Source organism: Mesorhizobium sp. P2_H9 (genome assembly GCF_056403215.1).
Genome location: NZ_JBFUFX010000001.1, coordinates 109860 through 336052 on the forward strand (window position 1 = coordinate 109860; position 226193 = coordinate 336052).

The following is a 226193-nucleotide window of genomic DNA, read 5'->3' on the forward strand; positions in this document are numbered from 1 at the left end:
GAACGCCATGCGAAATCGCCGGGTGCCGCGGTTTTCGCCGGCATGGAAGGCACCAGGCCGGTGCTGGTCGAGATCCAGGCGCTGGTGGCACCGTCGTCGCTGGGCACACCGCGCCGCGCCGTCGTCGGCTGGGACGGCGCCCGGCTGTCGATGATCCTGGCGGTGCTCGAAGCCCATTGCGGGGTGCGTTTCGGCACCCATGACGTCTATCTGAACGTCGCCGGTGGCTACCGGATTACCGAGCCCGCCGCCGATCTCGCGGTCGCGGCGGCACTGGTTTCCTCGCTCACCGGTCTTGCCCTTCCCGCCGATTGCGTCTATTTCGGCGAAATCAGCCTTTCGGGGGCCGTGAGACCGGTGGCGCATGCGCTACAGCGCCTCAAGGAAGCCGAAAAGCTGGGTTTCGCAAGCGCGGTTCTGCCCTTGGGCAGCGAGGAACTTGCCGGGGGGATAGGGGCCGGCGCTTTCCAGCCCACCGAGCTTGCCGATCTCGTGGCGCGCATAGCCGGCTCACGGCGCAGCCGTGTCGACGAGGAAGAGTGACGCGGCTCGCCCGAGTCGTGAAAAAGAAATCGGAGTGGGGCGAAAGACATGCCGATTACGCTGCTTGACGGAATTCTTGTCGGCTTCACCCTGGTTTCGGCGATGCTCGCCATGGTTCGCGGCTTTTCACGCGAGATCCTGTCCGTCATCTCCTGGGCAGCGGCGGCAGCGGCGGCGTTCTTCTTCTACAAGCCGGTGCTGCCCTACATCCAGCCCTATGTCGACAACGACAAGATCGCCATGGCGGCTGCCGCCGGCGTCGTCTTCGTCATCGCGCTGATCGTCGTTTCCGTCATCACCATGAAGCTCGCCGACTGGATCATCGATTCCAGGATCGGCGCGCTCGACCGCACGCTCGGCTTCCTCTACGGCGCGGCGCGCGGCATCCTGGTGGTTGCAGTGGCGCTGTTGTTCTTCAACTGGCTGGCCGGCGCCAAGGCTCCGGCCTGGATCGCCAACGCCAAGTCGAAGCCGCTGCTGGAATCGATCGGCGCCAAGCTCGAAAGCCTGCTGCCGGAAGATCCGGAAAACGCCATCCTCAAGAAGCTCAATCCGAATCAGCCGGCCGCGCCGGAGACGCCCCCTGCAGCCGACGCGCCGGCCGCGGATGCGCCGGCAGCCGGCGACGATGCCGATGCGCCGGCGCCTGACGACAGCGAGACCGACGCGCCTCCGGCCGAAAATGCACCGGCCGCTCCGGCCCCGGCTGCGCCGGCAAACTGACTTTTGGGCAAGGTGGCGCCTGCCAGACGGCGCCATCTCGCGACTGACGATCATGTGAACGGCGCACAGCATGCGTTGCTTTCGACGCACTATCACCTTATATGGCGATTTTAGCGGAGCTTGAGCCCCATGGCAGTTTCGAAGGCAGACGCAGACGACGTGCTTTCCGCCGAAGCCGACGACCATTTTCATGACGAATGCGGCGTGTTCGGCATTTTCGGCCGACAGGATGCTGCGGCGATCGTCACGCTTGGCCTCCATGCGCTGCAACATCGCGGCCAGGAAGCTGCCGGCATCGTTTCCTACGACGGCACCCAATTCCATGTTGAACGCCATGTCGGCCTGATCGGCGACACGTTTACCAAGCAGCGCGTCATCGACAGCCTGCAAGGCAACCGCGCCATCGGCCACACGCGCTACGCCACCACCGGCGGCGCCGGCCTGCGCAACATCCAGCCCTTTTTCGCCGAACTTGCCGATGGCGGCTTCGCCGTCGCCCATAACGGCAATTTGACCAACGCCATGACCGTACAGCGCGCGTTGCAGAAGCAGGGTGCGATCTTTTCGTCGACCTCCGACACCGAGACGCTGCTGCATCTGGTTGCCACCAGCAAGGAGCGCGACCTGAATTCGCGCTTCATCGATGCGGTGCGCCAGGTCGAAGGCGCCTTCTCGCTGGTGGCAATGACGTCCAAGAAGATGATCGGCTGCCGCGATCCTCTCGGCATCCGCCCGCTGGTGCTCGGCGATCTCGACGGCGCCTGGATCCTGGCCTCCGAAACCTGCGCACTCGACATCATCGGCGCGCGGTTCGTGCGCGACCTGAAGCCGGGCGAGATGGTCGTCGTCACCAGCAAGGGCATAGAAAGCCTGTTCCCGTTCGAGCCGCAGAAGACCCGTTTCTGCATCTTCGAATATGTCTATTTCGCACGCCCGGATTCGTCGGTCGAAGGCCGCAACGTCTATGAGGTGCGCAAGCGCATCGGCGCCGAGCTGGCGCAGGAAAGCCCTGTCGAGGCCGACATCGTCGTGCCGGTGCCGGATTCCGGCACGCCGGCGGCGATCGGCTTCAGCCAGGCCGCGGGCATCCCCTTCGAGCTTGGCATCATCCGCAACCACTATGTCGGCCGTACCTTCATCCAGCCGGGCGATTCGATCCGCCATATGGGCGTCAAGCTCAAGCACAACGCCAACCGTCGCATGATCGAGGGCAAGCGCGTGGTGCTGGTCGACGACTCGATCGTGCGCGGCACCACCAGCCAGAAGATCGTGCAGATGGTGCGCGACGCCGGCGCCAAGGAAGTGCATATGCGCATCGCCTCGCCGCCGACGCGCGCTTCCTGTTTCTACGGCGTCGACACGCCGGAGAAGTCGAAGCTTCTGGCCTCGCGCATGTCGATCGAGGAGATGGCTGAGTTCATCCGCGTCGATTCGCTCGGTTTCCTCAGCATCGACGGGCTCTACCGCGCCGTCGGCGAGGCGGGCCGCGACAATGAGCAGCCGCAATTCTGCGACGCCTGCTTCACCGGTCAGTACCCGACGCGCCTGCTCGACTTCGAAGGCCACGACAATGTGCGCACTCTGTCGCTGCTGGCGACGAGCGGGGCATAGGATTGCCGGACGGCCATTTTCCCTAGTCAGATTTCCGGAATCCATCGCATGACCCTCGACCTTTCCGGCCGCGTTGCGGTCGTCACCGGCGCCTCGCGTGGCATCGGCTACTTCATCGCCAAGGAGCTTGCGGCCGCCGGCGCGCACGTTATTGCGGTCGCCCGAACGGTCGGCGGGCTGGAAGAGCTCGACGACCAGATCAAGGCCGAACGCGCGAAGACCGGCAAGGGCGAGGCGACGCTGGTGCCGCTCGACCTCGCCGACATGGCTGGCATCGACCGGTTGGGCGGCGCCATCCATGAGCGCTGGGGCAAGCTCGACATCCTCGTCGCCAATGCCAGCGTGCTCGGCGTCATCTCGCCGATCGGCCATGTCGAGGCAAAAACCTTCGAGAAGGTGATGACCATCAACGTCACCTCGACATGGCGGCTGATCCGCTCGGTCGACCCGCTTCTGCGGCTCTCCGATGCGGGCCGCGCGATCCTACTGTCTGCCAATTCAGCTCATTCCGCGCGCGCCTTCTGGGCGCCCTATGCGGCCTCGAAGGCGGCGGTCGAGACCATGATGCGCTCTTGGGCGCATGAGACGGAAAACCTGCCGCTCAGGGTCAACGCCGCTGACCCCGGCCCCACCCGCACGGCGATGCGCGCGCAAGCCGTGCCCGGCGAAGACCCGGAGACGCTGCCGCATCCATCCGAAATCGCCAAACGCATCGTGCCGCTGGCCAGCCCGGACCTGAAAGAGACCGGGCTGATCTTCCAAGCCAAGCACAACCGGTTCGTCGCCTACCGGCAGCCAGAATAGGCCAGCTTTGGGGTGCCAGACATCACGGGGCTGTGATGTCATCGTGGAAGGCTGCGCGACGGCCACGCTTTCGCCATCGGTGCGAAGTTGATAGGATCAACCCGACTCCCACAACAAGCAAGCGAGGAATTCCCATGGCTGCTCCGAGCGTAGCGTTGGTCTGGTATCTGGTGATCGCCGGGCCGCAAGGCGGCATGGTGGTGCTGCCCAGCACCTTCGACACCCGCGAACAGTGCACCAACGCCGTCACCGAATATCAGAAGCAGCCGACGCCGGCCGGGTGGGCGGTGAACTGCGTGCCGAGCGCCTCGCCATTCACCGACGAGGGTGATGCGGAAGAGCCGGCGGCGCAGTAATTCATATCTCCCCCCTTGAGGGGGTTGAGAAGCGGTTCGCGTAGCGGACGGAAAGCCAATTGCTTGGCTTTCCGAGCGACGAAAGCCGGCAGGCCAGAGGGGTCGGTTCGACCGGGCTCGATCTCCTGTGGCAGATGGAGGTTGGCGCTTTACGCGCAACGCCCCCCTCTGTCGCCTTGGGCGACATCTCCCCCTCAAGGGGGGAGATCAGCGGCGCGCACTCACCGTCAATTCCGGCTTGGTGTTGATGGTCTGGAACACCACGCAATAGCGTTCGGTCAGCTTGATCAGCGCGTCGATGCGCTCCTGCGGCTCATCGGTGTCGAGGCCGAAATTCAGCCGGATGGCGCGAAAGCCGACCGGCGCGTCCCTTGCCACGCCCAGCGTGCCGCGAAAGTCGAGATCGCCTTCGGCCTCGACCGTGGCAGCACCCAGTTTGAATTCCAGCGCCGTCGCCACCGCTTTCAGCGTCACGCCGGCGCAAGCCACCAGCGCCTCCAGCAACATGTCGCCCGAACACAGTTCGAACCCGGAGCCGCCGGTTGCCGGATGCAGCCCGGCAATTGCCAGCGCCCTGCCCGTCTCGACCTTGCAGGCGATCGACTGGTCGTCGATCGAGCCTTTGGCCTTTAGCGTGATCAGCGCCCGCGAGGCGTCGTCGCGATAGGCCTCCTTCAGCGGCGCCTGCATGGCTTTCAGCTCGGTGGCGTCCATGTTCAGTCCTTTCCAACAAGTAGCCTTGCATCGCATCCCGACAGCATCATCGCCAGCCCCTGCCCCAACGCAAGCCCGATGCTGGCGCAGCGTTGCGCACGGTTTCGCCCGTATAGCCTGACCAAGCGATGCTGAAGCGGGCGACGTGCCGCGCCGTGAAGTGTTCCTCGGTGCGGCGCTGATCATTGCCGCCGGCCTGCTGATCATCGGCAACGAGCATTTTCGCAAGCGGTTTTAGGCCACCCCTGCTGACTGTATGGTGTCAGGACGGAGCAGCGTAGTCTGGTGACATGACGGGATCGACGAGCATGCCAGCCATCACCGACCCTGCCGCAGAGCGCACGCTGGGCATCATCCTGGTGTCGTCGTCGGCGGCCGTCTTCGGCCTCACCGGTGTCTTGACCAAGTCGATCCGTGCGGAACCGCTGACCATCATCTGCTGGCGCGGCTTCGTGGGCTCGATCCTCGTCGCACTCTATGTGCTGTGGCGGCGACACCGTTCCGGCGGCCGCGAACGCCTGCGGCTGGGCTGGCGCGGCTGGCTGCTGGCGGTGGAAGGGGCGCTGGCCAGCATCGCCTTCATCTCGGCGTTCAAGTTCACCTTCGTCGCCAATGTCGCCATCATCTACGCCACGGTGCCCTTCGTCACCGCGCTGCTTGCCTTCCTGCTGGTCGGCGAGCGGTTCCGCCTGCAGACGCTGGCCGCCGCCGCCGTGTCGCTTTGCGGCGTGGCGATCATGGTGTGGTCGGGCTTCGGCAGCGGCAATCTCTTTGGCGATGGACTGGCGCTGCTGATGACGATCGGCAGCGCGCTCTACATGATCATGGTGCGCGCCTTCCGCGACACGCCGGTGGTGTGGGCCGGCGCGGTGTCGGCGTTCCTTTTGTTCGTGCTCGGCTGGTTCGTCACCGATCCGCTGGCGGTCTCGTCCAGAGATGCCGTGCTGCTTGTCACGTTCGGCGCCTGCTTCGCGCTGTCCTCGATCCTGTGGACGGAGGGCGCGCGGCTCATCCCGGCGGCTGAATCCGGCCTGCTCGGCTCGGCCGAAGTGCCGTTCGCGATCCTGTTTGCCTTCCTGTTCCTGGGCGAGATTGCGCCAGCCGCCAGCCTGATCGGCGGCGCCATTGTGCTGTGCGCGGTGTTCGCGCATGCCGGCCGCGACTGGCTGGTGGCCAGACAGAGAGTGGTCGACACGCAAAGCGCGCATGTTCCCTGAAAAAAATTTTCGAAGTCACGGAACCATCATCAGACTCGGGCATTGTTGGTGCGACGGGCCACCCCCAAGTCCCCCCAAACCCCTCGGCCCGTCCTACTTTGAAGCCGACCGTAAGGTCGGCTTTTTCTTTGCGTTCAGGCCGGAGCGGCCGACAAAGCAAGGTTGCCGCTGAGCAGCGCCGCAAGATGCTGCGCCGGCCGGTCGGCATCCTCACGCAGGCGGATGGCGAATTCGGCGACAGGAACCGGCGGCAAGCCAAGCTCGCGCGGCGCTTCGACAATGCCGGAATGGGCAAAGCGCGCCGTCCGCAGCGTCAGCGCAATGCCGGCGTTCACCGCCGTGCGCAAGCCGGCCAGGCTGGCGCTGCCGGCGGCGATGCGGTAGCGGCGGCCGGCGGCGTCGAATGCTGCAATCGCCGCTTCGCGAAAGCCGCAATACGGATCGAGCAGTGCCAGCGGCACCTCGTCCTGGCGCGGGACCAGCCCCTTTTGCGAACAGAGCCAGATCATCGGCTCGCGCAGCACGCCGACTTCGTCCGGCGTCGCGGCCTGGCGCATGGCGATCGCCAGGTCGAGAGCGCCGGATTGCAACCCCTGCCCAAGTTCGGCGGAGCGGCCGACACGCAATTCGATCCGAACGCGCGGATGGCTGACCGCAAAGGCTCTCAGCAGGTCCGGCAGGCCGCTGTCGGCGAAATCCTGCGTCGTGCCGATGGCAACGCGGCCATCGGCGCGCGCGCCCTTCAGTGCCAGCCACGCCTCGCTATGCACGGCAAGGATGCGCCTGGCATGTCCGACAAGGTCCTCGCCAGCCGGCGTCAGGCCGCGACCACGGCCTTGCGCGATCAGCAGCGGTTCGCCGACGATCTCCTCCAGCCTCTGCATCTGCGTCGTCACCGCCGAAGGCGAACGGCCGACGGTCGATGCCGCCTGCGCCAGCGAGCCGCCATCGACGAAGGCGAGGAAGGTTTTCAGAAGGTCGGGATCGAGTGTTTGCATAATTCGATCATATCGAATTATAAGTTAAAAACAATTCGATTTTTTTGATTCATGGGCTGTGAGATGGTCTCTCCAACGGCGAACAGATGCCGCGAGAAACCAAGGGAGACAAGACCATGCCGATCATCAATGTGAGCGTCACCGGTAAGCCCAACGCCACCCTTTCCGCAACAATCGCCAAGGAAGTGACCGAACTGACCGCGACGCATCTGCGCAAGGATCCGACCATCACCGCGGTCGCCATCACCTATCTCGACCCGGAGCACTGGTTCGCCGGCGGCAAGTCGCTGGCCGAACACGGCGCCAACACCTTCTGGCTCGACATCAAGGTGGTCGACGGCACCAACACCAAGCTTGAGCTGGAAGCCTATCTGAAAGCGATCTTCGCCGCTTTCGACCGCCTGCTGGGCGCGGTGCATGAGGAGAGCTATGCTTTCGTCCACGAAGTGCCGGCTGCAGCCTATGGCTATGGCGGCAAGACGCAGGAGTTCCGCTTTATTAGTGGGCGGCTGAAGGCGGCGTAGCGCCTCTTTCCCTTCTCCCACAAGGGGAGAAGGGAAGACCGCACTCATCTACATTGACCTTGCCCGCACTTCGGCTAGGCTCTGCCCCGAAGCGGCCGAAAAGAGCCGCAGCGTGTAAACGCTGGGAGAGATGCGGCATGTTCCTGACACTGGCGCTGCTTGCGGGTCTGGTTGTGGCCTGGCTGCTGATCGGCGTGGTGGAGAAATTCCGCCTTGGCCTGCGCTTTGCCCAGGCGCTGCTCTATGTGCCGTTCAAGCTCGCCTACCGGATCGAAGACGATCGGATGAAGATCGCGCGCTCGGCGCCGGCGCCGGTCATCTATGTGATCTCGCACCAGTCGCGCTTCGAACCGGCGCTGATGCTGTCGCTGTTGCCGGAGGACACGCTGCACATTCTCGACGAGGTCTCGGCGCGGTCGCCATGGCTCGAGCCGTGGCGCGAGCTTGGCCGCACCATTGCCTTCAATGCCGAGCATCTCTTCGTCAGCCGCAGGCTGGTGCGGGTGCTAAAGGGTAAGGGCCGTCTCGCCGTCTATTTGCCCGACGCGGTCGAGCCCGACGTCAAGGCGTTTCGGCTGTTTCGCGCCGTCACCCGCATCGCCATGCAGGCGGATGCCCGCATCGTGCCGATCTTTATCGGCGGCGCGCGCAGCCTGCCGGTGTCACTGACGCAGGCCGACAAGGCACCACGGCACTGGTTTCCGCGCCTGTCGATCAGCGTGCTGGAGCCAATGACCATCGCCGAACTTTTGGCGCAAAACCCCGACCAGGCCTCGAACACCAACGCACTGTTCGATCGTGTCGCCGAGGCCCGGCTTTTCGGCACGAATCTCAATCGCGGCCTGTTCCTGGCCATGCGCGATGCCGCCGACCGGGCCGGCGCCTCGCATCCGATCATCGAGGACGTCATCTCAGGCGCGCTGAGCTACCGCAAAATGTTCATCGGCGCGCGGGTGCTCGGCCGCCGCTTCGAAGCGGTGACGGCGCCGGGCGAAGCGGTGGGGATCTTGCTGCCCAACGCCAATGGCGTGGTGCTGTCGTTCGTCGGCCTGTTGTCGGCCGGCCGGGTGGCGGCGATGATCAACTACACCGCCGGCCCGGCCAGCGTCACCGCCGCCGTGCGCACGGCGGTGATCCGCACCGTTATCTCTTCACGTGCCTTCGTCGAGAAGGCCGACCTCGCCGACATCATCGCGGCGGTCGAAAAAGGCGGCGCCAAACTGCTGTGGCTGGAGGATGTGCGGACCAGCGTCACCACGCTGGAGAAGCTCACCGCGGCCTTGCTGTGGCGATTGCCCCTGCAGCGGCAGGACGCTGCCAAACCGGCGGTGATCCTGTTCACTTCGGGTTCGGAAGGCACGCCCAAGGCGGTGGTGCTGTCGCACAAGAACCTTGTGGCCAACGCCATGCAGGCAGAGGCGCGCGTCACCATCTCGCCGGTCGACATCCTGCTCAACGTGCTGCCGGTGTTCCACTCGTTCGGGCTGACCGGCGGCACCATCCTGCCGCTGGTCACCGGGGTAAAACTGTTTCTCTATCCCTCGCCTCTGCACTACAAGATCATCCCCGAGATCGCCCGCAAGGTGAAGCCGACGATCATGTTCGGCACCGACACGTTCCTGGCCAATTATGCGCGCACCGCCAAGGATGGCGACTTCTCCAGCCTGCGCTTCGTCGTCGCCGGCGCCGAAGCGGTGAAGCCGGAGACGCGCCGCGTCTACCGCGAGCGTTTCCAGGCCGAGATCATCGAAGGGTTCGGGTTGACCGAGGCGGCACCCGTCGTTGCCGTCAATACCGCCATCCATGGCCGCGACGGCACGGTTGGGCGGCTGCTGCCGGCCATGCGCATGAAGCTCGAGGCGGTCGAGGGCATCGAGGATGCTGGCCGGTTGTGGCTCGACGGACCCAACCTGATGATGGGCTACATGACCTCGGACCGTCCGGGCGAATTGCAACCGCTCGAGGGTTGGCACGACACTGGCGACATCGTCGCGGTCGACCGCGAAGGCTTCATCACCATTCGCGGCCGCGCCAAGCGCTTCGCCAAGATCGCCGGCGAGATGGTGTCACTGGGCGCGGTGGAAATGCTGGTGCAATCGCTGTGGCCGGAAGAGCGGCATGCCGCGGTCGCGGTGCCGGACAAACGGCGCGGCGAGCGCATCGTGCTGGTCACCACCGCCGATGACGCCAATCCTGACGAGTTGCGCAAGTTCGGCAAACAGGCGGGTGCTGCCGAGCTGATGGTGCCCAACGACATCGTCAAGGTCGAGGAGATTCCAGTGCTAGGCTCGGGCAAAACCGACTATGTCTCGACGCGGAAGCTGGCGATTGAGAAGCTGGGGCTGGGTGTGGCGGCGTAGCAACCTCGCCTTCGTCATCCTAGGGCGAAGCAAGGAGCGAAGCGACGCGGCGCAGACCCTAGGGTCTCCGCTCCGCTTCGCGTCGCTCCGCCCTAGGATGACGAAGGACCCTACCCAATATCCGAAGGCGGAACCTTCTCGCCCTCGCGCTTGGCGCGTTTCGAGTACGCCCGTACGGAAAACGGCAGGAAGATCAGATAGCCGGCGACCGACGCGGTCAGCGTATACCAGGGATAGGTCATCAAAAGCAGGATGTAGAGCACGACGGCGAGGATGATCGGCAACACCTTGTCGCCTGGCACTTTCAGGCTCTTGCCGGAATAGACCGGCAGCCGGCTGACAAGCAAGAAGGCGACCAGGATAGTGAAGCCGGTGGCAATAAAGGCGGCGGGGCGGCTGGGCTCAACGCCAACCCGCAGGAACGACAGATAAAGCGGCAGCATGACCAGAACGGCACCCGCCGGCGCCGGCACGCCGACGAAATATTCGCTCTGCCAGATCGGGCGATCGTGGTCCTCGTCGAGAACGTTGAAGCGGGCGAGCCTCAGCCCGCAGGCGATGGCGAACAGCAGCACCGCGATCCAGCCCGGCGATCCCGCCCGGTCGAGCAGGAAGGCATAGAGCACCAAAGCGGGCGCGACGCCGAAATTGACGATGTCGGCCAGCGAATCCATCTGCGCGCCGAATTTCGAGGTCGCCTTCAACATCCGCGCCAGGCGCCCGTCAATGCCGTCGAGGAAGGCAGCGAGCAGCACCATCACCACCGCCGGCTCGAAGCGGCCTTCGAAGCCGAAGCGGATGCCGGACAGACCCGCGCAGATGGCGAGCACGGTGACGAGGTTGGGCAGCACCATGCGCATAGGAATTTCGCGGATGCGCGGGCCACCGCTGCCATGCGCCTCGAATTTCTTGAACGGCGCGCCCATCGCCTACGAAATCCTGACCAGCGGCGTTCCGGCAACGCCACCAAATTCGGCGATCACGGTTTCGCCGCCGACAGCGGTCTGGCCGACAGCGACGCGCGGTACGGCGGTCAAGGGCAGGAACACGTCGACGCGCGAGCCGAAGCGGATCAGTCCGAAACGCTCGCCGATGGCGATCGAGCCGCCGGTCTCGGCCCAGCAGACGATGCGGCGCGCCACCAGCCCGGCAATCTGCACCGCGACAACGGTGCCGTTGGGGCTGTCGATGATCAAGCCGTTGCGCTCGTTCTCGGTGCTGGCCTTGTCGAGTTCGGCGTTGAGGAATTTGCCCGGCCGATGCTCGATCCGGGAAATGCGGCCGCGCACCGGAGCGCGGTTCACATGGCAGGAAAAGACATTCATGAACACCGAGATGCGGGTCATTTCGGCGCCGCCAAGGCCAAGTTCGCGCGGCGGCACGGCCGGGCCGACGGCCGAGACGATGCCGTCGGCGGGGCTGACCACCAGCCGGTCGTCGACCGGCGTGACGCGCTCGGGGTCACGGAAGAAATAGACGCACCAGGCCGTCAGGATGAGGCCGATCCAGAACAGGATCGAGGAGAAATAACCAAGGAAAAGCGTGCCCGCGCCGAAGGCGGCGATGAACGGATAGCCCTCGCGATGGATCGGAACGAACACATTCTTGATCGTGTCGACGAGGCTCATGGGATGGGGGCAACCCTTGTTTCAGGTCCGGCCTCAATAGCGGAAAGCCCCCGTCGTCGCAACGCAACAATGGGCGACGCCCAAGGCATGGGACAGATGCGTTCTGGCCGGCTGACAAAAACCAACGCTATTGTCGGGGCGAGCCACGCTCGCTCGTCCTTGGGAGATAGCGCTCCTTCGAAGCGCTGCCGAACCAACCATGGAGCCCGCAATGCCGTCGCCGAAATCAGCAGTCCATGAAGCGCGTATCGTAGCGACTGGCCTCGCCTTCGGGGAATCGCCGCGCTGGCATGATGGACGCTTGTGGGTCTGCAACTGGGGCACGGGCGAGATCGTCGCTGTCGATGGCGACGGCAACAGCGAAATCATGCTCACCGTGCCGGCCGTCCTGCCCTATTCGATCGACTGGCTGCCGGACGGGCGCCTGCTCGTCGTCTCCGGCCGCGACGGGCTGCTGCTGCGACAGGAGCCTGACGGGACGCTGGTCACTCATGCCGATCTGAGAGGGCTTTCAAAGAGCCCGTGGAACGAGATCGTCGTCGACGGACGCGGCAACATCTATGTTAATGGCGGCGGGCCTGCGCCTGCTCCGGGCGAGCATTTCGGGCCGGGTACCATCGTGCTGATCACACCTGATAGCTCGGTCCGCCAGGTGGCCGAGAACATCGCCTTTGCCAATGGCATGGCGGTGACGCCTGGCAACAGGACGCTGATCGTCGCCGAATCGCACGCCAACCGGCTGACCGCTTTCAACATCGGTGCCGATGGCAGCCTTGCCAACCGGCGGGTCTGGGCCGATCTCGGCGACGGCTTTCCCGACGGCATCTGCATCGATGCCGAGGGCGCCGTCTGGTATGCCGACGTGCCCAACCGGCATTGCGTGCGGGTGCGCGAAGGCGGCGACGTGCTGCAAAGCGTCGACGTCGATCGCGGCTGCTTTGCCTGCATGCTCGGCGGTCCGGACGGCAAGACGCTCTTCATCGTCGCCGCGGAGTGGCGCGGCTTCGAACATATGATCAGCGATGCCCGCACCGGCCAGGTGCTCAGCGCCGAGGCGCCGGCACCAGGCACGGGCTGGCCCTCCTACAGCTCGGGCAAGCGCTGATAGTTGGCGATGTCGGCCCGGGGACACCGAGCCGGGCGATCGTCTCCTGCGGGTTGAAGGCGATGCGCTCATGCGCAGCCTTGACGATCGGCACGACCTTGTCGACGGCGGCCTGGCTTTCCCATCCGACGATGGTGACGAGGTTGAACTCGCCGGGACCCGAGAACTGCTCGAGCAGGAAATCCTGGACGAAGCCCTGCTGCCGGCGCAGCAATTCATGCGTCGTCCTGACCTTGGTGAGGATCTCTTCGCGCGCGGCGGCTGGGACGACAAACTTGTCGACCCGGAACACGCTGCCATTGTGGTGATTTTTGGTACTCATTTCATTCATCTCCGATTTGGAAGGTTTGTTAGTCAGGAGGCTCGGAGATGGTTTGCAAGCTCAAGGTAAGTTGAGGTCAAGGGGATTTTTGTGGGGCGATGATGGCGCGGCGGCGGAGCTGCCGATGGCCGGCAGGCCAGAGGGGGTCGTCTCACATAATCGCCGACGTCGTCCTCTTGATGAAGGCGCCGGCGCTTCACGCGCGGCGACCCCCTCTGTCGCCTCCGGCGACATCTCCCCCTCAAGGGGGGAGATCACTTCGGCGCTAGTTCACCTCCGACGTGCGGCGGCGCACGACGACGCCCAGCTCGTCGCTTTCGCGTGCGAGGCGCAGCCGCTCCTCGGCTTCCGTGGCTTCGCGCTGGCGGTCCCACATCGAAGCGTAGAGGCCGCGCTTGTGCATCAGGGCGGCATGGGTGCCGCGCTCGGCGATCTGGCCGTCCTGCAGCACGATGATCTCGTCGGCGGTGATCACCGTCGACAGCCGGTGGGCGATGACGATTGTGGTGCGGCCCTGGCTGACCAGGTCGAGTGCAGCCTGGATCTCCTGTTCGGTGTGGCTGTCCAGCGCCGAGGTCGCCTCGTCGAGCATCAGGATCGGCGGCGCCTTCAAAATGGTGCGGGCGATCGCCACGCGCTGCTTCTCGCCGCCCGACAGTTTCAGCCCGCGCTCGCCGACCATCGATTTGTAGCCGTTAGGCAGCCGCTCGATGAACGGCCCGATCTGGGCGAGTTCGGCTGCCTTGCGCACATCCTCCTCGCTGGCGCCGACACGGCCGTAGCGGATGTTGTAGGCGATGGTGTCGTTGAACAGCACGGTGTCCTGCGGCACCATGCCGATCGCGCCGCGCAAGCTCTCCTGCGTCACATCGCGGACGTCCTGGCCGTCGATCAGCACCGCCCCGCTCTGGATATCGTAGAAGCGGAACAACAGCCTGGAAATGGTCGACTTGCCGGCGCCCGAGGGTCCGACGATGGCGACCGTCTTGCCGGCCGGCACTTCGAAGCTGATGCCTTTGAGGATCTTGCGGTTGGGGTCGTAGGAAAAATGCACGTCGCGGAATTCGACCTTACCGGTGCCGACGACCAGGGCTTTGGCGTCAGGCTTGTCGAGGATCTCCTGCGGCACATCGAGCAGGTCGAACATCTGCTCGATGTCGGTCAGCCCCTGGCGGATTTCTCGGTAGATGAAGCCGATGAAATTGAGCGGCACCGAGAGCTGCACCAGCATGGCGTTGATGAAGACGAAGTCGCCGACCGTCTGCGTGCCGGCCTGCACCTGCAGCGCCGACATGCACATGACGACAACCGTGCCGAGACCGAAGATGATGCCCTGTCCGAAGTTCAGCCAGCCGAGCGAAGTCCAGATCCGGGTCGCCGCGATCTCGTAGCGCGCCATCGAGCGGTCGAAACGCTCGGCCTCCATGCCTTCATTGTTGAAATACTTGACCGTTTCGTAGTTGAGCAGCGAGTCGATCGCCTTGGTGCTGGCGTCGGTGTCGCTGTCGTTCATGTCGCGGCGGATGACGATGCGCCAGTCGCTGGCCCGGACCGTAAACCAAATGTAGAGCAGCACCGTGACAGCAACGACAGCCACGTATTTCCAGCCATAGGTGACGGCGAAGATGCCGGCGGTCAGTGCGAATTCGAGAATGGTCGGCAAGGTGTTGAGCACGGTGAAGCGCACGATCGTCTCGATGCCCTTGGTGCCGCGCTCGATGATGCGCGACAGGCCGCCGGTTCGCCGTTCCAGGTGAAAGCGCAGCGACAGTTCGTGCATGTGGACGAAGGTGCGGAAGGCGAGCTGGCGCACCGCATATTGGCCGACGCGGGCAAACAGCGCATCGCGCAGCTGGTTGAAGCCGAGTTGCACCAGCCGCACGACATTGTAGGCGACGACCAGCATGACCGGCGCCAGCAGGAATGTCGGCAGCGGCGGCACCGACTTGGCATCGCCGGCCAGCGCATCGGTCGCCCATTTGAAGAAATAGGGCCCAGCGACCAGGGTCAGCTTGGCGACGACCAGTAGCACGGTCGCCCACACCACCCGCGCCCTGAGGTCGGCGCGGTCGGCCGGCCACATGTAAGGCCACAGGTTGCGCAAGGTCTTGAAGGTCGAGCCGGAGTCGGCGGAGACGGTTTTTTCGGCCATTTTTGGTGCCTTCTTCTTATCTTTTTAGCGGCCGGAGCAGCAGGAATTGACGAGCGCGGTCAGCGATGCCGAGATATCGGCGAGCGCCGCACGGTCGACCTCGTAGCGCGAGCGCTGGCGGTCGGGCTCGAAGCGGACCAGCCCGGCTTCGACGAGGATCTTCAGATGTTGGGAAACGGTGGATTGCGCCAGGTCGAGATGGTCGACGACCTCACGGCAGCAGCAGGAACTGCTGGCCGACAGATGTTTCAGGATTTCGATGCGCGCCGGATGCGAAAGAGCGGCCATGCGGGCAGCGACGGCGCGGCTGTCGGGGGCGCGGCAGCGTGTGTTTGTTTCGAGGAGAGATTCTGTCATCGGTCATCGGCGATAGACGATGAACGGGTGTGGGGCAAGCTACTCCAATGGGTAGCGACCTAGTCTCCCCCCTTGAGGGGGAGATGTCGCCGAGGGCGACAGAGGGGGTCGGTACGTCCTGACGCGACGTCGCTCGGAGAAAAGAGAAGGTCGACGCTTCACGCGCGACGACCCCCTCTGGCCTGCCGGCCATCTCCCTCTCAAGGGGGGAGATTAGCCAATCCCCGACCTACTGCGTTTTGGCCGGCGGCGTCGTCATCTGGTCGCCCATCGCCTTGAGGTCGGCGGCTTCGCCTTCCTTCGACTTTTCCGGCACCTTGAACACCTGCCCCGGCCAGATGCGGTCGGGATCGGTGATCTGGTCCTGGTTGGCGAGGTAGATGGTCGAATAGCGGACGCCGTGGCCGTAGACGCGCCGCGAAATCCGCCACAGCGTGTCGTGGCGGCGGATGATGACGGCGCCGTCGGCATGTTCGAGCTTGGGCGCTACGGTCTCGGGCACTTCGGCCGGCGGCGTTGCTGCCGCCACCACGGCCGGAGCCTCGGCGGCAGGAGCCGGCGTCGTCGCTGGTGCCGTCTCGGCCGGCGCGGCGGCAACAGCCGGCGCCGCGGGTGCGGGCGTTTCTGCGACCACTGCCGGTGCAGGCTGGGCGGCGGGTTCGGTTGTTGCAGGTGCGGCAGGCGCTTCGGCCACCGTCGCCGGCGCTGCCGGCTTGACCTCGGCAGGCTTGGCCTCGGCGGGCGCCACGGCGGCAACCGCCTCGCCCGGCTCGCGCTCGAACGGCACAGCGGCACGGGCCACCACCTTCACCCCGTCGGCATCGAGGCCGTCGACATGGATGGTGTAGCTGCCGACCGGAATGTCGCGCGTCGCCTCGACCAGGAAGTGGCCGTCAGGCGAGGTTTGTGCATCGCCGAGCAGGATGTCGTTGGCATAGGCGCGCACCTTGCGGCCGGCATCGGCGAGGCCGGCAACGAAAATCTTGTTGCCGTCGATCTCGACCGCCTCGACGACGATCTTGGGTTCGGCCACGGCTGCCGCCGGCGGCGTCGCCGGCGCCGCCTCAACCACGGCCGGTGCAGCCGGCGCGGGGGCGGCAGGTTCAGCAGCTGCGGCAGGCGCCGGAGCAGCGGGCGCAGGTGCCTCGGCAGCCGGCGCGGCAGGCTTCGTCTCGGGCGCCGGAACAGTCAGCAATTCGGCCGGCTTGCCCGGTTCCTCGACCATCGCCAGCACCTGGCCGGCGGCATCCTTGGGAACCGAGACGACAGCGGTCTGCACCGATGGGGTGACGACATCGCCGGTCGTGGCGCGCAGCGCGATCGTGTAATCGCCAGGCTTCAGCGGATCGTCGAGAACGATGACAAAGGCGCCATCGGGACCGGCGACCGTCGAACCGAGAACCGTCGAGCCGTCGAGGATTTCGACCTTGGCGTTGGGCGCCGCATTGCCGGCAACGACGATGGAGCCGTTGCTTTCGACGCGAACGACATCGAAGCTCGGCGCAATCGGGCCGGTGGCGGCCGGTGCTGCGGCAGGCGGGGTCGCTGCCGCGGGTGCTGCAGGCGCTGCCGCATCCGTTGCCGGCGCAGCCGGTGCCGCGGCATCCGTCGCAGGTGCTGGCGCAGCCGGCGCCGGCGCATCGGTGGCCGCGGCGGGTGCTGGCGGCAGCCGTCCCTCGGTCCCCGGATCAGCCGGCTTTTGCGCCGGCGGTGTCAGCGCCGCGACTTCCGCCGGAGGTGTGTGATTGAGATACGGGTCAAGTGCACCCGACACATAGGCCGTTCCCGCGACCGCAACGGTCCCACCCGCCGCGAACAAAAACGCCTTCAATGGATTGATTGCCATGTATTTGCTTGCCCCTTAGCCGCCTAATGCCGGTCTAGCGCGTTTTGTCTGGACCGACAAGAAAAAGCCCGGGCTTGTTCACCTCTGGGGCTTGACCACGCTTTCAGACCCAATCACCAATCACTTGCATGAACACGATTCGATCCGTCTGTGTCTATTGCGGCTCGTCTCCGGGCCGCGATGAAACCTATGCCAAGGCCGGACACCTGCTTGGCCGCTCGATTGCCAGGTCCGGCCTCCGGCTGATCTATGGCGGCGGCACCAAAGGCATCATGGGCGCCGTCGCCGAAGGCGCATTGCGGGCCGGCGGCAAGGTTACGGGCATCATTCCGCGCTTCCTCATCAACAAGGAAGCAACCGAAACCGCGCTTGACCGGCTCGACGAGCTCGTGATCACCGACAACATGCACGAGCGCAAACATAAGATGTTCGAAAAATCCGACGCCTTTGTGGCGCTGCCGGGCGGCATCGGCACGGTCGAGGAGATCGTCGAGATCATGACCTGGGGCCAGCTCGGCCATCACCGCAAGCCGATCGTCTTCGCCAACGTCAAGGGCTTCTGGGATCCGATGCTGGCGCTGCTCGACCACATGACGGCGGAAGGTTTCATCCACACGGCGCAGCGGGTCAAGCCATTGGTGGTCGCCGACCCCGAAGCGATCGTCGCCGCCATCATGGTGGCGGGATCGTCCGTCGATGCGCCGACGGAGGGCGTGCAGTCGGTGATAGACAAGATGTAGGGGAATAAGGGAGTAAGGCAGTATGTGAATTGCCTGGAGCGCCTGCCCTACTGCCCTACTGCCCTACTGCCCTACTGCCCTACTGCCCTACTGCCCTACTGCCCTACTGCCCTACTGCCCTACTGCCCTACTGCCCTACTGCCCTACGCAGTTCCTCAATCACCGCCCGCTTGTCCTGCCGCCGCCAGGCGAGATGGATCGACACCGTCCGTTCAAACCATGGCAAGTCACGAAAGACGATCCCGGCCGGGGCGGCACTGCGCAAGCTCTGCTGCACTGTCGCCAGCCCGAGGCCGGCGCTGACCAGGCCGAGTGACGTCAACGGATCGGCCGTCTCATAGGCAATGTCGGGCAGGAAGCCGGCCTTGGCGCAAGCGGCGAGGAACTGGCTGCGGTTGGTGTCATCGGGCTGGCGCACCACGGTGATCCAGGTGCGACCGTCGAGATGGTGCGATTGGATGTCGGCGACTTCGGCAAGCGGATCGCCTTGCGGCATCGCCAGCACCAGCGGTTCGCGCTGGATCAGCGTGCTCATGATATCGGGATCTTCGGCGGCAGGCGGCCCATAGACAAAGCCGAGATCAAGCGAACGCTGACGCAGTCCCTCCAGTTGCGCGGCGGAACGCTGGTTCTTCAGCTGCAGATGAAAATCCGGCCGGTCGCGCCGGAACTGGCGCAGCATCCGGCTGACCAGGCCGGCATGCACCGCACCTTCGACATAGCCGATGGCGAGCCGGCCGACCGCGCCGCTGGCAAGATTGCGGCCGAGTTCCTCCAATTGCCGTGCGTTGGCCAGCAGCGCCCGCGCCTGAGTGAGGAACGCGCGGCCTTCGGCGTTGAGATGAACCCGCTGCTTTGCCCTTTCGAACAGGGTGACGCCGAGCTGTTCCTCGAGTTGCATGATCTGCCGGCTCAAGGGCGACTGCGAGATGTGCAGCGCCTCGGCGGCGCGGCCGACATTGCCGGCTTCGGCGACGGCAACGAAATAGCGGATCTGGCGCAGGTCGAGCATCTCTTTCCCCGGCATTAAAGTCCCATCAGGTCTCAACTCTAGCCTAATCAGTCTTGGACAGTCCGACTAGTAGCGGCGATAGTTTCGCCATCCCAAACACAGGAGACCGCCATGCAGTTTTTTGCCCTTCTCGCCCGCAACACCGAAAAGTTCAGCGACGCCGATTTCGCCCCGCTTTTGCCCGGCGAGGCCGAGCAACGCCGCACGCTCTACGCCGAAGGCGCGGTGCGCCAGGTGTGGAACCGCGGCGATGTTCCCGGCAGCGGCATGATGTTCGAAGCCGGCAGCGACGCCGACGTGCGCGACCATCTCGCCACTCTACCGCTGGTCAAGGCCGGCATGATGGACATTGCAGCGGTCGTGCCGCTCAACCCTTACCCCGGGTTTGGGCCGAAGCGCTGAGACTTGCCAGGCGCCGGCGGACAGTTTTGAGTGCCTGCGCCGCTTCGGAAAGACAGCTAGCCGGCTATTGCCCGATCGGCCATCCTTATCCCCCCAAAAACAGTCACTTTGCGCAGTCATGCGCCAGCGATTTCCGTTTGCGGCTCCCGTTTGAATTGGCTATCGGAGGGCTGGGCAAGGGGCGGATCGGTGGAAAACGGAACGACGGTCAGGACAGGCAAAGCGCCACGCGCGTCGGTCATCATGACCGTGCACGTCGACCAGCGCTTCCTGGATGCTGCCGTCGACAGTATCCTCTGCCAGGAGTTCCACGATCTCGAACTTGTCGTGGTCGATGATGGAACGGGCCTGGACGCGGCCTTCCAGGCCCTGGCGCGTCGCGATCCCCGCATCCGTATCGTGACTAGCCCGGTCAACATCGGCCCGGCCGGCGCGGCGAATCTCGGAATCAAAGCTGCCCGCAGCGACATTATCCTTCGCCTCGATTCGGATGATATCGCGGAGCCCACGCATGTCGGACGGCTGGTCGCCGCACTTGACGAGGACCCCGAACTCGGCCTGGTCGGAAATGCGGTGACGCTGATCGACGAAGCCGGTCATGTCATCGGCGCACAGCGAATGCCGGAAACGGATCTTGAGATCCGTTGGACGATCCTGTTCCACGCCCCCTTCTACCAGTCGGCGATTGCGTATCGTCGCAGTTGCTTCGAGGCAGCCGGGGGGTACAAAGTCGATCAGTGGATCTCGCACGATCACTATCTGTGGTTCGGCATGTTGCCTTTTTGCCGGGCGCGAAATCTTGTCGAACCGCTGACACGCTACCGGGCAAATGCGCTCGGCCTGAGCGCCAGGCACAGGAGAAACGCGCGCAATCGGACGCATCCGATCCGCGAGGCGTTGTGGGCCAGGATCGGCCTGACCTACGATCTCTATGACGATGTCTTCGCCTATGAACTTACCGGCTTTATTCGCGGAGACACCATTCCCGTCGAGCGGCGCGCTGCCGCCTACGGCAAGCTGCTGGGCGTGCTGCGCGTCTTTCTCGCCGCTTCCAGGCCCTTTACGCGGGTAGACGATGCGGAAGCCGCGAGGCAACTGGCGCATGGTCTTGTCGCACGTGTGCTTGCCAGCCCGCCGTTGCGGATCAAAGAGATGCTGCGCGTCTGCTATCTGTGCTGGCCGCTCGACCGGCGCGCCGCGACCGGCGCAGCAGTGTCGCGGCTGGCGCTGGGGTTGCGGAGCCGCCTGCAGGTGACACGGCGTTGGCTGACCCGGCCGCGGGCCATTGAGGCAAAACGGGGCGTTCATGGTCAGCCAGGCACCCATCCGCCGACGGCCGCGCGCGTCGATATTTCGGGACTTTTTCCGATCTGGGCGTCGCTGCTGGCCGCACGCCGAAACGATACGCTCGATGTCCTGGAAATCGGTTCGCTGGAAGGACGGCCGCCGATTTTCTTTCTCAACCATCTCAACAAATGCCAGCTGACATGTGTGGATACGTTTGACGGCAGTCCCGAGCACCGGCGCCAAAAAAGCAGCAGCCAGCCCAGGCATCCGGAAGACCGTCTCTATGTCAATCCCGGCGAATTCGGCGAACGGGTCGAAACGATCAAAGCTGGCGCGCCCCAGGCGCTTGCCAGTCTTGCCGCCGCGCAGCGCCGCTTCGACCTCGTCCACATCGACAGCGGCAATCGCAGGACAGATGTCGAGACCGATGCCGGATTGTCATGGCCGATCGTGCGAGACAGCGGGATCGTTATTTTCGAACACCATGAGGGGGACTTGCGGTCTGGCGGGCCCGACCGTGCGGGCGGCGGGATAGACGCATTCCTGTCAGCCATTGCCGGCCAGTACCGCGAGTTGCATCGCGGCCACGACCTCATCATCCAGAAAATCGCAACATCGGGGGCAAAGCGTTCCTCGCTGCCAACGCAGGGCGCGCCGGCGTTGCGGCGGGCAGGCGCCCGGGCGCCCGACAAGCCGGGGCATGAGGTCGAGTTCGTGCTGATCGCCGAGGCGGGTTTCCTCGAAGCCCAAGCGCTGCTGCTGTGCAAAAGCATCAGGTGTTTCGCCGGCGCCTATTCGCGATCCCCGATAACGGTGGTGTCGCCACGGCGCAGCGGTCGCCCGTCTTCGTCGACGCTGCGCCAATTCAAGCAATTGGGGGTCGAGTACCTGCCGATCGAGGTCGACAGCCGCGGCTCCCAATACGGCCCTTCCTACAAGGTTCGTGCGCTCGCGCATGTCGAACGCCGGCCCGGACCGCCTGTTATCGTCCAGGTTGACAGCGATACCCTATTCATTGCCGAGCCCGATTTTTCGTTGGGCTCCTGTTCGGCGGCCGCGCGCCCGGTCGATGTCAAGGGGATGTGCACAACCGGCGCCGGCGATCCGTTCGACATGTACTGGCGGGATTTATGCGCCCTCGTCGGCGTCGATTACGAGAATATACCCGTCGTCCAGACGACGGACGGCCGCGACGTAGTCCGGGCGAGCTACAATGGCGGACTTATCGTGTCAAAAAGGGAGAGCGGGCTGTTCCGGCAGACCGAGAATATCTTCAACCGACTGATCGCAGCCGGCATGGCACCGTGGTCCGCCGACAGGCCAGCCTTCATGACTGGCAGCGGAACTCACCAAGGCGAGGCCACAACTTTCTGGGGCACGAGCCAGGCGGCGTTCTCTCTGGCGGCTGTCGCTGGCAGCCATCGCGTGCGCCTTTTGCCGGAGACGCACAATTTTCCGCTCCATGAAATTCATCCATTGACCAGGCCGGATCCATCGCGGCTGGTTCACATTCACTACCATGGGCTGTTCAACACCGGATCAGCCGAGCCAAACCCGATATTGGACGGAACGCTGCAACTTCCGGCGGGGATACGAGAATGGCTGCAGGCCCGGCTCCCGCTCGTCGAGCACCCGCCATCGACGGCCAGGAAGCCGGCCGGGAAGCGACCGAAAAGAAAGGCGATCCTCGTCCTGGGGATGCATCGCAGCGGTACCTCCGCACTTGGCGGCACCCTCAACGCGCTGGGCGCGACTGGCCCGAAGAACCTGCTGGATGCCGACCTCGCCAATCCCAGGGGATACTGGGAAAGCGGCCTGCTCAAATTGGCACACACTGATCTGCTCGCAGCGGCAGGCTCCACCTGGCATGACTGGCGGCAACTCGATCCGCAGTGGCTGAAGTCGCCGGCGGCGGAAGGTCATCACCACAAGATCAAGGCGATCCTGACAAGCGAATTCGCAGACCAACCGCTTTTCTTCGTCAAGGATCCGCGGATCTGCCGGTTCGTTCCGCTGGTGTCGTCGATCCTGGCCGAGATGGAAGTCGAGGCGGTCGCCTTCTTGCCGGTCCGAAATCCCCTCGAGGTCGCCCTCTCGCTGGAGCGGCGTGATGGTTTATCGTTGCCCAAATCGCTCCTGCTGTGGCTCAGGCATGTGCTGGAGGCGGAGCATCATTCACGGCACATGCCGCGATATTTCCTTCGCCACGAAGAGGTCGTGACCGATTGGCAGCAACATTTGAGCCGAGCGGCGAAAGCGACCGGCGTCGTCTGGCCGACGGGCCTTGGCAAGGCTCAAGCCGAGATCGAACAGTTTCTGACGCCGGACCTGCATCATCAGCGGGCGACGATCGAGGACCTGCAAAACCATCCAGACGTCACGCCGCTTGTCCGCACTACCTATGACATTCTGTGCGCCATGGCGGCCGGCGGCGACAGCCCTGATCTGCGCCATCGGTTGGACCTCGTGCGGGCGAAGTTTGATGAAAGCTGCGACGTTCTGGGCTCGGCGGCGGTGGCCGAGGCCGAACGGTTGCGCGGGGAGCTTGAAGCGCGGATTGCCGAGCACGACGCCCGCCAGGGCCTCAAACTCGAACACGCCTCACTCCTGCGCGATCAAAGTACTCTTCTTGCGGAGCGCAACGCGCTGCTTGCCTCACACAGTTGGCGGCTGACCGCACCGTTGCGGTGGCTGCGACGCCGGTTCGGACGATGACGGCAATGACTGGAAGCGTCCGGCTCGATAGCAGGTGATGGCCAGACTGTGATCGTCTGTCAAAAAACCGTCACACGGAACCCGACCCGCCCATGCTAGGACTCTGCCGCCGCCATCGTGCGGCGCAGTATTCGTGACCTGGCGCAGCGACCATGAACATCGCCCTCAATCCGGAAAGCTCTTCATCACTCTTGCCCGACGAGCATGGGCTGTTCTTCATCTATCATTTCACCGCTGAGGGCGCGCGAACCAAGGACGCCGCCGCCGCGCACTGGACATGGCGCAGCTACCAGCTTTCCGACATGCGCGCCCGTCACGAGATCGCCAGCGAGCCGGCGCTGCCACCACCGGTGCGCGAAGCCTTCCTGACCTCGAGCCATGGCTGCCACATCGACCTCGAGGACGACTGGCTCTATGGCGACCTGCCGGACCTGCGCCACGACTATTCAGCGGAAGCGCGCGGGCTCGGCCATTTCCGCTTCGCCCTCAACGACACGATGCTGATCGGCGCCCGCAAGCAACCGCTGGAATCAGTCGACAATGTGCGCAAGGCGATCGAGAACGGATCGCGCAAGTTCCGCTCCCCGGCCGAACTGATTGAGGCCGTCATCGGTCAGTCGTTCGACGGCATGGTGAAAGAGCTCGGCGGCCTCGGCGACACGCTCGACGGTATCGAGGATCGCATCGTCTGCGACGCATGGCACAATGAGCGGCAGCCGCTGGTCGACGCACGCCGGCATCTGGTGGTGATCCACCGGCAGATGGCGACGCTGACCAATCTGTTTCGCCATCTCGACCATTCGCACCGCAACGACCTGCCGGACTCGATCAACGATATGGCGACGCGGCTGTCGCACCGGGCGCAGACGCTGCATTACGACGGCGAACAATTGCAGGCGCGCGCCCGGCTGCTGCAGGACGAACTGATGGCCAAGCTGACGACGCAGTCGAACGAATTGCTCTACGTGCTGTCGGTGATGACGGCGGTGCTGTTGCCGATGACCATCATCTCAGGCCTGTTCGGCATGAATGTCGGTGGCCTGCCTTTCATGGACACGCCGATGGGTTTTTGGGTGGTGTCGGCGGTGTCGCTGGTAATCGCCGGGATCACCTATCTCTTCGTACGCCGGCTCGGACGAGGGTTTTAGAGCAGTTCCAGGAAAAGTGTGAAACGGTTTTCCGTCCGGAATTGCGTCAAACAAAGAGATCGCGCCCTGCCCTTCAGGCTGTGGCGCGCAGGTCTTCGGTGATGGTGCCGGCGGCACGAACTTCCGCCTCATGGTCGGGTTCGCGCCATGTCTCGGCAAGGCCTGCTTCATACCAGTCGCGCATCGCCGGCAGGTCGAGCAATTGCCTGGGATAGGCGGCGGCCGCACCCTCGAACGACAGCCCGTAGGACTGCGCCCGAAACGCCACCGGAGCGAAGAAGGCGTCGACGGCGGTGAAGTGCTCGCCAGCCAGGAACGGTCCGCCGAAGCGGGCAAGACCGTCATTCCAGAGATCGCCGAGGCGGAAGAGATCGTGCTTCAGCGCATCCGACATAGGAAAGGGTTCTACGCGCAGGCCGCAACTCATCGGGCATAGGTTGCGCAGCGCAGTAAAGCTCGAATGCATTTCAGCGGCAGCCGAGCGTGCCCAGGCTCGTGCCTTGGCTTCGACAGGCCAGACACCATGGTGGCGCTCGGCGAGATATTCGGCGATGGCCAGTGAATCCCAAACCGCCCAGCCGTCGTCGATCAGGCACGGCACCCGGCCGCTGGGCGAGAACGGACGGTAAAGGTCCCAGCTCGACCCGGTCGGAAATGGCGTCAATCGCTCCTCGAAAGGGATGTCCAGCGTGCGCATCAACACCCATGGCCGCAGCGACCACGAGGAATAGTTCTTGTTGGCGATATGCAGCACGTACATTGAGGACCCTTAGCTTGCAGCCGACGCCGCCGGCCGGATCTCGCGGCCACGGAACATCGACCAGGAATACATCGCCAGTGCTGCCCAGATCAGGCCGAAGGCGATGGCCTGGACGGTGCCGAAAGGCTCATGGAAGATCAGCACGGCGATCAGGAAGACAATGGTCGGCGCGATGTACTGCATGATGCCGATGGTCGACAGCCGCAGCAGCCTAGCGCCGAACGCAAACAGCAGCAGCGGCACCGAGGTGATCGGGCCGCAGCCGATCAGCAAGGCGGTATTGGTCGCGGTGCCGGAGACGAAATGGTCCTGCCCGGTGGCGATCAGGAAGGCGATGTAGCCGAGTGCCGGCACCGACAGCAAAAGCACTTCGAGCAGGAAACCCTGGCTCGGGCCGATCGGCAGCGTCTTGCGGAAGAAGGCGTAGGCGGCGAAGGAAAACGCCAGCGCCAGCGACACCCAGGGCAGCTTGCCGCCCTCGATAGTCAGCACCGTGACCGCGACTGCCGCCAGCGCCACTGCCGCGATCTGCAGCCGGTCCAGCCGTTCGCCAAGCAGCAGTGCGCCGACAACGACATTGACCAGCGGGTTGATGTAGTAGCCGAGCGCGGTTTCGACGGTGCGATCCACCGCAATCGCCCAGACATAGATGCCCCAGTTCACCGAGATCAGCGCCGCCGTCAGCGCGGCCATCGCAATGGTGCGCGGCGAGCGAATCGCGGCCTTGAAATCCGTCGTGCGGCCGGCCCAGACCAGGACCGCCGCGGCAATCGGTACCGACCAGACGATGCGGTGGGCGATGACTTCCGCCAGCGGCAGGTGCGCGACCGCCTTCATGTAGAAGGGCAGCAGCCCCCACAGGAGATAGGCGGCGAGCGCCAGCAGGAAGCCGCGACGGGCCTTGGCATCTGCTTCCAGGCGAATTGCTTCTGTGACCATGGCCCAACGCTATGGCCCAGCCGCCTTGCCAAGACCATCGCAAATTACTGATGGATCAATGGACTTTTGGTGATGGTTCAAGTGTCAAGGCGCAAGTTCCTCGCGCCACGAAGTGGGAGCGAGGAAGGGCGCTCACTCCGCCGCCACCAGCCCGGCCATGTCGCGGTTCTTCATCAGTTTGTAGACGATCGAATCCATCAGCGCCTGGAACGAGGCGTCGATGATGTTTTCGGAGACGCCGACCGTCCACCAGCGCGCGCCGGTGCCGTCATGCGATTCGATCAAAACCCGGGTGATCGCTTCGGTGCCGCCATTGAGGATACGCACCTTGAAGTCGGCCAGTTCGAGGTCGGCGATTTCGTTCTGGAACTTGCCGAGATCCTTGCGCAGCGCGATATCGAGCGCGTTGACCGGGCCATGCCCTTCGGCCACCGACATCTTTTCCTCGCCGTCGACCACCACCTTGACGATCGCCTCGGAGACCGTCTTCAGCTGGCCGTTGGCGTCGAAGCGGCGCTCGACCATGCAGCGGAAGGAGGTGACGTTGAAGAATTCCGGCACGCCGTGCAGCATCCTGCGCGCCAGAAGCTCGAAGCTGGCGTCGGCGCCTTCATAGGCATAGCCCTCGGCCTCGCGTTCCTTGACCACGGAAATCAGCGCGTCGAGCCGCTGATCGTCCTTCGGCATGTCGATGCCGCGCCGCTTCAGCTCGGCGAGGAAATTGGACTTGCCGCCCTGGTCCGAGACCATGACGCGGCGGCGGTTGCCGACGGCTTGCGGCTCGACATGCTCATAGGTCGCCGGCTCCTTGGCCAGTGCCGAGGCATGGATGCCGGCCTTGGTGGCGAAGGCGGACGCGCCGACATAGGGCGCCTGGGCTTCCGGGGCGCGGTTCAAGAGTTCGTCGAAGGCGCGCGACAGGCGCGAGACGCCGGTCAAGGCCTCGGCCGAAATGCCCGTTTCGAAGCGCGTGGAAAAGGCCGGCTTCAGCGCCAGCGTCGGCACGATCGAGATCAGATTGGCGTTGCCGCAGCGTTCGCCGATGCCGTTCAGCGTGCCCTGGATCTGGCGCACGCCGGCCTCGACCGCGGCCAGCGAATTCGCCACCGCCTGGCCGGTATCGTCATGGGCATGGATACCGAGATGGTCACCGGGGATGCCGGATGAAATAGCCCTTTCGACGATGGCGCGCACCTCCGACGGCTGCGTGCCGCCATTGGTGTCGCACAACACCACCCACCGCGCGCCGGCATCGTAGGCGGTTTTCGCGCAGGCCAGCGCATAGTCGGGATTGGCCTTGAAGCCGTCGAAGAAATGCTCGCAGTCGACCAGCGCCTCCTTGCCCGAAGCGATCGCCGCCTCGACCGAGGCTTTTATCGCATCGAGGTTTTCCTCGTTGGTGCAGCCGAGCGCGACGCGCACATGGTAGTCCCAGCTCTTGGCGACGAAGCAGATGGCGTCGGATTTCGACTGCACGAGAGCGGCAAGGCCGGGATCGTTGGAGGCCGACACCCCGGCACGCTTGGTCATGCCGAAGGCGACGAACTTCGCGTTCGCCGTGCGCTTCTCCTGGAAGAAGGCGGTGTCGGTCGGATTGGCGCCGGGATAGCCGCCTTCGACATAGTCGATACCAAACTCGTCGAGCAGCTTGGCGATGGCGATCTTGTCCTCGACGGAAAAGTCGATGCCCGGCGTCTGCTGGCCATCGCGCAGTGTGGTGTCGAAGAGATAGAGGCGCTCGCGAGCCATGGTCATTTCCCCGCAAACCGGTCGGTCGCCCGGATCAGCCGGTCGAGAATGCCCGGCTCCGAATAGGCATGGCCGGCGCCCTCGATCAGGTGGAAATCCGCCTTCGGCCACGCCTTGTGCAGCGCCCAGGCATAGCGCGCCGGGCATGGCATGTCGTAGCGGCCGTGGACAATGGTGCCGGGGATATCTTTCAGCTTCCACGCATCGCGCAAAAGCTGCCCTTCCTCCAGCCAGCCGGCATGGACGAAATAATGGTTCTCGATGCGGGCGAAGGCGACGGCGAAGTCGTCCTCGCCGAACTTGTCGCTGGTCTCCGGCTCCGGCAGCAGCGTGATCGTCTCGCCTTCCCACAGGCCCCAGGCTAGGGCGGCCTCCATCTGCGCCTTGCGGTCGGAGCCAACCAGCCGCTTGCGGTAGGCGGCCATCATGTCGCCGCGCTCAGCCTCAGGGATCGGCGCCAAAAAGCGCTCCCATTTGTCCGGGAACATCTCGGACACACCGAACTGATAGTACCATTCGAGCTCGGCGCGGGTCAGTGTGTAGATGCCGCGCACGACCAGTTCGCTGACGCGGTCGGGGTGGGTCTCGGCATAGGCGAGCGCCAGCGTCGAGCCCCAGGAGCCGCCGAACACCAGCCATTTTTCGAAGCCGCACATGGTGCGCAGCCGCTCGATGTCGGCGACAAGATGCCAGGTGGTGTTGGCCTCGAGCGAGGCGTTGGGCGTCGATTTTCCGCAGCCACGCTGGTCGAACAGGATGACATCGTAAAGTTTTGGGTCGAACAGCCGCCGATGCTTCGGCGAGAAGCCGCCGCCGGGACCGCCATGCAGGAACACCGCCGGCTTGGCGCCTTTGGTACCCGAACGCTCCCAATACACCTGGTGGCCGTCGCCGACATCCAGCATGCCGGAGTCAAAGGCCTCGATCTCAGGATAAAGCGTGCGCAGTCCACTGCTCATAGCTGCAGTCCGTGTGCCGGCCAATCCGCGGTTTCGTGGTCGGGATGCTGGAAGGAAATGATCTGCTCCTGGCGGGTGTAGAAATCCGGATCCTGATGCACGGGCTGATCGAAGATCGTCTCCACCCAGGGCAGCCGGACGGCGTAGTTGACCTGGATCTGCGGCGCGAGATCCGAGCGGTCGTCGAAAGCGCCGATTGCAATCTCGAGCCCGCCGGGCTGGCGGTAGGTCAACGGCGTGCCGCAGCGGGCGCAGAAGCCGCGATCGATGTTGACCGACGACTGGAAATAGCTCGGCTCCTCGCGGATCCATTCGACGCCGTCCTTGGGAACCGTCACCAGCGCGCCAAAAAACGAACCGAACTGTTTCTGGCACATGCGGCAATGGCAGATGGACGGGCGCCCGAGCGCGCCGTGGATGCGAAAGCGCACGGCGCCGCACTGGCAGCCGCCGGTTCGTACCGTTTCGGTCATGATCTTTCCTCCGGCGGCCATTGTTCGGTGTCGTGGTCGGGATGCTGATAGGAGACGAGGTCGGCGAGATAGGGTGCCGACGACAGATCGGCCGACGTGTCCTCGCCCGGCAATTGCGGGATCAAGTCGACATAGGGCAGCTTTGCCTCGGTGCCCCACTGGATCAATGGCGCGATCTCCGCCGGATCGTCGAAAGCGCCGATGGCGAGGCCGACGCCGTCCGGCGCGGTGAAGGTCAACGGCGTGCCGCAATCGGCGCAGAAGCCGCGTTTGACATGGTTCGACGACTGGAAATATTTCGGCTGGCCGCGCGTCCAGTCGAGTTTTGCGCCGCGCACCGAGACCAGCGGCGCGTAGAAGGCGCCGAAGGCCTTCTGGCACATGCGGCAATGGCAGATGGAGGCATCGCCCAGCGTGCCTTCGACGCGAAAGCGCACCGCGCCGCACTGGCAGCCGCCGGTATAAATGGGCCGGTTGTCGAGGCTCATCGGTCCTTACTCCGGGGCATGGCAGACGGCTTCGACATTGTTGCCGTCGGGATCGAAGACGAAGGCGCCGTAGTAATTCGGGTGATAGTGCGGGCGCAGGCCCGGGCCGCCATTGTCCCGGCCGCCGGCAGCAAGGGCCGCGGCATGGAAGGCATCGACCTCGGCGCGGCTGCGCGCAGTGAAGGCGACGTGCTGGTGGGCCTTCTGGCCATCCTTGCCTTCCTGCAGCCAGAACACCGGCCGGTCGCGGCCATAGCCGCCAACCTTTTCGCCGCCAGTGTATTCCAGCGGCACCATATAGAGCAGCGACGCACCGAGCGGCGCCATCGCCTTGTCGTAAAAGGCCTTCGAAGCGTCGAAATCGGCAACGTCGATGCCAAGATGGTCGATCATCTTTTTACCTCCCAGGTGGTGATGCGTTCGCCGGTGGCGGGGTCCTTGCCGTCTTTCAATTGTACACCTTGCGCCAGCAGCTCGTCGCGGATGCGGTCGGCCTCGGGCCAGTTTTTCGCGGCAATCAGCGCCAGGCGATTGGCGATGGCTTTGGCGACATTGCCTTCATCGACATCAGCCGACGCCACGTTGAAGCCGAGGAACAGAAAGGCGGCCTTCAGCGAAGCAGCAGCGTCATTGCCGTCGGCGGCATCGCCGGCCAGCTGCGTCAGCACCTGGAACGCGGCATAGGTGGCAAGATCGTCCGACAGGGCTTCGACCACGGCTTCAGGCAACGGCTTTGCCACCGCTGGGGCCAGATCGGCAGCCCGCTTCCATTTGCGCAGCGTGTTCTCCGCCTCTTCCAGCTTGCGCACGGAAAAGTCGATCGGCTCGCGGTAGTGCGTCATCAGCATGGCCAGCCTGAGCACCTCGCCCGGCCATTTGCGACCGCCGAAGGTCTCCGTCTCCAAGAGTTCGTTGATCGAGTAGAAATTGCCCAGGCTCTTGGACATCTTCTGGCCCTCGACCTGCAGGAAGCCATTGTGCATCCACACCTTGGCCATGACGTCGGTGCCGTGGGCGCAGCGCGACTGGGCGATCTCGTTCTCGTGGTGCGGAAAGATCAGGTCGAGGCCGCCGCCATGGATGTCGAAGACCTCGCCGAGATAGGCGGCCGACATGGCCGAGCACTCGATGTGCCAGCCCGGCCGGCCCCTGCCCCACGGGCTGTCCCAGCCTGGCTCTTCCGGCGACGACAGTTTCCACAAGACGAAGTCGCCGGGGCTTTTCTTGTGGGCGTCGACGGCGACGCGGGCGCCGGCCTGTTGCTCGTCGAGATTGCGTTTCGACAGCTGGCCATAATCCGGCATTGAGGCGGTGTCGAACAGCACTTCGCCGGATGCGACATAGGCATGGCCGCGCTCGATCAGGCGCTCGATCAGGGTGATCATGTCGGCCTTGCCGTCGGCGCGCGGGGCGACGAATTCAGTGGCGCGCGGCTCGACCGTCGGCTCGAGGCAGCCGAGCGTAGCCACATCGTCGTGAAACTGGTCGGCGGTCTTTTCGGTGACCCGCCGGATCGCCTCGTTGAGCGACAGTTTTCCCGAAGAAATCTCGCCACCGAAATCGCGCAAGGCGCGAGCGTTAATCTTGTCGTCGACATCTGTGATGTTACGCACATACGTGACATGCGCCTCGCCGTAGAGATGGCGCAACAGACGGAACAGCACATCGAAGACGATCACCGGCCGCGCATTGCCGATATGGGCAAAGTCGTAGACCGTCGGGCCGCAGACATACATGCGCACGTTCAACGGATCGATCGGGAAGAAATCTTCCTTGCTCCGCGTTAGCGTGTTGTAGAGGCGCAGGCCCTTCGATGCGTCAGACATTCGTGCCGTCCCGGTCGGTTGCTTCGTTCGAACATGGTCGGAGCCAGCTCCGCGCCGAGGCGCAAATCAGGCTCCAGCCTGCTGGCCGGGGCGTTTGTCCACTCTAGAAGGAAGATGAGGCGAAAACGTCCGGACCAGCGCGAGGCTAGCCAATAATGCAAATGCCACAAATGGCGAAAAACGTTTTCATGGGCGGCTTTATCGCCTCGCCCAGTGTTGCCGTCAAGTCGCAACTTTCGGCAAAAGAGTCGTTGGACCAGAGGTAATTGAGGGCCGAAACATTTTATTAAACATGTCGGCACAGTCATGAAACATTCGCCGGCTAGTTCACCAGACGTCACGATTCGGTCAGATTCGCCCGGCACACGCAGACACGAAAATGTTACCAGGGAAGAGAAGCATGTCTCGAAGCAAGCAAGATACCAGCCGCGCCCAGCAACCGGCGCTGGCCAATCACTACCGGGCGATCGGCCCGGCCGCGATTGTCGCCGCCCTTTTGCACACCGCAAAAAAGAAGAAGCCGGCGCCGAAGATCGTGTCGCCGCGCGCTGCCTGAATTGGCATGCCGCTGGCGGTTTCCGGCGTGAGGGCGTCAATCAGCGCCCTGAAATAACAGCCTCTGCTAAAAAAGCGTCATCTGAGTGTCGTCCGCGCCAGGCTTCTGGCGCCTGACTTTCTCCGGCTCCGGCCCAACGACACCTCTCTCCTGAACCTCCGGTCCGGTGTTGGCGACCTTGTTGACAAGGTCGGATACCGGAATTGCCTCGAAGAAGTCTGGCTGCGTCGGCCGCAGCAGGTCGGCCACGTCGCGCGGTTCGAGCGCGCGGCAATCCAGCCAGCGGGCGAAATCCTCAGGCGCGATCACCACCGGCATGCGGTCATGGATGTGGGCGATGTCGGCATTGGCATTGACGGTCAGGATGGCGCCGGTGTCCATTTCCGAACCTCCCGGCTCGGCATAGGTCTCGATCAGCCCCGCGAAGGCGACCAATCCGCCATGCCTCGGCCGTATCCAATAGGGCTGCCCCTTCTTGCCACCGGTTTGGCGCCATTCGTAGAAACCAGAGGCCGGCACCAGAGCGCGGCGGTGGCGCATGGCGGCTTTGAACGAAGCCCTTTCGGCCGCCCCTTCCGAGCGGGCGTTGAACAGCAACGGAAACTCGCGCGTGTCCTTCACCCAGGTGGGAATCAGGCCCCAACGCGCCAGCATCGGCTGCCGGTCGGGCAGGTTCGAGCCTGGCGCCTGCGGCAGACCGGCGAGCGCCATCAGGATCGGCTGCGTCGGCGCGATGTTGTAGCGGGCCGGAAAATCCTCGAGCTCCGCCAGACCGAGAAAGGCGGCGGTGCGCTCCGGCGTGGCGGTCAGGGCAAAGCGTCCGCACATGAGGCTAAACTCGCGAATTGGTCCGATGCGAAAGTGGCGATGGAACCGGCGTTGCGCAACCGCTAAAGCTGTTTGTCATTGGCCGTCCACAACGACAGCAGCCGAACGATCGGGAATCCATGGACGAGATGCGAAAGACACTGCCGGCTGTCTCGGTCGCCGTCGTACGCGGCGACACGGTGCTGCTGGTCAAGCGGGCACGGCAGCCGTCGCAAGGGCTTTATGCCTTTCCGGGCGGCAAGGTCGAGACCGGCGAGACGCTGGAGCAGGCTGTACAGCGCGAATTGCTGGAGGAAACCGGGCTACGTGCAACCGCTTATCGCCCGCTGCGCGAAATCCACATCGACGGCAGGAGCGACGGCCATCCGGTCGACTACCTGCTGACCGTGTTCGGCGCCGTCTATGCCGGCGGCGAGGCGGTGGCCAGCGACGATGCCGAGACGGCAGCGTTCTACACGCTCAGCGAGATGATGGCGCTGCCCCTCGCCGGTTCGGTGTTTGCCGTGGCCGAAGAATTGCTTGGCTCCAAGTGCACCCGAGCTTGAGCCCGGAGAATCGCCTTGCAGGCGACAAATAGTTTGGCCAGAAAGACTTATGACCCGCGCCTCGCTGTTCCTTGCCGCATGCCTCGCCGTCAGCACGGCTGTCGCGGCACGCCCGGCTTTGGCCGCCGAATCGCCATTCGAGCCCGGGCTGATGCGGCTGGCGGAGGTTCTGGGATCGCTGCATTTCCTGCGCAATCTGTGCGGCGAGAAAGGCGACCAGTGGCGTGGCGAGATGGAAAAGCTGATCGATTCGGAGAACCCGGACCCGGAACGGCGCGCCCGCTTCATCGCCAGCTTCAACCGCGGCTATCGCTCCTTCGGCGGCACCTACACGCAATGCACGGCGTCGGCGACCGAAGCCATCAGCCGCTATATGAAGGAAGGCGAGACGCTGACGCGCGACATCGCCTCGCGCTACGGCAACTGACAGGCGCTCAAGGCGGCTTCCCGCCCTGGCGCCATTCGCCTTTGAACCCTCCCCGTCTTGTGTCCAGTGCCGTCTTGGTGCAAAACTTGTGTTGCACTTCTGCAACGGTATTAACGAAACGTTACCGCGCGGATGTGGAATTAACTCAAACTGAAGGTTTTCACCCCGTAGGCCGGCCTAATCGGCTAAGTTTGAATCGGATCGAACGCAGGTTTGCTAAAGACGACGCACCTTTTGGAGATCGACCCCAGAAATGTCGTATTTACAAACACTTACTTGGACCTGCGTATAAAAGGGACAGCCCAAGATCTTTCGGATCGTCGCTTGCAAAGGGTGGACATCGCAATGGAACATGGCGTCAGCGACATCGACGCGTTGGTCAGGGAAGAAAAGCGCCTGACCGCAGTGGAAAGCCACAGCGAGGCCTGGGCGGAAGGATTATCGGCTGGAATCGAGCCGGAAATTATTGCCGAGGCAGCACTCGAAACCGCATTCGGCGAGATGTTGCGCGCCAATGGCGAAACCTCGGCCCTTGCCCTGCTCGATCGCATGCGTGAAAAGGTAATCGCTGGCGCCTTCGAACCAGGACGATTGCAGCACTAGACCCGGTTCTTCGACGGCGGCGCGCCACTTGGGCACTCGGCCCAAGGCATCTGGACGAGCCTGGGCACTTGTATGGCCCGAGGCACCTGTAAGGGCCTGAGAACCAAGGAGAAGCAGTCGGTGAATTTTTCGATGTCAGGCAAGCCGCGTGGCTTGATCCTCAGCATCTGGCTCGCCGCTTGCTGCGCCGCTGCACCACTGGCGCTCTGTCTTACCAGCAGCCCAGCCTATGCCTTGAGTGAGATCAAGCGGGACGACCTTCCCTCGCCCGTCGCGCCACCCGCCGCCGACGATATGTCGCCGCCCGGTAGTGCCGTGCCGATGCCCGATCCGCTCGGCACGACGCCACCAGCGGCCGATCAACCGAAGCCTTCCGACGATCCCGAGCAGAGCGAGCCGGAAGGGCCGACCGACGATGGCGGCGTGGCCAATCCGCGTGTCGATCCGGATGCGCCCTTGCCCGAAGTCGTCTACGACCTTTCCAAGCTGCCGGAGCCGGTCAGGCGCATGCACGATCTGATCGTCGAGGCTTGCGTCAGCGGTGACATCGAGAAGCTGAGGCCGCTGATCGGCAAGGGCGATACCATGACCCAGTTGTCGCTGGGCGACATCGACGGCGACCCGATCGCCTTCCTGAAGGGCCTTTCAGGCGACACCGAAGGCCAGGAAATCCTCGCCATCATGGAAGAAGTGCTCAATGCCGGCTATGTCCATATCGACGTCGGCACGCCGCAGGAACTCTATGTCTGGCCGTATTTCTTCGCGCTGCCGCTGGACAAGCTCGACGCGAAACAGCGGGTCGAGCTGTTCAAGATCGTCACCGCCGGCGACTATGACGACATGAAGCAATTCGGCGCTTATATCTTCTACCGCGTCGGCATCACGCCCGCCGGACAATGGACGTTCTTCGTCGCCGGGGATTGAACGGCAAAAGCCTAGGTCGGCAACGCCTCGGAAAACTCCACTGCCTTGCCCTGGCCCGGCGTGACGATCTCGCCGTCCCACATGACGCGCCGGCCGCGCACGACGGTGCCAATCGGCCAGCCGGTGATGTCTTTGCCGTCATAAGGCGTCCAACCGGCCTTCGAGCCGGCCTGGGCGTTGGTGATCGTCTGCCGGCGCTTCAGATCGACAATGGTGAAATCGGCGTCGTAGCCAGCGGCGATGCGGCCTTTTCTGGCCATGCCGAAGATGCGCTGCGGGCCGTGGCTGGAGAGATCGACGAAACGCTGCAAGGTCAGCCGGCCGGCGTTGACGTGATCGAGCATGATCGGCACCAGCGTCTGCACGCCGGTCATGCCCGACGGCGAGGCAGGATAGGGCTTTGCCTTCTCAGTCAGCGTGTGCGGGGCGTGGTCGGAACCCAGAACATCGACGATGCCTTGCCCAATGCCGTGCCAGACGCCGTCACGGTGGCGCGCCGCCCGCACAGGCGGATTCATCTGGATCAGCGTGCCCAGCCGCGCATAGTCGTCCGCGCTCAACGTCAGGTGGTGCGGCGTCGCCTCGCAGGTGGCGACATCCTTGTGCTGTTCGAGGAACACGATTTCCTCGGCGGTCGAGATGTGGAGCACATGGATGCGGGCGCGCACCTGTCGCGCGATGCGCACGAGGCGCTCAGTGCAGCGCAGGGCCGCGATTTCGTCGCGCCACACCGGATGTGATGACGGATCGCCGTCAATGCGCTCGCCGAGGCGCTCGCGCAGCCGGAACTCATCCTCGGAGTGAAAGGCGGCACGGCGGCGTGTGTTCCTCAGGATCGAGGCTACGCCTTCGTCGTCCTCGACCAGCAGGTCGCCGGTGGACGAACCCATGAACACTTTGATGCCGGCGGCACCCGGCAGCCGTTCGAGCTCGCCAACGTCTTTGGCATTCTCGCGAGTGCCACCGACCCAGAAGGCAAAGTCGCAATGCATGCGGCCGGAGGCGCGCCGCAGCTTGTCGGCGAGCGCCGCCTCGCTGGTGGTCAGCGGGTTGGTGTTGGGCATCTCGAACACGGCGGTGACGCCGCCCAGCACCGCAGCACGCGAACCGCTATCCAGATCTTCCTTGTGCTCCAGCCCGGGCTCGCGGAAATGCACCTGGCTGTCGACGACGCCGGGCAGGATGTGCAGGCCGCGGCAGTCGATCGTCTCACCGGCCGAGGCCTGGCCGAGATCGCCTATTGCCGCGACGCGGCCGCCGCTGACGCCGATGTCGCGAAAACCCTCGCCGTCATGGTTGACCACCGTGCCGCCTGTCAGGATGAGGTCGTAGGTCGTGGCCATGTGGCTCCAGTCTCTTGCGGGGGGAGTATCAGCGGCTTACGTAAAGGCCGACCGTTTTGCAAGATCAGGCTGCTTTTCACCCATGCCCTTTGCCCTGCTGAGAGACCGCGCCCTCATTGCCGTGTCAGGCCCGGATGCCGAGCATTTTTTGCAGAACATTCTGACCACCGACCTCGGCGTACTGCGCGTCGGTGAGGCAAAGCCGGGTGCGCTGCTGACGCCGCAAGGCAAGATCCTGTTCGATTTCCTGATCTCGCGCACCAGTGACAATGCTTTCCGCCTGGAATGCCGCGCGGAGGTTGCCGATGATTTCGTGCGCCGGCTGACGCTCTACAAATTGCGCGCCAAGGTCGAGATTGCCAAGACCGATCAAGGACTTGTCACTGTCGCCTGGGGCGATGACTCAACTGCCTCACAATCTGATTCAACTGACGTTGCCGATGCGCGCTTCGTCGACGCGGCCGTCACGCGCCTCTACGGCGGCGGCGGCGGCGAGAATGGTGACCCCGCCGCCTGGCAAGCCCTGCGCATTGCCCATGGCATCGCCGAAAGTGGCAGCGACTATCAACTCAATGACGCCTTCCCGCACGATGTGCTGCTCGACGAGACCGGCGGCGTCGGCTTCAAGAAGGGCTGCTATGTCGGTCAGGAGGTTGTCTCGCGCATGCAGCATCGTGGCACTGCCAGACGGCGGGTGCTGATCGTGCAGGGCGAAAGTCCCCTGCCCGCTCCGGGCACGGAACTGACGGTCGCCGGGCGGCCGGTCGGCACGCTCGGTTCGACTGCCGGCACGACCGGCCTTGCCATCGCCCGCATCGACCGCGTTAAGGCGGCGCTCGATGCCGGCCAGCCTGTCATGGCCGGTGACGTCACCGTCTCGCTTGCCATTCCGGCCTGGGCAAAGTTCGGCTTTCCCAGGGAAGCCGTCGGTGCGGAGGAAGCCTGATGGCGGCCGATCGCGCAGGCGCCCCGCCCCGCGCCTGGCAGCGCATGCTGTCGGGACGACGGCTCGACCTGCTTGACCCCTCACCGCTCGACATCGAGATTTCCGATATCGCCCATGGTCTCGCCCGCGTCGCCCGCTGGAACGGCCAGACCAGCGGTGAGCATGCCTTTTCCGTTGCCCAGCATTCGCTGCTGGTCGAGGCGCTGTTTTCCGAGCTGGTGCCCGACGCTTCGCCCGACGCAAGGCTGGCGGCGCTGCTGCACGACGCACCGGAATATGTCATCGGCGACATGATCTCGCCGTTCAAATCGGTGATGGGCGGCAGCTACAAGGATTGCGAGCTGCGGCTGCAGCACGCCATCCATCAGCGCTTTTCGCTGCCGCAGGAACTCGGTGCGACGCTGCGCAAGGAGATCAAGCGCGCCGACCAGATCGCCGCCTATTTCGAGGCGACGTTGCTGGCCGGGTTTTCGACCGCCGAGGCTACGGAGTTCTTCGGCCGGCCGCGCGGCTTCAACGCCGAGCGCTTCGATTTCACGCCGCGCTCGGTGACCTGGGCGCAGAATGCCTTCCTCAAGCGGTTCGCGGCGCTTGAAACCAGCCGGCAGGCGGCCGTTGCGGTGCATTCCGGTTCCTGAAAAAACGGTAAATTAACCGGCGTGGCGACAAGTATCCGTGTTTACTCACGGTCTGCAGGCTCGCCTCATGCCCGTCGCTCATACCGAGGTTGGTTCGCCTGTCCCAGGACAGGAGGCCGAAGGTGTGGCCACGCCGCGACGGATCGAGGACGAACTGCGCCAACAGAACGAGCGCTTTTCGGCAGCTGTCGAGAACATGTCGCATGGCCTGTGCATGTTCGATGCCGATGAGCGGATGATCATTTGCAACGGCAACTACCTCGACATCTTCCGCCTCGATGCCGATGTCGTACAGCCCGGCATCCGGTTCTTCGATATCCTCCAGCACAGCGTCGACATCGGCGTCGCCTTCCACAGTGCCGCGGAACTCTATGCCATCCGCAAGCCCTATATCGACCAGGCGAAAGCCTCGACCTACGAGGAGAAGCTGTCGGACGGACGCGTCATCAACATCACGCACCGGCCGCTGGCGCCGGGCGGCTGGGTGTCGATCTATGAAGACATCACCGAGCAGCGACGCGCCGAGCTGGAGCTGAAGGAGCAGCATCGCCGCTTCGACGCGGCGCTCGCCAACATGTCGCAAGGCCTGTTGATGTATGACGCCGACGGCAAGATGATCGTGCGCAATGAGCGTTTTCTGGAGCTCTATCAGGTCAACGCGGCCGACTTCCCATTCGGAACGACGCACCGCGACGCGCTCGAAAAACTGCTGGAACTGGGCATCTACACCAAGATCGACGTCGACAGCGAAGTCACCAAGACCGAAGCCTGCCTGAAGGCGACGAAAACGCATTCGGCATATCGCCATCTTACGGATGGCAGGACGCTTCTGGTCACGCGCCGGCTCATGAGCGGCGGCGGCTGGGTAACGACGTTCGACGACGTCACCGAGCGCCAGCTTGTCGAAGAGCGTATGACCCATCTTGCGCATCACGACACGCTGACCAACCTGCCCAATCGTTCGATGTTCCGCGAACGGCTCGACCGCGCCTTGAGCGAGGCCAAAGGCACACTGCTGGCGATCTTCTCGCTCGACCTCGATCGCTTCAAGGCCGTGAACGACACCTGGGGTCACCCGGCCGGCGACTGGCTGTTGAAATGCGTGGCCGAGCGGCTGCAGCGCTGCCTGCGCAACGAAACCGATGTGGTCGCCCGCTTCGGCGGCGACGAGTTCGCGATCATCCAGTTCAACCCCAAGGGCGCTGCCGACGCCGAGAAACTGGCAAAGCGCATCGTCGACATCATCGGCAAACCGTTTCGCGACAAAAGCCGCGACATGCATGTCGGCATCAGCCTCGGCATCGCGCTTTACCCCAATGACGGCACGGATGCCGACACACTGTTGAAGAACGCAGACATGGCGCTCTACCGGGGCAAGAGCGAAGGCCGCAACGTCTATCGATTCTTCGAGCCGGGCATGGACGCGATGGTGCGGGCGCGGCGGGCACTTGAAACCGACCTCGAAGCGGCATTGCCGCGGCGCGAATTCGCACTGGATTTCCAACCGATCATGAACATCGCCTCTGGCGACATCGTCGGTGCCGAAGCCCTGATGCGCTGGCATTCGCCGGCCCGCGGCCTGGTGGCGCCCGACGACTTCATTGCGGTCGCCGAAGAGACCGGGCTGATCGTTCAGTTGGGCGACTGGGCGTTGCGAAAAGCCTGCATGGTGGCAGCGGCCTGGCCGAACGGACTGCGCATCGCGGTCAATGTCTCGGCGGTGCAGATCAAGAGCGGTGGCTTTGCCCGCAGCGTCATCTCGGCGCTGGCATTTTCCGGCGTCCCGGCCAACCGGCTCGAACTGGAAATCACCGAGACGGTGCTGATGGACGAAAGCGACACGGTGCTGAAGACGCTCAGGCAGCTGCGCGATCTCGGCATCCGCATTGCGCTCGACGATTTCGGCACCGGCTATTCGTCGCTGGGCTATCTCCGGCGCTTCCCCGTCGACAAGATCAAGATCGACCGCTCCTTCATCCGCGACATCGACGGCCACGAGACCGCGGCGATCGTGCGCACCATCATCGGGCTTGGCAAGGAGCTTGGCATCACCGTTACCGCCGAAGGCGTCGAGACCGATGCCCAGCTGGACACGCTGCGCAAATATGGCTGCGTCGAGGCGCAGGGCTATCTGATCGGCGTGCCGTCGAAGGTGGCGGACATCAATCGTCTGATGAAAACCAGCGTGGTGCTCAGCCAATCCGGTTGAGCGCCATGTCAGCCAGCCCGCCTGAACATCCCCGGCGTCATTCCGTGCGCCGCACGGAAAATGCGGGAGAGATGGCTCTGGTCCGAGAAGCCGGCGGCAAAGGCAGCATCGGCGAGACTTGAGCCCTGCTGGATCAGCAGGTTGGCGCGGCGCAATTTTCGATCGCGGATGAATGCCGCCGGGGTGAGACCCACCAATTTCCTGAAATCCCTGATCACCTGGAACCGGGTCACGCCGGCAGCTTGAGCGAGCCGTTGCAGGTCGAGTTCGGCGCTGAGGTTGTCCTCGATGACCTGCTCGTAGATCGAGAGCCTTGTCCGCGACCCGAAACTTTCAACCGCCTCGCGCTGCCGGCCGCCCCAATCGCCATAGCGAAGAATGAGCTTGCGCAAGGCGATCAGCATGGATGTTTCGGCGCTCGTGGCGTCACCGGATGTCGAGCCATGATGCGCCATGCCGACCGCCTGGACGAGGTCGCTATCATCGGTGATCGCCTGTGAAAACAGCGGCGCACGATCTTGCCCCAGTTCCGCGGCGACCGTGCTCATCAGCGGGACTGAGGGATAGAAGGTCCGGTAGGCCCAGCCTGCATCGGCACCCGCCTCGCCGTCATGCCACACCTCGGGATTGACGATCAGCACCGTGCCGGACGGCGCGACCACGGTCTGGCTCCCGATGCGGACGCGCTCGCATCCTTGCGTGATCAGCGCGATGACGTAGGTCGGATGCGTGTGCAGGTCATAGCGATGCCGGGTGAAGCGCGCCTTGAGCATGCCGAGATCGCGAAAGCGAGGGTGGCGCCAGAACTGCGTCGTCTCTGCCTTGGGATCCGGAATTCTCGACATGGTCAATCCTGTTCAAGACGCTGCCGATCCAACGCTCTATTTCCATGCGACATCATCGACCCGAACCGCGCCGACTTTAAGTCGGCCAGGAAGGAGAGCGCAATGCTGCACAATGACCCCGTCGCTGCCCTCACACCGGAGGTGATCGCCTGGCGGCATCATATACATGCCAATCCCGAACTCGGCTTCAACGAGCATGAGACCGCGCGCTTCGTTGCCGACCGGCTGCGCGCCTTCGGGCTCGATGAAGTCCATGAAGGGATTGGCGGCACCGGCGTGGTCGGCGTTCTCAGGAGCGGATCAGGCTCGCGTGCGATCGGGCTGAGGGCCGAGCTGGATGCCTTGCCTGTCTTGGAGAAGACGGGATCGCCCTACGCTTCGAAAAAGCCAGGCGTGATGCATGCCTGCGGCCATGACGGCCACATGTCGATGCTGCTCGGTGCTGCAAAACTGCTGAGCGACAGCCGCGCCTTTGACGGAACCATCTATTTCATCTTCCAGCCGGCCGAGGAGAATGAAGGCGGCAGCATGCGGATGATCGAGGACGGGATTTTCGAGCGCTTCCCGGTGGAAGGCGTGTACGCAGTCCACAACTGGCCTGGCGTAGCACTGGGGACGATTGCCACCCGTGCCGGTCCGATGATGGCGGCCGTCGACAATTTCGAACTGAGCTTCGAGGGCACCGGCGCACATGCCGCCATGCCGCAGCTCGGCGATGACCCGATCCTCGCAGCCGGAGCTTTCGTCCAGTCTGTCCAGCGTATCGTCAGCCGCTCGGTCGATCCGCAGACGGCGCTGGTCGTCTCGATCACGCAAATCCATGGCGGCAATGTCGGCAACATCGTGCCGGGCAAGGTCTGGCTGCAAGGAACCTGCCGCTTCTTCGAACCCGCGCTGTCGGACCATTGCGAAAAGCTCATCGGCGACATCGCGCAAGGGATCGCCGCCGCACATACCCTCGCCAGCAAGCTCAGCTACAGGAAAGGCTACCCGCCGGTGATCAACACGTCCGCGGCGACAGCCCGGGCCGTTCAGGCCGCCGCCTCCGTCGTCGGCCGCGAGCAAGTCGAGACGGAATTCAACCCGAGCCTGGGCTGTGAGGATTTCGCCTACATGATTCGCGAAGCCGGCGGCTGCTATGCGTGGATCGGGGCTGGCGATGTCGGACCCGGCGAAGGGCTGCACGGCGATCGCTACGTCTTCAACGACGCGATCGTTCCGATTGTGCTCAGCTATTTCGTCACCCTCGTCGAGCAGACGCTGCCGCAGACGGTCTGACTGCAGCAGTCAACGCAGCGTCTCGATGTATTTTTCATGGAAGCTGACATAGCCGGGCTCAACCACCTTGAGATGGCGCTCTATCAGGGCATGAAACTGCGGCAGCTGATGGAAAGGCACGCCCGGATAGGCATGATGCTCGGCATGAAAGGGCATGTTCCAGGCGAGCTTGCGGACCAGCCAGTTGGTCAGCGTCGTCCTGGTGTTCTCCAGCATGTTGGCGACCAGCGGGCAGCGGCCATGCTCGGCCAGCAGGTAGAGCCGCAGGAAAGGCTGTCCGAGCAGCGCCGGCACGATCCAGACATAGAGCAGCACCGTCGCCTTGAACCATAGCGCCAGCACAAGCACGACGGCATAGAAGGCGATCATGGCGCGCGCCTCGGCGCGCACCTTGGGGTGGCCCTTTGGCGGCACGTAGCTGCCGCTGCATCGGCCGGTGGCGTTGACGTAGAGCGTCTTGAATTGTCCCCACCACAGCGGAATCCCGGAGACGTGGATCAAATACTGCCGCCATGTCTCAGGCTTCGGAAAGGCCAGCTCGGGATCGTTTTCCGGGTCCTGGGTGAAGCGGTGATGGGCGAAATGGAAATAGCGGAACCAGTCGGCCGGCAGCGCGATCGCGAGGCTCGCGGCGCGCGCCACCAGATCGTTCAGCCGCTGCGTTTCGAAGGCGGTGCGATGCACCGTCTCGTGCAGCAGCGTGAACAGGAAGACGATCAGTATGCCTTGCGGCAGCATCAGCAGCGGCCAGAACGGTACTTTGGCGGCGATCAGCACCCCGAGGACGATGATCGCACCCCAATGCGCAGCGAGCTGGACCAGTCCGAGGCGATCCGACTTGGCGGTCAGCCGGTCGCGCTGCTGCTGCGTCAGCGATGCAATCACGTCGCGATGATCCCTGGGCTCATTTTGGGCTGATGTGTTCATGGAGCCAACCTACTCCAACAAGAAACCTTTCGAAAAACGAGGATTTCTGCAAAATAGGTAAGCTGAGCTTATCTATCGGATCGACGAAATGGCCATGCTGCCTTCGCTGAAAGGACTTCAAGCCTTCGAGGCAGCTGCCCGCTCGGGCAGCTTTGCCGCGGCGGCGGAAGAACTCTCAATCTCGGCGGCCGCCGTCAGCCAGCTCATCCGCACCGTCGAGGAGCAGATGGGCCGCAAGCTGTTCCACCGGATCAACCGGCGCGTCGTCCTCACAGAAGCCGGCGTCGAGATGCTGCCCAGGCTGAGCATGGCCTTCCAGGAGATCGGCAGCGTCTCGCGTGAGCTGGGCGGCGATGCGTTCCGCCCCAGGCTGGTGGTGTCGGTGCCGCCATCGATGGCGATGGGCTGGCTTTCCCAGCGTCTCGCCGGCTTTGTCGCCAGCCGTGGCGCCGTCGACATATCGCTCCGAGGCGACGATGACCCGGTGTCGTTCGACCGCGAGCTGATCGACATCAGGCTCTCCTACGGTCCGCATTATCGCGACCAGCCGACGCAGGACATCGTCAGGGACGCCGTCTATCCCGTCTGCGCGCCGGGACTCGCAGGCGAGATCAGGCCCGAAGGTCTCGCCGGACTGCCGCTGATCCATACGGATTGGGGGCCGACCGGCGCGTCCTTTCCATCCTGGCGCACCTGGTTCGAGGCGGGCGGCGTTGCGCCCGGTCGGGCCACACAGCGCGGTCTCTCGGCCAACTCGTCGCGGGCAGCGCTCGACCTTGCCGTCTCAGGACTGGGTGTGGCGCTGGCGCAAGGTGTCTTTTGCGCCGAGGCGGTGGAGGATGGCAGGCTGGTGAGGCCGGTCGCCCGCTCGATCGAGCTGCGCCAGCCCTATTGCCTGACGATCCCGGAGCGGAGCGCACGGCGCGATGTGGTGGCGGCATTCCGTACATGGCTGATCGACGAATGCCTAAAATCGGTGGGGTCGCTGGCGCTCCGGTGATGGCTTGCGGCCGTTCAGAGGTGCCCGCTCAATGCCACCACCATGTCCTTGCTCGTTGCCACGGGAACGATCTCGAACTCCACCAGATCCGCCCATTCGATGACCCAGCGCTGCAGCAGCGTGACGTCATCGGCCTCCACCAGCAGGAAGCAGCGACTCATATCCGCCGCGATCCAGCTGTGGTGCACGACAAGCTCGTCCGGCTTCAGGCGACCGCGGTCGCGAAAGCGACGGTAGATCTCCCTGCGATCGCAGCCGGTAAAGTCCTCGATCACGATGAAAAGCATTTTTCCCCTCGGTGAATTACCGCCCGGGACGGTCGAGCCGCTCCAGGAACCATTGCGTCAGCCGCACCCAGACCTCGTCCTTTTCGCCGGAGTCCTCCCAGCCATGGTCGAGATTGGGATTGTCGTTGACCTCGATGACGAAGACACCGTCCTTGGTTTCCTTGAGGTCGACGCCGTAGAGGCCGTCGCCGATGCAGCGCGCCGCCTTGACCGCCGTCTCAACGACATGGGCCGGCGCTTCCTTCAGCGTGAAGGTTTTGATGCCGCCCTGGTCGGGCTTGCCGTTGGCCTTGTGGTTGACGATCTGCCAGTGCTTCTTGGCCATCAGATAGTGCACGGCAAACAGCGGCTGGCCACCAAGCACGCCGACGCGCCAGTCATATTCGGTCGGAATGAATTTCTGCGCGATCAGGAGATCGGAATCCTCCAGCCATTCGGTCGCCAGCTGCTTCAGTTCCTCGAAGGTCTCGCATTTCTTGACGCCACGCGAAAACGAGGAGTCCGGGATCTTCAGCACCAGCGGGAAACCCAGCGTCTGCGCCGCCACTTCGAGGTCGGAGACGCCGGCGATCATCACCGTCGGCGGCACCGGCACCTTGTTGTAGGTCATCAGCTCGTTGAGATAGACCTTGTTGGTGCAGCGGATCATCGACAACGGGTCGTCGATGACCGGCATGCCTTCCTGCTGGGCGCGGCGGGCAAAGCGGTAAGTATGGTTGGAGATCGAAGTGGTCTCGCGGATGAACAGCGCGTCATAATTGGCAAGCTTGGCCAGATCCTTCCGGGTGATCGGCTCGATTTCGACGCCCATCTTTTCGGCGATCTTGGCCCAGTAGCGCAGCGACGAAATCTCCGACGGCGGCAGTTCCTCATGCGGATCGACCAGCGTGGCGAAGGTGTAGCGCGCCGGCGTGCGGCCCTTGGTGTCGCGCCACTCGCGGTTGGTGTAGGTCTCCAGACACTGGATGAAGTGCTTTTCTTCCTCTTCGGTCATCCTAGCCAGCGGATGAAAACCGATCTTGCGGATCGATGCCCATTCGGCGCTGTCCTTGATGTGAACCTCCAGCGCCGGCGCGCGGAACCAGTCGAACAGCAGCTTGGCGAAGCGGTCCCAAATCTTGGACGGGCCGATGCCGAAGAAGATGCAGACCTTTTGCGGAAAGGCGCCGCCGAGATCCTTGCGGCATTTGTTGAGCGCCAGTTCCAGTTCCGGCAGTGCGTGCTCATAGAGCTTGCGCTCCGACAGGTCGATCATCGTTTCGACCGTAGGGATGACCTTGTGACCGCGCGAACCGGCGAGCAGCGAGGCATAGTAGCCGCGGCTCTGGTAGCCGTAATTGTTCGACAGGTTGATGACCTTCGGCCGCTGGCCGCGAAACAGCGACGGATGCGCGAGATAGTCGCGATTGGTGATGATCTTGTGCGGCGTCGCCACCTGATCGAGATCGCTCTGCCGGCCGGTAAGGATGACCCAGGTCATTGTTGTCAGCGCCTTCCCAGAGTGATGGCGGCGCGCAGTCCGTCGCGGCCGAACTGCGCCATGTTCATGAAGATGCCGTAAGGCACGGGAATATTGGCGGCATCAAGGATGGTCTCCTGTCTCTCATCCTCGACCCAGGGATCGTGGATCAGGATATGGTCGCCGTCGTCACCGATGGCCAGCACCCAGTGCGGAACCTTCTTGCCGAACATCAGGAAGCCGCTAATCAGCACCAGCACCAGTTTTCCCTCCGCAATCGCGCTGCGGATATCGTCGATGGCGAACGGACGGTAATTCACCGGGATGCCGTATTGTTCCGCACGGCGGCGAAAGTCTACCTGCGCCAGTTCCATCACCCTGCGCTTGTCTTCGCTGCGCACCGACTGCAGGAACAAAGCGCCGTAGAAGGAGACGTAGATTTCCGCCGAAAGCCCGCTTTCATAGCCGGAGACGGCGAGGCCGAAGGGCTCACAGCCGCCTGGTCCCGACATCATGAAGACGGTGGTCGATTCGCGCCAGAGGCGAATTTCCATGATCGGATCGGGCACGAAGCCGGCATCGAAATTGGCCATCGCCATCATCAGGCAGCAAGGGCCGCAGGTGAATTCGCAAGTCTGCTGGTAGAACGGCACCTTGGTGGCGACTGGAATGTCGCCGCGCAAGGTCTTTTCGTAGCGGAGCGCCGTGGCGCCGTCCTCGTAATATTCAGGTTCACGGCCGATCTTGCGATAGCCGCTCTGCTCGTAGATGCGGATGGCTCGAGCGTTGTCCTCGCGCACCTCGAGGCGAAGCATCATGCGGTCGTGCTCGAAGGCGGCCTCTTCCGCCTTTTGCAGCAGCATGCGGCCAATGCCGCGGCCACTGAAAAAGGGGCTGGTGGCGATGGAATAGAGCCGGGCGACGCCGCTGCCCTTGCGAAACAGCACAACCGCATAGCCGGCGACACGGCCGTCGTCTTCGGCGACCAGCATTTCGGCGGTCTCGCGCTCGATCAACAGGCGAAAGGAGCGGCGGGAAATGCGGTCGCTATCGAAAACGGCCTTCTCGATGGCGGCGAGGTCATCGACGTCGGACGCGCGGGCCGTGCGAATCTCGGCAGGCATGCGGGCTCAGAAAACCTCGATTGGGTTGTAGAAAAGGCCCTGGTCGAAAACGTCGCAAACACCAGCCGAAACACAGGCATTCATCAATGCGCTATCGCACCTCGATTAGGGCCGAATTGTGACAGTTTCTCTATAGGTCAGGCGGCGCAAATACTCTGAACAGTATCCGTCTTTCGATACTGGCGCCGGCCTCGGAAAACGGCACGGTTCAACTGGCCAGGCCGGCCAGAAGCTGGCCGTAGGCGCTCTTGGCCACAGCGGCCAGCCGCTCGCGCGGCAACGAGCCGACGACGGCGCAGGCATAACCCTTGTCCAGCCAGTAGACCGCCTCGGGCCCATCGGCGTCCACCATGTAGGTGCCCTTGGTCTTCTCGGCCGATTCGGCGGTGACGAACAGCGATATGCGCTCGCCCTCGGCGTTCTCGTAAAGCAGCATCGCCGCCTTGCCCTGGCCGGCAGGCAACAGCCGGCCGCCGACGAACTGGAACCCTTCAGCCACCAGATCCGGCGCGACCAGTTTCAGGCCGACCCGGTTGGACAGCCAGGTCTGCAGATGATCCATGTCGCTGGCCGGCACTTCCACCGCATGACGCTGTTCGGCGGCATAGATGACATGGGCGGCAATCGCCTCTTCGGCCAACCGGTCGTCGGCTCCGTCTTCCCGGCCAATTCCGTCGATGCCGGCGAAATAACCGCCAGCACCACCAAGGGCCAGAATCGCCGCGGCGGCGGCGGCAAGCCACCAGCGCGATCGCGGCACGGCCACTCTTGCCGGCGCATCGCCGAGCACGATTTGCCTGAGCCGCGCCGGCACAGGCTCGTCGAGCACACCGGCGAAGGCGGCACGCAATGCGGCGCGGTCCGCGGTGAAGCGGGCGCTTCTCGCCTTCATTTCGGGATTGGCATCGAGCCAGGCGTCGTAAGCCATGCGTTCGTCGCCCGGCAGTTCGCCGTCGAGAGCCATGTGGATGTCGCGTTCGGAAAAATCGCGGCGGGTCATTTCTCGACGATCCTTATCGAGCGGCGGCGCGCCGTGTCGTCCAGCAGCCCGCGCAATTCCTCACGCCCGCGCGCAATGCGCGACATCAGCGTGCCGGCGGGCACACCAAGAATGTTGGCGGCTTCGGCATAGGAAAAGCCCTCGATGGCGACCATGACAAGTGCGGCACGGCGATCGGGGCTGATCGCCTGCAAGGCGTCAATGATTTCGCGCGAGGCGATGCTCTCGACCTGCTCGGCGGGGGCGGCCTGCGCCTCGCCCGCTTCCAGCGGCAGCATCGCGGCCTCGCCGCGTCGGTTCACCTTGCGCATCTGGTCGATGAACAAATGATGCATGATCGTAAACAGCCACCTCCTGGGGCTTTCTCCTGTCTGCCAGTTGTCGAGCCGCATAAGTGCCCGCTCGAGACAGTCCTGAACGAGATCGTCGGCAGAATCGCGGTCGCGCAAAAGCGAGCGTGCGTAGCGGCGCAGTCGCGGTATTTCGCCAAGGATTGCTGCCTTCTTTTCGTCCATGACCGCTGGTTCTGAGGTCGCCTTTGTTGATCCCAATTCAACGCGCGTTCGAAGCGCGGCGCAAGCGGCCAGCGCGAAGCGGTCTGCCGCCCCGGTCACCCAAGCAATGAGATAACGATGCCGGCTGCCGATTTATTCCCGGCCGGACTGAAAATCTTATTGTTCTTGCTTGCCTTTATCCGTTTTCCTTCGCCGCCCGCGTCAGCAGCCGCTGATAGAACAGACCGATGCCGATCAGCACCGCCCCCAAACCGATGAAGGACAGCGCCCGCAGCACGCCTTCCAGCTCCGACATGTCGAATACGAAGACCTTCAGCACGGCGATCGAGATCAGTGCAGCCGAGGCGATGCGCAGCACCTGCGATTTCAGCCAGACGCCGGTGGTGAGCAGCGCCACGCCGATGACCAGCCAGAGTGCCGAATAGGTGTAGGTTTCAAGCTGACCGAGGCCGCTCCACAGGCCGATGAACTCGCCCTTGAACAGGCGCCTGACCGACAGCGTGGGATAGGCGAAGGCAAGCGCAGCCGCCACCAGCGCCAGCATTTGCGCATACCATTTCGGCCGCTTGTCCCTGGCGTAGAGCGCCAGTCCGCCGGCAGCGACCGCCGGCAGGAGATAGGCGAGGAACAGCAGGTTGAACACCGGGATGCGGCCTGTCGATTCGTCGGTGAACAAAGGATTCAGCACCACGAAATGCCGGACAACGATGAAGGCGACCGAGACCACACCGGCGGCCATCGAACCATAGCGCAGCACCGAGCTTGGCGAGCGCATGTCGATGGCGACCAGGATGGCGCCGGCGCCGATGGCGATCAGCGTGTAGATGGCCTGTTCGGCGAGCGTCATCGCACCCGTGTCGATGACGCCGCCATGCATGGCGTGGCGCACCAGCATGGCGACGGTCAGCAGCGCAAACAGCGCCGCCGCCGCTTCCATGGCGAGGCGCGGCCGGCCATTGGTGGTGCGGGCAAGCTGCCAGGCGGCAAAGCCGAAGGCGAGCGCCGGCACGCCATATCCCGGCAGCAGCCAGTTGAACACCGGCGTCGTCGACAGGAATTGGGCGCCGACGATGGTCGGATCGAAAGCGACACGGCCGAGCACGGCGATCACAGCGCCGACCGAAATCCAGCCGAGCACCGGAAAGCTGCGCCATCGCGTCGCCAGCGCCGGCACAATGGCCGCGACACCGAGCAGGATGGTGGTCCAGCCGGAGCCGAAGGCCATGTGCAGCATCAGCAGTCCGGCGATTGCCGCTCCACCAAGCGCGAACGACACGGCGGGGCCGCCCTGCAGCGGCGGCGCCTCACCGCGCGCGATCCACTCGCCGCCGGCGGCGAAGACCGCGACCAGAAGTGCGGCGGCCGCTGCATAGCCAAGATCGCGATCGAGATTGCCGAAGGTGAACCACAGCGCCAGCAGAATGACCAGCGGCGCGATCACGCCCCACGCCGCCCAGGAGGCGGCGCGGACCTGCGCCGACGCGACGAAGCGGCGTGCGGCCCAGAAACCTGCGCCGATGAAGACCAGGCCGAGGCCGAGGCCGATGTGCAGCGTCCAAGGGTTTCCGGTCGCCACCGGCAGGCCGTCAAAGCCCAAATTGCCTTGGGACAAACCGGAGCCGATGGTGGTGGGCGGAATGATGCCGAGATAGATCATTACGCTCACCACGCCGGCGGCATGCAGCAGCGGCAAAGCACGCGGCCTATAGAGCGCGGTGGCGACAAGGGCGACGAGGACAAACGCGCCCGGCACAGCATCGCCGGCGGCGACAAGCGTGGAGTCGACGGACAGGCCCAGCGCCGAAAACGCAACGAAAACGCCCGGCACGATCGAAGGCCAGTCGAAGCCATTCTTCGCAGTTTCCGCCTCGCCGACACGACTGCCCAGCCAGATGAAGGCAAGCGCCGCCAGCGTCACCGCATTGATGAACAGAATGACGGCAAGCTCGGCGGCGGGCGCGCTCATCATGTAGGCGATGGTCCAGGCGCCGGTGCCGAAGAAGGCGGCCGCCATCAGCAATTTCCAGTCTCGCATGCGGGCGATCACGGCAGTGGCGGCCAGCACGATCGCGAGATAGACGAACAGCGCCCATGGATTTGGCGCCTGCGAGGAGACAAGCGCCGGCGTCGCCATCGAGCCGACGAGGCCGATGCCGGCCAGCGCCTGGCCGTGGACGAGAGCGGCGACAATCGTCGCCACGCCGATGGCGCCAAGCACGGTGAAGGCGAAGGCCGGACCGACGAAACCGTAAATGGCGTGCGCAGCGTAGACCGTGCCGAACAGAATGAAAGCGCCGGCCGCAGTCAGGATCGCCGGGATGTATGCGCCGGCAGCGCCTTGCACCGGCACCTTGAAGCCGGTTCGCCTGATGAACTCGCCGCCGGCAATCAGCACCAGACCGAGCACCGCGGCCATGGCAAGCCGCACCTCGGGGCCAAAAATGCCGGCTTCGATGGTGTAGCGGATCAGGAACAGGCCACCCAGCGCCAGCGCGATACCGCCGACCCAGACCGCCCAGCGCGTGCCGAGTGCCGTTTCGATGTCGGGTTTTTGCGCGGCTTTGGCCGCTGCCGCCGGTTTGGCAGGCTCGGCTGCGACCGGTGCCGCGTCGCCGGACCATGGTCCGGAAACGACCTCGGCAGTGCCGGATTCAGCTGTCGCTGGTGCTTGGCCCGCCTCGCTCACCGGTGGCGTAGCCAGGTCGGCAATGACTGCAGCTGCCGGAGCTGGGTCCGCCGGCTTGCCTTCGGCTGCTGTCTGTTCGGCCGGTTTGACCTCTGGCAGCACGGCATGCGCGCCTGACAGAACCAGGCTGCGCAGCGCGCCGAGTTCGCGCTCGATCAGGCCGATGCGGCTCTGCTGGCGCGAGACGATGACGAACATCGCGATGATGACGACAAGGCCGATCAGGCTCTCAAACATGGCGGTTCCCCCAAACCAGGCCAGTTGTCACTGACATTCAAATGCGGCGGCCAAACGGCCAGAAAAATTCAGCGCGCCGCCAGGTTGGCGGCTGGAAAGATCGAGCATGTTTCGGTGCCGAAAGCCAGCAGCTTGCCATTGGCATCTTTCAGCGTCGCTTCCGACACCGCAAGCGTGCGGCCCTTCTGAGCGACTTCGCTCATGCGGCGGTTTCTCCGGCTATGGCCTTGCCGCGCGCATGGTGCTTGCGCAGCGCGGCGAGGAAGCCGACGCGGGCGTCGGGCGGCTCGATGCCGCGCGGCTCATAGACATGGCGGGCAAAAAAGAAGCCGGTCAGCCGAAACGCATCTTCCACCGCCGCCGGGTCTGCGCGCAGGCCGGAGCCGCGCTGCAGGAAGGCTGGCAGCACCAGCATCTTGTCGTGCCACGGCGCGCCCGCCTGACGCGACACGGCGCGGCCGGATTTCGGCGAGACATAGGCGAGGTCCTGCTTGCTGCCGGTCGCCGCGCACTGGCTGAGATCGAGGCCGAAGCCGAGTTCGTCTAGGATCAGCAGCTCGAAGCGCGCCACCAGTTCGCCGGCGGCGTCCGGGTCGTCGAGATGGACGATCATCACCGCAAGCGTCTCGAACAGGCCGCCATGAGCGTCACGCTCGGGCAACAGGCGCAGATGCTGGGCCATGGTCTGCAAGCCGTAGACAGCAATGGCGCTGTCCATCAGCCGGGCGGCATTCATTTCGATCGCCTCGGCCTGGAAGGTGCCGAGATGCTCGTCAAGCCGCGCGCGCCACAACAGGTCGACGCGGTTGCCGGGCTGCAGGACCGGCTGCTGCTTGCGCGAGCGACCACCGCGCACGAGGCCGAGATGGCGGCCATGCGCGCGCGTCATCACCTCGAGAATGGCGTTGGTTTCGCCATGCTTGCGGGTGCCGAGAATGATTCCCTCGTCGCGCCATTCCATGGCGAGAACTTGTCACCGGTTCGGTGACAAAATCAAGTTTGGCTGCGCTTGGCGCAGGAAATGCAATCGCCGGCGGTTTGGGAAATATCGGAAATCTTTCAGAAATCCCTCGGGATTTTCAAGCCCGCAACCGTCAAAAAGGACGGGTTGGCCGACGCGGTCGACGCGGCCTGCCGAAACCGTTCGGCCGGCCAGACGCAAGTCGACCGATCGGGCAGCCCGGCGACCTCTCATGACCAATCTGCCCGCCGAGAGGATTTGACATGACTCCCTTCCTGAGCCTGGTGCGAAGGCACCAGCTGACCGCCTTCTTTTCGCTGACGCTTGGCCTGACCTGGCTGGCGTTCATCCCGTTCTGGCTGTCGAATGGCGACAGCATTCCCTGGTTTACCTTCGGCCCGATGGTCTCCGGCTTCGTGGTCGCGGCGCTTTCCGGCGGCTGGGGTTCGGTCAAGGCCATTCTCGCCTCGATGGTCAAGTGGCGGGTGCATCCAGTGTGGTATCTAGTGGCGTTCGGCCTGCCGTTTGCAACGCAGCTGGCCTCGATCCTGATCAATCCGCTGTTTGGCACCGCTGCGCCCGCCTGGAGCAACATTCCCGCGATGAGCGAGATGCTGCCGATCATTGCGCTCTATGCCGTCTTCAGCGGTCCGCTTGGCGAAGAGCCCGGCTGGCGCGGTTTTGCGGTGCCTCGGCTGCTGGCTGGTCATTCGGCGCTGACAGGCAGCCTGATCCTCGGCGTGATCTGGGCCGTCTGGCACTTCCCGCTCGGTCTGGTCGGCGACCTCAGCGTCCATGGCACCATCAATGTGCTGCTCGCAGGCGTGGTGTTCACCTGGCTCTACCAGAACACCGGCAGCGTGCTGCTCGCCTTCATTATGCATGTCACGCATCAGAACAGCGTGCGCTTCCTCGGCAAGGTGTTCGTCGACGGCGACTATGTGCAGCAGCAGTGGATCGGTGTCGCGATCTGGGCGGTGATCGCGGTTGCCATCATTGCCTACTACGGCAGCGAAAGTTTTGTCCGCCGGTCGGGAGCGCGGTCTGCCGTCGCCAGCACTGCCTGAGCAAATTGCGATGATCGCGGCGCCTACTCCGGGGGGCGCCGCGCCTTTTCGTTGGCGGTCCAACATGCGAGGTCTTGACCCAGCCTGCCAGCCATAGGCCAATACCGGCATGGCTTTCAGGGAGCGGGCCTTTTGATGCCGGTCTCGACCACCGATCAGGTTTTTCAATTAGGCGGCTTCACGCTTGATCTGAGCAAAGGCACGCTCAGCCGGGCCGATCAGCCGGCCTTCCTGCGGCCGAAGGCTTACGCATTGTTGACGCACCTCGCCCGCCATACCGGCCGCGTGGTGCCAAAATCGGAACTGATGGACACGGTCTGGCCGGGCGTTTTCGTCACCGAGGATTCGCTGACGCAGTCGATCCGCGAAATCCGCAAGGTGCTTGGCGAGGATATGGTGCGAACAGTGTCGAAGCGCGGCTACATGCTGGTGCCCGAGACAGAGGCGATGCCTGAGCCGGGCGCGCAGCCGATCGTGGCGGTGCTCAGGTTCCGCAACGACAGCGCCGATCCCACCGATGAGGCGATCGTCGACGGGTTCGCCGAAGACATCATCAACGGCCTCGCCCGCTTCGGCACCGTGACGGTGCTGGCGCGCAATTCGAGCTTCTCGTTTGCCTCCCATTCGCCGGCGCAATGGCCGGCCATCCGCTCGCGCATCGGCGCCGACTATCTCGTCGAAGGTTCGGTGCGGCGGCAGGCGGACCGCATCGTCGCCGCGGTCAACCTCGTCGATGCCGCCAACGCGACGCAGCTCTGGGGCGATCGCTACCAGGCAGAGGATGCCGGGCTGTTCGCCATCCAGCAGGACATTGTCGAGGAGATCGTCGGCCGGCTGGTGGTGCGGGTCAACAATGCTGGACTGCAGCGCGCCTCGCGGCGGCCGTTGACCAGCCTTGCCGCCTATGAGCTGGTGCTGCGCGGCGTTGCCTTGCTGCGCGATCCGGCGCAGAGCGACCTGACAGGGGCGGCAGCGCTGTTCGAAGCCGCGATTGCCAAGGACCCCGCCTATGGCCTCGCCTACACCTATCTGGCGCTGACATATGTGCTGAACAGCGAATTCGGGCGCACCAGCGAGGCCGTGCTGGCGAAAGCCCGCGAGCTTGCCGAAAGAGGCATAGCCCTGTCGCCCGACCAGGCGACCGCCCAACGCATCCAGTCGCTGGTGCGGCTCAACATGCGCGACCATGAGGCGGCCGAGCATCATTTGCGAATCGCGCTGAAGCTCAATCCGAACGACGCCGACTGCATCGAACAGATGGGCTATCTCCTGGTCATGCGCGGCCGGCCGGTCGACGCCCTCGCCTGGCTGGCGCGCGCCATCCGCATCAACCCGCTGCACCCGCACTGGTACCAATACGATCGCTCGCTAGCGCTCTACATGCTGGGCGAATACCGGCCGGCCGCCGAGGCGCTGGAACTGGCGACCCGGCCAACGCCGTGGATCAGGACCCGGCTTGCGGCTTGCTATGCGCAACTCGGCAACATGGAAGCGGCCAGACATCATGCCGGGCTGATCAATGCCGACGGCGCCGATTTCTCACCGGTCGACTATGCCAGGACAGGCCTGCCGTTCGAAAATGCCGCCGATGCGGAGCATCTTGCCAATGGCGTGTGGCTGGCCCTTGGACAGCTGACATAGCGCCATCCTGCGGCGGTCTTACGCTCGCGCGTGATCGGCAAGCACTTCATCGATCACATGGCGGGACTTTTCAACTTCGACCGCATGGATGTCGATGTGCCCGGCGACCGTTATCAGCGCTTTCCACAGCGTCCAGCCGCGACCGCGCGCCCACATCGCCGCATCGGCGGGAAGGCCGGCGCGAAACGCTTGCCGGCTTTTGCCTTCGAACAGCGTCCACGCAATCGCCAGGTCGCAGGCGGGGTCGCCGACGCCTGACGTGCCGAAGTCGATCACGGCGCTCAGCCGGCCTTGCCGGACCAACAGGTTTCCCCAGCTGACATCACCGTGGAACCAGACCGGCGCGCCATGCCATGTCGAGGCAAGTGCGGCCTCCCACACCGCGATGGCGGTGCCGGTATCGATCTTGCCGTCGAGGGCGGCGATTGCCTTGCGGGTCTCGCCGTCATAGACGCTCAGCGGTCCGCCACGAAAGAAATTGTGCTGCCCTGGCGCCGGCCCGCCGGTGGCATCGATCCGTTGCAAGGCAACCAGGAATTCGGCCAAATCAGTCGCAAATTGCGACAGGCTGGCAATGCGCTCGCGCTTTGCCGTCTCGCCTTCGATCCAGCCATAGACGGACCAATGCCAGGGATAGTTTTCGGCAGGAATACCCATCGCCAACGGCACCGGGACAGGCAGCGGCAGCAGCGGTGCCAGCCTTGGCAACCAGCGATGTTCTTTTTCGACTTGCAGGGCATAGGGTGCGGCACTTGGCAGCCGCACGGTCATGTCGTCGCCGAGATGGAAGGTTCGGTTGTCCCAGCCGCCGGCGGCAACGGGTTTGATTGCAAGGTCTTCCCACTGGGGAAATTGCGTGGCGACCAACCGGCTGACCAAGTCAGCGTCAATGTTCGGCGTGCTGTCCATGGACCTAGAGTGGAATTTGTTTGGGCATGATCTTTTCCGAAAACCGGTTCCCACTTTTCGGGATCATGCCTAGTGCGGAAACTCGAGCCCCATCTCGCGGTAGCGCTCGGGATCGTCGCCCCAGTTCTCGCGCACCTTGACGAACAAGAAGAGATGCACCTTCTGTTCGAGGATGCCGGCAATCTCCATGCGCGCGGCCTGCCCGATGGCGCGGATCGTCTCGCCCTTGTGGCCGAGCACGATCTTCTTCTGGCTGTCGCGCTCGACATAGATGGTCTGGTCGATGCGCACCGAGCCGTCCTTCTTCTCTTCCCATTTCTCGGTCTCGATATGCGAGGAATAGGGCAACTCCTGGTGCAGCCTCAGATACAGTTTTTCGCGGGTGATCTCGGCGGCCAGCTGGCGCATCGGCAGGTCGGAGATCTGGTCTTCGGGATAATACCAGGGACCGGCCGGAAGCGCTTCGGCAAGGTAGTCGAGCAAATCCTTGCAGCCCGAGCCGGTCAGCGCCGAGACCATGAAGGTGCGCTTGAACGGCACTTTCTCATTCGCTGCCGCGGCCAGGGCCAGCAGCGCCTCGTGCTTGACCCGGTCGACCTTGTTGAGGATCAGCACCATCGGCTGGCGCACATCCTTGAGCCGTTCGAGGATGGCGTCGGCATCGCCGCGGATGCCGCGCTCGGCATCGATCAAAAGCAGCACGATATCGGCGTCCTTGGCACCGCCCCAGGCGGTCGTCACCATCGCCGTGTCCAGCCGGCGCTTCGGCTTGAAGATGCCCGGCGTGTCGACGAAGACGATCTGCGCATTGTCATGCGTGGCTATACCCCGCACGATGGCGCGGGTGGTCTGGACCTTGTGCGTGACGATCGACACCTTGGCGCCGACCAGCTGATTGACCAGCGTCGATTTGCCGGCATTGGGCGCGCCGATCAGCGCGACGAAGCCGGAATGCGTGGCAGCGGCGGGCGTCGCCGGAGCAGTGTCTTCAGTGGTGGCGGTCATGCCGCGCTCCCTTGATTGAGCCAGACGCCCTCACGCAGCAGAAGTGCCGCGGCGGCGGCCTGTTCGGCCTCGCGTTTGGAACGGCCGCTGCCGGTCGCCGGAGGAAAGGCGCCGACCTTGACGCTGACGGTGAACAGCGGATCGTGGTCGGGTCCCTCGCGGCCGTCGATGGTGTAGGCCGGCACCGCGGTTGCCGCCTGGTGTGCCCATTCCTGCAGCTCGGTCTTGGCATCGCGGCGGGCTGCACCCGTGGCCTGCGAGCGCGGCTGCCAGTATTTGTGGATGAAGGCGCGCGCCGCCTCCAGCCCGCCGTCGAGATAGAGCACGGCGATCAGCGATTCCAGCGCGTCGGCACGCATATTGACGCGCTTGCGCCCGTCGAGGCCGCGCACGTCCGAGCCGGCGCGGATCAGGTCCGGCAGGCCGATATCCTCGGCGATCTCCGCCAGAGCCTCGGCATTGACCAACGCGTTGAGCCGCAGCGACAGTTCGCCCTCGGCGGCTTCAGGAAATGCCGCCAAAAGCATATCGGCAACGACAAGGCCCAGAACACGATCGCCGAGGAATTCGAAACGCTCATAGTCGATGCCGGCATGGCTTGAGCGGGCGCTGGCATGGGTCAGCGCGCGCTGCAGGCGCTGGCGGTCGGCAAAGGCGTGGCCGGTGCGCTGCATGAGCGCTTCGGCGAGCGCATCGGCAGTCAGGCGTTTTGTCGCTGCCATCACCCTAATTGACGAAATGGAACAGGCGCGACACGCGCACGAGCGACGGCCATTTCCAGATTTCGAGCGGGCTCGCCTTGCCGGCGATCGAGAAGAAAACCAGATTGGCGCGGCCGACCAGGTTCTCGGCCGGCACGTAACCGACGGTGAAGCGGCTGTCCGAGGAATTGTCGCGGTTATCGCCCATCATGAAATAGTGGCCGGCCGGCACGTCGAATTCGCGGGTGTTGTCACCGATCGAGGTCGGCGCGATGTCCAGCGTGTCGTAGCTGACACCGTTGGGCAGCGTTTCCCGGTACACATCGATCGGATGATCCTCTTCGGTGATGTCTGGATTGTCGATCTGGCCGGTTTTCACGCGCGGCACGCCGGCGCCGTTGATAAAGAGCTGGCCGTCCTTGACCTGGATCTTGTCGCCAGGCAGGCCGACGACGCGCTTGATGTAGTCGACAGACGGATCCGGCGGGAATTTGAACACCACCACGTCGCCGCGCTTCGGCTCAGAGCCCCAGATGCGGCCCGAAAACAGATCCGGCCCGAACGGCAGCGAATAGCGGGAGAAGCCATAGGACCATTTGGTAACGAACAGGTAGTCGCCCTCGAGCAAGGTCGGCCGCATCGACCCGGACGGGATCGAGAACGGCTGGAACAGCAGCGTGCGGATGACCAGCGCAAGCAGCAGCGCCTGGACGATGACGCTGACGGTTTCGCCAAGTCCGCCGGTTTTCTTCTCAGTTTTTTCAGCCACGCTCATGTCGTCCTCGATTGTGCGTTGGTTGGTATAGAGTCTCGGCGCGCGCTGGGCAACGTCATGTCGGCGTTAGATATAATCGCCGGTCGTCAGATGCAATCAATGTGGCGCTTGTTCGACGGGCAACGCCTCGATGATCACAAAGGCTTGAGCGAGCGGAAAATCATCGGTGATTGTCAGGTGGATCGCCGCGCGGTGTCCTTTCGGCAGGATTTTGTCCAGCCGCACCGCCGCACCACCCGTCAGCGCCATGGTCGGCTTGCCGCCGGCCAGGTTGACGACACCCATGTCGCGCCAGAACACGCCTTGCGCTAGACCGGTGCCAAGCGCCTTGGCGCAGGCCTCCTTGGCGGCGAAGCGTTTGGCGTAGGAGGCCGCGCGTGCCCTGCGGTTTTCGGAGCGGGCCTGTTCGACCTCGGTGTAGATGCGCTGGATGAAGCGCTGGCCATGGCGCTCCAGCGACTTTTCGATGCGCCTGATATCGATCAGATCGCTGCCGATGCCGATGATCATTCCGCGGGAACTTCCCGTCCGCCGTGGCCAGCCTTCTGCGCCCGTTCTGCGATGCGTTTCCTGCGTTGTTCGCGAAAGGCGGTCATGCCCCAGCGGGTGATGCCGTAGAAAATGAGCCCGAAGATCAGTCCGAGCGGCACTGCGCCGATCAGCATCGGCTCAAGTATCGGGTGCCACAGCTTCGCAAACGACAGCGTATGCAGCATTTCGCCGAGATGCGCGGGCGGTCCGTTTTTGGGCAGCCGCTCGTGCAGGATCAGCTTGCCGGTCTCCCAGGACGCGCCCCAGAGCAACGGAAAGGTCAGCGGATTGCCGAAGAACACGGCGCCGAGGGCTGCCGCCACGAGATTGCCGGCGATAATCCAGCAGAGCACGAATGCGATGGCAAAGTGGAACCCCACCGGAAAGAACGAGGCGAACACACCAGCCGCGACACCGGCCGCCACGGCGTGCGGCGTGGCCTTCAGCCGCAGGATGCGCTTGGAAAAATACTGCAGCGAGCGCGAAAACGAGCGGCGCGGCCACAGATAGGTACGCACCCGCTCGAAAAGACCATCAGGCTTGCGGCGTCGAAAAAGCACTCTGTTCCCGTTCCCGGTTTACCAACACCACCATGCCCAGCCATTCCGGGCCAGGCGCTACAGCAGCCATATCTTGCGCTTTGCGGTCACCAGAAGGCAACAACGACTTTGATATAGCGACGCGCCGACCCAAGAACAACCGGCGGCCGATGGCGCGACAGCGCTGCCGCTGCCTTCCGAAGCCGGCGCTGCCGTCTCCAACGCAACGCAATCGCGGCGGATTTGAGGTGGGCATCACCCTTGCCAAGTGCGCCTAGAACCTTCACCTCTTGCCGGGCTGGTATTCGCTGACCTCGACAAGATTGCCGTCGGGGTCGCGAAAATAGACCGACATCATCGGGCCTCGCGCACCGGTGCGCTCAACCGGACCGACTTCCACGGCGACGCCATTGGCCGCCAGGCTGGCGCAAATCTCGGCGAGCGGCCGGGCGGCGACGAGGCAGAAATCCCCGGAGCCGGGCGTCGGCGCCTTCGCCTTTGGCTCGAATGTGCGCGTCGCCTCATGCAAATTGATCTTCTGAGTTCCAAACAGCAGCGCTGTCGGCCTGTTCGGCTCGTCGAGGCGATTGAAGCCGAGAACGCGCTGATAGAAGGTACAGCTGTCGTCGACGGAGCGAACCGTCAGCACGAAATGATCAATGCCGGCGATCATGTCGGTCAGATGTTGCGGCTGCCCGGCTTGATCGCCGGTATGGCGGCGAGCTCGGGCGGCAGCCTGTCGGCCGGATAGGCCGGAACCTCATATTCGGCAAGCGCGATCAGCGGCACGCCGACATTGGTCTTGCCGGCCGAGCGATCGATGATGCAGGCGGCGGCAACGACCTCGGCGCCGAGCTCGCGCAGGCATTCGATGGTCTCGCGGATCGACAGGCCGGTGGTGACGATGTCCTCGACGATGACGACGCGCGAACCCCTGGCGATCTCGAAGCGTCGGAGCCTGAACTCGCCCCCTTCCCGTTCGACCCAGATCGCCGGAACGCCCAGGTGGCGCGAGGTTTCGTAGGCCGGGATCAGCCCGCCGATCGCCGGGCCGACGACATAGTCGATCTTGCCTGTTATAGCGGCGCTGATTTTTGCGGCCAGCGCCTTGCACAGGCGCTCGGTCTTGTCGGCATGCATGAACACGCGCGCCTTCTGCAGGAAGACCGGGCTTCGCAGGCCAGACGTCAGGATGAAATGTCCCTCGAGAACGGCGCCGGCCTCGCGGAAAATACCCAGCACTTCGTCGGTGTTCATCTTGCCTTGTCCCCCAGGCCCGTTAGTCTTGTTTGACCATGATCTTTTCCGAAAACCGGTTCCCACTTTTCGGGATCATGGTCTAGCCATTCACGCGCCGCGCATCGCTGACGCTGGAATTGTCCTTGAGCTGCGACAGCAACCGGTTCAGGTGCTTCAGATCCCAGACTTCGAGATCGATCAGCATTTCGGTGAAATCGGGCGCGGTGCGCACCATCGACAATGTATGGATGTTGGCGTCGTTGGAGGCAACGACCTGAGCGATGTCGGCCAGCGAGCCCGGCGCATTGATGGCGGTGACCGAGACACGCGCCGGAAACCGCTCCTTGGTGCGCTCGTCAATGTCCCAGCGCACGTCGATCCAGCGCTCGGGCTGGTCGTCAAAGGCCTGCAGGGCCGGCGACTGGATCGGATAGATGGTGATGCCGGTTCCCGGCTGCACGATGCCGACGATACGGTCGCCGGGCACGGCACCTTCCGGCGCGAAGCGCACCGGCAGGTCGCCGCGCACGCCGCGGATCGGCACGGCGCCGTCCTTCGGCTGGTCCTTGTCCTTGCGCGCGGCACGGCCCGGAATCTGGAACAGCATGCCGGCGGCGTTGCGGATCTTCGACCAGCCTTCCTCGCGCTGCTTGGGCGCTGCCACCGTGACGCGCTCGTCCTTATAGTCGGGAAACACCGCCTTCATGACGTCGGTGGAGGCAAGCTCGCCGCGGCCGACCGAGGCCAACACGTCCTCGATGTCCTTGCGCGCCAGCCGGTGTAGCACCGGCTTCAGGTTTTCCTTGGCGAAGGTCTTGCCGGCCCGTTCGAAAGCCCGCTCCAGAATGCGGGCGCCGAGGCCGGAATACTGCTTGCGGATGGCATTCTTGGTGGCGCGGCGGATGGCCGAGCGCGCCTTGCCGGTGACGACGATCGATTCCCACGCAGCCGGAGGCACCTGCGCCTTGGAGCGGATGATCTCGACCTCGTCGCCGTTCTTCAGCTCCGTCATCAGCGGCATGATGCGGCCATTGACCTTGGCGCCGACGCAGGTGTCGCCGACATCGGTGTGCACGGCATAGGCGAAGTCGATGGGCGTCGCGCCGCGCGGCAGCGCGATCAGCAGGCCCTTGGGCGTGAAGCAGAACACCTGGTCCTGGAATAGCTCCAGCTTCGTGTTTTCGAGGAATTCCTCGGGATTGTCGCCTTCGGCAAGCTGCTCGATGGTGCGCCGCAGCCAGGCATAGGCGTTGGTCTCCTTCGAGATCGCATGGGCAGCACCATTCGTCTTGCCGCCGGTGTCCTTGTAGATCGAATGCGCGGCAACGCCGTATTCGGCGATCTTGTTCATCTGATGGGTGCGGATCTGCAACTCGACGCGCTGGCGCGACGGGCCGACGATGGTGGTGTGGATCGAGCGGTAATCGTTCTGCTTCGGCGTCGAGATGTAGTCCTTGAAGCGTCCCGGCACCATCGACCATGTGGTGTGGATGGCGCCGAGCGCGCGGTAGCAATCCTCCATGGACTCGACAACGACACGGAAGCCGAAAATGTCGGACAGCTGCTCGAAGGATAGCGCCTTGGCCTCCATCTTGCGGAACACCGACCACGGCTTCTTCTGGCGGCTCTTCACGCTGGCCTTGATCGCATGCTTTTCGAACAGCGTGGACAGCGCCTTTTCGATCTCGGACAGCACGTCCTTGTTGCGCTCGAAGATTTCGGCGAGCCGGGCGGTGACGGCGCGATAGGCTTCCGGATTGATGAAGCGGAAGGCGATCTCTTCCAGTTCCTCGCGCATGCCTTGCATGCCCATGCGCCCAGCCAGCGGCGCATAGATCTCCATCGTCTCCTCGGCGATGCGCAGGCGCTTGGCCTCCGGCACATGGTCGAGGGTGCGCATATTGTGCAGGCGGTCGGCGAGCTTGACCAGAAGCACGCGGACGTCTTCGGAGATCGCCAGCAGGAGCTTGCGCAGATTTTCCGCCTGCTCGGCCTTCTTGGAGACGAGATCGAGCTTCTTCAGCTTGGTCAGGCCCTCGACCAGCTTGCCCATCTCCGGGCCGAACAATTCGTCGATCTCGGCCCTCGTCGCCGTGGTGTCCTCGATGGTATCGTGCAGCAGGGCAACGGCGATCGTCGCCTCGTCCATGTGCATTTCGGTGAGGATGGCGGCGACTTCGAGCGGATGCGAGAAATAGGGGTCGCCGGAGGCGCGCTTCTGGTGGCCATGCTTCTGCATGGCGTAAACATAGGCCTTGTTGAGCAGCGCCTCGTTGACGTCAGGCTTGTAGCGCTGGACGCGCTCGACAAGCTCATACTGACGCATCATGGGCTGGTTCTCACAGGGCTGAAATGGAACATGCGCCGCACTTGTGTACGGCGCATGTCATAGATAGCCACGAAACGGACGATACGGAAGTGCCGGAGATTGTTCCAGCGACCCCAGATCGAAAGCTCTTAGTAGTCGTCGCTCTTTTCCGGCGGAACCAGACCCTCGATGCCGGCCAACAGGTCTTCTTCGGTCATGCGGTCGAAGGTGACGTTGTCCTCGGCGTCGTCGGCATCGGTTGCCGCAACAGCGCCGCCGGTCTGGTCGGCGATCGCCTCGCCGTCGGCTTCCGGCTCGTCGACCTCGACATGCTTCTGCAGCGAGTGGATCAGGTCTTCCTTGAGGTCGTCGGGCGACAGTGTCTCGTCGGCGATCTCGCGCAGCGCCACGACCGGATTCTTGTCGTTGTCACGCGGCACGGTGATCGGCGCGCCCTGGCTGATCTGACGGGCGCGGTGGCCGGCCAAAAGCACCAGTTCGAAGCGGTTGTCGACCTTGTCGATGCAATCTTCAACGGTTACGCGGGCCATGGATTGCCCCTTTCATGCGATGGATTTGATGGAAAACAGGCGCGGTCCTTAACCTGAACGCCGCCAAAATACAAGCTTCATGGCAAGGAGGAGAGGATGGCTGCCCTGGGGGCGGGTCAATGCGGCTCGGCCGCCGGGCCAAGAGCTCGCCGGCAGTGCGGCCGCCTGCGACGATACGGCATCGATCACAATTGCTTGCAGTGCGGCAACACACCTTGGATTGCCGTAAAACTGGCGCTATCTCGGATGAAGAAAGCTCAGCCGGTTTATTAAACGCCGAGCGATAGTCACTCACGCATTTTCGTTTAAACGGCCGCGTATTGCGAAAAAGGGATATTTTCCATGTTCGACCCCCGTGAAAAAATCGCTCTTTTCATCGACGGCGCCAATCTTTACGCGACCTCTCGCGCGCTCGGCTTCGACATCGACTACCGCAAGCTGCTGTCGAGCTTCCAGAAGCGCGGTTATCTGCTGCGCGCCTACTACTACACGGCGCTGGTCGAGGATCAGGAATACTCCTCGATCCGGCCGTTGATCGACTGGCTCGACTATAACGGCTTCAAGGTGGTGACCAAGCCGGCCAAAGAATTCACCGACTCGACCGGCCGCCGCAAGATCAAGGGCAATATGGACATCGAGCTGACCGTCGACGCGCTCGAACTTGCCGATGTCGTCGACCACTATGTCATCTTCTCCGGCGACGGCGATTTTCGCACCCTGGTCGAAGCGCTGCAGCGGCGCGGGCGCAAGGTCTCGGTGGTCTCGACCATGGCCTCGCAGCCGCCGATGATCTCCGACGATCTGCGCCGCCAGGCCGACCATTTCATCGACCTGATGACGCTGAAGAACGAAGTCGGCCGCGATCCGTCCGAACGGCCGGTGCGCCGGCCCGAGCCGGCCGAGGTCGAAGAGGACGACTACTGAGGCCGGTCGCCTTGAGTGCCCTTGCCTCCTCCGAACCCGGCCGCGACTGCCCGCTCTGCCCGCGGCTGCATGAGTTCATCGCCGAGTGGCGGCAGCGCGAACCGTCCTGGTTCAATGCACCGGTGCCGACCTTCCTGCCTCCGCAGGGCGAGGACGCCGTGCGGCTGCTGATCGTCGGCTTGGCTCCCGGCCTGCGCGGCGCGAATCGCACAGGACGCCCGTTCACCGGCGACTATGCCGGCGACCTGCTCTACTCCACATTGATCGCACACGGTTTTGCGCGCGGCGAGTTCAAGGCGCGGCCGGACGACGGGCTGCAACTTGTCGGCACGGCGATCACCAATGCGGTGCGCTGCGTGCCGCCGGAGAACAAGCCGGTGGGCGCCGAGATTACCACCTGCCGGACGTTCCTGGTGCCGACGATCGCACGCTTTCCAAATCTGCGCGCCGTGCTGGCGCTGGGCTCGATCGCCCACCAGTCGACCGTCAGGGCACTGGGTGGGCGTGTCGCCGCCTACCCGTTCAAGCATGGCGGAAAGCTGCAAGCCGGCGGCATCACGCTGTTTTCCAGCTATCACTGCTCGCGCTACAACACCAACACAGGCGTGCTGACGGAAGCGATGTTCGTCAACGTCTTCACCGAGATCGCGGCGTTCCTACGGAAATAGCCGCGCCCTTCAGAACCCTTCCAGCACGATCTTGCCCTTGGCGCTGCCGGTCTCGATCAGCGCATGGGCGCGCTTCAGATTGGCGGCATTGATAGGACCGAACGTCTCGCCCAGGGTGGTGCGGATGGTGCCGGCGTCGACAAGCCGGGACAGTTCGTTCAGATGCTCACCCTGTGCGGCCATGTCCTGCGTCTCGAACAGTGAGCGGGTGAACATCAGTTCCCAATGGACCGAAACGCTCTTGCGCTTGAACGGATTGATGTCGAGCACCTGGGGGTCGTCGATCAAGCCGAAACGGCCTTGCGGTGCGATCAATTCGGCGATCGCGGCCAAGTGTTTATCAGTGTTGGTTGTCGAGAACACAAAGGCCGGTGCGCCGATGCCGAGGGCACCGATTTCTGCAGCCAGCGGCTTGGAATGGTCGATGACATGATGGGCGCCAAGCCCGAGCACCCAGTCGCGCGTTTCGGGCCTCGATGCGGTGGCGATCACCGTCAGGTCGGTCAATTGGCGCGCAAGCTGGACTGCAATCGAGCCGACGCCGCCGGCGCCACCGATGATCAGGATGGCGTTTGCGGCGCCGATGACAGGCTTCTTCACGTCAAGGCGATCGAACAGCGCCTCAAAGGCGGTGATCGCCGTCAGCGGAAGCGCCGCCGCCTCAGCATAGTGGAGCGAGCTCGGTTTGCAGCCGACAAGGCGCTCATCGACAAGGTGGAACTCGGCATTGGTGCCTTGCAACGCCAGCGCACCGGAATAGAAGACATCATCTCCTGTTTTGAACAGGCTGGCGTCCGGACCCGTCGCGACCACCTGGCCCGCAGCGTCCCAACCAAGCACGCGCCAGCTTCCGGCTTCGGGTTTGGCGCTCCTCCGTATCTTGGTGTCGACCGGATTGACCGAGATCGCCTTCACCTCGACCAGCAATTGACGGCCCTTCGGCTCTGGCTTGGGCAGGTCGATATCGACAAGGGAGGCCTCATCGGTGATGGGGGCTGGGATCTGGTAGCCGACGGCGCGCATTCTGTTATCTCCGCAATTGCTGTTGGGCGTTGTCGGGGGGAGAGATGCGGCTTATGCTCGCAAAGCGCAAGAATGCACATATAAAGCACATAGTGTCGAAAAGGATACCGTCATGCCGCGCATCCGCCATGAGCGATTCGACTGCAGCCCCGGCTGCACCGTGGAGGGAACGCTTCGCTATATCGACGGGAAGTGGAAAGGCGTCGTGCTTTTCCATCTGCTCGCGGGCACGATGCGCTTCAACGAGATTCGCCGGCGCATCCCGAACTGCACACAACGCATGCTGACAAACCAGCTTCGCGAATTGGAGACGGACGGGCTCATCGCCCGCAAGGTCTATGCACAGGTGCCGCCGAAGGTGGAATACAGCCTGACGCCGCGTGGCAGGAGCCTGGAGCCGGTGATCACCGCCCTGAAAGTCTGGGGCGACGCTAATGTGACGCTGGCGCCGGAGGTCTCTCAAGCCGCCTGACTTCAGGCGCGCCATCTCACACCGGCAGCAGCGCGTCCGGCTTCACGTCCGATATCGACGCATAGGTGTGCGTTTCCCTGACACCCGGCAGCGGCAGGATCACGCGCTTGAGGAAATCCTGATAGGCGGCCATTTCCGAAATGCGCGCCTTGACCAGATAGTCGAAGCCGCCGACGACCATATGGCATTCAAGCACTTCAGGGGCTTTGGCCACCGCCTCGGCGAAACGGTCGAACACATGCGGCGCCGCCTGGTCGAGCCTGACTTCGATGAAGACGAGTGTGCCGCGGCCGATCTTTTGCGGATTGAGCACAGCCCGGACCGCAGTGATGAAACCGTCGCGGAAAAGGCGCTTCACCCGCTGGCTGGTGCCGGTCGGCGACAGGCCGACACGGGCTGCGAGATCGAGCGTGGTGCGACGCCCGTCCTCCTGCAGCAACCGCAGCAAGCTGCGGTCGATGGCATCGAGCTGATCGGATTCATGATTCACGTTCGGATTGCCTTATTTGTGTGAATTGCACTTTCATATCGCGAAAACAGCATATTTTGTCGCACCATTTTCAACAATAGGCTGCGCTTCCAACGAAAGCCGTCCGGAGAAAAAACCTCCGTTGGCAGGATCGAGCGGGATGAGCATGCGCGCGACAGAGAACCGAAACACGAAGCCGGCAATCCTTGCCGGCATGGCCATGATCGGCATCTACGCCGTGCAGTTCGTCGCAGCCCGCTTCAGCCTGAGAGAGCATCTGACGGCGACGGATCTCGCGACCTTGCGCTTTGTCGGGGCCGGCATGGTCATGCTGCCGGTGGTCTGGCGCATTGGCCTGGCTGATATCAAGGTGTTGGACTGGCGGCGCGCGCTGACGCTGGCGGCACTGGCCGGGCTGCCCTACCCGATCATCATCAACTGGGGCCTGACCTATGCGCCTGCCGCGCATGGCGCAGCACTCTGCCCTGCCTCGATCGTTTTCTTCTCATTCGTGCTGTCGCACATCGCCACCACCGACAAAGCCTCGCACCAGCGAGCCATCGGCGTTGCCGCCATCATTGCCGGGCTGATCCTGTTCATTGCGCCGGTGCGCACAGACAGCGGCATGAAGGGTGTCCTCTTCGGCGATCTTCTGTTCATCGGATCAGGCATGATGTTTGCCGCCTATGCCGTTCTTGTACGGCGCTGGCGTGTCGATCCGGTTACGGCGACCGCAACGGTCGTGCTCCTGTCATGCCTGCCGCTGCCGATTCTCTATCTCTTTGCACCGAGCGGTCTTCGCGCCGCATCAGTGGCCGAGATCGCCAGCCAGATCGCCATTCAGGGTTTTTTGGCCGGTGCGGCCGCCATGTTCCTCTATACCTATGTCGTCCGACGGCTGGGGTCGCAGACGGCATCGCTGTTCATGCCATGTGTGCCGATCGCAACGGTCCTGATCGCCATGACGGTGCTCGATGAAACGCCGACCGGCACCCAGTTCGCCGCCATCCTGATCATGGCTGCGGGGATGGCCTTTTCGGCTGTCGCCAGACCTGCGGCCAAAGCCGTCTGATTCAGGGCTAAGGCAGGGTTTGTGCGGGAGCCGATTCAGGCGCTGCAAACAGCGCAGCCAGCTTCTCCTGCCCGCCCTGAAGAACATTCAGGTCGACATCGCCGCTGATGCCATCGACGCGGCCCCGGTTGTGATATTGCCAGTAGATCCAGTCATCCTGACTTGGCCGCGCTAGCAGCGAACGCAGCCAGTGTGGCCGGGCGACGATCTGCCCGGCATAGGTCTCCGCAGCCTCGTCGGTCAGATAGACGATTGCCGTCTTGCCGAATGCCGCCTCGACAGGACCGAGGAATGCCTGGAGTTCGGCATTGAGCTGTTCGGGGGATGGCCGCTGTGGGCAATTGCCGCCGAATTCGACGTCGACCACCGGCGGCAGCAGCGGCTGATCACGCGGCACCACCGCAATGAAATTCTTCGCCTGGTCGGCACCCGGCCGGCAGAAGGTGAAGAAGTGGTAGGCGCCGACGGCAAGACCGGCGGCGCGAGCCTCGCGCAGATTGGTGGCGAAAGCATCGTCGACATGGTCGCCGCCTTCGGTCGCCTTGATGACGGCGAAGGCAACATCGTCGGCAGCGACGCGTCGCCAGTCGATCTCGCCCTGATGATGGGAAACGTCGATGCCCCTGACCGGATAAGAGTCGCGATCCGGTGAGAATGTCTTGAAATAGAAAAAGCCGCTTGCCGCTACGATGCCCGCAACGACCAGACTGGCCGCGCTCCATAGGATAATCCGGTTCTTCAAGCTTTCTCCGCACGTTGCCGCTGCAGCAGTTCGAACCTTGAAAGCTGAATGTCTGGCTTTTCTGGGGCTGAGGTTCTTAGCCTCGTTCCTTCATAAGCCGGCCCTTCTCGCGCGACCAGTCGCGCTGTTTTTCGGTCTCGCGCTTGTCGTGCAGTTTCTTGCCGCGGCCTACGGCGAGCAGGAGCTTGGCGCGGCCCTGGTCGTTGAAATAGATTTTCAGCGGCACCAGCGTCATGCCTTCGCGCTCGATGCTTTGCGACAGCTTTGCCATCTCGCGTTTGTTGAGCAGCAGCTTGCGGCGCCTCCTAGGCTCGTGGTTGAAGCGGTTGGCCTGCAGATATTCCGGCAGATAGGAATTGATCAGCCAGATCTCGCCGCCCTCGACCGAGGCGTAGCTGTCCTGGATGTTGGCCTGACCCTGGCGCAGCGACTTGACCTCGGTGCCGGTCAGCACCAGGCCGGCCTCGACCGTGTCGAGCACCTCATAGGAAAACCGCGCCTTGCGGTTTTCCGCAACGGTTTTGTTGTTGGGATCGGCTTTTCTGACTTGATTCATGATGTGGAGAGGTGGCGCCTCATCCTCAATTTATCAAGCCGGCGTGCTTCATGGCCGCATCGATCCTGTCGGCGGTCGACTGCTCGACCGTCATCAGCGGCGAACGCAGGACGTTCTCGACCTTGCCCAACTTCGACAGTGCGTATTTGGCGCCGGAAACGCCGGGCTCGAGGAAGATCGCCTTGTGCAGCGGCAGCAAACGGTCCTGCAGTTCCAGCGCCTTGGCGCTGTCGCCGGACAGCGTCGCCTCCTGGAATTCGGCGCAGAGCCGCGGCGCGACGTTCGAGGTCACCGAGATGCAGCCGACGCCGCCATGGGCGTTGAAGCCGAGCGCCGAAGCATCCTCGCCCGAAAGCTGGATGAAATCCTTGCCACAAGTGGCGCGCTGCTCGGAAACCCGCTCGACCTTGCCGGTGGCATCCTTGACGCCGACGATGTTCTTGAAGTCGTGCGCCAACTGGCCCATCGTCTCCGGGCTCATGTCGATGACCGAGCGCGGCGGGATATTGTAGATGATGATCGGCAGGGTGGTCGCGCGAGCGACCGCGGCGAAATGCGCATAGAGGCCGCGCTGCGTCGGCTTGTTGTAGTACGGCGTGACGACGAGTACCGCGTCGGCACCGGCCTTTTCGGCGTATTGGACCAGACCAACCGCTTCTGCGGTGTTGTTGGAGCCGGCGCCGGCGACGACCGGAGCCCGGCCCTTGGCCACCTCGATGCACACCTTGACGACCTGGCGGTGCTCGTCATGCGACAGCGTCGGCGACTCGCCGGTGGTGCCGACAGGCACAAGACCCGTGGTGCCCTCGCCAAGTTGCCACTCGACGAAAGCGCGAAAGGCTTTCTCGTCGAAACGCCCGCTCTTTTCGAACGGTGTCACGAGCGCAGTAAGCGAGCCTCTCAGCATGTCGTCCAACTCCTTGGGACTTCTCAGGTTTTGTCTTCTTGGGTTTGTCGTGCGCCTTCTAGCCGAAAGCGAAGCGGCGCACCATAGTCTCGACATTGTTGCGCGGCAAGCATTGCCATGGTGCCAGCACGCGCAATTCGACCGACCTCGCTAACCCTTTGTTTACGGGCTCTTCACGACCTAAGTCTAGGCTCTCAGGCACCTGGGCTTGCCATTTAATGTGCCGCAACAGGGAAAGATCAGGATCATGCCGGCCAGTCGGCCACTCCGCTTCGTATTGCTTGGCGCCGTTGCCCTGCTGATAGCGGGGACTGCGACAAACGAGAGCGTCGACGAGCAGACGACCTCATCGATCCCGATGCCTGGCCTGCAGGACGGAGCGCAGACCGATGCGCCCTCCGCCAGTATCGTCGTGTTGAAAGGCGGTCTCGACGCGTTGGCGACCGGCGATATTGCCGCGGCACGCGCCGTGCGCGAAACATTGCCGGCCAATTCGCTGGACCGCCATATCCTGGCTTGGGCGATCGCGCTCTATGGCGGCGACCGTGTGCCGAGCAGCGAGATTGCCGATACCGCAAAGATGCTGCCGAACTGGCCGGGCACCATTGCCTTGCGCAAGAACAGCGAGCGCGCGCTCTACCGCGAAAGCCCTTCGCCGCAGACGGTGGTGAAAGCCTTTGACGGAAGCCAACCGCTGACCTTCGAAGGCGTGGTGATCCTGGCCCGCTCCTATGTGGCGCTTGGCAACACCAAGACGGCGCTCTCGGTGCTGACGCCGTTCTGGCGCACCGAAAAGCTGGAAGCCAAAGACGAAGCGGCCGTCGTCAAGGAGTTTGGCGCCATCATCCCGGCTGCCGACCATCGTTTCCGCATGGAACGGATGTTTTATGCCGACCGGGAGAATTCGGCGCTGCGGGTCGCAGCACTTGCCGGCGCGCAACCGCTGGCCGATGCCTGGGCCGCCGCCTCGCGTGGCGACAAGAACGCGGCCAAGCTCTTGAAAGCAGTGCCTGTAGCGCAGCGATCGGCCGGCTATTTCTTCGCGCAAGCCGAATGTCTGCGCAAGCAGCGGAAGTTTGCAGACGCCGCCGCGGTGGTAATGAAAGCGCCAACCGATCGCGACGCGCTGGTCGATCCCGATGCCTGGTGGGTCGAGCGCCGCGTGCTGTCGCGCGCACTGGTCGACCAGGGCGACTGGAAGAGCGCCTACAAGATCGTTGTCGCACATGCCGCCGAAAGCCCCGCCAGTGCCGCCGAGGCCGAATTCCACGCCGGCTGGTATGCACTGCGAGGCCTCAACGATCCCGGCATCGCGTCCGGACATTTTGCCCGCATCGCCGACCTTGCGCAGGGGCCGATGTCGCTGTCGCGCGCCTATTACTGGCTTGGCCGCGCGGCGGAAGTCGGCGGTCCCGGCGATGCGAAGGATTATTTCACCAAGGCAGCGGCCTATGGCACCACTTTCTACGGCCAGTTGGCGGCGGAACGGGTTGGCCTGCGCACGCTGAACATCGTCTACCCCGAGCCAAGCAACGCAGACCGCCAAAGCTTTGACGGACGCGAAGCGGTCAGCGCCATCAAGCGGCTGCAGGAAGCGGGCTATGACCGCTATGCCGATACGCTCTACCGCGATCTCGCCGGGCAATTGACCAGCCCCGGCGAGCTGGCGCTGCTGGCGGTGCTGGCGGAAAAGCAGGGCAATCATTTCATGGCGCTGAAGGTCGGCAAGATCGCCGGGGCGCGCGGTATCGATGTCGGCGCGCTGTCGCATCCGCTGGGCGTCATTCCCGATTCGGCCAATATTTCCGGCTCGGGCAAGGCGCTGGCCTATGCGATCGCCCGCCAGGAAAGCGAGTTCAACATCGGCGCGGTGTCCAGCGCCGGCGCGCGCGGGCTACTGCAACTGATGCCGGGGACCGCCAAGCAATTGGCCAAGAAGGCCGGAATGACCTTCTCACCGGAAAGGTTGACCAGCGATGCCGGCTACAACGCGACCTTGGGCGCCGCCTTCCTCGGCGAGCAGCTCGACCGCTTCAACGGCTCCTATGTGCTGACCTTCGCCGGCTACAATGCCGGTCCCAACCGCGCCAGCCAGTGGGTGGCGAAGTATGGCGACCCGCGCGGCAAGGACATCGATGCAGTCGTCGACTGGATCGAGCGGATTCCCTACACGGAAACAAGAAGTTACGTGCAGCGCGTTATGGAGAATTACGAGGTCTACAAGATGCGTATTTCGGGGAAGTACGACATTGTGGGCGACCTGGTGAACGGCCGGAGCTGAGGCTTTTCTCTCCTTCTCCCCTTGTGGGAGGAGGTGTCGCCGAAGGCGACGGATGAGGGGGGGTCCAGGAAATGCCAACGCCTCACTCCGCTGGAACACCCCTCATCCGCCTCGGCGCTAGCGCGCCGATCCACCTTCTCCCACAAGGGGAGAAGGGAAGACCTCCGATTTGACCATCCCAGCCCTCGTCTGTAGCAGTCGGAGACGATCCGCTAGAGAGTCCTTTTCTATGTCGAGCACTGAAGGCTTTTACGATTTCTTCTACGCCGCTCCGGACGGGCTGACACTCCATGCCCGTGTCTATGGCGAAGCGGACTCCGAACACTGGCCGGTCGTCTGCCTGCCTGGCCTGACCCGCAACGCTCGCGACTTTCACGAGCTGGCGCTGTACCTCTCGACGCAATCGGAAAAACCGCGAAAGATCGTCGCTTTCGATTATCGCGGCCGCGGCCAATCCGCCTACGACCCTGATATCAGCCATTACAATGTCGGCGTCGAAGCGGGCGATATCCTCGCCGGGCTGGCGGCGCTCAACATCGCGGAAGCGGCCTTCATCGGCACGTCGCGCGGCGGGCTGATCATCCATGTGCTCGGCGCGATGCAGCCGGCCGCGCTCAAAGCCATCGTTCTCAACGACATCGGCCCGGTGATCGAGGCGGATGGACTTGCCCATATCCGCTCCTATCTCGATCCCGCGCCGAAGCCGAAAACCCGTACTGAGGCGGTCAGCGCCCAGCGCGCCGCGCATGGCGGTGATTTTCCCGCGCTGACCGAGGCGGATTGGGGGCGGATGGTGTCGGCGCTTTACCGCGAGACGGATCGTGGGCTGATGCCGGATTTCGACTCGAGGCTGCTCGAGACACTGGCGGGTCTTGACCTCAGCAAGCCGTTGCCGGATCTGTGGCCGCAGTTCGAGGCGCTGGCGGCCATACCAATGCTTGCCATACGTGGCGCCAATTCGAGACTGCTGTCGGTCGAAACGATCCAGGAGATGGGCAAGCGCCATCCCGGCATGGAAGCGATCACCGCCGACGGCCAAGGCCACGCACCCTTCCTCGAGACAGGCGGCCTGCCCGGCGCCATCGCGGCTTTTCTGGACCGTGCGAAAAACGCGGCTCAAACAAAGTAAACCCCAAGATCAAAACTGACCCTGGGGTCGCTGTTGCAGTATATGCAGGGCGGCGGGACTATTTGGCCTTCGAGCTTTTCCTGGGCCCCTTCGCAGCTTTCGCTACTGCCGCTTCGGCCTTTTGCGCAGGTGCCGAAGGCGTGGTCAGCGGAGACGAGAACACCGACTTTTCCGTGTTGCCGGCCAGTCCCTCACCGCGGGGCGTCTCCAACACGACGACGCAGCCGTCGAGATCGTTGGTGGCCAGATGCGCATAGCGCATGGTCATCGACAGCGTCTGATGGCCGAGCCACATCTGCACGCGCCTGATGTCGATGCCGCCCTGGACAAGGCGCGAGGCGCAAGTGTGACGCAATATATGCGGCACCACCTGATCGTCGGCGCCAAGGCCGACTTCGGCTTTCGCATCATTCCAGATGGCGCGGAACTGCGCCTGGCTGAGTTTGGTGAACGGACCTTTGGGCCGGCGGCCTTCCGTGACCGGCAGCTTGATCACCTCTTTGACCCGTTCGGTCATCGGAATGGTGCGGCTGCGGCCGGATTTGGTGATCCAGAAGGAGACGCGATGTTCCTGGATGTCGTTCCAGATCAGCCCGAGCGCCTCGCCGAGGCGGCATCCTGAGTCGACCAGGAAGACAGAAAGCCGATAAGCATCCTCGCTGCGGCTCTTGATGGCGGCGAACAACCGCGCCTCTTCGTCCCTTTCGAGGAAACGAATCCGTCCCGCCCGCTCCTTCTGGCGGCGGAACTCGGGCAGGCTGTGGATATCCCCCATCTTATGAGCCTTGCGCAGCAGTTTGCTGAGGGCAGCCATCTTGCGATTGATGGTTGCGTTGCTGTTACCGCGTTGGCGCAAGGTGCCGATAAGGTTGTCGAGGGTGCTTTGGTCAAAGGCGCTGAAACGCTCGCCGAGCAGAATCTCGTCTATTTCGCCGATGAAAGAGCTGACATTGTATTTATGCCGCCCATCATCCCAAAGTATGTCCCGGTATGCTGAAAATAGCTCTCCAACCCTATGCGACTTTACTTCTCGGATCTTGTTGTAGCTGTATCGTATCTTGGAATTTTGAGAAGAAAACATCGAAAACTGATCGGAGGGTTCTCCCTCTTGAATCGCTTCGTTCGTCATTATTTGCCACACCCCCGAGTGGGTGGATCAGACCTACCCGCTTGGAAGCGTCCTTTCAAGAGATTTGATCACGCAGTCGTGATTTCATCCACCGTCGGTGGATCCCACGAAATCAGCCCACGGACTGTTCAGCTACCCGAACCCCCTTCTCCTTCTCCCTGCCATGGCCAAGCCACGAAAACAAAACAGCCCGGGCGTTGAAGCGCCCGGGCTGAATTTTACCTGTAAGGAACCAGCCCTTAGAACGAGCGCTGGAAGCGGAGCATGCCGCCGAAACCATCGTCGTCAGCAGCGCGGACAACTACACCCTGAGCGTCCGTAAAGGCCTTACGATTGAAGTAGTCGACTTCACCGATGATCGTGAAGCCGGGAACGATGTCGTACGAGATGTTCGCAGCCACACCGAGGTCCTTGCCTTCATCATAGGAGACCTGAGCATTCAACGAGGTCTTCTCGTTGATGGTGTAGGTGGCACCAACATACGCAGCCCAGTTGCCGTCCCAGTTCTTGAAGGAGTTGTGGTTGACGTTATCGTCCGAGCCGTAGTTGGCCATAACGAAGAGAGCCAGGTTCTGCACTGGGGTTACGTCGAGGCGAACCTTGGCGGCCCACTCTTCCCAGACGCTGTCATAGGCGCCGGTAGCGCTGATCGAGCCCCAGCCCTGCGTGTACTTCACGCCGCCGACGACATGCGGAACATAGCTGTCGACCGTGTTGACGCCTGCGCCGTCTTCGAGCGAGATCACAGCCGAGAAGCCGTTGCCTGCGTCGAACTGGTACTGGACCACGCCGGTATCAAAATCGCCACCGTAACCAACGATGGAGTCTTGAATGACGTTGCCGGCATAGCCGCTGAACGTCACCCAGGCCGACTCGTCCTTACCAACGCGGAAACCACCGAGCTGGATCCAGGCGAAGTTCAGCGAGACACCCCTGCCGGCAGCTACGGCATAGTTGTCGTCATCACGCTGGGTTTCCCAGTTGAAGCGGGTCTCGGTGTAGGTCTTCAAGGTGCCGAGCTCGGTTTCCTGGCCGGTCCAGGTCTTCAGCGCGAAGCGCGCATGCTTGTAGTAGGTGTCGTTGAGGCTGCCATCCAGGTGATCGGTGACGTCCGTAAGGCCGTCGCCTTCACCCACGCCGATGTCGTAGCGGACATAGCCGCCGATGCGCAGGCAGGTTTCGGTGCCGGGGATGTAGAAGTAGCCAGCGCCGTAGACGTCGCAGATCTTGACGTATTCAGCGGGTTCCGGCTCGGCGACGACAACGGCGTCGGCGGCGCGCGCACCGGAAACTGCGAGCAGAGCCGCAGCGGAGCCGAGAAGAAGGCTCTTGATGTTCATTTTCTGACCTCCAGTCAAAAGTTAAAAAACGGGTCTGGGTATTCTTTGCTGAAGGACAGCGTTCCCTGCCCCATCCCCACTACCGAAAAAGATGCGCACCGCGCCGCTCCTTCGAACTCGACATTACCCATGAGGCGGCAGCGTTCAACCATGATCGTACCGGCGAAAGGGCTATGCGGGCGCTATCCCAATGCGTTGTTGCACAAATGACACGATTTGGCCTCAGTCAGAAAGCTCTCATTAACCTTCAGGCCCGTTGCAGCCCTTGCTTTCAGGCTGAATCTGGCGATGGCCCGCCGGAATTGCGGCCACGTCCCGACTCGCCAACCAGCGAATTGCCGCAGAATCGCCGCATGGCGAAGGTGGGGTTTCGACAGATGCCGGTTTTTTCAATGATAATGGCCCCGGCTTGTTGATTGTGCCGTCGCTTTTCTTTATCCAGCGGCGCAACGGAGAGGTGGCCGAGTGGTCGAAGGCGCTCCCCTGCTAAGGGAGTAGAGGTCAAAAGCTTCTCGTGGGTTCGAATCCCATCCTCTCCGCCACCCTACGCCCTGCGGGCTTCGGGTGGCAGGCCACCCGGAACCGCAAGCGGGCGTGGGGTGTCGCCCGAAGCTACGAAGTAGTGTAGGGGGACCATGTGGTACGTGTATTTCCTGCAGCTCCGTAACGGCGATGTCTATGTCGGATCGACGAACGACCTCCGACGCCGGCTCGAATCCCATCAATCGGGCTATGTGACTTCGACAAAAGCCTATCTGCCTGTGACCTTGAAGACCTACATTGCGGTTGAAACCGAGGCCAACGCACGGCAGCTCGAGCGGTATTTCAAGACCGGATCAGGCAAGGCCTTCGCCAGCAAGCGGTTTTGGCCGACAGAGCCAGCAGGCGACTCGTAAGGTTTATCTATTTGAAATAAAACAGCAAAGCAGAACAAAGCGCTGCTTTTCATCGACCTCCAGCTTCGATTCTGACTGGAGGTCAGAAAATGAACATCAAGAGCCTTCTTCTCGGCTCCGCTGCGGCCCTGATCGCAGTTTCCGGTGCGCGCGCCGCCGACGCCGTYGTCGTCGCCGAGCCGGAACCCGCTGAATACGTCAAGATCTGCGACGTCTATGGCGCCGGCTACTTCTACATCCCCGGCACCGAAACCTGCCTGCGCATCGGCGGCTATGTCCGCTATGACGCCAGCGCCGGCGACGAAGGTGCGTTCACCGGCCGCCGGGCGACGGACCACGAAGACGGCGGCATCAACGATACCTGGCACAAGCAGGCTCGCCTGTCGCTGCAGACCTATACCGGCCAGGAAACCGAACTCGGCACCTTGAAGACCTACACCGAGACCCGCTTCAACTATTCGGACGGCAACCAAAGCGCTTCGCTGAACTTCGCCTGGATCCAGCTTGGTGGTCTGCGTGTCGGTGCTGACGAATCGGCCTTCGATACGTTTATCGGCTACGCCGGCAACGTCATCAACGATACGCTCATCCCCTACGGCGGCTTCGAGACCAACGTCATCCAGTACTACTTCGACGCCGGCAACGGCTTCTCGGCGGTGGTCTCACTGGAAGAAGGCTCCGACCAGAGCAGCAGCTCGGTCGTCGTTCCGGATGCCACGATCGACAGCTACGTCCCGAATGTCGTCGGCGGCGTGAAGTACACGCAGGGCTGGGGCGCGATTACCGGCGTCGTCTCCTATGACAGCAACTACGAAGAGTGGGCTGGCAAGGTTCGCCTTGACGTGAACCCGATGCAGAACCTGTCGCTGTTCATCATGGGCGGCTACGGCACGGACGACAATCTGACGGATCCGACCTGGGCCATCCCGGGCAAGGGCCGCAGCTTCTACAAGCTTTGGAGCGGCAACTGGGCAGTCTGGGGTGGCGGTACGTACACCATCAACGAGAAGACCAAGTTCAACGCCCAGGTCTCGTATGACGAAGGCAAGAACGTCGGTGTCGCGGCAAACATCGCCTACGATATTGTCCCCGGCTTCACGCTCACGGGCGAAGTTGATTACCTCCACTTTGGCACCAACAACTTCGACAACTGGACTGGCGCTACCAAGACGAACAGCATCGGCGGCGTCCTCCGCTTCCAGCGCTCGTTCTAACAGGCTACGCCTGACTGAAATCGAACCCGGCGGGCAACCGCCGGGTTTTTTCATGTCAACAACTTTCGACCCCGGCCAGCCGCAAACGTAGACCGGGTCGCCGTCTGGAGATCACGCGTCAGTCGCAACCCGAAAGTCTATGAGCCAGCCGATCTCGGGGTCGCGGGTCTCCATAACCTTGATCGCGCATCGAGCACCATCATGACCTCTTCAGACGTCCGCGAGGTCACCCAAGGCATCAATCAACGGCTGGAGCTTACCTTCATAGTTTTTCCAGCGCTTGACGGATGATTTGTAGATCGGTTGCCGAACTTGCCAGCGACTGGGGGTGTTGACCGAGCGATCCTTGTCGAAAAAGCCCAGGCAGGCGTCGTCCCACGGCAGGCCGAGATGATCAATGAGATGATGCGATTGGGTCTCCTGATCCGCAACCAGCGTCTCGTAGCGGCTTTCGAAAATGCGGCCCGGGAAAACCCTGCCCCAATGGCGCATCAAGCGATCATACTCGCGGTAATATAATCCAAGTTTCCGCAGATCGGCGTTGTAGCTGTGGTCTTTGTTGAAATTCAAAACAAAGCACGAAAGGCAATTATCGATGGCGTCGCGGCGGCAATGAATGATGCGGGCGTTGGGAAAGAGAATTCCGATGAGGCCGACAAGCTCGAAATTGTGCGGCATCTTGTCGACTATGCGGAGCGCGGCGGGAGCCCGCTGCCTGAGGTAGGACAGATGTTCTTCAGCCAGCGTCCTGGACAGATCAGCGGTGATCGACGCGATCGATCCTTTCAGGTGCGCTGCCGACCGGTTCGTATAACCGATTGCATTCGCGACCCGCCGTAGCTTGCTGAGTTCCCCTGCGCCATGAACATCAGGGTGGCTCGCGCAGATTTGCTCCGTCAGGGTCGTTCCCGAACGGGGCATACCGAGCACAAACACAGGGGCTTCGGACAGGCTGCCGTAGCCGGCCTTGGTTGCCAACATCTCCGGGCTGAAGATGTCGATCACTGAATCGACCCAGCGACGATAGGATTCGAGGTCGAAATCGTAGCCAGCGGCCTGCTTGGCTTTCTGAAATTGTTCCATCGCCTCGTCATAACGCCGAAGGTCGTTCAGCACTTTGCCGGCGGCATGATGAAGCTGCTGCGCGCCTTCCGGGGCAAGGTCGGGGCTGTCGAGTTCATGCAGGATTGACTGGAGTTCGGCTGGCTCTTCGGTGAATTTGCGCGTCTGCACAAAGTCGATGTAGGCGCCCGGCATTTCGATGCGGCGCTCAATCGCCTCCCTAAGATAGACGGTGGCTTCGTCCATCCGACCGAGACTGGTAAGTGCGCTGGCCAGACCTGTTCGGACCAGAGGATGATTGCTGTTGACCTTGAGCGCCTTCTCGTACAGCGGCAGGGCCATCTCGGCCTTGCCGAGTTCGACATAGGCGCGCCCCAGCACGCAAAGCGCTTCCACCAGGTCGGGCTTCAATTCACAGGCGCGCTGCAGGTGCCTGACGGCAGTCGCCTGTTCGCCGACCTTCAGATAGGCCTCGGCCAGACTGAGGTGGAAATAGGGATTTTGAGGCGCCTCGCCGACCGCGCGCGCGAAATATCTCAAGGCCAGCTCGGCGTCGAAATTGAGCCCCAGCGTGCCAAGTATGTACAGCGAAAGCGGGTGGTTGGGCGTTCTCGCCAGAACGCGATGACACAATTCCTCGGCCTCTGGAAACTTCTTCGCTTGCTGAAGTTCAATCGCCTGTCGCAGCAACATGTCGTCGGCTTGCGCGCGCGACTGCTGATTCGCTTTTGGTTGACTGACAGGTGGCTGTTTGACTGCTGGCTGGGTGATTGGCGCAGTTCGGGCCTTCAGATGCTTGGACCAGGCGGGCGGCATTCGTGTGTTCATCGCGCCTCGCTACCAAAAACGACCGGCGAAATCCAGCATAAGACGAATCGCCCGGGCGCGCCTCTTGTGATCCCGGCCGTTTCGTGAATCGCCCGTGCCATTGTCTGGCGTCGATTTTCACTCCGGCCTTCCCGGCCGCGCTTTCCGCCCCTCCGGGAACTTGCACCGCTCAATCGCGCACGCTAGCAAGAAGGCCCGTTTCAACCGAGCCTTTTTGCCATGCGCCAGCGCCCTCCCCTCACGCCGCTCATCGGCGCGCTTCCCTCGACGGTGCCGTTTGTCGGCCCGGAGGCGCAGGAGCGCGATCGCGGCCGTGCCTTTCGCGCTCGTATCGGCGCCAATGAGAGCAGTTTTGGGCCTTCGCCGCGCGTCATTGCCCGCATGGAAAGCGTCGCGCGCGACCAGTGGATGTATTGCGACCCCGACAATTTCGACCTGAAGGTTGCCGCCGCCGCCCATCTCGGCGTCGGCACCGAAAACGTGGTCGTCGGCGAAGGTATTGACGGGCTGCTTAGCCTGGTGGCGCGCATGTATGTGGCGCCTGGTGACGCCGTGGTGACCTCGCTTGGCGCCTATCCGACCTTCAATTTTCACATTGCCGGCGTCGGCGGCCGGCTGGTCGCGGTTCCCTATGAAAACGATCGGGAGAGCCTGGACGGCCTGCTGGCGGCGGTCGTCAAGGACAAGGCGCCCCTGGTCTATCTCTCCAACCCCGACAACCCGATGGGCAGTTGGTGGGAAGCGGCCGAGCTTGTCCGCTTCATCGAAGCGCTGCCCGAGACCACCATGCTGGTGCTCGACGAGGCGTATGGCGAGTTGGGACCTGTTACGGCGCTGCCGCCGAACGACGTTTCCAGGCCGAACGTCATTCGTATGCGCACTTTCTCGAAGGCCTATGGGCTGGCCGGCATACGCTGCGGCTACGCGGTGGCTGAGGCGCAGGTGATCCGCGATTTCGAAAAAATCCGTAACCACTATGGCGTCAGCCGCATGGCGCAGATCGCCGGAGTCGAGGCGCTTGCCGACCAGGATTATCTCGCAACCGTGGTGGCGCGGGTCGCGGCCGGTCGCCGGCGCATCGCCGGGATCGCTGAGGCGAACGGGCTGAGGCCGCTGCAATCAGCAACCAATTTCGTCACCATCGATTGCGGCCATGACGGTGCCTTCGCGCTGAAAGTGCTGCAGGGCCTGCTGTCGCGCGACGTGTTCATCCGCAAGCCGATGGTGCCGGTGCTCGACCGCTGTATTCGGGTCAGCGTCGGCCTCGACCACGAGCTCGACATTTTTGCCGAGGAACTGCCCGGCGCGCTCGCCGCGGCGCGTGGGAACTAGTCCGCCGGCCCGTCGTCGCCGTTCAAGCCTGTTGCTTTCGTACGATCCTGCGCCAGACTCTGTGCATGGGAGAGAGCGATGGATGATCGGCAAAGGGCAGTACAGGCGCGCGTACACGGCAAGGTGCAGGGTGTCGGCTACAGGATCTGGGTGCGAGGCGAGGCGACGGAGTTGGGCCTTGCCGGTTGGGTGCGAAACGAAAGGGACGGCTCGGTCACGGCATGGCTTGCCGGCGCCGAGGCGGCGGTCTCGACAATGATCGAACGTCTGCGAAAGGGCCCGGCGGGTGCCTGGGTTTCGCGGATCGATGTCGAGGAACTCAAGGGATGGAGCGCACCAGTCGGCTTCCGGATCGTCGCATAGGCATGCCTGGATTAACCGCCACTTGAATTAATTGAACGTTCGTTTTATTATTGCCTCTCCTCGATGAGCAATCATGGCGCGCACCACCGGTTCCGATGGCGAAAAGACCGAAGCTGCTGTCCGCGACGCCGCGGTCAGCCTGATAGCACGCTTCGGCTATGAGGCGATGTCGATGCGCCAGCTCGCCGCCGAGGTCGGCGTGCAGGCGGCAGCGCTCTATCGCTACTTTCCGACCAAGGAAGACCTTTTGTTCACGCTGATGCGCGAGCATATGGAAGGGCTGATCGAGGCATGGGAGGCGGCACGGCCCGGCACTGCCGATCCGACGGCGCGGCTTGCCGCCTATGTCGAGAACCACATCGCCTTCCATATCGGGCGCCGCCATTCCACTCATGTCTCCAACATGGAATTGCGTAGCCTGTCGCATGACAGCCTGACGCAAATCCTGCGCATGCGCACGGCCTATGAAAAAGAATTGCGCGCCATATTGCGTGACGGCGCAGAGATGGGCGCCTTCAGCATCGACGACACCGGACTGACCGCCATGGCGCTGATCCAGATGATGACGGGCGTCATCGTCTGGTTCCGGCCGGGCGAGCGGCTGTCGATCGCTGAAGTCACCACAACATATCTTTCAATGACAATGCGGCTCGTCGGCGCGAATATTGGCGGCAGGGAGGATGGCCATGTACACGAACACGCTCAGCTTCGGGCATGACGAAGACATCGAGGCGCTGCGCGACCTGGTGCGCCGCTTCGCGCAGGACAGGATCGCGCCGATTGCCGCCGAGATCGACCGCTCGAACGAATTCCCGGCGCATCTGTGGGCGGAACTCGGCGCGCTCGGCCTGCTTGGCATCACCGCCGATCCCGATTTCGGCGGCACCGGCATGGGCTATCTCGCCCATGTGATCGCGGTGGAGGAGATTTCGCGCGCCTCGGCCTCGGTCGGCCTGTCCTACGGCGCCCATTCCAATCTCTGCGTCAACCAGATCAACCGCTGGGCGACGCCGGCGCAGAAGGAAAAATATCTGCCTGATTTGTGCTCGGGCGAAAAGGTCGGTGCGCTGGCGATGTCGGAATCCGGCGCCGGCTCCGACGTCGTGTCGCTCAAGCTGCGCGCCGAAAAGCGCAATGATCGCTATGTGCTCAACGGCACCAAGATGTGGATCACCAACGGCCCCGACGCCGAAACGCTGGTCGTCTACGCCAAGACCGACCCGGAACGCCATTCGCGCGGCATCACCGCCTTCATCATCGAAAAAGCCTTTGCTGGCTTTTCCGTGGCGCAAAAGCTCGACAAGCTCGGCATGCGCGGCTCCAACACCGGCGAGCTGGTTTTCGAGAATGTCGAAGTGCCGTTCGACAATGTACTGCATGAGGAAGGGCGTGGCGTCGAGGTGCTGATGTCGGGTCTCGACTATGAGCGCACGGTGCTGGCCGGTGGCCCGATCGGGCTGATGGCGGCCTGCCTCGACGTGGCGATCCCTTACGTGCACGAGCGCAAGCAGTTCGGCCAGCCGATCGGCGAATTCCAGCTGGTGCAAGGCAAGCTGGCCGACATGTATACGGTGATGAACGCCGCGCGCGCCTATGTCTATGCCGTGGCCGCCGCTTGCGACCGCGGCCAGACCACGCGCAAGGACGCCGCCGGCTGTGTGCTGTTTGCCGCCGAGAAAGCGACGCAGATGGCGCTCGACGCGCTGCAGCTCTTGGGCGGCAATGGCTATATCAACGACTATCCGACCGGCCGGCTGTTGCGCGACGCCAAGCTCTACGAGATCGGTGCCGGCACAAGCGAAATCCGCCGCTGGCTGATCGGACGGGAAATCATGGCGGAGAGCGTCTGAGATGCCAGTCCTCACTTCTGAGATCTCCCCCGCCTCCGACACCTTCCGCGCCAACGCCGAGCGCATGCGGGCGCTGGTCGCCGACATTGCGGAAAAAGCGGCCAGCGTCGAGCGCGGCGGCTCGGACGAGGCGCGCGAGCGGCACGTCTCGCGCGGCAAGTTGTTGCCGCGCGAGCGCCTCGCGCAACTGCTCGACACCGGTTCGCCCTTCCTTGAGATCGGCCAATTCGCGGCATGGTCGATGTATGGCGAGGAAATCTCGGCGGCCGGCCTCATCGCCGGCGTCGGCCGCGTCGAAGGCACCGAGGTGATGGTCGTGGTCAACGACGCGACGGTGAAGGGCGGCACCTATTATCCGCTGACGGTGAAGAAGCATTTGCGGGCGCAGGAGATCGCGCTGCAGAACAATCTGCCCTGCGTCTATCTGGTCGACAGTGGTGGCGCCAATCTGCCCAACCAGGACGAGGTGTTTCCCGACCGCGATCATTTCGGCCGCATCTTCTACAATCAGGCCAACATGTCGGCGGCAGGCATTCCGCAGATCGCCTGCGTCATGGGCTCGTGCACGGCCGGCGGCGCCTATGTGCCGGCAATGTCGGACGAGACGATCATGGTGCGCAACCAGGCGACCATCTTTCTTGGCGGCCCGCCGCTGGTGAAGGCCGCCACCGGTGAGGATGTCAGCGCCGAGGATTTGGGTGGCGCCGACGTGCACACAAGGCTGTCGGGCGTCGCGGACCACTATGCGCTGGACGACGAGCATGCGCTGGCGATCGCGCGCCGCATCGTCAAAAACCTCAACCGGCGCAAGTCCGTCAGCCTGGCCTTACAGCAACCGGCTCCGCCACTTCACGACGCGCGGGAACTCTACGGCATCGTGCCGACGGATCTGCGCCAGCCCTATGATGTGCGGGAGGTGATCGCGCGCGTCGTCGACGGCTCCGAGTTCGACGAGTTCAAGCAGAATTACGGCACCACTCTGGTCACCGGCTTTGCACATTTGCAAGGCATGCCGGTCGGCATCATCGCCAACAATGGCGTGCTGTTTTCGGAGAGCGCTGTGAAGGGCGCGCATTTCATCGAGCTGTGCTGCCAGAGGAAAATCCCGCTGATCTTCCTGCAGAACATCACCGGCTTCATGGTCGGGCGAAAATACGAGGCCGGCGGCATTGCCAAGGACGGCGCCAAGCTGGTGATGGCGGTCGCCACGGCACGCGTGCCCAAGGTGACGATGATCATCGGCGGCTCGTTCGGCGCCGGCAATTACGGCATGTGCGGTCGCGCCTATTCGCCACGTTTCCTGTGGATGTGGCCGAACGCCCGCATTTCAGTGATGGGCGGCGAACAGGCGGCAACGGTGCTGGCAGTGGTCAAGCGCGAGGGCATCGAGCGCAAGGGTGGCGAGTGGTCGGCAGAAGAGGAAGCGAAGTTCAAGAAGCCGATCCTGATGAAGTACGAACACGAGGGCCATCCGCTCTATTCCTCGGCGCGGCTGTGGGATGACGGCATCATCGATCCGGCGCGGACGCGCGAGGTGCTGGCGCTCAGCCTTTCGGCCGCGCTCAATGCCGAAATCGAAGAAACACGCTTCGGCGTGTTCAGGATGTGAGATGAGCGAGATCGGCGACCGGATCCGCGTTCACACCGGCGACATCACCAAGCTTTCGGTCGATGCCATCGTCAATGCCGCCAATTCCTCGCTGCTGGGCGGCGGCGGCGTCGACGGCGCCATTCACCGGGCGGCCGGGCCAGAGCTCTTGGCTGAATGCCGAATGCTGAACGGCTGCAAGACCGGCGAGGCCAAGCTGACCAAGGGCTATCACCTGCCGGCACGCTACATCATCCACACGGTCGGCCCGGTCTGGCAAGGCGGCGGCAAAGGCGAAGCAGAACTGCTCGCCTCCTGCTATGTCAGGTCGCTTGAGATCGCCCGCGCTCATGATTGCCGGACCGTGGCGTTCCCAGCGATCTCGACCGGTGTCTACCGCTATCCAAAGGACCAGGCGACGCAGATCGCCGTAAGCACGGTGAGTGACTTCATCGGCAGCAATGCCCTTCCGGAAACCGTTGCTTTCTGTTGCTTCGACCAACAGACGGCAGAACTATACCGGCAGGCCGTTGCTGCCCTTGGCGGAGCCTAATCTGAATGGAGAAGATGGTTCATCCAGCTGTGCAAAAGCAATTTTCGGTGAGCAGGCTGGCGGCGCTGGAGAATAGGCGCTATTGCTCGTCCCGCATTGGGCAACTGGGATGGGGTAAAGATGAGGCTGAAATATTCGGGCAAGACGACTGCTTCGATACTTGCAGGCTTGCTTATATTCGCAGTACCCGGCGTCGGCGCCGCGGCATCGCTGGCGGGAAGCAAGGGCGACACTCATTTCTATCCGTATTTACCGAAAAACCCGAAAGACCAGTGCACCAGGGCTTACAACGCCTATGTGGCGGCAGGCGGCCATTCGGCCTACGCGACCACGCCCTATGCCCGGATCCGTTCGTTGTACATCATCTGCGGCTCGGGCTTGAATGCACCGTCACGGAAAGCTGCCGAAGAACGAGCGATGAAATCCTGCGAGGCCGCCCGCAGCCATTACAAGGTCATTACAGGGGCGGGCTGCGAAGTCGCCGCTTCCAAGTAGAACAGGCCTTCCTTCCCGACGCTTTGACAACGGCCGGGCTGCATCGCAGGGTGCGGCGATGAGAAAGCTTGCACGGATAGGCCGGCTGGACAGCGCCCATTCTCCACTCCGGGAGCATCCATGTTCGCCAAGATCCTGATCGCCAATCGCGGCGAGATCGCCTGCCGCGTGATCCGCACGGCGCGCAAGATGGGCGTGCGCACCGTCGCCGTCTATTCCGACGCCGACGCCAAAGCGCTGCATGTCGCAATGGCCGATGAGGCCGTGCATATCGGCGCCTCGCCAGTCGGCGAAAGCTATCTGCGCGGCGACAAGATCATAGCGGCGGCAAGAGCAACCGGCGCCGAGGCCATCCATCCCGGCTACGGCTTTCTCTCGGAAAATCCTGACTTCGTCGACCAGGTGGTGGCGGCGGGGCTGATCTTCATCGGCCCGTCGGCGGCCTCGATCCGCGCCATGGGGCTGAAGGACGCGGCCAAGCGGCTGATGGAGAAGGCCGGCGTACCGGTGGTGCCGGGCTATCATGGCGAGGCGCAGGAGATCGTGCTGCTCGCCTCCAAGGCGCGCGAGATCGGCTATCCCGTCTTGATCAAGGCGCGCGCCGGCGGCGGCGGCAAGGGCATGCGGCGGGTCGACCATCCCGACGATTTTTCCGAAGCGCTGTCGGGGGCGCGGCGCGAAGCGAAAGCCGCCTTCGGCGACGACCGCGTGCTGGTCGAGAAATATGTCGACAAGCCGCGCCACATCGAGGTGCAGGTGTTCGGCGACAATTTCGGCAACGCCGTGCATCTTTTCGAGCGCGACTGCTCGGCGCAGCGCCGCCACCAGAAGGTGATCGAGGAAGCGCCGGCGCCCGATATGACGCCGGCATTGCGCAAGGCGATGACGGACGCAGCGGTCAAGGCGGCCAAGGCGATCAACTATTCCGGCGCCGGCACCATCGAGTTCATCGTCGATGCCTCGCAAGGGCTGAAGGCGGATCGCTTCTGGTTCATGGAAATGAACACCCGCCTGCAGGTCGAGCACCCGGTCACCGAAATGGTCACCGGCACCGATCTGGTCGAGTGGCAGCTGCGCGTGGCCGCCGGCGAGAAGCTGCCGAAGACGCAGAGCGAGATCGCGCTTTCCGGCCATGCCTTCGAGGCGCGCGTCTATGCCGAGGATGCGGCAAAAGGTTTTTTGCCGGCGACGGGCACGCTGCATCATCTGAAGTTTCCCGACACCGCACCCGAGGGCGCCACCATGCGCATCGAAACCGGCGTGCGGGCCGGCGATGCTATCTCGCCCTTCTACGATCCGATGATCGCCAAGCTGGTTGTCCACGCAAAGGACAGGCAGGCCGCTCTCGACGCGCTAGGCACAGCGTTGGCGCAGACCGAGATCGCCGGCTCGACCGTCAACACCGCGTTTCTGGCGGCGCTTGCTGCCGACGCGGATTTTTCCGCCGGCGATGTCGACACCGGCCTGATCGGCAGGCATCAGCAGGCGTTGACTGCCATTCCGCCACCAACGGCTGAGACCATTGCGGCCGCCGCGCTTGCCGCCTCCGGCGCGGGCGAGCAGGTGCCGTCCGACGATCCGTGGTCGTCGCTCGCCGGCTATGCGCATTTCCACACTGTGGCACGGCGTACGCGGCTGAAGTTCGGCGAGGACGATATTGTAGCGCGCGTTTCAGTGCGGCCAGACGGACGCTTCGAGGTAGCGCTGGATGCGCCCTATGAAAGCGTCAATTCGCATGAGCTCCGCGCCGCCCCTCGCCTTGCCCGCTGGCCCGGCCACGTCACCGTTTTCGAAGGCGCGGTCGGCTACAGTTTCACCGTGCCCGATCCGCTGGCGCGAACCGACGAGGCGGCTGCCAGTTCCGGCAGCCTGCGCGCGCCGATGCCGGGCCTGGTCAAGCTGGTGCGTGTGGCAAAGGGCGATGCCGTGACCAAGGGACAGCCGCTGCTGATCCTGGAAGCGATGAAGATGGAGCACACGATTGCCGCCAGCCATGACGGGATGATTGCCGAGATCGCCGCGGAGGGCGCGCAAGTCACCGACGGCACTGTGCTGGTGCGCTTCGCCGAAGAGCCGAACGCTTAGAACCTGTTCCGCATGCGGGACGGACTCTGTCGCAGCGTTTGAGCGCAATCTTTTTTCGAGGACCGGCTTCCACTTTTCGCTGCGCGAACCCTTTGTTCGCGGACCATGCCCTGGACAAGGGCGGGCTTTGGTGCGGCATTTGACGGCGCGTTGGACGCCCCAACAAAACAAGCGAGATCACGACAGCCAGCGGCTAGTCGCCCAATAAGATATAAAATACAAATCTAGAGATTAATATCGATATTATCGATATTGCAGATGATTCCGCGATCTTTTCACAGCAGAAGTGCGTATACCTTAACAAAAGACCTCCATCTTGTGCATTGTCCCGACGTTTGCTTTAGAATTGTTAATACATTATGCTCTATTTAGGGTTTGGTAACTGCAAACAAGGGCTTAGCGTTAACGGAATCAGGCGGATTTCCTTACGCGACCTTACGAGGGAACCCCATGAAGAGCTCAATCAAAGCGCTCGCTTTGACTGCCGTATTGCCGCTGCTGTGGTTCAGCCCGGCGCAGGGAGCGACGGCTAGCGGCAACATGACGGTCCGGATCACCATCCAGGCGGAGTGCAAGGTTCAGACCGCGACCGATATGGATTTCGGCACGAAAGGTGTCATTGACGCCAATGTCGACCAGACCAGCATCATTTCAGTGCAATGCACCACCGGCACGCCCTACAATGTCGGCCTGGGCGCTGGAGCTGGCTCCGGGGCGACGATCGCCGTCCGCAAGATGACCAGCCCAGCTTCCGCGGTCATCAACTACTCGCTTTATCGCGACGCAGGGTATGCCCAGGTATGGGGCACGACCATCGGCACCGATACGGTATCCGGCACCGGCAATGGCGCCCTGCAACCGTTGACGGTCTATGGGCGGGTTCCGCCGCAATCAACGCCTGGCGCGGGTGTCTACACAGACACGGTTGCGATTACTGTCACCTACTAGCGTTCTGTCAGACTTGTGTGCTGTCAAACAAGGAGGACGCCATGCGTTCCGTGCTCAAAGGCATTGGCGCGATTGCGCTTTTGTTTCTCGCGCCTGGTCTGGCGCAAGCAGCGTCGCTTCGAGTGGCGCCGACCAACATCGAGATGATCGCGCCGGACAGCGCGGCGGCCCTGACCCTGCGCAATGAGGCCAAAAAGCCCATCAACGTTCAGATGAGAGTATTTCGCTGGACGCAACAGGATGGCATCGAACGACTTGAGCCGACCAGCGATGTCGTTGCCAGTCCCCCGGCTGCAAAGCTTGGCCCTGGGGCCAACTATCTGGTGCGGGTCGTGAGGGTATCCAAAGCACCCGTTGCCAGCGAGGAAAGCTACCGGGTGATTATCGACGAACTTCCCGATCCGTCGAGGAAGAAGGCCGGCACTGTCAGCCTGGTGTTGCGCTATTCGGTCCCAGTGTTCTTTCGCAATGCCGAGGCGGCTGCTCCAAATGTTTCCTGGAGCCTGTCGGGCAAGGGCCGCGGGCTGCTGCTGACAGCAAGAAACACCGGCCAAAGCCGCTTGAGATTGTCCGATTTGACGCTGACGCAAGGTGGTCGAAAGCTCGGCAGCCGCATCGGTCTTGTCGGCTACGTGCTCGGCGGTGCGACCATGCAATGGCCGATCGCGGGGAAGGCGCTTTTAGGCGGGGCGGTTTCGCTGTCAGCCCAGAGCGATTTTGGACCCTTCGATGCCAAAGTTGCGATCAAAGGCCAATAGGGTCGCTATCACCATTGTCGTGGCCGCATTTTCCACCATGCAGGTCAAAGCCCAGGATGTGTTGCCGGCGCCCGCGATAACGGACGTCGCAGCAGCTTCAGCCGAGAGCCGCGATCTTTATCTGGAAGTCTTCGTCAATGATGTCTCGACCGGGTTGATCGGCGCTTTCAAGCAGCTGCCGGATGGCGGCCTGGCTTCTACGCCGGAGGAATTGCGGGAGGTTGGACTGGAACCTGTCGAAAGTGCGATGGGGTCCGATCACCTGGTGCGGGTCGATCGGCTGCCAGACGTCTCCTATCGTATCGATGAAGCGACGCAACGTCTCTATGTGACGGCCACCGATGCGGCACGCTCTGCCCGCATCATCGACATTGGCCAGCAGGGAAAGCAGGACAGGCTCAAGCCGCAATCCGGCTTTGGCGGCGTGCTGAACTACTCCTTGTTCGCCAGCACCAACGATCTGAAGGATCATACCGCGCAGCTCTTTCGCGGCGTCTCAGGCGGTTTCGACGCGCGGCTTTTCAGCCCTTACGGAACGTTGAGCCAAGGCTTTATCGCCAGCCTGTCCGATGGCGATCTTGCCGGCTTCACCCGGCTGAACACGACCTGGAGCTATTCCGATCCCGAGCGGCTGCAGACCTACAAAGCGGGTGACTTCGTCTCGGGCGGGCTGGCGTGGACAAGGCCCGTGTATCTCGGCGGCTTTCAGGTCCAGCGCAATTTTTCCTTGCGTTCCGACCTGATCACCTTGCCGCTTCCAAGCTTCTCGGGAACCGCTGCCGTCCCCTCCACGCTCGAGGTCTACACACAGAATGCGCGGACCTACACCAGCGACGTCCCGGCCGGGCCGTTTCAGGTGACGAACCTGCCCGTCTTCACCGGAGCGGGCCAGGCTCAGATCGTCCTGCGCGACAGCCTCGGCCGCGAAACCACGGTGACGTTGCCGTTCTACAATTCCAGCATGCTGCTGAGGCGGGGCCTGCTCGATTTCTCCGCCGAGGTCGGCACTCCACGACGCAATTTCGGTGTCGAATCCGGTGACTATGACGGTGGCATCTACGGTTCGGCAAGCGCGCGCTACGGGTTGACCAACTGGCTGACGCTGGAAGGCCACGTCGAGGGCGGCGAAGATCTTGTGAATGGCGGCGCTGGCGTGGCGTTCCCGCTCAGCTATTTCGGCGCAGCCTCCATTGCCGCGGCAGGCAGCCGCCACGGCGGCCAGACGGGCGGGCTCGTCAACGCCTCGCTTGAGATGAGCTACAATGGATGGTCGGTCTACGGCCGCATCCAGCGCGCGCTCGGCGACTACGCGGACATCGCGTCGGTTACCGCCGACATCGACCCGATACCGGACCCGGACGAGTTCTTCAGCGCCGGCGTTCCTCGCGCGCTCGACCAGGTGACGCTGAGCGTGCCGATGCCGCTTGATTTTTCAAACCTCAACCTCTCCTACGCGCACATTAAGAGCGCCGAGGGAGACAGCAGCCAGATCGTCGGCGTTTCCTACAGCCAGACGGTGTTCAAGGACAGCAGCTTCTATGCCACTGCTTTCACCGACCTTGACGACAAAAACAGCTTTGGCGTGTTCGCGGGCATCTCCGTTCCGCTCGGCGGCGATGTCACCGCCTCGACCGGGGTCGCCGACGGTCCCGATGGCGTGTCGGTGGTCGCCGACATCGCCAAGTCCGAACGGCTGGAGAACGGCAGCATCGGCTGGCGTGCGAGGACGTCAGAGGGCGGCACGCCAAACCGCTCGGCTGCCGTCAGCTACCGTTCGCCATGGGCGCGCATGGAGGCCGGCGTCCAGCAATTCGACAAGAGCCTTCGTGGAACCCTGGGGGTCGACGGGGCAATCGCCGTCGCCGGCGGCGGCATTTTTGCGACCAACCACATCAACGACGCGTTCGCCGTTGTCGATGTCGGTGTTGCCGGCGTGGAAGTCCAGCACCAGAACAGGCCGGTCGGCGTCAGCAACCGGCAGGGGAAGATCCTGGTTCCCGATCTGAACTCCTACGAGGACAACACCATTTCCATCGATCCAAGGAACCTGCCGGTCGATGCCGATGTGCCGGAGACGCGCAAGATCGTCATGCCGGCCGATCGCAGCGGTGTCGTCCTTGATTTCGGCGTTTCAAAGGCTGCCGATGCAGCACTTGTCTCCCTGGTCGACAGCAAAGGCCTGCCGATCGCCGTCGGCGCCAAGGGCCGGGTCGAGGGCGCCGACGAGGAATTTGTGATCGGCTATGATGGCGAGGCCTATATCCGCACCCTTCACCATCAAAACGCCGTGGCCATTGAATTGCCGGATGGCGGCTCATGTCGAGCCGAATTCACCTATCGAGCGGAACCCGGCCAACAGGTGGTCATCAAGGACGTCATCTGTTTTTGAGGTAAGGACGAACAATGCGCCGTTTCGCTATGCTGCTGGCCATCTTGCTCTTGCCCACCGCTGCCTGGGCTCAAACCTGCAACTTTGCTGTATCGGCGATGAATTTCGGCTCGGTCGACACGCTTTCCGGTTCGCCAAACAATTCAACGGCCACACTCAACGTGTCCTGCAGTGGATTGTTGTTGACGCGCATCCTCATCTGTCCAAATCTGGGGACGGGCAGCGGCGGCGCGACGGGTGCGACCCGTCATATGCTGAGCGGCGCCAATACTCTCGGCTACCAGCTTTATTCGGATCCCCCGACCTCGTCAGTGGTGTGGGGCTCCTATGCGTGGCCGTCTGCGCCGACGGTGCCGGGCTTTGCGCTGGTGCTGGACGCGCTCGGCAGCGGTTCCGCCAGCCGGACCATCTATGGCACGGTATTGGGCGGACAGGCTACCGCGGTGCCGGGGACCTATCTCTCGACATTTTCGGGAATCCCCCATGTCGAGTTCCGCTATCGAGCCAGCGTCCTCAGCAACGATTGCAGCACCAGCGCAGGCTCCGTCGACAGCCCCACATTCACGATCAACGCGACCGTGGCGGCCAATTGTCTGCTGGCAATCCAGAACATCGATTTCGGATCGACCGGCATCCTGGGCGCCAATGTCGATGCGACCGGCGGGGTTACCATCACCTGCACCCCGGGGACGCCGTACACAGTGTCGCTCAACAACGGAGCGAACGGTTCGGCCCCGGCCGCGCGCAAGATGAAAAAGGGCGCGGAAACCGTAACCTACGGCCTCTACAAGGATAACGCACGCAGCCAGGTGTGGGGCGACGCAGCGACGCCAGGCAGCACGGTTGCGGGAACCGGCAGCGGTGCGGCGCAGAATCTGACCGTCTACGGCCGGGTGCCCGCGCAAACGACACCCTCGGCCGGCCTCTACACAGACACAGTCGTCGTGACCGTGACTTACTAAAGCGCGTCGACGCGCTTTAAGTCTTTGTTTTTATGCATCTCGTTGTCCCAAAGCCGCTGCACACTTTTGGGCGACATGCATTACCTCCGCACAGCAAAACGCCGCGCGCCCGAGAGGACGCGCGGCGTTTCAGGCAACGGCTTCTATCAGGGCTGGATCGGCGCGTATTTGCCGTCGTGCCACTGGTTGATGTCGTAGCTGGCGTTCTTCAAGTCGCCCTTCTCGTCGAAGGTGACCGAGCCTACGACGGTGCTGATCGGCGTGCCGTTCTTCAGCGCTTCGGCGACCTTTGCCGGGTCGTCGCTGCCGGCACGCTTGATGCCCTCGGCGAAAGCCTGGACCACGGCATAGGAGAACAGAGTGAAGCCCTCCGGCACGAAGCCGCCGGCCTTGATCTTGGCAATGGCTTCCTTGGCTTCAGGCTTGGCCTGCGGATCCGACGGGAAGACGAACATCGTGCCTTCACCGGCCGGGCCGGCAACCTGCCAGAATTCCGGCGAGGCGATCGAGTCCGGCATGATCAGCTGGAACTTGACGCTCTGTTCCGCCGACTGGCGCAGGATCAGGCCGGCCTCCGGATGGTAGCCGCCGAAATAGACGACATCGGCCTTGAGGTCCTTCAGCTTGGTGACGAGAGCCGAATAGTCCTTGTCGCCGGCATTGATGCCTTCGTAGAGAACCTCGTTGAGGCCACCGGCATTCATCGTCGCCTTGACGGCATCGGCCACGCCCTGCCCGTAGGCGCTCTTGTCATGCAGGATGACGACGTTCTTGCCGGCATATTTCTTGGCGATCCAGGGGCCGATGAAAGCGCCCTGCGCATCGTCGCGCGTATAGAGGCGCATGATGGTCGGCCAGCCGGCCTTCGCCGCTGCATCGGTCAGCACCGGGTTGGAAGAGGCCGGGCTCATCATCAGCGCGCCGGCTTCGGCATAGACGGCGGAAGCCGGAATGCTTGAGCCCGAGCAGGCGTGACCGTCGATGAACTTGGTGCCGTTGGCGACAATACGGTTGGCTACCGACACCGCCTGCTTGGGATCGCACTGGTCGTCCTGGACGTCGAGCTTGATCTGGCGGCCTTCGACACCGCCGGCGGCGTTGATTGCGTCGACGGCCGCTTGTGCGCCTTGCTTGAACTGATCGCCAATGGTGGCCAGCTGACCAGTCATCGGCCCGACCACCGAAACGGTGATGTCGTCGGCGAAAGCGATCGGTGCGCTCATCATCAGGCCGACTATGGCCGCGTTCAAAATACTCAATTTTTTCATGGTGATCCTCCCACTCTCGCGCAGCCGTTCCGGCCGCGCTTCTTTCAGAAGGCGGGACAATTTCATCCTTCACCGGATATGTCTTGGCGCATCGGCGGCGCGCGATTGGGCCTGCAATGTCTAGCCTTGACCATGCTCGGTGATTTGTACGGCCTGGAAAGCAAAAAGCCGCGCCAGCCTTGTTTCGGCCGGTCGCGGCTTTTTGCCGATCGAGCTGTCCCCAAACGCCCCCGCGCCCGAAACCCGATCGCTTCCCTGTTTTTCGCGCGGCTTGGCCGTATGAGGCCTGCCTCGTTCTTGGTCTTGATAGCGCAGCCGTCTTCACGCGGCCTTGTCCCTGGTGGGCGGCCGTCTTCTCGCGGCCTTGACCCAAAGTGTTCCCGCCCTTGATCCCAGTCCCCTTGCAGGGGACCCAGAAACTCAGTGCATGGTCATCCATTCGCGGGCTTCGCGCAGCGCCCTGGCGATCTCGACCTTCGACATGGCGGCCGACAGTTCCGAGCGCAGTTCCGCGGCGCGGGCCGAGCCCTTGATGGCGGCAATGTTGAACCATTTGTGGGCGGCGACGACGTCGGTCTCGCAATCGCGGCCGGTCGCATACATCATGCCCAGTTCGAAAAGAATGTCGGCCTGGGCAGTTGCCCCCATGGCGCCGAAGCCGGCTTCAAGCATTTCAAAACGTGCCATTTTAGTCCCCTGTTCTGGCTCCCGAGAGCTGCTTCCTTCTGCCCCTCGGTATCCCTTGGGCGGCTGCTCTTCCGATGCTTCCGAGAATGCAGCGGAGGCTTGAATCCGTCGTTAAATGGCGTGCTTAATTTGAGGAAAACAAAGCTAAAACAAGAGGTAAACGCGGAAATTCGTTAAGGATACAAAGCCAGCAATCGCGCCGCTTCGTGCCAAATTTGACGAAAATTTGTGAGGCGCGGGTCAAGACTCCGCTAACCACGGCAGACAAAGGCAGCAGGCGGAACGTTTCATTTCTGCTGCGACGAGAGCGGTTTGGGCGGCGTGAGAAATCCTGAAAGCTTCCGTGGCGGCACCGCTTTTGTTTTGCCTGGAGGTGGATTAGCTTACGTTTGCGTAAGGGGCGGAGGAGCACCCCCGGACCCAACAGGGAGGACAGATATGTTTCGAAGAGTGAGCTTGGCCCTCGCGGCCACAGTGATGATGGCCGGGGCGGCATGGGCCGACCCGATCGAAGGCAACTGGAAGACGCAGGCCGGTTCGACGGCGGAGATCGCCGGCAGCAGTGCGTTTTCAATCACGCTCAAGTCCGGCAAACATGCCGGCAAGAACATCGGTTCGTTCAAGGCAGCAGGCGCCAACAAATACACCGGCACCATAACCGACCCGGACACCGACAAGACCTATTCCGGCAAGGCGACGCTTTCAGGCACCTCGCTCAAGATGAGTGGCTGCGTGCTCGGTGGCCTGATCTGCAAGAGCCAGACCTGGCACAAGCTCTGATTGTCAGCATTTCCACTGAATGAGGACGGGGCCTTCAGAGGCCCCGTTTTCGTTTCACCGACGACAGTCCCACACGGCTGGACCTGGCGTCGCTCGCGGCATCGAAACCGGGACCGGTTGCGCCGCCAAAACATCGTCAATCAATTTGAACCGCAGATGAACGCCGGCATCAGAGCCGGTTCAGTTGCATCAGGGCATTCTCATGCGTGTTGAAGGAGACACCACGCAATGCTCGCCCGCCGCTTCACCATCGTCTGCCTGCTGATGAGCCTGTTTGGAATGTTCTTCGCCATCCTCGTCGCCGAGGCCGGCCGTCCGGCTCGCTCCTGGGATGTAGCCAGTTCCAATTCCTGCCGGTTCGGTTGCCCGAGCCACCTGCGCAACTGAACCATTTTCGCCCCTGAAACGACAAAGACCTAGAGAGAGAAAAAAGCAAAAGCCATGAACCGGATCGCCGCCAACGCCATGAAGACCCTTCGGCTCCTGCCGCGGGCGGCGCTCATCCTGACGGTGCTTTCAGCCCCCGTTCTGGCCGTGCCGACGATGCGCTCCAATGCCGACACCACGATCGAAGCGCCGGCACAGAAGAACCACGGCGTTGGCTTCGTGCTGCTGGTCAGCCTGCAACGCGGATAAGTGTCCTTGTCATAGTGCATGTCGTTCTCCCAAACCCGCCGCGGACATGGGATCAGAAAAAGAAAAACGACGCTTTGGCCGGGTTCGGCCACCACACCCCTCCCAACCGCACATCCAAGTCTCTATATTGAGCCATGGAAAAGCGAATCTATCCCCAAGCCATCGAATCGGTCGTCATGCCGGAGCCTTTTGGGCGGCAAAGCTTCACTGACGCCAAAAAAGCTGTCGCGGCGCTGCAGGTCCTTTACGACCGCAACACCAAGTTCCTGCGCGACTCGTTTGCGGCGCTGGCCGAAAGCGGCGACAGTAGCAAGCGCTACCGCGCCTTCTATCCGGAGATCGGCGTCACCACGAACTCGTTCACACAGATCGACTCACGGCAGGCCTATGGCCATATGCCGACGCCGGGGCATTTCTCCACCACCATCACCCAGCCGGCTTTGTTCGAAAGCTATCTCACCGAACAGCTGCGCCTAATCATGCGCAACCACGGCGTTCCGGTCACGGTCTCGGAATCGACCACGCCGATCCCGTTGCATTTTGCCTTCCTCGAAGGCACCCATGTCGACGGCGCGGCTGCCGAGCGCATCAAGCGGCCGATCCGTGACCTGTTCGACGTGCCGGATCTCGACGGCACCGACGACCAGATCGCCAATGGCACGTTCGAAGTGGCTTTTGGCGAGCCAAGGCCGCTGGCGCCGTTCACGGCGCAACGCATCGACTATTCGCTGCACCGGCTGTCGCATTATACGGCGACGACGCCGCAACATTTCCAGAACTTCGTGCTGTTCACCAACTACCAGTTCTATATCGACGAATTCGTCGCCCGCGCCCGCGAGCTGATGGCCAAGGGCGGCGACGGCTATGCCGAATTCGTCGAGCCGGGCAACGTCATCACCAAGGCCGGACAAAGCGCGCCCAGCGAAGGCGTGGCGGCGGCGCGCCTGCCGCAGATGCCGGCCTATCATCTGAAGAAGCCGAACCATGGCGGCATCACTATGGTCAATATCGGCGTCGGTCCTTCCAACGCCAAGACGATCACCGACCATATCGCCGTGCTGCGGCCGCATGCCTGGCTGATGCTCGGCCACTGCGCCGGCCTGCGCAACACCCAGGCGCTCGGCGACTATGTTCTGGCGCATGCCTATGTCCGGGAAGACCATGTTCTCGACGACGACCTGCCGGTCTGGGTGCCGATCCCACCGCTGGCCGAGATCCAGGTGGCGCTGCAGGAAGCGGTCGCCGAGGTCACCGGCCTGTCCGGCTACGATCTCAAGCGCATCATGCGCACCGGCACCGTCGCCACCATCGACAACCGCAACTGGGAACTGCGCGACCAGCGCGGGCCGGTGCAGCGGCTGTCGCAGTCACGCGCCATCGCCCTCGACATGGAATCGGCGACCATCGCCGCCAATGGCTTCCGCTTCCGGGTGCCTTACGGCACGCTGCTGTGCGTCTCAGACAAGCCCTTGCATGGCGAACTGAAATTGCCGGGCATGGCGACCGAATTCTACAAGCGGCAGGTGGCGCAGCATCTGACCATCGGCATCAGGGCGATGGAAAAGCTCGCCGAAATGCCGATGGAGCGGCTACACTCGCGCAAGCTCAGAAGTTTTTCGGAGACGGCGTTCCAGTAGAACAAGGGACATTTCGTCATCTTGATTGAGCCGCATTTCTGCCGATAACGACACAAGATGGCACGGACCCGGAACATGGCGATATCGCTGGCATTCATCGCAATGCTCGCCTGCTCGGTCGCGCTGGTGGCCGGGTTTTTCGGCTTCCTGCACCCGGCCTTCGATTCCTTCGCGCATTTTCGCGTCCATCTGGCGGTGCTGATGGCGCTTTGCGCGCTGCCGCTGCTCGCCACCTCGTTTCGCCTGCAGGCGGCTGTAGCCCTGCTGTTTGCCGTGGCCGCCTTCGTCACCACGTCGAACGCCTTGCCGCGGCTGTGGCCGGTCCAGGCGGCTTTCGAAGCCGCGCCGGGCGACCAGATGGTCTACCGTCTGCTGCAGATGAATTTGCGCTTCGACAATCCGACGCCGAAAAAGGTGCTGTCGCTGATCGGCCGGACCAATCCCGACGTGATCACCCTCGACGAGGTGTCGGAGATGTGGACGACCGAGCTTGGCTATATCACCAGCGCGTACCCGTACCGGATCCTGTGCCCCTACCCCAACGGCGTGTTCGGCGTCGCCCTCTTGTCCAGGCGGCCGTTTGCCGCCGGCACCGAGCCGTTTTGCGAGCGGCGCGGTGCGATGGCCATCGCCAAGGTCGATTTCGGCGGCATCGGCGTCGATGTCGCGGCCATCCATCTCAGCTGGCCATGGCCGCGCGAGCAGGCCTGGCAGATCGGCGAATTGTCGGAGCCGCTGGCCTCGCTCGGCGAGACGGCGATCATGGCGGGCGACTGCAATGCGGCGCCATGGAGCGCGGCGGTGCGGCGCGTCGCATCGCTTGGCCAGCTGACCGTCATGCCGTCGGCGGGGCCGACCTGGATCTACATCAAGCTGCCGGATTTCCTGCGGCGCTTCGTCGGGCTGCCGATCGACCAGGTGTTCAGCAAGGGCGCGGTTGTCATCCATTCAGCCGCGAGGCTGGAGGAAACCGGCTCCGACCACCTGCCGGTGTTGGTGGAATTCTCACTGCGGTCGAACGCGCAAAAGCCTGATGACGAGGACGAAACCGCGACCGTCTCGCTGACATTGCCCGGCCGGACGCGCGGCTGAGGTGCGTCGCATTGGGCCTTAAGTCTTCGTTCTATGCATGTCGTTTTCCCAAAACCGCCGCGCACTTTCCGGCGAAATGCATTGCATTGACCTGCGGCAAATATTTAGGAAGTTGACAGGATCGGCAGCGGGGAATGCACCATGCGCATCAAGCAAAGAGCGAATTTGCTAGGCCTGTGTTCGATGGCCATCTTTCTGCTCGCATCGATCGTGTCATCAAGCGCGGAATCCTATTCCAAACTGCAAAGCGACGGATACAAGACGAGCAAGCTGACGCACGGTGCACCGGGCTCGCTGGGCTGGATCGTCTCCAATGGCGAGAAGAAATTCTTCTGTCGGATGCGGGTCGCGCATGCCTATGTAGGCAAGACTGGCATGGTGGCCATTACCTCTTCAGGCCGGCAGATCGGTTTGAACCGGAAAGTGTATGAAAAATATGCCGGCGGATTCGATCAATCCGCCCCACAACTTTCCGACTTGAAGGCTGGCAGACCCAACGCGCGCGATGTCGGCAATTGCAGCCCGGCGAAATGAGCCGAGCGCCCGTTTACCAGCCCACCAAAGCATTGATGAGGTGCTCGACATGGCCGCCGTCGCGATGCTCGCGCACGTCGAAAGCCACCTGCTTCGCCTCATACTGAGCATAGACGGCGGCGATACGCCGCCGTGCCTCGTTGCGTGTCCTGTTGCAGAATGGATCGCCGGCAAATTTCAGGCCGCGAACCGATTTCTCGCTGGCCCGCATCATCTCCCTGGCGATGCGGCCATGGCTCTCTTCATGGGCGCGAACGCCAGCAAAAAACCGATCCCAGCGCCTCTGCAGCGCCGGCGTCGCGGTCGAGGCGACGTGAGGAAAAGTGTAGGTGAGATTGAGCGTTCCATTGGCCTGGCGCAGTTGGCAGGCGCCGTTGCTGTGGCTGACGTCGAAGTCCCAATCCACAGTGTAGGCGGTCTGCGCGATGGCGCGGGTCATGAAGCCGTGCTTCGGACCCCTGCGGTCCATGGCCACGACCAGCCCGGCACCCGTGGTTCCGGTGATGTCGTACGTCCGTGTTTTGACCAGCACCTTCGTGCCGGCGGAGGCTGCCGGCGCCAAGCCACATGCGGCGCCGATCGCTACAAGGCACGTCAGAACTGCCAGTCGCATGGTCGTCTCTCCGTGTCGGCAGAGAAAGAAACACATGAAGGCGGCAGTTTCAACAGTCCTGGTGTCTCACATGCCCTGATAGACCGGGCCTTCGCCGCCCTGCGGCGGTACCCAGTTGATGTTCTGGTTCGGATCCTTGATGTCGCAGGTCTTGCAGTGGACGCAATTCTGCGCGTTGATGACGAAGCGCACATCCTTGGCCTCGGGGTCGGCGGCGGCGTTGCCGTCCTTGTCGACCCATTCGTAGACGCCGGCCGGGCAATAGCGCGTCGACGGCCCGGCAAAGACATCATGCTCGGAGCGCTGCTGCAGGGCCATATCGCCGACCAGCAGATGCACCGGCTCGTTTTCCTCGTGGTTGGTGTTGGACAGGAACACCGAGGACAGCCGGTCAAAAGTCAGCACGCCGTCCGGCTTGGGATACACGATCTTCTCGTGCTTGGCGGCCGGCTCCAGCGTCGCATAGTCGGCCTTGCCGTGCTTCAGCGTGCCGAACGGCGAGAAGCCGAACAGCGTGTTCAGCCACATGTCGAGGCCGCCAATGCCGACGCCGATGATGGTGCCGAAGCGCGACCATAGCGGCTTGACGTTGCGCACCTTCTTCAGGTCCTTGCCGATGTCGGTCGCCCGCCACGCCGCTTCGTAAGAAGCCAACTCGTCATTGGCGCGCCCGGCGCCGATTGCCTGGGCAACATGCTCGGCCGCCAGCATTCCCGACAGCACGGCATTGTGCGAACCCTTGATGCGCGGCACGTTGACGAAGCCGGCGGCGCAACCCATCAGCGCACCGCCGGGGAAGGAGAGTTTCGGCACCGATTGCCAGCCGCCTTCGGTGATGGCGCGCGCGCCATAGCCCAGCCGCTTGGCGCCGGCGAAGGTGCCGGCGATTGCCGGATGGGTCTTGAAGCGCTGGAACTCCTCGAATGGCGACAGCCAGGGGTTCTTGTAGTTGAGGTGGAGGACGAAACCGACCGCCACCTGATTGTCCTCGAGATGATAGAGGAACGAGCCGCCGCCGGTCTTCATGTCGAGCGGCCAGCCGAAGGAATGCTGCACCAGGCCTGGCTTGTGGTTCTCCGGCTTGACCTGCCAGAGCTCCTTGAGGCCGATGCCGTATTTGCCGGGCTCGCGGCCGTCGGAAAGCTTGTATTTGGCGATCAGCTGCTTGGCGAGCGAGCCGCGTGCACCTTCGCCGATCAGCACATATTTGCCCATCAGCGCCATGCCCGGCGCAAAGCCTGGACCGTGCGAACCGTCCTTCTCGACACCCATGTCGCCGGTGACGACACCGGTGACAGCGCCGGCCTCGTTGTAGAGCAGGCCGACCGCGGCAAAGCCCGGATAGATCTCGACGCCGAGCGCCTCGGCCTTGGTCGCCAGCCAGCGGCAGACATTGCCGAGCGAGACGATGTAGTTGCCGTGATTGTTCATCAACGGCGGCATCAGGAAATTGGGCAGACGGAATGAGCCGGCAGGCCCGAGCACCAGGAAATGGTCGTCGGTGACCGGCGTCTTGAAGGGATGTCCCTCGTCCTCGCGCCAGCCCGGCAACAGCCGGTCGATGCCGATCGGATCGACGACGGCGCCGGACAGGATGTGGGCGCCAACCTCGCCACCCTTTTCCAGCACGACGACGGAAAGCTCGGGGTTGACCTGCTTGAGACGGATCGCTGCGGCCAGCCCCGCCGGGCCGGCGCCGACGATGACCACGTCGAATTCCATGCTTTCGCGTTCGATATCGCTCATCAACCCCTCCGCGCTGGCTTACTGCACTGACGCATCTTGCTGGCTCATGCGCTGCATAGCGCATCAATCCGCGACAGGAAACCGGCGCGGACGTGACAATGCCGATTTCGCCAAAAAGTCGCGGATAACATCCGTTTCGTCCCCGCCTGCAAGCAATTCCCACATTTTAATTGTTCGACGGCTTGGATATCGGCCATACTTCGCGCCATGCGCATTCCTGAGCCATCCGGCTTTTCATCGACGCGCTTTTTTTCCACGCCCGGCCGGATGTGCCGCGTGCTGCTTTTGGCCCTTTCAACGCTGGCGCCCATAAGCGCCCATGCCGATCAGGTAAAAGTGTGGGCGACCGGAGCCTATTCCTTTTCCGATGAGCTTGGCGGCTTCCGTATCACCGGGGCTTCGGGCACCGGCACGAAGGAGGATCCGCTGGTCATCACCGAAGAGCTGAATTCGGCGACGCCGGTAACGCTGACCATCCGCACGACGAAGCCGATCCAGGCCTTCGGCGCTGCCGGCGATTTCGCCAACGGCGTCATGTACATGCGCATCGACGTGCTCAACAACAGCGGCCAGGCCTGGGTCGAGTTCCAGTTCGAGCTGCAGGAAATCCTCGACCGGCCGAGCGTGTTCGGCGACGGCCTGTCGTTCGACCAGCGCAACAAGACGCCCGACAACATCCGGTCGAGCAGTTTTGCCGATTTCGACCGCGACTTCGAACCCTATGACCGCTTGCTGTTCAAGAACGGCAAGATCGACCCGCTGAAGACCGGCAGCTTCGAATTCCTGATCACCGACTACACGCCGCGCTGGACGTTCTATCTGGTGCAGGATCCGCGCATACCAACTGGCTGAACTTGCAAATTGCCGCTCGCCGGACGAATGTGCGCGGCATGACTGCCGCCTCCCCCAACAGCCCGACCGACATCGCCGACATCCTGGCCTTCTACGCCAGCGCCGGCGTCGATGAGGCGCTTGAGGAGCAGCCGGTGAACCGGTTTGCCGAGGCGGCGCCGAAGCCGCCTGAGCGGGCACCGGTGACAGCCGCGCCTGCCGGTGAGGCCGCCCCACAGCCACGCTCGACGAGCCTGTCGCGTGGCGAAGCCAGCAGCTTGCCGGATGCGCCGGTGCGCATGCCCGCCACCACGGTGCCCGACGAGGCGCAAGCGGCACTGGCGAGGCAGCTGGCGACAACTGCCAAAACCCTTGACGAGCTTCGCCAGCACATGGCGGCATTCGACGGCTGCAATCTCAAGTTCACTGCCAAGAACCTGGTGTTCGCCGACGGAAATCCTGAAGCTTCGGTGATGCTGGTCGGCGAGGCGCCCGGCCGCGACGAGGACCTCGAGGGCCTGCCCTTCGTCGGCCGCTCAGGCCGGCTGCTCGATCGCATCCTGGCGGCCATCGGCCTCGACCGGACCTCGGTCTACATCGCCAATGTCATTCCCTGGCGCCCGCCAGGCAACCGCACGCCGACACCGCACGAGACCGAGATCTGCCGGCCGTTCATCGAGCGGCAGATCGAGCTGGTCAATCCCAAGGTGCTGGTCAATCTCGGCGGCCCTTCCGCAAAAACCTTGCTCAACACCAGCGAAGGCATCTTGCGGCTACGTGGCAACTGGCGCGTCCACACCACGGCTTCGGGCATTGCCATTCCGGCCATGCCGACACTGCACCCGGCCTACCTCCTGCGAACGCCAGCGCACAAGAAGCTGGCGTGGCGGGACTTTCTTGAGGTGAAGGCGAAACTGCGGTCGCTGGGAGAATAGCCAATCTTCTCAGGGGATTTGTCCCTAGAGACAGAGGGCGCGCGAGGAGGACCGCCGGCCTCTGCGGTCGTGCTCTTACCTGCCGACCCCGCTCTCTGACAGCAGGAACGTAATCTGAGCGAAGCAGAGCACCAAGCCTAGACGTGCCAGCCATTTCCCTGCATTCGGCGCTTTCGCATCGATAGCAAATGCGATCGCAAAGAATACGAGAGCCTCTGCGACAAGAAGGTAGTCGAAGCCGCCGATGGTCAGTTGCACAGGCAAAGCGAAAAGAAGGGCGACAGGAAGAACGAGCCAGCCCAGTAAATAGGCAAAGCTCTTGCCGAGGACGGCAAGCAGAGCCGAATAGGCCGCCAACGCAGCAAGATAACGACCAACTCGCCCCACATCACGCCCCTGCAAGAGCAGCGAGAATGGCATGTTGGCGTTAATGAAGTGCAGCAGCGTGAAGGCGCCCCTCACCCGGCCGGCATTTGGAAAGTTCGGATTTAGCCTCGGCTGTCCTCTTCCATGACCTCGGAGGTAATGGAAATGGAGCTGGTTCCGGCATAGTTTGCCTCCATGACAACAGCCCAAACCTCCGCCGGCAGCCTTATCCGCGAGTGGCGCACGCGCCGGCGCATGAGCCAGCTCGACCTCGCCATGGAGGCCGAGATTTCGCAGCGGCATCTCTCCTTCGTCGAAAGCGGCCGCGCGGCGCCCTCGCGCGAGATGGTGCTGCATCTTGCCGAACAGCTGTCGATCCCACTGCGGCAACGCAACCAGCTGCTGCTGGCGGCGGGCTTTGCCCCGAGCTTCGGCGAACGGTCGCTCGGCGACGCAACGCTGGCGCCGGCTATGGCGGCCGTCGACATCGTGCTCAAGGGGCATGAGCCGTTCCCCGCGCTGGCCGTCGACCGCCACTGGAACCTGGTTTCGGCCAACGCCGCCATCGGTCCGTTCCTGGCCGATGTGGCTGAGCCTTCGCTGCTGACGCCGCCGGTCAATGTGCTGCGGCTCAGCCTGCATCCCGGCGGCATCGCGCCGCGCATCGTCAACCTCGCGGAATGGCGCACCCATCTGCTTGAGCGGCTGAAACACCAGAACGATGCCTCCGGCGATCCGATCCTGGTCGAGCTGGAGCAAGAGCTGCGGACCTACCCGTCCGGTTTGAAAGGCAGCCGGCCGATGCCGGTCGAACCCAACGCCATCGTGCATCCGTTGCGGCTAGCGCATGGCGATCAAGTGCTGTCCTTCATCAGCACCATCACCGTGTTCGGCACGCCTCTCGATGTGACGCTGTCGGAACTGGCGATCGAGTCTTTCTTTCCCGCTGACGAACAGACGCGAGCGGTGCTGGTGCGATTGGCGAAGGAGCGAGCCGAACGCTCCTGATCACTCCGGAGGCGGCGCCGCCTTTCGGGTGCGGGTGCGCTCCAGGCCAAGCTGGCGCTCGCGCCAGATGATGAAGATGCCGGCGGCGACGACGATCACGCCGCCGACGAGCGTGTTGATGGTGGCGACATCGCCGAAAGCGAAATAGCCGACGACAACACCGAGGATCATCGAGGTGTATTCGAACGGCGCCACGACCGAGGCTTCGGCATGGCGATAGGCTGCCGTCATCAAGATCTGCGCCAGCCCGCCGCAGAAGCCCGCGGTGACGAGCAGACCCGCCTGCGGCGGCGTCAGCGCCTGCCAGCCGAAGGGCAGCGATAGCAGCGCCATCACACTTGCCGTCGCCGAAAACCACAGCACGATGGTCGCCGTCCTTTCGGTCTGGACGAGGTTGCGTACCAGCAGGATGGCATTGGCGGAAATTGCCGCGGAAACAAGGGCGGCGATAACACCGATCACTTCCTGGTCGCCAAGCGCCGCGCCCGAACTCAACAGCGTCAGTTCCGGCCAGGAGATGATCAGCACGCCGACGAGACCAACCGCGACCGCGCTCCAGCGATAGACGCGGATGGCTTCACCGAGAAAGAGCGAACTGAACACCACCACCAGCAAAGGCTGCGCGTAATTCAGTGTGATCGCATCCGGCAACGGCAGCCTGGTCAACGCAAAGAAGCCAAGCCCCATGGCGCAGACGCCAACGACGCCGCGCGCAATGTGGTTGAGCGGACGTTTGGTCGCAAACGCCGTGCCCAGTTTTCCCCTGAAGGCCAGAAAAGCAATGATCGGGAAGATGGCGAAGAAGGAGCGGAAAAAGACGATCTGACCGGCAGGCAAAGTGCCGGCCGCCTTGATGCAGGTTTGCATGCCGACAAAGACCGCCACCGACATGACTTTGAGCATGATCCCGGTCAGCACGCGACCGGGATGATCGGACAGTTTCTCGGCCGCGTGGCCCCCCGGCCTCGCTGTCACTGTCTTGTTGCTTCCTGGATCGCCGCCCAGATGCGCGCCGGCGTTGCCGGCATGTCGATGTGCCTGATGCCATAGGCGCGATGCAGTGCGTCGGTCACGGCGTTGAGCGCTGCCGGCGTCGAGCCGATCGTGCCCGCCTCGCCGGCGCCCTTGATGCCAAGCGCGTTGGTGGTTGAAGGCACGTTGCGGGTTTCGAAATGGAAGAACGGAAAATCGTCGGCGCGCGGCATGGCGTAGTCCATGAAGCTCGCCGTCAGCAATTGCCCATCCTCGCCATAGATGGTGTCCTCGGTCAGCGCCTGGCCGATGCCCTGGACGACGCCGCCATGCACCTGGCCGGCCAGCAGGATCGGGTTCACGGTGACACCGAAATCGTCGACGATGGTGTAGCGGACGATCGCCGTCGTGCCGGTGTCGGGATCGATCTCGACCTCGCATATATGGGTGCCGTTCGGATAGGTGCACTCGTCCTGGACGAATTCGCCAAATCCCTTGAGATCGTCCGGGTTCTTGGCGGCCTTGGCAATGCTTGAAAAATCGATCGTGCGGTCGGTGCCGACAATGCGGGCAACGCCATCGGACAATTCGATATCGCCGGCTGAAGCCTCCAGCTCGTCGGCGGCGATGCGCTTGATCTTGTTGGCCAGATCCTCGCCGGCGCGAGACGCTGATACACCGCCGAGCGGAATCGAACGCGAGCCGCCGGTGCCACCGCCGGCCTTCAATTCGTCGGTGTCGCCCTGACGGACATGGATCTTGTCGATATCGAGATTGAGCTTTTCCGAGAGAAACTGCGCATAGGCGGTGGCATGGCCCTGCCCGTTGGTCTGGGTGCCGATCTTCAGCGTCACTGTGCCGTCGCCGTTGAGTTCGACAAAGGCCGGTTCCGAACCCGGGAAGGCGCAGGCCTCGATGTAGGTGGCCATGCCGATGCCACGGATCTTTCCAGTCGCCTTCGACTGCGCCACCCGTTCGGGAAATGCTTTCCATTCAGCCTGCTCGATGGCGCGGTTCATGTGACCTTCGAATTCGCCGGTGTCGTAAAGACGGCCGGTCTGAGTGCGGTAGGGGAATTGCTCGGGCCGGATGAAATTGCGCCTACGGATCTCTTCGACCGGCAGGCCAAGATCGTGGGCACAGGCGTCGACCAGCTTTTCCAGCAGGAATGCCGCTTCCGGGCGGCCAGCGCCGCGATAGGCGTCGACCGGGCAGGTGTTGGTGTAGAGGCCGGTCACGGACACGTCTAGCGCCTGGATGTCGTAGACTCCGGTCGACATGGTGACGCCGATATAGGGGATAAACGGCCCGTATTGCGAGACATAGGCGCCGATATTGGCGCGCAAATCGACCTTCATGCCGAGGAAGCGGCCATCCTTGTCCAGCGCCATTTCAGCGGTCACTACATTGTCGCGGCCTTGCGCATCGGTGAGGAAATGCTCCGTGCGATCGCCGGCCCATTTCACAGGACGGCCAAGCCGCTTCGCCGCCTCGAGCACCAGCGGATGTTCACGATAGACAAAGGCTTTCGGCCCGAAGCCGCCGCCGACGTCCGGCGTGATGACGCGCAGCTGGTCCTTCTTGATCTTGAACAGGTCGGCCAGGATGTACTGCATGGAATGCACGCCCTGAGACCCGGTGGTCAGCACGAAGCGGTTCTCGTCGGCCTTCCACTCGCCGATCGCCGAGCGCGGTTCCAAATAGTTGCAGACCAGCCGGTTGTTGACAAATTCGATGCGGCTGACGGTGGCGGCCTTGGCGAAAGCCGCCTTGGTCTTCGCCTTGTCACCGATGTGATAGGTGAAGGCGCGGTTGGAGCCGAGTTCCGGCCAGACCAGCGGCGTGCCTTCGGCAAGCGCCGTTGCCGTGCCTGACGCGGCATCTTCGCCATCATAGTCGACGTCGATCAGCTCGGCCGCGTCCTGCGCCAGCGCGCGGCTGTCGGCGACGACGAAGGCGACGGCGTCGCCGACATAATTGACCCGGTCGCGGCACAGGATCGGGATGTCGCGGGTCGGCGCCCTGGTGCCGTCCGGCTGTTTCTGCATGACGCCGGATTTCAGCTTGCCGAGATGGGTGAGATCCGCACCGGTCAGCACCAGATGGACGCCGGGCGCCGCCTTGGCGGCCTCGAGCGAACCGATGCTGAAGCTTGCCTTGGCCACCGGCGAGCGCAGGACATAGCCGTGCAGCAGGCCTGCCGGCCGGATATCGTCGGTGTAACGGCCCTCACCCTTGATGAAGGCTTGGTCCTCGCCACGCAGCACAGAAGCGCCCATGCCGAATTTCGGTGTGACCACGGTCATGCATGCCTCACGATGATGATTGGAAAGCGAACGCCTGAAATAGGCATTGCCGCAGTTTTGTCGAGGGACCGTTTCGTGTAAAGAGCGCGGACTTCAACTTTTTTGGACCAGCGGACACACTTTTCGCCACGGAAATCGACAGGAAAACCTAGGGAATGCGTACCGATACCGGCCAGGTCTTCAAGCTCGAAGACTATCGCCCCAACGATTATCTCATTCCGGAAACCAGCCTCACTTTCCGCCTTTCGCCAGAGGCAACGCGCGTCATCGCCGTGCTGACGATCGAACGCCGCGACGGCGTGGCGGCCTTAGTGCCGCTGCTGCTGGACGGCGACGGGCTGACGCTCATTCGTGTCGCCATCGACGGCCACGAACTTGCGCCGGCCGATTTTCTGGCCACGCCGGATCAGTTGACCATCCTTCAGCCACCGGCAACGACCCGCTTCCAACTGCTCATCGAAACCGAACTGGCGCCGGCGCGCAACGAGGCGCTGATGGGCCTCTATCGTTCGAGCAACGTCTATTGCACGCAATGCGAGGCAGAAGGCTTTCGTCGCATCACCTACTTCCTCGATCGCCCCGATATCCTGTCCGTCTATACGGTGCGCATCGAGGCAAAGCGCGATGAGGCGCCGCTGCTCCTCTCCAACGGCAACCCGGCCGACAGCGGCGCGCTTGCCGACGGCTGGCACTATGCTGGATGGCACGACCCCTTCCCCAAGCCGTCCTATCTGTTCGCGCTGGTGGCCGGCGCTCTCGGCAAACTGGCCGACAGTTTCGTCACCATGTCAGGCCGCACGGTCGAGCTCGGCATCTATGTCGAGCCGGGCAAGGAACGGCTCGCCGGCTACGCCATGGATGCGCTCAAGCGGTCGATGCAATGGGACGAGGAGGCGTTCGGCCGCGAATACGACCTCGACGTCTTCAACATCGTCGCCGTGTCGGATTTCAACATGGGCGCCATGGAGAACAAGGGCCTCAACATCTTCAACGACAAATATGTGCTGGCCGACCAGGAGACCGCGACGGATGCCGATTTCGCCAATATCGAGGCGATCATCGCGCATGAGTATTTCCACAACTGGACCGGCAACAGGATCACCTGCCGCGACTGGTTCCAGCTCTGCCTGAAGGAAGGGCTGACGGTCTTTCGCGATCACGAATTCTCCGCCGACCAGCGCTCGCGGCCGGTCAAGCGCATTGCCGAAGTGCGCACGCTGCGCGCGCATCAGTTTCCTGAGGATCAGGGACCACTGGCACATCCGGTGCGGCCGCGTCGCTACCGCGAGATCAACAATTTCTACACGGCGACGGTCTACGAAAAGGGCTCGGAAGTGGTGCGCATGATCCGCACCATCCTCGGCGCCGAGACGTTCCGCGCCGGCATGGACCTCTATTTCGAGCGCCATGACGGCCAGGCGGCGACGATCGAGGATTTTGTCAAGGTGTTCGAGGATGTATCCGGCCGCGACCTGTCGCAGTTTTCGCTGTGGTACCATCAGGCGGGCACGCCCAATCTGACGGTCAGTTCGACGCACAATGCGGCGGCGCAGGAATTCACGCTCGAAATCGAACAGTCGGTGCCGCCGACACCGTCGGAAAGCCGCAAGCGGCTGATGCACATTCCGCTGGCCTTCGGCCTGGTCGGCGCCGGCGGCAAGCCGGTTGCCTGGCGCGGCGTCGAAGGCGCTGTCGTCGAGGATGGCGTCATCCATATCCGCAAGCGCCGGCACATGGTGCGCTTTTCCGGCGTTGCCGAGCGCCCGGCGGTGTCGCTCAACCGCGGCTTTTCGGCGCCGATAACGCTTTCGGTCGAGCAGAGGGCCGACGACCAGTTCTTCCTGGCCGCCCATGACAGCGACGCCTTCTCGCGCTGGCAAGCGTTCAACACGCTGCTGACCGATGCGCTGATCGCCGCCTTCCGCCAGACCCTTGGCGGCAAGCAGACCGAGTTCACCGCCCGGCTGACCGGGCTTGCCGGCAAGATCGCCGGCGACGAGACACTGGAGCCGGCCTATCGGGCGCTGGCGCTGGCGCTTCCCGGCGAGTCCGACATTGCCCGCGACATCGGCAAGAGCATCGATCCCGACGCCATCTTCTCGGGCCGCGAGGCGCTGGCGCTGGCGATTGCCAAGGCGAACCGGGACACCTTCGCCAGCCTCTACGATCGCCTTGCCGACGACGGCCCGTTCAGCCCGGACGCGGCCAGCGCCGGGCGACGGGCGCTGCGCAACACCTTGCTGGATTATCTCGCGCTGCTTCCGGGCGGTGCAACACTTGCCGCCGAGCATTTCCGGGCCGCGACCAACATGACGGACCGCGCCGCCGCGCTCACCGTGCTTGCGCACCGTCATCATGGTGCGCCCGAGGCGGTCAAGGCGCTGGCGGATTTCGAGGCGAAATATGGGTCCGATGCGCTGGTCATGGACAAATGGTTCCAGATCCAGGCCAGCGTACCGGGTCCGCAAACCGTCTACGCGATGCGTGCGCTGACCAGTCACCCGGCCTTCTCGATGGCCAACCCGAACCGGGTGCGCTCACTCATCGGCACGTTTTCCAGCGCCAACCAGACCGGCTTCCACCGCGCCGACGGCGAAGGCTACCGGTTCTTTTCGCAAACCGTTCTGGAGGTCGAAAAACGCAACCCGCAGGTGGCGGCGAGGCTGGCGACGGCTCTCAGGTCATGGCGCGCGCTTGAGCCCGGCCGCCAGGCCAAGGCCAGGGAAGCGCTGCTGGCCATCGCCGGTGCCGAGAACCTGTCGGCGGATCTGCGCGATATTGTCGAGCGCACGCTGGCTTGATCCCTCCCCCTTGAGGGGAGGGTGGACAGCCGCCGAAGGCGGATGGACGGGTGGGGTCGTTGCAGCAGTGCGCGACCTCGACCAACTTCGACCGTGATTGAACAAGTCGAGCACTTCGCCGAGGACCCCACCCGGCCCTTCGGGCCACCCTTCCCTCAAGGGGGAGGGATTCCTGCGTTATTTCAATCAATTTTTAATCTTTTTTCCCCGCGCCTATGGACAAGGCGAATCACCTTTGATTCTTTACAGACGATTCGGAAGTGCGGTGTTGCCGGATCGTCAAGCGTACGGAAATTCGGGGAGTGCCATTTATGGCCAAGGCGGACGCGTGGGGCGCGCCCGAAGGGACGGCTTTTGAACGGCGCGAGGCGCGAGGCGACGGTCTCGCCGGCAACACGCGGCTCATCGCCGAACCTGCCTACCGGCGGCTGCTGGCAGCCGAGCCGCTGCTGCGCCGATCGATACCGGCTCTCATCATCACCTTTCTGATCGTCATAGCGGCGCTGCGGGTCCTGTCGCTGATGAACGAGCGCGACGATGTCGAGCGCGACGCCAAGGCGATCCTGTCGCTGGCCGCCGGTCAAATGGCCAGCGCGATCGCGGCCGATCCGAATGCCGCATCCGGCGCCGTCCAGGATCTTCTGGAGAACACCAGCCGCCAGGGCGCGATGGGCCGCAGCCATGTGCTTGCCATCACCGACGGCGCCTTCAAGATCGTAGCGGTGTCGCCGCTGACGACAGGCTGGCAGGGACGGTCGCTCGACGGCCTCGTCCAGGGCGGCCAGCCGTTGTTCATGTTCGGCGACCGCGCCGGGGTCATGAATGTCAGCATCGGCGGACAGGACTGGTTTGCCGCTGTCAGCCTGACCAAGGACAGGAAGAATGCCGCGGCAGTGCTGGTGCCGCAGGAAGCGATCTTCGATACCTGGCGCAAGACGGTCTCGCTCAACGTCACCCTGTTCGTGCTGACGGCCGGTGTGCTGATCATCATCCTCTACGCCTATTTCGGCCAGGCATCGCGCGCCCAGACAGCCGACCGTATCTATCTCGAAGCGCACCAGCGCATCGACATGGCGCTGGTTCGCGGCCGCTGCGGCCTGTGGGACTGGGACATGGTGCGCGGCAAGATGTACTGGTCGCGCTCGATGTACGACATGCTGGGCTACGAGCCCTGCGACACAATGCTGTCGTTCGGCGAGGTCGACGAGATCATCCATCCCGAGGACGGCGATCTGTTCCAACTCGCCAACCGGATCGTCGAACGCGAGATCGACCATATCGATCAGGTGTTCCGCATGCGCCATGCCGACGGACAATGGGTGTGGATGCGCGCCCGGGCGCAAGTGATCGACCCGGAAGCGCCGGAGATCCAGCTGATCGGCATCGCCGTCGACGTCACCGAGCAACGGCACCTGGCGCTGCGCTCCGAGGCGGCGGACCTGCGGTTGCGSACCGCSATCGAGAACATCAACGAATCCTTCGTGCTGTGGGATGCCRCCCAGCGGCTGATCATGTGCAATTCCAAATACCAGCAGGACAATGGCCTGTCGGACCGCGACGTGATGCCGGGTGCCTCGCGCGCCGTGCTGGAAGAACGCATGCTGGCCTTCGCCTCGGAACGGCGGCTTGCCAACAGCAATGGCCCGCAAGGCGGCGCCACTTTCGAGCGGCAGCTGGCCGATGGGCGCTGGCTGCAGGTGAATGAATTGCGCACCCGCGACGGCGGCACCGTCTCGGTCGGCTCCGACATCACCCAGATCAAGCTCCACCAGGAGAAGCTGGTCGACAGCGAACGCCGGCTGATGGCGACCATCCACGATCTCAGCCTTGCACGGCGCGCGGAGGAAGAGCGCTCGCGCGAGTTGGTCGAGCTCAACCGCAAATACATGAAAGAAACCGAGCGCGCCGAGGCGGCGAACAGGGCCAAATCCGAGTTCCTGGCCAACATGTCCCACGAATTGCGCACGCCGCTCAACGCCATAATCGGCTTTTCGGAACTAATGGAACAGGGCCTGTTCGGGCCGCTCGGTTCGTCGCGCTACGAGGAATATGCCACCGACATCAACGGCAGCGGCAAGTATCTGCTGGGCGTCATCAACGACATACTCGACATGTCGAAGATCGAGGCTGGCCAGTTCTCGATGGACCGCGAGGAAATCGATCTCTGTCCGCTGATCAAGGAGACGGTGCGCGTCGTCTCGCTGCAAGCGGCGGAAAAATCGATCACGGTGGAAACCCGCATCGCCGATGCGATGACGCTGTTCGCCGATCGCCGGGCAATCAAGCAGATCGCCATCAACCTGCTATCGAATGCGGTGAAGTTCACGGGCCAGGGCGGCCACATTTCGGTGCGCGCCCGCAACACATCCGGCGCGCTGGTGCTGACCATCGAGGACAATGGCTGCGGCATTCCGAAGGAGGCGCTGGGCAAGCTCGGCCGGCCGTTCGAACAGGTGCAGAACCAGTTCTCCAAGAGCCATGCCGGCTCCGGCCTTGGCCTCGCCATCTCGCGCTCGCTGGCCGAGCTGCAGGGCGGTGCGCTCAAAATCCGCTCGACCGAAGGCGTCGGCACGATCGTGTCGGTGCGCATCCCGATCAAGAAGTCGTCGCAGCCGGTGAAGGCCGCCGCCTGATCCGCGACATGTCTCCGGCGGCTCGCACCGCCGGAGCTTTTGTCGCCGATTACTCCATGCTGTCGTCGCCACCGCCCCATTGACGGCGATGGCCCATGCGGCCGCCTTTCGGCAGTTCGCTCTTTTCGATCTTGCCGTCATTGTTCTTGTCGAGCATGGCAAAGACCTTCTTCTCACGGCTGGTGATGTCGTCGGTCGTCAGCGTGCCGTCGCCCTTGGAGTCGTAGCGAGCGATGATGCGCTTGGCCATCTGCTCGAAGCGCGCCTTCTCCAGCGCGTCGGCGAGCTGCGCCACGGTCAGCTTGCCGCCATTGTCGGCGACGATCTTCTTCAGCCGATCATTCATGGCGTCGGAGAACTGGTCGAAGGTGATGGTGCCGTTCGAATCCTTCATCGCCTTGTCGAGGCGCATCATCATGCCGTGGCGCGGCTGGCCGCCATAGTGTTCGTCGGCATAGGCCACAGAGCCGGCGGCGCCGGCCAGGGCGACGAAAGCGATGGCAAGTCTGGTTGTCGTTCTCATGGTCTTCTCCTGTTGCATCGTCACCCCCGATGCTCGAAACAGAACGTGCGGCCTGTTGCCGTCACGGTCGTTTCGTACGAAGCAGAAGGTCAAATTCCTTTCTGACCTTTTGCGACGTCTCTTTGAGGTGTGCTTCCAGCACACCGAAATCCGGCAGGTCGGTGACCGCCAGAAGCAGATCCGAAAGCCCAGGCGGAACGTCATCGCGCTCGAACACGCCGGTGAGGCAGAGCCGCGTCATCTGGGTCAGCGCCAGATAGAGCGCGTAGGCTTCGCCGAGATCCTGCCGGACCTGGACGTCAGCAAAATCCGGCGCCAGGCGGGACAGGATTTCGGCTGTCCCGGTCGCACGGCGGCCGGCTTCGACCTGCCCTGATATCACAGCCACCTGCGCGATGAATTCGAGATCGATGAGACCGCCCGGGATCAGCTTGATGTCCCAGAGGTCGCGTGGCGGCTTCTCCTTCTCGATCATCGCACGCATCTCGGTTGCCTCGGCCATCACCTTGGCGCTGTCGCGCGGCAGGGCGAGCACTGCCGCCACCTCGGCCTCGACCTCGGCGCAAAGTGCTGCGTCGCCGCCAATGGCACGGGCTCGCACCAGCGCCATGTGCTCCCAGGTCCAGGCCTCCTGGCGCTGGTACTTCTTGAAGGCATCGATATGGGTGGCGACCGGTCCCTTGTTGCCGGATGGCCGCAAGCGAAGATCAAGTTCGTAGAGAACGCCCTCGGCCGTCGGCGCGGAGACGGCAGCGATCAGCCGCTGCGTCATGCGGGTGTAGTAGTGCGATGGCGCAAGCGGCTTGTCGCCGTCGGACTCGTCGGCATCGTGGTCGTGATCGTAGAGCAGGATGAGGTCGACGTCGGAGCCCGCCGTCAGTTCGCGGCTGCCGAGCTTGCCCATGCCGAGCAGCGAAACCGTGCCGCCGGCGATGCGGCCATGGCGCCGCGCGAATTCCGCGGTGACCGCCAGCAAGGCTGCTTCGATGGTGAGATCGGCGAGATCGGAAAAGGCGCGGCCGGCACGGGCCGGATCGATTGATCCGGCAAGCAGCCTGACGCCGATGAGGAATCTTTGCTCGGAGGCAAAGATGCGCAAGCGGTCGAGCACGTCCTCATAGGCCCTGTCGCCTTCGAGGAAGGCGGAAAGCCGGGCGGACAGGTAAGCGCGGTTGGGCAATTCGGTCAGCAGTGCCGGGTCGAGCAGTCCATCGAAAACATGCGGCCGGCGGGTGATGATCGCGGCCAGCCTCGGTGCGGCGCCCATGATGGTCGCCATCAGCTTGAGCAGCGCCGGATTGGACTGCAGCAGAGAAAACAGCTGAATGCCGGCGGGCAAGCCGGCGAGGAACTCGTCGAAGCGCATCACCGCTTCGTCCGCCCTGCGTGTCTGGCCAAAGGACTGCAGCAGCGCCGGCGTCAGCTCCGTCAGCCGCTCGCGTGCTTCGGCCGACCGGGTGACCCTATAGCGGCCGAAATGCCAGCCGCGGATGACCCGGCAGATGTCGCTCGGCCGCTGAAAGCCGAGGCCGCTCAAGGTCTTCAACGTGTCGGGGTCGTCGACATCGCCGGTAAAGACCAGATTGCCGATGCCCGCCGAGAGTTCGGGTGCGGTTTCGAACAGCGCCGCATAGTGGCGCTCAACCTGATGCAGCGCGGCTCGGAATGCCTCGGCAAAGGCCGCCGCATCGGCAAAACCCAGCATGTGGGCAATGCGCTCGAGCCCCTCGTCATTGTCGGGCAGGATATGCGTCTGCTCGTCGGCAACCATCTGGATGGCATGCTCGACGCGGCGCAGGAACCAGTACTGCTTGGTGAGCGCGTCGCGCGCATCGGCGGTGATCCAGCCGCGCACGGCCAACTGGCCGAGCATCGGCACGGTCTCGCGGCCGCGCAGTTCGGGAAAACGGCCGCCGGCGATGAGCTGCTGGGTCTGAACGAAGAACTCGATCTCGCGAATGCCGCCGCGGCCGAGCTTGACGTTGTGGCCCTTCACCGCGATCTCGCCATGACCCTTGTGGGCGTGGATCTGGCGCTTGATCGAATGGACGTCGGCAATCGCCGCGTAATCCATGTACTTGCGCCAGACATAGGGCTGCAACTCCTTCAGGAAGGCCTCGCCGGCAGCCAGATCGCCGGCCACCGGTCGCGCCTTGATCATGGCGGCGCGCTCCCAGTTTTGGCCGCGCGCCTCATAGTAGCGCAGCGCTGCCTCGACCGGGATGGCCAGCGGGGTCGAACCGGGATCGGGCCGCAGCCTGAGATCAGTGCGGAAGACATAGCCATGCTCGGTGCGGTCCTGCAGGATGCAGACCAGCCGGCGGGTCAGGCGTGCAAACAGCTCAGTCGCGTCGAGCGGGTCGACGATTGCCGGCGCGTCCGGATCGAAGAAAACGACGAGGTCGATGTCGGAGGAGTAGTTCAACTCATGCGCGCCAAGCTTGCCCATGCCGAGCAGGATCCAGCCCGACTGCCGCGCCGGCTGCTGAGGGTCGGGCAGTCTGAGCTTGCCTTGCTGATGCGCGTCGCGCAGCAGGAAATCGACGGCGGCGCGCGTGCAGGCATCGGCGAGATCGCTCAATCGCCGAACCGTCAGCGCCGTCTCGGCCTCGCCGGCGAGATCAGCCAGCGCGATGAGGACATGCGCTTCCGCCTTCGATTGGCGCAGTTCCATCATCAGGCTCGATTCCGAGACGGTCTCGGTGCGCGACGCCTTGTCGATCCCGGCCAGGATCGCCGTCAGCCGGGTCTCGACCGTCTCGTCGAACAGCGCGTCGAGGATTTGCGGCCGGCGACGCACCGTGTCGCGCAGGAACGGCGACAGGTCGAACACAGCGGCGAGAAAATGCTGAGCGGCGCCCTCGCCGGCCAGGAACTTCGCCAGCCGCGGCAAGTCCTCGTCGTGGGCGGCGGAGGCGATCTCCGACAGTTCCCGCCGGGCACGGCTTTCGTCCAGCGGCTCGAGCCTTGCCGCCGGCTTCAACAGCCAGTCCGTTTCGATCCGTTGCACGACCGCCCTCACCGCCATCAGATGTTCTCCCGTTCGGGAAAACTCATGACAACGGACAATCCGGGATTTACAGGCAGAAGATCAAGCCGTCCGTTGTGGAATGTCATGATCGCCTTGGCGAGGCTCAAGCCGAGGCCGGAGCCCGGCTGCGAACGGCTTTTCTCCAACCGCACGAAACGCTCGGTCGCCCTGGCGCGGTCGGCATCGTCGGGAATGCCCTGGCCATTGTCGGTCACCGAGAGCCTGATCTCTCCGCCGACGCGCTCCAACGCCACCCGAACCGTGGGCTTGTCGGTCGCGTCGGTGGAATATTTGATGGCGTTGTCGACGATGTTCGACAGCGCCTGGCCGATCAGCTCGCGATTGCCGTTGACGGCGAAGTCACCTTCCACGGCGGTCTCGATCACCACACAAGCTTCCTCCGCCACCGGCTCGTAGAGCTCGACGACATCGCGCACCGCGGCCGCCAGATCGACCCGGCTGGTGCTCTCGGAGGAATAGCCTGCCTCCAGCCGCGAGATCATCAGGATAGCGTTGAAGGTCTTTATCAGCTGATCGGACTCGGTAATCGTGCCTTCCAGCGCCTGCCTGTAGTCTGATGTCTTGTGCTTGCCGGAAAGCGTCGCTTCGGCGCGGTTGCGCAGCCTGGTCAGCGGCGTCTTCAGGTCATGGGCAATGTTGTCGGAAACCTGCTTCAGCCCCTCGTTGAGCGTCGCGATTCTGGCCAGCATGGAATTGAGGTTTTCCGACAGCCGGTCGAACTCGTCACCCGCGCCGGTGACCGGCAGCCGGCCTGTCAGGTCACCGCCCATGATGCGGCGGCTGGCCTCCGACACGCTGTCGATGCGCTTCAGCGCGGCGCGGCCGACGAAGAACCAGATCAGCAGCCCGCCAAGCCCCATCATGCCCAGCGCCAGCATCAAGGCACGGCGAATGACGGCACGGAAGCGCTCCGGCTCGCCGAGATCGCGTCCGACCAGCATGATCATCTGGTTGGGCAGGCGCAGCACCAGCGCAATGGCGTTGTGGCCCTTTTCGCCTTCGACCTGGACGTCGTTCGGGTCGGCTGGCGTTGCGTTCTGGTCAGCCGCCGGATTGCGTTGCCGCTCCAGCTCGCCTTCGCCAAAGCGGCGGTAGGAGAACGGCTCGGTTGTCCAGCCGTCGATCTCGAGAACGCCCGGCTCCAGGCTCTGCACGTTGCCGGTCAGGATCTGGCCATTGGCATCGGCGATCAGATAGAGGTTGGCGCCGGGCTGGCGGGAGCGCTGCTCGACCACGCGGACCAGCACCGGCAGGCCGCCGCGCTGATAGGCATGGGCGAGACCGAGCACTTCGTCGTTGATGGTTTCCTGAGTCTGCGCGGTCAGCATGCGCGCCGACAGCGAGGTCATGTAGAAGACCAGCAGCACCGCGCAAAGCGCGAACAGCAGCAGATAAAGCGCCGATAACCGGGCAGCCGTTGTCCTCATGATGGCGGGCATGGACAACGCCATGGGGCTTTAGCCGCCCTTCAGCATATAGCCGGCGCCGCGAATCGTGTGCAGGATCGGCTTGTCGAAGCCCTTTTCGATCTTGCCGCGCAGCCGCGAGATGTGAACATCGATGACATTGGTCTGCGGATCGAAATGATAATCCCAGACATTTTCGAGCAGCATGGTGCGCGTCACCACCTGGCCGGCGTGACGCATCAGATATTCGAGCAGCCGGAACTCGCGCGGTTGCAGCGTGATCTCGGATGCCGCGCGGCGAACCGAATGCGACAGGCGGTCGAGTTCGAGATCGCCGACCCGGTACATGGTTTCGGCTTCCTTGGCGCTGGCGCGACGGTTCAGCACCTCGACGCGGGCGAGCAGCTCGGAGAAGGCATAGGGTTTGGTCAGATAATCGTCGCCACCGGCACGCAGGCCGGTTACGCGGTCGTCGACCTCGCCGAGCGCCGACAGGATCAGCACCGGCGTCGTGTTGCCCCTGGAGCGCAGGCCCGCGATGACCGACAAGCCGTCGCGACGTGGCATCATGCGGTCGATGACCATCACGTCATAGTCGCCGGCATCGGCAAGCGCGAAGCCGGTTTCGCCGTCGCCGGCGACATGCGCCGTGTGCCCGGCCTCGCCAAAGGCTTTCTGCAGGTAGTCGGCCGCCTCGCGATCGTCTTCTATGACGAGAATCTTCATCGAGCCGTTATACGCGATTTCGCTGGAAGATTGAGTGGCCGGCATATGGATTGTGGCCTTCACTGAAAGTTGCCCCAAGACGCTACACACTTTGGGCGACATGCTTCTTTGTCGTGGGCAAAAACCGCTTCGCACTTTTGAGCGACATCATGAGGTAATGCGGCAGCGGGCGATGGGAGGCCCGCTGCCGCCGGAGCGGAACACGATGACTGACTAACGTATTCGGGCTCCATGCTTTCCCATGCGGCGGCTCGGGGGTGTTTGAAACCGCCGCACGGGAAAAGTCGAAACGGCCGGTCAGCCCTTGGCGACAGGCAGCGCGACGAAGCGATTGCTGTCGTCGTGGGTGATCTGCATCAGCACCGCCTTGCGGCCGGACTTGACCGCATCGGCCATCGCCTTGGTGACGTCCTCGGTGCCGTTTACCTCCATCGAATTGACCGAGGTGATGACGTCGCCGGGCTGGATGCCACGATCGGCGGCATCGCTGTCGGGATCGACATCGGTCACCACCAGCCCCTTGCCGTTTTCCGACTTGGTGACGGTGAGTCCGAGATCGGCCAAAGTGTCGGCCTTCGCCGGAGCCGCCGGCTGGTCGGCCGATGCCTGCTTGTCGCTCGACGGCAGCTTGCCGAGATCGATTTTGATCGACTGGCTCTTGCCGTCACGCCACACCGTGACGTCGACCGGCTTGCCGGGCGAATAGGCGCCGATCAAGCGAGCGAGTTCCTTCGGCGAATCGACGTCCTTGCCGTCCACCTGGGTGATGACGTCGCCAGCGGTGATGCCGGCCTTCTTGCCGGGACCGCCGTCCTGGGCGCTGGAAACCAGCGCACCCTTGTCGGACTTCAGACCGAGCGATTCGGCGATGTCGGAAGTGACCGGCTGAATCTCGACGCCGAGCCAGCCGCGTTCGACGCTGCCGCTCTTCATCAAATCCTGCACGACCGTCTTGGCGGTCGAGGCGGGAATGTCGAAGGCGATGCCGACGCTGCCGCCCGAGGGCGAGAAGATCGCGGTGTTGATGCCGACGACCTGGCCGTTAAGGTTGAAGGTCGGGCCACCCGAATTGCCGCGGTTGACCGAGGCGTCGATCTGCAGGAAGTCGTCATAAGGGCCGGCGCCGATATCGCGGCCACGGGCCGAGACGATGCCGGCGGTGACGGTGCCGCCAAGGCCGAACGGATTGCCGACGGCCACCACCCAGTCGCCGACGCGAACCTTGGAATCATCGGCGAAGTCGACATAGGTGAACTTGCCGTCGCCATCGACCTTGAGCACGGCCAGATCGGTGCGCGGGTCGGTGCCGATCAGCTTGGCATCAAGCTCCTTGCCGTCATTCATCACCACGGTGAAGGACGAACCTTCCTCGACGACGTGGTTGTTGGTGACGAGGTAGCCGTCATCGGAGATGAAGAAGCCCGAGCCCTGTGCGACCGGCCGCGGCTGATCGTTGTTGCGGTCGCGGTGGCCGAAGCGGCGGATGCCGTCCTGGCCCTGGCCATTCTGGTCGCCGAAACCGCGGAATTGCCTGAAGAATTGGCGCAGTTGCGGATTGTCGGGAAGATTGTTCATGCCGTCCTGACCGTCGGACTGGTCGGAGCCGTCATCGGCGGCCGGCTCGATCTTGGCCTTGACTTTGACGCTGACGACAGCCGGCGAAACGCGCTCGACGACATCGGCGAAGCCCGGCACCTGCGGCGCCTCGACCCGCACGGCGTCGGCCAGAACGGGAGCGGTTCCGGTGGTGACGGCGCCAAAGCCGATGGCGCCGGCAATGGCCAGCGACGCGGCAGCAGCCATCAAGCGCTTGCGGGTGCGGGAATATGAATTGGGGGCAATATTCATGGGTCTCGTATCCTCTTTCAAGGGATGCTCTTCGATGGGCATCCTCGGGTGAAGAGAAATAGAGTGGCGTACATTACGGCGCCATTTCCGGTGCATGAAACTTTTGTAATGTTGGCAGGCGCCGGCCGCTGTCAGTCGCGGCGCAGAATACTATCCAGCGCCGCCTGTTCCTCGATGCTCAACGCCTTGGTTGCCAGCGATCGGCGCGAGCGCGCGGTCAGCACGATGAAGATCCCGCCGACCAACAGCAGGACGACAGGCGTACCCCACAGCAAGGCATTGCGCATGCTGAAGCGCGGCTTCAGCAGCACGAACTCGCCATAGCGCGAGACGATATAGTCCATCACCTGCTGGTCGGTGTCGCCAGCGACGAGGCGCTGGCGCACCAGGATGCGCAGGTCACGCGCCAGGTCGGCATCGGATTCGTCGATCGACTGGTTCTGGCAGACCATGCAGCGCAGGCCTTCGGACAGCAAGCGCGCCCTCGCCTCCAGAGCCGGATCTGCGAGAACCTCATCCGGCTTGACCGCCTGGGCGACGCCGGCAAACAGCAGCGCCAACAACAGGACAAGCGAGGCCAGCGAAAGTCGGGCTGTCATGGCAGGCTCGCCGATGCCGCAAGCTTGCGGCGGCGCAAGGGCGCGCCGACACGCAGCCGGCGGTCGAGCAGCGACATCGCCGCGCCTGCCATCATCACCAGGCCGCCGCCCCAGATCAGCGTCACCAGCGGTTTCCACCACAGGCGCACGACGACGGAGCCGTCGGTGCCCTCGTCGCCAAGCGACAGATAGAGCTGGCTGAACCAGATCGTCTTGATGCCGGACTCGGTCGTCGTCATCTGACGCACCGGGTAGAAGCGCTTGGCCGAGGTGATTTCGGCCGCGCTGACGCCGTCGGCGCCGAGCAGCACGAAGCGGCCGCGATCCTCGCTGTAATTGGATCCTCGCGCCGGATAGAGCCCTTCGAAGCGCAGCGTGTGGCCCGACAATTCGACGGTTTCGCCGGCATGCATCGACAGGATCTTCTCGGTGCCGAAGCACAGCGTGCCGACGATGCCGAGCGTCGTCAGCCCGAGCCCGAGATGGGCGAGCGTGGTGCCGAAGACCGAGCGCGGCAGGCCGGCGAAGCGCCGCAGCATGATGCCGGGCGCGACACTGCTAAAGCCGGATTTGACGGCGAGATCGGTGAGCGCGCCGCAGATCAGCCAGAAGGCAAGGCCGGCGCCAAGGGCGGCGAACACCGACGCGCCATCGATGAACAGCCCCGTCACCAGCACGGCCAGAAAGGCCGCGGCGAAAGCCGCCATCAGGCGCTGGGCGACGGCGAGAATATCACCGCGCTTCCAGGCGAGCAGCGGCCCGAAGGGAACCATGACCAGCAGCGGCACCATCAGCGGACCGAAGGTCAGATTGAAGAACGGAGCGCCGACCGAGATCTTGTCGGCCGAAAGGGCTTCGACGGCCAGCGGATAGAGCGTGCCGATCAGCACGGTTGCCGCGGCCGTGGTCAGGAACAGATTGTTGAGGACGAGTGCGCCTTCCCGCGAGATCGGATGGAAGAGGCCGCCGGCCGTCAGCCGCGAGGCGCGAAAGGCAAACAGTGCCAGCGAGCCGCCGATGAACAGTGTCAGGATGCAAAGGATGAAGACGCCACGTGTCGGATCGGTGGCGAAGGCGTGGACGGAGGTCAGCACGCCGGAGCGCACCAGGAAGGTGCCGAGCAGCGACAGCGAGAAGGTCAGGATCGCCAGCAGCAGCGTCCAGATCTTCAGCGCCGAGCGCTTTTCCATGACGATCGCCGAGTGCAGCAGCGCCGTGCCCGCCAGCCACGGCATGAAGGAGGCGTTCTCGACCGGATCCCAGAACCAGAAACCGCCCCAGCCGAGTTCGTAATAGGCCCAGTAGGATCCCATGGCGATGCCGCCGGTCAGGAACATCCAGGCGACCAGTGTCCATGGCCGCACCCAGCGCGCCCATGACGCGTCGATGCGACCCTCGATGAGGGCGGCGACCGAGAAGGAGAAGCAGATCGAGAAGCCGACATAGCCGAGATAGAGCAACGGCGGATGGATGGCGAGGCCGAGATCCTGCAGGATCGGGTTGAGATCGCGGCCCTCGATGGGCGCCGGATTGAGCCTGATGAACGGATTGGACGTGGTCAGGATGAACAGGAAGAAGGTGGCGCCGATCGCGCCTTGCACGGCCAGCACGTTGGCCCGCAGCGATGCCGGAAGATTGGAACCGAATACGGCGACCAGCGCGCCGAAGAAGGTCAGGATCAGCACCCAGAGCAGCATCGAGCCTTCATGGTTGCCCCAGGTGCCGGTGATCTTGTAGATCAGCGGCTGTAGCGAATGCGAGTTTTCCCACACACTCGCCACCGAAAAATCGGAGCTTGCATAGGCTGTCGCCAGTGCGGCGAAGGACAGCGCGGTCAGGGCAAAGCCGGTCACCGCCGCCGGACCGCCGACAGCCATCATCTTCTGGTTGTCGGTGCGGGCGCCAAACAGCGGCACCAGCGTCTGCACCAGCGACAGCGCGAACGCGAGAACCAGCGCGAAATGCCCGGTTTCAACCATGATGGTTTTCGCTATTCACTTTTGCTCTCCTGCCACACGCCCTTGGCCTTGAGGCCGTCGGCCACTTCCTTGGGCATGTAGTTTTCGTCGTGCTTGGCCAGCACGCTGTCGGCGACAAAGGTGCCGTCCGGGCCGAAGGCGCCTTCGGTGATGACGCCCTGCTCTTCGCGGAACAGGTCGGGCAGGATTCCGGTATAGGTGACCTTGACCGATTTCTGCTTGTCGGTGACGGAAAAGGCGACGGTTGCGCCCTGGCCACGCTCGATCGTGCCCTTTTCGACGAGGCCGCCGAGCCTGATGCGCTGTCCCGGCTGCAGGCTGGCAGTGGTCAGATCGGCGGGCATGTAGAAATAGGAGGCCTTCTGGCCGAGCGCATAGAAGGTGAGACCGGTGGCGGCACCGAGAAACGCCAGCCCACCGGCGATCACCGACAGTCGTTTCTGTTTGCGCGTCATGGTCTACTCCGTCGCCGTCACGCCGAGCGAAGCGGCAAAGGCGGTGAATTTCTTCGCTTCATCACTGTCCGCCCCAAACACGGCGATACCGCGATTGAGCGCATCGCGTGCCTGGTCGGCCTTGCCCAGCACGACATAGGAACGAACGAGCTTCATCCATCCTTCCGCGTCGCGCGGATTTTGCTTCAGTTTCTCGTCGAGGCCGGCGACCATGGTGTTGATCATCGCCTCCCTGTCCTGCGGTGACATCGACGAGGCCGCATCGACATCCGCAGCGTCAGGGCCCTTCGCCGGCTGTCCGGACGCCACGGCACGATTGCCGGATTCCACCAGGGCCTGCTGCACCGCGCCGCGCCATGGCGAGTCCGGCGGCAGCGTGGCGAGCATGGTTTGCCAGGCCGCAATGGCCTTGTCGGTCTGGCCTTCCTGCGCCAGCGCCATGGCCAGATAGAAGGACGCCTTCGGATTTGCCGGATCGAGCTTCAGCGCCGCCTCGAAAGCGGTTTGAGCATCCGCCGAGACGATGCCGCCGGCGGCGTTGGCGATCGCCTCGCCGAGGCCGGCCTGACGGGCAGCGCTGTCGCCATCGAGGCGAATGGCATTGCGATAGGCTGTCACTGCATCGGCAAATCGCTGCAGGCGCAGATAGACCGGGGCCAGCACGTCCCAGCCGCGGCCATCCCCAGGGTTGGCGGCAAGGTGGGCTTCGGCGCGCGCCACCAGTTCGTCGACCGAGCTATCGGCGGGGTTCTTGGCCAGCCGCTCGCTGAGTGGCTGCGACGGCAGATCAGGCGAGCCTAGCTGGCTGTAAAGGCCCCAGCTGACCAGGGGAACCACCAATACGGCAGCGGTTGCGACCAGACGTGTTGCCCTTGACGGCTGCCGTGTCACCGCCTTGTCGGCCGGGCCGGCACTGTCCAGGCGAAGGATGCGGCGGGCGATTTCGGCGCGCGCCTCTTCGGCTTCCGCCGGCTGGATCAGGCCGCGCGCCGCATCGCGGTCAAGCTCGGCCAATTGGTCGCGATAGACTTCCAGGTCGTGATCGCTGCTGGTCGAAGCACCCTTGGCGCCGCCGGCCAGCGGCAGCAGCACCGCCAGGCTTGCGCCCAGCGTGAGGATTGCGGCTATGACCCAGAACAGCATGTCTCATCCAATAGCGGCAGCGCCCTGCCCTGCCAACACAGGCGTCCTGCGACGCTTTGACGACAGGCGCGCCGCATGTCCTTGATCGATATCAACCGGACCGAGTCAGTATCCGGCCCGATCTTTGTTTTATGCATGTCGTTGTCCCAAAACCGCTGCGCGCCTTTGGGCGACATGCATTGATCAAGTCAGCGGCGTCCAGCTGCCATCGGCGTTGCGGCAGGCGGTTCCGCGCGCGGTGGCGCCGGCGGTGCCGGTAAAGACGGTGTGGGTGTACTGGCGGCAGTCCTGCGAACCGACGCGATAGGGCTGGGCGGCGACGACTTCGCCGTAATGGGCGGTCCGGTCGCTCTTCCACGTCACCTTCTGGCCGCTCGCCGTATATTCAAGCGCCTTGTATTCCGCCTCCAGCGCGCTGCGCTTTTCGGCGTCGCTGAGACCTGAGCCGATCGATCCGCCAACTAGGCCGCCGGCCATGGCCGAGATGATCGTCGCCGTGACCTTGGCGCCGGACGGAGGGTTCGTCGCTGGCGGCTCGGTGACCGTGATGTCCGGGCCACTGCCCTTGCCCAGCGTCCCGCAGCCCGAAAGGGCCACCAGTGCGGAAAGGAGCGCGACGCGAATCTTCATGCCAACAACCGGTTTTCTTGAGTTATGCCTGCTGTGGATGAGCCGGGGGCCGCGTCATCGGAAAGCTGATGTGGCCATAGTATTGATATTTGTCGGAAATTTGGCTGCACGCAGCCGCTTGGAAAAGTATCACTGAAGGCTCCGCAATCGAACCACCGCCTTCAACCCGCCCATGACGGAGCGTTCCAGCGCCAGAACGCCTCCATACTCGTTGACGAGGTCGGCGACAATGGCAAGTCCCAACCCCGTCCCCGGCTTTGTCTCGTCGAGGCGCCGGCCACGCTTCAGCGCCTCGCGCGCTTTGTCTTCGGGAATGCCCGGACCGTCATCGTCGATATCGATCTCGAACAGGTTTGCCGCGCCGTCCTTGCCGACAACCGGCCTGACGGTGATAGCGACGGCGCTCTTTGCCCATTTCATTGCGTTTTCGAGCAGATTGCCGAGCAACTCCTCCAGATCCTCGCGCTCGCCGGCAAAGACGATGTCGGAGGCCGGCAAGGACAGCGAGAGGCTGGTCTGCGGGTTGAGCTTCTGCAGCACCCGCACCATGCGCTGGACCAGCGGCGCCACCGGCGTGCGGTAGACGACGCTGTCGCGCTGCGCGGCGACACGGGCCCGCTGCAGATAGTGGTCGACCTGCTTTTGCATCGAGGCTGCCTGCTCGGCGATGAGTTGGCCCTTGGCGCCGCCGAGTGCCCGGCCCTCATTGATGAGCACCGCCAGCGGCGTCTTCAGCGAATGGGCAAGATTGCCGACCTGCGTGCGCGAGCGCTCGACGATGCGCTTGTTGTTCTCGATCAGCGCATTGGTTTCGTTGGCGAGCGGTTCGATCTCGGCCGGGAAGCGGCCGTCGAGCCTTTGCGCGGTTCCTTCGCGCACCATTGCGAGCGCGTTGCGGACCCGGCGCAATGGCTGCAGGCCAAGCAGGATGGCGATGGCGTTGATGGCGATCATGCCGACGCCGAACAGGGAGAGATAGGTCAACAGACGGCGCTGGAAGCTGCCGATCTCCTGTTCAAGCTCGCTCTGGTTGCCCATGACGCGGAAGCGCGCCGCACGGTTTTTCGAATCGAGGACGAATTCGCTCTCGAACACTTCCACCGCCTCGCCCTTGATGCCTTCGCTCGCATAGCTGCGCTGGAAGCTGGCATTGAAGGGGACTTCGGCGATGCTTGGCGACGGGATGGTCTTGGTCATCGAGGACGAATGCAGGTCGCCATGAACGCCCTCCGAGGCCGGTTCCACCGACCAGTACCAGCCTGAATTCGGTTCCGAGAAACGGAGATCGCCAAGGTCGGGGGCGCCGGTCAGCTGCCCGCCTTCGGAGACACCGACGGAGCCGATCAGGTTGAACAGATGCGCCGAAAGCAGGCTGTCGAAACCACGCTCGCTGGCCTGGCGATAGAGCGTGGTGATGAGGGTGAAGATGACGACAAGCGTCAGGATCGCCCAGACCGTGGAAAAGGCGATGACGCGAAACGCCAGCGAACGCGGCCAGAACCGCACTGAAAGCGCTTTTGAGGCGGCCAGCTTTGTAGGAAGAGGTTCCGCCTTACGCCTCCGGTTCGCGCATGCGATAGCCCATGCCACGCACGGTTTCGATCATGTCGATGCCCATTTTCTTGCGAAGCCGGCCCACGAAAACCTCGATAGTGTTGGAATCGCGGTCGAAATCCTGGTCGTAGAGATGCTCGACCAGCTCGGTGCGCGAGACCACCTCGCCCATGTGATGCATCAGATAGGCAAGCAGGCGGAACTCGTGCGAGGTCAGCTTCAGCGGCACGCCGTTGACGTCGGCCTTGGAAGCCTTGGTGTCGAGGCGCAGCGGCCCGCAGGTCAATTCGGATGAGGCATGGCCGGCGGCGCGCCGGATCAGCGCCCTGACCCTGGCCAACACCTCTTCGATATGGAACGGCTTGGTGACGTAGTCGTCGGCGCCGGCGTCGATGCCGGAGACCTTGTCGCTCCAGCGATCGCGCGCCGTCAGGATCAGTACCGGCATCTTGCGGCCGCCGCGACGCCAGCGCTCGACGACGCTGATGCCGTCCATCTGCGGCAGGCCGATGTCGAGCACGACGGCATCATAGGGTTCGGTGTCGCCGAGAAAATGCCCTTCCTCGCCGTCAAAGGCGCGGTCGACGACATAACCGGCGTCGACCAGCGCATCCGATATCTGCCGGTTGAGATCCTTGTCATCTTCGACCACGAGTACGCGCATGCGGGGATCGATACCTGTTGAAGAGTTGGCCTGTTGAAGCGTCGGGCTCAGATATAGGCCGATTCCAGCAGCCTGGGAAACGGAGGCCAGTAGGATGGAAGATCGGGTCAGTTCTGCGGAACGATGATTTCGGAACGGCGCGGGCGCTGTCCGTCCTTGCCCGGGACAAGCACGACGATGACGCAGACCGGCTGGCCGCCGCGCGTCGACTGCGACGCCTTGGCCAGCGTGCCACCGCTCTGCTCGGCAACCTGCTGGCCGATCGCGTAGCAGTCGGACGCGGCCAATACGATCGGCTGGACCTGCGCGGGCATGGCGACCTGCATCGCGGTCGCCTGCGACGCAAACAGTCCGGCCGCGCAAAGCGCCAGTGTCGCGGTTCGGAGATGGGAGCGAAGCGTTGTCATGGTCAGCGTTGTAACGCATCGGTGCTGAACGTGAAATGAACGGTGAAGGCTACTGAAAACATGCCCGCCACACCCCTTGCAACTCGAGACATTCAACCTGAGATTTCACCGCCCAACCCGGTGAAACCGGCGTAAGTCCAGTCTAGACTCCGTTTCACCGATATTGAAAGCGCTCAGGCGTCTTCCCGCGTGATGGCGCGAAAGCGCAGCAGCCCATGATGGACGGCAAGATCCTCGTCATAACGGGCCTCGGCGAACTCCAGCGACAGCCGTGTCTGGCCACGCGGGCCGATGACCAGCGCCGCGTCGGCGAGGCGCGCCTTGATGCGGTCCATGATGGCAAGCGTCTCGGCTTCGCCATGGGCCTTTGACCAGACATGCAGTGTCACCAGCTGATCGGCGTTGTTATCGGCGCCAGTGTCCCAATCAAAAGCGCTGGTCAGGCCGCAGGTCACGTAGGGAAAGGCGACGTTGTCGGTTGCCTGCTCAAGCAGGCCGGCGCCAGCCAACAGCGCCGACAGCGGCGCATCGCTTTTCAATCTCTGGAACAAGGCCTGCTGCAAATCGCCGGGCGCCGTCATTCGTCAATCCCCTCGCCCTTCGCAGTTGAACAGGCTGCGCACCCGTCAACGCTTTCTCGTTCCAGCCTAACCGCGCTGATGTTCCGGCGCTAGATCACCCCGGTCGTCATGTGCGGCCCTTGGCGGCAGCGGCGCCCCTTACGGCCAAGCTGGTTTTTATTTGGTATGCAAGGTGTTTGAAAAACGGTGCTATGACGGCGCCTGGTCTTCTCCAAAACAGTCGAGGTCATTTTCGTGCGCGAGCCATCGGTGCTGCCTGTCTTCGGAAGACTCGGGGTCAAGGCGCCGGTCGTGATTGCCGCGCCGACCGCGTCGAAGGGACTGGAGAAGACGATGACCAGCCTGCGGGCGGCCCTGTCTGCACATGGTGGCCTGGTTTTGAAGCTGTCCGTGGTGGTCTGGACAGTCGTTGTACTGGCGGCGGTGTTCTTCATCACCAAGGCCTGACGCCAGCGACGTCGGTCGCTCGAACGTGGCAATCAAAGGACGTCAGCATGGCAAACCGCTACGCACTGCGCATGGAGCAGCCTGGCAGCTGGACCATTTTCGATATTTTCACCGGCCAGCCCGTCGAGCTCAAGCACCAGGTGATGGTCGGCATGGACATGCGTGACGCCGAGGCGACGGTCGACCGGCTGAATAGCCGAGACGTCAAGCGGCGGGCGAAAGCAGACCGCGGGACCTGATCGTAACCCGGGCGGATTACCGCGGAAGGGTGCGCATCGGCTGAATGTTCTACAGACAGGGGATTGCCGTGAGACCGAGCCTGAAACAGAAGGTCCTGGACGTCTGCGACCGCAAGATCGCGGAGAAAGGCGCCGGCGTCAGCCTGTCGTTCTATGCGTTCTTTGCAAACAGGAATGACGACCCCGAACTTCTCATGGAAGCTGCGGAATGGTGGATCAGAACCCACCGGCTCGACCATTTTGAAAGGGCCGTGAAGATACGGGCCATGGTCGAGGAGATGGACGCCGGCTGATCCTAGATTTCATACACGTCGTTATCCCAAAAAAGCTGCGCAGTTTTGGGCGACGTGCATTAGCCGAAATCAGCCGCGGTCAGCACATACATGCTCCTGCGGGTGCGGGCATAGGCGTTCCTGGCAATGTCGTGGATGGAGCTGGACGCCGTGTCGAAGGCCGCCAGATAGGTGGCCTCGGAGGTCGCCGTCCCCGATGGCGCCTTCGAGATGGCATCGGCGGTGACAGAGAAGGAAATCTGAAACATGCCGTCATGGCCGACAAAGCGGATACGCTTGCCCGCCTCGTCATAGCTGCGGCTTCGGTTGGGGAATGTAAGGCTCATGATTTTACTCCCTTTGGCGCGGCGACGGCTTTCTTGACTGCCGCCCGCTTCTTCTTCGGCGTCGGGTTCAAGGCTTCCGCCACCCGGTCGGCCTCTTCCTTGGCCAGCCGCAATTCGCGCAGCCTGGCCGTCTTGATGACGCGGAGCCTCGCCTCGGACATATATTCGGCAGTCGCCTTGCTGCGCTCGGCGGTTTTCTTCTGCTTGTCGACGAAGCGTGCCTCAGCTTTTTCCATGATCGTTTGAGCGACTTCAGCCATGGACGAAATCTCCTTTTTGACGCGAGAATGTGAAAATGCGTTTCCCCGCTAAAATAGGCACTCGAAAGCGAAATTTCAATTTTCGGATTATTTTGCGATCTTCGAATTCCCGGAATTGAACCGGTCGAATAATACTACCCAATATTTCTGCCGTCCCGCGATTAATTTTTGGCACTCCTATCTATCGAGTGCCAACGGGCCTATATGGAGGCAGCGGCCGCCTATGCCGGCCCCAGAAAGAAGTCCCCATGAAATTTCGGCCACTCCACGACCGCGTCGTCATCAGGCGCGCGGAAAGCGACACCAAATCCAAGGGCGGCATCATCATCCCCGACAATGCCAAGGAAAAGCCGCAGGAAGGCGAAGTGATCGCCGTTGGGCCGGGCGCACGCGACGAAAGCGGTGCGCTGATTGCGCTCGACGTCAAGGCCGGCGACTTCATCCTGTTCGGCAAATGGTCCGGAACCGAGGTCAAGATCGATGGCGAGGACCTTCTGATCATGAAGGAAGCCGACATTATGGGCATCATCGACAAGAGCGAGACCATCGACAAGACCGTGGCGACCAAGAAAGCCGCCTGACGACGCTGTCCATGCCTTGCTGCTCTCCAAACGAACTGGATGAAAAATCATGTCTGCCAAGGAAATCAAATTCTCCACCGATGCCCGTGACCGCATGCTGCGCGGCGTCGAGATCCTCAACAATGCCGTCAAGGTGACGCTCGGTCCCAAGGGTCGCAACGTCATCATCGACAAGGCCTATGGCGCCCCGCGCATCACCAAGGACGGCGTCACCGTTGCCAAGGAAATCGAACTTGCCGACAAGTTCGAGAACATGGGCGCGCAGATGGTGCGCGAAGTGGCCTCGAAGACCAACGACCTCGCCGGTGACGGCACCACCACCGCCACGGTGCTGGCCGCTTCGATCCTGCGCGAAGGCGCCAAGTTCGTTGCCGCCGGCATGAACCCGATGGACCTCAAGCGCGGCATCGACCTTGCCGTGACCGCCGTGGTCAAGGAAATCCAGGCGCGTGCCAAGAAGGTCAAGTCGTCGGCAGAGATCGCGCAGGTCGGCACGATCGCCGCCAATGGCGACGCCACCGTCGGCGCCATGATCGCCAAGGCGATGGACAAGGTCGGCAATGACGGTGTCATCACCGTCGAGGAAGCCAAGACCGCCGACACCGAGCTCGACGTCGTCGAGGGTATGCAGTTCGACCGCGGTTATCTCTCGCCCTACTTCGTCACCAATGCCGAGAAGATGCGCGTCGAGCTAGAGGATCCCTACGTCCTCATCCATGAAAAGAAGCTCGGCAATCTGCAGGCGCTGCTGCCGATCCTCGAAGCAGTCGTGCAAAGCGGCAAGCCGCTGCTGATCATCTCCGAGGACGTCGAAGGCGAAGCGCTGGCGACTTTGGTCGTCAACAAGCTGCGCGGCGGCCTCAAGGTTGCGGCCGTCAAGGCGCCGGGCTTCGGCGATCGCCGCAAGGCGATGCTGGAAGACATTGCCGTGCTAACCGCCGGCCAGATGATTTCCGAGGATCTCGGCATCAAGCTGGAAAACATCACCATCGACATGCTCGGCCGCGCCAAGCGCGTGCTGATCGAGAAGGACACGACGACGATCATCGACGGCGCCGGCCCGAAGGCGACCATCCAGGCGCGCGTCTCGCAGATCAAAGGGCAGATCGAGGAAACCACCTCGGACTACGACAAGGAAAAGCTGCAGGAGCGTCTCGCCAAGCTGTCGGGCGGCGTTGCCGTCATCCGTGTCGGCGGCGTCACCGAGTCGGAAGTCAAGGAAAAGAAGGACCGCATCGACGATGCACTGAACGCCACGCGCGCGGCGGTTGAAGAAGGCATCGTTCCCGGCGGCGGTGTCGCACTGCTGCGCGCCAGGTCGGTGCTCAACGGGATGACCGGCGCCAATGCCGATGTGAATGCAGGCATCTCGATCGTGCTTCGGGCACTCGAAGCGCCGATCCGCCAGATCGCCGAGAATTCCGGCGTCGAAGGTTCGATCGTCGTCGGCAAGCTCTCCGACAGCAAGGATCACAATCAGGGTTTTGATGCCCAGAACGAGATCTATGTCGACATGATCAAGGCCGGCATCGTCGACCCGGCGAAAGTGGTGCGCACCGCATTGCAGGACGCCGGCTCGATCGCTGCGCTGTTGATCACCGCGGAAGCCATGATCACCGACATCCCGGCCAAGGATGCCGCGGCTTCGGCCGGCGGCGGCATGAGCGGCTACTGACCATCGCCTGAAGTGCCCGCCCGGCAAAGCCGGACGGGCCAAACCAGAACAACGGCCGCCGGGAGCACTCCCCCGGCGCGCCAAGGATTTCCGCCAGTCAGGAAGAGTTCCATCAGTCAGCAACGACAGGGAGATCGACAGATGATTACCTTCGTCCCGAAGCCAAATGGCGTTCCGGCGACCAAGCCGGCCGAGGAAAGCCGCTTCGACCGCATCCGCAGGATTGCCGCCGACAAGCACAGACAGACCGACACCGGCACGATACGCCGCGATCCGCAAAAGGCCGGCGACAAACGCCCGATGTGAGGCGCGCGCCGCGTTTCGTCACGAGCCCAGCGCCCGCCGTGTTAAGATACGGGTGATCGGCAGCGCACCCACGCAGGGGCGCCTGTCATTGAACGTTGGTCGCAAGCCTGGCTGTAGCCGTCCAGGAGGCGGAGATGAAACTGCTGATCTTTGGCGCCTCAGGTGCGACTGGACGAGTCCTCGTCTCGGCAGCGCTGGCAAAGGGCCATGCCGTGACCGCCTTCGTTCGCACCCCAAGCAAGCTTGCCGTCAGCCATGAAAACCTGAGGGTGATTGTCGGAGACGTCGCCGACCGGCAGGCGGTGGAGCGCGCCGTTCCCGGCCATGAAGCGGTTTTCAGCTGTCTCGGGGTCGGCGTTCCGCTGAAACACGACCCGGTTGTGGTTGCCGGCATCGGCTTCATCGTCGATGCCATGCAGCGGACCGGACCGGCCGGCTCATCTATCTTTCGTTCCTTGGCGTCCGCGACAGCCGGCGGCAATTGGGGCCGCTGCTCTGCGGCATCATCGTACCGCTTGTGCTGCGTCGTGAAGTGGCCGATCACGAGGCGAAGGAAAACCTTATCGTCCAATCCAGTCTCGACTGGACCATTGTGCGGCCACCAAAGCTCATAAACGCTGCGGCAACTGGCAAATTCCGCCACGGCAACGGTATTCGGGCGTCGTCCCTGTTGCCAACATTGGCACGTGCCGATGTGGCGGCCTTCATGCTCGGCCAGCTCGACGATACCATCTACTCGCGCAAGGCGGTCGCCATCCTGCGCTGACCTCCCTAGGCAGGTCCTTGAAGGCCATTTGAAGCGTAATTATATCAATGACTAAGCGTGCGGTGCACGCGAAACGCAGTGCTTTGGTCAAGCTTCTCTATGGAGGTTGTCATGGCCAATAAACTCATGGAAGGAAAACGTGGCCAGGATCTGATCAATCTGATCCTTGCCGTTTGCCTGTTCATCTCACCCTGGATAATCGGCTTCGCCGCTGAAACCACTGCCGCTTACAACGCCTGGATTGTTGGCGTTGTGCTCGGTGCGCTGGCCTTCGCGACGCTCTCCGTATTCGCCGAGTGGGAAGAGTGGGTGAACCTTGTTCTCGGACTTTGGCTGATCGTTTCACCCTGGCTGCTGGGGTTCGTGGCCAACGCTGACGCGATGGCGACGCATGTCATCCTGGGCGTGCTGGTGGTTGCCGCATCGGCCTGGGCAGTCTGGGACGTCCATCACCCGCACGCGCATGCGTGATCGGTGACGACAAAGGAGGGGCCCGGCGCGTGAGCGGCGGGCTCCGCTGATCGCTGAGAGCGATGCGCCAGCCGGCACCACCTCACGAGACCGGCGCCGCGCCGCCTTGTTCAGTGCGCCGGGCGATGAACTCATCGAGAATGCCTGCGGTGGCGATGGCGGACACCGGCGGCGTGAAGTCGGCAAGCGTCCGTTTCCAGATGCCGGTGGCGCGCTCGGTCGCTGTCTTCGACCCTGAAAGCGTCCAGTTGCCGAAATTCGACCAATCGGCCACCAGCGGCTCATAGAAAGCGGTGCGGTAGCGCGCCATCGTGTGTCCGGCCGAGAAGAAATGCCCGCCCGGCTGCACTTCGGCAATGGCCTCAAAACCGATCGCATCCTCATCACCGGGTGTGGCGGCGCACAGTTCCGCGACGGTCTGCAGTGCCTCGATGTCGGTGATCAGCTTTTCGAAGGAGACGCTGAGGCCGCCTTCGAGCCAGCCGGCTGCATGGATGCACACTGTGGCGCCAGCCAGCACCGAACCCCACAGCGCGAACTGCGTTTCGTGTGCGGCCTGCGCGTCCGAGATGTTGGCGGCGCTGCCGCCGCCGGAACGCCAGGGCAGGCCGGTGAAGCGCGCCAGCTGGCCGGCGCCCAACGTCGCCTTGACATGCTCGGGCGTGCCAAAGGCCGGCGCGCCCGACTTCATGTCGACATTGGACGAGAACGAGCCGTAGACCACCGGCGCACCTGGCCGCACGATCTGCGCCAGCGCCAGCCCGGCCAACGCCTCGGCGTGCTGCAGCGTCAGCGCGCCGGCGACGGTGATCGGCGCCATGGCGCCCGCCAGGCAAAACGGCGTGATGATCAGCACTTGCCCGGCTTTGGCGAAGTCGATGATGCCTTGCGCCATCGGAATGTCGAGCTGGCGCGGCGAGTTGGTGTTGATGATGGTGTAGCAATGGGCGCCAGAACGAAATGCGTCCTCCGACAGGCCGCGCGCCAGACGCAACATCTCGAAGCCGTCCTCGACTTGCGGCGTGCCGCGGGCAAAGACGAACGGGAATTTGTCGGACAGTGTCAGCTGCGCACGATTGACGGCATAGTGGCGGAAGCGATTGTCGATGTCCTGCGGCTCGATGCAGGGGCCCAGCATGTGCAGAACGTCGAAATGCTGCACCAACCGCATGAGATCCTCGAAAGCGGCAAGCGTCCCCGGCCGCCGGCCGCGCTCGAGATCGGTGACGTTGGGGGCGCCGGCTCCAGCCAGGAACGTCATCGAGCCCAGTTCGAGCATGAGGTCGCGGGAACGGTCGCCGGCCAGCGCCCGGATCGATTTGGGAGCCGAGGCCAGTGCTGCCGCCACGATATCGCGACCGATGCGCACCATCTGGCTGTCTTCATCGACGAGCGCGCCGGCGCCGGCGAAGATGCGCCGCGCTTCGGTCAGCAGCACCTTGACGCCGAGCTCCTCAAGCACACGCAGCGCCGTGTCGTGGATGGCGGCGACCTGGTCGTTCGAAAAGATCGGCTGCGGCAGGAACGGGTTTTTCAGCGAACGATAATCCGGCCGGCGGCTGGACTCGCTGCCGGCTTCGCCGGTTCGTCCGCGCCGGCGCTCGCGCCTGACGTCACGTGCGGCGTCATCGACCATGGCCAAACCTCCTCATTGCCGCATCGCCTTCCCCTCGGGATCGTAGGGCGAGGCCGGGATGACGCGCGCCGGCCGCTCTATGCCGACAATATGCACCGACAGCGCCGTGCCTTCGCCGACGAAATCGCGATCGACGAGCGCCAGCGCCAGGCTCTTGCCGACCGTATAGCCATAGCCGCCGGAGGTGACGAAGCCAACGCGCCGGCCGTTGTGCCAGACCGGTTCGAAACCACTGGCGTCGGCGTCGACGGCGTCGATTTCCAGCGTCACCAGGCGTTGTTGGACGCTGCCATCGTCCCGTTGCCGCAACGCCGCCTCGCGACCGATGAAATCGCCCTTGCCGAAGGCGATGAAACGGTCGAGGCCGGTTTGGGCTGGCGTATAGGCCTGGGTGAATTCGCGCGACCAGATGCCAAAGCTCTTTTCCAGCCTGAGTGCGTTCAGCGCATAGAAGCCGATTTCGGCAAGGCCGAGATCCTCGCCGGCGGCGAGCAGTGTTTCGCGCAAAGTGGCATGCATGCTGGCCGGACAGTTGATCTCAAAGCCGACTTCGCCGGCGATGGAAAGGCGGGCAACCCGCGCGCGAACCATGCCGATGTCGAACTCGCCGCAGGCCATGAACGGCAAGGCATCGGCCAAGACATCCTGGTGCGTCGTGCGCGCCACGATGGCCCGCGCATTCGGTCCAGTGACGAGGAAGCCGGCCATGATGTCGGAGAGGTCTATGATCGAAACGCCGTCGGCCGCATGCGCCTCGAACCAGCGCATGTGGAACTCCCGGAGATAGTAGGAGCCCATGATCCAGTACGTTCCGCCGCCCCAGTTGAAGACTGTGAAATCGCCCTTCAGCCGGCCGTCATGGCCGAGCATCGGCGCGAGCTTGGCTTGCCCCCGTTTCGGCAATTTCGAGGCAAGCAGCCGGTCGAGCCAGGCCTCGGCGCCCGGGCCTGACACCGCGTAACGCGAAAAGGCCGAAGTATCGATGAGACCGGCGGCGCGGCGCACCTGCAGCGCCTCGTCGCCGACGATGTCGAAGGCGTTGGAGCGTTTCAGCGTGGTGTTTTCGCGAAAACCCATGGGTGCGAAATAGGCCGGGATTTCCAAGCCCCAGGACGACGTCCATTCGCAGCCCGCCGCCGTCATCCCGTCATAGGCGCCGGGGCGTTTCAGCGGCCGGCCGGCCGGCAGGCGCTCGTTGGGAAAGGTCATGACGAAGCGGCGCGAATAGAACTGGCGTGTCGTCTGCTTTAAATATTCGCGGTTGGCGGCAAAGGCGCCATAGCGGGCGATGTCCATGCCAAAAATGTCGGCTTGCGGCTCGCCGTGGATCATCCACTCGGCCAGCGATTTGCCGACGCCGCCGCCCTGGCTGAAGCCGGCCATGACGCCGCACGCGACCCAGTAGTTTTTGAGGCCGCGCACCGGACCGACGAGCGGGTTGCCGTCCGGCGTGAAGGTGAAGGCGCCGTTGACCCATTTGCGGATGCCGGCCGTCGCCAGGCAAGGAAAGCGCAGATAGGCCCTGGAGAGTTCCGGGCTGATGCGGTCGATGTCTTCCGGGATCAATTCGATGCCGTAGTCCCACGGCGCGCCGTCGATGTTCCAGTGTTTCGGGTTCTGCTCGTAGACTCCGAGCAGGACGCCCTTGCGCTCTTGCCGGAGATAGGCAAAGCCGTCGAGATCGACGGCGAGACCGAGCTCCTTGTCGAGTGCGGCGACCTCCGGAATGTCCTCGGTGATGAAATAATGGTGCTCCATCGGCGTCACCGGCAGGTCGACGCCGGCCATGCGGCCGACCTGCTTGGCCCACAGACCACCAGCATTGACGACATGCTCGGCAACGATCGTGCCTTGCTCGGTCAGCACATCCCAGCTGCCGTCGGCGCGCGGCTTGAGGTCGAGAACACGGTTGCGCAGGATGACATCGGCGCCGCGCTTTTTGGCGGCTCCGGCATAGGCATGCGTGGTGCCATAGGGGTCGAGATGGCCTTCGTTGGAATCGTAGAGGCCACCCAGCACGTCGCTGACATCGACGATCGGGCAGATTTCCTTGATTTCTTCGGGGGTCACCAGCCGGGCGGTTTCGATGCCGACCGACTGGAACACCGCCCAGGCCGATTTCAGCCATTCCCAGCGGGCGGGATCGCTAGCCATGTTGACGCCGCCGGTCATGTGCAGGCCGGCATTCTGGCCGGATTCGGCCCCGATCTCGCGGTAGAGCTTGATTGTGTAGTCCTGCAGGGCGGCGACGTTGGGATCGGCGTTGAGCGCATGGAACCCTGCCGCCGCGTGCCAGGTCGAACCGGCGGTCAGTTCGGCGCGCTCAATGAGCGCGACATCACTCCAGCCGAAGCGCGCCAGATGGTAGAGCACCGAGGCTCCGACCACCCCACCCCCGATGACGACTGCACGATAGTGCGACTTCACGAGCCTCTCCCTCTCGTTGGAAGCCTCATCATACAAACTCTGTACACATGTGTCTAGACACTTGTGTACAGTTGGCTTGCGCACCGCTTCGCACCATGCCACTTGTGTGTCCATGATCATGATCGCTCCGCAAGACGAGCCGGCGCCCGGCAACATCAAGGTGACGCGCTGGGACTGGATCAATCTTGCCCTGCAGACACTGATTTCGGATGGCATCGAAAGCGTGCGCATCCTGCCGCTCGGCCAGAAGCTCGGCGTGTCGCGCTCCAGCTTCTACTGGTATTTCCAGAGCCGCCAGGATCTGCTCGACCAGTTGCTCGCCCACTGGCACGACACCAACACCAAGGCGATCGTCGAACGTGCGCAGCGGCAGGCGCAATCGATCATCATGGGCGTCATGAACGTGTTCGAATGCTGGGCCGACGAGCGGCTGTTCGACCCCAGGCTCGACTTCGCCATCCGCGAATGGGCGCGCCGCTCCGACGATGTGCGCCGGGCGATCGACAAGGCCGACAATGACCGGCTGGGCGCCATTCGCGACATGTATCGCCGCCACGGCTATGACGAGGAGGACGCCTTCATCCGGGCGCGTGTGCTCTACTACATGCAGATCGGCTATTACGTGCTTGACCTCAAGGAGCCGGTCGAGGCGCGGGTCAGCCATCTGGCTGCCTATCTGCGCAGCTTTACCGGCCTGGAGCCCAGCGAGGCTGATGTCGCGCATTTCATGCGCTTCATCGCGGCACGGTGAGCTCCGCCTGACGATACCAGAATCAAAGCCATCTCTACCCGGTCAACAAACCGTGCCGTGTGGCTTCGCCGCCCTTGTGAGCGGTGCTAAAATGGACGAATAGTCTTGCCTGGTGCGCCGCCCTGAAATTGCCCGCAAGCGGGTCTCAGGTAACGGCGTGGGGCGGAATTCTGGAATGACCAGTCCTTTGGAACCGCGCAAGAGAAGGGGCCCGATCGCCGCAGCATTGCTGGCGGTGGATGCGTGGCTCGATTCCTCGCTGTACGAGATCGGCTTCAAGGCCAGTCAGTTCTGGGAAACGGCCACCATCTTTTTCCGGCGCTTCCGCGTGACCGGCTGGCGCCGCGGCATCATCGAAGTGTTGAGCGAAGGTTTTACGATGGGCGCCGGCGGCATCGTCGTCCTTTTGGCGCTGGCCTTGCCGGCCTTCCAGATCACCACCGGCGACTGGCGCACGCAGGGCGACTTCGCCGTCACCTTCCTCGATCGCTACGGCAACGAGATCGGCCAGCGCGGCATCATCCAGCGCGATTCGGTGCCGGTCGACGAGATGCCCGACCATGTCATCAAGGCGGTGCTGGCTACCGAGGACCGGCGCTTCTTCGAGCATTACGGCATCGACGTGCTCGGCCTGTCGCGCGCTATCTTCGAGAATGTGCGGGCAAATTCCGTCGTGCAGGGCGGATCAAGCATCACCCAGCAACTGGCCAAGAACCTGTTCCTGTCGAATGAGCGGACCTTGCAGCGCAAGATCAAGGAAGCCTTCCTGTCGCTGTGGCTCGAGGCCAATCTGTCGAAGAAGGAAATCCTGCAGCTCTATCTCGACCGCGCCTATATGGGCGGCGGCACTTTCGGCATCGAGGCAGCGGCCGATTTCTATTTCGGCAAGAGCGTCAAGGATTTGAACCTCGCCGAGGCGGCGATGCTGGCCGGCCTGTTCAAGGCGCCGACCAAATACGCGCCGCACATCAACCTGCCGGCGGCCCGCGCCCGGGCCAATGTGGTGCTGTCGAACCTCGTCGATTCCGGCTTCATGACCGAAGGCCAGGTGCTGCAGGCGCGGCTGCATCCGGCCGAAATCGTCGACCGCGGCGAACAGAAGAGCCCGGACTATTACCTCGACTGGGCCTTTGACGAGGTCAAGAAAATCGCCGCCAAGACCGGCCAGCATTCGCTGGTCGCCCACACCACCTTCGACGCCAACATCCAGAAGGCGGCCGAGGAATCGATGGAATTCCACCTGCGCCAGTTCGGCAAGGAGTACAACGTCACCGAGGGCGCGGTGGTCGTCATCGAAACCAATGGCGCGGTCAGGGCCATCGTCGGCGGCCGCGACTACGGCGCCAGCCAGTTCAACCGCGCCACCAAGGCGCTGCGCCAGACCGGCTCCTCGTTCAAACCCTATGTCTATGCCACGGCGATGGAACACGGCTTCACGCCGGACTCGGTTGTTTCCGGCGGGCCGATCACCTGGGGTGGCTGGTCTCCTAAAAACTACAGTGGCGGATCGGCCGGCAATGTCACGCTGATCACGGCGATCGCCAAATCGATCAACACCGTGCCGGTGCGGCTGGCCAAGGACCATCTCGGCATCGCGCCGATCAAGGCGATGGCCGAATCATTCGGCGTCGAATCGCCGCTCGAATCGCACAAGACGATGGTGCTCGGCACGTCGGGCATGACGGTGATGGACCAGGCGACAGGCTACAGCGTGTTCGCGCAGGACGGCTTCGTCGGTTCGCGCCACGGCATCACGCAGCTGGTCACCCGAACCGGCGAGGTGGTCTACGACTTCGCCAAGGATGCGCCGCCGCCGCATCGGGTGCTGTCGGAACAGGCGCTCATCTACATGAACACCATGCTGGCGGCGGTGCCGGTGATCGGCACGGCCCGGCGGGCCCAGCTTCCCAACATCGTCGTCGCCGGCAAGACCGGCACCACGCAGTCCTACCGCGATGCCTGGTTTGTCGGCTTCACCGGCAACTACACGGCCGCCGTCTGGCTCGGCAATGACGACTTCACTCCGACCAACAAGATGACCGGCGGCTCGCTGCCGGCGATGGTGTGGCAGCGGCTGATGGTCTACGCCCACCAGAACATCGACCTCAAGCCGATCCCCGGCCTCGAACACCCCTTCATCGACGCGGAAATCGCGGCCAAGGCCKAGGAAGCGGAGAAGAAGGATGCCGATCAGGCAGCCGCCGACGCAGCTGCCGAGCGCCCGGCGGTGCTGTCCAGCCGGACCACGCAGACGCTACGCGACATGACCAGGCTGTTCCAGACCGCGCCGGTGCTCCAGAGCCCTGCGACGCCGGAGACCCTGTCGGCGCTGTGACCAGGCAATTGCGCGACGCCCGCTTGCCACATGCCCCTGCGCCGCGATATCCCCGAGCGGCAATCCTGCTTGTCCCCGGCCTTTCATGCTCAAGAACGCCTTCCTGACGCTCCTCGCGCTTGCCATAGCCATCGGTGGTGGCGGCGGCAGCGTCTGGTATGCGCTCAAAGTGCAGGACGGCGTCGGCGCCATCAGGATCGGCCAATGGACCGCATTCCCCGATATCGGCACGCAAGGCGCGGACCCCTATTCGAAGGCGCGCGTGGCGCGTGAGGGCGTGCTGGCGCTCGGACAGGCCGAAGGGCTGTCCTTCATCGCCGAGCACGATGCCGGGGGCGACCAGCTGAAGCGGGAATGCGCCTACCGGATCGAAGGCGGATTTCCCACCGCCCGCTTCTGGACCCTCTATGCCGCCGACCAGTCGCTTGGCGTGGTCGAGACGGGCAAGCCGAGGCTGGCGGCGCTGCAATCCTACCAGGTGCTGCGCCAGCCAGACAATTCGGTGATCATTTCCGTCGGCAACCGCCCCACCCCCGGCAACTGGCTTTTGACCGACGGCTTTGGCCGGATGTATTTCGTGCTCACCTTCTACGACACGCCGATCGCCTCAAGCACCGGGCTTTCGGATGTGACGCTGCCGAAGATCGAGAAGGTCGACTGCAATGCGTAGGTTGCTGCACGCCGTCCTGCTTGGCCTGGTCGGCGCCGGCATCGTGCACATCGTGGTGCTGCTGTTGGTGCCGGAGTTTTCCGAACGCGACGCCTGGTCGCGACTGGCCATGGCCTCGGACCTCTACAAGATGACCAGGCTCGATGCCGAGGCCGGCGGCGCGCCGGTGGTCAAGTCCGTCGATCCGCTATTCTATGCGGCGGCCTGCCGCTTCGATCTCGCCGAGGGGATGGTGCGGGTCAAGGCGCCGGGCAATGTGCCGTTCTGGTCGGTGTCCGTCTATGACCGCAACGGTCACAATTTCTATTCTTTCAACGACCACACCGCGACCGGCGGCGTGCTCGACACCGTCGTGCTGACGCCGGCGCAGATGATCGAGGTGCGCAAGGAACTGCCCGAGGATCTGCAGGGCGCGATCTTCGTCGAAGCCCCGATCGACGAAGGCATATTCGTCATCCGCTCGTTCGTGCCCGACGACAGCTGGAAGCCTGTCGTATCGCGGTTTCTCGAGCAGAGTTCCTGCGAACTGCAGGACTACTAAGCCTACCCCGAAGTCGGCTCAGTGATGCGGTACGGGCATCGATCCCGGCGAGCCCGGTGACCCCGGCTTGTCCGGACCGGCGCCGCCTGGCCGTGCCTCGCCCGCCAGCGACCGCTGTTCGTAGCGGACGCCGGGGAAAATGATGACTGCCGCCGGAGTGCCGGTGGTTTGACTTGCTCTGCTGGTTGCCGCCGTTCGCGGCACGAAAGACAGGACCATGCCCATGGTTCGCGTATTCCTCTCGGTTGCCCCGGAGCACAACGCAACGCCTCCAAATGTGATTAAGGCAGGCAGAGGGTTAACGGAGCGCTAACGGATCAGCGCTAACTTGATCTTTGTTCTAGACGAGCGCGAAACCGACACAGTCCCGGTCGAGCGTGGTCCAGATTGTGTCGAGTGTCAGGCGTATCCTTCGTGTCAGCTTCGGATTTCAGGCAAATCGCTATACGGGCTGAATCGGGAAAAGCCGAAAGGCTGTTCCGCGCGGTGGTCTCGGCGTTCTGTTGCCTGACCCGTCCGTCGCGCCGCGAGATCGCCCAGCTCGAGGATCTGACGCTGCCGCTGTTCGACAATGTGTCGGTCGAATCGCGCCGCTACGTCGCCGCCGCCCTTTCCGAATGCGAATATGCGCCGGCCGCACTGGTGCGGCGGCTTTGCGAGGAACCGGTCGACATTGCCGCCCCTTTGCTCATCCGCTCGCGCGCGCTCAGCGACATCGACCTCATCGCCCTGATCGGACGTCACGGCCTGCCGCATGCGCGCGCCATTGCCCGTCGCAAGGACCTCAACCCGACCATTGCCCAGCTGATCAAGGTGCTTGAAAAGCCGACGCTGGTGCGGGTGCGGCCACCGGAAGCGATCGTGAAACCAGCAACCGAAAGCGCCGAAGCCACGACCGTTGCGCCCGACCGGCAGGAGACCCCGGGCGTTGCCGCTGAAAACGCCCGGCAGCGGCTGCGTTCGATGATGCGCACTGATGCCGTGAGTGAAGGGGTTGCCGCAAATGCGTTCGTCGGCTCCAGCACCTATGCCAGGCTGCGCGAGACGGCGCTGACCGGTAACGCGGCCTTCTTCCAGACCGCGCTTGCCGACGCGCTCGAAATCGATTTTTCGACGGCGCGATCGCTGACGGAAAGCTCTACCTATGCCTCGCTGCTTGCCGCCTTACGAGCGCTCGACCTCAGCGAAGACAGGGCATTCCTGATCACGGTTGCCGTCTATCCCAATGCGTTTCCGCACCCGCAGGCCATTCGGACCTTCCTTGATCGCTACCATCTGCTGCATCGCGAGGCGGCAGTGGACAAGGTCCGCAACTGGAAAGCAGAGACGCTGTCGAGGGCGGTTCGCGCCACCGCCAACACCGCCGTGAATGCCGATGCACGCAAGGCATCGAACAGCGACGACGCTGCCGGCAGCCTCAAGGCGTCTTGACGGAGAGAAGCTCCTCGACCGGAACCGCGCCGGCCTCGATCTCGACCACCCAGATGTCGGGATCGAATTTTTTTTCCCGCTCCAACCTGGCATCGAACAGGGCGGCGTCATCGCCAGTGCCGAGCAGGCTGAAAAACCGGTCGTCGGGCTTGGCCGAATCGTAGCTCGTCTGCGGCGCCGGGCCGAACAGGGTAATTTCACCCAGCCTGCCGCGCGCCAGCACAAAGACGGCACCCGCCTCGGTGGCGCCGCGCTTGACGACAGCGGCAAAACCGCCGGCGCCGAAAACCCGGCGCAGCAAAGCCGACACCCATAGGTCGGTGGTCACGCGCATGGCAGGGCTCCGGACGACATGCGACGGGTCTTAGCCGGATTTTCGCCGATCGGCGAGCCTCGTTTCGACCGTCAGTTGGTCAGACCGATCTCGCGCATCTTGACGTAGACGACCTCGTCGGGCTCGCCGGTCTGCGGCAGGCCGAACAGCGACTGGAATTCCTTGATCGCGGCCTTGGTGCGGGCGCCGACGACGCCATCGAGCTGCATGTCGTCATTGCCGAAGGCCTTCAGCCCGGCCTGGATCTTGACGATGCGGGCGTCAGGCGCCTGAGCGGATGCGGGCGCCGAGACCGGGATGGCAACCGGTGCAGTCGCTGGCGCGGCGGCAGGAGCAGCGGCCATATCCACCGGGCGCGGGACCGGATGCGGGATGCCCGCTGTCGTCTGCTTGGCGCCGAGCTGGTCGAGCAGAACGGCGTCGATCTCACCGGTTTCAGGCAGCCCGACCTTCTGCTGATAGGCCTGGATGGCCTTGCGCGTGTTGGGGCCGGAAAGGCCGTCGACAGTGCCGGAATAGAAATCGAGGTCCTTCAATATGCCCTGGACCTGTTCGACGACCGGGTCGCTTTTGACTGGGCCTGGCCGCACAATGTTGATGGTGGTCTCGGGTTCGTCGCTGCCCGCCCGCGAAAAGCTCTCCATGCTCCTGGTGGCGAAGAATGCGCCGGCATGCGGAAAGGGCTGGTACCACAAGGCGTTGGCCGAGACGTAGAACAGCGTCACCAGGAATGCGGTGGAGCCGCCGACCAGGACCGGATTGCGCGAGATTATGCTGCGGACAGCCAGCGCCCCGTCCTCGAAGGCGTTGCTGCGGTGCTTGACCGCCTTAAGCTGTTTTGCGGAGCGAGCCATTCCTGTCCCCTTTCGCTTCCCCCTTCGTCCAGGCTTTGGGCATCGGCAACACGCCGGTCTTGTCGGTCGAGCGACCTTTCGGTCCGTTCACCGGAAAGCTGATCGCAACCGTGGTGCCCTCGCCCGGCATGCTCTCGATCGACATCGTGCCCTCGTGCAGCGCCACCAGCCCCTTGACCAGCGACAGGCCAAGCCCGGTTCCCTCGAAGCGGCGCGTATAGTCGTTCTGGATCTGCATGAACGGCTTGCCGAGATTGGCAAAGTCTTCTTCGGCGATGCCGATGCCGGTGTCCTTGACCCAGAAATGCAGCCGCGAGCCGATGCGCTTGGCGCCGACCACGACAGCGCCGCCATCGGGGGTGAACTTGATCGCATTGGAGACGAGGTTGATGAGGATCTGCTGCACGGCGCGGCGGTCGGCGTTAATCTCGCCGGCGTCCGGCGCAATCTGCGCCTGCAGATCGATGTTCTTTGCCTCGGCCTGCAGCTGCATCATCGACTGGCACATTTCCACGGCGTCGATGAAGCGGAACGGCTCCGGCTGGGTCGCGTAGGCGCCGGCCTCGATCCTGGACACGTCGAGGATCGAGGTGACGACGTCAAGCAGATGCTGGCCTGAATCCCGGACCAGGCCGACATATTCCTTTTGGCGCGGATCCTTGAAGCCGCCGAACATCTCATGCAGCAGCATGTCGGAAAAACCGATGATGGCGTTGAGCGGCGTGCGCAGCTCATGGCTGACGATCGCCAGGAACCGTCCCTTCGCCACCTCGGCCGACGCGGCCGCTTCATTGGCAACGGCGAGATCCTCGCGCAGCCGGGCAATTTCGCCGTCCTCGCGCAGCACCAGCGTGAAGATGTCCTGCTGCAGTTCGCCCCGCACCAGTTCGAGAAAAAACGGCCGATAATTGTCAGCCGTCGGGCCGTCGCCGTTCTGCGGCAGCCGGACGCGAAGATCGAGCCGGCGCGCCGGCGCGCCATCGCGCATATCGGCGAGCGCGCTGAGATAGGCGACGCGATCGGACAGATGGATGCGATCGAACAGGCCGGTGCCGAACAGCAGCTCCGGCGGTAGCTTCAGGATGGTGCGCGCCTTTGCCGACGCGTCCACAACTTCGCCTTGCCTGGTGATGCGCAGGACGACGGCGTCGATTGTATCCTCGAGCCGGTCGCGTGCGGCCAGCGCGGGCTGTGCCTGCGCGGCATCGCCGAAGGCGGCAAGCCGGGGCACCAGCGTCAGCGCCCAGGCCAGCGGCAGCAGCCAGTGCCACGCGGCGATTTCCGTGGCACCGAAGGGCAGTACGGAGCCGGCAAAGGGCTGCAGCAGCACGGCGAGCAGAGCGGAGACGCCTCCCCACAGCACTGCGCGCCGCGAGGCACCGATCCACCAGGCTTCGAATGGCAGCGCCACGGCAAGCAGGGCGACCGGCGAGGCGAGGCCGCCCGCCGCGGCAATGACAGCGGCAAGCGCAAGACCGCCCACGCCAAGCGCGACCTGGCTGGCGAGCGCCATCTTGCCCGAGGCCGCCACCAGCAAGGCGGCGAACCAGCAAAAGCCGAAAGCGGCGAAGATCGTTGCGACCGTGACGGCCGCGCCCATGCCCGAAGTGACCAATGTGACCGCGGCACCGGCGGTGAAGAACGGCGCAGCCAGCATGACGCCGATGAAGCGGCGCTGGCGCAGGCGGTCATCCCGCCCGATGATATCAGGGTGGACCATACGTTCACAGCTGGCAGCCAGCGCGCCAGGCAATCCAACGTATCTGGCCGTAATCGAACTCAATGCAACGCACTCGCACCCGGTCGTGAACTGCCCTGCTTCGCAGGTGGCTTTTGTTGATTTGAAACTCGCATCCAGCGTTTAAGGAATGGATAAGGCTGAACCGACCAACGCCCGCCCTGCGGCAAATATTGTGGTGCGGTGCCATGAAATCCCAGGCAATTGCCGCCATAGTAAACGGAGCGTTATCCGCGCGGAGCGCCCTGAAGCCGACGACAGTCCGCGCCGGCGTTTCGCCATTTTCAGAAATACCTAGAGAAAACAGTTAGATAGATGGTTACTGAGTGCTGAAGAAAACCGGCGGCATTTGCGGCAAATCTATTGCAAAACGCATGGTTTCGAATTTGCCTAAAATTTGCGGAAAATTCTCACTGTCCCTGCAAGCCGTCCTTTGCGCGTCTGTGCCAGTATCGTGCCCATAAAAGAGGTCATGCCGCATGGACGCATGATCCGGCTACGGACGAGAGGGCATTGAGATGGGCTTTCTGATAAGAATGGCTTTCTGGTTTTCGCTGGTGCTTCTGGCGCTGCCGCTGACCGTCGGTCCCGACGAGGCAGGCCGCGAGAGTGTCGGCCCGCTCCAGGCCCTGTTTGCGGCGCGTGAAGCTGTCGGCGACATCGCCGGCATCTGCGAACGCAAGCCCGATGTCTGCGAGACCGGCAAGTCGGCGATGCACACGATCACCGCCCGGGCCAAGGAGACCGCCAAGATCGCGGCCGCCATGCTGGACGACAAGACAGCGACTGAGCCCGACACATCCGTTTCCACTGGCAGCGTGGCCGAGCAGATCGTCCTGCCGGCAACAGTCAACATTCCAGCGAAAAACTGAGACAGCTTCCAGCCGTGTCTATGGCTACACCGCAGGCCCGCAGACCTCTCGGCGCCTGCGGTGCTTTCTTCTTTTTCCGTGACGCGGCGGTGCTGGATCACTATATCCGGCGTGATGACGACAACGATCCAGACGATCCGTGACGACTTTTCCCTGCTCGACGAGTGGGAAGACCGCTATCGCTATGTGATCGAGCTGGGCGAGGCCCTGCCGCCGTTTCCCGACGCGGAACGCAACCCGGCCAATAAGGTGCCCGGCTGCGTCAGCCAGGTCTGGCTGACCACCGAACAGGGAGCGGGCGCCGACCCGGTGATCACCTTCACCGGCGATTCGGACGCCCATATCGTTCGGGGGTTGGTCGCCATCATGCTGGCGCTGTTTTCGGAACAACCGGCCAGCGAGATCCTGAAAACCGATGCGGAAGCCACGTTGAAGGGGCTCGGCCTTGACGAACACCTTTCGCCGCAGCGCGCCAATGGCCTGCGCTCGATGGTCAAGCGCATCAAGCGCGACGCCGAAGTGGCGCTGAAACAGACCGCCTGATCAGACCCTGAGGCGAAGGATGATCGGGCGCGCGATTGCGCGTCGGCATGGAGAGCCGGGCATCAGCCGGACGCATCCGCCAAAAAGCAAAACGGCGCCCACAGGCGCCGTCTATGGTCGAAATTTAGGAAACGAAGCCGGTATCAGCGCCCCTTGCGCTTGCGGCCAAGACCCATCTTCTTGGCAAGCTGCGAACGGGCAGCTGCATAGTTGGGCGCTACCATGGGATAGCTTGCGTCCAGGTTCCATTTTTCACGGTATTCGTCGGGCGTCAGGCCATAGTGGGTCATCAAGTGACGCTTGAGCGACTTGAACTTCTTGCCGTCTTCAAGACAGACGATGTAGTCGTCATGAACAGAGCGTTTCGGGTTCACCGCAGGCTTCTGCTTGTCGGCAGGAGGCGCTTCGGCAACCCCGCCCACGCGCCCGAGAGCGGTATGCACATCGGCAATAAGGTTCGGCAGTTCGCCGACAGGCACGGGATTGTTGCTGACATAGGCGGCCACCACATCGGCGGTCAGTTCGATCAGCGCATCGCTATTTCGGGAAGGCGTTTCGGCGATATCCATAGTGTTCAAGACCCCAACGAGGTTGTTTCTGTCTGCGCCCTTTTTCTGGAAACGGGCATCGCGCGAATTTCAGGCAGGAAGAACCTCCACGATTCGCGTCGGGGCATCTTAATGAGCCAGTCAACCAAGTAAGTCAATTCGCTTGTTGCGCTATATTCAACGATATTAGTCAAACATTCCGCATTCAGCTTCAATCTTCGGTGCACTGTGTAACTTTGCGATATTTTTCTGGTCAGGCCAGCAACGGCTGACGCTGCGTCACGTCCACCATTACATCGGCGGCGTGAGGTAAAATGGTTCGAATGCTTCGGCTATGCTTGGTCGCGCCATGGGTCAGCCGGTTATCAGGCTCTAATGAAATCACAGGTTGAAAACCATTACTGAATGTTCATGATCGGATATGCCGGCGCCGCCAAGACGAGCCTCATCAGTAAGGGGTGATGTATTTTCCATACACCCAGCCGGTGGTGAAATTGCCGTTCTGCGCCGGATCGTGCCAGACTTCGCACCAGCGATAGCGGATTGTCTGTTCCTGCTTCCAGTGCGGTTGATTGGCGATATCGAGCAGGTTTGTCCCGCCTGTGCACTTGCCGGTCATCTGCAGAACCGTCCCGTTGGGATAGGCGGCCTGCTTCTGGGATGTGCCCGACGGGTATTTGCGCACGTTGAGCGTGTCGCCAAACGGCACGCCGGTCACTTGCCAAGCTGCGAACGCAGTTGCATGAGACTGGTCAGCGAAGGCCAAAACTGTCGAAGCGACGGCCAAAGCCGCAGCGGTGCGGATATAGAACTTCATCATTCTCTCCTCCCGGCCCCTCTGCCTGGAGCCTGACGACGCCAATAGAGCCTGGCTCTTGAACCCGCGCTGATCGGCGTGTTCATTCGCCATTCAAGATTTCTGCCACAGCGAGACATAATGACCAAATCTCCAGCATTCCCGACCGCCAGCCCACCACAGCCGGAGAAACGGCCGGTCTTCGACACACATCATGGGATCACGCGGAGCGACGACTACGCCTGGCTGAGGGCCGACAACTGGCAAGAGATGTTCCGGGATCCTTCCCTGCTCGATGGCCAGATCCGTGCCCAGCTCGAAGCCGAGAACGCCTACCAGGCGACGCTGATGGCCGACACCGTGCCGTTGCAGAAGCAGCTTTTCACCGAGATGAAGGGACGCATCAAGGAAGACGACTCTACCGTACCGATGAAGGATGGACCCTACGCCTATGGCTCCTCCTTCAAGCTTGGCGGCGAGCAGCCGCGCTATTTCCGCATGCCGCGCGACGGCGGCGAGGAGCAGATCCTGCTCGACGGCGACGCCGAGGCCGAGGGCAAGCCTTATTTCCGCCTCGGCGAGGTCGACCATTCGACCGATCACGGCAGACTGTTGTGGGCGTTCGACGACAAGGGCTCCGAATTCTTCACGCTCAGAGTACGCGACCTCGCCAGTGGCGAAGAGCTGGCCGACATCATCACCGACACTGGCGGCGGCGGCGTCTGGAATGACGGCAATGACGGGTTTTTCTACACACGCCTCGACCCCAATCATCGTCCGTCCAAGGTGCTGTTCCATGGCCTTGGCGACCAGCCTGAAAACGATCGGCTGATCTATGAGGAAACCGATCCCGGCTTCTTCATGAGTGTCGGCGGCACCCGTTCGAACGAATGGATCATGATCGGCATCAACGATCACGAGACATCGGAATATCGGCTGATGCGCGCCAGCGAGCCGTTCGCCGAACCCAGGCTGGTTGCAGCGCGCGAGACCGGCCTGCAATACGACCTTGAAGAAGGCGGCGACATCTTCTTCATCCTCACCAATGCCGACGGCGCCAAGGACTTCAAGATCATGACGGCGCCGGCCAGCGAGCCGGTGCGCGCCAACTGGCAGGAACTGGTGCCGCACGAACCTGGCCGGCTGATCCTTTCGGTGATCGGCTTTAAGGATCACATGGTCAGGCTCGAGCGCAAGGAAGGCCTGCCGCGCATCGTCGTGCACGACCGCAAGAGCGGCGAGGAGCACCTCATCTCGCTCGACGAGGAAGCCTTTTCGCTTGGCCTGTCGGGGTCCTACGAATACGACACCGAGATCATGCGCTTTTCCTATTCGTCGATGACGACGCCGGCGCAGGTCTTCGACTACAACATGCGCAGCCGCGAGCGCGTGCTGCTCAAGACCCAGGAAGTCCCGTCCGGCCACGATGCGAACCACTATGTCACGCGCCGGCTGATGGCGCCCGCCACTGACGGCGAACTGGTGCCGATCTCGCTGATCCATCACCGGCAGACGCCGCTCGACGGATCGGCGCCTTGCCTGCTCTACGGCTATGGCTCCTACGGCATCACCGTGCCGGCCGCGTTCAACACCAACTGCCTGTCGCTGGTCGACCGTGGCTTCGTCTATGCGATTGCCCATGTGCGTGGCGGCAAGGACAAGGGCTATGGCTGGTACGACGACGGCAAACGGGCGCACAAGATGAACACGTTCACCGATTTCATCGCGGTTGCCCGTCATCTCGTCGCCGAGCGCTACACCACCCATGACCGCATCGTCGCGCAAGGCGGCTCGGCCGGTGGCATGCTGATGGGCGCGGTCGCCAACATGGCGCCGGAGTGTTTTGGCGGCATCGTTGCCGAGGTTCCCTTCGTCGACGTGCTGACCACCATGCTCGACGCCACCTTGCCGCTGACACCGCCTGAATGGCCCGAATGGGGCAATCCGATCGCTTCGGAGGAGGACTACCGGACGATTTCAGCCTACTCGCCCTATGACAATGTCGCGGCACTCGATTACCCGCCGATCCTGGCGCAGGCCGGCCTCACCGATCCGCGCGTCACCTACTGGGAGCCGGCCAAATGGGTGGCGCGGCTGCGCGAGCGCAAAAGCGGCGACAATCCGGTGCTGTTCAAGATCAACATGGACTCAGGACACGCCGGCGCATCGGGCCGGTTTTCGCGGCTCGAGGAGATCGCCTTCACCTATGCCTTCGCGCTCAAGGTTACGGGCAAGCCCGAACCCGAGGTGACGGGGAAGGCCGATCTTGTCGCACACGAAGTTTTGAGCTGATTTTCCACTCGCAATTGCTACCGCCGCGCGCTACCCAGTGCGCGGCTTTTTTTACAGCCACGTCATCAAATCTCGCAAGGTTTCGCCATGTTGCTCGTTGACGTCTATCTCGACAAATCGTCCATCCAGGGCATCGGTGTGTTTGCCAGGGCCCACATTCCGCGCGGCACGCTGATCTGGAAGCTGGACCCGCGATTCGATCGGATCATCGACGTGGAAACTTACGAGAGCGAAAGCGGATCGGTGAAGAGCTATCTCGACCGCTATTCCTACCCCGACCGGCGCGACCCGAACTACATCGTCTTCGAAGCCGACGATGCGCGCTTCATGAACCATGCCGATGAGCCGAATTGCGACGTCTCCTCACCTGAGGAAACATACGCCTTGCGCGATATCGCGCCCGGCGAGGAACTGACCTGCGACTACAATCATTTCTTCGAGACGGGCTTCGACTTTCTCGGCGACCGCCATTTGTCGCCGGAAAACTAGACACGAGTATCAAGGCAACATTCGTACCGCAGGGTTCGGGTATACTTGGCGTACTCCAGTCTAGAAGCCAGTCAACCCGAGACAGAAAGCCGAAGTGGCTGTCTTTGCCACAATGTCCGCGGCTGCTCGCGATCATGCCCTGACACACCACCGCAGAGCTTCAATAGGTCACCGCATTGTCGACGCAGCCCTGCACTCCCTGAGCCAGGCGCCGGCCGGCCGATAGAACGCTGATCTCAAGCACATTCAGTGCGGCCAAGACTTTCAGTGACCTGATTCGGATGGGTTGATTCGATTATGTCGCACGCCCGGGCAAGACCTGAGAAAAGGTTTTGGTCAGCGTATTCGACCCCACGTCGGCAATAATCAGCTGCCTCGATCCCACAGAGCCGAGCCAACGCCCGGACAAACTCGTCGAGATCAAAAGGCTCTTGGAGAACGACCCCTGCGCCGCTCTTGGAGATGTGGTCTGAAAATCCGCAGACGCTGGTGGCAACGACCGGCAAGCCGTTGACTATGGCTTCGAGGATTACCCCACCCGTGACATCTGCGCGCGCCGGGTGAGCAAGCACATCGGATGCGCTCAAAACAGCCTTGAGACGGGCATCGGACGCATATCCAACGAAATGGACCCTGTGTTCCAAACCGAGCCTGGTGACCGTAGCCCTGTAGGGCCTAAGCTTGGGACTGGCGACTTCGAGACCCGCGACCACCAAGTGCGCGTCGTGGGATTTGGCCAGTGCCTCGATCACGCGGTCCAGACCTTTTGTATGCGGCTGTAGGGCCAGCCAGAGCCACACCTTTGCGTCGGCCGGCAGCCCAAGCTCGCTGCGCGATGCCGCGCGCAGATGGGAAGCGCGGGCATCTGGATAAACCCGGTCCCGCGAAACCGTTGGTGGCAGAACAAGAATTCGATCTTTCACTGCAGGGTATGCGCTCTTTGCTGCATCCAGTTGCCGCGAAGACAGGCACAGAACGACAGTCTTTGATCGAGGTCCGAATGCGTTGGCTTCAATACGAAGCAAAGTCTGATAACGCGGAGTAAGCCGTTTCCAGAGTGGCAGATTGGGCCTGTTGAGTATCGGGTCCGCCAGGAACAAAACATCAACTGCAGCCATCATCTGGAACGCTACCGTTTTGTCGAACCCACGCTTGGAGGCCTCCACGAAGTTCTGACCAAACCGCCTCATTCTCTCATGATTTGTGAAAGCGTTGTCATTCATCGAAAGGCAAACGGTTGGAAAAGGTATCGGATTTTTTGCTCGCGCGACGAAGAAGACGGGTTCATGACCTCGTCGAGACAATTCACCCGCAAGGCGCAGTGCCGAATCCTCGAGCCCACCCCGCGGATCAAGCGAAAAAATTCCCAGCGCAATCTTCACGGGCGGCACCAAACCGTTTACTTGCCAAAGCCATATGGTTTTGCAGCGTCGAGGTCGGCGCCTGAGAAAGCGCTGTGTGTGGTCGCGCGATGCCCAGAAAACTCTCTGACTATGGTCTGAACGATTTCTTGCATCTTAGGCCTCTCACCCAACGGTATAAGACGCTCCGCTACCGCTTTGTCGATGACAAGTATGTGAAGATGCCTGTCCAGTCGACTGAATTCGCCGATATCGTAAAGTGTATCCGCGGCAAGAACGTCATAGCGACGGTCGCCTTTGAGGATCCTGACTGCCTGGCGCTTCACTTGGCTCTTCTCAGGAAATACGTCGTTCTGGATCAGGTGATCGTGTTCGACAATTCCAGGCTTGAAAAGACGCGCGTCGTTAACGCCGAGGTCGCGAAAGCTTACCATGCGAACTATGTCTGCTTGCCTGCCAATCCCTGGACAGGCCGTAACGGCAGCCGGTCCCATGGCATAGCCCTCAACTGGATCTGGCACAACGTTCTGAAGCCGGGAGAGCCGAACGCCTTCGGCTTTGTTGATGACGACCTCTACGCCATCGCCCCCAATCCGTTTGCTCCCCTGGACAAGTATCCGTACTACGGCGATGTCCGCGTGGCAGCAGACCGTTGGTTTCTTTGGGCCGGATTTTGTTTCTACCGTTTCGCCAGCGTGAGCGATCAACCGCTGGACTTTGGGCTCGATTGGTTCGTGGGGCTCGACACTGGGGGCGCAAACTGGGATGTTCTGTATAAGCACTTGCCACGCGACACGTTGCCAGCACGTCCCGTGGAATGGATGTCCATCCTGGCCGGGGTCGACGATCACCAAGCAGGGATCGAACGGCGAGGTGATTGGATCCATGAAGTCGGATGGACCTGGTCGATAGATCCGGTGCTAAATTATCGCAAACGAAAAGCGGTGGTGGAGTTGCTGGCGCCGCATCTGCCGGCTAATTTTCACCTTCCGTGCGAAAGAATGAGCGACCCGCGTTGGGAGCCTGTAAAGTGATGATGTGGTGAGCAAGTTCAGCGCCGAAGTCGCCGTCGTCTTACCCGTCCGCAATGGCGGCATTTTCCTGAACGCTGCGATTGGCAGCATCCGCGATCAGACATTCAGCGATCTTGAGATAATCGTCGTCGATGACGGTTCGACTGACAATACCGCAGAGATCGTGGCCGTCCATGCCGCTCAAGATGAGCGCGTCACGCTCCTGAAAACATCAGGGCAAGGGATCGTCGACACACTCAATACGGGGCTGGCACACACGATCGCGCCACTTGTCGCCAGGATGGATGCCGATGACGTCGCCGAGGCCAGTCGCATCGATTTGCAGCGCAAAGCGATGATGCGAAAACAGGATTTGGTTGTTCTCGGAAGCTCGGCATGGACGATAGACAGCGATGGCAAGTTGGGCGCGCCCATCGACATGCAGATCGATCCTGACCGCATAAGACACCAGCTTCGCACGCAAAATCCAATTCTGCACCCAACCGCAATGATAAGAAATGCGGCCTTAAGGAAAGTGGGCGGATATCGGGGCGGCTTTCCCTATGCTGAGGACTACGATCTATGGCTGCGGCTTTCCCGTGAAGGTCCGATCGGTTCCCTGCCTGATCGATTAATGCGTTTGCGCAGGCATCGCAACCAGACGTCCAGGCTCCACCGGTTGGACCAGAGGGCGGGGGCGGCATTGGCGAGACTTCGATTCTTCAGTCCCCTTGCCGTTGGGCCGGAGACTGGAGTTGCTGCCACCAATGATCCCTTCACCAGCTATCTGACCGCGCGAGTCAACTCAGGCGTCGCATTCGGCGAAAGTGAATGGAAGGAGATAGCCTTGATTCTTCGCGCGTGTCAGGGACGACGAATGTTGGGCAAGAAGCTCAGGAGAGAGATTATCGCGATGCTCTCGGGCCAACTGTCGGTGGCTTCGCTCCTTGCCTTGCGCGTGAAACTGTTGGCCCGCCAGTGAGCCGTCTTGTCATCGATCTGTCGACCCTGCTGCAATGGCACGGACCCGCGGTCGGCATCACGCGCTGCCAGCAGCAATATGCTCTGTATGCGTATCAAAACATCCCAGGAACGGTATTTACCGTCTTTGACCCATCGCAGCTCTGCCTGCGCCCAATCTCGCATCACCTTGTCGAATCCGTGATTGAGGGGCGCACGAAGCTCTACCTCGGGATGTCGAAAATCCCTGGGGAAACGAAAGTTCGTTTCGTCGACACGATTCCACAGTCCTTGCGGATGCCTTTCTTTTGGTTGACGAAATTCAGGCGAACGCTCGCGCTCGCGCTTGAAGAGCGCCGCATTGCTGCGGTCTCGCCAATCGCCGCAAGCAGATGGGCGCGACTGCAAGAGCGGATTCTCAGCCCAAAATTGCGTCGAGTCTTTTTCGACGACCGGGGTCAGAGGGTCAACCTCCCCAGTCTCGACCAGTTGGCCGGCCAAGCCCTGCAATTCGGCAAGAACGACGTCACTGTGGCTATCCAGAACGACTGGACGCATACGGCGATTGGGCCGATTCTGGATCAAAGAGATCGAACGGGCTCGCGACATGTTGTCCTGTGTCATGACATCATTCCGATCCGATTTCCGGAATGGTTCGCTCCACATGATGTCGTGGCTTTCCGCCGCTATTTCGACCTGGCGTTCGCTCGTGCCGATCGCTGTGTTTTCACATCCCGAAACACCATGAAAGATGTGGAGCAGCATTGTCTGGCAAACGGTCTCGAAATGCCTGATTGCCGGATCGTCCCGTTGGGGTCAAACCCTTTCATACCGATCACGCAGCCTTCGCCACTCCCAGCAATGCTGCATCCCAACAGGTTCGCGTTGTTCGTGTCCACGCTGGAACCGCGCAAGAACCATCGCCTCTTGATCCGAGTCTGGCGCCAGCTGATCGAGGACGGAACTATTGGGCGCTCCGGGTTCAAGCTGGTTTTTGTCGGCCGCAAGGGCTGGATGATGGACGAGTTGTTCGCCGAACTCGAAGGCGACGCCATGCTGTCGTCGACTGTCATCCATCTGGAGGGCGTCGATGACGCGACACTGAACTCTCTTTATGAAGCCGCTGCTTTTTGCCTCTATCCACCGCTCTACGAGGGCTTTGGACTGCCACCTGTCGAGGCGCTTCAGCATGGCAAGGCACTGATCGCGTCGAATACAGGTCCCATACCGGAAATTGTCGGCGACTTTGCCATCTGCCTTGATCCAAACGATGAGCAGGCCTGGACCCGGCGGCTGCGCGCCTGGCTCACCGGCGACGCCGAACCTCGAAGACTCGCCGCACACACCAAAGCAGTCTTTCAGTCCGTGACCTGGTCGCAGTCGGCTCGGTTATTCTTTGAGGCAGCTTTGTCTTCGACCTCACGACCGCACTGACACACGGCTGCAAATGCTAAGCGCGCCTTTGTCACCGATTAGGACGGATGCTATCTCGCCAAACTCCCTGCTCGATAAGGGTTATGACCCAGAGCCAGGAATTTAAGCCGGACCACATGAAAAAATCCGGGCCATGGAGAGGAAGGAGCCAGTGCTCTTGGATAGCGGAGATAAGTCCAGGACGAAATCGTAGAAAACGCGTGCTCGGCTCAAATCTTCCTTTGCCTTCGCATCAAAACATCGACATAGCGCACGTCAAAAGCCTCCATAATACAACTCGCAAGGGAAAAGGCCGTGGCAAAAAGGACCGCATTGATAACGGGCATCACCGGTCAGGACGGAGCGTATTTAGCCAGGCTACTGCTTGACAAGGGATACCGCGTAGTCGGCTCCATGCGTCGCACGTCGGGGATTGGAACGTGGCGCTTGCAGGAATTGCAGGTTCTTGGTGACATCGAATTCGAGTCGATGGAACTGACCGAGGAATCTAACGTCCGAACGATTCTGGAGAAGGTCAAACCGGATGAAATATACAACCTCGCGGCTCAAAGCTTTGTGGGGGATTCGTTCACGCAGCCCATTTACACAGCCCAGGTTACTGGAATTGGCGCTTTGAGACTGCTGGAAAGCGTCAGGACCGTCCTTCCCACGGCGAAATTTTATCAGGCTTCAAGTTCCGAAATGTTCGGCAAATCGCAACAGGTTCCGCAGACCGAAAAGACCCCCTTTTATCCGCGCAGCCCTTATGGGATCGCCAAGCTTTTCGCGCATTGGGCCGTCGTAAACTATAGAGAGGCGTTTGGACTACATTGCTGCAGCGGCATCCTGTTCAACCATGAATCGCCCTTAAGGGGGAAAGAATTCCTGCCTCGAAAAGTGAGTCTGGGCATGGCAAAATATGCCGTGAGAGGGGAAGGTCCTTTGAGGGTTGGCAACCTTGAGGCAAAGCGGGATTGGGGTCACGCCAAAGACTATGTCGACGCTATGTGGAGAATGCTGCAGTCGACGCCTGCAATGGATTTTGTTGTCGCGACGGGCAGAACGCACACCGTTCGTGAGTTCATCGAAATGGCCGCTGACGCCAGCGGAATCGCCTTGGATTGGAAAGGAACCGGGCACGACGAGTTGGCAATCGACAGAGCAAGCGGAAACATCGTTGTGGCTATCGATCCGACTTTTTATAGACCATCCGAAGTTGACCTGCTTGTCGGGGATCCCTCTCTGGCGAAAGACGTGCTTGACTGGAGGCCATCTGTTCGATTGGAGGATCTGGTCGCCGAGATGGTAGAGGCCGATCTCCGGCGTGTATCTTCAAACGAGATTTCAGGTATCTAGGTCGCCGGCTTTTTGCGCGGCGGATAGCCGTTGGGGTGCGGTGGTATCGCCTTCAGATAGGCTGATATCGCCGCACGATCTTCCGGCGTCAGCTCGGCCATATTCTTCTGCACATCGACCATGGCGCCACCGACGGAATCGAAATCAGGCGTGAAGCCGGTTTCGAGATAGTTGGCGATGTCGACCTCCGACCAGTCGCCAATACCGCCCTCGCCCGATGTGATGTTCGGCACGATGCCGCTGCCCTCGGCGGCCGCGGCGCCCGCCAGCCACTGGCTTTTCTTGCTGCCGCCGGTGAAGGCGCGCGGCGTATGGCATTCGCCGCAATGGCCAGGCCCCTCGACTAGATAGCGGCCGGCCATCACCGGATCCGGCGTGCCGTCGGGCAAGGGAACGACCGGCTGGTCACTCAGATAGAGGCGTTTCCAAAGCCCGAGACCGCGACGGATGTTGAAGGGAAAGTTCAAGGCGTGGTCCGGCGCCTTGCCAGCGACCGCCGGAAGCGTCTTCAGGAAGGCATAGAGATCGGCAATGTCTGATGGTTTCATGCGCGCATAGGAGGCGTAGGGAAAGGCCGGGTAAAAATGCTCGCCGGTCGGCGACACGCCCTTCAGCATGGCGTTGGCCAGGTCTTCGACCGACCATGCACCGATGCCGTCCTTGGCATCCTGCGAGATGTTGGGCGGCACGAAGGTGCCGAACGGCGTCTTCAGTTCGAGGCCGCCAACCAGTTGAAGGCGGGCGTCACCCTTCGAGCCCGGCTTCGAATGGCAGGATGTGCAGCCGCCGGCGTTGAAAATGCGCTTGCCCCTGGCGGCATCGCCGGGGCCGAGCTTTGCCACGGTCTCGGCGTCCAGCCTGGCCGGCGCCGACAGCACCCAGCCGGCAACCGCGCCGACGCCACCCAGAACAAGGGCGGCGCCGATGAATTTTTTCAGCCAGGGCATCGGCTGCGATCAGCCTTTTTTGACCCTGTAGGTTTGATGGCAGGTGCCGCAATCGCTACCGAGGGTGCCGATCTGCGCCTTGAGCGCGTCGACATCCGCAGGCGCCGCAGCGACCGCCGCTTTGACGTCGGCGATGAATTTGTCGTTGGTTGCCTTGAAGCCGGTCATATCTTCCCAGATCTTCGGCGATGCCGTGGTGTCGCCAGCGTCGCTGCCGGCGGGGAAGAGCGCGTCGACATCGACCTTCTCGGCATTGGCCTGCAGCGCCTGCAATGCGGTGAGCACGGCAGCGGCGTCGAACGGATCCTCACCTTTGACCACTTTCGACAGGCCGCCGACGATCTTTCCACGTTCCTTCATCAGAGCCTGCCGGTCGAGGACCGGATCGGCAAAGGCCGCCGAACCGGCGAGAGCGAACATAGAGATGGCGAGGACAAGCTTTCTCATTCATTTGGCTCCATGATGGACAGAGTTTGGGACAGAACGGTAACGGCGACGATGGGTTGAATATTCCCGGATTTGACCTCGAGGCTGCGTGATTTCTGAAATTATCGGTTTTCTGGAATGTCAGCCCTGGACCCGAAAAAAGAAAAGCCCCGGTTGCGCCGGGGCTTTTCAGCAAATCGATCAGGCCTTGGCCTTCTCGTAAAGCTCGAGGACATGGTCCCAGTTGATGAGACTGTCGACGAAGGCTTCGAGATATTTCGGCCGGGCGTTGCGGTAGTCGATGTAATAGGAGTGTTCCCAGACATCGACGCCGAGGATGGGCGACGCGCCATGGACGAGCGGGTTCTCGCCGTTCGGCGTCTTCGAGATGGCCAGCTTGCCGTCCTTGACGGAAACCCAGGCCCAGCCCGAGCCGAACTGGGTGGTGCCGGCGACGATGAAGTCGGCCTTGAACTTGTCGTAGCCGCCAAGGTCGCTGTCGACGGCCTTTTGCAGGGCACCCGGCAGTTTGGTGCCGCCGCCGCCCTTCTTCATCCACTTCCAGAAATGGATGTGGTTGTAGTGCTGGGCGGCATTGTTGAAGAGGCCGGCATTCTTGCCAAACGACTGTTTCACCACGTCCTCGACCGAGAGATCGCCGAGGCCCGCTTCGGCGGCCAGCTTGTTGCCGTTGTCGACATAGGCCTTGTGGTGCTTGTCGTGGTGATACTCCAGCGTCTCCTTCGACATGTAAGGCTGCAGGGCCTCGTAGTCGTAAGGCAAGGCGGGCAATTCAAAAGCCATCGGTCATACTCCTCGTGGAAAAAATCCGGTGTCGATACCGGATAAACATAGGTCTGGATTGGTCTGGAACAACTCCGGGATGAAGCGCCGGTTCCCTTTTTAGCGGCTCAGCCGGCGGAAGTCGAATGCGCCCAATCCCAATAAAGTTCGCGCGCCTTCTTGGCCACCGGCCCGGGCTGCAGGTTGCGATCTTCGATGCGCGTGATCGGCACGACTTTCGAATGGTTTCCGGTCGAGAAGATTTCATCCGCTTCGAGGAAATCGCGCACCGACAGCGTCCTTTCGGTGGTCTTGAAGCCGTATTCGCCAAGCAGCGTCATCGTCCTGGAGCGGGTGATGCCGGACAGAAAGGTGCCGTTCGGCGCTGGCGTCAGCACGTGGCTGTCCTTGACCAGGAAAATGTTGGAGCTTCCGGTCTCGGCGACATTGCCCAGCATGTCGAGCACCAGCGCATTGTCGAAGCCGCGCATCTTGGCTTCGAGGATGGCCCTGCCATTGTTGGGATAAAGGCAGCCGGCCTTGGCATTGGTCGGCATGGTTTCGATGGTCGGCCGCCGGAACGGCGACACCGTGACCGAAAAGCCGGTCGGCGAGATCATCGGCGATTCGTAGAGGCACAGGCAGAAACGGGTCGAGGCCGGGTCGGCCGGCACGCCCATATAGCCGCCATGCTCGGCCCAATACATCGGCCTGATATAGACCGCCGTCTTGCCGTCGAATTTCTTCAGCCCGTCCCAGGTCAGCCCGACGATCTTGTCGGGGCTCATCGTCGGCTTGAGGCCAAGGGCGATGGCCGAGGAATTCACCCGCGCGGCGTGGAGCTCGAGGTCGGGAGCCACCCCTTCGAACCAGCGGGCGCCGTCGAAGACGCTGGTGCCGAGCCACATGGCATGGCTGCGCGGTCCTAGAATGGCGACGTTGCCTTCATGCCAGTCGCCATCGACGAAGGTCCATGTCACGGATTGCGCCGCTGCCGCCAGTGTCATTGCTTGGTTCCGTTCCGATCCTATCGCGTTCGGTCATTGGAAGATGCTTTGGCCGGCGCCGTCAACCGGCATGAGCCAGATTTTGTTGAGGCCAGCAGAGCTTAGCTACAATCAGCGCTTGCACCTTGCCTTGCCGCGCCTCAAGACTGTAGCCATGCACCATGCAGCCTATGTTTTCGACGCCTACGGCACTCTGTTCGACGTGCACGCCGCCGTGCGCCGTCACGCCGACCAGATCGGACCGGACGGCCAGCTGCTGTCAGAGATCTGGCGCGCCAAGCAGCTGGAGTATTCCTGGGTGCGGACGCTGATGGGCGCCTATGCCGATTTCTGGCAGCTCACCGAACAGGCGCTCGACTTCGCCTTGCGCAAGGTTCCCTCGGCGGACAAGGGGCTGCGGGCCAAGCTGCTCGAGGCCTATTGGCGGCTCGACTGCTACCCGGAAGTACCGGCCGTGCTCAAGGCGCTCAAGGCTTCGGGCGCCAGGCTGGCGATCCTGTCCAACGGCTCGCCTGAAATGCTGGAAGCGGCGGTCAAATCCGCGGCACTCGACCAGGTTCTGGACGACATCTACTCGGTCGACGCGGTCAGGCGCTTCAAGACCGACCCTGCTGTCTACGAGATGGTGACGACGGGCTGGCGCCTCTATCCGAGTGCGGTGTCGTTCCAGTCGTCCAACCGCTGGGACATTGCCGGCGCCACCAAATTCGGCTTCCGGACGGTCTGGATCAACCGCTCAAACCAGCCCGAGGAATACCGCGATTTTCCGCCGGCCCTGATCCTGCCGTCGCTCGAAGGGCTCTTGACCGGCGGCTGAACACCTGTTGCCGCCCAGCAACAGTGGCAGAGCCGCCACAGCTTTGCCTTTGTTTGCCCACCCTCAGGCCAGAATCGGAACCGCCTATCGCGCCGGGCATTGGTAGGGTTAGCGCCGTACCGGCTAGCGTATTGACGCTTTGTTTCTACTTGAGACTTCATAAAGGCAACCATGTTCACAACCGAAATCGAATCCTATCGTGTGAGCCGTCGCGGCTTTCTCAATGCCGCAGCGCTTGGCGCCGCCTCGATTGCGGTTTCCGCTTGCGCCACGGTGGCGCCGCCGGTCGAACCGCCGCCGCCGGCCTATGAAGAGCCCCCCCTCGGTGACTATGCGACAATGTACGGCCCAATTTCAGACAGCGGCTTCGACCTGCCGGCCATCCCGATCAACAAGATGGACCCGCAGTTCTTGCGCCAGATCGTTCCCGACCCGACCGGCCAGAGGCCCGGCACCATCATCGTCGATACGACGAACCATTTCCTCTATCTGGTGCGCGAAGGTGGCCAGGCCATCCGCTATGGCGTCGGCCTCGGCCGCGCCGGCTTCGAATGGTCAGGAGACGCCGTTGTCCAATGGAAGCAGAAATGGCCGAAATGGACGCCGCCGGACGAGATGGTTGCCCGGCAGCCTGAACTGGAGCAGTACAGCGCCAAGAATGGTGGCATGCCCGGCGGGCTGAAGAACCCGCTCGGCGCACGTGCGCTCTATTTGTTCCAGGGCGATGTCGACACACTCTACCGCCTGCACGGCTCGCCCGAATGGAACTCAATCGGCAAATCCGTCTCGTCGGGCTGCGTGCGCCTGATGAATCAGGACATCATCGATCTGTTCGACCGCGTGCCCTCGAAGTCGCCGGTGATCGTCACCGCCAATGTCGGTCAGGACATGGTTGCGACGGCAAACCGCAGAGCCATTCCGATCGATGCCGGCGTGCCGGAAGGATCCATCCTGCTCGGCCCGGTCAAGGCGATCACCAACTCGATCTTCTGATCTGCCGAAGCGAAGGAGCGGCGGGCTTTCGCCGCTCCGGCTTTCTCAGCGTCCTCTGGACAGGCTCCCCAATATGCCGCGCACGATGGCGCGGCCGACAGACGAGCCGACCGAACGCACCACCGATTTGATCGCGGCTTCGGCCACCGTCTGGCGATTGGACGGCCGCGGCGCCGGCGCCCGCCGGCCGGTGGGCTGCGGCGCCGGATCGTCATTGCCAAAGCCGGGGATGGTCCAGCGCGAGCGGCCGCTGTCTGCCTGCTGCGCCTGTTCTTCGGCGTCCTGGGCATCCTTGGCTTTCTTCTGCAGCATCTCGAAGGCCGATTCGCGATCGATGGTCTCTTCGTATTGTCCCGCGACCGGGCTCTCGGCGATCAGCTTGCGGCGCTCGTCTGAAGTGATCGGGCCAAGCCGCGATGATGGCGGGCGGATCAGCGTTCGCTGCACCATGGACGGCACACCCTTGGTTTCCAGCGTCGAGACCAGCGCCTCGCCGGTGCCGAGCAGAGTGATGGCGGTGGCGCAGTCGAAGTCGGGATTGGGCCGGAAGGTGTCGGCGGCGGTCTTCACCGCCTGCTGCTCACGCGGCGTATAGGCGCGCAGCGCGTGCTGGACGCGATTGCCGAGCTGGGCCAAAACCTTTTCGGGCATATCCAGGGGGTTCTGGGTGACGAAATAGACGCCGACCCCCTTCGAGCGGACCAAGCGAACCACCTGCTCGACGCGGTCGATCAGCACCTTCGGCGCTTCGTCGAAAAGCAGATGCGCCTCGTCGAAAAAGAACACCAGCTTCGGCTTGTCGGGGTCGCCGACCTCGGGCAATTCCTCAAACAGCTCCGACATCAGCCAGAGCAGGAAGGTTGCGTAGAGCCTGGGGTTCATCATCAGTCTGTCGGCGGCAAGCACGCTGATGGCGCCGCGGCCGTCACGCGTGGTGCGCATGATGTCGGCGATCCGCAGGGCCGGCTCGCCAAAGAAGTGCGTGGCGCCCTGCTGTTCCAGCACAAGCAGCGTGCGCTGGATGGCGCCGACCGACGGCTTGGTGACATTGCCGTAACGGGAGCTTATCTCCTCAGCGCGGTCGGCGATGTTGGCGAGCAGCGCCTGCAGGTCCTTCATGTCGAGCAGCAGCAGCCCGTCCTCATCGGCGATGCGGAAGGCGATGTTCATGATGCCTTCCTGCGCCTCGGACAGGTTCATCAGCCGAGATAAAAGCAGCGGCCCCATCTCCGAAACGGTGGCGCGGATCGGATGGCCCTGCTCGCCGAACAGGTCCCAGAAGATGACCGGGAATTCCTGGAAATCATAGGGATCGAGCTCGACCTGCGCGGCGCGCTTGACCAGGAAATCCTGGGCTGTGCCCATCATGGCGATGCCGGACAGGTCGCCCTTGATGTCGGCGCAGAACACCGGCACGCCGGCATTGGAGAAGCCCTCCGCCAGAATCTGCAGGGATACGGTCTTGCCGGTGCCGGTGGCGCCGGTGATCAGGCCATGACGATTGCCATATTGCAGCAAAAGCTGTTCGGCGCGCTGATAGCTGTCATCGGGCTTGCGGCTGGCGCCAAGGAAAATGCTGGTGTCGTCAGCCATATGTCGGTCTCCGCAAAGCTGATGGCATCGATGCCCGATCCTTTGAAGGCCCGATCTTTTGAGGGCAAAGCGGCCTCGCCGCAGGTATAGTCAGGCCATTGCGCAGCGACAATGGCCATCGTCGAAATGGCTTTTTGCCGCTTGCGGATTTTGCGCATGTTTGGCAATCGGTTGCTGGTTCGCGGTCAGCATGTTGCATTGTGATATCGAACCGGGGACCGTAGACTGACGTTTCAGGCTGATGCGGCCGACAAAATGAGGAATGTGGATGGGCGCCGGTGCCTTGACCAGGGATGACGACCTTCCGAACGCTGACCGGCAGCGATGGCTGGCATTGGCGGAGAAGGCGCTCGCCGGCGGTTCCTTCGAGGAAAAGCTGGTCTCCCATACCGACGATGGCATCCGCATCGAGCCGCTCTATGATCGTTCGCTGACGGCTGAACCGCTGGTCCGCGTCAATCCGAGATCGCCGTGGATCGTCAGCCAGCGCATCGACGATCCGGATGTCGGGCGTGCCAAAGCCCAGGCGATGGACGACGTCGCACAGGGCGCCACGGGATTGTCGCTGGTCTTCGAAGGGGCGCCGAATGCGTTCGGCTATGGCCTGCCGCGGACGGCGAAGGCGCTGGAAACGGTTCTGGACGGCGTGCCGCTCAACCGCATCCAGGTGCGCATCGACGCGCATCCGTGGAGCCGCGCCGTGGCCGACTGGCTGGTGGCGTTCCTCGGTAAACGCCGCTCCGACCCAGCCAAGCTCAACCTCTCCTTCGGCATCGATCCGGCGGCGATCTTTGCTGGCACCGGCCGGCTGCGCATGTCGATCGAGGCCTTGCAGGCATCGATGCCGCAATCGCTGGCGCATTTCTTCTCGATGGGTGTGCCCGGTGTGCTTCTGGAGGCGGACGGGCGGGTGTTCCACAATGCCGGCGCCACCGAGGCGCAGGAGCTCGGCACCATGCTGGCCTCGGCGGTCTCCTATCTCAGAATGTTCGAGCAGGCGCGCCAGCCGCTTGTCTATGCGGCTCCGCATATCGGCTTTGCGCTGAGCGTCGACCAGGATCAGTTCCTGTCGATGGCCAAGGTCCGGGCGCTGCGCCGGCTGTGGGCGCGGATCCAGGAGACTTGCTCGATCCCCGCCTCGACCGCCAATGTCCACGCCGAAACGTCGTTCCGCATGATGACGATGGCGGATCCGGAGACGAACATCCTGCGCACCGCGATCGCCTGTTTCGCAGCAGCCGCTGGCGGCGCGGATTCGATCTCCATCCTGCCGCACACTATTGCGCATGGCTTGCCGGCCGGCTTTGCCCGCCGCGTCGCGCGCAACGCGCAGCTGATCATGGCCAATGAAAGCCATATCGACCATGTCGCCGACCCCGCCTATGGCTCGGGCGCCGTCGAAGCGCTGACTTTGGGCCTCTGCGAAGCCGCCTGGGACGAGTTCCAGAAGATCGAGGCGGAAGGCGGCGTGCTGTCCAGCCTGCAGCAAGGGCATATCCAGAAACGGGTCAAGGCGGCTGCCGCCGGCCGCAACGCCGCCTATCTGGCCGGCGAAAGGGCGATCATCGGCACGACGCTTTATCCGCAGACAAGCGAACGTCCGGTCGAGACATTGGCAGCCGAGCGGCGGCCAGCCTTCACCGAAGGTGTGGCGGTGTGCGAGCCGCTGTTTCCTGTTCGTATCGACCAGTCGATCGGAGCAGCATCTTGATCCCGGATTTCAGCCAGATAGGCTGGGTGCCGCCACGCCGCGCGCCTGTCGAAATCAAGGGCCAGCGGCTGACGCCGGAAGGCCTGATTGCCAAGCATCTGTACAATCAAAGCGACCTCAAGGGGTTGCCGAACCTCGACACCTATCCTGGGATGCCGCCCTTCGTGCGCGGCCCCTATCCGACCATGTATGTCCAGCAACCCTGGACGATCCGGCAATATGCCGGCTTCTCGACAGCCGAAGAATCCAACGCCTTCTACCGGCGCAATCTTGCCGCCGGTCAGAAAGGCCTGTCGGTCGCTTTCGATCTCGCCACCCATCGCGGCTATGACAGCGACCATCCGCGCGTGGCCGGCGATGTCGGCATGGCAGGCGTCGCCATCGATTCCATCCTCGATATGCGCCAGCTGTTCGACGGGATCCCACTCGACGAGATGACGGTGTCGATGACCATGAACGGCGCGGTGCTGCCGATCATGGCGCTCTACATCGTGGCGGCGGAAGAACAAGGCGTTGCGCAGAAGGATCTGGCCGGAACCATTCAGAACGACATTCTGAAAGAGTTTATGGTACGCAACACCTACATTTATCCGCCAAAGCCTTCGATGCGGATCGTCTCCGACATCTTCTCCTACACGTCGAAGCACATGCCGAAGTTCAATTCGATTTCGATCTCCGGCTATCACATGCAGGAAGCGGGCGCGACAGCCGACCTCGAGCTCGCCTACACGATTGCCGACGGCATCGAATATGCTCGCGCCGGCGTCGCCGCCGGCCTCGACATCGACCGTTTCGCGCCGCGGCTTTCCTTCTTCTGGGCGATCGGCATGAACTTCTTCATGGAGGTCGCCAAGCTGAGGGCAGCGCGCCTTTTGTGGTCGAGCCTGATGAAGAAGAATTTCGCGCCGAAGGACGAGCGCTCGCTGTCGCTGCGCACCCATTGTCAGACGTCGGGCTGGTCGCTGACGGCGCAGGACCCCTACAACAACATTATCCGCACCATGATCGAGGCGATGGCGGCGACGCAAGGCCATACGCAGTCACTGCATACCAATTCCTTCGACGAGGCGATGGCGCTGCCGACCGACCATTCGGCCCGCATCGCCCGCAACACACAGCTCATCCTGCAAAAGGAGTCCGGCACCACGCGCATTGTCGACCCGTGGGGCGGTTCAGCCTATCTCGAACGGCTGACGCATGATCTGGCGGCGCGCGCGCTCGCCCATATCGAGGAGGTCGAGAGCCTCGGCGGCATGGCCGCTGCGATCGAAAAAGGCATACCCAAGCTGCGCATCGAAGAGGCGGCGGCGCGCACGCAGGCGCGCATCGATTCCGGCGAGCAGATGCTGGTCGGCGTCAACGCGCATCGCCCCGAGAACGACATCGACGTCGATGTGCTGAAGATCGACAATGCCGAAGTCAGGGCGCGGCAATTGTCGAAGCTGCAACGGCTGAAGGGTACACGCGATGTCGCCGCTGCCGAGAGCGCGCTCGATGCCCTGACCCGTGCCGCCGAGAGCGGTGAAAATCTCCTGGAATTCGCCATCCGTGCCGCGCGCGCCAATGCCACGGTCGGCGAGATTTCATTGGCGTTGGAAAAGGTCTTCGGCCGCCATGTCGCTTCGGTGCAGACGATCTCCGGCGTCTATCGCAACGCGCTCGGCGACAACCCGGTGGTCGACCGGCTGCAGGAAAAGATCGAGGCCTTCGAGAAGAAAAACGGCGGCAAGCCGCGCATCCTCGTCGCCAAGATGGGACAGGATGGCCATGATCGCGGCCAGAAGGTCATCGCCACCGCCTTTGCCGATCTCGGCTTCGACGTCACCGTCGGCGCGATGTTCCAGACGCCGGAAGAGATCGCAAAGCTCGCGGTCCAACATGACGTCCACATCGTCGGCGCTTCATCGCTGGCAGCGGGGCACCTGACGCTCATTCCCGAACTGCGCGACGCGCTGAAGAAGCTCGGCCGCGACGACATGCTGATCGTCGCCGGCGGCGTCATCCCGCCACAGGATTACGACGCGGTGCTGCAGGCCGGTGCGGCGGAAATCTTCCCGCCGGGCACGGTCATCCCGGAAGCGGCGGAGCGGCTGATGGATCGGCTGCTGACTGGCGGTTAGAGGCGCCAATCGGCGCACCAGAGGTGAAAGCTCTAGCTATCCGAGAGCTTGACGATCTCCCACTCCTTGCCGTTGACGCTCGCCACGTCGCCGACCTTCTTGCCGTACAAGGCCAAGGCCATCGGCGAGACGTGGGAAATGCTGCCTTTGGCAGGGTCAGCTTCGTCCTCGCCGACGATCTTCCAGTGGACTTTCCTGTCGTCATCGCCTTGCAGCGTGACACCCATGCCGAAGCGCACCAGATCGCTGCCGGGCTCCGGCACGGACAGTTCGGCGCTCTCACGCCGTGCGGTCCAGTAGCGCAGGTCGCGTGACACCAGCGCGATGCGCTCGCGCTCGGCTTTCTTCTCCGCCTTGGCCAGTTCGTCGCGCAGACCAGCGAGTTCCGCCTCGATCTGCGCCAGGCCGTGTTCCGTCACCAGATTGCGGTGCGGGCTGACCGGCCGCTCGCCGATGCCGGCAATGGCATTTTCGCTGTCTTCCTCGCGGGTGAAAGCTCTGCTCATGCATGGAATTTAGGCGCGTCGCTGCGACTGCACAAGCCATTGCCGGCAAGCCGACCTCAGGGCCTGCGGCGCCTGGCACGAATCCTGCGATATCACGACCGGACGCCAGGATTCTGTGCCGATGTTGAACAGACGAACGCTGCTGACGCAGACCGCCGGCTTTGCCGTGATCGGCCTCTCGCTCGGCAAGGCAGCCGCTGCCAGCCTGCCCGGCATCGAGAAGGCCTCGATGCGCGGTTCGATCAACGCGACCGATCTCGGCGTGCAACCCGGCACGCTTGACGATCAGAGCAAGGCCTTCGCCAAGCTGCTGCGCGACGCCAGCGAGGGCGACATGCCGGTGTTCCTGCCACCAGGCGCTTATGTCGTGTCCAACCTCACCTTGCCTGCCCGCGTCAGGCTTTCCGGCGTGCCGGGTGCTTCGCGCATCGTCTATGGCGGCAACGGCCATTTGGCGATGACCGAACAGGCCGAGCATATCGAATTCAGCGGGCTGGTGTTCGACGGCGCCAACCGCTGGATGGCCGACTACGTGCAAGGCCTGCTCGATTTGCGCCACATCGCCCACCTCGTCGTCGACAATTGCCGGATCACCGGCAGCGGCAAGCACGGACTGGCGCTCGAGCACGCGTCGGGCCGCATCGAGCGTTCGGAGATTTCGGGTGCTGCCGACGCCGGCATCTACTCCGTCGAGGCCGGCGGACTGGAAATCACAGGCAACACCGTATCCGATTGCGGCAATGGCGGCATCCTCGTGCATCGCTGGCAAGTGGCTGAAGACGGCACCATCGTCAGCGGCAACCGCGTCCAGCGCATTGGCGCCCGCAGCGGCGGAACCGGCCAGAACGGCAATGGCATCAATGCCTTTCGCGCCGGCAACGTCTCGATCTCGGGCAACATCGTCTCCGACTGCGCGTTCTCGGCGATCCGCGCCAACAGTTCCAGCAATTTGCAGGTCACCGGCAACACCTGCTCGCGGTCGGGCGAAACGGCGCTCTATTCCGAATTTGCCTTCGAAGGCGCGATCCTCAGCAACAACATCGTCGACGGCGCTGCCAACGGCATCTCGATCGTCAATTTCAACGAAGGCGGCCGCATGGGCGTGTGCTCGAACAACATCGTGCGCAACCTCTCGACGTCAGGTCCCTACCCCGCCGATGTGCCCGGCTTCGGTGTCGGCATCAGCGTCGAGGCCGACACCACGGTTTCCGGTAACGTCATCGAGAACGCGCCGCTCTACGGCATGCAGATCGGCTGGGGTGCGTATATGCGCAATGTGGTGGCGACCGGGAACATCATCCGCAAGGTGGGAATCGGCATCGCCGTCACCGTGGTCGAAGGAGCCGGGACAGCTGTTATTTCCGACAATGTCATCGACGGCGCGAAAAACGGCGCCATCATTGGCCAGCGCTGGGCCGAGCCCGTGACCGGCGATCTCGCCTCGCTAGGCAATGCGGGATACGCGCATCTCACTGTCGAGCGCAACCACGTCAGCTAGAATTCGGGTGAGGCCGGCCTGCAAATGGTGGCTCCCTCCGCTTCCGGTATTCACGTACCAAAGTACGCTCCGTTCCGGTTCTCGGAACCCACCATTTTCGGCTCGGCCTGACCCGAATTTTCACCGGGAGGCGTGTATTCGTCAGCTGAGCGCCGCTGTCGGCCGTAGCGCGCCGACCTTGGCGCCGATCCGGCTTGCGATGGCTGGATTTGCCTGTTCGGTCAATGTCGCGGCGAGAGCCGCGTCGGTCCGTAGCAGCTTGGCCAGCACGGTGGCGATCATCGCCTCGGCGGCGCGGCCGGCGCCGTCATCGCATTTGAGCGCGATGCCGAGGCCGAGCTCGGGAAGTGCTGCGCAATAGACGCCTTCGGCGCCGGTCTTGACGAAGATACGGCCGGGCGCGGCCTGCATCAGCGCGACGTCGGCCTTGCCGGTGCCGGCGACGAGGAACGGCTCGGCCATGCAGGCCGACAGCAGCCGCTTCGCCGCTTTGGCGCGCTCGGGCGCGAAGCCCCTGCCCGTCGCCATGCGGGCAAAGCCGAAGGCAAAACTGCGCAGCGGCACGGCGTAGGTCGGGATCGAACAGCCGTCGATCGCCCAATCCTCGGCACCATGGCTCGCGCCGGTCACCGCTTGCATGGCATCGCGCACCATCTCCTGCTGCGCATGGCCCGCCTTGACGTAGCCGCGATGGGCAATGCCGGCGTGGACGCAGGTGCAGAGGAAACCCGAATGCTTGCCGGAGCAGTTGTTGTGCAGCGGGTTCGGCACGCGGCCGGTGCGGGCCAACGCAATCTCCGCGTCGTGGCTCGATGGCCAGTGCGCGCCACACTCCAGGGCGGTCTCATCGAGGCCGGCCTTGGCCAGCATCGCACGCGCCAGTTCGACATGCGCCGGCTCGCCGGAATGCGAGGCGCAGGCCAGCGCCAGCTCGCGGTCGCCGAAGCCATAGGCATCGGCGGTGCCACTTTCGACCAACGGCAGCGCCTGGATCGCCTTGACCGCCGAGCGCGGGAACACCGGGCGCGTCGTGTCGCCGATCTCCAGGAACGGCTTGCCGTCGGCATCGAAGACCGCGACGGCGCCGCGATGGCCGCTCTCGACGATCGCGCCGCGCAAGACCTCGACCAGAACCGGATTTGTCATGTCACCTCCCGTAAATGCGGGCGGTTTATCTGATCCGGTCGAGAATGGAAACGTAGTTGGCGACCGCGGCACCGCCCATGTTGAAGATGCCGCCGAGTTTTGCGCCCGGCACCTGGATGCCGCCGGCCTCGCCGACAAGCTGCATGGCGGTCAGCACATGCATGGAGACACCGGTGGCGCCGATCGGGTGGCCCTTGGCCTTCAGCCCGCCGGAGGGATTGACCGGCAGCCGGCCGTCCTTCGCGGTCTCACCGCTCATGGCCAGCTTCGCCCCCTCGCCCGGTTTGGCCAGACCCATCGCCTCATATTCGATCAGCTCGGCGATGGTGAAACAATCATGCGTCTCGACGAAGGACAAATCGTCGAGCGTGACGCCGGCCTGCTTCAGCGCCTGGTTCCACGCCTGCTCGCAGCCTTCGAAGGTCAGGATGTCGCGCTTCGACATTGGCAGGAAATCCTGCACATGCTGGTTGGCGCGGAAGGCAACGGCACGGCGCATCTTCAGCGCGGTTGCGGTGTCGGCAAGGATCAAGGCCGCGGCGCCGTCCGAGACCAGCGAGCAGTCGGTGCGCTTCAAGGGACCGGCAACGAAGGGGTTTTTTTCGCTTTCCTGGCGGCAGAACTCATAGCCGAAATCCTTGCGCATCTGCGCATAGGGATTGTCGACGCCGTTCTTGTGGTTCTTGGCGGCGATCATGGCAAGCGCATCCGACTGGTCGCCGTAGCGCTGGAAATAGGCTTGCGCGATCTTGCCGAAGACGCCGGCAAAGCCAGCCGGCGTGTCGCCGTCCTCGGGCAGATAGGAGGCCTTGAGCAGGTTCTTGCCGATCTCGGGGCCTGATGTCGTCGTCATCTGCTCGGCGCCGACCACCAGCACGATGCGAGCGGCATTGGCATCGATGGCGCGGATGCCTTGCCTGACCGCCGCCGAGCCGGTGGCACAGGCGTTCTCCACCCGCGTCGCCGGCTTGAAGCGCAGCCGGTCGTCGGCCTGGAGAACCAGGCTTGCGGTGAAATCCTGGGCGGAAAAGCCGGCGTTGAAGTGGCCGAGCACGATCTCGTCGACCTCGTCCGGGCCGATGCCGGCATGGTCGAGCGCGTCCGTTGCCACCTTGACGATCAGGCTCTCCAGCGTCTCGCCTTCGAGCTTGCCGAAGCGCGAATGCGCCCAGCCGACGATGCATGCTGTCATCTCAACCTCCATCCTCGACGCCAGCCTAGCACGTCCTGCGGCGCCTGCGCTTCGAATATTGTTCAATCATGAACCGTTTTCCTCGCCGCGTGAAGAGCCAGAAACGCCTGTCGTTGGGCCACCTGATCTTCGCCTCGAAATCGCGTTGGATTTTTGTTGATTGATCCGTCAATAAAAAATAATCATGGCGGCAAGAGCCGGGAACAACAATGCCGAAAGTCGGAATGGAGCCACTGCGCCGCCGGGCGCTTATCGACGCGACGATCTCGGCGATCGGCGAGCGCGGCTCGTTGGACGTGACCATGTCGGAAATCGCCGGGCGTGCCGGCGTGTCATCGGCGCTGGCCCACCACTATTTCGGCGCCAAGGATGAACTCCTGCTGGCGACAATGCGCTACATCCTGGCCGAGCTGACCGCCGACACGTTGCGCGCCCTGGGTTCGGCCACGACGCCGCGTGAGCGCGTCTCGGCGGTGGTCGCGGTCAACTTCTCCGACGTCCAGTTCCATCCGCAGACCATCGCCGCTTGGCTCGCCTTCTATGTCGAGGCGCAGAAATCGACAGCGCTACGCCGGCTGCTCAAGGTCTATGCGCGGCGCCTGCACTCCAATTTGCTGAGCGGGCTGACCCGCATCCTACCGCGCAGCGAGGCCGACCGCGTTGCCGAAGCGACGGCGGCAATGATCGACGGGCTCTATATCAGGCGTGCGCTGAAGGACGGCGTGCCCGATGCCGCGACCGCGATCGGCCTGATCGAGGATTATCTGGAAACCAAACTCAGCCGGCGACAGCAGCAGTGACAGCCAAGCAACCCAATTTCCTGATCGTCATGGTCGATCAGCTCAACGGCACGCTGTTCCCGGACGGGCCGGCGGAGTTCCTGCATGCGCCGCATCTGAAGGCGCTGGCTGCGCGTTCGGCCCGCTTCAAGAACAACTACACCGCGTCGCCGCTCTGTGCCCCGGGTCGCGCCTCGTTCATGAGCGGGCAGTTGCCGTCGCGCACCGGGGTCTACGACAACGCCGCCGAATTCGTCTCGTCGATCCCCACCTTCGCCCATCATCTGCGCGCCGCCGGCTACTACACCTGCCTGTCGGGCAAGATGCATTTCGTCGGGCCGGACCAGTTGCATGGTTTTGAGGAACGGCTGACCACCGACATCTATCCCGCCGATTTCGGCTGGACGCCGGACTATCGCAAGCCCGACGAGCGGATCGACTGGTGGTATCACAATCTCGGTTCGGTGACCGGTGCGGGGGTCGCCGAGACCACCAACCAGATGGAATATGACGACGAGGTCGTGTTCCTCGCCACGCAGAAACTCTATCAGCTTTCGCGCGAACAGGACGATGCGAAGCATCGGCCCTGGTGCCTCACCGTTTCCCTGTCGCATCCGCACGATCCCTATGTGGCGCGCAAGCAGTATTGGGATCTCTATGAGCATTGCCAGGCGCTGGATCCGGAAACGGGATTCATCGCCTATGACGATCAGGATGCGCATTCGCAGCGGCTGTACCGCGCCAGCGACTATTCGTCCTTCGAGATCACCCCTGAGCAGGTGCGTCGTTCGCGGCGCGGCTATTTCGCCAACATTTCCTATGTCGACGACAAGCTCGGCGAGCTTCTCGACGTTCTCGGCCGAACGCGCATGCTCGACGACACCATCATCCTGTTCTGCTCCGACCATGGCGACATGCTCGGCGAGCGCGGCCTGTGGTTCAAGATGAGCTTCTTCGAGGGCTCGGCGCGGGTGCCGCTGATGATCGCCGGCAAGGGTGTTTCAGCCGGGCTGATCGAGGCGCCCGTCTCCAATCTCGACGTGACGCCAACGCTTTGCGACCTCGCCGGTATAGATATCGGGGCGATCGCGCCATGGACCGACGGCCGGTCGCTGCTGCCGTTTACAGACGGCGAGCCGCGCACGGCGCCGGTGTTGATCGAGTATGCCGCCGAAGGCTCCTCCGCGCCACTGGTGGCGATCCGCGACGGCAGATACAAATTCGTCCATTGCGAGCTCGACCCGCCGCTTCTGTTTGATCTCGAATCCGATCCGCTCGAGCGCAACAACCTCGCCACCGATCCGGCCAACGCAGCTCTGGTGGCCGCGTTCATGGACAAGGTTCGGGTGCGCTGGGACATGGCCGGGTTCGACGCCGCCGTACGCGAAAGCCAGGCGCGCCGCTGGGTCGTCTATCCGGCGCTGCGCAACGGCGCCTATTACCCCTGGGATTTCCAGCCACTGCAAAAGGCCTCGGAGCGCTACATGCGCAACCACATGAACCTCGACAATCTCGAAGAGAGCAAACGGTATCCGCGAGGCGAATGATGACAACAATTCTCGTCCCCTCCCTCGACCACCTCAAGCAGGCCTATGCCGTCACCTCCCGGGCGACGCAGATCACGCCGTTGCTGGAATCGGCAGCCCTTGCCCGCGAGACCGGTGCGGCGCGCGTGTTCATCAAACCGGAATCGCTGCAATGGGCGGGATCGTTCAAGGTGCGCGGCGCCTATTGGCGGCTGAAGAAGCTGTCGGCTGACGAGGCCAAAAAGGGTGTCGTCGCCTACTCCTCCGGCAATTTCGCGCAAGGGCTGGCCGCCGCTGGCCAGGCGCTTGGCATTCCCGTCACCATCGTCATGCCGATCGATGCGCCGGCCGCCAAGCGCGACGCCACGGCTGGCTATGGCGCGCGCGTCGTGCTGACCGATCATGGCGATCGGGCGCGTGAGGAAGTTGCCGCCGCCAAGGCGCGCGAGATCGCCGAGACCGAGGGCCTCATACTGCTCCATCCGTTTGACGATCCGGAGATCGTCGCCGGCCAGGCGGGCGCTGGGCTGGAGGCGCTCGAGCAACTCGATGCCAAGGGCGCCAGCGCCGATCTTCTGTTCTGCTCGGTCGGCGGCGGCGGACTGATCGGCGGCGTCTCGCTCGCCTTCCATTATCTGTCGCCGAAGACCGAGATCATCGGCGTCGAGCCGGAGGGTTTCAACGGCATGGGCGCATCGCTGGAGCATGGCGCCATCGAGACCATGCCGATCGCCCCGAAGTCGATCTGCGACGGGCTGATGTCGCGACGGCCCGGCGACGCGCCGTTCGCGGCGGTGAAGGCTGCCGGCGTTCGTGGCATCACTGTCGACGACCAATCGGTACGCCGCGCTATGAAGATCGCCTTTGAGCGGATGAAGCTGGTGCTCGAACCTTCGGGCGCCGCGTCGCTGGCAGCACTGCTCGGCGGCAAGGTGGATGTGGCGGGTAAAACCGTCCTGGTTGTGGCTACCGGCGGCAATGTCTCGCTCGCCGATTTTATGGCGCATATGAACCATGCTTGAAGCAGATTTCGTCATCATCGGCTCCGGCTCGGCCGGCTCTGCCATGGCCTACCGGCTGTCGGAGGACGGCAAGCATTCGGTCATCGTCATCGAATTTGGCGGCACCGATATCGGGCCGCTGATCCAGATGCCGTCGGCGCTGTCGATCCCGCTCAACATGAGCCTTTACGACTGGGGCTTTGCCAGCGAGCCGGAGCCGCATCTCGGCGGCCGCGTGCTGGCAACGCCGCGCGGCAAGGTCATCGGCGGCTCGTCGTCGATCAACGGCATGGTCTATGTGCGCGGCCATGCACGTGACTTCGACCACTGGGCCGAACAAGGGGCGACCGGCTGGGGTTTCGCGGACGTGCTTCCCTATTTCAAGCGCATGGAAGACTCGGACGGCGGCGAGGATGGCTGGCGCGGCCACGGCGGCCCCCTGCATGTCCAGCGCGGCCCCAGAAGAAATCCGCTCTATGGCGCCTTCGTCGAGGCAGGCCGCCAGGCCGGTTTCGAACTGACCGACGACTACAACGGCTCCAAGCAGGAAGGCTTCGGATCGATGGAGCAGACCATCCGCGGCGGCCGTCGCTGGTCGGCGGCGAGCGCCTATCTGAAGCCGGCTTTGAAACGCAAGAATGTCAGTGTGGTCAAAGGCTTCGCGCGGCGGGTGATCATCGAGAATCAACGCGCCATCGGCGTCGAGATCGAAGCTCACAAACAGATTCAGGTCGTTAAGGCACGACGTGAAGTGATCGTTGCCGCATCGTCGATCAATTCGCCAAAGATCCTGATGCTGTCCGGCATCGGCCCGGCCGAGCATTTGCGCGAAAACGGCATTGCCGTGGTGGCCGACCGGCCCGGCGTCGGTCGCAATCTGCAGGATCATATGGAGCTCTACATCCAGCAGGAATCGACACAGCCGATCACCCTGAATTCGGTGCTCAACCCATTCTCGAAAGCATTGATCGGCGCGCAATGGCTGTTCTTCAAAACCGGGCTCGGCGCCACCAACCATTTCGAGGCGGCCGCCTTCGTGCGCTCGCAGGCCGGCGTCGACTATCCCGACATTCAGTATCATTTCATCCCGGCGGCGGTGCGCTATGACGGCAAGGCGGCGGCGCAGTCGCACGGCTTCCAGGCGCATGTCGGGCCGATGCGGTCGAAGTCGCGCGGCTCGGTGACGCTGCGCTCGCCCGACCCGAAATCGAAGCCGGTGATCCGCTTCAACTACATGTCGCATCCAGACGACTGGACCGAGTTCCGCCACTGCATAAGACTGACCCGCGAGATCTTCGGCCAGAAGGCATTCGACGCCTATCGTGGCAAGGAAATCTCGCCGGGCAGTCACGTCCAGTCGGACGACGATCTCGATGTCTTCATCAGGGATCATGCCGAGAGCGCCTACCATCCTTGCGGCACCTGCAAGATGGGCCGTGCCGACGATGCGATGAGCGTCGTCGATCCGCAATGCCGCGTCATCGGTGTCGAAGGGCTGCGCGTCGCCGACTCCTCGATCTTCCCGCGCGTCACCAATGGCAACCTCAATGCGCCGTCGATCATGACCGGCGAGAAGGCCGCCGACCACATTCTGGGCCGCACGCCACTGGCGCCGTCCAACCAGGAACCCTGGATCAATCCGCGCTGGCAGGTGGCGGATCGATAGGGCATTGTCGGGCAGAGTGCTCCGCAATAGCGAATACAGTTTGGAGAAAATCATGCGCGCCCAGCCCACGGCATCGCACTATGTCAATGGACGCTACATCGAAGACGAAGGCGGCGCGCCGCTGCCGGTCATCTATCCGGCGACCGGCGAGACCATCGCGATGCTGCGCTCGGCGACGCCGAACGTGCTGGAACTGGCGATCGAGGCGGCGCGGACAGCACAACCGGCGTGGGCGCGGCTGAAGCCGGTCGAGCGTGGACGCATCCTGCGCCGCGCCGCCGACATTTTGCGCGCCCGCAATGCCGACCTGGCGCGCATCGAGACGCTGGACACCGGCAAGGCGATCCAGGAAACACTGGTCGCGGATGCGCCGTCGGCAGCGGATTGCCTCGAATATTTCGGCGGCGCGGTCGCTGCCTACAATGGCGAGGCAATAGATCTCGGCGGACCCTTCGCCTACACGCGGCGCGAGGCACTCGGCGTCTGCGTCGGCATCGGCGCATGGAACTATCCGATCCAGATCGCCGGCTGGAAATCGGCACCGGCGCTGGCCATGGGCAACGCCATGGTGTTCAAGCCGTCCGAGAACACGCCGCTATCGGCGCTAGCGCTGGCCGAAATCTACACCGAAGCCGGCCTGCCCGATGGGCTGTTCAATGTTGTGCAAGGTTTTGGCGATGTCGGCGCCGGGCTTGTTGGCCATGATGTCGTGGCCAAGGTCTCGGTCACCGGTTCGGTGCCGACGGGCCGCAAGGTACTGGCGCTCGCCGGCTCAAAAATGAAGCACGCCACCATGGAGCTCGGCGGCAAGTCGCCGCTGATCGTGTTCGACGACGCCGATCTCGAAAACGCCATCGGCGGCGCCATGCTCGGCAATTTCTATTCGAGCGGCCAGATCTGCTCCAACGGCACACGCGTGTTCGTGCAGAGCGGCATCCACGACCGCTTCGTCGAACGGCTGGTCGAGCGGACGAAAAAGATCCGCATCGGCGACCCGCTCGATCCCGAGACGCAGATGGGGCCGCTGGTCTCGAAGGCGCAGCATGAGAAGGTCGTCTCCTATATCGAGATCGGCAAGCAGGACGGCGCGACGCTCGCCTGCGGCGGCAACGTGCCGTCGCTGCAGGGTTTTGGCGGCGGCTTCTTCGTCGAGCCCACGGTGTTCACCGACGTCACCGACAGCATGCGCATTGCCCGCGAGGAGATTTTCGGACCGGTGATGAGCGTGCTGAAATTCGACGGCGAGGACGAGGTGATCGATCGCGCCAACGACACCGAATTCGGCCTCGCCGCCGGCGTGTTCACGCGCGACCTGCCGCGCGCCCACCGCGTCATCGCCGAGCTGCAGGCCGGCACCTGCTGGATCAACGCTTACAATCTGACGCCGGTCGAAATCCCGTTCGGCGGCTTCAAGCAGTCGGGCATCGGGCGGGAAAATTCACTGGCAGCACTGGCGCTCTATTCGCAGCTGAAATCGATCTACGTCGAGACTGGGGATGTGGCCAGTCCGTATTGATTGGCGAAATCGGGCGAGCGCGTAATCTCCCCCCTTGAGGGGGAGATGTCGCCGAAGGCGACAGAGGGGGGTCGCCGCGCGTGAAGTGCCACCCCTCATCGGCCGCAAGAAGGTCGCGTCCAGTCGAACCGACCCCTCTGGCCTGCCGGCCATCTCCCCCGCAAGGGGGGAGATTGGCTGCTTCAACGTCTCACCCCTTGCTGGCCGTCCCATCCAGATACTGCGTCAGCGCGCAGACCAGATGATAGAAAATGCTGGCGGGTACGTCTGACGCCAGCGAGCGGCCGCGTTCGTCGATGCGGTCGATCCACAGGCCGAGCGGCGCCGGGTCGATGTGCCAGCGGAACAGCCGGCCGACACGGGCCTCGATCTCGGGCTTGAGGTCCGGCCCGCCCGAGCCGTCGAGCGCGATCGCCGCTTTCACCGCTTCGGCCTGCGGCCAGCTGCGCGACATCAGGTCGAGCGGCAGGCCTTGCCGCGAGACGGCGCCATAGGAAAGGCCGGTGGCGCGGTTGAGGCCGTTGGCGATGGCCGAGGCGTAGAGCTTTCGGGCAAAGCCGGTCAGTTCGCTCTGGCCGCTGCGCGCGGCGAAATCGACCAGCAGCGAAGCCCATTCGAAATGGTGGCCGGGCTCCGTCCATGAGCCTTTTTCGCCAGCCGCCGGTTTCCATTCGGCGTCGAAATACTCGCCGAGCGTCCAGCTTTCCGTGTCGAAGAAATGGCTGCGGAACAGGTCGATGATGCGGGCGGCGCGACGCAGATAGGTGCGCTCACCGGACGCCTGATGCCAGGCCAGGAAGGCCTCGAGCAGGTGCATGTGCGGGTTTGAACGCCGTTCGCCCTCGCCGTTCGATGTCTCGAGGAAACCGGTCATGCGGCTGTCCTCGAGGTGGGCGTCGAGGAAGGCGAAGGTTTCCTCACCAAGCCGCAGCGCATCCGGATTGCCCGAGATATGGGCGTGCGCCAGCGCCAGCAGCACGCAGGAATGATCGTAGGCATCCTCCGTGGCGTCGGCGACGCTGCCATCGACATGGAGCGTGCGCACCCAGCCGCCCCTGCCGGTGCGGCCCTTGCTGGCGATGAAGTCGATGCCGTGGCCGATCAGCCGGTCGGCGGGACCGTCCCAGCCGCGTTCCTTGGCGACGGCGAAGGCATAGATCTGGCGGGCCTGGGTCCGCATGCGCTTGGGCTTCATCAGCGGCGTGGCGTCAAAACCTAGTGCCTCGTGGAAACCGCCATGGCGCTCATCGACGCCGACCGTCGACCAGAGTGGCAAGGTCTCCTGAAACAGCCAGTGATGGACGCGGCGGCGCCAGGCGCCGCTTTCGATGACGCGGTCATGCGCCGGCGTGAATCGGGTCTCCAGCCGGCCGGATTTTTCCAGTTGCTCGACGATCTTCTTGACGTGCTGGCTGTGGCTGACCGGGGCGACGAAGGTGGCGTCTGCGGTCGAGACGATGGCGACGTCTTTCATGCCGATGGCCGACAACAGCCGGCCGTCGCTGCGGATGTAGGAGTTTTCGCAATCGATGGCGACGACGTCGCCGACGATGACATTGCCCGCGCTGTCGGAGGGACCGACATCGAGCAGCGACTGCCAGGAGCCAAGATCGTTCCAGCGGAAGCCGGCCGGCACCATCGCGATGCCCTTGGCGTGCTCCATGATCGCATAGTCGATCGAGTTCGACGGGATGGCGGCATAGAGCTCCAGCGGCATGTAGAGGCCGGACAGGTCCGATGTCGCAGCCTTGTAGGCCGCCTCGGTCGTGTTCCAGATATCCGGCTGAAAGGCGGCGAAAGCGTCGCGCATGGCGCTGGCGCGAAAAAGGAAGATGCCGGTGTTCCAGTAGAAATTTCCAGCCTTGAGATAATCCTGCGCCGTTGCAAGATCGGGCTTTTCGACGAAACGCGACACGTCGAAGACGCCACCCTTCTCGCCAGCGACCTCGATATAGCCGTAACCGGTTTCCGGCTGGGTCGGCTTGATGCCGAACACCACCAGCCGGCCCGCGCGCGCCGCCGCGCTTCCGGCCTCGACGCTCTGCCAAAACTGCCGCGCCGTTGATATCTCATGGTCCGACGGCACCACCAGCACCAGGCTGTCGCCGAAGTCGGACAATGTGCGCAGCGTCGCCAGCGCCACCGCTGCGGCAGTGTTGCGACCGGTCGGCTCGAACAGCGGCCCGCCTCCGGACAGGTCGATACCGGCGAGGTCGGCACGGACGCGCTCGGCATGCCGTTCCGAGGCGATCAGGAAGATCGGCGTTTCGCCGCTGGGCCTGTCCGTCAGCCGGCGCAACGTCTTGGCCAGCATCGAGCCGTCGCCCGACAGGTCATGGAATTGCTTCGGGTTGTCTTCGCGCGACAGTGGCCAGAGCCGCGAGCCGACGCCGCCACTCATGACAAAACTGACGATACGCTCGGTCATGAAGTGCCCATTCAAAAGGTCTGGTTGTAGGCGCCGACTTCCGGGCTGCGGCGCAGCACGGCATTGACGGCTTCGAACATCTGCCAGCGGCGCTCGGACGATACCGGGCTCTCCACCACCACGACAAGCGACGGCTCGTTCGATGAGGCTCGCACCAGCCCCCAGGTGCCGTCCTCGGCCACGACACGCACGCCGTTGACGGTGATGAGGTCGGCGATCTTCTGGCCGGCGAAGACGGCGCCATCCTTCTTCATGGCCTGAAAGTCGGAGACCACCCGCTCGACCACGCCATATTTCAGTTCGTCCGGGCAGTGCGGCGACATGGTCGGCGTGCCGAAGGTCAGTGGCAGGTCGTGGTAGAGATCGGCCATCGATCTGCCGGGGCTGCGATCCAGCATCTGGCAGATGGCGATCGCCGTGACGATGCCATCGTCATAGCCGCGCCCGACCGGTGGATTGAAGAAGAAGTGGCCGGATTTCTCGAAGCCGGCGATGGCACCGAGTTCGGCCACACGGCGCTTGATGTAGGAGTGGCCGGTCTTCCAGTAGTCGGTGACGGCGCCATTTTCCCGCAGCACGCTGTCGGTGTTGAACAATCCGGTCGACTTGACGTCGACGACGAAGGTCGAGCCCGGGTGGAGCCGCGAAATATCCCGCGCCAGCATGACGCCGACCTTGTCGGCGAAGATCTCATCGCCTTCATTGTCGACGACGCCACAGCGGTCGCCGTCGCCGTCGAAGCCGAGGCCGACATCGGCCCCGGATTCCAGCACCTTGTCGCGAATGGCATGCAGCATCCGCATGTCTTCGGGGTTGGGATTGTAGCGCGGGAAGGTGTGATCGAGCTCGACATCGAGTGGGATAACCTCGCAGCCGATCCGCGCCAGCGCTTCCGGCGCAAAAGCGCCGGCGGTGCCATTGCCACAGGCGACGACCACCTTCAGCGGTCTCGAGATGCGCTTGCCCGCAGTCAGGTCGTCGAGATAGTTCTCGCGGAACCCGGACACGAAATCATAGGAGCCGCCGCCGACAAGGTCGAAGTCGCCGGCAAGCACGATCTTTTTCAGCGCGCCCATCTCTTCCGGACCGAAGGTCAGCGGACGTGCCGCGCCCATCTTGACGCCGGTCCAGCCGTTCTCGTTGTGGGAGGCGGTGACCATGGCGACCGACTGGGCATCGAGCGCGAACTGGGCGAAATAGGCCATCGGCGACAGCGCCAGGCCAATATCCCTGACCCGCGCGCCGGCGGCCATCAGCCCGGACACCAGCGCCAGCTTGATACCAAGCGAATAGGAGCGGAAATCATGTCCGGTGACGATGTCGGGCCCGGCACCGAGGCGCCGAATCAGCGTGCCGAGCCCCATCCCGAGCGCCTGGACGCCGATCAAATTGAGCTGAGGCGGCAGTTCCGAACCCGGATGGCCGAACCACCAGCGGGCGTCATATTCGCGAAACCCGGACGCCTTGATCAGCGCCGAGGTTTCAAATTCGAAGGTGTTGTGCCGGGCGTCGCCAACGATTTTCAGGGGCAAGACTGCAGAGCTCCAGAGCGGCGGAAATACGATCTATCGAGGCAGCGGCTTAGCACATAAGGCTTTAAGCCGGGTTTATCCCGGGGAGGAAATCCGGCCTTTGCGGCAATGCCCGACGAAAGCGGACGAAATGCGACAGAACCGCTGCCATTGGCGCTTGCAGGAACGAAGTACGGCGGCTATAAGCCCGCGGTCTGGTCACGGAGTGTAGCGCAGCCTGGTAGCGCACATCGTTCGGGACGATGGGGTCGCAGGTTCAAATCCTGCCACTCCGACCAGAAAAAACAGCGACTTAGCTGTTCTCCCGAAAAACCGCGATCTCCTGGAAAATGTTTTGGTTGATACTGGCAGGCCAAGGTCAGCCGCGCAGCATCTGCTGCTGCCGCATTCCAGCTTGCACTTGACAGCGCGGGCCGCTTTTGACGAAACGATAGCCTGCTCTACCTCGACACTATGATCAGCTGCCGAAATGGCGGTGCTGGAGTGAGGTTGCCGACATGCAGTTGATTCCGACGGCACGGTTGCCGCTCCCTCTTTTGCTCCTCCTGCTGGCTGTCGGCGGCTGCTCGTCTATAGGCGGAGCGGTCAATCCGGCGAAATACGACACGATGACCTGCGTCGAGCTCAACAACGAAGTGGGAAGCATCGCCCGCAACATCTCACAAACGGCCATCAGTCGCGGCAAGGTCGSGAACACCAGCGTGCCGCGCTGGCTCTGGGGCGGCACACGCGTCAAGACCGCCGTCGCCGATCGCGAAACGGCCAGGATCGAACGGCTGAAGCAGCAGCAAGAGGCCATTTCGGCCGTCAGAGCCCGCAAATGCCAGGCATCGTCGGAATGAGCTGACACAGCCAGAACGCCTGGCTGTCGCCGTTTGCCTCAGGCACTCAACCTAAACCGCGTAACGTCGATCGCTGCCGCCATCAGCGTCTGCGTGTAGATATCCTGCGGATTGCTGAAGATCGCCTCGGTCGGCCCCTCCTCGACGATCTTGCCTTGCTTCATGACGATGATGTAGTCGGCCATGGCGCGGACGACGGCGAGGTCGTGGCTGATGAAGAGGTAGGACAGTTCGTGGTCGGCCTGCAGCTTGCGCAGCAGTTCGACGATCTGCTTCTGCACGGAGCGGTCGAGCGCCGAGGTCGGCTCGTCGAGCACCACCACCTTGGGCTTGAGGATCATCGCGCGCGCAATGGCGATGCGCTGGCGCTGGCCGCCAGAGAATTCGTGCGGATAGCGGTTGCGCGAATTGGGATCGAGCCCGACCTCGAGCAGCGCCTCGACCGCGCGCAGATCGCGCTGCTTGCCGGACAGGCTCGGCTCGTGCACCAGAAGCCCTTCGGTGATGACCTGGCCGATGGTCATGCGTGGCGACAGCGAGCCGAACGGATCCTGGAAGACCAGCTGCAATTCGCGCCGCAGCGGCCGCATCGCCTGGCGGTCGGCGCCGGAAATATCGCGGTCGCCGAAACGGATGACGCCGTCGCTAGGCAGAAGCCTGAGCAGAGCGCGGCCGAGCGTCGATTTTCCCGAACCGGATTCGCCGACGATGCCGATGGTCTGGTTGCGTTGCAGCCGGATCGAAATACGGTCGACCGCCCGCAGCATCAGCGGCTCTCCGGCGAGAAAACCGCCGCCGATCCTGAAGGTGACCTCGACATTCCGGCCTTCGAGCAGGACAGGCGCGTTGGCCGGCGGCGGCGCCTTGGTGCCGGTCGGCTCGGCGGCAATCAGCATCTTGGTGTAGGCATGCTGCGGGTTGGCGAATAGTGCCTGCGCCTCGCCCTCCTCGACCACCTCGCCGTAGCGCATGACGTAGACGCGGTCGGCAAAGCGGCGGACGATGCCGAGATCGTGGGTGATGAAGACGATTGCCATGCCGAGCTTGCGCTGCAGTTCGGCGAGCAGCATCAGAATCTGCGCCTGGATGGTGACGTCGAGCGCCGTCGTCGGTTCGTCGGCGATCAGGATATCGGGATCGTTGGCGAGCGCCATAGCGATCATGACGCGCTGGCGCTGGCCGCCCGACATTTCGTGCGGATAGGATTTCATCCGCCGCTCGGGATCGGGGATGTGCACCAGCCGCAACAGCTTGAGCGCCTCTTCCCTCGCCTCGGCGGCACCAAGACCGCGATGCCGGCGGATTGGTTCGATCAGCTGGTTGCCGATCGAATAGAGAGGATCGAGCGAGGTCATAGGCTCCTGGAAGATCATGCTGATCTTGCGGCCGCGCACCTGATTGAGCTCGGATTTGCTCAGTGTCAGAAGGTTGCGGCCGCGATAGTCGACGCTGCCTGATGCCTCGCCATTCGAGGCCAGCAGGCTCATCGCCGCCATCATCGTCTGGCTCTTGCCGGAGCCGGATTCGCCGACCACGGCAACGGTTTCGCCGGCCTTGACGTGGATGTTGATGCCCTTGACCGCTTCGACCGCGCCATCAAGCGTGCGGAAGCGGACGCGCAGATCCTTGACGCTGAGGATCGTTTCGGGAGTTTTCATCTCTGCGATCCCCATCCTTATCGATCTCTCGGGTCGAGCGCGTCGCGCAGGCCGTCGCCGACGAAGTTTAGCGCAAACAAAGTCGAGACGAGGAAGAAGGCCGGAAACAACAGCAGCCAGTTGGCGGTGCCGATGTTCTTGGCGCCGACCGAGATCAGCACGCCCCAGCTGGTCATCGGTTCCTGGACACCAAGGCCTAGGAAGGACAGGAAGCTTTCCAGGATGATCACCTGCGGCACCAGCAGCGTCATGTAGATCACCACCGGGCCGAGCAGATTGGGAATGACGTGGCGGATCAGGATGCCGCGCTGGCCGACGCCCATGGCCTCGGCCGCCTGGACATATTCCTGGCGGCGGATCGACAGCGCCTGTCCGCGCACGATGCGCGCCATATCGAGCCACAGCACGGCGCCGACCGCCAAAAACATCAGCACGAAGTTGCGGCCGAAAAACACCACCAGCATGATGACGAAGAAGATGAACGGTAAGGAATAAAGCACGTCGACGATGCGCATCATCACCTCGTCGATCTTGCCGCCGGAAAATCCGGCCGCGGCGCCATAGAGCACGCCGATCACCACGGCGACGACGCCGGCAAGCAGGCCGATGGCCAGCGAGATGCGCCCGGCCATCAGCGTGCGCGAAAGCATGTCCCGGCCGGTGTTGTCGGTGCCGAACAGGAAGTATTGCTGCTTGATCGCCGCGCTCATCGTCACTTCGAGACCGTCGGGCGACTTGGTTTCGATCTTGGTGTCGTCAAAGGCGTCGGAACGATCGAGATAGCGGATGTTGCGGTCGTCGAGCGGCTTGGACGAGGTGACGGTGACGAAGACGCGATTGCCCTCCTGCTTCCACTCCTTGATGTCGACACGCATGCGCTTGATCGCCTCATTGAGCGCGGTCTCGATCATGTCGGCTTTCGGATAGGCCGAGAAGCTCGGCGGCATGCGCACATAGTCGGCATAGATCGTCGTGTATTGGTGCGGCACGAACAGGGGGCCGAACACGCAGACGACCGCAATTACCGCAAGATAGTAGAGGCTGAACATGGCGGCGCGATTGGCCTTGAGGCGCGCCCAGGCGTCGCCCCACAAAGAGCGCCCGATAACGGCCGGAGCGGTGGCTGCGATCTCAGTCATAGCGCACCCTCGGATCGACGACGGCATACATTACGTCGACGATCAGGTTGAAGAGGATCGTGAACAGCGCAATGATCACCACCGTGCCCATCACCAGCGTGTAGTCGCGGTTGAGCGCGGCATCGACGAAATAGCGGCCGACGCCGGGAACGGAGAAAATCGTCTCGACGATGATCGAGCCGGTCAGCAATGCCGCCGCCGCCGGGCCGGTGAAGGAGACGATCGGCAGGACGGCGCCGCGCAGCGCATGTTTAACGACCACCGACCAGTCGGACAGGCCGAGCGCGCGCGCGGTGCGGATGTGGTTTGAGCGCAGCGATTCGATCATCGAGCCGCGCATCAGGCGGGCAACGATGGCGATCTGCGGCAGAGCGAGCGTCAGGATCGGGCCGATCTTGTTGAGGAAGGCGCCGTCGCCCCAGCCGCCGATCGGCAACAGCTTCCAGGTCAATCCGAACACGAGCTGGATCACCGGTGCGATGACGAAGGTCGGGATGGTGCTGCCGGCGGTCGCCAGCGCAATCACCGCATAATCACCCAGCTTGTTCTGGTTGAGCGCGGCGATGGTGCCGAGCACGCTGCCCAGCAGCAGCGCCAGGATCAGCGCCGAGGCGCCAAGCTGGATCGATATCGGCAGGCCTTTGGCGAACAGTTCGCCGACGGTGAAGTCAGGCATGTTGTAGCTGGGGCCGAAATTGCCGCGCAGCAGATTGCCGAGATAGTGGACATATTGCAGCCAGAGCGGATCGCTGAGACCGAACTGCGCCTCAAGATTGGCCCTGATCTCGGGGCTCAGGCCCCGCTCCTGGTTGAAGGGGCCGCCCGGCGCGACGCGAATCAGGAAGAACGCCATGGTCACAATGACGAATAGCGTCGGAATGGCGGTCAGAAGCCGCCTGAATACATAACGCAGCATCGGTGCCCCGCTTGACGTGGAGCGACGCGTCCAGTTGGACGAGCAAGCTCCAGCGCTTCAAATCTTCGCTTCGTGCTTTCCGAAAGTCGATTCCGAAGTTCGGGCCGAAGCGACGGCAAACCGGAACCGCCGCCCGAAGGGGGCGGCGGCTCGGCCAAGGAACTCAGTCCTTGCTGACGAAGCGGGACGGATGCACGTCCATCACATTGTCGACGAAGCCATGCAGCTTCGAAGAAACGATGTCGTGGTAGCTGTAGTAGAGAAGCGGGATCTGGCCGACGTCGTCGATGAGGATGCGCTCGGCCTCAGAGAGTTCCTTCATGCGCTCTTCGGGCTTGCCGCCGGCGGCAGCTGCCTTGTCCATGGCCGCCTCGTATGCCGGGCTGTTGTAGTCCGAATAGTTGTTGCCGCTCGCCTTGCGCGAGATGCCGAGGAAGGTTTCCGGATCCTTGTAGTCGGCGATCCAGGCGGCACGCGCCACGTCATAGTCGCCCTTCTGCTCGAGGAAGGAGTAGTGGGTCTTGGTGTCGGTGTTGAGCAGCGTGACTTCGACGCCAAGCGGCTTCAACTGTTCCTGGATGGCGACGGCCGTGTTCTTGTGGTTCTCCGAAGTGTTATAGCGGATCTCCATCTTCAACGGCTTCTCGGGCGTATAACCGAGTTTCTCGAGGATCTTCTTGGCAGCGTCCTCGCGGTCGATCTGCGACATGTCGGCGTATTTGGCCATGGCCGGCGTGTAGCCCTCGATGCCTGGAGGCACCATCGAATAGCCGGGCAGCATCGAGTTCTGCCAGACCTTCTCGGCGATGAAGTCGCGGTCTATGGCCATGGAAATGGCGGTGCGCAGTTCAGGATTGTCCCACGGCGCCTTGTCGGTCTTGATCGCATAATAGTATGTGCCGAGATACGGTCCGACGTGAATCTGATCGCCGAACTTGGTCTTCAAGTCGGCCAGCTGTTCGGTCGGCAAATCGTCATAGCTGTCGAGTTCGCCGGCCTCAAAACGCTTCATCGCCGACGAGCGGTCCTCGGTCGGGATGTAGTTGACGACGTCGAACTTGACTGTCGCCGCGTCCCAGAATTTCGGATTCTTGACCAGCTTCATGTGGTCGTTGGGGACCCATTCGGCCAGCGTATAGGCGCCGTTGGAGACCAGATTGCCCGGCTTGATCCAGTCGGCGCCGAGCTTGTCCATGGAGGCCTTGTTGACCGGATAGGTCGCCTGGTGGGTCAGCATCTCGAGGAAATAAGGCGTCGGCGCCTTCAGCGTCACCTCAAGGGTGGTCGCGTCGATCGCCTTGACGCCCATATCCTCTGGCTTGCCCTTCTTGGTGTTGAAGTCCTCGGCTCCCTTCACGGGATAAAGCATCGAGGCGTATTCGGCGGCCGTGGCCGGGTCTTCCAGGCGATGGAAAGCGTAGACGAAGTCTTCTGCGGTCACCGGGCTGCCGTCCGACCAGGCGCCGTCCTTGCGCAGCTTGAAGGTGTAGACGGTGCCGTCATCGGAAACCGTCCAGCTCTCGGCAGCGCCCGGAATGAGGTTCGCCTTCTCGTCCTGCATGACCAGGCCCTGGAACAGATCGCGCAAGACATTGGCTTCGTAAACTGTCGAGGTCTTGTGCGGGTCGACCGACTCCGATTCAGCGGCGGTGCCACGGTTGTAGACGGTCTCGGCGAAGGCCGGCGTATAGAACGTCCCGGCAGCCAAGGTCATGGTTGTGGCGAACACTGTCGCCTTCAGCATGTTTTTCAGCATGAAGTTTCTCCCTGTGGCACGGCCATCAGCCACGCCTTTCGAGTGTTGACGCCCCGAAACCGATATCTGGCCCCTTTGAGCGCACCGCCGGTTCCCTTTCCGGCAGCTGGTGGCAGGAGACTAGACAGACGGAAATCTTATTTCAACCGCCCCCTGCTTGACGTTAAGTGAGTAGCTGCGCGCTAAAACAGCAAAGGCTAAAGTTAAACGCAATCTTTCAACTGGCTGCATCTTCCGGTTGATCCACTTGTTTTGGCATTCGCCGCACCACGCCCACGAATGCCAAAAGCCCTGCTTCGAGTTGACGTTTGCAGGCCAACAGCCTCGGCGACACCGGCGATCGATTACCCTGCAGGTGCCGTCTTTCGATACCTCTTCTGCCCGGCATGGTTGCATTACGATACGGATCGAGGCAAGCAGCGACGTTCACCAAATCGCCGCGGAACTGGCTAGCTGGCCCGTCCGAGGAAGCAGCCCAGCGGCAGCAGCGCAAGCCCGCCTTCCTGCAACACCGCACCGGCACCGCCAAGATCAATGCTATCTATGGCGGCCAGATCAGATGGCAATGGCCAGTTGGCCGGCTCGTCGGCAAAATTGAAGACGCAGAGCAGTCGTTCGCCGCCGCCTTCGCGGATGAAGGCAAGGACATCGCCCTCTGCATCGAGAAAGCTGATCGAGCCGTCCACCAGTGCCGGATGTGCTTTGCGCAACCCAAGCGTCGCCCGATAGGCGGCGAGCACGGACGCCTCCTCGCCATTCTCCACATCGACAGCACGGGCGCGATGGGCTTCCGGCACTGGGAGCCACGGCTTGCCCGAGGAGAAGCCGGCATTTTCGGCGCCCGCCTCCCAGACCATCGGCGTGCGGCAACCGTCCCTGCCCTTGATTCCCGGCCAGAAGCGAATGCCGAACGGATCACGCAAATCCTCGAAGGCGAGTTCCGCTTCCTCCAGCCCTAGTTCCTCGCCCTGATAGAGGCAGATCGATCCGCGCAGGCAGGACAAAAGCGCAATGGAGAACTTCGCTACGGTGTCCGGGTCGCCACCAGGCCGCGTCCAGCGGCTGACATGGCGAACGACATCATGATTGGAAAACGCCCAGCAGACCCAGCCATCAGCAACAGCCGCCTCGAATGCCTCGACGCATCCGCGCACATGAGCCGCCGAGAATTGCTGACCGAGCAGGTCGAATGTGTAGCACATTTGCAGCGTGTCGCCGCCGGAGGTGTACGCGGCCAGCGTCTGCAGCGAACGGCCTTCGTCGCCGATTTCGCCGACGGCGGCACGGCCCTCATACTCGTCGAGCAGCGCCCGGAAGCGCCTGAGGAAGCCGAGGTTTTCCGGCTGCGTCTTGTCGAACAGATGTTCCTGATAGAGGTAGGTGTTGGTTTCGGTGTTGGTGCCGGCAACGCTCGCCGCCAGCGGCGGATTGCTGCGCAGCCAGCGGTCATGGACGTAATAGTTGACCGTATCCAGCCGAAAGCCGTCGACACCCCGCTCCAGCCAGAACCGCACCGTTTCCAGAAGCGCGTCCTGAACCTCGGGATTGTGGAAATTCAGGTCTGGCTGCGAGGCGAGGAAATTGTGCATGTAAAACTGCCGGCGCGTCGAATCCCACTCCCAGGCCGGGCCGCCGAACACCGACAGCCAGTTGTTGGGGGCGTTGCCGTCAGGCCTAGTGTCGGCCCAGACATACCAGTCCGCTTTGGGGTTATCGCGGCTGGCGCGGCTTTCGACGAACCATTCGTGCTTGTCCGAGGAATGCGACAGCACCTGGTCGATGATGATTTTCAGGCCGAGCCGATGCGCCTCGGCGACCAGCGCATCGAAATCGTCAATCGTGCCGAACATCGGATCGACATCACAATAATCGGAGACGTCATAGCCCATGTCGGCCATCGGCGACTTGAAGAAGGGCGACAGCCAGATCGCGTCGACGCCAAGCGAGGCGACATGAGCCAGCCTGGAGGTGATGCCGCTGAGATCGCCGCTGCCGTCGCCCGTCGTGTCCTGATAGGAGCGCGGGTAGATCTGGTAGATGACGCAGCCGCGCCACCACTGCGCATTGTTGTCGGCCACTAAAGTCTCTCCTTCGCGCCAGCCTGCCCGGCCTTGCGTTCGATCCTGAAAATCACCGTTCGCCCCGGCACCGGCCGTGCAATGTCGGCAGCGTCGGTTGGCGCCGCAGCCCACAGAAATCCGTCGCGCTGCGGCAGGGTGAAAACACAGGCCCGGCGATCGCCGTTGAAGATGACGGCAAGACGGCCATCGCCGTCGCTGGCACCGCCGAGCACCATGACAAGACGATGCCGCTCCGGGTCGTGCCAGCCTGCCTCATCGAGCGGCGCACCGGTTTCAATCAGCCAGGCAACGTCCGGTATGTCCGCCCCCGCAGCCGGCCGGCCGCTGAGAAAGCGCGTGTCCGAGAGCATCGGCGCGGCGCGGCGCGTTGCGGCAAGCGCAAAGGCATGGCGTTCCAGCGCCTGGTCGCGGCCGGTCCAGTCGAGCCAGGTGATCTCGTTGTCTTGCGCGTAGGCGTTATTGTTACCCTTCTGCGTGCGGCCGAATTCGTCGCCCGCCGTCAGCATGATCGTGCCGCGCGAGGCAAACAGCGTGGCCAGCAGCGCGCGCTGGTCATCGAACCGGGCTGTTGCGACAGCCGCGTCGCCACTCTCCCCTTCGACGCCGTTGTTCCACGACAAATTGTCGTTGTGGCCGTCGCGGTTCTGCTCGCCATTGGCCTGATTGTGCTTGCGCTCATAGGCGACGAGGTCGGCCAGCGTCATGCCGTCATGGGCGGCGATGAAATTGACCGAGCGGCTGGTCTGCTGGCCATCCCTGGAGAACACGTCCGACGAGCCAGCCAGCCTTGTCGCGAGTGCGCCGACCATGCCGCGATCGCCGCGCCAGAAGCGGCGGATGTCGTCGCGGTATTTGTCGTTCCATTCGAGGAAAGGCGGACGAAAATTGCCGAGCTGATAGCCGTCCGGCCCGATGTCCCAGGGCTCCGCGATCAGGATGCGATCACCGAGAACGGGATCGCTTTTCATGGCCTGCAGCAGCGGCGCGTCGGCGTCGAAGGTCCCCTCGACACGGCCCAAAATGGGCGCGAGATCGAAGCGGAACCCATCGACGCCGGCATAACTGACAAAGTGACGAAGCGTGTCGAGGACCATTCCCCGGGCGACCGGATGATCGCAAGCAACCGTGTTGCCGGTGCCGGTGTCGTTGACCAGCCTGTTGCCGGCCTCGTGCCGATAGTAGGCGCGGTTGTCGAGCCCGCGCAGCGACAGCGTCGGGCCAAGCCTGTCGCTTTCACCAGTGTGGTTGAAGACGAGATCGAGGATGGTGCCGATGCCGGCGACGCGCAGCGCGGCGACCGTCTCGCGCAATTCGGCCAGGCCGCCGGGCGCAAGGCGCGGATCGAGCGCCATGAAGGTGACGGGATTGTAACCCCAGGCGTTGCTCAAGCCGAGCGGCGGCAGGTGCCGCTCGTCGATCGATGCCGTCACCGGCATCAGCTCCACCGCACTGACGCCGAGCCTTTTCAGATGCTCGATGATGGCAGGGTGGGCAAGCGCTGCAATCGTGCCGCGCTGCTGCTCCGGGATATCAGGATGCAGCATGGTGAAGGCGCGTACCGGCACTTCGTAGACGAGGCCGCCCGGTTGGAACAGCGGCGGCAAGGCTGGCTGCGGCATCGGCAAAGCGCTGGCAATCGCCTTCGGCAGCAACGGGGCGGTGTCGGCCCCCTCGCCACGGCGCTGGGTCAGCCGCCAGTCATAGGCGTAAGGCCTGTCGATCTCGACGGCATAGGGATCGACCAGCAGCTTGTCGGGATCGAACCACAGCCCGCGCCCCGGCGCATAGTCGCCATCGGCGCGGAACCCGTATCTGGTGCCCGCGGCAAGGCCGGCAACGAAAAGCGCGTAGACGCCCTTGCCTTCCGGCTGAAGTTCAACCCGGTCAATCTCGCGGCTTCCCGCACCGTCGAAGATCGAGACCCAGAGACGCCGCGCCGACGATGACCAGGCGGCAAAGCGAATGCCTTCCGGGGTGATGGTGGCGCCGAGTTGGGTCACGGGTGCGAGGCTTGTCGGGTTTTGAAAACGTTGGAGATTGGCCTAGGCTTTCCCGACTTCGTCATCCTAGGGCGAAGCAGGAGCGAAGCTCCGTCGCGGAGACCCTGGGATCCATGCCGTGACCTTAAACGAAGAGCGCGGCGGAGCAGAATTCTGCACTGGGGCAACGCCTTGATGTTACGGCATGGATCCTCGGGTCTGCGCCGCGTCGCTGCGCTCCTTGCTTCGCCCGTGGATGACGAAGCGATGGGCGTTTCGGACAAACTCCAAGGTATGCGATCCGTCCAACACTCCTCATCCGTCTCGGCGCTACGCGCCGATCCACCTTCTCCCACAGGGGGAGAAGGAAAGGCGCGCACCGCCAACCTCAAGTAATAACGCTCGGCTTGTTGCGGCCGGTGTGGCTCTTGATGCCGGCGATATCGTCGGCCGCCGAAATCAGATCGGCAAGGGCGACCTGAGTGTCGAGATCGTGCTTCGACGTGTCCGGCTCGTAGCGCTCGACATAGACGCGCAGCGTGGCGCCTGAGGTGCCGGTGCCGGAAAGGCGGAAGACGACGCGCGAGCCGCCTTCGAACAGCACTCTGATGCCCTGGTTCTTGCTGATCGAGCCATCGACCGGATCGTGATAGGCAAAATCGTCGGCGCTGGCGATCTTCATGCCGCGCACGCTGGTGCCCGGCAGCGAAGCGAGCTTGGCGCGCAGTTCGTCGACCAGTGCATTGGCGCGGTCGCTCTCGACCTCTTCGTAGTCGTGGCGCGAATAGTAGTTGCGGCCATAGCTCGCCCAGTGCTCGGTGACGATCTGCTTGGCGCTTTCGCCGCGCACCGCCAGGATGTTCAGCCACAACAGCACGGCCCACAGGCCATCCTTTTCGCGGACATGGTTGGAGCCGGTGCCGGCGCTTTCCTCGCCGCAGATCGTCGCCATATCGGCATCGAGAAGATTGCCGAAGAATTTCCAGCCGGTCGGCGTTTCGTAGATGCCAATGCCGAGCTTTTCGGCGACGCGGTCGGCGGCACCACTGGTCGGCATCGAGCGGGCGATGCCCTTCAAGCCGGCCTTGTAGCCGGGCGCCAGATGGGCGTTGGCGGCAAGCATGGCCACCGAATCCGACGGGGTGACGAAAATGCCCTTGCCGATGATCAGATTGCGGTCGCCGTCGCCGTCGGAGGCGGCACCGAAATCCGGCGCGTCCGGCCCCATCATCTCGTCATAGAGGTGCTTGGCGTGGACCAAGTTCGGGTCGGGGTGGTGGCCGCCGAAATCCTCCAATGGCTTGAAGTTGCGGCAGGTGCCGTTGGGCGCGCCAAGCCGCCGTTCGAGGATCTCCTTGGCATAGGGCCCGGTGACCGCATGCATGGCGTCGAAGCGCATGCGGAAACCGTATTTGAAATTGGCGCGGATGGCGTCGAAGTCGAACAGGCTTTCCATCAGCTCGGCATAGTCGGTGACCGGATCGATCACCTCGACGGTCATGCCGCCCGCCTTGACCGTGCCGATCTTGTCGAGGTCGATCGTCTCGATGTCGGCGGTCTTGAAGCTGGAAATCGTCTTGGTCTTTTCGAAGATCGCGTCGGTCAGCTTTTCCGGCGCCGGGCCGCCATTGCCGGCATTGTACTTGATGCCGAAATCCTCGTGCGGGCCGCCCGGATTGTGGCTGGCCGACAGGATGATGCCGCCGAAGGTCTTGTATTTGCGGATGACATGCGAGGCCGCCGGCGTCGACAGGATGCCGCCCTGCCCGACCATCACCTTGCCGAAACCGTTGGCCGCCGCCATGGCGATGGCTTTCTGGATGACCTCGCGGTTGTAGAAGCGGCCGTCGCCGCCGATCACCAGGGTCTTTCCCTGGAACCCTTCCAGCGCATCGAAGATCGACTGAATGAAGTTCTCGGCATAGTGCTCCTGCTGGAACACCGGCACCTTCTTGCGCAGCCCGGAGGTGCCGGGCTTCTGGTCGAGATAAGGTTTGGTGGCGACGGTTCTTATCATGCCTCAGGCAGCCCTTTTCGAAAGCAGCAAGCGATAGAGTTCAACGTATTTTTCAGCGCTTCGATCCCACGACACATCGGCCTTCATGCCTTGCCGCTGGATCGACGTCCAGACCGCCGGGTTGGCGTGCGCCTCCACCAACCGGCGGATGGCGTGCAGGAAGGCGCCGGCATTGGCGGGCGCAAACTGGAAGCCGGTTGCAACGCCGGCGGAGACGGCGGCTTCATTGGCGTCGATGACCGTGTCGGCAAGACCGCCGGTGCGGGCGACGACCGGCACGCAGCCATAGCGCAGGCCGTAAAGCTGGGTCAGCCCACAAGGCTCGAAACGCGACGGGATGATAATGGCATCGCAGCCGCCCTGCATGGTGTGGGACAGAACCTCGTCATAGCCGACGACGACGCCGATGCGGCCGCGATGACGGGCGGCGGCAGCAAGCAGCGCGCCTTCGAGGCCGGCGTCGCCGGAGCCCAGGATCGCCAGCCGCGCGCCGCGGGCGACGATGCCGTCGACGACGGCGGCCAGTATGTCCATGCCCTTTTGCCAGGTCAGCCGGCTGATGACGCAGACGATCGGGCTGTCGTCGCGGTCGAGGCTGAAGCGATCCTCGACAGCGGCCCTGTTGGGCAATCGCGCCTTGAGTGTCTTGGCCGTGTAGGTGGACACAAGCTGCTTGTCGGTCTCCGGGTTCCAGATGTCGGTGTCGATGCCGTTGACGATGCCGTAGAGATCGGTGGAGCGCATGTTGATCAGGCCATCGAGACCCATGCCGAATTCCGGCGCGCGGATCTCCTGCGCATAGGTCGGGCTGACGGTGGTGATCGCCCAGGCGGCCTGCAGGCCGGCTTTCAGGAAGCCGACGCCGCCATAATATTCGACGCCGTCGAGCGCCATCGCGACCGCCGGAAGGCCAAGCTCGCCAAAGATGCCGGCGCCGAACTGGCCCTGGAAGGCGAGGTTGTGGACGGTGATCATCGACGGGATGCCGACCGCCTTGCCGTAGCGCATATAGGCGAGCGTCATTGCCGACTGCCAGTCATGGGCGTGCACGAGGTCGGGCTGATAGCCCGAAATGGCACCGCCGGCGATGTCGCCGCCGACCTGGCTCAAGGCCGCGAAACGCCGCCAATTGTCGGGCCAGTCGGCGCCGGCCGCATTGCCATAGGGACCGCCGGGACGGTCGAACAGATGCGGCGCGTCGAGCACGAACAGGTCGAGCCCAGCAACCTGGACGGCATGCACCGAGGCCTTGCCGCCCTGCAGCAGCGGATACTGGTGCACCGCCTTCTTTTTCTTGAAGGCGTCCATCACCACGGGAAAGCCAGGGATGAGCGTGCGCATGGTCACGCCCTTGGCCGCCAGCGCGATGGGCAAGGCGCCGGTTACGTCGGCCAGCCCGCCAGTCTTGATCAGCGGAAAAATCTCGGGCGTGACCGACAGAACCTGCATGCGCTAGAGCCCCAATTTGTCGATCATGTCCTGCGTGACAAGGCAGATGCCTTTTTCGGAAACGCGGAAGCGCTTGGCGTCGAGGACGGGGTCTTCGCCAACCACCAGCCCCTCCGGTATCCTTACGCCATGATCGATGACCACGCGCTTCAACTTTGCGTTCCGGCCGACATGAACGTCGGGCAGCATGACGACTTCCTCGAGCGTCGAATAGGAATTGATGCGCGCGCCGGTGAAGATCAGGCTGCGCTTCAGCGAAGCGCCCGAGACGATGCAATCGCCCGACACCAGCGAGGACACAGCCGAACCACGGCGGCCATCCTCGTCATGCACGAACTTTGCCGGCGGCTTCAATTCTGCGTATGTCCAGATCGGCCAGTCGCGGTCGTATAGATCGAGTTCCGGCGTGATGTCGGTCAAGTCGATATTGGCTTCCCAATAGGCGTCGACCGTACCGACGTCGCGCCAGTAGGCCTCGTTTTCCATCGTCGAGCGGACGCAGGATTTGGCGAAGCGGTGCGCGATCGCCTTACCGTGCTGGACGATGTAGGGGATGATGTCCTTGCCGAAGTCGCGGCTTGAGCCCGGCTCGGCCGCATCGCGGCGCAACTGCTCCATCAGGAATTTGGTTTTGAAGACGTAGATGCCCATCGAGGCCAGGGCGAATTCCGGCTTGTCGGGAATGCCCGGCGGATCGGCCGGCTTTTCGACGAAGGCGATGATGTTGTCCTTCTTGTCGACATGCATGACGCCGAAGCCGGTGGCTTCCATGCGCGGCACTTCGAGACAGCCGACGGTGACGTCGGCGCCGGCGTCGACATGCTGGCGAAGCATCAGTTCGTAGTCCATCTTGTAGATGTGGTCGCCGGCGAGGATGACCATGTATTCGGGTCCGTAGGCCTCGATGATGTCGATGTTCTGGTAGACGGCGTCGGCCGTGCCTTCATACCATTGCGTCTCCGAAACGCGCTGGCTGGCCGGCAGGATGTCAAAACTTTCGTTTCGTTCGGGCCGCAAGAAATTCCAGCCGCGCTGCAGGTGGCGGATCAGCGAATGCGCCTTGTACTGGGTGGCGACGCCGAGGCGGCGAATGCCCGAATTGAGCGCGTTGGAGAGCGCGAAATCGATGATGCGCGTCTTGCCGCCGAAATAGACCGCGGGCTTGGCGCGCCGGTCGGTCAATTCCTTGAGGCGACTGCCGCGGCCGCCGGCCAGCACATAGGCCATGGCATCGCGGGCCAGCGGCTGGGTTCGTTTCGTTTCTGCCATTTTTACCCTCCCAAATCACTCAGTCTGGAACATCGCTCAGTCCGGAACAAATTCGAGCATGATCGTCGACAGCGGCGGCAAAAGCATCGTCACCGAAATGCCTCCTCCTTGCGCCCTGGCTTCGACCACGCCGCCATTGCCCTTGCCCGAACCGCCATAGTCGGAAGCATCGGTGTTGATGATCTCGCGCCATTTGCCGGCCTGCGGCAACGGCACGCGGTAATTGTCGCGCGGCACTGGCGTAAAGTTGGAAATCACGGCGACCGGATTGCCGCCCGGTGCGCTGCGCAGCCAGGCAAAGACCGAGTTGGCGCTGTCGTCGACGATCAGCCAGGAGAAGCCCTCCGGCTCGCAGTCGCGTGCATGCAGCGCCGGACGTGAACGATAGAGATAATTGAGGTCGCGCACCGTCTGCCAGACGCCGCGGTGCAGGCGGAACTCGAGCAGGTTCCAGTCGAGCGCGCGCGCCTCGCTCCATTCACGGCGCTGGGCGAATTCCTGGCCCATGAACAAGAGCTTCTTGCCGGGGTAGCCCCACATGAAGGCGTAAAAGGCGCGCAGCGTCGCGAATTTCTGCCAGTCGTCGCCAGCCATCTTGCCGAGCAGCGTGCCCTTGCCGTGCACGACCTCGTCATGGGAGAGCGGCAGCACGAAATTCTCGGAAAAGGCGTAGGTCAGGCCGAAGGTGAGTTCGTTGTGGTGGTGCTTGCGGAAGATCGGCTCCTTGGCGAAATACTCCAGCGTGTCGTGCATGAAGCCCATGTTCCACTTGAAGCCGAACCCCAGCCCGCCTTCATGCACCGGTGCCGAAACCTTCGGCCATGAGGTCGATTCCTCGGCGATCGTCATGACGCCGGGATGATGGCCGTAGACCTCCTTGTTCATCTTCTGCAGGAAGCTGACCGCCTCGAGATTTTCGCGGCCGCCCTTTTCGTTGGGGATCCATTCGCCGGCCTTGCGCGAATAATCGAGGTAGAGCATCGACGCCACCGCATCGACGCGCAAACCATCGACATGGTATTTCTCGGCCCAGAACAGCGCGTTGTTGACGAGGAACGAGACCACCTCGCGGCGGCCGAAATTGTAGATCGCGGTGTTCCAGTCGGGATGGAAGCCCTTGCGCGGATCGGCATGCTCATAGAGCGCGGTGCCGTCGAAATTGGCCAGGCCGTGCGCGTCGACCGGGAAATGCGCCGGCACCCAGTCGAGGATGACGCCGAGGCCGGCGCGGTGGGCGCCGTCGACGAAACGGGCAAAACCGTCGGGATCGCCGAAGCGGGCCGACGGCGCGTAAAGGCCGGTTGTCTGATAACCCCATGACGGGTCATAGGGATGTTCGGAGATCGGCATGAATTCGATATGGGTGAACCCGGTGTCGACCACATAGGGGATCAGCTGGTCGGCGAGTTCGTCCCATGACAGGAAGCTTTCGTCGTCGCGCAGCTGCCACGAACCGGCATGAACCTCGTAGATCGACACCGCTTCGCGCCTGTGGTCGGCGTTGCGCCAGAAATTGCGGTGCGCCTCATCGCCCCATTCATGCGCCGGCGGCACCGCCGTCACCGAAGCGGTGGCTGGGCGTAGTTCGGACTTGAAGGCGAAGGGATCGGCCTTCAGCGGCAGCCGGACGCCATCGGGTCCGATGATCTCGTATTTGTAGGGCCGGCCGGCACCGATGTCGGGAATGAACAACTCCCAGATGCCGGTGTCGCGGCGGTCGCGCATCGTGTGACGGCGACCGTCCCACTCGTTGAAGTCGCCGACCACCGACACCCGCTTGGCATTGGGCGCCCAGACGGCGAAATGCACCCCGGACGCACCCTCATGATCGATGAGATGGGCGCCGAGCTTGTCGAACAGCCTGAGATGCGACCCTTGCGCGATGTAGTAGTCGTCGAGCGGTCCGAGCACCGGGCCGAAGGAATAGGGATCGGTCAGCCACCAGTCGGCAGTGGCATTCCTGGCGTGATAGCGCAGCGGCTGGCGTTTGCGCAGCGAGAGCTTGCCCTCGAAGAAACCGTGATCGTCACGCCTCGACAGCTCGCCGGCATTCTTGCCGGTCAGCGTATAGGCCGTGACGAACTCGGCATGCGGGACGAAACAGCGGGCGACGAAGCCCTTGCCCACCTCGTGCACACCGAGCACTGCAAACGGATCGCCGTGCGTGCCGGCAACAATCGCCGCGACATCGCTGGCTGGTGCCAGTCCGTCCGACCCGCTTGTCGTCGCGGTCGCGCGCGGCTTCCTCATCAGGCAGTGACCCTCCCTGGGTACCTAGTCTTGTTATTGTGCATGTCGTTGCGCCGACATGCACCTCTTTGTTGTTGTGCATGTCGTGACCCCAAAACCGCTGGGCACTTTTGGGCGACATGCACTGGACCACATTGTTCGTGGCCTCATGCAAGCATATCAGACGGGCACGTTCCAGATTTCTTTCGCGTATTGGCGGATCGTGCGATCGGAAGAGAACCAGCCGACGCGGGCGACATTGCGGATTGCTCTCGCGTACCAGTCGGGACTGTTGCGCCAGACGGCGTCGACCTCGCGCTGGGCTGTGGCGTAGGCGTCGAAATCGGCGGCGACCATGAACCAGTCGCTCTGATAGAGACCGTTGATCAGCTCGCGATAGCGATCGGGATCGTCAGGCGAGAAGACGCCCGACGAAACGGCCGACACCGCCTGCGCCAGTTCCGATGATGCCTCGATCACGGCGCGCGGATTGTAGCCGTTGCCGCGCCGCTCGGCGACTTCGGCGGTGGTCAGGCCGAAGATGAAGATGTTGTCGTCGCCGACGCACTCCTTGATCTCGACATTGGCACCGTCGAGCGTGCCGATGGTGAGCGCGCCGTTCAGCGCGAACTTCATGTTGCCGGTGCCCGACGCTTCCATTCCGGCGGTCGAAATCTGCTCCGACAGATCGGCTGCCGGCATCATGATTTCGGCCAGGCTGACATTGTAGTTCGGCACGAACACCACTTTCAGCAGGCCACGAACCGACGGGTCGCTGTTGATGACCTTGGCGACGTCGTTGGCGAGTTTGATGATCAGCTTGGCGTTGTGGTAGCTGGGCGCCGCCTTGCCGCCGAAGAATTTTACGCGGGGCATCCAGTCGCGCTCCGGATGCGAGCGGATCTGGTCATACAGCGCGATCGCTTCGAGGATGTTCAAAAGCTGGCGCTTGTATTCATGGATGCGCTTGATCTGGATGTCGAACAGCGCCGAAGGATCGACCTTGATGCCAAGACGGTCGGCGACGAGATTGGCCAGCCGCGCCTTGTTGGCCCGCTTGACGGCGGCGAACTTGTCGCGGAAGGCGGCGTCGCCGGCAAAGGCTTCGAGGCCCTTGATGGCGTCGATGTCATCCAGAAAGCGGTCGCCGATCGTCTCCCGGGTCAGTGCGGTGAGGCCAGGATTGCACTGGATCAGCCAGCGCCGCGGCGTGATGCCATTGGTCTTGTTGTTGATGCGGTCGGGATAGAGCTTGTGAAGGTCGGCGAACACCGTCTCCTTCATCAATTCGGTATGCAGCGCCGAGACGCCGTTGATCGAATGCGAACCGACAAAGGCCAGATTGCCCATGCGCACGCGTCGGTCGCCGTTTTCCTGGATCAGCGAGATGCGGCTGATCTGCTCGTCCGAAAACTGGTTGGAGGCTCGCGCCTCGAGCAACACCTCGGCGTTGATGGCGTAGACGATCTGCATGTGGCGCGGCAACAGCCGCTCGAACAGCGGCACCGGCCAGCTTTCCAGCGCTTCGGGCAGCAGCGTGTGGTTGGTGTAGCCGAAGGTGCGCTTGGTGACACTCCAGGCCTGGTCGAAATCCATGCCGTGGACATCCATCAAGAGCCGCATCAGTTCGGGCACGGCGATGGCCGGATGGGTGTCGTTGAGATGGATCGCCGCCTTGTCGGGCAGCGACTGCAAATCGCCATACTGGCTGAGATGGCGCTGGACGATGTCCTGCAGCGAGGCGGTGGAGAAGAAATACTCCTGCCGCAACCGCAGTTCCTGCCCGGCCTTGTGGGAATCGGCGGGGTAAAGCACGCGAGACAAGGCATCGGCCTTGTTGCTTTCGGCAAGCGCGCCGATGTGGTCGCCGGCGTTGAATTTGTCGAGCAGGATCGGGTCGATCGGCATGCCGGACCAGAGCCGCAGCGTGTTGACGCGGTTGGCCCGCCAGCCGGCCACCGGCGTGTCATAGGCGACCGCCAGAACATGCTCGGTCGGCTTCCAGACGTGACGCTCGAGCCGGCCGGTCTTCGAGGTGATCGATTCGACCGAGCCGCCAAAGCCGACCTCGAAGGAGCGTTCGCGGCGCTCGAACTCCCAAGGGTTGCCGTGGTCGAGCCAGGTCTCGGGCAGTTCCACCTGCCAACCGTCATGGATCTCCTGGCGGAACATGCCGTTGGCATAGCGAATGCCGTAGCCGTGCGCGGGAATGTCGACCGTCGCCATGCTTTCCATGAAGCAGGCGGCGAGACGGCCGAGACCGCCATTGCCAAGGGCGGCATCGGGTTCGAGCGCGGCGATGAGGTCGAGGTCGACGCCGAGCGACGACAGCGCTTCGCGCATATTGTCCATCAGCCCGAGATTGGAGAAGGCGTCGCGCATCAGGCGACCGATGAGAAATTCCAGCGACAGATAGTAGACGCGCTTTTCCTGCTGGTCGTAGGCCTCTTTCGTCGCCTGCATCCAATGATCGACGACGCGGTCGCGCACGACCTTGATCGAGGCGGTGAGCCAGTCGTACTGGGTGGCGACGGTGGTGTCCTTGCCGACCCGGTATTTAAGGGCCTTCAAGACTTCGTCAGCGAGCGTCTTGGGATCTGGGTTTTCAAGAATGGGCTTGGGGGCTTGGGATGTCATCGCGCGCGTCATGCTGCCTCTCGTGCGGTTGCCATGATCATACCGGCTTTCACCATTCCTCCCAGCCCATGCTACTGCATCTTATTATATATTCAATCGATTTAGCCGGCCACCGCTCCAACCGGCCCTGCGGCAATTTGGCAATCCGGGCCGCCAGTGCCCAGGCCGCCAGTTGCTCAGGCCGCCAGCGCCGCCTCCGGCGGAACCTTCGCCCCGGTCATGAAGGCGACGGCGTCGGACATGGTGTATTGCTTGGGATCGATGACGCACAGGCGACGGCCCAGACGGTGAATGTGGATGCGGTCCGCCACTTCGAAGACATGCGGCATGTTGTGCGAGATCAGCACGATCGGCAGGCCGCGCTTCTTGACGTCGAGGATCAGTTCGAGCACGCGGCGGCTTTCCTTGACGCCGAGGGCGGCTGTCGGCTCATCCATGATCACCACTTTTGAGCCGAAGGCGGCAGCGCGCGCCACCGCCACGCCCTGGCGTTGGCCGCCCGAGAGCGTTTCCACCGCCTGGCTGATGTTCTGGATGGTCATCAGGCCAAGTTCGGTGAGCTTGTCGCGGGCGCGCTTTTCCATCGCCGGACGGTCGAGCATGCGCAGCCAGTCACCGAGAAAACCGGGTTTGCGGATCTCGCGGCCAAGGAACATGTTGTCGGCGATCGACAGTGCCGGCGACAGCGCCAGGTTCTGATAGACGGTCTCGATGCCGGCTTCGCGGGCCTCCATCGGCGATTTGAAGGCGACTGTCTTGCCTTCGAGGCGGATCTCGCCTTCGTCGGGCACGGCCGCACCGGAAATCGCCTTGATGAGCGACGACTTGCCGGCGCCATTGTCGCCGATGACAGCAAGGATTTCGCCCGGATAGAGGTCGAAATCGGCACTGTCGAGAGCTGTGACGCGGCCATAGCGCTTGATCAGACCGCGCGCGGTGAGGATGGGTTCCTGGGTCATGGTTATGCCGAAACCTTTCTGATCCATTGGTCGATGGCAACGGCGCCGATGATCAGCATACCGGTGAGCAGCACTTTCCATTGCGGATCGGCGCCCAGCATGTTGAGGCCCATCGAGACGACGCCGACGATCATGGCGCCGAACAGCGTGCCCAGGATCGAGCCGCGCCCGCCGAACAGGGAGATGCCGCCGATCACCGTCGCGGTGATCGCCTGCAGATTGTAGTCGGTGACGGCGGCTGACGGCGAGATCGAGCCGTTGCGGCCGATGGAGACCCAGGCGGCGAAAGCGGCGATCAACCCGGCAAGGGTGTAGACCGTCATCAACACCTTTTTGGTCTGGATGCCCGACAGCTTTGCCGCCTCCTGATCATCGCCAACGGCGTAGACATGGCGGCCCCATGCGGTGTGATTGAGCACGTACCAGAGGATCATGACGAGCACGACCGTGGCAATGACGCCGAGCGTCAGTACCGCAGAGCCGATCTTGAAGCTCATGGCAAAAAGATGCAGCAGCGGCGCCTGAGCATCGACGTCGGTGTCGCGGATCGTCTCATTGGCCGAATAAATGAAGTTCGTGGCCATGACGATATTCCAGGTGCCAAGGGTCACGATGAAGGGCGGCAGCTTCATGTAGGCGACCAGCACCCCGTTGAGCAGCCCACAGGCCGCGCCAGCGGCAAGCCCGATTGGCACGGCGAGAATGGCCGGCATACCGTAGCTGACAGCGCAATTGCCCATGATCACGGCCGAAATCACCATGATCACGCCAATCGACAGATCGATGCCGGCGGTCAGGATGACCAGCGTCTGCGCGGCGCCGAGAATGCCGACAATGGCGATCTGCTGCAGGATAAGCGTCAGCGTGTAGGACGAAAAGAACCGCCCGCCGATGGTGATGCCGAAGACAATGATCGCCAGAACCAGCACGATCAGCGGCACCGCGGCCGGCGTCGAATGCAGGAAATGCTGGATGCGCTTGACGGCCGATTTGTGCTCGTCAAAAGCGGCAACGCTTGTGTCGCTGCTCGAGAGAACTTTCTCGAATTCCTGAGCTTGAGCCATGTTTCCTCCCCGTGGGGCTCAGCCGCGCGCTGAGACCCGTCCACGCCTTTCCGGTCTGCCGCCGGGATTATTCGCGTCTACAGTGACACATCGTCCACCCGAAACGGCCGGGGATCAAGCCCCCCGGCCGATCGGTTCTTTTTTGCCGGTCAGACCAGCATCAGCCCCAGCACTTGGCGAGGCCTTCCTTGGTGTCGATGGACTTCACGCCGGCGGCGGGTTTGTCGGTCACGAGGTTGACGCCGGTGTCGAAGAAGTTCTTGCCTTCGGTCGGCTTCGGCTTGGTGCCGTCCTTGGCGAAGGCGGCGATCGCCTCGATGCCGAGTGCCGCCATCTGCAGCGGATATTGTTGCGAGGTCGCACCGATAACGCCTTCGGTAACCGATTTCACGCCGGGGCAGCCGCCGTCGACCGACACGATCAGCACCTGCTTTTCAAGACCGACAGCCTTGAGCGCCTGATAGGCGCCGACAGCGGCCGGCTCGTTGATGGTGTGGATAACGGTGATTCCGGAGTCCTTCTGGAGAAGGTTCTCCATCGCCTTGCGGCCACCCTCTTCGTTGCCGTTGGTGACATCATGGCCGACAATGCGCGCATCGTCCTCGTCGCCGATCTTGTTGGGGTCCTTCACATCGATGCCATAGCCCATCATGAAGCCCTGGTCGCGCAGCACGTCGACGGTCGGCTGCGAGGGGGTCAGGTCGAGGAAGCCGATCTTGGCGTCCTTGGCCTTGTCGCCGAGCGTCGCCGCAGCCCAGGCGCCGATCAGCTTGCCGGCTTCGAGATTGTCCGTCGCGAAGGTTGCGTCGGCAGCGTCGATCGGGTCAAGCGGCGTGTCGAGCGCGATCACCAGCAGGCCGGCGTCGCGCGCCTTCTTCACCGTTGGGACGATGCCCTTGGTGTCGGACGCGGTGATCAGGATGCCCTTGGCGCCGTCGGCGATGCAGCTCTCGATTGCCGCCACCTGGCTCTCGCTGTCGCCGTCGACCTTGCCGGCGTAGGATTTGAGTTCGACGCCGAGTTCCTTGGCTTTCGCGGTCGCGCCTTCCTTCATCTTGACGAAGAAGGGGTTGGTGTCGGTCTTGGTGATCAGGCAGGCGCCGACGCCGGCTGCCGATGCGGACGACGCAAATGCCAGCAGACCCAACCCGGCAGCGGCAAACACGGTGGACTTCAACAATTTTGACTTGGTCACGATTTTCCTCCCAGTGGAACCATTCCGGATGCCGGCCAACCGGCATCCTGCAGCACATCCAACGAAGTTCTCCCAGCGTGGACGCTGTCTCCAACAGACACCAGTCCGAAACCTCTGTCAATAATTAAATCACTCTTATTTATTATTGACAGCATTGCTCCGTTCACTCATTCTGGCCCAAAAGCATTGAGGGGAAACGACGGGAGGAAACAAGGGTGGAGACCGGCATTGCGAGGCACGGTTCGCCCGAGGCGGCCGAAAGCCATCTGCATCGCGGCACCAACCAGAGCGGCATGCGCGACCACAATGAGCGGTTGGTGCTGTCGCTGGTGCGTCAGCACGGCAGTCTGGCCAAATCCGACATTGCGCGCATGACCGGGCTTTCGGCCCAGACGGTTTCGGTGATCATGCGCGAGCTCGAGGAGGACAGTCTGCTTGTCCGGCAGGCGCCGTTGCGCGGCAAGATCGGCCAACCCTCCATCCCGATGGCGCTCAATCCTGACGGCGCCTATTTTATCGGCCTCAAGATCGGCCGCCGCAGCGCCGAGCTGGTGCTGATCGATTTCCTTGGGCATGTGCGCTCGATGCTGCAGCATTCCTACCGCTACCCCGCGCCGCGCGAGACGGTGGAATTCGTCACCTCCGGCATGAAGAAAATGCGCGGCGAACTCACCCCGGCGCAGGACAAGCGCATTGCCGGACTTGGCATCGCCATGCCGTTCGAACTTTGGAACTGGGCCGATACGGCCGGCGCGCCGCGCGACATCATGGACGAATGGCGCCATCGCGACATCCGCGCCGACATCCAGTCGCAATGCGAATTTCCGGTCTATCTGCAGAACGACGCCACCTCGGCCTGCGGCGCCGAGCTGGTATTCGGCCAGGCGAGCGCGCGTGACTTCGTCTATTTCTATATCGGCGCCTTTGCCGGCGGCGGCATCGTGCTGAACGGCCGGCTTTTCGGCGGCCCGACCGGCAATGCCGGCGCGCTGGGCTCGATGCCGGTGCCTGGACCCGACGGCAAGCCGGCGCAATTGATCGACGTGGCGTCAATCGCCATGTTGGAGAAGGCGCTCAACGCCCGCGGCGTCGAAGCCTCGCATCTGTGGACCTCACCGGAGGACTGGGGCGAGATCGGTGTCGAGCTCGACGACTGGATCGTCGCTGCCGCGCAGGCGCTGGCCTATGCGATCGTTTCGGCATCATCGGTCATCGATTTCGAGGCCGCGGTGATCGATGGATGGATGCCGCTCACCGTCCGCCGCCGGCTTGTCGATGCCGTCATCGAAGCCATCGCCACGATCGACGGCGAAGGCCTGAAATTGCCAACCGTTCGCGAAGGCACCGTCGGCATTCATGCACGCGCACTGGGCGGTGCCAGCCTGCCGCTCTCCGAACGTTTCCTCATCGGCTCGACGACCATTTCCAGGAGCACCTGAATGCTGATCGGAATCCCGGCGCTGCTCGGTCCGGAGCTTCTGGCGACGTTGCGCGCCATGGGCCATGGCGACGAGATCGCCCTTGTCGACGGCAATTACCCGGCCGAAGAACAGGCAAACCGGCTCATCCGGGCCGATGGTCATCAGCTTATTCCGGTGCTTGATGCGATATTGAGCGTCTTGCCCGTCGACGACGCCGTGCCGGAAGCGCTGTTTCGCGCCTCGGTCAAAGGCAACCCCTCGCTGGCCGATCCCGTCCACCACGAGATAGAGGCGATCTGCGCCAAGCATGCGCCGGGCCGCAAGGTGGTTGCGCTGGCCGGCGCCGACTTCTATGCACGGGTCAGGTCGGCGCATGCGATTGTCGCCACCAGCGAGCCGCGCCTCTATGCCAACATCATCATCCGCAAGGGCGTGATCTATCCGCCGGGGGACAAGAAGCCATGATCCTTTGCTGCGGCGAAGCCCTGATCGACATGCTGCCGCGTACCACGACGGAGGGCGAGCCGGCCTTTGCCCCCTATGTCGGCGGCGCGGTGTTCAACACCGCCATCGCGCTTGGCCGGCTGGGCGCGCCCGCGGCGTTCTTTTCCGGCCTGTCGTCGGACCTGTTCGGCGGCCAGTTCCGGGATGCGCTGGGGGCGAGCAAGGTCAGCTCCACCTACGCACACACCTCGCCGCGGCCGACGACGCTTGCCTTCGTGCGGCTGAACAACGGCCAGGCGACCTACACCTTCTATGACGAGAACACCGCCGGCCGCATGCTGACCATCGACGACCTGCCGGAGCTTGGCCCAGAGATTGAAGCCATGCTGTTTGGCGCCATCAGCCTGATCTCGGAGCCGGCCGGAGGGGCCTATGAAGAGTTCATGAAACGCGAGCATGAGCGTCGCGTCATGATGCTCGACCCAAACATCCGGCCGAACTTCATCCCCGACAAGGCCAAGCATCTGAGGCGCATCCGCTCGATGATGGCGATGGCCGACATCGTCAAACTGTCGGACGAGGACCTGAACTGGTTCGGCGAAGCCGGGTCGCACGAAGACGTCATTCGCAACTGGCTGGATCGCGGTCCGAAGCTGATCGTCGTCACCCATGGCAGCGAAGGCGCTGTCGGCTACACCCGAGATCACGCCGTCACGGTGATGCCGGAAAAGGTCAAGGTGGTCGATACGGTCGGCGCCGGGGACACGTTCAACGCCGGCATCCTCGCCTCCTTGCATGAGCAAGGCCTGCTGTCGAAGACGGCGATTGCCGGCCTGTCGAAAGACGCCATCCACAAGGCGCTGGCGCTCGGCGCCAAGGCGGCTGCGGTGACCGTATCGCGCGCTGGCGCCAATCCGCCCTGGCGGCATGAAATCGCCTGATCCGATGACCATTTGGTCAAGAATGTGCGCTACCGGCTGATCACTTTATGTTTCGCCGGGCCGGACAAATGCGATAAAAAGGCCGGATGATGCCCGCCGAAGCCCTGATTTCCGGCATCCGGCGAGGACAGGCCGGAAATTTGGGGTAACAGACTGCGACACATAGGCAATTCGCGGTTTTGCTCCTGCGGCTTTCTCGGCCGCGCCAACTCTGGTACCAGCGGCCAATTATCTGGCTAAACCATTGAGGCCGACATGCAGTTCATCGATCTTGGCGCGCAGCGCGAACGAATCCGCGACCGGCTGAAAGCGGCGATCGACAGCGTCGTCGAGGACGGCCGCTATATTCTCGGGCCTCAGGTCACCGAATTCGAAAACAAGCTCGCCGCCTATGTCGGCACCAAGCATGTCATCGCTTGCGCCAACGGCACCGACGCGCTGCTGCTGCCGCTGTTTGCCGCCGGCATCGGCCCGGGCGACGCGGTGTTCGTGCCGAGCTTCACCTTTGCCGCCACGGCCGAAGTCGTGGCGTTGGCCAAGGCCGAGCCGGTTTTCGTCGATGTCGACCCGGCGACCTACAACATTGATATCGCCAGCCTCGAAGCGGCGATCGCCATGATCAAGAAGGAAGGCCGGCTGAAGCCGAAGGCGATCATCCCCGTCGACCTGTTCGGCCTTTCCGCCGACTACGAGGCGATCATGACCATCGCCAATCGTGAAAATCTGATGGTGATCGAGGACGCCGCCCAGTCGATGGGCGGTTCGGCCGATGGCAAGATGTGCGGCGCGTTCGGCCATGTCGGCTCGACCAGCTTCTATCCGGCCAAGCCGCTCGGCTGCTATGGTGACGGCGGCGCGATGTTCACCAATGACGACGCGCTGGCCGAACAGCTTCGTTCGTTTGCCTTCCACGGCAAGGGCGAGACGCAGTACGACAATGTCCGTGTCGGCATCAATTCACGGCTCGACACGATCCAGGCGGCGATCCTGATCGAGAAGCTGGCCATTCTCGAAGACGAGATGGTTGCCCGCCAGGTGGTGGCAAAGCGCTATACCGAAGGTCTCGGCGACATCGTCACCGCAGCCCGCAATCTGGACGGTAGCCGCTCGGCCTGGGCGCAATACGCGATCGAGACGCCGAAGCGCGACGGGCTGAAGGCGCATCTCGGCGAAAAGGGCATTCCGTCGGTGATCTACTATGTGAAGCCGCTGCACAGCCAAATCGCCTATCGCGACTATCCGCGCACGCCGACTGGCCTTGCCGTTTCGGAAGAACTGCCGAAGCGGATCCTGTGCCTGCCGATGCACCCCTATCTCAGCGAAGCCGACCAGGACCGGATCATCGAGACGATCCGCAACTATATCGGCTCGAATTCGGCGCACGTCGCGGCGGCTTAGAAGCGCCTAATCTCCCCCTTGAGGGGGAGACGGCCGGCAGGCCAGAGGGGGTCGCCGCGCGTGGAGCGCTGACCTTCATCTGTGGCAGGAAGTCGCGCCCGGTCGCACCGACCCCCTCTGTCGCCTTCGGCGACATCTCCCCCTCAAGGGGGAGATCACGCGCTCGCGTTTGCCGTCTTCCCGCTGGCGATGAAATGCGGATTGGCGAAGTCCTCGTCGTCGCTCTGCTTGCGCTTGCCGTAGGCGAGCGGCTGGCCGTCGAGCGTGCGCGTCATGCCGCCGGCGGCGCGCAGCACCGCATCACCCGCCGCGGTGTCCCATTCCATGGTGCGGCCGAAGCGCGGGTAAACGTCGGCCTCGGCGGAGGCGACAAGGCAGAATTTCAGCGACGAGCCGACCGAGACGAGCTCGGCGACGCCAAGGTCACGGATGTAAGCGTCGGTCTCAGGTGTGTTGTGCGAGCGGCTGGCGACAATGGTCAGCGGCGTTATACCGGTCCTTACGGAGACCGGCCGGCGACCGACGATCTGGTAGTCGTCACTGATTTCGAGGGCTTCCGCCCTGCCCGGCCGACCAGAAAAGAAACGTCCGGTGCAAGGCGCAAAGACGACGCCGACCTCCGGCACGCCATGGCGGATCAGCGCGATGTTGACGGTGAAATCGGTCCTGCGGTTGACGAATTCCTTGGTGCCGTCGAGCGGATCGATCAGGAAGAAGGCGCCGTCGAGATCGGGCGGCACGATGCCGGCCGACGCTTCCTCCTCGGCCACGCAAGGAATGCCGGGATATGCCGCGCGCAGACCGGCGAGAATGATCTTCTCGCTTTCGCGGTCTGCTTCGGTGACCGGCGAACTGTCCGACTTGCGGTCGACCGCACAGCCGTCGCGATAGACGCGCATGACTTCGCGTCCGGCCGCGAGCGCCAGGCGCTCGAACACGGCGAGCATCAGTTCGTCGTCAGATGCCGCCGCCGTTGTCATATTGGTCTTCAGCAATGTCGCGCTCGATCAGCCAGAGTTCCAGGGCCTCTACCATCTCCTCGGCCGATCTGCCGAGTGTCTTGAGATGAATTTCGGGTTTTTCCGGAGCTTCATAGGGTGAATCGACGCCGGTGAAATTCTTGATCTCGCCATTCAGCGCCCGCGCATACAGGCCCTTCGGATCGCGTCTGGCGCATTCCTCGAACGGCGTATCGACAAACACCTCGACGAACTCGCCGTCGGCCATCAACTCGCGCGCCATGCGCCGCTCGGCGCTGAACGGCGAAATGAAGGAAACAATGACGATCAGCCCGGCATCCGCCATCAGGCGCGCGACCTCGGCGACGCGGCGGATGTTCTCGACGCGGTCGGCGTCGGTGAAGCCGAGATCGCGATTGAGGCCATGACGGACATTGTCGCCATCCAGAATGTAGGTGTGGCGGCCGGTGGCGTAGAGCTTCTTTTCGAACAGATTGGCGATCGTTGACTTGCCGGAGCCGGAAAGCCCGGTGAACCAGAACACGGCGGGCCGTTGATGCTTCATGTCGGCGCGGACGCGCTTGTCGACATCGAGCGATTGCCAATGGATATTTTCGGCGCGGCGCAGCGAATGCAGGATCATGCCGGCGCCGACCGTGGCGTTGGTGATGCGGTCGATCAGGATGAAGGCGCCGGTGGTGCGGTTTTCGGCGAAGGTATCGAAGGCGATCGGCGCGCGCGTCGAGATGTTGCAGATGCCGACTTCGTTCATCTCCAGCGACTTGGCCGCCTCATGAGCAAAGTCGTTGACGTTGACCCGGTATTTCAGGTCGGTGACGGTGGCGCTGGTCTGGTCGGTCTCGGTGCGCAGGATGTAGGAGCGCCCCGGCAACAGCGCATGCTCGTCGAACCAGACGATGTTGGCGGCGAACTGGTCGGCGACCTGCGGCCGTGCTGCCGGCGACACCAGCATGTTGCCCCGGGAAACCTCGACCTCGTCGTCGAGGACAAGGGTGATGGCTTGGCCGGCGACTGCCTTCTGCAGGTCACCGCCATGTGCGACGATGCGCCTGACATGTGAGGATTTACCGGATTTGGCGACGACGACTTCGTCGCCCGGCGAAACCGAGCCGGACGCCACCGTGCCGGCGAAACCGCGAAAGTCGAGATTGGGGCGGTTCACATATTGCACCGGAAAGCGGAACGGCAATTCGACCGCGGCCTCGTCGACCGACACGGTTTCGAGATGTTCGATCAGCGTCGGGCCGGAATACCATTGCGTCTTGTCCGAACGGCTGGTGACGTTGTCGCCGTAACGGGCCGACATCGGGATCGGCACGATGGTCTGGAAGCCGAGTTCTTTCGAGAACTGCCCGTAATCTTCGATGATCCGTTCGAAGACCGCCTTGTCGAAGCCGACGAGGTCGAACTTGTTGATGGCCAGAACGACGTGGCGAATGCCAAGCAGCGAGGCGATGATGGAATGGCGCCGTGTCTGGCGCAGCACGCCCTGGCGGGCATCGATCAGCACGATGGCGAGATCGGCCGTCGAGGCGCCCGTCGCCATGTTGCGCGTGTACTGTTCGTGGCCGGGCGTGTCGGCGACGATGAACTTGCGCTTCGGCGTGGCGAAAAAGCGATAAGCGACATCAATGGTGATGCCTTGCTCGCGCTCAGCCTCGAGGCCGTCGACCAGCAATGCGAAATCGATGTCGTCGCCGGTGGTGCCGTGCTTGCGCGAATCGCGCTCGAGTGCGGCAAGCTGGTCCTCGAAAATCTGCTTGGTGTCCGAAAGCAGGCGGCCGATCAGCGTCGACTTGCCATCGTCGACCGAGCCGCAGGTTAGGAAGCGCAGCAGCGACTTTTTCTCCTGCGCCGCCAGATAGTCGCGGACGCCGTCGGTGGGGGCGAGGCTTTTGGCCATGATGTGGCGCATGCTCAGAAGTACCCCTCGCGCTTCTTCTTTTCCATCGAGCCGGCTTCATCGCGGTCGATCAGGCGCCCCTGCCGCTCGGAGGTGCGTGCGGTGAGCATTTCGCCGACGATGGCCTCCAGCGTATCGGCCTCGGATTCGATAGCCCCGGTCAGCGGATAGCAGCCAAGCGTGCGGAAGCGCACCAGCCGGTTCTCCACGGTCTCGCCAGGGCGCAATACCATGCGGTCGTCGTCCTTCAGGATAAGCATGCCGTCGCGTTCGACCACCGGCCGCTCCTTGGCGAAATAGAGCGGCACGATCGGGATGTTTTCCTGCAGAATGTACTGCCAGATGTCGAGCTCGGTCCAGTTCGACAGCGGAAACACGCGGATCGATTCACCCGACGCGATACGGGTGTTGAAGATCTTCCACATCTCCGGCCGCTGGTTCTTCGGATCCCAGACATGCTGGGCGTTGCGGAAGGAAAAGATGCGCTCCTTGGCGCGCGACTTTTCCTCGTCGCGCCGCGCCCCGCCAAAAGCTGCGTCAAAACCGTATTTGTCGAGTGCCTGGCGCAGCGCCACGGTCTTCATGACATGGGTGTGGGTGTTCGAGCCGTGGTCGAAGGGATTGATGTTGTCGCGCACGCCATCTGCGTTGACATGGACCAGCAGATCGAAGCCGAGCTTTTGCGCCATCTGATCGCGAAAGGCGATCATCTCGCGGAACTTCCAGGTGGTGTCGACATGCAGGAACGGAAAAGGCGGCTTGGCGGGATAGAACGCCTTCATCGCCAGATGCATCAGCACGGACGAGTCCTTGCCGACCGAATAGAGCATGACCGGTTTGGAAAACGAGGCCGCGACCTCGCGGAAGATATGGATGGATTCGGCCTCGAGCCGCTGCAGGTGCGTAAGCGCGATATTCATGGACTGTCAGCGTTCTCTCGTGCCATCCAGACCTTGTCTCGATGCATCAGGCGCAGTTTTTTCAGGCACCCGGTTCAAGCTTCACTTCTGGACAATATTTTTCGTGCCGGCGTTCTAGCAGATCGTCCTTGTTCATAACAACGCAAGACAGGCCTGCCACGGGGTGGATCGGGAATGAATTTTCCACACAGGCGCCAAAACTCGGAAATTTCTGCTCAACGGGCGGATACGCTGGCAAAGCTTGGGAAAATATTGCCTGGACCGGGAACGATCCCTCACCTGCCGGCGGCGAACTCGCACCGTCACGGCCGCACCGGCCGCGCTGTCGATTTTTGCTGCTGGCCCGGCCCTGCCCGCTCTATCGAAAACCGTACCCAGCGGCTATACCGATCCGGAAATCCGACGCACCAGACGTGTCCCAATCCCAAGCGAATTTCGAAGCGAACGCGTGCGTTTCCACCAAATAGATCCGTCGTCCCGAAGACCAGAAAATTGTGAATTAGAGCATTGAACCGTCTGTCGTCCCTGAAACAACATTTCACGCCTTCGCGGATCAATATCTACTTTTCCGTGGTCTGCTTTTTTTCTCCACCTGTCCTGGGATCGGTGGTCAGTTTCGTGTTCAATGGCGGCGGCGTGTGGTCGGTGTTTCTGCTTGCCCTTAAGCGGCGGCGCTTCAATTACGACCGACCGATGCTTGCGATGACGGTCGCGATCTATGCCTATTGCGCGGCCTATGTCCTGGCGTCGATCGCCAACAACGCGCTCAAGGTGGATGCGCCGCATCTTGCGGCGCTGATCACCTTCCTGTTCTTCCCGATCTCCTATTCGACATGGAGCATCACTGCGAAGGCTACTCTCGCCCGCATCGTCGTGGTCGCCAGCGCGGCGGCATGTTTTGGCGCGCTCGTGCTGGCCGTCGTGCAATATTACTGGCTTGGCATGCGGGCCGAAGGCGGCGCCGGGAATGCGATCCCGTTCGCGACTGTTGCCTGCCTTAGCGTCCTGATCTGCCTGGCCGGCGCGCTGTCGGGCATCGAAAAGGCCAGGGTTCTGCTCATTTCGGCGGCGCTGGCCGGAACAATCGCCATCCTTCTTTCGGGCACGCGCATCATTTGGCTAGCCATGCTGATTGCCGCCATCGCGGTTCTTCTGGTCAACCGGCGCAGGCTCGCCGGCCTGAATTCGATTCGCCTGCTGCCGGTCGCCGGCGCCCTCTTGATAGCGATCGTCACCGTCGGATACCCCATCATATCGGAACGCGCCGATTTCCTCTTCAGCGACTGGAACGCGCTCGCCACCAAGGGCGACCACTCGACGGCGCTTGGGCTGCGCGTGGCACTGTGGCAGATCGGACTCGGCGCCTTCCGGGACGCTCCGATCTTTGGCCATGGGATCGCCGCCAGCCAGGCGCTCATGCATCAGGGATTCCAGGACCAGTTCGGCTTGGACCGGGGTTTTAGCCATTTCCACAACGGTTTCCTGACCGCGCTGGTACAGGCCGGCCTGTTGGGCGCAATCACGCTCGCGGCGATCTTCGTGGTTGCCGGGCGGAACGCGGCGAGGGTCCTGCGTGTCAGCGACGATCCGGTCGAGCGGCTCGGCGCCACGATGATTGTGGTCACCGTGATCACTTACCTGACAGGCGGATTGACCGGCATCCTGGTTGGCCACGACATTCTCGATTCGACGCTGATGGTCTTTCTGGTGGCCGGGACATATCTTGCTTCGGGCCGGCAACAGATGTTGCCGGAACGACCAGCACCGGCCATGACGCCGCCGGCAAGCTCGCCATGAAAGTGCTGGTGACAGGCGCGACGGGTTTCGTCGGGCGCCAGGTCGCCAACCAGTTTCGCGCGGCCGGGTTCGAGGTGCGCATGGCATCGCGTCACCCGGAACGGCTCGATCCCGCGAGCGATGCCGTCCTGTTGCCGGACTTCGACGCCCCGGCCAAGGCGTTCGAGGCGATGATGCGAGATGTCACCCATGTCGTCCACTGCGCGGCTCTCAACAATGACCGGGACGCAAGCGAAGCCGACTTGCTGGCCGCCAACGGGACACTGACCGCACAGCTGGCGCGCGCGGCCGCCTGGCGGGCAAGCGGGCGCTTCATCTATTTGTCTTCGATCCGGGCGGTGGCCGGTCCCGGCTTCAGCGGCACAATCAGCGAGGCGACGCCCCCTGCTCCGCAATGCGCCTATGGGCGCTCGAAACGCGAAGGCGAGATCAGGACGCTGGAAGCCTATGCGTCCAGGCCCTCCGATGCGACGGCACTGCGCCTGCCGCCGATTTATGGCGAAGGCATGAAGGGAAACCTGGCGTACCTGATGCGCATGGCCGGCATGCCAGTGAATTTGCCACTGCCGGCGGCGGTATTTAGCGGAATACGATCGCTGATGTCATGCGAGGCGGCGGCGCGGACCGTGCTGTATCTGTTGAGCCGTCCGCAGCCGCTTCGCCCCGTCTACGTCGCCTGCGACCTCCCCCCTCTCCCGGTCTCGGCAATCATCGGGGCTTTTCGGGACGATTTTGGGTACTCGTTGCGGCTGTCTGCCGTGCCTGCCGGCCTGTTGCGGGCGGTGGCGACTTTGCTGGGCAGGCGCAAGGCATGGCAGGCGATGACAGCCACCCAAATTTGCGATCCATCGCTGCTGGTGTCCGAAGGCTGGGCGCCACGGACCGATACGCTCGAACAGCTGGTGGAACTCGCGCGCAGCACCAAATCAGGCGCTGCTCAGCCGCGGTAGAAAATCGTGCCGATGAGAATGCGGATATCGAGGCCGATTGAGGCCGTCTTGAGATATTCGGCATCGGTTTCGGCGCAGAGTTTTGGGTCTGACATGTCGATGGCCCGCATCTGCGCCAGGCCGGTGATGCCGGGAAGCGCTGCAAGAACACCCAATTTCCTGCGGCGTTCGATCAACTCGGTTTGCGTGGGCAAGCAGGGGCGCGGTCCGACCAGGCTCATCTCGCCCATCAGCACGTTCCAGAGCTGCGGCAGCTCGTCGATCTTGAACTTCCGCAACACTTGGCCGGCGGCAGTGACGGAATTTGCCGGCGCCTGGTGCGAGGGCAGTGACGGCGTTCCCACAAGCATCGTCCTCAGCTTATGGCAGCGAAACGGCACCCCATGCTGTCCGACCCGGGTTTGAGAAAACAGTGCGGGTCCCGGCGACGACAGCCTGACTGCCAGCATGGCAAGCAGGATGAAAGGCGACGCCAGCGGCAGCAGCAGCGCCGCCACGACGAGGTCGAAAACTCGCTTGGGTCCCCTCATGGCCGGCTCTGCATGCTCTAGATCCGCCGCCAGATGAAGGCCAGATAAAGCCCAAGAGTACCAGCCAGCGTCTGGCGATAGACGCCGCTTCGGCGCAGAAGACGCAGGCGCCGCAAGACACCACCCTTTCGCGACCTGATGAACAGGCCAAGGCAGGCGGCTGCATCCTTGGTGAGGATGTCGCGATTGGCGGCCAAGCCGTTGAGATTGTGATCAGTCCAGTCGGCGAACTCGCCCCTGAACAGGCGCCCGAGCCGCGACAGCCTTGCCTTCCACGACACGTTGGCGCCGACCAGATTTGCCTCGTGCTGGCGGTATCGCACCAGCGGCCGCGGATCATAGCAGACCATGCCGCCGGCGGCGGTGACGATGAGATAGGTCCACCAGTCATGGCTGACGAACTCGGTCCTTGCCGAGGCCTTTGCCAGCAGCTGTCGCGCCGCGCGGTTGATCATCATCGTGTTGCCGCCGGCAATGCTTTGCACGAGCGCATTGCGAAACGACGGCGGCCTTTGGAAAAGCGGCGAGTGCCCTAGCGCTGCTCCGGTTTCGGACATGGTTGCGGTCCGCGAACAAAACAGCAGCGGTATTGCGGCATCGTGCGCCTGCATCCAGGCAATCGCGGTCTCCAGCCTGTCCGACTCCCAGATGTCGTCCTGGTCACAGAAGGCGTAGTAGTCGGCGTCGATGCGCGGATCGACGATCATCGAGCGGAAGTTGGCGGCAAACCCCTGGCGAGGTCCGTTCACCAGGGTCAATCGGCCCTTGTGCCAGCGGGTTTGCCAGGAGCCGATGACGGCATCCGTGCCGTCGGTGGAGCCATCGTCGGAAACCCACAAATCGACAAGGGGATGCGACTGCTCAAGCAGGGAGTCCAACTGCTCGCCGATGAAGGATGCGCCATCTTTCGTGGCCAGCAATATGGCCACGCGCTGATCTTGTTTGTTCACCGGCTTCGAATCACCTGCAATACGCGCGAGCGGCTATCGGATTGCCTTGAATACCCAATCCCAGCCGCCCGCAACAGGCTCTAGAGCCTGTTCCATCCCGACGGAATCGGGATGGGGCTCTATCTTCTTGTTCGAGCATGATCTTTTCCGAAAACCGGTTCACACTTTTTGCTGCGCTGACCTTCGGTTCGGGATCATGCTCTAGCTTGCTTGTCCGACTGTTTTCGCGCGTGTTTCCCGATCCGCGTCGCTGGCAGGTGCTTCGACCTGATGGAGCCCTGCCAGGACTGCGAGTGCCGATGCCTTGTCCTGATCGCACATTGCCGCCTGCAGCGCCGTCAGCGCGGCCTGGACCCTGGACCAATCCACGACATCCGTGCTCAGGCCAAAAATCTTCGAGATGTCGAGCGCAACGACTTCCTCGTTCTCGCCATGAAGCACCTCATGCAGCTTCTCTCCCGGCCTGATGCCGGTGAAACGGATCGGAATGTCGGTGTAAGGGCTCTTGCCGGCCATGCGGATCATCGTTTCAGCGACTTCAAGGATCGGTACCGGCTTGCCCATGTCGAGCATATAGATGGCATAATCGTCCTTGCCCTGGCGGGTCTCGGCATCGGCTGCCGCCATGATGACGAGGTCAACGGCTTCCGCCACCGTCATGAAATAGCGGGTCATACGCCGATCGGTGATGGTGACGGGGCCGCCGGCCTCGATCTGCGCCTGGAATATGGTTGCCACCGACCCATTGGAGCCAAACACATTGCCGAACCGCACGGCGATGAACTTGGTGCCGGAACGATGCCCGTTCGGCTCCGTTTCGTGCGTTTCGTGCAGCGAACTGACGATCTGCTCGGCCGCCCGTTTGGTCATGCCAAGCACGGAGGTCGGGTCGACCGCCTTGTCGCTCGAAATGAGCAGGAACTGCGGAACTCCGCATTTGGCGGCGACTTCGGCACAGACCAGCGTGCCAAAAATGTTTGTCTGGATCGCCGACTCCCAGTTTTCCTCGAGCAACGGGACGTGCTTGAGCGCGGCGGCATGGAAGATGATATCAGGCTTGAACTCGCTGACGACGCGGGTCATCTGCCGCCGGTCGGTGACATCGATGATGCGGCTCTTGAGACGATCGTGGTCCTTTTCGTCGATATACTGGTCGAGCTGAAAGATCCCGAACTCCGAAATATCGGCAACCAGAACCGCCTCGGCACCGAGTTCCAGCGAGCGTTTGACCAGAATACGGCCGATGGAGCCGGCGCCCCCAGTCACCAGGACGCGCTTGCCGCCGACAAAAGCGCCGATACGCTCGATGTCGGAAGGAACCGTCGAGCGGCGCAGGATGGTTTCCATCTCGACGGCGTCGAGAACCAGCTTTCCCCCCTGCCCGAGCTCGGAAAAGCCGGAGAACTGCACAACGGCTATGCCGCTATGGCGGGCGACGCGAACCAGTTCGGAATATTCCTCGATCTCACGTTCGGCCCCGTTGCCGAAAATCAGCATGTCGAGGCTTTGCGTGCCTTTGGCATACTCCTCCAGCACTTCCACCAGGCGCGGCCGGATGGCCACCACTGGAACCCCTTGAATCCGGGTGCCCAACGGCGCTCCGTTCTCGATCGCCATGATCCCGGCGATGGCGTATTCCGCCGGCTCCGCAGTGCGCGTGAAGCGGATGATCACGTCGGCCTCGCCCAGCCTGCCGACGAACAGCGCCTGCTTGACCAGTTCATTATCTGCGCCGCGGCTCAGGATTCGCCAGCTCGCGCCGTCGCGTAGGAACCGGTAGTAGAGCCGGGGCGCCGATATGACGGTGAACGAGACCAGGAAGAAGACGATGAACTGGCGCTCATTGAGGCCGATCACAGGCTGGAAGGCACGAAACGTCAGCGAGGCGGCATAGAGCAGGACAGTCAAAGTCGCACAACTCTTCAGGATGTTGAAGAAGTCGGGCGTCGAGGCGAACCGCCACACTGTGTTGTAGAGGCCGCAATATCTGAACAGCAGATGGCTGAGAACGACGATGCTCGCCCAGCATGCCAGACCCGTGGGAGAGAGCACCCCGAACGACAGATCCGACCTCGACAGCACCAGGCTGAGCGCCACCGAGACCAGGACCATGACGATGTCCTGGATCATGATAATGGCGCGCCGCAGCTTCGGCCGAAGTCCGGACACGACTTCTACGTAGGATGTCATTGGGTAGTACTGAACTCCAGGCGCAAGGATTTGGACACTAACGTGGCGCGAGAGCGAATATCTTCCGTCACCGCCTACCTGTTTAGAGTGCCAATCCTCAGCCCCGCCGCCTTGTATCGCATAGCGTGGACTTGCGGTCATCGCCAGATATTTTTTTGAGAGCCTGCTTGGTTAAGGTATTGGGCGCTCGGTCGGGCGATATTTTCGTGAGATTTGGCAAAAAGTCGAGCCACTGGAACGACCTGCGTGCCTTCGGCCTGCAGCTGCAGCGCTGGAGAAGCGAGTGCAGCCGGGTTCGAAGATGCGCCGCCTGTTTGCGGTCGAAAGTCCGCGAACTTGGTGATTCGCGCCGTTCATGAATCGATCCGAGACGCGTCGAACGGTGCCGACTGCTTCTCGCCGGAGTGGTCAAGTCGGACGCACCGGGCCAAGGTGTTTCGACAGGCGGGCTATCGCGCGCGGATTGCGATCCCGGGGCTTGCGGGCGCCGACTTGTCGCAAGAGAGTCGACATGTCGCAAGCGATTCGTGCCCGCTGCCGACTTCATTGCGACGCAATACGTTGCTAAATGCGCGCCGCAATGGCTATGAAGAGGCGCCTTTGGCGGCGTTTCGAAGCTATGGGCCATTAAGCGGAACAACAGAGATTGCGGCACCAGGAACGATGATTGCAGCACTGAACGGCGCTGTCGACGATATCAGCAAGGCTATGAAGCTGCATCGGGTGTGGGTAGCGCTTGCTCGCGAAGATATCGGCGATCAGCACAGACGCACGACGCTCGGACCCCTTTGGCTTCTGGTCAACTACGTCGCTTTCGTGGGCACGTTCGTTTTCGTGTTCAAGCCTGCCGGCAAGGATGCCTCGGGTTATTCCGCCTATGTGGCAATAGGCCTCCTGGTATGGTTCTATCTGATGGAGGTTATGTCGACGAGCGTGGCGCTCTTTCAACGCGAAGAGAGCTTCATCGAAGGCACGACGCTGCCTTTGTTTGTCTATGTCATGCGATTGGGGTTGCAGTCTGTCATCCGAGCCGGCTACGCGATCGCTGGTTGCGTTGTCATACTGATCTTGAGTGGCTCACCGGTCGCCGTTCCATGGCTGTGGTCGTTGGCAGGATTGTTGCTGATCTTGTTCGTCACGCCCGCCCTTACCACCGTCTTCGCGTTTCTCGGGACCTTCTTCCCTGACAGTCAGTTCATAGTCGGCAATTTGCTGCGCGTCGGCATGTTCTTCACACCGGTCTTCTGGATGAACAACGGTCAAGACCCCATCCAAAAATATGCCTATGAATGGAACCCCTTCACCTATTTCCTGGAAATTGTCCGCCTGCCAATCATAAATGGAGAATTTCCAACTCATGCCTTTGTTGTAACCATCATCGCATCGTTGCTTACATGGGTGATTGCATTGCTGCTGCTTGGCCGGTACCGCAAACAAGTCGTCTTTCTCATCTGAGTTCTCAATGGTTTCTATCAAACTGAACAATGTTAGTCTTGTTTACAAGCTGCACGAGAAGCTGACGCTTTCCGCGCCAGACAAGCGCGTGAGTGGCCCTGGCGGCAGAATCGAAGGCTCGGGCAGAAAGCAGTTTGTCCAAGCGCTCGACGGCGTTAGTTTCGAACTCAAGGCGGGCGACCGATTGGGCCTTGTCGGCCCAAATGGCGCCGGCAAGACAACCCTTCTCAAGGTGCTCTATGGAATCTACGAGCCGTCCGCGGGAAGCGTCGCGATAGAGGGCAAGGTCGACGCTCTCTTCAACATCAACATTGGCTTCCGCCGCGAGGCCACCGGCCGCCGGAATATCGTGCTGCGCGGATTGATCAGCGGATGGACGGAAGCCGAGATCGAAGAGAAGATGGAAGATATTATCGCTTTCAGCGAGCTCGGCGATTTCATCGATCTGCCGTTCAAGGCCTACAGCCAGGGTATGGCAGCGCGACTGGCCTTTTCGGCGGCGACAGCGCTCGATCCCGAGATTCTGTTGATGGATGAGTGGATTGGCGCCGGCGACGCCTCTTTCCAGGACAAGGCCAAAAGGCGCATGGACGAGCTCGCGGAAAAGGCCGGCATTATCGTTCTGGCCAGCCATAGTGAGGCGCTTATCCAAAGCGTATGCACGAAGAAATTGACGCTCAGGAGTGGTCGGATAGAATCGCTCACGACAGAGCTACCAAAGCGTGCCGCAAAGGTAGCTAAGCATTAGAAGCTTTCGATCCTCTTCCCGGATATTCTGCCACCTCTAGCGAGTATCGTTCGCAATCGATCTGAAGCCTGTTGCGGTGGTGACAGAATCCCAATAGTTGTGCCTCTTCATTCCGATCTCTTCACTCGCAATGCAGATTTCCGGAATTGCCATGCCTGCGGCGCTTGAGCTTGCCGAACGTTCCGCTCTGCTAATATTCTTGAATGAAGTATGCTTGAGCAGTTGAGTTAAAGATGACGAAACAAGACCCCGTTCCGATGAATGACCTGAAGCGCCTATATCAGCGCTATCAAGTCGAAATCGAACGTGAAGTGGCGAGCACGTTGCGTTCGGGATGGTGGCTCAACGGCGCGGTCGGCAAACGATTTGCAGCAAATTTTTCCAGATTTATTGGTGTTTCGGAATGCGTCCTTGTGGCCAACGGTACTGATGCAATCGAACTTGCATTGGCCGCGGTCATCAAGCGCAGCGGCGCGCGCGGGCGCGAAGTTGTCCTCGCGGCCAATGCCGGGGGCTATGCCAGCTGCGCCTGCTGGCACAACGACCTCATTCCGCACTACGCCGACATCGAATCGGCCAGTCAGCTCGTAGACCTTCAGTCGGTGCTGAAAGCAACCAACGCAGACACTGCTGCAATCGTCGTCACCCACCTTTAT

General features: G+C 62.9%; 205 protein-coding genes, 2 tRNA genes and 2 pseudogenes (2 of these 209 cut by a window edge). 99 read left to right on the plus strand and 110 right to left on the minus strand.

Features of this window, described 5'->3' with window-relative positions; genetic code table 11:
* From radA to AC1DXN_RS00635, 5 genes are all read left to right on the plus strand, one after another.
* Positions 1 to 543, plus strand: partial view of a DNA repair protein RadA gene (gene radA / locus AC1DXN_RS00615; protein ID WP_477272211.1) — the 3' portion only. 861 nt of this gene lie to the left of the window's left edge; the window shows 543 of its 1404 coding nt (coding positions 862-1404); its start codon lies beyond the left edge, outside the window; it ends in the stop codon at positions 541 to 543.
* Positions 544 to 591: 48 nt separating this feature from the next.
* Positions 592 to 1266 (plus strand): CvpA family protein, encoded by a 675-nt coding sequence (locus AC1DXN_RS00620; RefSeq protein WP_477272210.1) that lies wholly within the window; start codon positions 592 to 594, stop codon positions 1264 to 1266.
* A gap of 129 nt (positions 1267 to 1395) precedes the next feature.
* The gene (gene purF, locus AC1DXN_RS00625) at positions 1396 to 2877 is read left to right on the plus strand and encodes an amidophosphoribosyltransferase (RefSeq protein WP_477248327.1); all 1482 of its coding nucleotides are present in this window, start codon (positions 1396 to 1398) and stop codon (positions 2875 to 2877) included.
* Between the two features lie 48 nt (positions 2878 to 2925).
* Positions 2926 to 3681 (plus strand): SDR family NAD(P)-dependent oxidoreductase, encoded by a 756-nt coding sequence (locus AC1DXN_RS00630; RefSeq protein ID WP_477248329.1) that lies wholly within the window; start codon positions 2926 to 2928, stop codon positions 3679 to 3681.
* A 134-nt stretch (positions 3682 to 3815) separates the two neighbouring features.
* A complete protein-coding gene (locus AC1DXN_RS00635) occupies positions 3816 to 4037 on the plus strand; it encodes a hypothetical protein (RefSeq protein WP_477248331.1) in 222 nt (73 codons plus the stop codon).
* Positions 4038 to 4244: 207 nt separating this feature from the next.
* On the opposite strand, the gene AC1DXN_RS00640 is transcribed toward AC1DXN_RS00635, so the two are convergent.
* The gene (locus tag AC1DXN_RS00640; RefSeq protein WP_477272208.1) at positions 4245 to 4751 is read right to left on the minus strand and encodes an OsmC family protein; all 507 of its coding nucleotides are present in this window, start codon (positions 4749 to 4751) and stop codon (positions 4245 to 4247) included.
* Positions 4752 to 5059: 308 nt separating this feature from the next.
* On the opposite strand from AC1DXN_RS00640, the gene AC1DXN_RS00645 reads away from it, so the two are divergent.
* Positions 5060 to 5968 carry a DMT family transporter gene (locus AC1DXN_RS00645; RefSeq protein ID WP_477272206.1) on the plus strand — a complete coding sequence of 303 codons (909 nt, stop codon included), beginning with the start codon at positions 5060 to 5062 and terminating at the stop codon, positions 5966 to 5968.
* A gap of 134 nt (positions 5969 to 6102) precedes the next feature.
* Here the strand turns inward: AC1DXN_RS00645 and AC1DXN_RS00650 are convergent, their stop codons facing one another.
* A complete protein-coding gene (locus AC1DXN_RS00650) occupies positions 6103 to 6966 on the minus strand; it encodes a LysR substrate-binding domain-containing protein (RefSeq protein WP_477248339.1) in 864 nt (287 codons plus the stop codon).
* Between the two features lie 116 nt (positions 6967 to 7082).
* Between AC1DXN_RS00650 and AC1DXN_RS00655 the strand changes: the two genes are divergently transcribed.
* Both AC1DXN_RS00655 and AC1DXN_RS00660 read left to right on the plus strand, forming a co-directional pair.
* Complete coding sequence (locus AC1DXN_RS00655; protein WP_477272204.1) at positions 7083 to 7490, plus strand: tautomerase family protein; 408 nt, start codon at positions 7083 to 7085, stop codon at positions 7488 to 7490.
* Positions 7491 to 7627: 137 nt separating this feature from the next.
* Positions 7628 to 9850: an AMP-binding protein gene (locus AC1DXN_RS00660; RefSeq protein WP_477272202.1), complete on the plus strand. Its 2223-nt coding sequence runs from the start codon at positions 7628 to 7630 to the stop codon at positions 9848 to 9850.
* A gap of 110 nt (positions 9851 to 9960) precedes the next feature.
* Here the strand turns inward: AC1DXN_RS00660 and AC1DXN_RS00665 are convergent, their stop codons facing one another.
* Entirely contained in the window at positions 9961 to 10776 is an 816-nt protein-coding gene (locus AC1DXN_RS00665; RefSeq protein ID WP_477272200.1) for a CDP-alcohol phosphatidyltransferase family protein, read from the minus strand.
* Positions 10777 to 10779: 3 nt separating this feature from the next.
* Positions 10780 to 11478, minus strand: coding sequence for a phosphatidylserine decarboxylase (locus AC1DXN_RS00670; protein ID WP_477272198.1), 699 nt, complete (start codon positions 11476 to 11478; stop codon positions 10780 to 10782).
* 211 nt (positions 11479 to 11689) lie between these two features.
* Here AC1DXN_RS00670 and AC1DXN_RS00675 point away from each other — a divergent pair, with 211 nt between their 5' ends.
* Positions 11690 to 12583: an SMP-30/gluconolactonase/LRE family protein gene (locus tag AC1DXN_RS00675; protein WP_477272196.1), complete on the plus strand. Its 894-nt coding sequence runs from the start codon at positions 11690 to 11692 to the stop codon at positions 12581 to 12583.
* Here AC1DXN_RS00675 and AC1DXN_RS00680 read toward each other — a convergent pair.
* The 4 genes and pseudogenes from AC1DXN_RS00680 to AC1DXN_RS00695 form a co-directional block, all read right to left on the minus strand.
* Positions 12562 to 12905, minus strand: a pseudogene (locus AC1DXN_RS00680) (antibiotic biosynthesis monooxygenase family protein). The gene AC1DXN_RS00675 and the pseudogene AC1DXN_RS00680 sit on opposite strands and share 22 nt — an antisense overlap.
* Before the next feature lie 265 nt (positions 12906 to 13170).
* Entirely contained in the window at positions 13171 to 15057 is a 1887-nt protein-coding gene (locus tag AC1DXN_RS00685) for an ABCB family ABC transporter ATP-binding protein/permease (protein ID WP_477272194.1), read from the minus strand.
* Positions 15058 to 15081: 24 nt separating this feature from the next.
* On the minus strand, positions 15082 to 15414 hold the full coding sequence (locus AC1DXN_RS00690; RefSeq protein ID WP_477243986.1) for an ArsR/SmtB family transcription factor: 333 nt from the start codon (positions 15412 to 15414) through the stop codon (positions 15082 to 15084).
* Positions 15415 to 15643: 229 nt separating this feature from the next.
* Complete coding sequence (locus AC1DXN_RS00695) at positions 15644 to 17260, minus strand: LysM peptidoglycan-binding domain-containing protein (RefSeq protein WP_477272192.1); 1617 nt, start codon at positions 17258 to 17260, stop codon at positions 15644 to 15646.
* Between the two features lie 128 nt (positions 17261 to 17388).
* On the opposite strand from AC1DXN_RS00695, the gene AC1DXN_RS00700 reads away from it, so the two are divergent.
* Positions 17389 to 18000, plus strand: a complete 612-nt coding sequence (locus tag AC1DXN_RS00700; protein ID WP_477243982.1) for an LOG family protein — start codon at positions 17389 to 17391, stop codon at positions 17998 to 18000.
* A gap of 127 nt (positions 18001 to 18127) precedes the next feature.
* Here AC1DXN_RS00700 and AC1DXN_RS00705 read toward each other — a convergent pair whose 3' ends face one another.
* A complete protein-coding gene (locus AC1DXN_RS00705) occupies positions 18128 to 19027 on the minus strand; it encodes a LysR family transcriptional regulator (protein ID WP_477421431.1) in 900 nt (299 codons plus the stop codon).
* Between the two features lie 96 nt (positions 19028 to 19123).
* On the opposite strand from AC1DXN_RS00705, the gene AC1DXN_RS00710 reads away from it, so the two are divergent.
* The 3 genes from AC1DXN_RS00710 to AC1DXN_RS00720 all read left to right on the plus strand — a co-directional run bounded on the left by AC1DXN_RS00710 (position 19124) and on the right by AC1DXN_RS00720 (position 24564).
* Complete coding sequence (locus AC1DXN_RS00710) at positions 19124 to 19414, plus strand: muconolactone Delta-isomerase family protein (RefSeq protein WP_477272189.1); 291 nt, start codon at positions 19124 to 19126, stop codon at positions 19412 to 19414.
* Between the two features lie 189 nt (positions 19415 to 19603).
* A complete protein-coding gene (locus AC1DXN_RS00715; RefSeq protein ID WP_477272188.1) occupies positions 19604 to 23416 on the plus strand; it encodes a glycosyltransferase in 3813 nt (1270 codons plus the stop codon).
* Between the two features lie 152 nt (positions 23417 to 23568).
* Positions 23569 to 24564 (plus strand): transporter, encoded by a 996-nt coding sequence (locus AC1DXN_RS00720; RefSeq protein WP_477272186.1) that lies wholly within the window; start codon positions 23569 to 23571, stop codon positions 24562 to 24564.
* Between the two features lie 73 nt (positions 24565 to 24637).
* Here AC1DXN_RS00720 and AC1DXN_RS00725 read toward each other — a convergent pair whose 3' ends face one another.
* From AC1DXN_RS00725 to cysS, 8 genes are all read right to left on the minus strand, one after another.
* Positions 24638 to 25324: a glutathione S-transferase family protein gene (locus AC1DXN_RS00725; protein WP_477272184.1), complete on the minus strand. Its 687-nt coding sequence runs from the start codon at positions 25322 to 25324 to the stop codon at positions 24638 to 24640.
* Positions 25325 to 25333: 9 nt separating this feature from the next.
* The gene (gene rarD / locus AC1DXN_RS00730) at positions 25334 to 26263 is read right to left on the minus strand and encodes an EamA family transporter RarD (protein WP_477272182.1); all 930 of its coding nucleotides are present in this window, start codon (positions 26261 to 26263) and stop codon (positions 25334 to 25336) included.
* Positions 26264 to 26395: 132 nt separating this feature from the next.
* Positions 26396 to 28018 carry a citramalate synthase gene (cimA, locus tag AC1DXN_RS00735; RefSeq protein ID WP_477272180.1) on the minus strand — a complete coding sequence of 541 codons (1623 nt, stop codon included), beginning with the start codon at positions 28016 to 28018 and terminating at the stop codon, positions 26396 to 26398.
* Positions 28015 to 28971: a prolyl aminopeptidase gene (pip, locus tag AC1DXN_RS00740; protein WP_477272178.1), complete on the minus strand. Its 957-nt coding sequence runs from the start codon at positions 28969 to 28971 to the stop codon at positions 28015 to 28017. Before pip ends, cimA begins: the two co-directional genes overlap by 4 nt.
* Positions 28968 to 29444 (minus strand): GFA family protein, encoded by a 477-nt coding sequence (locus AC1DXN_RS00745; RefSeq protein ID WP_477243967.1) that lies wholly within the window; start codon positions 29442 to 29444, stop codon positions 28968 to 28970. The genes pip and AC1DXN_RS00745 overlap by 4 nt, the downstream gene beginning before the upstream one ends.
* The gene (locus tag AC1DXN_RS00750) at positions 29441 to 29932 is read right to left on the minus strand and encodes a GFA family protein (RefSeq protein WP_477272176.1); all 492 of its coding nucleotides are present in this window, start codon (positions 29930 to 29932) and stop codon (positions 29441 to 29443) included. The genes AC1DXN_RS00745 and AC1DXN_RS00750 overlap by 4 nt, the downstream gene beginning before the upstream one ends.
* A 6-nt stretch (positions 29933 to 29938) precedes the next feature.
* Complete coding sequence (locus AC1DXN_RS00755; protein ID WP_477243963.1) at positions 29939 to 30325, minus strand: VOC family protein; 387 nt, start codon at positions 30323 to 30325, stop codon at positions 29939 to 29941.
* Positions 30322 to 31758: a cysteine--tRNA ligase gene (gene cysS / locus AC1DXN_RS00760; RefSeq protein ID WP_477272174.1), complete on the minus strand. Its 1437-nt coding sequence runs from the start codon at positions 31756 to 31758 to the stop codon at positions 30322 to 30324. Before cysS ends, AC1DXN_RS00755 begins: the two co-directional genes overlap by 4 nt.
* Before the next feature lie 400 nt (positions 31759 to 32158).
* Here cysS and AC1DXN_RS00765 point away from each other — a divergent pair, with 400 nt between their 5' ends.
* On the plus strand, positions 32159 to 32314 hold the full coding sequence (locus tag AC1DXN_RS00765) for a hypothetical protein (RefSeq protein WP_477243960.1): 156 nt from the start codon (positions 32159 to 32161) through the stop codon (positions 32312 to 32314).
* A 66-nt stretch (positions 32315 to 32380) separates the two neighbouring features.
* On the opposite strand, the gene AC1DXN_RS00770 is transcribed toward AC1DXN_RS00765, so the two are convergent.
* Positions 32381 to 33142, minus strand: a complete 762-nt coding sequence (locus AC1DXN_RS00770; RefSeq protein WP_477272172.1) for an SOS response-associated peptidase — start codon at positions 33140 to 33142, stop codon at positions 32381 to 32383.
* Between the two features lie 119 nt (positions 33143 to 33261).
* Between AC1DXN_RS00770 and AC1DXN_RS00775 the strand changes: the two genes are divergently transcribed.
* From AC1DXN_RS00775 to AC1DXN_RS00790, 4 genes are all read left to right on the plus strand, one after another.
* Positions 33262 to 33687, plus strand: a complete 426-nt coding sequence (locus tag AC1DXN_RS00775) for an NUDIX hydrolase (protein WP_477272170.1) — start codon at positions 33262 to 33264, stop codon at positions 33685 to 33687.
* 49 nt (positions 33688 to 33736) lie between these two features.
* Entirely contained in the window at positions 33737 to 34114 is a 378-nt protein-coding gene (locus AC1DXN_RS00780) for a TIGR02301 family protein (protein WP_477272168.1), read from the plus strand.
* Positions 34115 to 34459: 345 nt separating this feature from the next.
* The gene (locus AC1DXN_RS00785) at positions 34460 to 34717 is read left to right on the plus strand and encodes a hypothetical protein (RefSeq protein WP_258603005.1); all 258 of its coding nucleotides are present in this window, start codon (positions 34460 to 34462) and stop codon (positions 34715 to 34717) included.
* 120 nt (positions 34718 to 34837) lie between these two features.
* Positions 34838 to 35641 carry a hypothetical protein gene (locus AC1DXN_RS00790; protein WP_477243952.1) on the plus strand — a complete coding sequence of 268 codons (804 nt, stop codon included), beginning with the start codon at positions 34838 to 34840 and terminating at the stop codon, positions 35639 to 35641.
* A gap of 11 nt (positions 35642 to 35652) precedes the next feature.
* Here the strand turns inward: AC1DXN_RS00790 and AC1DXN_RS00795 are convergent, their stop codons facing one another.
* Positions 35653 to 36984, minus strand: coding sequence for a dihydroorotase (locus tag AC1DXN_RS00795; RefSeq protein WP_477272166.1), 1332 nt, complete (start codon positions 36982 to 36984; stop codon positions 35653 to 35655).
* Between the two features lie 82 nt (positions 36985 to 37066).
* On the opposite strand from AC1DXN_RS00795, the gene ygfZ reads away from it, so the two are divergent.
* From ygfZ to AC1DXN_RS00810, 3 genes are all read left to right on the plus strand, one after another.
* Positions 37067 to 37930: a CAF17-like 4Fe-4S cluster assembly/insertion protein YgfZ gene (gene ygfZ, locus AC1DXN_RS00800; protein ID WP_477272164.1), complete on the plus strand. Its 864-nt coding sequence runs from the start codon at positions 37067 to 37069 to the stop codon at positions 37928 to 37930.
* Complete coding sequence (locus tag AC1DXN_RS00805; protein WP_477272162.1) at positions 37930 to 38568, plus strand: YfbR-like 5'-deoxynucleotidase; 639 nt, start codon at positions 37930 to 37932, stop codon at positions 38566 to 38568. Before ygfZ ends, AC1DXN_RS00805 begins: the two co-directional genes overlap by 1 nt.
* Positions 38569 to 38635: 67 nt before the next feature.
* The gene (locus tag AC1DXN_RS00810) at positions 38636 to 40777 is read left to right on the plus strand and encodes a putative bifunctional diguanylate cyclase/phosphodiesterase (protein ID WP_477272160.1); all 2142 of its coding nucleotides are present in this window, start codon (positions 38636 to 38638) and stop codon (positions 40775 to 40777) included.
* A gap of 8 nt (positions 40778 to 40785) precedes the next feature.
* Here the strand turns inward: AC1DXN_RS00810 and AC1DXN_RS00815 are convergent, their stop codons facing one another.
* Positions 40786 to 41622 carry an AraC family transcriptional regulator gene (locus AC1DXN_RS00815; RefSeq protein ID WP_477272158.1) on the minus strand — a complete coding sequence of 279 codons (837 nt, stop codon included), beginning with the start codon at positions 41620 to 41622 and terminating at the stop codon, positions 40786 to 40788.
* A 102-nt stretch (positions 41623 to 41724) separates the two neighbouring features.
* Between AC1DXN_RS00815 and AC1DXN_RS00820 the strand changes: the two genes are divergently transcribed.
* Positions 41725 to 42900 (plus strand): amidohydrolase, encoded by a 1176-nt coding sequence (locus tag AC1DXN_RS00820; RefSeq protein WP_477272156.1) that lies wholly within the window; start codon positions 41725 to 41727, stop codon positions 42898 to 42900.
* Positions 42901 to 42909: 9 nt separating this feature from the next.
* On the opposite strand, the gene AC1DXN_RS00825 is transcribed toward AC1DXN_RS00820, so the two are convergent.
* Positions 42910 to 43827, minus strand: coding sequence for a fatty acid desaturase family protein (locus AC1DXN_RS00825; protein ID WP_477272154.1), 918 nt, complete (start codon positions 43825 to 43827; stop codon positions 42910 to 42912).
* An 88-nt stretch (positions 43828 to 43915) separates the two neighbouring features.
* On the opposite strand from AC1DXN_RS00825, the gene AC1DXN_RS00830 reads away from it, so the two are divergent.
* Positions 43916 to 44827, plus strand: coding sequence for a LysR substrate-binding domain-containing protein (locus tag AC1DXN_RS00830; protein WP_477272152.1), 912 nt, complete (start codon positions 43916 to 43918; stop codon positions 44825 to 44827).
* Positions 44828 to 44841: 14 nt separating this feature from the next.
* Here the strand turns inward: AC1DXN_RS00830 and AC1DXN_RS00835 are convergent, their stop codons facing one another.
* The 8 genes from AC1DXN_RS00835 to recO form a co-directional block, all read right to left on the minus strand.
* A complete protein-coding gene (locus AC1DXN_RS00835) occupies positions 44842 to 45114 on the minus strand; it encodes a DUF3303 domain-containing protein (RefSeq protein ID WP_477272150.1) in 273 nt (90 codons plus the stop codon).
* A gap of 16 nt (positions 45115 to 45130) precedes the next feature.
* Positions 45131 to 46594, minus strand: a complete 1464-nt coding sequence (locus tag AC1DXN_RS00840) for a RimK family protein (RefSeq protein WP_477272148.1) — start codon at positions 46592 to 46594, stop codon at positions 45131 to 45133.
* 5 nt (positions 46595 to 46599) lie between these two features.
* Entirely contained in the window at positions 46600 to 47697 is a 1098-nt protein-coding gene (locus AC1DXN_RS00845; protein WP_477272146.1) for a peptidase C39 family protein, read from the minus strand.
* A 208-nt stretch (positions 47698 to 47905) separates the two neighbouring features.
* The gene (locus AC1DXN_RS00850) at positions 47906 to 48697 is read right to left on the minus strand and encodes an anti-sigma factor family protein (RefSeq protein ID WP_477272144.1); all 792 of its coding nucleotides are present in this window, start codon (positions 48695 to 48697) and stop codon (positions 47906 to 47908) included.
* Entirely contained in the window at positions 48694 to 49212 is a 519-nt protein-coding gene (locus AC1DXN_RS00855; RefSeq protein ID WP_477243928.1) for a sigma-70 family RNA polymerase sigma factor, read from the minus strand. Before AC1DXN_RS00855 ends, AC1DXN_RS00850 begins: the two co-directional genes overlap by 4 nt.
* Positions 49213 to 49387: 175 nt before the next feature.
* Complete coding sequence (locus tag AC1DXN_RS00860) at positions 49388 to 52135, minus strand: DUF2339 domain-containing protein (RefSeq protein WP_477272142.1); 2748 nt, start codon at positions 52133 to 52135, stop codon at positions 49388 to 49390.
* Positions 52136 to 52203: 68 nt separating this feature from the next.
* Positions 52204 to 52338 carry a hypothetical protein gene (locus AC1DXN_RS00865; RefSeq protein WP_477243924.1) on the minus strand — a complete coding sequence of 45 codons (135 nt, stop codon included), beginning with the start codon at positions 52336 to 52338 and terminating at the stop codon, positions 52204 to 52206.
* The gene (recO, locus tag AC1DXN_RS00870) at positions 52335 to 53096 is read right to left on the minus strand and encodes a DNA repair protein RecO (RefSeq protein WP_477272140.1); all 762 of its coding nucleotides are present in this window, start codon (positions 53094 to 53096) and stop codon (positions 52335 to 52337) included. Before recO ends, AC1DXN_RS00865 begins: the two co-directional genes overlap by 4 nt.
* A 263-nt stretch (positions 53097 to 53359) precedes the next feature.
* On the opposite strand from recO, the gene AC1DXN_RS00875 reads away from it, so the two are divergent.
* Both AC1DXN_RS00875 and AC1DXN_RS00880 read left to right on the plus strand, forming a co-directional pair.
* Positions 53360 to 54163 (plus strand): CPBP family intramembrane glutamic endopeptidase, encoded by an 804-nt coding sequence (locus AC1DXN_RS00875; RefSeq protein ID WP_477272139.1) that lies wholly within the window; start codon positions 53360 to 53362, stop codon positions 54161 to 54163.
* Between the two features lie 135 nt (positions 54164 to 54298).
* A complete protein-coding gene (locus AC1DXN_RS00880) occupies positions 54299 to 55804 on the plus strand; it encodes a winged helix-turn-helix domain-containing tetratricopeptide repeat protein (protein ID WP_477272137.1) in 1506 nt (501 codons plus the stop codon).
* Positions 55805 to 55822: 18 nt separating this feature from the next.
* Here AC1DXN_RS00880 and AC1DXN_RS00885 read toward each other — a convergent pair whose 3' ends face one another.
* From AC1DXN_RS00885 to rpoZ, 10 genes are all read right to left on the minus strand, one after another.
* Positions 55823 to 56713 (minus strand): aminoglycoside phosphotransferase family protein, encoded by an 891-nt coding sequence (locus AC1DXN_RS00885; RefSeq protein ID WP_477272135.1) that lies wholly within the window; start codon positions 56711 to 56713, stop codon positions 55823 to 55825.
* 69 nt (positions 56714 to 56782) lie between these two features.
* Positions 56783 to 57718, minus strand: a complete 936-nt coding sequence (gene era, locus AC1DXN_RS00890) for a GTPase Era (RefSeq protein WP_477243914.1) — start codon at positions 57716 to 57718, stop codon at positions 56783 to 56785.
* Complete coding sequence (gene rnc, locus AC1DXN_RS00895; RefSeq protein ID WP_477243912.1) at positions 57715 to 58440, minus strand: ribonuclease III; 726 nt, start codon at positions 58438 to 58440, stop codon at positions 57715 to 57717. Before rnc ends, era begins: the two co-directional genes overlap by 4 nt.
* A 4-nt stretch (positions 58441 to 58444) precedes the next feature.
* Positions 58445 to 59194, minus strand: coding sequence for a signal peptidase I (gene lepB, locus AC1DXN_RS00900; RefSeq protein ID WP_477243910.1), 750 nt, complete (start codon positions 59192 to 59194; stop codon positions 58445 to 58447).
* A 96-nt stretch (positions 59195 to 59290) separates the two neighbouring features.
* Entirely contained in the window at positions 59291 to 59704 is a 414-nt protein-coding gene (gene acpS, locus AC1DXN_RS00905) for a holo-ACP synthase (protein ID WP_477272133.1), read from the minus strand.
* Complete coding sequence (locus AC1DXN_RS00910) at positions 59701 to 60285, minus strand: DUF2062 domain-containing protein (protein WP_477243906.1); 585 nt, start codon at positions 60283 to 60285, stop codon at positions 59701 to 59703. Before AC1DXN_RS00910 ends, acpS begins: the two co-directional genes overlap by 4 nt.
* Before the next feature lie 262 nt (positions 60286 to 60547).
* The gene (locus AC1DXN_RS00915; RefSeq protein WP_477243904.1) at positions 60548 to 60937 is read right to left on the minus strand and encodes a VOC family protein; all 390 of its coding nucleotides are present in this window, start codon (positions 60935 to 60937) and stop codon (positions 60548 to 60550) included.
* A 5-nt stretch (positions 60938 to 60942) separates the two neighbouring features.
* Entirely contained in the window at positions 60943 to 61521 is a 579-nt protein-coding gene (gene pyrE, locus AC1DXN_RS00920) for an orotate phosphoribosyltransferase (RefSeq protein WP_477272131.1), read from the minus strand.
* A gap of 82 nt (positions 61522 to 61603) precedes the next feature.
* Positions 61604 to 63832: a RelA/SpoT family protein gene (locus AC1DXN_RS00925; RefSeq protein WP_477243900.1), complete on the minus strand. Its 2229-nt coding sequence runs from the start codon at positions 63830 to 63832 to the stop codon at positions 61604 to 61606.
* 128 nt (positions 63833 to 63960) lie between these two features.
* Positions 63961 to 64362 (minus strand): DNA-directed RNA polymerase subunit omega, encoded by a 402-nt coding sequence (rpoZ, locus tag AC1DXN_RS00930; RefSeq protein WP_454588394.1) that lies wholly within the window; start codon positions 64360 to 64362, stop codon positions 63961 to 63963.
* 342 nt (positions 64363 to 64704) lie between these two features.
* Here rpoZ and AC1DXN_RS00935 point away from each other — a divergent pair, with 342 nt between their 5' ends.
* Positions 64705 to 65286 carry a LabA-like NYN domain-containing protein gene (locus AC1DXN_RS00935; RefSeq protein ID WP_477243898.1) on the plus strand — a complete coding sequence of 194 codons (582 nt, stop codon included), beginning with the start codon at positions 64705 to 64707 and terminating at the stop codon, positions 65284 to 65286.
* A gap of 11 nt (positions 65287 to 65297) precedes the next feature.
* Positions 65298 to 65954: a uracil-DNA glycosylase gene (locus tag AC1DXN_RS00940; RefSeq protein ID WP_477272129.1), complete on the plus strand. Its 657-nt coding sequence runs from the start codon at positions 65298 to 65300 to the stop codon at positions 65952 to 65954.
* Between the two features lie 9 nt (positions 65955 to 65963).
* Here AC1DXN_RS00940 and AC1DXN_RS00945 read toward each other — a convergent pair whose 3' ends face one another.
* Complete coding sequence (locus AC1DXN_RS00945) at positions 65964 to 66977, minus strand: zinc-binding alcohol dehydrogenase family protein (protein ID WP_477272127.1); 1014 nt, start codon at positions 66975 to 66977, stop codon at positions 65964 to 65966.
* Between the two features lie 112 nt (positions 66978 to 67089).
* Here AC1DXN_RS00945 and AC1DXN_RS00950 point away from each other — a divergent pair, with 112 nt between their 5' ends.
* Entirely contained in the window at positions 67090 to 67449 is a 360-nt protein-coding gene (locus tag AC1DXN_RS00950) for a winged helix-turn-helix transcriptional regulator (RefSeq protein ID WP_477243893.1), read from the plus strand.
* Between the two features lie 16 nt (positions 67450 to 67465).
* Here the strand turns inward: AC1DXN_RS00950 and AC1DXN_RS00955 are convergent, their stop codons facing one another.
* Positions 67466 to 67939 carry an Lrp/AsnC family transcriptional regulator gene (locus AC1DXN_RS00955; protein ID WP_023727560.1) on the minus strand — a complete coding sequence of 158 codons (474 nt, stop codon included), beginning with the start codon at positions 67937 to 67939 and terminating at the stop codon, positions 67466 to 67468.
* A gap of 139 nt (positions 67940 to 68078) precedes the next feature.
* Here AC1DXN_RS00955 and AC1DXN_RS00960 point away from each other — a divergent pair, with 139 nt between their 5' ends.
* Positions 68079 to 68990: a DMT family transporter gene (locus tag AC1DXN_RS00960; protein ID WP_477272125.1), complete on the plus strand. Its 912-nt coding sequence runs from the start codon at positions 68079 to 68081 to the stop codon at positions 68988 to 68990.
* Positions 68991 to 68997: 7 nt separating this feature from the next.
* Here the strand turns inward: AC1DXN_RS00960 and AC1DXN_RS00965 are convergent, their stop codons facing one another.
* The 3 genes from AC1DXN_RS00965 to dapA form a co-directional block, all read right to left on the minus strand.
* Positions 68998 to 69732, minus strand: a complete 735-nt coding sequence (locus AC1DXN_RS00965) for a glycoside hydrolase family 25 protein (protein WP_477272123.1) — start codon at positions 69730 to 69732, stop codon at positions 68998 to 69000.
* A gap of 76 nt (positions 69733 to 69808) precedes the next feature.
* Entirely contained in the window at positions 69809 to 70288 is a 480-nt protein-coding gene (gene smpB, locus AC1DXN_RS00970) for an SsrA-binding protein SmpB (protein WP_436259044.1), read from the minus strand.
* A gap of 25 nt (positions 70289 to 70313) precedes the next feature.
* A complete protein-coding gene (gene dapA, locus AC1DXN_RS00975) occupies positions 70314 to 71195 on the minus strand; it encodes a 4-hydroxy-tetrahydrodipicolinate synthase (RefSeq protein ID WP_477272121.1) in 882 nt (293 codons plus the stop codon).
* Between the two features lie 247 nt (positions 71196 to 71442).
* Between dapA and AC1DXN_RS00980 the strand changes: the two genes are divergently transcribed.
* Positions 71443 to 73476 carry a lytic transglycosylase domain-containing protein gene (locus tag AC1DXN_RS00980; RefSeq protein ID WP_477272119.1) on the plus strand — a complete coding sequence of 678 codons (2034 nt, stop codon included), beginning with the start codon at positions 71443 to 71445 and terminating at the stop codon, positions 73474 to 73476.
* 229 nt (positions 73477 to 73705) lie between these two features.
* Positions 73706 to 74605 carry an alpha/beta fold hydrolase gene (locus AC1DXN_RS00985; RefSeq protein ID WP_477272117.1) on the plus strand — a complete coding sequence of 300 codons (900 nt, stop codon included), beginning with the start codon at positions 73706 to 73708 and terminating at the stop codon, positions 74603 to 74605.
* A gap of 58 nt (positions 74606 to 74663) precedes the next feature.
* Here the strand turns inward: AC1DXN_RS00985 and AC1DXN_RS00990 are convergent, their stop codons facing one another.
* Both AC1DXN_RS00990 and AC1DXN_RS00995 read right to left on the minus strand, forming a co-directional pair.
* Positions 74664 to 75737 (minus strand): tyrosine-type recombinase/integrase, encoded by a 1074-nt coding sequence (locus AC1DXN_RS00990; protein WP_477272435.1) that lies wholly within the window; start codon positions 75735 to 75737, stop codon positions 74664 to 74666.
* Between the two features lie 236 nt (positions 75738 to 75973).
* Entirely contained in the window at positions 75974 to 77074 is a 1101-nt protein-coding gene (locus AC1DXN_RS00995) for a porin (RefSeq protein WP_477421432.1), read from the minus strand.
* A 451-nt stretch (positions 77075 to 77525) separates the two neighbouring features.
* On the opposite strand from AC1DXN_RS00995, the gene AC1DXN_RS01000 reads away from it, so the two are divergent.
* The 3 genes from AC1DXN_RS01000 (at position 77526) to AC1DXN_RS01010 (ending at position 79184) form a co-directional block, all read left to right on the plus strand.
* Positions 77526 to 77616 (plus strand) — tRNA-Ser (locus AC1DXN_RS01000).
* 93 nt (positions 77617 to 77709) lie between these two features.
* Positions 77710 to 77970 carry a GIY-YIG nuclease family protein gene (locus AC1DXN_RS01005; protein ID WP_477272113.1) on the plus strand — a complete coding sequence of 87 codons (261 nt, stop codon included), beginning with the start codon at positions 77710 to 77712 and terminating at the stop codon, positions 77968 to 77970.
* An 89-nt stretch (positions 77971 to 78059) separates the two neighbouring features.
* Positions 78060 to 79184: a porin gene (locus tag AC1DXN_RS01010; RefSeq protein ID WP_477272111.1), complete on the plus strand. Its 1125-nt coding sequence runs from the start codon at positions 78060 to 78062 to the stop codon at positions 79182 to 79184.
* Between the two features lie 210 nt (positions 79185 to 79394).
* On the opposite strand, the gene AC1DXN_RS01015 is transcribed toward AC1DXN_RS01010, so the two are convergent.
* The gene (locus AC1DXN_RS01015; RefSeq protein WP_477272109.1) at positions 79395 to 81074 is read right to left on the minus strand and encodes a tetratricopeptide repeat-containing sulfotransferase family protein; all 1680 of its coding nucleotides are present in this window, start codon (positions 81072 to 81074) and stop codon (positions 79395 to 79397) included.
* Positions 81075 to 81293: 219 nt separating this feature from the next.
* Here AC1DXN_RS01015 and AC1DXN_RS01020 point away from each other — a divergent pair, with 219 nt between their 5' ends.
* The 12 genes from AC1DXN_RS01020 to AC1DXN_RS01075 all read left to right on the plus strand — a co-directional run bounded on the left by AC1DXN_RS01020 (position 81294) and on the right by AC1DXN_RS01075 (position 94397).
* On the plus strand, positions 81294 to 82406 hold the full coding sequence (locus AC1DXN_RS01020; RefSeq protein WP_477272107.1) for a pyridoxal phosphate-dependent aminotransferase: 1113 nt from the start codon (positions 81294 to 81296) through the stop codon (positions 82404 to 82406).
* Between the two features lie 78 nt (positions 82407 to 82484).
* Positions 82485 to 82769 (plus strand): acylphosphatase, encoded by a 285-nt coding sequence (locus AC1DXN_RS01025; protein WP_477272105.1) that lies wholly within the window; start codon positions 82485 to 82487, stop codon positions 82767 to 82769.
* A gap of 73 nt (positions 82770 to 82842) precedes the next feature.
* Positions 82843 to 83487 (plus strand): TetR/AcrR family transcriptional regulator, encoded by a 645-nt coding sequence (locus tag AC1DXN_RS01030; RefSeq protein ID WP_477272103.1) that lies wholly within the window; start codon positions 82843 to 82845, stop codon positions 83485 to 83487.
* A complete protein-coding gene (locus AC1DXN_RS01035; RefSeq protein WP_477272101.1) occupies positions 83456 to 84619 on the plus strand; it encodes an isovaleryl-CoA dehydrogenase in 1164 nt (387 codons plus the stop codon). Before AC1DXN_RS01030 ends, AC1DXN_RS01035 begins: the two co-directional genes overlap by 32 nt.
* Position 84620: 1 nt before the next feature.
* The gene (locus AC1DXN_RS01040; protein WP_477272099.1) at positions 84621 to 86228 is read left to right on the plus strand and encodes a carboxyl transferase domain-containing protein; all 1608 of its coding nucleotides are present in this window, start codon (positions 84621 to 84623) and stop codon (positions 86226 to 86228) included.
* Position 86229: 1 nt separating this feature from the next.
* Positions 86230 to 86760, plus strand: coding sequence for an O-acetyl-ADP-ribose deacetylase (locus tag AC1DXN_RS01045; RefSeq protein WP_477272098.1), 531 nt, complete (start codon positions 86230 to 86232; stop codon positions 86758 to 86760).
* A 120-nt stretch (positions 86761 to 86880) separates the two neighbouring features.
* Positions 86881 to 87255, plus strand: a complete 375-nt coding sequence (locus tag AC1DXN_RS01050) for a hypothetical protein (RefSeq protein WP_477272097.1) — start codon at positions 86881 to 86883, stop codon at positions 87253 to 87255.
* Between the two features lie 120 nt (positions 87256 to 87375).
* Positions 87376 to 89340 (plus strand): acetyl/propionyl/methylcrotonyl-CoA carboxylase subunit alpha, encoded by a 1965-nt coding sequence (locus AC1DXN_RS01055; protein WP_477272095.1) that lies wholly within the window; start codon positions 87376 to 87378, stop codon positions 89338 to 89340.
* A 450-nt stretch (positions 89341 to 89790) separates the two neighbouring features.
* Positions 89791 to 90288 (plus strand): Csu type fimbrial protein, encoded by a 498-nt coding sequence (locus tag AC1DXN_RS01060; protein ID WP_477243856.1) that lies wholly within the window; start codon positions 89791 to 89793, stop codon positions 90286 to 90288.
* A gap of 41 nt (positions 90289 to 90329) precedes the next feature.
* Positions 90330 to 91046 (plus strand): fimbrial biogenesis chaperone, encoded by a 717-nt coding sequence (locus AC1DXN_RS01065; RefSeq protein ID WP_477272093.1) that lies wholly within the window; start codon positions 90330 to 90332, stop codon positions 91044 to 91046.
* A complete protein-coding gene (locus AC1DXN_RS01070; protein ID WP_477272091.1) occupies positions 91018 to 93435 on the plus strand; it encodes a fimbria/pilus outer membrane usher protein in 2418 nt (805 codons plus the stop codon). Before AC1DXN_RS01065 ends, AC1DXN_RS01070 begins: the two co-directional genes overlap by 29 nt.
* Positions 93436 to 93449: 14 nt before the next feature.
* Positions 93450 to 94397, plus strand: a complete 948-nt coding sequence (locus AC1DXN_RS01075; protein ID WP_477272089.1) for a Csu type fimbrial protein — start codon at positions 93450 to 93452, stop codon at positions 94395 to 94397.
* A 146-nt stretch (positions 94398 to 94543) separates the two neighbouring features.
* On the opposite strand, the gene AC1DXN_RS01080 is transcribed toward AC1DXN_RS01075, so the two are convergent.
* Both AC1DXN_RS01080 and AC1DXN_RS01085 read right to left on the minus strand, forming a co-directional pair.
* The gene (locus AC1DXN_RS01080; RefSeq protein WP_477243850.1) at positions 94544 to 95665 is read right to left on the minus strand and encodes a branched-chain amino acid ABC transporter substrate-binding protein; all 1122 of its coding nucleotides are present in this window, start codon (positions 95663 to 95665) and stop codon (positions 94544 to 94546) included.
* Positions 95666 to 96085: 420 nt separating this feature from the next.
* Positions 96086 to 96352 carry an SEL1-like repeat protein gene (locus AC1DXN_RS01085; RefSeq protein ID WP_115145099.1) on the minus strand — a complete coding sequence of 89 codons (267 nt, stop codon included), beginning with the start codon at positions 96350 to 96352 and terminating at the stop codon, positions 96086 to 96088.
* Positions 96353 to 96790: 438 nt separating this feature from the next.
* Here AC1DXN_RS01085 and AC1DXN_RS01090 point away from each other — a divergent pair, with 438 nt between their 5' ends.
* From AC1DXN_RS01090 to AC1DXN_RS01115, 6 genes are all read left to right on the plus strand, one after another.
* Positions 96791 to 97132 (plus strand): DUF2147 domain-containing protein, encoded by a 342-nt coding sequence (locus tag AC1DXN_RS01090; RefSeq protein WP_477243847.1) that lies wholly within the window; start codon positions 96791 to 96793, stop codon positions 97130 to 97132.
* Positions 97133 to 97360: 228 nt separating this feature from the next.
* Entirely contained in the window at positions 97361 to 97519 is a 159-nt protein-coding gene (locus AC1DXN_RS01095) for a hypothetical protein (protein ID WP_477243845.1), read from the plus strand.
* 54 nt (positions 97520 to 97573) lie between these two features.
* Positions 97574 to 97768 carry a hypothetical protein gene (locus AC1DXN_RS01100; protein WP_477243843.1) on the plus strand — a complete coding sequence of 65 codons (195 nt, stop codon included), beginning with the start codon at positions 97574 to 97576 and terminating at the stop codon, positions 97766 to 97768.
* A gap of 176 nt (positions 97769 to 97944) precedes the next feature.
* Entirely contained in the window at positions 97945 to 99405 is a 1461-nt protein-coding gene (locus AC1DXN_RS01105) for an AMP nucleosidase (protein ID WP_477244034.1), read from the plus strand.
* 75 nt (positions 99406 to 99480) lie between these two features.
* Positions 99481 to 100497, plus strand: a complete 1017-nt coding sequence (locus tag AC1DXN_RS01110; protein WP_477272087.1) for an endonuclease/exonuclease/phosphatase family protein — start codon at positions 99481 to 99483, stop codon at positions 100495 to 100497.
* A 141-nt stretch (positions 100498 to 100638) separates the two neighbouring features.
* Entirely contained in the window at positions 100639 to 101031 is a 393-nt protein-coding gene (locus AC1DXN_RS01115; protein ID WP_477272085.1) for a hypothetical protein, read from the plus strand.
* Positions 101032 to 101044: 13 nt separating this feature from the next.
* On the opposite strand, the gene AC1DXN_RS01120 is transcribed toward AC1DXN_RS01115, so the two are convergent.
* Positions 101045 to 101644, minus strand: a complete 600-nt coding sequence (locus AC1DXN_RS01120; protein ID WP_477272083.1) for a DUF922 domain-containing Zn-dependent protease — start codon at positions 101642 to 101644, stop codon at positions 101045 to 101047.
* A gap of 66 nt (positions 101645 to 101710) precedes the next feature.
* The gene (locus AC1DXN_RS01125) at positions 101711 to 103390 is read right to left on the minus strand and encodes an electron transfer flavoprotein-ubiquinone oxidoreductase (protein WP_477272081.1); all 1680 of its coding nucleotides are present in this window, start codon (positions 103388 to 103390) and stop codon (positions 101711 to 101713) included.
* Between the two features lie 207 nt (positions 103391 to 103597).
* Between AC1DXN_RS01125 and AC1DXN_RS01130 the strand changes: the two genes are divergently transcribed.
* Both AC1DXN_RS01130 and AC1DXN_RS01135 read left to right on the plus strand, forming a co-directional pair.
* Entirely contained in the window at positions 103598 to 104242 is a 645-nt protein-coding gene (locus AC1DXN_RS01130; protein WP_477272079.1) for a hypothetical protein, read from the plus strand.
* A 38-nt stretch (positions 104243 to 104280) separates the two neighbouring features.
* Complete coding sequence (locus AC1DXN_RS01135) at positions 104281 to 105156, plus strand: uracil-DNA glycosylase (protein ID WP_477272077.1); 876 nt, start codon at positions 104281 to 104283, stop codon at positions 105154 to 105156.
* A gap of 75 nt (positions 105157 to 105231) precedes the next feature.
* On the opposite strand, the gene AC1DXN_RS01140 is transcribed toward AC1DXN_RS01135, so the two are convergent.
* A complete protein-coding gene (locus tag AC1DXN_RS01140) occupies positions 105232 to 105618 on the minus strand; it encodes a hypothetical protein (protein ID WP_477272075.1) in 387 nt (128 codons plus the stop codon).
* 99 nt (positions 105619 to 105717) lie between these two features.
* Here AC1DXN_RS01140 and AC1DXN_RS01145 point away from each other — a divergent pair, with 99 nt between their 5' ends.
* A complete protein-coding gene (locus AC1DXN_RS01145; RefSeq protein ID WP_477272073.1) occupies positions 105718 to 106530 on the plus strand; it encodes a helix-turn-helix domain-containing protein in 813 nt (270 codons plus the stop codon).
* Here the strand turns inward: AC1DXN_RS01145 and AC1DXN_RS01150 are convergent, their stop codons facing one another.
* Together AC1DXN_RS01150 and AC1DXN_RS01155 are read right to left on the minus strand one after the other, a co-directional pair.
* Complete coding sequence (locus tag AC1DXN_RS01150; protein WP_477272433.1) at positions 106531 to 107433, minus strand: DMT family transporter; 903 nt, start codon at positions 107431 to 107433, stop codon at positions 106531 to 106533.
* Positions 107434 to 107501: 68 nt separating this feature from the next.
* Positions 107502 to 109808: a xanthine dehydrogenase family protein molybdopterin-binding subunit gene (locus AC1DXN_RS01155; RefSeq protein ID WP_477272071.1), complete on the minus strand. Its 2307-nt coding sequence runs from the start codon at positions 109806 to 109808 to the stop codon at positions 107502 to 107504.
* Positions 109809 to 109963: 155 nt separating this feature from the next.
* Between AC1DXN_RS01155 and pepN the strand changes: the two genes are divergently transcribed.
* Positions 109964 to 112609, plus strand: a complete 2646-nt coding sequence (pepN, locus tag AC1DXN_RS01160) for an aminopeptidase N (RefSeq protein WP_477272069.1) — start codon at positions 109964 to 109966, stop codon at positions 112607 to 112609.
* A gap of 311 nt (positions 112610 to 112920) precedes the next feature.
* Positions 112921 to 115242 carry a PAS domain-containing sensor histidine kinase gene (locus AC1DXN_RS01165; protein ID WP_477421434.1) on the plus strand — a complete coding sequence of 774 codons (2322 nt, stop codon included), beginning with the start codon at positions 112921 to 112923 and terminating at the stop codon, positions 115240 to 115242.
* A 49-nt stretch (positions 115243 to 115291) separates the two neighbouring features.
* Here the strand turns inward: AC1DXN_RS01165 and AC1DXN_RS01170 are convergent, their stop codons facing one another.
* The 14 genes from AC1DXN_RS01170 to AC1DXN_RS01235 form a co-directional block, all read right to left on the minus strand.
* A complete protein-coding gene (locus tag AC1DXN_RS01170) occupies positions 115292 to 115765 on the minus strand; it encodes an EF-hand domain-containing protein (protein ID WP_477272067.1) in 474 nt (157 codons plus the stop codon).
* A gap of 61 nt (positions 115766 to 115826) precedes the next feature.
* Positions 115827 to 118793 (minus strand): bifunctional [glutamine synthetase] adenylyltransferase/[glutamine synthetase]-adenylyl-L-tyrosine phosphorylase, encoded by a 2967-nt coding sequence (locus AC1DXN_RS01175; protein ID WP_477272065.1) that lies wholly within the window; start codon positions 118791 to 118793, stop codon positions 115827 to 115829.
* Positions 118793 to 120268 (minus strand): sensor histidine kinase, encoded by a 1476-nt coding sequence (locus tag AC1DXN_RS01180; protein ID WP_477272063.1) that lies wholly within the window; start codon positions 120266 to 120268, stop codon positions 118793 to 118795. Before AC1DXN_RS01180 ends, AC1DXN_RS01175 begins: the two co-directional genes overlap by 1 nt.
* A gap of 6 nt (positions 120269 to 120274) precedes the next feature.
* Positions 120275 to 120949, minus strand: coding sequence for a response regulator transcription factor (locus AC1DXN_RS01185; protein WP_477272431.1), 675 nt, complete (start codon positions 120947 to 120949; stop codon positions 120275 to 120277).
* A 297-nt stretch (positions 120950 to 121246) separates the two neighbouring features.
* Positions 121247 to 122797, minus strand: a complete 1551-nt coding sequence (locus AC1DXN_RS01190; protein WP_477272061.1) for a Do family serine endopeptidase — start codon at positions 122795 to 122797, stop codon at positions 121247 to 121249.
* Positions 122798 to 122928: 131 nt separating this feature from the next.
* A complete protein-coding gene (locus tag AC1DXN_RS01195) occupies positions 122929 to 123396 on the minus strand; it encodes a cytochrome c-type biogenesis protein (protein WP_477272059.1) in 468 nt (155 codons plus the stop codon).
* Complete coding sequence (locus tag AC1DXN_RS01200) at positions 123393 to 125375, minus strand: heme lyase CcmF/NrfE family subunit (RefSeq protein ID WP_477272057.1); 1983 nt, start codon at positions 125373 to 125375, stop codon at positions 123393 to 123395. The genes AC1DXN_RS01195 and AC1DXN_RS01200 overlap by 4 nt, the downstream gene beginning before the upstream one ends.
* A gap of 11 nt (positions 125376 to 125386) precedes the next feature.
* Positions 125387 to 125830 (minus strand): cytochrome c maturation protein CcmE, encoded by a 444-nt coding sequence (ccmE, locus tag AC1DXN_RS01205; protein WP_477243805.1) that lies wholly within the window; start codon positions 125828 to 125830, stop codon positions 125387 to 125389.
* A 3-nt stretch (positions 125831 to 125833) separates the two neighbouring features.
* Positions 125834 to 126973: a c-type cytochrome biogenesis protein CcmI gene (gene ccmI, locus AC1DXN_RS01210; RefSeq protein ID WP_477272055.1), complete on the minus strand. Its 1140-nt coding sequence runs from the start codon at positions 126971 to 126973 to the stop codon at positions 125834 to 125836.
* 183 nt (positions 126974 to 127156) lie between these two features.
* Positions 127157 to 127603 (minus strand): hypothetical protein, encoded by a 447-nt coding sequence (locus AC1DXN_RS01215; RefSeq protein WP_477272053.1) that lies wholly within the window; start codon positions 127601 to 127603, stop codon positions 127157 to 127159.
* A gap of 129 nt (positions 127604 to 127732) precedes the next feature.
* On the minus strand, positions 127733 to 129109 hold the full coding sequence (locus tag AC1DXN_RS01220) for an ATP-binding protein (RefSeq protein WP_477272051.1): 1377 nt from the start codon (positions 129107 to 129109) through the stop codon (positions 127733 to 127735).
* A 46-nt stretch (positions 129110 to 129155) separates the two neighbouring features.
* Complete coding sequence (locus tag AC1DXN_RS01225) at positions 129156 to 129821, minus strand: response regulator transcription factor (protein WP_015318627.1); 666 nt, start codon at positions 129819 to 129821, stop codon at positions 129156 to 129158.
* A 107-nt stretch (positions 129822 to 129928) separates the two neighbouring features.
* A complete protein-coding gene (locus AC1DXN_RS01230) occupies positions 129929 to 130228 on the minus strand; it encodes a hypothetical protein (protein WP_477272048.1) in 300 nt (99 codons plus the stop codon).
* 173 nt (positions 130229 to 130401) lie between these two features.
* Positions 130402 to 130809, minus strand: coding sequence for a DUF3168 domain-containing protein (locus AC1DXN_RS01235; protein WP_477272046.1), 408 nt, complete (start codon positions 130807 to 130809; stop codon positions 130402 to 130404).
* A gap of 249 nt (positions 130810 to 131058) precedes the next feature.
* Here AC1DXN_RS01235 and AC1DXN_RS01240 point away from each other — a divergent pair, with 249 nt between their 5' ends.
* From AC1DXN_RS01240 to AC1DXN_RS01250, 3 genes are all read left to right on the plus strand, one after another.
* Entirely contained in the window at positions 131059 to 131256 is a 198-nt protein-coding gene (locus tag AC1DXN_RS01240) for a hypothetical protein (RefSeq protein WP_477272044.1), read from the plus strand.
* A 47-nt stretch (positions 131257 to 131303) separates the two neighbouring features.
* Positions 131304 to 131495, plus strand: coding sequence for a hypothetical protein (locus AC1DXN_RS01245; protein WP_477243792.1), 192 nt, complete (start codon positions 131304 to 131306; stop codon positions 131493 to 131495).
* 68 nt (positions 131496 to 131563) lie between these two features.
* On the plus strand, positions 131564 to 131788 hold the full coding sequence (locus AC1DXN_RS01250) for a DUF6500 family protein (protein WP_477272042.1): 225 nt from the start codon (positions 131564 to 131566) through the stop codon (positions 131786 to 131788).
* 59 nt (positions 131789 to 131847) lie between these two features.
* Here AC1DXN_RS01250 and AC1DXN_RS01255 read toward each other — a convergent pair whose 3' ends face one another.
* Complete coding sequence (locus tag AC1DXN_RS01255) at positions 131848 to 132114, minus strand: DUF1488 family protein (RefSeq protein WP_477243788.1); 267 nt, start codon at positions 132112 to 132114, stop codon at positions 131848 to 131850.
* Positions 132111 to 132374 (minus strand): hypothetical protein, encoded by a 264-nt coding sequence (locus AC1DXN_RS01260; protein ID WP_477272040.1) that lies wholly within the window; start codon positions 132372 to 132374, stop codon positions 132111 to 132113. The genes AC1DXN_RS01255 and AC1DXN_RS01260 overlap by 4 nt, the downstream gene beginning before the upstream one ends.
* 248 nt (positions 132375 to 132622) lie before the next feature.
* On the opposite strand from AC1DXN_RS01260, the gene AC1DXN_RS01265 reads away from it, so the two are divergent.
* From AC1DXN_RS01265 to AC1DXN_RS01285, 5 genes and pseudogenes are all read left to right on the plus strand, one after another.
* Entirely contained in the window at positions 132623 to 132955 is a 333-nt protein-coding gene (locus AC1DXN_RS01265) for a co-chaperone GroES (protein ID WP_477272038.1), read from the plus strand.
* A gap of 49 nt (positions 132956 to 133004) precedes the next feature.
* Positions 133005 to 134630 (plus strand): chaperonin GroEL, encoded by a 1626-nt coding sequence (groL, locus tag AC1DXN_RS01270; RefSeq protein WP_477272036.1) that lies wholly within the window; start codon positions 133005 to 133007, stop codon positions 134628 to 134630.
* Positions 134631 to 134771: 141 nt separating this feature from the next.
* Positions 134772 to 134936 (plus strand): hypothetical protein, encoded by a 165-nt coding sequence (locus tag AC1DXN_RS01275; protein WP_477272035.1) that lies wholly within the window; start codon positions 134772 to 134774, stop codon positions 134934 to 134936.
* A 134-nt stretch (positions 134937 to 135070) separates the two neighbouring features.
* A pseudogene (locus AC1DXN_RS01280) lies at positions 135071 to 135702 on the plus strand (NAD(P)-dependent oxidoreductase).
* Between the two features lie 111 nt (positions 135703 to 135813).
* Complete coding sequence (locus tag AC1DXN_RS01285; RefSeq protein WP_477272033.1) at positions 135814 to 136173, plus strand: SPW repeat protein; 360 nt, start codon at positions 135814 to 135816, stop codon at positions 136171 to 136173.
* A gap of 82 nt (positions 136174 to 136255) precedes the next feature.
* Here AC1DXN_RS01285 and AC1DXN_RS01290 read toward each other — a convergent pair whose 3' ends face one another.
* Entirely contained in the window at positions 136256 to 137809 is a 1554-nt protein-coding gene (locus tag AC1DXN_RS01290) for a trimethylamine methyltransferase family protein (RefSeq protein ID WP_477272031.1), read from the minus strand.
* A 12-nt stretch (positions 137810 to 137821) separates the two neighbouring features.
* A complete protein-coding gene (locus AC1DXN_RS01295) occupies positions 137822 to 140236 on the minus strand; it encodes a GcvT family protein (protein WP_477272029.1) in 2415 nt (804 codons plus the stop codon).
* A gap of 112 nt (positions 140237 to 140348) precedes the next feature.
* Between AC1DXN_RS01295 and AC1DXN_RS01300 the strand changes: the two genes are divergently transcribed.
* The 4 genes from AC1DXN_RS01300 (at position 140349) to AC1DXN_RS01315 (ending at position 144533) form a co-directional block, all read left to right on the plus strand.
* Positions 140349 to 140987 carry a TetR/AcrR family transcriptional regulator gene (locus AC1DXN_RS01300; protein WP_477272027.1) on the plus strand — a complete coding sequence of 213 codons (639 nt, stop codon included), beginning with the start codon at positions 140349 to 140351 and terminating at the stop codon, positions 140985 to 140987.
* Positions 140988 to 141162: 175 nt separating this feature from the next.
* Positions 141163 to 143322 (plus strand): transglycosylase domain-containing protein, encoded by a 2160-nt coding sequence (locus tag AC1DXN_RS01305; protein WP_477421436.1) that lies wholly within the window; start codon positions 141163 to 141165, stop codon positions 143320 to 143322.
* An 85-nt stretch (positions 143323 to 143407) separates the two neighbouring features.
* Positions 143408 to 143992 (plus strand): DUF1214 domain-containing protein, encoded by a 585-nt coding sequence (locus tag AC1DXN_RS01310; protein WP_477272023.1) that lies wholly within the window; start codon positions 143408 to 143410, stop codon positions 143990 to 143992.
* Positions 143985 to 144533 carry a DUF1254 domain-containing protein gene (locus tag AC1DXN_RS01315; RefSeq protein WP_477272021.1) on the plus strand — a complete coding sequence of 183 codons (549 nt, stop codon included), beginning with the start codon at positions 143985 to 143987 and terminating at the stop codon, positions 144531 to 144533. The genes AC1DXN_RS01310 and AC1DXN_RS01315 overlap by 8 nt, the downstream gene beginning before the upstream one ends.
* 18 nt (positions 144534 to 144551) lie before the next feature.
* On the opposite strand, the gene AC1DXN_RS01320 is transcribed toward AC1DXN_RS01315, so the two are convergent.
* Positions 144552 to 144758 (minus strand): hypothetical protein, encoded by a 207-nt coding sequence (locus tag AC1DXN_RS01320; protein ID WP_477243764.1) that lies wholly within the window; start codon positions 144756 to 144758, stop codon positions 144552 to 144554.
* Positions 144759 to 144947: 189 nt separating this feature from the next.
* Here AC1DXN_RS01320 and AC1DXN_RS01325 point away from each other — a divergent pair, with 189 nt between their 5' ends.
* A complete protein-coding gene (locus AC1DXN_RS01325) occupies positions 144948 to 145964 on the plus strand; it encodes a hypothetical protein (RefSeq protein ID WP_477272019.1) in 1017 nt (338 codons plus the stop codon).
* Here AC1DXN_RS01325 and AC1DXN_RS01330 read toward each other — a convergent pair.
* The 3 genes from AC1DXN_RS01330 to AC1DXN_RS01340 all read right to left on the minus strand — a co-directional run bounded on the left by AC1DXN_RS01330 (position 145951) and on the right by AC1DXN_RS01340 (position 148872).
* Positions 145951 to 146298 carry a DUF1491 family protein gene (locus AC1DXN_RS01330; RefSeq protein WP_477243760.1) on the minus strand — a complete coding sequence of 116 codons (348 nt, stop codon included), beginning with the start codon at positions 146296 to 146298 and terminating at the stop codon, positions 145951 to 145953. The two genes, AC1DXN_RS01325 and AC1DXN_RS01330, sit on opposite strands and share 14 nt — an antisense overlap.
* A 71-nt stretch (positions 146299 to 146369) precedes the next feature.
* Entirely contained in the window at positions 146370 to 147152 is a 783-nt protein-coding gene (locus AC1DXN_RS01335) for a peptidoglycan-binding domain-containing protein (protein WP_477272017.1), read from the minus strand.
* Complete coding sequence (locus AC1DXN_RS01340; protein WP_477272015.1) at positions 147127 to 148872, minus strand: PAS domain-containing sensor histidine kinase; 1746 nt, start codon at positions 148870 to 148872, stop codon at positions 147127 to 147129. Before AC1DXN_RS01340 ends, AC1DXN_RS01335 begins: the two co-directional genes overlap by 26 nt.
* 536 nt (positions 148873 to 149408) lie before the next feature.
* Here AC1DXN_RS01340 and AC1DXN_RS01345 point away from each other — a divergent pair.
* The gene (locus AC1DXN_RS01345) at positions 149409 to 149762 is read left to right on the plus strand and encodes a DUF5330 domain-containing protein (RefSeq protein WP_477272013.1); all 354 of its coding nucleotides are present in this window, start codon (positions 149409 to 149411) and stop codon (positions 149760 to 149762) included.
* Positions 149763 to 149876: 114 nt separating this feature from the next.
* Complete coding sequence (locus tag AC1DXN_RS01350; protein ID WP_477272011.1) at positions 149877 to 150305, plus strand: SufE family protein; 429 nt, start codon at positions 149877 to 149879, stop codon at positions 150303 to 150305.
* 143 nt (positions 150306 to 150448) lie between these two features.
* Here AC1DXN_RS01350 and AC1DXN_RS01355 read toward each other — a convergent pair whose 3' ends face one another.
* Together AC1DXN_RS01355 and AC1DXN_RS01360 are read right to left on the minus strand one after the other, a co-directional pair.
* Complete coding sequence (locus AC1DXN_RS01355) at positions 150449 to 150874, minus strand: Ros/MucR family transcriptional regulator (protein WP_477272009.1); 426 nt, start codon at positions 150872 to 150874, stop codon at positions 150449 to 150451.
* A gap of 427 nt (positions 150875 to 151301) precedes the next feature.
* Complete coding sequence (locus AC1DXN_RS01360; protein ID WP_477243750.1) at positions 151302 to 151673, minus strand: SH3 domain-containing protein; 372 nt, start codon at positions 151671 to 151673, stop codon at positions 151302 to 151304.
* Between the two features lie 117 nt (positions 151674 to 151790).
* On the opposite strand from AC1DXN_RS01360, the gene AC1DXN_RS01365 reads away from it, so the two are divergent.
* Together AC1DXN_RS01365 and AC1DXN_RS01370 are read left to right on the plus strand one after the other, a co-directional pair.
* Positions 151791 to 153941, plus strand: coding sequence for a S9 family peptidase (locus AC1DXN_RS01365; RefSeq protein ID WP_477272007.1), 2151 nt, complete (start codon positions 151791 to 151793; stop codon positions 153939 to 153941).
* 87 nt (positions 153942 to 154028) lie between these two features.
* On the plus strand, positions 154029 to 154430 hold the full coding sequence (locus AC1DXN_RS01370) for an SET domain-containing protein (RefSeq protein ID WP_378978788.1): 402 nt from the start codon (positions 154029 to 154031) through the stop codon (positions 154428 to 154430).
* Positions 154431 to 154666: 236 nt separating this feature from the next.
* On the opposite strand, the gene AC1DXN_RS01375 is transcribed toward AC1DXN_RS01370, so the two are convergent.
* A complete protein-coding gene (locus tag AC1DXN_RS01375) occupies positions 154667 to 155812 on the minus strand; it encodes a glycosyltransferase family 4 protein (RefSeq protein ID WP_477272005.1) in 1146 nt (381 codons plus the stop codon).
* Between the two features lie 89 nt (positions 155813 to 155901).
* Between AC1DXN_RS01375 and AC1DXN_RS01380 the strand changes: the two genes are divergently transcribed.
* From AC1DXN_RS01380 to gmd, 4 genes are all read left to right on the plus strand, one after another.
* Entirely contained in the window at positions 155902 to 156825 is a 924-nt protein-coding gene (locus AC1DXN_RS01380) for a hypothetical protein (RefSeq protein WP_477272003.1), read from the plus strand.
* Between the two features lie 7 nt (positions 156826 to 156832).
* Entirely contained in the window at positions 156833 to 157786 is a 954-nt protein-coding gene (locus tag AC1DXN_RS01385; protein WP_477272001.1) for a glycosyltransferase family 2 protein, read from the plus strand.
* Positions 157783 to 159198 carry a glycosyltransferase family 4 protein gene (locus tag AC1DXN_RS01390; RefSeq protein ID WP_477271999.1) on the plus strand — a complete coding sequence of 472 codons (1416 nt, stop codon included), beginning with the start codon at positions 157783 to 157785 and terminating at the stop codon, positions 159196 to 159198. Before AC1DXN_RS01385 ends, AC1DXN_RS01390 begins: the two co-directional genes overlap by 4 nt.
* Positions 159199 to 159492: 294 nt before the next feature.
* Entirely contained in the window at positions 159493 to 160533 is a 1041-nt protein-coding gene (gmd, locus tag AC1DXN_RS01395; RefSeq protein ID WP_477243739.1) for a GDP-mannose 4,6-dehydratase, read from the plus strand.
* Here gmd and AC1DXN_RS01400 read toward each other — a convergent pair.
* From AC1DXN_RS01400 to AC1DXN_RS01415, 4 genes are all read right to left on the minus strand, one after another.
* On the minus strand, positions 160530 to 161480 hold the full coding sequence (locus AC1DXN_RS01400) for a cytochrome c (RefSeq protein WP_477271997.1): 951 nt from the start codon (positions 161478 to 161480) through the stop codon (positions 160530 to 160532). The genes gmd and AC1DXN_RS01400 overlap by 4 nt on opposite strands.
* A gap of 9 nt (positions 161481 to 161489) precedes the next feature.
* Entirely contained in the window at positions 161490 to 161927 is a 438-nt protein-coding gene (locus tag AC1DXN_RS01405; RefSeq protein ID WP_477271995.1) for a c-type cytochrome, read from the minus strand.
* A 180-nt stretch (positions 161928 to 162107) separates the two neighbouring features.
* Positions 162108 to 162710: a superoxide dismutase gene (locus tag AC1DXN_RS01410; RefSeq protein WP_477271993.1), complete on the minus strand. Its 603-nt coding sequence runs from the start codon at positions 162708 to 162710 to the stop codon at positions 162108 to 162110.
* A 107-nt stretch (positions 162711 to 162817) separates the two neighbouring features.
* Entirely contained in the window at positions 162818 to 163696 is an 879-nt protein-coding gene (locus tag AC1DXN_RS01415) for a branched-chain amino acid aminotransferase (RefSeq protein ID WP_477271991.1), read from the minus strand.
* 154 nt (positions 163697 to 163850) lie between these two features.
* On the opposite strand from AC1DXN_RS01415, the gene AC1DXN_RS01420 reads away from it, so the two are divergent.
* Both AC1DXN_RS01420 and AC1DXN_RS01425 read left to right on the plus strand, forming a co-directional pair.
* A complete protein-coding gene (locus AC1DXN_RS01420; protein ID WP_477244030.1) occupies positions 163851 to 164513 on the plus strand; it encodes a haloacid dehalogenase type II in 663 nt (220 codons plus the stop codon).
* A gap of 171 nt (positions 164514 to 164684) precedes the next feature.
* Positions 164685 to 165506, plus strand: a complete 822-nt coding sequence (locus AC1DXN_RS01425) for a L,D-transpeptidase (protein ID WP_477243729.1) — start codon at positions 164685 to 164687, stop codon at positions 165504 to 165506.
* A 45-nt stretch (positions 165507 to 165551) separates the two neighbouring features.
* Here AC1DXN_RS01425 and AC1DXN_RS01430 read toward each other — a convergent pair whose 3' ends face one another.
* Together AC1DXN_RS01430 and AC1DXN_RS01435 are read right to left on the minus strand one after the other, a co-directional pair.
* Positions 165552 to 167099, minus strand: a complete 1548-nt coding sequence (locus AC1DXN_RS01430) for a helicase HerA-like C-terminal domain-containing protein (RefSeq protein ID WP_477271989.1) — start codon at positions 167097 to 167099, stop codon at positions 165552 to 165554.
* Entirely contained in the window at positions 166994 to 167257 is a 264-nt protein-coding gene (locus AC1DXN_RS01435) for a hypothetical protein (protein WP_477243725.1), read from the minus strand. The genes AC1DXN_RS01430 and AC1DXN_RS01435 overlap by 106 nt, the downstream gene beginning before the upstream one ends.
* A 110-nt stretch (positions 167258 to 167367) precedes the next feature.
* Between AC1DXN_RS01435 and AC1DXN_RS01440 the strand changes: the two genes are divergently transcribed.
* On the plus strand, positions 167368 to 168810 hold the full coding sequence (locus AC1DXN_RS01440; protein ID WP_477271987.1) for a methylmalonyl-CoA mutase subunit beta: 1443 nt from the start codon (positions 167368 to 167370) through the stop codon (positions 168808 to 168810).
* Complete coding sequence (gene scpA, locus AC1DXN_RS01445) at positions 168807 to 170930, plus strand: methylmalonyl-CoA mutase (RefSeq protein WP_477271986.1); 2124 nt, start codon at positions 168807 to 168809, stop codon at positions 170928 to 170930. The genes AC1DXN_RS01440 and scpA overlap by 4 nt, the downstream gene beginning before the upstream one ends.
* 32 nt (positions 170931 to 170962) lie before the next feature.
* Here scpA and greA read toward each other — a convergent pair whose 3' ends face one another.
* Entirely contained in the window at positions 170963 to 171436 is a 474-nt protein-coding gene (gene greA / locus AC1DXN_RS01450) for a transcription elongation factor GreA (protein WP_477271984.1), read from the minus strand.
* Between the two features lie 121 nt (positions 171437 to 171557).
* Between greA and AC1DXN_RS01455 the strand changes: the two genes are divergently transcribed.
* Positions 171558 to 172934: a TIGR03808 family TAT-translocated repetitive protein gene (locus AC1DXN_RS01455; RefSeq protein ID WP_477271983.1), complete on the plus strand. Its 1377-nt coding sequence runs from the start codon at positions 171558 to 171560 to the stop codon at positions 172932 to 172934.
* A gap of 141 nt (positions 172935 to 173075) precedes the next feature.
* On the opposite strand, the gene AC1DXN_RS01460 is transcribed toward AC1DXN_RS01455, so the two are convergent.
* Positions 173076 to 174080: an asparaginase gene (locus tag AC1DXN_RS01460; RefSeq protein WP_477271981.1), complete on the minus strand. Its 1005-nt coding sequence runs from the start codon at positions 174078 to 174080 to the stop codon at positions 173076 to 173078.
* 25 nt (positions 174081 to 174105) lie between these two features.
* The gene (locus tag AC1DXN_RS01465) at positions 174106 to 175272 is read right to left on the minus strand and encodes an acetyl-CoA acetyltransferase (RefSeq protein ID WP_477271979.1); all 1167 of its coding nucleotides are present in this window, start codon (positions 175270 to 175272) and stop codon (positions 174106 to 174108) included.
* 209 nt (positions 175273 to 175481) lie between these two features.
* On the opposite strand from AC1DXN_RS01465, the gene betI reads away from it, so the two are divergent.
* Genes betI through betB form a run of 5 tightly spaced genes read left to right on the plus strand, consistent with a single transcriptional unit; the run spans position 175482 to position 181760 of the window.
* Positions 175482 to 176072 (plus strand): transcriptional regulator BetI, encoded by a 591-nt coding sequence (gene betI, locus AC1DXN_RS01470; protein ID WP_477271977.1) that lies wholly within the window; start codon positions 175482 to 175484, stop codon positions 176070 to 176072.
* A complete protein-coding gene (betC, locus tag AC1DXN_RS01475) occupies positions 176069 to 177598 on the plus strand; it encodes a choline-sulfatase (RefSeq protein ID WP_477271975.1) in 1530 nt (509 codons plus the stop codon). Before betI ends, betC begins: the two co-directional genes overlap by 4 nt.
* Complete coding sequence (locus AC1DXN_RS01480) at positions 177598 to 178599, plus strand: threonine/serine dehydratase (protein WP_477271973.1); 1002 nt, start codon at positions 177598 to 177600, stop codon at positions 178597 to 178599. The genes betC and AC1DXN_RS01480 overlap by 1 nt, the downstream gene beginning before the upstream one ends.
* The gene (gene betA, locus AC1DXN_RS01485) at positions 178592 to 180244 is read left to right on the plus strand and encodes a choline dehydrogenase (RefSeq protein WP_477271971.1); all 1653 of its coding nucleotides are present in this window, start codon (positions 178592 to 178594) and stop codon (positions 180242 to 180244) included. The genes AC1DXN_RS01480 and betA overlap by 8 nt, the downstream gene beginning before the upstream one ends.
* Before the next feature lie 52 nt (positions 180245 to 180296).
* A complete protein-coding gene (gene betB, locus AC1DXN_RS01490) occupies positions 180297 to 181760 on the plus strand; it encodes a betaine-aldehyde dehydrogenase (protein WP_477271969.1) in 1464 nt (487 codons plus the stop codon).
* A 190-nt stretch (positions 181761 to 181950) separates the two neighbouring features.
* Here the strand turns inward: betB and AC1DXN_RS01495 are convergent, their stop codons facing one another.
* Together AC1DXN_RS01495 and AC1DXN_RS01500 are read right to left on the minus strand one after the other, a co-directional pair.
* A complete protein-coding gene (locus AC1DXN_RS01495) occupies positions 181951 to 184188 on the minus strand; it encodes a mannose-1-phosphate guanylyltransferase/mannose-6-phosphate isomerase (protein ID WP_477271967.1) in 2238 nt (745 codons plus the stop codon).
* A gap of 11 nt (positions 184189 to 184199) precedes the next feature.
* Positions 184200 to 185720 (minus strand): phosphomannomutase/phosphoglucomutase, encoded by a 1521-nt coding sequence (locus AC1DXN_RS01500; RefSeq protein WP_477271965.1) that lies wholly within the window; start codon positions 185718 to 185720, stop codon positions 184200 to 184202.
* Positions 185721 to 185921: 201 nt separating this feature from the next.
* Between AC1DXN_RS01500 and AC1DXN_RS01505 the strand changes: the two genes are divergently transcribed.
* Both AC1DXN_RS01505 and AC1DXN_RS01510 read left to right on the plus strand, forming a co-directional pair.
* Positions 185922 to 185998: transfer RNA gene (locus tag AC1DXN_RS01505), tRNA-Pro, on the plus strand.
* A 219-nt stretch (positions 185999 to 186217) separates the two neighbouring features.
* Positions 186218 to 186562, plus strand: coding sequence for a hypothetical protein (locus AC1DXN_RS01510; RefSeq protein WP_477421438.1), 345 nt, complete (start codon positions 186218 to 186220; stop codon positions 186560 to 186562).
* Positions 186563 to 186600: 38 nt separating this feature from the next.
* On the opposite strand, the gene AC1DXN_RS01515 is transcribed toward AC1DXN_RS01510, so the two are convergent.
* From AC1DXN_RS01515 to AC1DXN_RS01580, 14 genes are all read right to left on the minus strand, one after another.
* On the minus strand, positions 186601 to 188220 hold the full coding sequence (locus AC1DXN_RS01515; RefSeq protein WP_477320682.1) for an ABC transporter ATP-binding protein: 1620 nt from the start codon (positions 188218 to 188220) through the stop codon (positions 186601 to 186603).
* A 17-nt stretch (positions 188221 to 188237) separates the two neighbouring features.
* Entirely contained in the window at positions 188238 to 189359 is a 1122-nt protein-coding gene (locus AC1DXN_RS01520) for an ABC transporter permease (protein ID WP_477243696.1), read from the minus strand.
* Positions 189352 to 190275: an ABC transporter permease subunit gene (locus tag AC1DXN_RS01525; RefSeq protein WP_477271960.1), complete on the minus strand. Its 924-nt coding sequence runs from the start codon at positions 190273 to 190275 to the stop codon at positions 189352 to 189354. The genes AC1DXN_RS01520 and AC1DXN_RS01525 overlap by 8 nt, the downstream gene beginning before the upstream one ends.
* A gap of 163 nt (positions 190276 to 190438) precedes the next feature.
* Positions 190439 to 192031: a peptide ABC transporter substrate-binding protein gene (locus AC1DXN_RS01530; protein ID WP_477271958.1), complete on the minus strand. Its 1593-nt coding sequence runs from the start codon at positions 192029 to 192031 to the stop codon at positions 190439 to 190441.
* 449 nt (positions 192032 to 192480) lie between these two features.
* On the minus strand, positions 192481 to 194109 hold the full coding sequence (bglA, locus tag AC1DXN_RS01535) for a beta-galactosidase BglA (RefSeq protein WP_477271956.1): 1629 nt from the start codon (positions 194107 to 194109) through the stop codon (positions 192481 to 192483).
* Complete coding sequence (glgX, locus tag AC1DXN_RS01540; protein WP_477271954.1) at positions 194109 to 196112, minus strand: glycogen debranching protein GlgX; 2004 nt, start codon at positions 196110 to 196112, stop codon at positions 194109 to 194111. The genes bglA and glgX overlap by 1 nt, the downstream gene beginning before the upstream one ends.
* A gap of 367 nt (positions 196113 to 196479) precedes the next feature.
* Positions 196480 to 198108 carry an alpha-D-glucose phosphate-specific phosphoglucomutase gene (locus AC1DXN_RS01545; RefSeq protein ID WP_477271952.1) on the minus strand — a complete coding sequence of 543 codons (1629 nt, stop codon included), beginning with the start codon at positions 198106 to 198108 and terminating at the stop codon, positions 196480 to 196482.
* A gap of 3 nt (positions 198109 to 198111) precedes the next feature.
* Positions 198112 to 199557, minus strand: coding sequence for a glycogen synthase GlgA (gene glgA, locus AC1DXN_RS01550; protein WP_477271950.1), 1446 nt, complete (start codon positions 199555 to 199557; stop codon positions 198112 to 198114).
* Between the two features lie 3 nt (positions 199558 to 199560).
* Positions 199561 to 200826 (minus strand): glucose-1-phosphate adenylyltransferase, encoded by a 1266-nt coding sequence (gene glgC / locus AC1DXN_RS01555; RefSeq protein WP_477243684.1) that lies wholly within the window; start codon positions 200824 to 200826, stop codon positions 199561 to 199563.
* Positions 200827 to 200862: 36 nt separating this feature from the next.
* Positions 200863 to 203076 (minus strand): 1,4-alpha-glucan branching protein GlgB, encoded by a 2214-nt coding sequence (gene glgB / locus AC1DXN_RS01560; protein ID WP_477271948.1) that lies wholly within the window; start codon positions 203074 to 203076, stop codon positions 200863 to 200865.
* A gap of 159 nt (positions 203077 to 203235) precedes the next feature.
* Positions 203236 to 205704, minus strand: coding sequence for a glycogen/starch/alpha-glucan phosphorylase (locus AC1DXN_RS01565; RefSeq protein ID WP_477243680.1), 2469 nt, complete (start codon positions 205702 to 205704; stop codon positions 203236 to 203238).
* 164 nt (positions 205705 to 205868) lie between these two features.
* The gene (locus tag AC1DXN_RS01570; RefSeq protein ID WP_477271946.1) at positions 205869 to 206651 is read right to left on the minus strand and encodes an ATP-binding cassette domain-containing protein; all 783 of its coding nucleotides are present in this window, start codon (positions 206649 to 206651) and stop codon (positions 205869 to 205871) included.
* 2 nt (positions 206652 to 206653) lie between these two features.
* The gene (locus tag AC1DXN_RS01575) at positions 206654 to 207715 is read right to left on the minus strand and encodes an ABC transporter permease (protein WP_477243676.1); all 1062 of its coding nucleotides are present in this window, start codon (positions 207713 to 207715) and stop codon (positions 206654 to 206656) included.
* A 160-nt stretch (positions 207716 to 207875) separates the two neighbouring features.
* Positions 207876 to 208880: a substrate-binding domain-containing protein gene (locus AC1DXN_RS01580; protein ID WP_477244028.1), complete on the minus strand. Its 1005-nt coding sequence runs from the start codon at positions 208878 to 208880 to the stop codon at positions 207876 to 207878.
* Positions 208881 to 209125: 245 nt separating this feature from the next.
* Here AC1DXN_RS01580 and AC1DXN_RS01585 point away from each other — a divergent pair, with 245 nt between their 5' ends.
* From AC1DXN_RS01585 to AC1DXN_RS01600, 4 genes are all read left to right on the plus strand, one after another.
* The gene (locus AC1DXN_RS01585) at positions 209126 to 210349 is read left to right on the plus strand and encodes an ROK family transcriptional regulator (protein ID WP_477271944.1); all 1224 of its coding nucleotides are present in this window, start codon (positions 209126 to 209128) and stop codon (positions 210347 to 210349) included.
* Complete coding sequence (locus AC1DXN_RS01590) at positions 210350 to 210796, plus strand: RbsD/FucU family protein (RefSeq protein ID WP_477271943.1); 447 nt, start codon at positions 210350 to 210352, stop codon at positions 210794 to 210796.
* Positions 210793 to 211716: a carbohydrate kinase family protein gene (locus AC1DXN_RS01595; RefSeq protein WP_477271941.1), complete on the plus strand. Its 924-nt coding sequence runs from the start codon at positions 210793 to 210795 to the stop codon at positions 211714 to 211716. Before AC1DXN_RS01590 ends, AC1DXN_RS01595 begins: the two co-directional genes overlap by 4 nt.
* Before the next feature lie 255 nt (positions 211717 to 211971).
* Entirely contained in the window at positions 211972 to 213114 is a 1143-nt protein-coding gene (locus AC1DXN_RS01600) for a DegT/DnrJ/EryC1/StrS family aminotransferase (protein ID WP_477271939.1), read from the plus strand.
* Between the two features lie 155 nt (positions 213115 to 213269).
* On the opposite strand, the gene cysQ is transcribed toward AC1DXN_RS01600, so the two are convergent.
* The 3 genes from cysQ to cysD are packed head-to-tail and all read right to left on the minus strand — an operon-like array spanning position 213270 to position 216917.
* The gene (gene cysQ, locus AC1DXN_RS01605) at positions 213270 to 214061 is read right to left on the minus strand and encodes a 3'(2'),5'-bisphosphate nucleotidase CysQ (RefSeq protein ID WP_477272429.1); all 792 of its coding nucleotides are present in this window, start codon (positions 214059 to 214061) and stop codon (positions 213270 to 213272) included.
* A 10-nt stretch (positions 214062 to 214071) separates the two neighbouring features.
* Positions 214072 to 216009 (minus strand): sulfate adenylyltransferase subunit CysN, encoded by a 1938-nt coding sequence (gene cysN / locus AC1DXN_RS01610; RefSeq protein ID WP_477271937.1) that lies wholly within the window; start codon positions 216007 to 216009, stop codon positions 214072 to 214074.
* A 2-nt stretch (positions 216010 to 216011) separates the two neighbouring features.
* The gene (gene cysD, locus AC1DXN_RS01615; protein WP_477271935.1) at positions 216012 to 216917 is read right to left on the minus strand and encodes a sulfate adenylyltransferase subunit CysD; all 906 of its coding nucleotides are present in this window, start codon (positions 216915 to 216917) and stop codon (positions 216012 to 216014) included.
* A 606-nt stretch (positions 216918 to 217523) separates the two neighbouring features.
* On the opposite strand from cysD, the gene AC1DXN_RS01620 reads away from it, so the two are divergent.
* Together AC1DXN_RS01620 and AC1DXN_RS01625 are read left to right on the plus strand one after the other, a co-directional pair.
* The gene (locus AC1DXN_RS01620; RefSeq protein WP_477271933.1) at positions 217524 to 218714 is read left to right on the plus strand and encodes an O-antigen ligase family protein; all 1191 of its coding nucleotides are present in this window, start codon (positions 217524 to 217526) and stop codon (positions 218712 to 218714) included.
* On the plus strand, positions 218711 to 219664 hold the full coding sequence (locus tag AC1DXN_RS01625) for an NAD-dependent epimerase/dehydratase family protein (RefSeq protein WP_477271931.1): 954 nt from the start codon (positions 218711 to 218713) through the stop codon (positions 219662 to 219664). Before AC1DXN_RS01620 ends, AC1DXN_RS01625 begins: the two co-directional genes overlap by 4 nt.
* Here the strand turns inward: AC1DXN_RS01625 and AC1DXN_RS01630 are convergent.
* The 3 genes from AC1DXN_RS01630 to AC1DXN_RS01640 all read right to left on the minus strand — a co-directional run bounded on the left by AC1DXN_RS01630 (position 219652) and on the right by AC1DXN_RS01640 (position 223334).
* On the minus strand, positions 219652 to 220194 hold the full coding sequence (locus AC1DXN_RS01630) for a sugar transferase (protein WP_477271929.1): 543 nt from the start codon (positions 220192 to 220194) through the stop codon (positions 219652 to 219654). The genes AC1DXN_RS01625 and AC1DXN_RS01630 overlap by 13 nt on opposite strands.
* Before the next feature lie 17 nt (positions 220195 to 220211).
* A complete protein-coding gene (locus tag AC1DXN_RS01635; RefSeq protein ID WP_477271927.1) occupies positions 220212 to 221144 on the minus strand; it encodes a glycosyltransferase family 2 protein in 933 nt (310 codons plus the stop codon).
* A 201-nt stretch (positions 221145 to 221345) separates the two neighbouring features.
* Complete coding sequence (locus AC1DXN_RS01640) at positions 221346 to 223334, minus strand: SDR family NAD(P)-dependent oxidoreductase (protein WP_477271925.1); 1989 nt, start codon at positions 223332 to 223334, stop codon at positions 221346 to 221348.
* Positions 223335 to 223673: 339 nt separating this feature from the next.
* On the opposite strand from AC1DXN_RS01640, the gene AC1DXN_RS01645 reads away from it, so the two are divergent.
* The 3 genes from AC1DXN_RS01645 to AC1DXN_RS01655 form a co-directional block, all read left to right on the plus strand.
* Positions 223674 to 224789: an ABC transporter permease gene (locus AC1DXN_RS01645; protein WP_477272427.1), complete on the plus strand. Its 1116-nt coding sequence runs from the start codon at positions 223674 to 223676 to the stop codon at positions 224787 to 224789.
* A gap of 7 nt (positions 224790 to 224796) precedes the next feature.
* Positions 224797 to 225537, plus strand: coding sequence for an ABC transporter ATP-binding protein (locus AC1DXN_RS01650; RefSeq protein ID WP_477271923.1), 741 nt, complete (start codon positions 224797 to 224799; stop codon positions 225535 to 225537).
* Positions 225538 to 225770: 233 nt separating this feature from the next.
* A protein-coding gene (locus AC1DXN_RS01655) for a DegT/DnrJ/EryC1/StrS family aminotransferase (RefSeq protein ID WP_477271922.1) crosses the window boundary here: on the plus strand, positions 225771 to 226193 show its 5' portion. The gene runs 708 nt beyond the window's last position; 423 of the gene's 1131 nt are visible here — the first part of the coding sequence; the start codon lies at positions 225771 to 225773; its stop codon lies beyond the right edge, outside the window.

Excerpts from the sequence above, each read along its gene's own strand:
- AC1DXN_RS00620 (WP_477272210.1), top strand. The coding sequence starts at position 592 with ATGCCGATTACGCTGCTTGACGGAATTCTTGTCGGCTTCACCCTGGTT.
- purF (WP_477248327.1), top strand. The coding sequence starts at position 1,396 with ATGGCAGTTTCGAAGGCAGACGCAGACGACGTGCTTTCCGCCGAAGCC.
- AC1DXN_RS00630 (WP_477248329.1), top strand. The coding sequence starts at position 2,926 with ATGACCCTCGACCTTTCCGGCCGCGTTGCGGTCGTCACCGGCGCCTCG.
- AC1DXN_RS00635 (WP_477248331.1), top strand. The coding sequence starts at position 3,816 with ATGGCTGCTCCGAGCGTAGCGTTGGTCTGGTATCTGGTGATCGCCGGG.
- AC1DXN_RS00640 (WP_477272208.1), bottom strand. The coding sequence starts at position 4,751 with ATGGACGCCACCGAGCTGAAAGCCATGCAGGCGCCGCTGAAGGAGGCC.
- AC1DXN_RS00645 (WP_477272206.1), top strand. The coding sequence starts at position 5,060 with ATGCCAGCCATCACCGACCCTGCCGCAGAGCGCACGCTGGGCATCATC.
- AC1DXN_RS00650 (WP_477248339.1), bottom strand. The coding sequence starts at position 6,966 with ATGCAAACACTCGATCCCGACCTTCTGAAAACCTTCCTCGCCTTCGTC.
- AC1DXN_RS00655 (WP_477272204.1), top strand. The coding sequence starts at position 7,083 with ATGCCGATCATCAATGTGAGCGTCACCGGTAAGCCCAACGCCACCCTT.
- AC1DXN_RS00660 (WP_477272202.1), top strand. The coding sequence starts at position 7,628 with ATGTTCCTGACACTGGCGCTGCTTGCGGGTCTGGTTGTGGCCTGGCTG.
- AC1DXN_RS00665 (WP_477272200.1), bottom strand. The coding sequence starts at position 10,776 with ATGGGCGCGCCGTTCAAGAAATTCGAGGCGCATGGCAGCGGTGGCCCG.
- AC1DXN_RS00670 (WP_477272198.1), bottom strand. The coding sequence starts at position 11,478 with ATGAGCCTCGTCGACACGATCAAGAATGTGTTCGTTCCGATCCATCGC.
- AC1DXN_RS00675 (WP_477272196.1), top strand. The coding sequence starts at position 11,690 with ATGCCGTCGCCGAAATCAGCAGTCCATGAAGCGCGTATCGTAGCGACT.
- AC1DXN_RS00685 (WP_477272194.1), bottom strand. The coding sequence starts at position 15,057 with ATGGCCGAAAAAACCGTCTCCGCCGACTCCGGCTCGACCTTCAAGACC.
- AC1DXN_RS00690 (WP_477243986.1), bottom strand. The coding sequence starts at position 15,414 with ATGACAGAATCTCTCCTCGAAACAAACACACGCTGCCGCGCCCCCGAC.
- AC1DXN_RS00695 (WP_477272192.1), bottom strand. The coding sequence starts at position 17,260 with ATGGCAATCAATCCATTGAAGGCGTTTTTGTTCGCGGCGGGTGGGACC.
- AC1DXN_RS00700 (WP_477243982.1), top strand. The coding sequence starts at position 17,389 with ATGAACACGATTCGATCCGTCTGTGTCTATTGCGGCTCGTCTCCGGGC.
- AC1DXN_RS00705 (WP_477421431.1), bottom strand. The coding sequence starts at position 19,027 with ATGCCGGGGAAAGAGATGCTCGACCTGCGCCAGATCCGCTATTTCGTT.
- AC1DXN_RS00710 (WP_477272189.1), top strand. The coding sequence starts at position 19,124 with ATGCAGTTTTTTGCCCTTCTCGCCCGCAACACCGAAAAGTTCAGCGAC.
- AC1DXN_RS00720 (WP_477272186.1), top strand. The coding sequence starts at position 23,569 with ATGAACATCGCCCTCAATCCGGAAAGCTCTTCATCACTCTTGCCCGAC.
- AC1DXN_RS00725 (WP_477272184.1), bottom strand. The coding sequence starts at position 25,324 with ATGTACGTGCTGCATATCGCCAACAAGAACTATTCCTCGTGGTCGCTG.
- rarD (WP_477272182.1), bottom strand. The coding sequence starts at position 26,263 with ATGGTCACAGAAGCAATTCGCCTGGAAGCAGATGCCAAGGCCCGTCGC.
- cimA (WP_477272180.1), bottom strand. The coding sequence starts at position 28,018 with ATGACCATGGCTCGCGAGCGCCTCTATCTCTTCGACACCACACTGCGC.
- pip (WP_477272178.1), bottom strand. The coding sequence starts at position 28,971 with ATGAGCAGTGGACTGCGCACGCTTTATCCTGAGATCGAGGCCTTTGAC.
- AC1DXN_RS00745 (WP_477243967.1), bottom strand. The coding sequence starts at position 29,444 with ATGACCGAAACGGTACGAACCGGCGGCTGCCAGTGCGGCGCCGTGCGC.
- AC1DXN_RS00750 (WP_477272176.1), bottom strand. The coding sequence starts at position 29,932 with ATGAGCCTCGACAACCGGCCCATTTATACCGGCGGCTGCCAGTGCGGC.
- AC1DXN_RS00755 (WP_477243963.1), bottom strand. The coding sequence starts at position 30,325 with ATGATCGACCATCTTGGCATCGACGTTGCCGATTTCGACGCTTCGAAG.
- cysS (WP_477272174.1), bottom strand. The coding sequence starts at position 31,758 with ATGTCTGACGCATCGAAGGGCCTGCGCCTCTACAACACGCTAACGCGG.
- AC1DXN_RS00765 (WP_477243960.1), top strand. The coding sequence starts at position 32,159 with ATGTCTCGAAGCAAGCAAGATACCAGCCGCGCCCAGCAACCGGCGCTG.
- AC1DXN_RS00770 (WP_477272172.1), bottom strand. The coding sequence starts at position 33,142 with ATGTGCGGACGCTTTGCCCTGACCGCCACGCCGGAGCGCACCGCCGCC.
- AC1DXN_RS00775 (WP_477272170.1), top strand. The coding sequence starts at position 33,262 with ATGGACGAGATGCGAAAGACACTGCCGGCTGTCTCGGTCGCCGTCGTA.
- AC1DXN_RS00780 (WP_477272168.1), top strand. The coding sequence starts at position 33,737 with ATGACCCGCGCCTCGCTGTTCCTTGCCGCATGCCTCGCCGTCAGCACG.
- AC1DXN_RS00785 (WP_258603005.1), top strand. The coding sequence starts at position 34,460 with ATGGAACATGGCGTCAGCGACATCGACGCGTTGGTCAGGGAAGAAAAG.
- AC1DXN_RS00795 (WP_477272166.1), bottom strand. The coding sequence starts at position 36,984 with ATGGCCACGACCTACGACCTCATCCTGACAGGCGGCACGGTGGTCAAC.
- ygfZ (WP_477272164.1), top strand. The coding sequence starts at position 37,067 with ATGCCCTTTGCCCTGCTGAGAGACCGCGCCCTCATTGCCGTGTCAGGC.
- AC1DXN_RS00805 (WP_477272162.1), top strand. The coding sequence starts at position 37,930 with ATGGCGGCCGATCGCGCAGGCGCCCCGCCCCGCGCCTGGCAGCGCATG.
- AC1DXN_RS00810 (WP_477272160.1), top strand. The coding sequence starts at position 38,636 with ATGCCCGTCGCTCATACCGAGGTTGGTTCGCCTGTCCCAGGACAGGAG.
- AC1DXN_RS00815 (WP_477272158.1), bottom strand. The coding sequence starts at position 41,622 with ATGTCGAGAATTCCGGATCCCAAGGCAGAGACGACGCAGTTCTGGCGC.
- AC1DXN_RS00820 (WP_477272156.1), top strand. The coding sequence starts at position 41,725 with ATGCTGCACAATGACCCCGTCGCTGCCCTCACACCGGAGGTGATCGCC.
- AC1DXN_RS00825 (WP_477272154.1), bottom strand. The coding sequence starts at position 43,827 with ATGAACACATCAGCCCAAAATGAGCCCAGGGATCATCGCGACGTGATT.
- AC1DXN_RS00830 (WP_477272152.1), top strand. The coding sequence starts at position 43,916 with ATGGCCATGCTGCCTTCGCTGAAAGGACTTCAAGCCTTCGAGGCAGCT.
- AC1DXN_RS00835 (WP_477272150.1), bottom strand. The coding sequence starts at position 45,114 with ATGCTTTTCATCGTGATCGAGGACTTTACCGGCTGCGATCGCAGGGAG.
- AC1DXN_RS00840 (WP_477272148.1), bottom strand. The coding sequence starts at position 46,594 with ATGACCTGGGTCATCCTTACCGGCCGGCAGAGCGATCTCGATCAGGTG.
- AC1DXN_RS00845 (WP_477272146.1), bottom strand. The coding sequence starts at position 47,697 with ATGCCTGCCGAGATTCGCACGGCCCGCGCGTCCGACGTCGATGACCTC.
- AC1DXN_RS00850 (WP_477272144.1), bottom strand. The coding sequence starts at position 48,697 with ATGACCCGCCGCGATTTTTCCGAACGCGACATCCACATGGCTCTCGAC.
- AC1DXN_RS00855 (WP_477243928.1), bottom strand. The coding sequence starts at position 49,212 with ATGGACGAAAAGAAGGCAGCAATCCTTGGCGAAATACCGCGACTGCGC.
- AC1DXN_RS00860 (WP_477272142.1), bottom strand. The coding sequence starts at position 52,135 with ATGTTTGAGAGCCTGATCGGCCTTGTCGTCATCATCGCGATGTTCGTC.
- AC1DXN_RS00865 (WP_477243924.1), bottom strand. The coding sequence starts at position 52,338 with ATGAGCGAAGTCGCTCAGAAGGGCCGCACGCTTGCGGTGTCGGAAGCG.
- recO (WP_477272140.1), bottom strand. The coding sequence starts at position 53,096 with ATGGAATGGCGCGACGAGGGAATCATTCTCGGCACCCGCAAGCATGGC.
- AC1DXN_RS00875 (WP_477272139.1), top strand. The coding sequence starts at position 53,360 with ATGACTCCCTTCCTGAGCCTGGTGCGAAGGCACCAGCTGACCGCCTTC.
- AC1DXN_RS00880 (WP_477272137.1), top strand. The coding sequence starts at position 54,299 with ATGCCGGTCTCGACCACCGATCAGGTTTTTCAATTAGGCGGCTTCACG.
- AC1DXN_RS00885 (WP_477272135.1), bottom strand. The coding sequence starts at position 56,713 with ATGGACAGCACGCCGAACATTGACGCTGACTTGGTCAGCCGGTTGGTC.
- era (WP_477243914.1), bottom strand. The coding sequence starts at position 57,718 with ATGACCGCCACCACTGAAGACACTGCTCCGGCGACGCCCGCCGCTGCC.
- rnc (WP_477243912.1), bottom strand. The coding sequence starts at position 58,440 with ATGGCAGCGACAAAACGCCTGACTGCCGATGCGCTCGCCGAAGCGCTC.
- lepB (WP_477243910.1), bottom strand. The coding sequence starts at position 59,194 with ATGAGCGTGGCTGAAAAAACTGAGAAGAAAACCGGCGGACTTGGCGAA.
- acpS (WP_477272133.1), bottom strand. The coding sequence starts at position 59,704 with ATGATCATCGGCATCGGCAGCGATCTGATCGATATCAGGCGCATCGAA.
- AC1DXN_RS00915 (WP_477243904.1), bottom strand. The coding sequence starts at position 60,937 with ATGATCGCCGGCATTGATCATTTCGTGCTGACGGTTCGCTCCGTCGAC.
- pyrE (WP_477272131.1), bottom strand. The coding sequence starts at position 61,521 with ATGAACACCGACGAAGTGCTGGGTATTTTCCGCGAGGCCGGCGCCGTT.
- AC1DXN_RS00925 (WP_477243900.1), bottom strand. The coding sequence starts at position 63,832 with ATGATGCGTCAGTATGAGCTTGTCGAGCGCGTCCAGCGCTACAAGCCT.
- rpoZ (WP_454588394.1), bottom strand. The coding sequence starts at position 64,362 with ATGGCCCGCGTAACCGTTGAAGATTGCATCGACAAGGTCGACAACCGC.
- AC1DXN_RS00935 (WP_477243898.1), top strand. The coding sequence starts at position 64,705 with ATGTTCGACCCCCGTGAAAAAATCGCTCTTTTCATCGACGGCGCCAAT.
- AC1DXN_RS00945 (WP_477272127.1), bottom strand. The coding sequence starts at position 66,977 with ATGCGCGCCGTCGGCTACCAGATCCCAGCCCCCATCACCGATGAGGCC.
- AC1DXN_RS00950 (WP_477243893.1), top strand. The coding sequence starts at position 67,090 with ATGCCGCGCATCCGCCATGAGCGATTCGACTGCAGCCCCGGCTGCACC.
- AC1DXN_RS00960 (WP_477272125.1), top strand. The coding sequence starts at position 68,079 with ATGAGCATGCGCGCGACAGAGAACCGAAACACGAAGCCGGCAATCCTT.
- smpB (WP_436259044.1), bottom strand. The coding sequence starts at position 70,288 with ATGAATCAAGTCAGAAAAGCCGATCCCAACAACAAAACCGTTGCGGAA.
- dapA (WP_477272121.1), bottom strand. The coding sequence starts at position 71,195 with ATGCTGAGAGGCTCGCTTACTGCGCTCGTGACACCGTTCGAAAAGAGC.
- AC1DXN_RS00980 (WP_477272119.1), top strand. The coding sequence starts at position 71,443 with ATGCCGGCCAGTCGGCCACTCCGCTTCGTATTGCTTGGCGCCGTTGCC.
- AC1DXN_RS00985 (WP_477272117.1), top strand. The coding sequence starts at position 73,706 with ATGTCGAGCACTGAAGGCTTTTACGATTTCTTCTACGCCGCTCCGGAC.
- AC1DXN_RS00995 (WP_477421432.1), bottom strand. The coding sequence starts at position 77,074 with ATGAACATCAAGAGCCTTCTTCTCGGCTCCGCTGCGGCTCTGCTCGCA.
- AC1DXN_RS01005 (WP_477272113.1), top strand. The coding sequence starts at position 77,710 with ATGTGGTACGTGTATTTCCTGCAGCTCCGTAACGGCGATGTCTATGTC.
- AC1DXN_RS01015 (WP_477272109.1), bottom strand. The coding sequence starts at position 81,074 with ATGAACACACGAATGCCGCCCGCCTGGTCCAAGCATCTGAAGGCCCGA.
- AC1DXN_RS01020 (WP_477272107.1), top strand. The coding sequence starts at position 81,294 with ATGCGCCAGCGCCCTCCCCTCACGCCGCTCATCGGCGCGCTTCCCTCG.
- AC1DXN_RS01025 (WP_477272105.1), top strand. The coding sequence starts at position 82,485 with ATGGATGATCGGCAAAGGGCAGTACAGGCGCGCGTACACGGCAAGGTG.
- AC1DXN_RS01030 (WP_477272103.1), top strand. The coding sequence starts at position 82,843 with ATGGCGCGCACCACCGGTTCCGATGGCGAAAAGACCGAAGCTGCTGTC.
- AC1DXN_RS01035 (WP_477272101.1), top strand. The coding sequence starts at position 83,456 with ATGTACACGAACACGCTCAGCTTCGGGCATGACGAAGACATCGAGGCG.
- AC1DXN_RS01040 (WP_477272099.1), top strand. The coding sequence starts at position 84,621 with ATGCCAGTCCTCACTTCTGAGATCTCCCCCGCCTCCGACACCTTCCGC.
- AC1DXN_RS01045 (WP_477272098.1), top strand. The coding sequence starts at position 86,230 with ATGAGCGAGATCGGCGACCGGATCCGCGTTCACACCGGCGACATCACC.
- AC1DXN_RS01050 (WP_477272097.1), top strand. The coding sequence starts at position 86,881 with ATGAGGCTGAAATATTCGGGCAAGACGACTGCTTCGATACTTGCAGGC.
- AC1DXN_RS01055 (WP_477272095.1), top strand. The coding sequence starts at position 87,376 with ATGTTCGCCAAGATCCTGATCGCCAATCGCGGCGAGATCGCCTGCCGC.
- AC1DXN_RS01060 (WP_477243856.1), top strand. The coding sequence starts at position 89,791 with ATGAAGAGCTCAATCAAAGCGCTCGCTTTGACTGCCGTATTGCCGCTG.
- AC1DXN_RS01065 (WP_477272093.1), top strand. The coding sequence starts at position 90,330 with ATGCGTTCCGTGCTCAAAGGCATTGGCGCGATTGCGCTTTTGTTTCTC.
- AC1DXN_RS01070 (WP_477272091.1), top strand. The coding sequence starts at position 91,018 with ATGCCAAAGTTGCGATCAAAGGCCAATAGGGTCGCTATCACCATTGTC.
- AC1DXN_RS01075 (WP_477272089.1), top strand. The coding sequence starts at position 93,450 with ATGCGCCGTTTCGCTATGCTGCTGGCCATCTTGCTCTTGCCCACCGCT.
- AC1DXN_RS01080 (WP_477243850.1), bottom strand. The coding sequence starts at position 95,665 with ATGAAAAAATTGAGTATTTTGAACGCGGCCATAGTCGGCCTGATGATG.
- AC1DXN_RS01085 (WP_115145099.1), bottom strand. The coding sequence starts at position 96,352 with ATGGCACGTTTTGAAATGCTTGAAGCCGGCTTCGGCGCCATGGGGGCA.
- AC1DXN_RS01090 (WP_477243847.1), top strand. The coding sequence starts at position 96,791 with ATGTTTCGAAGAGTGAGCTTGGCCCTCGCGGCCACAGTGATGATGGCC.
- AC1DXN_RS01095 (WP_477243845.1), top strand. The coding sequence starts at position 97,361 with ATGCTCGCCCGCCGCTTCACCATCGTCTGCCTGCTGATGAGCCTGTTT.
- AC1DXN_RS01100 (WP_477243843.1), top strand. The coding sequence starts at position 97,574 with ATGAACCGGATCGCCGCCAACGCCATGAAGACCCTTCGGCTCCTGCCG.
- AC1DXN_RS01105 (WP_477244034.1), top strand. The coding sequence starts at position 97,945 with ATGCCGGAGCCTTTTGGGCGGCAAAGCTTCACTGACGCCAAAAAAGCT.
- AC1DXN_RS01110 (WP_477272087.1), top strand. The coding sequence starts at position 99,481 with ATGGCGATATCGCTGGCATTCATCGCAATGCTCGCCTGCTCGGTCGCG.
- AC1DXN_RS01115 (WP_477272085.1), top strand. The coding sequence starts at position 100,639 with ATGCGCATCAAGCAAAGAGCGAATTTGCTAGGCCTGTGTTCGATGGCC.
- AC1DXN_RS01120 (WP_477272083.1), bottom strand. The coding sequence starts at position 101,644 with ATGCGACTGGCAGTTCTGACGTGCCTTGTAGCGATCGGCGCCGCATGT.
- AC1DXN_RS01125 (WP_477272081.1), bottom strand. The coding sequence starts at position 103,390 with ATGAGCGATATCGAACGCGAAAGCATGGAATTCGACGTGGTCATCGTC.
- AC1DXN_RS01130 (WP_477272079.1), top strand. The coding sequence starts at position 103,598 with ATGCGCATTCCTGAGCCATCCGGCTTTTCATCGACGCGCTTTTTTTCC.
- AC1DXN_RS01135 (WP_477272077.1), top strand. The coding sequence starts at position 104,281 with ATGACTGCCGCCTCCCCCAACAGCCCGACCGACATCGCCGACATCCTG.
- AC1DXN_RS01145 (WP_477272073.1), top strand. The coding sequence starts at position 105,718 with ATGACAACAGCCCAAACCTCCGCCGGCAGCCTTATCCGCGAGTGGCGC.
- AC1DXN_RS01150 (WP_477272433.1), bottom strand. The coding sequence starts at position 107,433 with ATGCTCAAAGTCATGTCGGTGGCGGTCTTTGTCGGCATGCAAACCTGC.
- AC1DXN_RS01155 (WP_477272071.1), bottom strand. The coding sequence starts at position 109,808 with ATGACCGTGGTCACACCGAAATTCGGCATGGGCGCTTCTGTGCTGCGT.
- pepN (WP_477272069.1), top strand. The coding sequence starts at position 109,964 with ATGCGTACCGATACCGGCCAGGTCTTCAAGCTCGAAGACTATCGCCCC.
- AC1DXN_RS01170 (WP_477272067.1), bottom strand. The coding sequence starts at position 115,765 with ATGAGAACGACAACCAGACTTGCCATCGCTTTCGTCGCCCTGGCCGGC.
- AC1DXN_RS01175 (WP_477272065.1), bottom strand. The coding sequence starts at position 118,793 with ATGGCGGTGAGGGCGGTCGTGCAACGGATCGAAACGGACTGGCTGTTG.
- AC1DXN_RS01180 (WP_477272063.1), bottom strand. The coding sequence starts at position 120,268 with ATGGCGTTGTCCATGCCCGCCATCATGAGGACAACGGCTGCCCGGTTA.
- AC1DXN_RS01185 (WP_477272431.1), bottom strand. The coding sequence starts at position 120,949 with ATGAAGATTCTCGTCATAGAAGACGATCGCGAGGCGGCCGACTACCTG.
- AC1DXN_RS01190 (WP_477272061.1), bottom strand. The coding sequence starts at position 122,797 with ATGAATATTGCCCCCAATTCATATTCCCGCACCCGCAAGCGCTTGATG.
- AC1DXN_RS01195 (WP_477272059.1), bottom strand. The coding sequence starts at position 123,396 with ATGACAGCCCGACTTTCGCTGGCCTCGCTTGTCCTGTTGTTGGCGCTG.
- AC1DXN_RS01200 (WP_477272057.1), bottom strand. The coding sequence starts at position 125,375 with ATGGTTGAAACCGGGCATTTCGCGCTGGTTCTCGCGTTCGCGCTGTCG.
- ccmE (WP_477243805.1), bottom strand. The coding sequence starts at position 125,830 with ATGACGCGCAAACAGAAACGACTGTCGGTGATCGCCGGTGGGCTGGCG.
- ccmI (WP_477272055.1), bottom strand. The coding sequence starts at position 126,973 with ATGCTGTTCTGGGTCATAGCCGCAATCCTCACGCTGGGCGCAAGCCTG.
- AC1DXN_RS01215 (WP_477272053.1), bottom strand. The coding sequence starts at position 127,603 with ATGAAGATTCGCGTCGCGCTCCTTTCCGCACTGGTGGCCCTTTCGGGC.
- AC1DXN_RS01225 (WP_015318627.1), bottom strand. The coding sequence starts at position 129,821 with ATGCGCGTACTCGTGGTCGAAGATGACAAGGATCTCAACCGGCAGATA.
- AC1DXN_RS01230 (WP_477272048.1), bottom strand. The coding sequence starts at position 130,228 with ATGACAACGCTTCGCTCCCATCTCCGAACCGCGACACTGGCGCTTTGC.
- AC1DXN_RS01235 (WP_477272046.1), bottom strand. The coding sequence starts at position 130,809 with ATGACGGCGCCCGGCGATTTGCAGCAGGCCTTGTTCCAGAGATTGAAA.
- AC1DXN_RS01245 (WP_477243792.1), top strand. The coding sequence starts at position 131,304 with ATGGCAAACCGCTACGCACTGCGCATGGAGCAGCCTGGCAGCTGGACC.
- AC1DXN_RS01255 (WP_477243788.1), bottom strand. The coding sequence starts at position 132,114 with ATGAGCCTTACATTCCCCAACCGAAGCCGCAGCTATGACGAGGCGGGC.
- AC1DXN_RS01260 (WP_477272040.1), bottom strand. The coding sequence starts at position 132,374 with ATGGCTGAAGTCGCTCAAACGATCATGGAAAAAGCTGAGGCACGCTTC.
- AC1DXN_RS01265 (WP_477272038.1), top strand. The coding sequence starts at position 132,623 with ATGAAATTTCGGCCACTCCACGACCGCGTCGTCATCAGGCGCGCGGAA.
- groL (WP_477272036.1), top strand. The coding sequence starts at position 133,005 with ATGTCTGCCAAGGAAATCAAATTCTCCACCGATGCCCGTGACCGCATG.
- AC1DXN_RS01275 (WP_477272035.1), top strand. The coding sequence starts at position 134,772 with ATGATTACCTTCGTCCCGAAGCCAAATGGCGTTCCGGCGACCAAGCCG.
- AC1DXN_RS01285 (WP_477272033.1), top strand. The coding sequence starts at position 135,814 with ATGGCCAATAAACTCATGGAAGGAAAACGTGGCCAGGATCTGATCAAT.
- AC1DXN_RS01290 (WP_477272031.1), bottom strand. The coding sequence starts at position 137,809 with ATGGTCGATGACGCCGCACGTGACGTCAGGCGCGAGCGCCGGCGCGGA.
- AC1DXN_RS01300 (WP_477272027.1), top strand. The coding sequence starts at position 140,349 with ATGATCATGATCGCTCCGCAAGACGAGCCGGCGCCCGGCAACATCAAG.
- AC1DXN_RS01310 (WP_477272023.1), top strand. The coding sequence starts at position 143,408 with ATGCTCAAGAACGCCTTCCTGACGCTCCTCGCGCTTGCCATAGCCATC.
- AC1DXN_RS01315 (WP_477272021.1), top strand. The coding sequence starts at position 143,985 with ATGCGTAGGTTGCTGCACGCCGTCCTGCTTGGCCTGGTCGGCGCCGGC.
- AC1DXN_RS01320 (WP_477243764.1), bottom strand. The coding sequence starts at position 144,758 with ATGGGCATGGTCCTGTCTTTCGTGCCGCGAACGGCGGCAACCAGCAGA.
- AC1DXN_RS01330 (WP_477243760.1), bottom strand. The coding sequence starts at position 146,298 with ATGCGCGTGACCACCGACCTATGGGTGTCGGCTTTGCTGCGCCGGGTT.
- AC1DXN_RS01335 (WP_477272017.1), bottom strand. The coding sequence starts at position 147,152 with ATGGCTCGCTCCGCAAAACAGCTTAAGGCGGTCAAGCACCGCAGCAAC.
- AC1DXN_RS01340 (WP_477272015.1), bottom strand. The coding sequence starts at position 148,872 with ATGGTCCACCCTGATATCATCGGGCGGGATGACCGCCTGCGCCAGCGC.
- AC1DXN_RS01345 (WP_477272013.1), top strand. The coding sequence starts at position 149,409 with ATGGGCTTTCTGATAAGAATGGCTTTCTGGTTTTCGCTGGTGCTTCTG.
- AC1DXN_RS01350 (WP_477272011.1), top strand. The coding sequence starts at position 149,877 with ATGACGACAACGATCCAGACGATCCGTGACGACTTTTCCCTGCTCGAC.
- AC1DXN_RS01355 (WP_477272009.1), bottom strand. The coding sequence starts at position 150,874 with ATGGATATCGCCGAAACGCCTTCCCGAAATAGCGATGCGCTGATCGAA.
- AC1DXN_RS01360 (WP_477243750.1), bottom strand. The coding sequence starts at position 151,673 with ATGATGAAGTTCTATATCCGCACCGCTGCGGCTTTGGCCGTCGCTTCG.
- AC1DXN_RS01365 (WP_477272007.1), top strand. The coding sequence starts at position 151,791 with ATGACCAAATCTCCAGCATTCCCGACCGCCAGCCCACCACAGCCGGAG.
- AC1DXN_RS01370 (WP_378978788.1), top strand. The coding sequence starts at position 154,029 with ATGTTGCTCGTTGACGTCTATCTCGACAAATCGTCCATCCAGGGCATC.
- AC1DXN_RS01380 (WP_477272003.1), top strand. The coding sequence starts at position 155,902 with ATGCCCAGAAAACTCTCTGACTATGGTCTGAACGATTTCTTGCATCTT.
- AC1DXN_RS01400 (WP_477271997.1), bottom strand. The coding sequence starts at position 161,480 with ATGCCCTGGCTGAAAAAATTCATCGGCGCCGCCCTTGTTCTGGGTGGC.
- AC1DXN_RS01405 (WP_477271995.1), bottom strand. The coding sequence starts at position 161,927 with ATGAGAAAGCTTGTCCTCGCCATCTCTATGTTCGCTCTCGCCGGTTCG.
- AC1DXN_RS01410 (WP_477271993.1), bottom strand. The coding sequence starts at position 162,710 with ATGGCTTTTGAATTGCCCGCCTTGCCTTACGACTACGAGGCCCTGCAG.
- AC1DXN_RS01415 (WP_477271991.1), bottom strand. The coding sequence starts at position 163,696 with ATGACACTGGCGGCAGCGGCGCAATCCGTGACATGGACCTTCGTCGAT.
- AC1DXN_RS01420 (WP_477244030.1), top strand. The coding sequence starts at position 163,851 with ATGCACCATGCAGCCTATGTTTTCGACGCCTACGGCACTCTGTTCGAC.
- AC1DXN_RS01425 (WP_477243729.1), top strand. The coding sequence starts at position 164,685 with ATGTTCACAACCGAAATCGAATCCTATCGTGTGAGCCGTCGCGGCTTT.
- AC1DXN_RS01430 (WP_477271989.1), bottom strand. The coding sequence starts at position 167,099 with ATGGCTGACGACACCAGCATTTTCCTTGGCGCCAGCCGCAAGCCCGAT.
- AC1DXN_RS01435 (WP_477243725.1), bottom strand. The coding sequence starts at position 167,257 with ATGCGCAAAATCCGCAAGCGGCAAAAAGCCATTTCGACGATGGCCATT.
- AC1DXN_RS01440 (WP_477271987.1), top strand. The coding sequence starts at position 167,368 with ATGGGCGCCGGTGCCTTGACCAGGGATGACGACCTTCCGAACGCTGAC.
- greA (WP_477271984.1), bottom strand. The coding sequence starts at position 171,436 with ATGAGCAGAGCTTTCACCCGCGAGGAAGACAGCGAAAATGCCATTGCC.
- AC1DXN_RS01455 (WP_477271983.1), top strand. The coding sequence starts at position 171,558 with ATGTTGAACAGACGAACGCTGCTGACGCAGACCGCCGGCTTTGCCGTG.
- AC1DXN_RS01460 (WP_477271981.1), bottom strand. The coding sequence starts at position 174,080 with ATGACAAATCCGGTTCTGGTCGAGGTCTTGCGCGGCGCGATCGTCGAG.
- AC1DXN_RS01465 (WP_477271979.1), bottom strand. The coding sequence starts at position 175,272 with ATGACAGCATGCATCGTCGGCTGGGCGCATTCGCGCTTCGGCAAGCTC.
- betI (WP_477271977.1), top strand. The coding sequence starts at position 175,482 with ATGCCGAAAGTCGGAATGGAGCCACTGCGCCGCCGGGCGCTTATCGAC.
- AC1DXN_RS01480 (WP_477271973.1), top strand. The coding sequence starts at position 177,598 with ATGACAACAATTCTCGTCCCCTCCCTCGACCACCTCAAGCAGGCCTAT.
- betA (WP_477271971.1), top strand. The coding sequence starts at position 178,592 with ATGCTTGAAGCAGATTTCGTCATCATCGGCTCCGGCTCGGCCGGCTCT.
- betB (WP_477271969.1), top strand. The coding sequence starts at position 180,297 with ATGCGCGCCCAGCCCACGGCATCGCACTATGTCAATGGACGCTACATC.
- AC1DXN_RS01495 (WP_477271967.1), bottom strand. The coding sequence starts at position 184,188 with ATGACCGAGCGTATCGTCAGTTTTGTCATGAGTGGCGGCGTCGGCTCG.
- AC1DXN_RS01515 (WP_477320682.1), bottom strand. The coding sequence starts at position 188,220 with ATGAAAACTCCCGAAACGATCCTCAGCGTCAAGGATCTGCGCGTCCGC.
- AC1DXN_RS01520 (WP_477243696.1), bottom strand. The coding sequence starts at position 189,359 with ATGACTGAGATCGCAGCCACCGCTCCGGCCGTTATCGGGCGCTCTTTG.
- AC1DXN_RS01525 (WP_477271960.1), bottom strand. The coding sequence starts at position 190,275 with ATGCTGCGTTATGTATTCAGGCGGCTTCTGACCGCCATTCCGACGCTA.
- AC1DXN_RS01530 (WP_477271958.1), bottom strand. The coding sequence starts at position 192,031 with ATGCTGAAAAACATGCTGAAGGCGACAGTGTTCGCCACAACCATGACC.
- AC1DXN_RS01545 (WP_477271952.1), bottom strand. The coding sequence starts at position 198,108 with ATGATAAGAACCGTCGCCACCAAACCTTATCTCGACCAGAAGCCCGGC.
- glgA (WP_477271950.1), bottom strand. The coding sequence starts at position 199,557 with ATGCAGGTTCTGTCGGTCACGCCCGAGATTTTTCCGCTGATCAAGACT.
- glgC (WP_477243684.1), bottom strand. The coding sequence starts at position 200,826 with ATGGCAGAAACGAAACGAACCCAGCCGCTGGCCCGCGATGCCATGGCC.
- glgB (WP_477271948.1), bottom strand. The coding sequence starts at position 203,076 with ATGAGGAAGCCGCGCGCGACCGCGACGACAAGCGGGTCGGACGGACTG.
- AC1DXN_RS01565 (WP_477243680.1), bottom strand. The coding sequence starts at position 205,704 with ATGACGCGCGCGATGACATCCCAAGCCCCCAAGCCCATTCTTGAAAAC.
- AC1DXN_RS01570 (WP_477271946.1), bottom strand. The coding sequence starts at position 206,651 with ATGACCCAGGAACCCATCCTCACCGCGCGCGGTCTGATCAAGCGCTAT.
- AC1DXN_RS01575 (WP_477243676.1), bottom strand. The coding sequence starts at position 207,715 with ATGGCTCAAGCTCAGGAATTCGAGAAAGTTCTCTCGAGCAGCGACACA.
- AC1DXN_RS01590 (WP_477271943.1), top strand. The coding sequence starts at position 210,350 with ATGCTGATCGGAATCCCGGCGCTGCTCGGTCCGGAGCTTCTGGCGACG.
- AC1DXN_RS01595 (WP_477271941.1), top strand. The coding sequence starts at position 210,793 with ATGATCCTTTGCTGCGGCGAAGCCCTGATCGACATGCTGCCGCGTACC.
- AC1DXN_RS01600 (WP_477271939.1), top strand. The coding sequence starts at position 211,972 with ATGCAGTTCATCGATCTTGGCGCGCAGCGCGAACGAATCCGCGACCGG.
- cysQ (WP_477272429.1), bottom strand. The coding sequence starts at position 214,061 with ATGCTCGCCGTGTTCGAGCGCCTGGCGCTCGCGGCCGGACGCGAAGTC.
- cysN (WP_477271937.1), bottom strand. The coding sequence starts at position 216,009 with ATGCGCCACATCATGGCCAAAAGCCTCGCCCCCACCGACGGCGTCCGC.
- cysD (WP_477271935.1), bottom strand. The coding sequence starts at position 216,917 with ATGAATATCGCGCTTACGCACCTGCAGCGGCTCGAGGCCGAATCCATC.
- AC1DXN_RS01625 (WP_477271931.1), top strand. The coding sequence starts at position 218,711 with ATGAAAGTGCTGGTGACAGGCGCGACGGGTTTCGTCGGGCGCCAGGTC.
- AC1DXN_RS01630 (WP_477271929.1), bottom strand. The coding sequence starts at position 220,194 with ATGAGGGGACCCAAGCGAGTTTTCGACCTCGTCGTGGCGGCGCTGCTG.
- AC1DXN_RS01640 (WP_477271925.1), bottom strand. The coding sequence starts at position 223,334 with ATGACATCCTACGTAGAAGTCGTGTCCGGACTTCGGCCGAAGCTGCGG.
- AC1DXN_RS01650 (WP_477271923.1), top strand. The coding sequence starts at position 224,797 with ATGGTTTCTATCAAACTGAACAATGTTAGTCTTGTTTACAAGCTGCAC.